The 230,686-nt window shown below is 71.3% G+C and carries 174 protein-coding genes, 1 tRNA gene and 2 pseudogenes (2 of these 177 running past the window's edge); 91 read left to right on the forward strand and 86 right to left on the reverse strand.

Annotated features, from left to right (window positions below; translation table 11 throughout):
- From IE325_RS22525 to IE325_RS22535, 4 genes are all read left to right on the forward strand, one after another.
- A protein-coding gene (locus IE325_RS22525) for an NAD-dependent malic enzyme (RefSeq protein ID WP_190071813.1) crosses the window boundary here: on the forward strand, positions 1–123 show its final stretch. It extends 1,557 nt beyond the left edge of the window; the window shows 123 of its 1,680 coding nt (coding positions 1,558–1,680); its start codon lies off the left edge, out of view; its stop codon occupies positions 121–123.
- A complete protein-coding gene (locus IE325_RS46675; RefSeq protein ID WP_268256364.1) occupies positions 120–734 on the forward strand; it encodes a lyase family protein in 615 nt (204 codons plus the stop codon). Before IE325_RS22525 ends, IE325_RS46675 begins: the two co-directional genes overlap by 4 nt.
- Positions 677–1,585: a class II fumarate hydratase gene (locus IE325_RS46680; RefSeq protein ID WP_268256365.1), complete on the forward strand. Its 909-nt coding sequence runs from the start codon at positions 677–679 to the stop codon at positions 1,583–1,585. The genes IE325_RS46675 and IE325_RS46680 overlap by 58 nt, the downstream gene beginning before the upstream one ends.
- A gap of 85 nt (positions 1,586–1,670) precedes the next feature.
- Complete coding sequence (locus IE325_RS22535) at positions 1,671–2,315, forward strand: dihydrofolate reductase family protein (RefSeq protein ID WP_190071814.1); 645 nt, start codon at positions 1,671–1,673, stop codon at positions 2,313–2,315.
- A 34-nt stretch (positions 2,316–2,349) separates the two neighbouring features.
- Here IE325_RS22535 and IE325_RS22540 read toward each other — a convergent pair whose 3' ends face one another.
- Positions 2,350–3,054 (reverse strand): alpha/beta fold hydrolase, encoded by a 705-nt coding sequence (locus IE325_RS22540; protein WP_229911925.1) that lies wholly within the window; start codon positions 3,052–3,054, stop codon positions 2,350–2,352.
- Between the two features lie 301 nt (positions 3,055–3,355).
- Between IE325_RS22540 and IE325_RS47070 the strand changes: the two genes are divergently transcribed.
- The 6 genes from IE325_RS47070 (at position 3,356) to IE325_RS22570 (ending at position 10,643) form a co-directional block, all read left to right on the forward strand.
- Positions 3,356–3,970, forward strand: a complete 615-nt coding sequence (locus IE325_RS47070; RefSeq protein ID WP_373315198.1) for a galactose-binding domain-containing protein — start codon at positions 3,356–3,358, stop codon at positions 3,968–3,970.
- A 313-nt stretch (positions 3,971–4,283) separates the two neighbouring features.
- Complete coding sequence (locus tag IE325_RS22550) at positions 4,284–4,970, forward strand: hemerythrin domain-containing protein (protein WP_229911926.1); 687 nt, start codon at positions 4,284–4,286, stop codon at positions 4,968–4,970.
- A 220-nt stretch (positions 4,971–5,190) separates the two neighbouring features.
- The gene (locus IE325_RS22555; protein WP_190071816.1) at positions 5,191–8,076 is read left to right on the forward strand and encodes an AfsR/SARP family transcriptional regulator; all 2,886 of its coding nucleotides are present in this window, start codon (positions 5,191–5,193) and stop codon (positions 8,074–8,076) included.
- 151 nt (positions 8,077–8,227) lie between these two features.
- Entirely contained in the window at positions 8,228–8,710 is a 483-nt protein-coding gene (locus tag IE325_RS22560) for a sigma factor-like helix-turn-helix DNA-binding protein (RefSeq protein ID WP_190071817.1), read from the forward strand.
- A gap of 60 nt (positions 8,711–8,770) precedes the next feature.
- On the forward strand, positions 8,771–9,625 hold the full coding sequence (locus IE325_RS22565) for an LLM class flavin-dependent oxidoreductase (protein ID WP_190071818.1): 855 nt from the start codon (positions 8,771–8,773) through the stop codon (positions 9,623–9,625).
- A 58-nt stretch (positions 9,626–9,683) separates the two neighbouring features.
- Entirely contained in the window at positions 9,684–10,643 is a 960-nt protein-coding gene (locus tag IE325_RS22570; RefSeq protein ID WP_229911927.1) for an acetoacetate decarboxylase family protein, read from the forward strand.
- A 15-nt stretch (positions 10,644–10,658) separates the two neighbouring features.
- On the opposite strand, the gene IE325_RS22575 is transcribed toward IE325_RS22570, so the two are convergent.
- Complete coding sequence (locus tag IE325_RS22575) at positions 10,659–10,889, reverse strand: hypothetical protein (protein ID WP_190071819.1); 231 nt, start codon at positions 10,887–10,889, stop codon at positions 10,659–10,661.
- A 32-nt stretch (positions 10,890–10,921) separates the two neighbouring features.
- Positions 10,922–11,818, reverse strand: a complete 897-nt coding sequence (locus tag IE325_RS22580; RefSeq protein ID WP_229911928.1) for an EamA family transporter — start codon at positions 11,816–11,818, stop codon at positions 10,922–10,924.
- Between the two features lie 54 nt (positions 11,819–11,872).
- On the opposite strand from IE325_RS22580, the gene IE325_RS22585 reads away from it, so the two are divergent.
- Positions 11,873–12,418, forward strand: coding sequence for a CGNR zinc finger domain-containing protein (locus IE325_RS22585; protein ID WP_190071821.1), 546 nt, complete (start codon positions 11,873–11,875; stop codon positions 12,416–12,418).
- 25 nt (positions 12,419–12,443) lie between these two features.
- Here the strand turns inward: IE325_RS22585 and IE325_RS22590 are convergent, their stop codons facing one another.
- The 4 genes from IE325_RS22590 to IE325_RS22605 form a co-directional block, all read right to left on the reverse strand.
- On the reverse strand, positions 12,444–13,013 hold the full coding sequence (locus IE325_RS22590; RefSeq protein ID WP_190071822.1) for a TetR/AcrR family transcriptional regulator: 570 nt from the start codon (positions 13,011–13,013) through the stop codon (positions 12,444–12,446).
- Positions 13,014–13,155: 142 nt separating this feature from the next.
- Positions 13,156–14,205, reverse strand: coding sequence for an aldo/keto reductase (locus IE325_RS22595; RefSeq protein ID WP_190071823.1), 1,050 nt, complete (start codon positions 14,203–14,205; stop codon positions 13,156–13,158).
- Between the two features lie 116 nt (positions 14,206–14,321).
- Positions 14,322–15,167, reverse strand: coding sequence for an SDR family oxidoreductase (locus IE325_RS22600; protein WP_190071824.1), 846 nt, complete (start codon positions 15,165–15,167; stop codon positions 14,322–14,324).
- A 335-nt stretch (positions 15,168–15,502) separates the two neighbouring features.
- Positions 15,503–16,288: an AraC family transcriptional regulator gene (locus IE325_RS22605; protein ID WP_373315202.1), complete on the reverse strand. Its 786-nt coding sequence runs from the start codon at positions 16,286–16,288 to the stop codon at positions 15,503–15,505.
- An 82-nt stretch (positions 16,289–16,370) separates the two neighbouring features.
- On the opposite strand from IE325_RS22605, the gene IE325_RS22610 reads away from it, so the two are divergent.
- Positions 16,371–17,189, forward strand: a complete 819-nt coding sequence (locus tag IE325_RS22610) for a phytanoyl-CoA dioxygenase family protein (protein ID WP_190071826.1) — start codon at positions 16,371–16,373, stop codon at positions 17,187–17,189.
- Entirely contained in the window at positions 17,186–17,461 is a 276-nt protein-coding gene (locus IE325_RS22615; RefSeq protein ID WP_190071827.1) for a hypothetical protein, read from the forward strand. The genes IE325_RS22610 and IE325_RS22615 overlap by 4 nt, the downstream gene beginning before the upstream one ends.
- Before the next feature lie 28 nt (positions 17,462–17,489).
- On the opposite strand, the gene IE325_RS22620 is transcribed toward IE325_RS22615, so the two are convergent.
- From IE325_RS22620 to IE325_RS22630, 3 genes are all read right to left on the reverse strand, one after another.
- Entirely contained in the window at positions 17,490–19,943 is a 2,454-nt protein-coding gene (locus IE325_RS22620) for a SpoIIE family protein phosphatase (RefSeq protein WP_229911929.1), read from the reverse strand.
- A 220-nt stretch (positions 19,944–20,163) separates the two neighbouring features.
- A complete protein-coding gene (locus tag IE325_RS22625) occupies positions 20,164–20,520 on the reverse strand; it encodes an SGNH/GDSL hydrolase family protein (protein ID WP_373315199.1) in 357 nt (118 codons plus the stop codon).
- A gap of 401 nt (positions 20,521–20,921) precedes the next feature.
- Positions 20,922–23,153 (reverse strand): alpha-L-fucosidase, encoded by a 2,232-nt coding sequence (locus tag IE325_RS22630; RefSeq protein WP_190071829.1) that lies wholly within the window; start codon positions 23,151–23,153, stop codon positions 20,922–20,924.
- A 655-nt stretch (positions 23,154–23,808) separates the two neighbouring features.
- On the opposite strand from IE325_RS22630, the pseudogene IE325_RS22640 reads away from it, so the two are divergent.
- From IE325_RS22640 to IE325_RS22650, 3 genes and pseudogenes are all read left to right on the forward strand, one after another.
- Positions 23,809–24,281 (forward strand): annotated as a pseudogene (locus IE325_RS22640) (aldo-keto reductase family protein); the annotation flags it as partial.
- Complete coding sequence (locus tag IE325_RS22645; RefSeq protein WP_190071830.1) at positions 24,272–24,988, forward strand: FadR/GntR family transcriptional regulator; 717 nt, start codon at positions 24,272–24,274, stop codon at positions 24,986–24,988. The pseudogene IE325_RS22640 and the gene IE325_RS22645, both read left to right, overlap by 10 nt.
- A gap of 81 nt (positions 24,989–25,069) precedes the next feature.
- Entirely contained in the window at positions 25,070–25,252 is a 183-nt protein-coding gene (locus IE325_RS22650) for a hypothetical protein (protein WP_190072001.1), read from the forward strand.
- Between the two features lie 105 nt (positions 25,253–25,357).
- Here the strand turns inward: IE325_RS22650 and IE325_RS22655 are convergent, their stop codons facing one another.
- The 3 genes and pseudogenes from IE325_RS22655 to IE325_RS22665 form a co-directional block, all read right to left on the reverse strand.
- Entirely contained in the window at positions 25,358–25,846 is a 489-nt protein-coding gene (locus IE325_RS22655; RefSeq protein ID WP_190071831.1) for a hypothetical protein, read from the reverse strand.
- Positions 25,847–25,944: 98 nt separating this feature from the next.
- Positions 25,945–26,229: pseudogene (locus IE325_RS46180) on the reverse strand (NADPH-dependent F420 reductase); the annotation flags it as partial.
- A gap of 61 nt (positions 26,230–26,290) precedes the next feature.
- Complete coding sequence (locus tag IE325_RS22665; RefSeq protein ID WP_190071833.1) at positions 26,291–27,145, reverse strand: LysR family transcriptional regulator; 855 nt, start codon at positions 27,143–27,145, stop codon at positions 26,291–26,293.
- A gap of 167 nt (positions 27,146–27,312) precedes the next feature.
- Between IE325_RS22665 and IE325_RS22670 the strand changes: the two genes are divergently transcribed.
- A complete protein-coding gene (locus IE325_RS22670) occupies positions 27,313–28,116 on the forward strand; it encodes an EamA family transporter (RefSeq protein ID WP_373315203.1) in 804 nt (267 codons plus the stop codon).
- An 88-nt stretch (positions 28,117–28,204) separates the two neighbouring features.
- Here the strand turns inward: IE325_RS22670 and IE325_RS22675 are convergent, their stop codons facing one another.
- A complete protein-coding gene (locus tag IE325_RS22675; protein ID WP_190071835.1) occupies positions 28,205–28,444 on the reverse strand; it encodes a hypothetical protein in 240 nt (79 codons plus the stop codon).
- 95 nt (positions 28,445–28,539) lie between these two features.
- Between IE325_RS22675 and IE325_RS22680 the strand changes: the two genes are divergently transcribed.
- The 4 genes from IE325_RS22680 (at position 28,540) to IE325_RS22695 (ending at position 36,186) form a co-directional block, all read left to right on the forward strand.
- Positions 28,540–32,295, forward strand: coding sequence for an nSTAND1 domain-containing NTPase (locus IE325_RS22680; RefSeq protein WP_190071836.1), 3,756 nt, complete (start codon positions 28,540–28,542; stop codon positions 32,293–32,295).
- A gap of 149 nt (positions 32,296–32,444) precedes the next feature.
- A complete protein-coding gene (locus tag IE325_RS22685) occupies positions 32,445–33,887 on the forward strand; it encodes a polysaccharide deacetylase family protein (protein ID WP_190071837.1) in 1,443 nt (480 codons plus the stop codon).
- Positions 33,888–34,071: 184 nt separating this feature from the next.
- Positions 34,072–35,187, forward strand: coding sequence for a serine hydrolase domain-containing protein (locus IE325_RS22690; protein WP_190071991.1), 1,116 nt, complete (start codon positions 34,072–34,074; stop codon positions 35,185–35,187).
- Between the two features lie 105 nt (positions 35,188–35,292).
- Positions 35,293–36,186 carry a LysR family transcriptional regulator gene (locus tag IE325_RS22695; RefSeq protein ID WP_190071838.1) on the forward strand — a complete coding sequence of 298 codons (894 nt, stop codon included), beginning with the start codon at positions 35,293–35,295 and terminating at the stop codon, positions 36,184–36,186.
- Between the two features lie 78 nt (positions 36,187–36,264).
- Here the strand turns inward: IE325_RS22695 and IE325_RS22700 are convergent, their stop codons facing one another.
- Positions 36,265–37,035, reverse strand: coding sequence for an SDR family oxidoreductase (locus tag IE325_RS22700; RefSeq protein WP_190071839.1), 771 nt, complete (start codon positions 37,033–37,035; stop codon positions 36,265–36,267).
- A gap of 201 nt (positions 37,036–37,236) precedes the next feature.
- Between IE325_RS22700 and IE325_RS22705 the strand changes: the two genes are divergently transcribed.
- Together IE325_RS22705 and IE325_RS22710 are read left to right on the forward strand one after the other, a co-directional pair.
- On the forward strand, positions 37,237–37,803 hold the full coding sequence (locus tag IE325_RS22705; protein ID WP_190071840.1) for a PadR family transcriptional regulator: 567 nt from the start codon (positions 37,237–37,239) through the stop codon (positions 37,801–37,803).
- A 62-nt stretch (positions 37,804–37,865) separates the two neighbouring features.
- Positions 37,866–39,584, forward strand: a complete 1,719-nt coding sequence (locus tag IE325_RS22710) for an acyl-CoA dehydrogenase family protein (RefSeq protein WP_190071841.1) — start codon at positions 37,866–37,868, stop codon at positions 39,582–39,584.
- Positions 39,585–39,592: 8 nt separating this feature from the next.
- Here the strand turns inward: IE325_RS22710 and IE325_RS22715 are convergent, their stop codons facing one another.
- The 3 genes from IE325_RS22715 to IE325_RS22725 all read right to left on the reverse strand — a co-directional run bounded on the left by IE325_RS22715 (position 39,593) and on the right by IE325_RS22725 (position 42,415).
- Entirely contained in the window at positions 39,593–40,231 is a 639-nt protein-coding gene (locus IE325_RS22715) for a pyridoxamine 5'-phosphate oxidase family protein (protein WP_190071842.1), read from the reverse strand.
- A 97-nt stretch (positions 40,232–40,328) separates the two neighbouring features.
- Positions 40,329–41,381, reverse strand: coding sequence for an alcohol dehydrogenase catalytic domain-containing protein (locus tag IE325_RS22720; RefSeq protein WP_190071843.1), 1,053 nt, complete (start codon positions 41,379–41,381; stop codon positions 40,329–40,331).
- Between the two features lie 26 nt (positions 41,382–41,407).
- A complete protein-coding gene (locus IE325_RS22725; protein WP_190071844.1) occupies positions 41,408–42,415 on the reverse strand; it encodes an NADP-dependent oxidoreductase in 1,008 nt (335 codons plus the stop codon).
- Between the two features lie 149 nt (positions 42,416–42,564).
- Here IE325_RS22725 and IE325_RS22730 point away from each other — a divergent pair, with 149 nt between their 5' ends.
- From IE325_RS22730 to IE325_RS22745, 4 genes are all read left to right on the forward strand, one after another.
- Complete coding sequence (locus IE325_RS22730; RefSeq protein ID WP_190071845.1) at positions 42,565–43,521, forward strand: GlxA family transcriptional regulator; 957 nt, start codon at positions 42,565–42,567, stop codon at positions 43,519–43,521.
- Between the two features lie 128 nt (positions 43,522–43,649).
- Complete coding sequence (gene gap / locus IE325_RS22735) at positions 43,650–44,648, forward strand: type I glyceraldehyde-3-phosphate dehydrogenase (RefSeq protein WP_190071846.1); 999 nt, start codon at positions 43,650–43,652, stop codon at positions 44,646–44,648.
- Positions 44,649–44,735: 87 nt separating this feature from the next.
- The gene (locus IE325_RS22740; protein ID WP_190071847.1) at positions 44,736–45,698 is read left to right on the forward strand and encodes a hypothetical protein; all 963 of its coding nucleotides are present in this window, start codon (positions 44,736–44,738) and stop codon (positions 45,696–45,698) included.
- 56 nt (positions 45,699–45,754) lie between these two features.
- Complete coding sequence (locus IE325_RS22745; protein WP_190071848.1) at positions 45,755–47,644, forward strand: AMP-binding protein; 1,890 nt, start codon at positions 45,755–45,757, stop codon at positions 47,642–47,644.
- Here the strand turns inward: IE325_RS22745 and IE325_RS22750 are convergent.
- Positions 47,632–50,316, reverse strand: coding sequence for a SpoIIE family protein phosphatase (locus IE325_RS22750; protein WP_229911931.1), 2,685 nt, complete (start codon positions 50,314–50,316; stop codon positions 47,632–47,634). The two genes, IE325_RS22745 and IE325_RS22750, sit on opposite strands and share 13 nt — an antisense overlap.
- Before the next feature lie 155 nt (positions 50,317–50,471).
- Here IE325_RS22750 and IE325_RS22755 point away from each other — a divergent pair, with 155 nt between their 5' ends.
- Positions 50,472–51,593, forward strand: coding sequence for a PP2C family protein-serine/threonine phosphatase (locus tag IE325_RS22755; protein WP_229911932.1), 1,122 nt, complete (start codon positions 50,472–50,474; stop codon positions 51,591–51,593).
- Between the two features lie 317 nt (positions 51,594–51,910).
- Positions 51,911–53,116 carry a glycoside hydrolase family 64 protein gene (locus IE325_RS22760; protein ID WP_190071850.1) on the forward strand — a complete coding sequence of 402 codons (1,206 nt, stop codon included), beginning with the start codon at positions 51,911–51,913 and terminating at the stop codon, positions 53,114–53,116.
- Between the two features lie 14 nt (positions 53,117–53,130).
- Here IE325_RS22760 and IE325_RS22765 read toward each other — a convergent pair whose 3' ends face one another.
- The 6 genes from IE325_RS22765 to IE325_RS22790 all read right to left on the reverse strand — a co-directional run bounded on the left by IE325_RS22765 (position 53,131) and on the right by IE325_RS22790 (position 60,198).
- The gene (locus IE325_RS22765) at positions 53,131–54,258 is read right to left on the reverse strand and encodes a hypothetical protein (RefSeq protein WP_190071851.1); all 1,128 of its coding nucleotides are present in this window, start codon (positions 54,256–54,258) and stop codon (positions 53,131–53,133) included.
- A 113-nt stretch (positions 54,259–54,371) separates the two neighbouring features.
- A complete protein-coding gene (locus IE325_RS22770) occupies positions 54,372–55,802 on the reverse strand; it encodes an Nramp family divalent metal transporter (RefSeq protein ID WP_190071852.1) in 1,431 nt (476 codons plus the stop codon).
- Positions 55,803–55,888: 86 nt separating this feature from the next.
- Positions 55,889–56,842 carry a phosphoglycerate dehydrogenase gene (locus IE325_RS22775; protein ID WP_190071853.1) on the reverse strand — a complete coding sequence of 318 codons (954 nt, stop codon included), beginning with the start codon at positions 56,840–56,842 and terminating at the stop codon, positions 55,889–55,891.
- Positions 56,842–57,627: an HpcH/HpaI aldolase family protein gene (locus IE325_RS22780; RefSeq protein ID WP_190071854.1), complete on the reverse strand. Its 786-nt coding sequence runs from the start codon at positions 57,625–57,627 to the stop codon at positions 56,842–56,844. The genes IE325_RS22775 and IE325_RS22780 overlap by 1 nt, the downstream gene beginning before the upstream one ends.
- A 34-nt stretch (positions 57,628–57,661) precedes the next feature.
- Positions 57,662–58,642, reverse strand: coding sequence for an aldo/keto reductase (locus IE325_RS22785; RefSeq protein WP_229911933.1), 981 nt, complete (start codon positions 58,640–58,642; stop codon positions 57,662–57,664).
- 530 nt (positions 58,643–59,172) lie between these two features.
- Entirely contained in the window at positions 59,173–60,198 is a 1,026-nt protein-coding gene (locus IE325_RS22790; protein ID WP_190071993.1) for a LacI family DNA-binding transcriptional regulator, read from the reverse strand.
- Between the two features lie 249 nt (positions 60,199–60,447).
- On the opposite strand from IE325_RS22790, the gene IE325_RS22795 reads away from it, so the two are divergent.
- Both IE325_RS22795 and IE325_RS22800 read left to right on the forward strand, forming a co-directional pair.
- Positions 60,448–62,523: a glycoside hydrolase gene (locus tag IE325_RS22795; RefSeq protein WP_190071856.1), complete on the forward strand. Its 2,076-nt coding sequence runs from the start codon at positions 60,448–60,450 to the stop codon at positions 62,521–62,523.
- Between the two features lie 136 nt (positions 62,524–62,659).
- On the forward strand, positions 62,660–63,520 hold the full coding sequence (locus IE325_RS22800) for an SAM-dependent methyltransferase (RefSeq protein WP_190071857.1): 861 nt from the start codon (positions 62,660–62,662) through the stop codon (positions 63,518–63,520).
- A 242-nt stretch (positions 63,521–63,762) separates the two neighbouring features.
- On the opposite strand, the gene IE325_RS22805 is transcribed toward IE325_RS22800, so the two are convergent.
- Positions 63,763–64,944: a sensor histidine kinase gene (locus IE325_RS22805; RefSeq protein WP_190071858.1), complete on the reverse strand. Its 1,182-nt coding sequence runs from the start codon at positions 64,942–64,944 to the stop codon at positions 63,763–63,765.
- A 160-nt stretch (positions 64,945–65,104) separates the two neighbouring features.
- Between IE325_RS22805 and IE325_RS22810 the strand changes: the two genes are divergently transcribed.
- Entirely contained in the window at positions 65,105–65,827 is a 723-nt protein-coding gene (locus IE325_RS22810; protein WP_190071859.1) for an ABC transporter ATP-binding protein, read from the forward strand.
- Positions 65,828–65,855: 28 nt separating this feature from the next.
- Positions 65,856–67,871: an ABC transporter permease gene (locus IE325_RS22815; RefSeq protein WP_190071860.1), complete on the forward strand. Its 2,016-nt coding sequence runs from the start codon at positions 65,856–65,858 to the stop codon at positions 67,869–67,871.
- Between the two features lie 6 nt (positions 67,872–67,877).
- On the opposite strand, the gene IE325_RS22820 is transcribed toward IE325_RS22815, so the two are convergent.
- From IE325_RS22820 to IE325_RS22845, 6 genes are all read right to left on the reverse strand, one after another.
- Entirely contained in the window at positions 67,878–68,768 is an 891-nt protein-coding gene (locus IE325_RS22820) for a GntR family transcriptional regulator (protein ID WP_190071861.1), read from the reverse strand.
- A 115-nt stretch (positions 68,769–68,883) separates the two neighbouring features.
- Complete coding sequence (locus tag IE325_RS22825; RefSeq protein ID WP_190071862.1) at positions 68,884–69,333, reverse strand: cupin domain-containing protein; 450 nt, start codon at positions 69,331–69,333, stop codon at positions 68,884–68,886.
- A 29-nt stretch (positions 69,334–69,362) separates the two neighbouring features.
- The gene (locus IE325_RS22830) at positions 69,363–70,457 is read right to left on the reverse strand and encodes an isocitrate/isopropylmalate dehydrogenase family protein (RefSeq protein WP_190071863.1); all 1,095 of its coding nucleotides are present in this window, start codon (positions 70,455–70,457) and stop codon (positions 69,363–69,365) included.
- 151 nt (positions 70,458–70,608) lie between these two features.
- Positions 70,609–73,086 (reverse strand): ABC transporter permease, encoded by a 2,478-nt coding sequence (locus IE325_RS22835; RefSeq protein WP_190071864.1) that lies wholly within the window; start codon positions 73,084–73,086, stop codon positions 70,609–70,611.
- Positions 73,083–73,898 carry an ABC transporter ATP-binding protein gene (locus tag IE325_RS22840; protein WP_190071865.1) on the reverse strand — a complete coding sequence of 272 codons (816 nt, stop codon included), beginning with the start codon at positions 73,896–73,898 and terminating at the stop codon, positions 73,083–73,085. The genes IE325_RS22835 and IE325_RS22840 overlap by 4 nt, the downstream gene beginning before the upstream one ends.
- A 177-nt stretch (positions 73,899–74,075) precedes the next feature.
- Positions 74,076–75,908: a helix-turn-helix domain-containing protein gene (locus tag IE325_RS22845; protein WP_190071866.1), complete on the reverse strand. Its 1,833-nt coding sequence runs from the start codon at positions 75,906–75,908 to the stop codon at positions 74,076–74,078.
- Positions 75,909–76,089: 181 nt separating this feature from the next.
- Here IE325_RS22845 and IE325_RS22850 point away from each other — a divergent pair, with 181 nt between their 5' ends.
- The 9 genes from IE325_RS22850 to IE325_RS22890 all read left to right on the forward strand — a co-directional run bounded on the left by IE325_RS22850 (position 76,090) and on the right by IE325_RS22890 (position 86,700).
- Positions 76,090–77,460, forward strand: coding sequence for an MFS transporter (locus IE325_RS22850; protein ID WP_190071867.1), 1,371 nt, complete (start codon positions 76,090–76,092; stop codon positions 77,458–77,460).
- 81 nt (positions 77,461–77,541) lie between these two features.
- Positions 77,542–78,594 carry a proline racemase family protein gene (locus IE325_RS22855; RefSeq protein WP_190071868.1) on the forward strand — a complete coding sequence of 351 codons (1,053 nt, stop codon included), beginning with the start codon at positions 77,542–77,544 and terminating at the stop codon, positions 78,592–78,594.
- A 51-nt stretch (positions 78,595–78,645) separates the two neighbouring features.
- Complete coding sequence (locus IE325_RS22860; RefSeq protein ID WP_190071869.1) at positions 78,646–79,047, forward strand: RidA family protein; 402 nt, start codon at positions 78,646–78,648, stop codon at positions 79,045–79,047.
- A gap of 22 nt (positions 79,048–79,069) precedes the next feature.
- A complete protein-coding gene (locus tag IE325_RS22865) occupies positions 79,070–80,344 on the forward strand; it encodes an NAD(P)/FAD-dependent oxidoreductase (protein WP_190071870.1) in 1,275 nt (424 codons plus the stop codon).
- A gap of 24 nt (positions 80,345–80,368) precedes the next feature.
- On the forward strand, positions 80,369–82,015 hold the full coding sequence (gene pruA / locus IE325_RS22870; protein ID WP_190071871.1) for an L-glutamate gamma-semialdehyde dehydrogenase: 1,647 nt from the start codon (positions 80,369–80,371) through the stop codon (positions 82,013–82,015).
- Positions 82,016–82,068: 53 nt separating this feature from the next.
- Complete coding sequence (locus IE325_RS22875; protein WP_190071872.1) at positions 82,069–84,108, forward strand: NADH:flavin oxidoreductase; 2,040 nt, start codon at positions 82,069–82,071, stop codon at positions 84,106–84,108.
- A gap of 38 nt (positions 84,109–84,146) precedes the next feature.
- Positions 84,147–84,908: an SDR family NAD(P)-dependent oxidoreductase gene (locus tag IE325_RS22880; protein WP_190071873.1), complete on the forward strand. Its 762-nt coding sequence runs from the start codon at positions 84,147–84,149 to the stop codon at positions 84,906–84,908.
- A gap of 28 nt (positions 84,909–84,936) precedes the next feature.
- Positions 84,937–85,722, forward strand: a complete 786-nt coding sequence (locus IE325_RS22885; RefSeq protein WP_190071874.1) for an electron transfer flavoprotein subunit beta/FixA family protein — start codon at positions 84,937–84,939, stop codon at positions 85,720–85,722.
- 21 nt (positions 85,723–85,743) lie between these two features.
- On the forward strand, positions 85,744–86,700 hold the full coding sequence (locus IE325_RS22890; protein WP_190071875.1) for an electron transfer flavoprotein subunit alpha/FixB family protein: 957 nt from the start codon (positions 85,744–85,746) through the stop codon (positions 86,698–86,700).
- Positions 86,701–86,735: 35 nt separating this feature from the next.
- Here the strand turns inward: IE325_RS22890 and IE325_RS22895 are convergent, their stop codons facing one another.
- Positions 86,736–87,773, reverse strand: coding sequence for a mannose-binding protein (locus IE325_RS22895; protein WP_190071876.1), 1,038 nt, complete (start codon positions 87,771–87,773; stop codon positions 86,736–86,738).
- A 381-nt stretch (positions 87,774–88,154) separates the two neighbouring features.
- Here IE325_RS22895 and IE325_RS22900 point away from each other — a divergent pair, with 381 nt between their 5' ends.
- The 4 genes from IE325_RS22900 (at position 88,155) to IE325_RS22915 (ending at position 94,647) form a co-directional block, all read left to right on the forward strand.
- Positions 88,155–88,829, forward strand: coding sequence for a type VII secretion system-associated protein (locus tag IE325_RS22900; RefSeq protein WP_190071877.1), 675 nt, complete (start codon positions 88,155–88,157; stop codon positions 88,827–88,829).
- Positions 88,826–89,950 (forward strand): ricin-type beta-trefoil lectin domain protein, encoded by a 1,125-nt coding sequence (locus IE325_RS22905; protein ID WP_229911934.1) that lies wholly within the window; start codon positions 88,826–88,828, stop codon positions 89,948–89,950. Before IE325_RS22900 ends, IE325_RS22905 begins: the two co-directional genes overlap by 4 nt.
- A 156-nt stretch (positions 89,951–90,106) precedes the next feature.
- Positions 90,107–93,421 carry a right-handed parallel beta-helix repeat-containing protein gene (locus tag IE325_RS22910; RefSeq protein WP_190071878.1) on the forward strand — a complete coding sequence of 1,105 codons (3,315 nt, stop codon included), beginning with the start codon at positions 90,107–90,109 and terminating at the stop codon, positions 93,419–93,421.
- Positions 93,418–94,647 (forward strand): S8 family serine peptidase, encoded by a 1,230-nt coding sequence (locus IE325_RS22915; RefSeq protein WP_190071879.1) that lies wholly within the window; start codon positions 93,418–93,420, stop codon positions 94,645–94,647. The genes IE325_RS22910 and IE325_RS22915 overlap by 4 nt, the downstream gene beginning before the upstream one ends.
- Before the next feature lie 51 nt (positions 94,648–94,698).
- On the opposite strand, the gene eccCa is transcribed toward IE325_RS22915, so the two are convergent.
- The gene (gene eccCa, locus IE325_RS22920; RefSeq protein ID WP_190071880.1) at positions 94,699–98,673 is read right to left on the reverse strand and encodes a type VII secretion protein EccCa; all 3,975 of its coding nucleotides are present in this window, start codon (positions 98,671–98,673) and stop codon (positions 94,699–94,701) included.
- Between the two features lie 454 nt (positions 98,674–99,127).
- Between eccCa and eccD the strand changes: the two genes are divergently transcribed.
- The 9 genes from eccD to IE325_RS22965 all read left to right on the forward strand — a co-directional run bounded on the left by eccD (position 99,128) and on the right by IE325_RS22965 (position 126,331).
- Positions 99,128–100,534: a type VII secretion integral membrane protein EccD gene (gene eccD, locus IE325_RS22925; protein WP_190071881.1), complete on the forward strand. Its 1,407-nt coding sequence runs from the start codon at positions 99,128–99,130 to the stop codon at positions 100,532–100,534.
- Between the two features lie 54 nt (positions 100,535–100,588).
- Entirely contained in the window at positions 100,589–102,130 is a 1,542-nt protein-coding gene (gene eccB / locus IE325_RS22930) for a type VII secretion protein EccB (protein WP_190071882.1), read from the forward strand.
- Between the two features lie 472 nt (positions 102,131–102,602).
- Entirely contained in the window at positions 102,603–102,938 is a 336-nt protein-coding gene (locus IE325_RS22935) for a hypothetical protein (RefSeq protein ID WP_030955148.1), read from the forward strand.
- 87 nt (positions 102,939–103,025) lie between these two features.
- Complete coding sequence (locus tag IE325_RS22940; protein ID WP_062672674.1) at positions 103,026–103,334, forward strand: WXG100 family type VII secretion target; 309 nt, start codon at positions 103,026–103,028, stop codon at positions 103,332–103,334.
- 137 nt (positions 103,335–103,471) lie between these two features.
- Entirely contained in the window at positions 103,472–103,939 is a 468-nt protein-coding gene (locus IE325_RS22945; protein ID WP_190071883.1) for a type VII secretion system-associated protein, read from the forward strand.
- A gap of 25 nt (positions 103,940–103,964) precedes the next feature.
- Positions 103,965–107,216, forward strand: a complete 3,252-nt coding sequence (locus tag IE325_RS22950; RefSeq protein WP_190071884.1) for an AAWKG family protein — start codon at positions 103,965–103,967, stop codon at positions 107,214–107,216.
- Between the two features lie 148 nt (positions 107,217–107,364).
- Entirely contained in the window at positions 107,365–107,823 is a 459-nt protein-coding gene (locus IE325_RS22955; RefSeq protein WP_190071885.1) for a YbaB/EbfC family nucleoid-associated protein, read from the forward strand.
- Positions 107,824–107,825: 2 nt separating this feature from the next.
- Complete coding sequence (locus tag IE325_RS22960; RefSeq protein ID WP_190071886.1) at positions 107,826–108,200, forward strand: hypothetical protein; 375 nt, start codon at positions 107,826–107,828, stop codon at positions 108,198–108,200.
- A complete protein-coding gene (locus IE325_RS22965; RefSeq protein WP_190072002.1) occupies positions 108,197–126,331 on the forward strand; it encodes a DUF8616 domain-containing protein in 18,135 nt (6,044 codons plus the stop codon). The genes IE325_RS22960 and IE325_RS22965 overlap by 4 nt, the downstream gene beginning before the upstream one ends.
- A gap of 27 nt (positions 126,332–126,358) precedes the next feature.
- On the opposite strand, the gene IE325_RS22970 is transcribed toward IE325_RS22965, so the two are convergent.
- The 3 genes from IE325_RS22970 to IE325_RS22980 form a co-directional block, all read right to left on the reverse strand.
- Positions 126,359–127,192, reverse strand: a complete 834-nt coding sequence (locus IE325_RS22970; RefSeq protein ID WP_190071887.1) for an alpha/beta fold hydrolase — start codon at positions 127,190–127,192, stop codon at positions 126,359–126,361.
- 605 nt (positions 127,193–127,797) lie between these two features.
- The gene (locus IE325_RS22975) at positions 127,798–128,916 is read right to left on the reverse strand and encodes a PP2C family protein-serine/threonine phosphatase (RefSeq protein WP_190071888.1); all 1,119 of its coding nucleotides are present in this window, start codon (positions 128,914–128,916) and stop codon (positions 127,798–127,800) included.
- A gap of 79 nt (positions 128,917–128,995) precedes the next feature.
- Positions 128,996–129,460, reverse strand: a complete 465-nt coding sequence (locus tag IE325_RS22980; RefSeq protein WP_190071889.1) for a winged helix-turn-helix transcriptional regulator — start codon at positions 129,458–129,460, stop codon at positions 128,996–128,998.
- An 89-nt stretch (positions 129,461–129,549) separates the two neighbouring features.
- On the opposite strand from IE325_RS22980, the gene IE325_RS22985 reads away from it, so the two are divergent.
- The 6 genes from IE325_RS22985 to IE325_RS23010 all read left to right on the forward strand — a co-directional run bounded on the left by IE325_RS22985 (position 129,550) and on the right by IE325_RS23010 (position 142,863).
- Positions 129,550–130,044, forward strand: coding sequence for a PaaI family thioesterase (locus IE325_RS22985; protein WP_190071890.1), 495 nt, complete (start codon positions 129,550–129,552; stop codon positions 130,042–130,044).
- A 68-nt stretch (positions 130,045–130,112) separates the two neighbouring features.
- Positions 130,113–138,011, forward strand: a complete 7,899-nt coding sequence (locus IE325_RS22990) for a type I polyketide synthase (RefSeq protein WP_190071891.1) — start codon at positions 130,113–130,115, stop codon at positions 138,009–138,011.
- 210 nt (positions 138,012–138,221) lie between these two features.
- A complete protein-coding gene (locus tag IE325_RS22995; RefSeq protein ID WP_190071995.1) occupies positions 138,222–138,497 on the forward strand; it encodes a DUF6355 family natural product biosynthesis protein in 276 nt (91 codons plus the stop codon).
- Between the two features lie 123 nt (positions 138,498–138,620).
- A complete protein-coding gene (locus IE325_RS23000) occupies positions 138,621–139,580 on the forward strand; it encodes an MFS transporter (RefSeq protein ID WP_190071892.1) in 960 nt (319 codons plus the stop codon).
- Positions 139,577–141,718 carry an FUSC family protein gene (locus tag IE325_RS23005; RefSeq protein ID WP_190071893.1) on the forward strand — a complete coding sequence of 714 codons (2,142 nt, stop codon included), beginning with the start codon at positions 139,577–139,579 and terminating at the stop codon, positions 141,716–141,718. Before IE325_RS23000 ends, IE325_RS23005 begins: the two co-directional genes overlap by 4 nt.
- Positions 141,715–142,863: a PP2C family protein-serine/threonine phosphatase gene (locus IE325_RS23010; RefSeq protein ID WP_190071894.1), complete on the forward strand. Its 1,149-nt coding sequence runs from the start codon at positions 141,715–141,717 to the stop codon at positions 142,861–142,863. The genes IE325_RS23005 and IE325_RS23010 overlap by 4 nt, the downstream gene beginning before the upstream one ends.
- Here IE325_RS23010 and IE325_RS23015 read toward each other — a convergent pair.
- The 7 genes from IE325_RS23015 to IE325_RS23045 all read right to left on the reverse strand — a co-directional run bounded on the left by IE325_RS23015 (position 142,838) and on the right by IE325_RS23045 (position 149,725).
- Positions 142,838–143,998: a sialidase family protein gene (locus tag IE325_RS23015; protein ID WP_190071895.1), complete on the reverse strand. Its 1,161-nt coding sequence runs from the start codon at positions 143,996–143,998 to the stop codon at positions 142,838–142,840. The genes IE325_RS23010 and IE325_RS23015 overlap by 26 nt on opposite strands.
- Positions 143,995–144,408, reverse strand: a complete 414-nt coding sequence (locus tag IE325_RS23020; protein ID WP_190071896.1) for a hypothetical protein — start codon at positions 144,406–144,408, stop codon at positions 143,995–143,997. Before IE325_RS23020 ends, IE325_RS23015 begins: the two co-directional genes overlap by 4 nt.
- 182 nt (positions 144,409–144,590) lie before the next feature.
- Positions 144,591–145,436 carry an ABC transporter ATP-binding protein gene (locus tag IE325_RS23025; protein ID WP_190071897.1) on the reverse strand — a complete coding sequence of 282 codons (846 nt, stop codon included), beginning with the start codon at positions 145,434–145,436 and terminating at the stop codon, positions 144,591–144,593.
- On the reverse strand, positions 145,433–146,284 hold the full coding sequence (locus IE325_RS23030; RefSeq protein WP_190071898.1) for an ABC transporter ATP-binding protein: 852 nt from the start codon (positions 146,282–146,284) through the stop codon (positions 145,433–145,435). Before IE325_RS23030 ends, IE325_RS23025 begins: the two co-directional genes overlap by 4 nt.
- Positions 146,285–146,287: 3 nt before the next feature.
- Positions 146,288–147,193 carry an ABC transporter permease gene (locus tag IE325_RS23035; protein ID WP_190071899.1) on the reverse strand — a complete coding sequence of 302 codons (906 nt, stop codon included), beginning with the start codon at positions 147,191–147,193 and terminating at the stop codon, positions 146,288–146,290.
- Positions 147,194–147,196: 3 nt separating this feature from the next.
- Positions 147,197–148,126, reverse strand: a complete 930-nt coding sequence (locus IE325_RS23040) for an ABC transporter permease (RefSeq protein WP_190071900.1) — start codon at positions 148,124–148,126, stop codon at positions 147,197–147,199.
- A 3-nt stretch (positions 148,127–148,129) separates the two neighbouring features.
- Positions 148,130–149,725, reverse strand: a complete 1,596-nt coding sequence (locus tag IE325_RS23045) for an ABC transporter substrate-binding protein (RefSeq protein WP_190071901.1) — start codon at positions 149,723–149,725, stop codon at positions 148,130–148,132.
- A 305-nt stretch (positions 149,726–150,030) separates the two neighbouring features.
- Here IE325_RS23045 and pdxA point away from each other — a divergent pair, with 305 nt between their 5' ends.
- The 3 genes from pdxA to IE325_RS23060 all read left to right on the forward strand — a co-directional run bounded on the left by pdxA (position 150,031) and on the right by IE325_RS23060 (position 153,965).
- The gene (gene pdxA / locus IE325_RS23050; protein WP_190071902.1) at positions 150,031–152,388 is read left to right on the forward strand and encodes a 4-hydroxythreonine-4-phosphate dehydrogenase PdxA; all 2,358 of its coding nucleotides are present in this window, start codon (positions 150,031–150,033) and stop codon (positions 152,386–152,388) included.
- Positions 152,389–152,455: 67 nt separating this feature from the next.
- Positions 152,456–153,286, forward strand: a complete 831-nt coding sequence (locus tag IE325_RS23055; protein WP_190071903.1) for a DeoR/GlpR family DNA-binding transcription regulator — start codon at positions 152,456–152,458, stop codon at positions 153,284–153,286.
- The gene (locus tag IE325_RS23060; protein ID WP_190071904.1) at positions 153,279–153,965 is read left to right on the forward strand and encodes an SDR family NAD(P)-dependent oxidoreductase; all 687 of its coding nucleotides are present in this window, start codon (positions 153,279–153,281) and stop codon (positions 153,963–153,965) included. Before IE325_RS23055 ends, IE325_RS23060 begins: the two co-directional genes overlap by 8 nt.
- Positions 153,966–154,008: 43 nt before the next feature.
- Here the strand turns inward: IE325_RS23060 and IE325_RS23065 are convergent, their stop codons facing one another.
- Positions 154,009–155,130, reverse strand: coding sequence for a sensor histidine kinase (locus IE325_RS23065; RefSeq protein WP_190071905.1), 1,122 nt, complete (start codon positions 155,128–155,130; stop codon positions 154,009–154,011).
- Positions 155,127–155,801 (reverse strand): response regulator, encoded by a 675-nt coding sequence (locus IE325_RS23070; protein WP_190071996.1) that lies wholly within the window; start codon positions 155,799–155,801, stop codon positions 155,127–155,129. The genes IE325_RS23065 and IE325_RS23070 overlap by 4 nt, the downstream gene beginning before the upstream one ends.
- A gap of 360 nt (positions 155,802–156,161) precedes the next feature.
- Between IE325_RS23070 and IE325_RS23075 the strand changes: the two genes are divergently transcribed.
- Positions 156,162–157,403: a DUF418 domain-containing protein gene (locus tag IE325_RS23075; protein ID WP_190071906.1), complete on the forward strand. Its 1,242-nt coding sequence runs from the start codon at positions 156,162–156,164 to the stop codon at positions 157,401–157,403.
- Positions 157,404–157,463: 60 nt separating this feature from the next.
- Here IE325_RS23075 and IE325_RS23080 read toward each other — a convergent pair whose 3' ends face one another.
- Positions 157,464–158,471: an esterase/lipase family protein gene (locus IE325_RS23080; RefSeq protein WP_190071907.1), complete on the reverse strand. Its 1,008-nt coding sequence runs from the start codon at positions 158,469–158,471 to the stop codon at positions 157,464–157,466.
- 245 nt (positions 158,472–158,716) lie between these two features.
- Between IE325_RS23080 and IE325_RS23085 the strand changes: the two genes are divergently transcribed.
- Together IE325_RS23085 and IE325_RS23090 are read left to right on the forward strand one after the other, a co-directional pair.
- Positions 158,717–158,786 (forward strand) — tRNA-Arg (locus IE325_RS23085).
- A 172-nt stretch (positions 158,787–158,958) separates the two neighbouring features.
- A complete protein-coding gene (locus tag IE325_RS23090) occupies positions 158,959–159,702 on the forward strand; it encodes a DUF1775 domain-containing protein (RefSeq protein ID WP_190071908.1) in 744 nt (247 codons plus the stop codon).
- A gap of 37 nt (positions 159,703–159,739) precedes the next feature.
- Here the strand turns inward: IE325_RS23090 and IE325_RS23095 are convergent, their stop codons facing one another.
- The 7 genes from IE325_RS23095 to IE325_RS23125 form a co-directional block, all read right to left on the reverse strand.
- Positions 159,740–160,933: an FAD-dependent monooxygenase gene (locus IE325_RS23095; protein WP_190071909.1), complete on the reverse strand. Its 1,194-nt coding sequence runs from the start codon at positions 160,931–160,933 to the stop codon at positions 159,740–159,742.
- An 80-nt stretch (positions 160,934–161,013) separates the two neighbouring features.
- On the reverse strand, positions 161,014–161,361 hold the full coding sequence (locus IE325_RS23100; protein ID WP_190071910.1) for a hypothetical protein: 348 nt from the start codon (positions 161,359–161,361) through the stop codon (positions 161,014–161,016).
- Between the two features lie 147 nt (positions 161,362–161,508).
- Positions 161,509–162,156 (reverse strand): hypothetical protein, encoded by a 648-nt coding sequence (locus IE325_RS23105; RefSeq protein ID WP_190071911.1) that lies wholly within the window; start codon positions 162,154–162,156, stop codon positions 161,509–161,511.
- 154 nt (positions 162,157–162,310) lie between these two features.
- Positions 162,311–163,321 carry a GNAT family N-acetyltransferase gene (locus IE325_RS23110; RefSeq protein ID WP_190071912.1) on the reverse strand — a complete coding sequence of 337 codons (1,011 nt, stop codon included), beginning with the start codon at positions 163,319–163,321 and terminating at the stop codon, positions 162,311–162,313.
- Entirely contained in the window at positions 163,318–164,577 is a 1,260-nt protein-coding gene (locus IE325_RS23115; protein ID WP_190071913.1) for an MFS transporter, read from the reverse strand. Before IE325_RS23115 ends, IE325_RS23110 begins: the two co-directional genes overlap by 4 nt.
- A complete protein-coding gene (locus IE325_RS23120; RefSeq protein WP_190071914.1) occupies positions 164,574–165,833 on the reverse strand; it encodes an ATP-grasp domain-containing protein in 1,260 nt (419 codons plus the stop codon). The genes IE325_RS23115 and IE325_RS23120 overlap by 4 nt, the downstream gene beginning before the upstream one ends.
- Before the next feature lie 3 nt (positions 165,834–165,836).
- The gene (locus IE325_RS23125) at positions 165,837–167,090 is read right to left on the reverse strand and encodes an ATP-grasp domain-containing protein (RefSeq protein WP_190071915.1); all 1,254 of its coding nucleotides are present in this window, start codon (positions 167,088–167,090) and stop codon (positions 165,837–165,839) included.
- Between the two features lie 246 nt (positions 167,091–167,336).
- Between IE325_RS23125 and IE325_RS23130 the strand changes: the two genes are divergently transcribed.
- Both IE325_RS23130 and IE325_RS23135 read left to right on the forward strand, forming a co-directional pair.
- The gene (locus IE325_RS23130) at positions 167,337–168,776 is read left to right on the forward strand and encodes a coproporphyrinogen-III oxidase family protein (RefSeq protein ID WP_190071916.1); all 1,440 of its coding nucleotides are present in this window, start codon (positions 167,337–167,339) and stop codon (positions 168,774–168,776) included.
- Complete coding sequence (locus IE325_RS23135) at positions 168,773–169,834, forward strand: DUF1152 domain-containing protein (protein ID WP_190071917.1); 1,062 nt, start codon at positions 168,773–168,775, stop codon at positions 169,832–169,834. Before IE325_RS23130 ends, IE325_RS23135 begins: the two co-directional genes overlap by 4 nt.
- A 65-nt stretch (positions 169,835–169,899) precedes the next feature.
- Here IE325_RS23135 and IE325_RS23140 read toward each other — a convergent pair whose 3' ends face one another.
- The 6 genes from IE325_RS23140 to IE325_RS23165 form a co-directional block, all read right to left on the reverse strand.
- Entirely contained in the window at positions 169,900–170,751 is an 852-nt protein-coding gene (locus IE325_RS23140) for a PaaX family transcriptional regulator (RefSeq protein ID WP_229911935.1), read from the reverse strand.
- A gap of 52 nt (positions 170,752–170,803) precedes the next feature.
- Positions 170,804–172,177 carry an alpha/beta hydrolase family protein gene (locus IE325_RS23145; RefSeq protein ID WP_190071919.1) on the reverse strand — a complete coding sequence of 458 codons (1,374 nt, stop codon included), beginning with the start codon at positions 172,175–172,177 and terminating at the stop codon, positions 170,804–170,806.
- Entirely contained in the window at positions 172,174–173,523 is a 1,350-nt protein-coding gene (locus tag IE325_RS23150) for an MFS transporter (RefSeq protein ID WP_190071920.1), read from the reverse strand. The genes IE325_RS23145 and IE325_RS23150 overlap by 4 nt, the downstream gene beginning before the upstream one ends.
- 95 nt (positions 173,524–173,618) lie before the next feature.
- Complete coding sequence (locus IE325_RS23155; RefSeq protein ID WP_190071921.1) at positions 173,619–174,461, reverse strand: thioesterase family protein; 843 nt, start codon at positions 174,459–174,461, stop codon at positions 173,619–173,621.
- Positions 174,451–174,777, reverse strand: a complete 327-nt coding sequence (locus IE325_RS23160; protein ID WP_190071922.1) for a branched-chain amino acid transporter permease — start codon at positions 174,775–174,777, stop codon at positions 174,451–174,453. Before IE325_RS23160 ends, IE325_RS23155 begins: the two co-directional genes overlap by 11 nt.
- Positions 174,770–175,498: an AzlC family ABC transporter permease gene (locus tag IE325_RS23165; protein ID WP_229911937.1), complete on the reverse strand. Its 729-nt coding sequence runs from the start codon at positions 175,496–175,498 to the stop codon at positions 174,770–174,772. Before IE325_RS23165 ends, IE325_RS23160 begins: the two co-directional genes overlap by 8 nt.
- An 80-nt stretch (positions 175,499–175,578) precedes the next feature.
- Here IE325_RS23165 and IE325_RS23170 point away from each other — a divergent pair, with 80 nt between their 5' ends.
- Both IE325_RS23170 and IE325_RS23175 read left to right on the forward strand, forming a co-directional pair.
- Entirely contained in the window at positions 175,579–176,031 is a 453-nt protein-coding gene (locus IE325_RS23170) for an Lrp/AsnC family transcriptional regulator (RefSeq protein WP_190071924.1), read from the forward strand.
- A 225-nt stretch (positions 176,032–176,256) separates the two neighbouring features.
- Positions 176,257–177,894, forward strand: a complete 1,638-nt coding sequence (locus IE325_RS23175) for a sigma-70 family RNA polymerase sigma factor (protein WP_190071925.1) — start codon at positions 176,257–176,259, stop codon at positions 177,892–177,894.
- 18 nt (positions 177,895–177,912) lie between these two features.
- Here the strand turns inward: IE325_RS23175 and IE325_RS23180 are convergent, their stop codons facing one another.
- The 3 genes from IE325_RS23180 to IE325_RS23190 all read right to left on the reverse strand — a co-directional run bounded on the left by IE325_RS23180 (position 177,913) and on the right by IE325_RS23190 (position 183,164).
- Positions 177,913–178,545: an aldehyde dehydrogenase family protein gene (locus tag IE325_RS23180; protein ID WP_190071997.1), complete on the reverse strand. Its 633-nt coding sequence runs from the start codon at positions 178,543–178,545 to the stop codon at positions 177,913–177,915.
- Complete coding sequence (locus IE325_RS23185) at positions 178,479–180,908, reverse strand: SpoIIE family protein phosphatase (protein WP_190071926.1); 2,430 nt, start codon at positions 180,906–180,908, stop codon at positions 178,479–178,481. Before IE325_RS23185 ends, IE325_RS23180 begins: the two co-directional genes overlap by 67 nt.
- A 177-nt stretch (positions 180,909–181,085) precedes the next feature.
- Positions 181,086–183,164 carry a SpoIIE family protein phosphatase gene (locus IE325_RS23190; RefSeq protein ID WP_229911938.1) on the reverse strand — a complete coding sequence of 693 codons (2,079 nt, stop codon included), beginning with the start codon at positions 183,162–183,164 and terminating at the stop codon, positions 181,086–181,088.
- Between the two features lie 194 nt (positions 183,165–183,358).
- Between IE325_RS23190 and IE325_RS23195 the strand changes: the two genes are divergently transcribed.
- Positions 183,359–186,733, forward strand: coding sequence for a pyruvate carboxylase (locus IE325_RS23195; RefSeq protein ID WP_190071927.1), 3,375 nt, complete (start codon positions 183,359–183,361; stop codon positions 186,731–186,733).
- 66 nt (positions 186,734–186,799) lie between these two features.
- On the opposite strand, the gene IE325_RS23200 is transcribed toward IE325_RS23195, so the two are convergent.
- The 7 genes from IE325_RS23200 to IE325_RS23230 form a co-directional block, all read right to left on the reverse strand.
- Positions 186,800–187,312, reverse strand: a complete 513-nt coding sequence (locus tag IE325_RS23200; protein WP_229911939.1) for a hypothetical protein — start codon at positions 187,310–187,312, stop codon at positions 186,800–186,802.
- Positions 187,313–187,514: 202 nt separating this feature from the next.
- Positions 187,515–187,769, reverse strand: a complete 255-nt coding sequence (locus tag IE325_RS23205; protein WP_190071929.1) for an EF-hand domain-containing protein — start codon at positions 187,767–187,769, stop codon at positions 187,515–187,517.
- A gap of 72 nt (positions 187,770–187,841) precedes the next feature.
- Positions 187,842–188,894: a FecCD family ABC transporter permease gene (locus IE325_RS23210; RefSeq protein WP_190071930.1), complete on the reverse strand. Its 1,053-nt coding sequence runs from the start codon at positions 188,892–188,894 to the stop codon at positions 187,842–187,844.
- Positions 188,891–189,895, reverse strand: a complete 1,005-nt coding sequence (locus IE325_RS23215) for a FecCD family ABC transporter permease (RefSeq protein ID WP_190071931.1) — start codon at positions 189,893–189,895, stop codon at positions 188,891–188,893. The genes IE325_RS23210 and IE325_RS23215 overlap by 4 nt, the downstream gene beginning before the upstream one ends.
- A gap of 34 nt (positions 189,896–189,929) precedes the next feature.
- Complete coding sequence (locus IE325_RS23220) at positions 189,930–190,967, reverse strand: ABC transporter substrate-binding protein (protein WP_190071932.1); 1,038 nt, start codon at positions 190,965–190,967, stop codon at positions 189,930–189,932.
- A gap of 166 nt (positions 190,968–191,133) precedes the next feature.
- Positions 191,134–192,765 (reverse strand): cellulase family glycosylhydrolase, encoded by a 1,632-nt coding sequence (locus IE325_RS23225; protein WP_190071933.1) that lies wholly within the window; start codon positions 192,763–192,765, stop codon positions 191,134–191,136.
- 35 nt (positions 192,766–192,800) lie between these two features.
- Entirely contained in the window at positions 192,801–193,910 is a 1,110-nt protein-coding gene (locus tag IE325_RS23230) for a GDSL-type esterase/lipase family protein (RefSeq protein WP_190071934.1), read from the reverse strand.
- A gap of 145 nt (positions 193,911–194,055) precedes the next feature.
- Between IE325_RS23230 and IE325_RS23235 the strand changes: the two genes are divergently transcribed.
- Together IE325_RS23235 and IE325_RS23240 are read left to right on the forward strand one after the other, a co-directional pair.
- Positions 194,056–194,841 (forward strand): cyclase family protein, encoded by a 786-nt coding sequence (locus IE325_RS23235; protein ID WP_190071935.1) that lies wholly within the window; start codon positions 194,056–194,058, stop codon positions 194,839–194,841.
- Complete coding sequence (locus IE325_RS23240; RefSeq protein WP_190071936.1) at positions 194,838–196,475, forward strand: thiamine pyrophosphate-binding protein; 1,638 nt, start codon at positions 194,838–194,840, stop codon at positions 196,473–196,475. Before IE325_RS23235 ends, IE325_RS23240 begins: the two co-directional genes overlap by 4 nt.
- Positions 196,476–196,550: 75 nt before the next feature.
- Here IE325_RS23240 and IE325_RS23245 read toward each other — a convergent pair whose 3' ends face one another.
- From IE325_RS23245 to IE325_RS23260, 4 genes are read right to left on the reverse strand one after another with little or no spacing between them, the layout of a single operon-like run.
- Positions 196,551–197,630 carry an ABC transporter ATP-binding protein gene (locus tag IE325_RS23245; protein ID WP_190071937.1) on the reverse strand — a complete coding sequence of 360 codons (1,080 nt, stop codon included), beginning with the start codon at positions 197,628–197,630 and terminating at the stop codon, positions 196,551–196,553.
- The gene (modB, locus tag IE325_RS23250) at positions 197,627–198,487 is read right to left on the reverse strand and encodes a molybdate ABC transporter permease subunit (RefSeq protein ID WP_190071938.1); all 861 of its coding nucleotides are present in this window, start codon (positions 198,485–198,487) and stop codon (positions 197,627–197,629) included. Before modB ends, IE325_RS23245 begins: the two co-directional genes overlap by 4 nt.
- Positions 198,484–199,311 carry a molybdate ABC transporter substrate-binding protein gene (gene modA / locus IE325_RS23255; protein WP_190071939.1) on the reverse strand — a complete coding sequence of 276 codons (828 nt, stop codon included), beginning with the start codon at positions 199,309–199,311 and terminating at the stop codon, positions 198,484–198,486. Before modA ends, modB begins: the two co-directional genes overlap by 4 nt.
- A 7-nt stretch (positions 199,312–199,318) precedes the next feature.
- A complete protein-coding gene (locus tag IE325_RS23260; RefSeq protein ID WP_190071940.1) occupies positions 199,319–199,609 on the reverse strand; it encodes a TOBE domain-containing protein in 291 nt (96 codons plus the stop codon).
- Positions 199,610–199,747: 138 nt separating this feature from the next.
- Between IE325_RS23260 and IE325_RS23265 the strand changes: the two genes are divergently transcribed.
- The 4 genes from IE325_RS23265 (at position 199,748) to IE325_RS23280 (ending at position 202,456) form a co-directional block, all read left to right on the forward strand.
- A complete protein-coding gene (locus tag IE325_RS23265; RefSeq protein ID WP_190071941.1) occupies positions 199,748–199,909 on the forward strand; it encodes a hypothetical protein in 162 nt (53 codons plus the stop codon).
- A 47-nt stretch (positions 199,910–199,956) separates the two neighbouring features.
- Complete coding sequence (locus tag IE325_RS23270; protein WP_190071942.1) at positions 199,957–200,886, forward strand: LysR family transcriptional regulator; 930 nt, start codon at positions 199,957–199,959, stop codon at positions 200,884–200,886.
- 106 nt (positions 200,887–200,992) lie between these two features.
- Positions 200,993–202,153, forward strand: a complete 1,161-nt coding sequence (locus tag IE325_RS23275; RefSeq protein WP_190071943.1) for an NAD-dependent formate dehydrogenase — start codon at positions 200,993–200,995, stop codon at positions 202,151–202,153.
- 111 nt (positions 202,154–202,264) lie between these two features.
- Positions 202,265–202,456 (forward strand): hypothetical protein, encoded by a 192-nt coding sequence (locus IE325_RS23280; protein WP_190071944.1) that lies wholly within the window; start codon positions 202,265–202,267, stop codon positions 202,454–202,456.
- Between the two features lie 72 nt (positions 202,457–202,528).
- Here the strand turns inward: IE325_RS23280 and IE325_RS23285 are convergent, their stop codons facing one another.
- Positions 202,529–203,974, reverse strand: coding sequence for a glyceraldehyde-3-phosphate dehydrogenase (locus IE325_RS23285; RefSeq protein WP_190071945.1), 1,446 nt, complete (start codon positions 203,972–203,974; stop codon positions 202,529–202,531).
- 157 nt (positions 203,975–204,131) lie between these two features.
- On the opposite strand from IE325_RS23285, the gene IE325_RS23290 reads away from it, so the two are divergent.
- The 4 genes from IE325_RS23290 (at position 204,132) to IE325_RS23305 (ending at position 210,365) form a co-directional block, all read left to right on the forward strand.
- Positions 204,132–205,091 (forward strand): LysR family transcriptional regulator, encoded by a 960-nt coding sequence (locus IE325_RS23290; protein WP_190071946.1) that lies wholly within the window; start codon positions 204,132–204,134, stop codon positions 205,089–205,091.
- Between the two features lie 142 nt (positions 205,092–205,233).
- A complete protein-coding gene (locus tag IE325_RS23295) occupies positions 205,234–207,201 on the forward strand; it encodes a collagenase (RefSeq protein WP_190071947.1) in 1,968 nt (655 codons plus the stop codon).
- A gap of 378 nt (positions 207,202–207,579) precedes the next feature.
- Positions 207,580–209,880 carry a molybdopterin cofactor-binding domain-containing protein gene (locus tag IE325_RS23300; protein ID WP_190071948.1) on the forward strand — a complete coding sequence of 767 codons (2,301 nt, stop codon included), beginning with the start codon at positions 207,580–207,582 and terminating at the stop codon, positions 209,878–209,880.
- Between the two features lie 8 nt (positions 209,881–209,888).
- Entirely contained in the window at positions 209,889–210,365 is a 477-nt protein-coding gene (locus IE325_RS23305; protein WP_190071949.1) for a (2Fe-2S)-binding protein, read from the forward strand.
- 30 nt (positions 210,366–210,395) lie between these two features.
- Here the strand turns inward: IE325_RS23305 and IE325_RS23310 are convergent, their stop codons facing one another.
- Positions 210,396–211,358 carry an esterase/lipase family protein gene (locus IE325_RS23310; RefSeq protein ID WP_190071950.1) on the reverse strand — a complete coding sequence of 321 codons (963 nt, stop codon included), beginning with the start codon at positions 211,356–211,358 and terminating at the stop codon, positions 210,396–210,398.
- A 255-nt stretch (positions 211,359–211,613) separates the two neighbouring features.
- Between IE325_RS23310 and IE325_RS23315 the strand changes: the two genes are divergently transcribed.
- Positions 211,614–212,825 carry a PucR-like N-terminal domain-containing protein gene (locus tag IE325_RS23315; RefSeq protein ID WP_190071951.1) on the forward strand — a complete coding sequence of 404 codons (1,212 nt, stop codon included), beginning with the start codon at positions 211,614–211,616 and terminating at the stop codon, positions 212,823–212,825.
- A gap of 11 nt (positions 212,826–212,836) precedes the next feature.
- Here the strand turns inward: IE325_RS23315 and IE325_RS23320 are convergent, their stop codons facing one another.
- Entirely contained in the window at positions 212,837–213,802 is a 966-nt protein-coding gene (locus IE325_RS23320; protein ID WP_190071952.1) for a LysR family transcriptional regulator, read from the reverse strand.
- A 51-nt stretch (positions 213,803–213,853) separates the two neighbouring features.
- Between IE325_RS23320 and IE325_RS23325 the strand changes: the two genes are divergently transcribed.
- A complete protein-coding gene (locus IE325_RS23325) occupies positions 213,854–214,549 on the forward strand; it encodes a type 1 glutamine amidotransferase domain-containing protein (RefSeq protein ID WP_190071953.1) in 696 nt (231 codons plus the stop codon).
- A gap of 13 nt (positions 214,550–214,562) precedes the next feature.
- Here the strand turns inward: IE325_RS23325 and IE325_RS23330 are convergent, their stop codons facing one another.
- Positions 214,563–215,483: a peptidoglycan-binding domain-containing protein gene (locus tag IE325_RS23330; RefSeq protein ID WP_190071954.1), complete on the reverse strand. Its 921-nt coding sequence runs from the start codon at positions 215,481–215,483 to the stop codon at positions 214,563–214,565.
- 142 nt (positions 215,484–215,625) lie between these two features.
- The gene (locus tag IE325_RS23335) at positions 215,626–216,954 is read right to left on the reverse strand and encodes a phosphoribosyltransferase family protein (RefSeq protein ID WP_190071955.1); all 1,329 of its coding nucleotides are present in this window, start codon (positions 216,952–216,954) and stop codon (positions 215,626–215,628) included.
- A 136-nt stretch (positions 216,955–217,090) separates the two neighbouring features.
- Here IE325_RS23335 and IE325_RS23340 point away from each other — a divergent pair, with 136 nt between their 5' ends.
- The 4 genes from IE325_RS23340 to pqqB all read left to right on the forward strand — a co-directional run bounded on the left by IE325_RS23340 (position 217,091) and on the right by pqqB (position 220,857).
- Complete coding sequence (locus IE325_RS23340) at positions 217,091–217,804, forward strand: Type 1 glutamine amidotransferase-like domain-containing protein (protein WP_190071956.1); 714 nt, start codon at positions 217,091–217,093, stop codon at positions 217,802–217,804.
- Between the two features lie 119 nt (positions 217,805–217,923).
- Complete coding sequence (locus IE325_RS23345) at positions 217,924–219,165, forward strand: acyl-CoA dehydrogenase family protein (RefSeq protein WP_190071957.1); 1,242 nt, start codon at positions 217,924–217,926, stop codon at positions 219,163–219,165.
- 135 nt (positions 219,166–219,300) lie between these two features.
- Positions 219,301–219,702 (forward strand): SseB family protein, encoded by a 402-nt coding sequence (locus IE325_RS23350; protein ID WP_190071958.1) that lies wholly within the window; start codon positions 219,301–219,303, stop codon positions 219,700–219,702.
- Between the two features lie 201 nt (positions 219,703–219,903).
- Positions 219,904–220,857 carry a pyrroloquinoline quinone biosynthesis protein PqqB gene (gene pqqB, locus IE325_RS23355; protein ID WP_190071959.1) on the forward strand — a complete coding sequence of 318 codons (954 nt, stop codon included), beginning with the start codon at positions 219,904–219,906 and terminating at the stop codon, positions 220,855–220,857.
- Here the strand turns inward: pqqB and IE325_RS23360 are convergent.
- The 6 genes from IE325_RS23360 to IE325_RS23385 form a co-directional block, all read right to left on the reverse strand.
- Positions 220,772–221,161, reverse strand: coding sequence for a MarR family winged helix-turn-helix transcriptional regulator (locus IE325_RS23360; protein ID WP_190071960.1), 390 nt, complete (start codon positions 221,159–221,161; stop codon positions 220,772–220,774). The genes pqqB and IE325_RS23360 overlap by 86 nt on opposite strands.
- Before the next feature lie 86 nt (positions 221,162–221,247).
- A complete protein-coding gene (locus tag IE325_RS23365) occupies positions 221,248–221,598 on the reverse strand; it encodes a VOC family protein (protein WP_190071961.1) in 351 nt (116 codons plus the stop codon).
- A 220-nt stretch (positions 221,599–221,818) separates the two neighbouring features.
- Positions 221,819–222,850: a LacI family DNA-binding transcriptional regulator gene (locus IE325_RS23370; RefSeq protein WP_190071962.1), complete on the reverse strand. Its 1,032-nt coding sequence runs from the start codon at positions 222,848–222,850 to the stop codon at positions 221,819–221,821.
- Entirely contained in the window at positions 222,847–223,755 is a 909-nt protein-coding gene (locus tag IE325_RS23375; RefSeq protein ID WP_190071963.1) for a carbohydrate ABC transporter permease, read from the reverse strand. The genes IE325_RS23370 and IE325_RS23375 overlap by 4 nt, the downstream gene beginning before the upstream one ends.
- Positions 223,752–224,675: a carbohydrate ABC transporter permease gene (locus IE325_RS23380; RefSeq protein WP_190071964.1), complete on the reverse strand. Its 924-nt coding sequence runs from the start codon at positions 224,673–224,675 to the stop codon at positions 223,752–223,754. Before IE325_RS23380 ends, IE325_RS23375 begins: the two co-directional genes overlap by 4 nt.
- Positions 224,672–226,000: an ABC transporter substrate-binding protein gene (locus IE325_RS23385; protein WP_190071965.1), complete on the reverse strand. Its 1,329-nt coding sequence runs from the start codon at positions 225,998–226,000 to the stop codon at positions 224,672–224,674. The genes IE325_RS23380 and IE325_RS23385 overlap by 4 nt, the downstream gene beginning before the upstream one ends.
- 195 nt (positions 226,001–226,195) lie before the next feature.
- Between IE325_RS23385 and IE325_RS23390 the strand changes: the two genes are divergently transcribed.
- The 3 genes from IE325_RS23390 to IE325_RS23400 all read left to right on the forward strand — a co-directional run bounded on the left by IE325_RS23390 (position 226,196) and on the right by IE325_RS23400 (position 230,326).
- Positions 226,196–228,217: a beta-galactosidase gene (locus IE325_RS23390; protein ID WP_190071999.1), complete on the forward strand. Its 2,022-nt coding sequence runs from the start codon at positions 226,196–226,198 to the stop codon at positions 228,215–228,217.
- 113 nt (positions 228,218–228,330) lie between these two features.
- Positions 228,331–229,899, forward strand: a complete 1,569-nt coding sequence (locus tag IE325_RS23395; RefSeq protein ID WP_190071966.1) for a glycoside hydrolase family 53 protein — start codon at positions 228,331–228,333, stop codon at positions 229,897–229,899.
- A 139-nt stretch (positions 229,900–230,038) separates the two neighbouring features.
- Positions 230,039–230,326, forward strand: coding sequence for an ArsR/SmtB family transcription factor (locus IE325_RS23400; protein WP_190071967.1), 288 nt, complete (start codon positions 230,039–230,041; stop codon positions 230,324–230,326).
- A 16-nt stretch (positions 230,327–230,342) separates the two neighbouring features.
- Here the strand turns inward: IE325_RS23400 and IE325_RS23405 are convergent, their stop codons facing one another.
- Positions 230,343–230,686, reverse strand: partial view of an SRPBCC family protein gene (locus IE325_RS23405; protein ID WP_190071968.1) — the 3' portion only. It continues 100 nt past the right edge of the window; the window shows 344 of its 444 coding nt (coding positions 101–444); the start codon falls outside the window, past its right edge — the gene reads right to left on this strand; it ends in the stop codon at positions 230,343–230,345.

Here is a 230,686-nt window from a genome sequence, read left to right on the forward strand (position 1 = left end):
GCGGTGGTCCAGGCGGCCATGGACGAGGACATCGCCGGCAACCGTCCCTCCGACCCCGCACGGGCCGTCCGCGAGCGGATGTGGGAGCCGGTCTACGAGAAGGAGGAGGCCGGAGCCGTATGAACGCGCGAGACACACGCGGCACCGACGTGCCCGAGATCCGCGACGTACCCATCGGCCTGCACGCGACCGGCACCCGGCGCGAGACCGACTCCATGGGCGCCGTCGACGTGCCCGCCGACCGGTACTGGGGCGCACAGACCCAGCGGTCGCTCACGCACTTCTCCATCGGCGACGACCACATGCCGAAGGAGGTCTACCACGCGTACGGCCACGTCAAGAAGGCCGCCGCGATCGTCAACGGGCGTGCCGGGCGGCTGCCCGCTTGGAAGGCCCGCCTGATCGAGCGGGTGGCGGGCGAGGTCATCGCGGGCGAACTGGACGACCACTTCCCGCTCTACGTCTGGCAGACGGGATCGGGCACTCAATCGAACATGAACACCAACGATGTGATCGGCAACCGTGCGATCCAGCTCGTCGGAGGCGAACTCGGCAGCAAGACGCCGGTCCACCCCAACGACCACGTCAACATGGGGCAGTCCTCCAACGACACCTTCCCGGCCGCCATGCATATCGCCGCGGTCAAGGCGGTGCACGAGGACCTGCCCCCCCCAGCGTGCGGGCACTGCAGCAGGCCATCACCGACAAGGCGGAGCTGTGGCGCGACGTGGTGAAGATCGGCCGTACGCACCTCGAAGACGCCGTCCCGCTCACCGTCGGCCAGGAATGGTCGGGCTATGCCCCCCAGCTGGAGCAGGCGTGCGAACGCGTCGTCGACTCCTCGGCGGGGTTGCTCGAACTCGCCATGGGCGGCACCGCGGTCGGTACCGGTCTGAACGCACCGGAGGGCTTCGCCGAGCAGGTCGCGGACGAGATCGCGCGGGCGACCGGGTTCTCCTTCACCACGGCGCGGAACAAGTTCGCCGCGCAGGGCGGACTCGATGCCATGGTGGGCGCCTCATCCGGGCTGCGCGCGCTGGCGGTGCCGCTGATGAAGATCGCCAACGACATCCGCTGGCTCGCCTCAGGACCGCGCTGCGGGCTCGGCGAACTGGTTCTGCCGTCCAACGAACCGGGCTCCTCGATCATGCCCGGCAAGGTGAACCCGACCCAGTGCGAAGCCATGGTCATGGTGTGTATCCAGGTGCTCTCCGAGGACCAGGCCATCGCCTTCGCCGGTTCGCAGGGCAACTTCGAGCTGAACGCCATGCGGCCGGTCATCATCAACGACTTCCTGCACATGACCGGCATCCTCGCCGACGCCTGCGCCAAGTTCCGCGAGTACTGCGTCGAGGGCGCCGAGCTGGACCGGGAGCGGATCGAGGAGTACGTCGACCGGTCGCTCATGCTGGTCACCGCGCTCTCGCCGGTGATCGGCTACGACAAGGCGTCCGCCATCGCGCACCGGGCGAACGACGGGGGAACCACCCTGCGCGCGGCCGCGCTGGCCTCCGGCTACGTCAGCGGGGAGGAGTTCGACCGGATCGTCGATCCGACGGCCATGGCCGGCCCGACCCCCGCGTGAAGCCGGGTACGGTCACAGCGATGAGTCCGCCCGCGCTCACAGGTCTACCTCCCGAAGGAGACAACCAACTCATCGGGAGCAGGACATGGGCCTCATCGACATCGAGATGTTCGCGACCCTCGACATGGTCGGGCAGTCGCCCGGCGGCCCCGACGAGGACCCGGTGGGGTTCCCGTTCGGCGGCTGGCAGGCGCCCCTGCTGGACGAGGTCGCCGGGGCGCAGATCGGTGCCGCGTACGAGGGCACGGACGCCCTTCTGCTCGGCCGGCGGACGTACGACATCTTCGCCGCCTACTGGCCGCACCAGAAGGGCGGCGAGGACAACGAGATCGCCACGCTCTTCAACAGCGTCCCGAAGTACGTGGCGTCCCGCGGCAAGCCCGACCTCTCGTGGGCCGGGTCCACGCAGCTCGGCCCGGATCTCGCGGGCGCGGTGCGCGAGATCCGTGACCGGCACCAGCATGTGAAGGTCGTCGGGAGCCTGAACCTGGTGCAGACCCTCCTGCGCGAGAAGCTCTTCGACCGACTCGACCTCTGGGTGCACCCGATCGTGCTCGGCGTCGGGAAGAAGGTGTTCGAGGGTGGCGCGGTGCCCACGAACGTCACACTCCTCGAACCGCCGACAGCCAGCCCGAAGGGGACCGTGTACCTGCGCTACGGGCTGTCCGAAGGCACACCCCGGACGGGAGACATGAGCGCACCCGACCGCGGCCTCGGACGCGACGACTGACGCCGCGTCCGCACGCCGTCCCGCCCGTGAACGATCAGGCCCGCACGATTTCGTCCCGGAGCAGTCGAGCCAGTTCCGCCGGGCGGCTGAGGAACGGCGAGTGCGAGGAGCGCAGGCGGCGGACGCGCCGGGCGTGCCTCGCCATCTGCTCCTGGAGGGGTGGTGGGATGGCGACGTCGTCCTCACAGAGAACGTACGTGCTGGGCACCGTGCGCCACGCCGCTTTGGTGAGCGGTTGGTTCACGGCCGGCAATGACTGGTGGCCGAGCCTGGCGACGCACCGCTCGGCCAGGCCCTGGTCCACATCGCCGTACAGCACACGCACGGGGTCGTGGACCTCGAAGTGGCCGAGGTCAGGACTGCCCGGCCGCTCATGCACGTCCCAGTCGGGCGGATGGGCCCCGTTGACCAGGGACAGCAGCGTGTCTCCCACGTCCTGCATCAGTGCGCAGAGATAGACGACCCTGCGCACGTCACCCGCCGATCCCGCGGCCTGGCTCACCGGACACCCTCCGTAGGAGTGTCCGACGACCACGGTCGGACCGCCGATCGCCTCCAGGGCCTCCGCGATCACCCCGGCGTCGTCATAGAGGTCGCCCAGCGCCGCAGGGTCCGGGCCACTGCTGGGCAGCGCGACCGTCCGCACGTCCAGGTCGGGCAGCTGGTCGATCAGCGGCTGCCAGCACCAGGGGCCGTGCCAGGCACCGTGGACGAGCAGAAGCGCGGGGGCGGGGCTCACAGGCGTCTTTCTACTAAACATTTCAAACAACCGCATGCGGTGTGTGCGGGGGAGAGGGCCGAAGCAGGCAGCGGGGTCGATGATGTCGACCGGACAATTCCGGCCGCCAGTCGCATCCGCAATTTCCCAGCCGTTCGGCCCGGAACCGATGCGCGTAGCTGGGGACTGTTCCCTACGTTCGCTACAGCCAAGCCCCGCACGCCAAGATCTGTCGGGTCCGTCGCGTCACCCGTCGCGACGGACCATCGTCACCACGGGCACCACCCTGCTCGCCGGCTTCGGTCTCGGTTCCGTCGTTCCCGTGTCGAATACCGCTGCGGCCCCCACCGGCGCTCCAGCCGAACCTTTCACCCACGGTGAGCCGGCGCTGTACCGGCCGGTCTCGGTCTCGTCGACGGCCTACGCTGCCACGCCTGGCTCCTTCGTGGTCGATCGTCTCTCTTCCGCAGGCGTCAAGGGCAGTGAGTGGCGCGCTGAGGGCGGCGACCCGCAGTGGGTGGCCGTCGACCTCCAGGCGGCCTGCGAGGTCACCCAAGTCCGCCTGACCTTCGAGGCCGATGCCTCCGACCCGGTGTACACGCCGCCCACCACCGGCAACGTGCACAGTGGCACCACCGGCAAGGAGATCCAGTCGAGCTACTCACTGGTCTTCGTGTACCGCACCACGGCCGGCACCGGCGGCGTCGTGGACAGGCAGTTCGGCAGGAGCAGGACGGCAGGGGTGGACGTCGCGGGGGACACCGCCAAGGCGTTCGTCGCGGAATGGACGAACGACCTTCCGGACCTGCATCTGCTGGTGGTCACCCTGGAGGACGCCAGGGGCGGGGAGGTGTCGCGGAACACCTACTGGCGCTATGGCAGCGCCTCGGCCCTGCAGCGCCTCAACAAGCCTCCGCCGCCTCGGCGGCGGAGGTGAGGCAAGTGAAGCTGACCGGCGCCGTCACCAAGGTGTCACGCTCCGGCGACCGTCACGAGCTGACAGCGACGGTCCGCAATCAGGGTTCGGCGGTGGCCGCCATGGTGCCCCGGTTCCGGCCGATCACGTCGGATTCGGGGCACGGCTCCATTCATCGGGCAGGGCTGCCCCGTAGTCGGCGGAGGTGCGCCGTGTGAACCCCGGGCGCGCTCTGTGTCGTGTCAGAACTGACGAGCAGCACGGCGCGGATCCAGGACAGGCGCCGCGCATCGTTCCCGATTCCTGCCCACGATGACGCAGGAAAGAGGTCCACATGAGTCCGGCCGTCGATGAGCCCATGGCGGATGTGCGCGACATGTATATGGCGCACACGATGCTGCGCCGGGAGTTCCGTCTGCTTCCCGAGCTCACCCGGGATGTGACACCGGGTGATGCACAGCGGGCAGCGGTCGTCGCCGCCCATGCTGAATTGCTGTGCTCCGTGCTGCATCTCCATCACGAGGGCGAGGACCTGTTGTTGTGGCCCCGTCTGGTCCAGCGGGCCGGTGAAGAGGCGGCGGACATCGTGCCCACGATGGAGGAGCAGCATCACGCGATCGACCGGATTCATACCGAGGTGGCGAAGCTCCTGCCGCCGTGGCGTGCCGCGGGAGAGGGCGGTGAGGAGCTCGCGGAGGCGTTCGAGCGGTTGCTGTCCGTTCTCCTCGAACATCTCGAACTGGAGGAGAGGGAGATTCTTCCCCTGGCCCAGAAGTACGTCACCGCCGCGGAGTGGAAGCAGCTCGGCGAGCACGGACTGGCCCATAGTCCCAAGAAGACGCTCCCTCTGACCTTCGGCATGGCGATGTACGAGGGCGACCGCGACGTGCTCAGGAGTGTGCTGGCCGAGGCTCCCCTGCCGGCCCGCCTGATCATGCCGGTCCTCGCCCCCCGGCTTTACGCCGCGCACGCCAAGCGCGTCCACGGCACGTCCACCCCACCTCGTGTCGGCACGAGCTGACACACGGGCGAGACCGCTCAAGGGGTGGCGTTGCCGCGAGAACGGGGAAGATCTGGCGGGTGTTGGGCGTAGTGAACGCCACCAGGTGCCGTCTTCCTGCTGCGGCGCGGCCTCGACGGAGGCGCGGCCGAGAACACGCTCGGTGGAGGTGAGCCGTTGCTCGAGGGGAAAAGCGGCGTCCTCCACCGGGTGTGTCGGAAGCGCCTGTCATCGTTGTCTCATGGGGGACTTTGTGCGTACGCGCTTTTCCGTGCTGGGCCCGCTGAGAGCCTGGCGCGGCGACGCCGAGCTGGTGCTGGGACCACCCAAGCAGCGCGGTCTGCTCGCGTTGCTCCTGACCCAGCCGGGCCATCCGGTCACCGTCAACGAGATCGTCGACGTGCTCTGGGGACAGGACCCCCCGGACAGTGCCGTCAACGTCGTACAGCGCCACATCGGCGCGCTGCGTCGGCTGCTCGAACCGGATCTCCCCGCGCGCGGCGAGTCACGGTGGCTGGTGCGCGGCTCGGGCGGCTACCGCCTCGAAGTGGACCCCGACTGCCTGGACTTGCTCCGCTTCCGGAGCCTCAGGCAGAGCGCGGCCGCGTGCGAGGAACCGGTCGCGGCCACCGAGCTGTTGATCAAGGCGCTGGCCCTGTGGCGCGGACCCGCGGCGTCCGGAATCCCCGCCGAGATCAGGGCTCACCCGGCCTTCGCCGCCGTGGACGGCGAGCACCTGGCCGTGGTCAAGGAGGCGGCCGAATGGGCTCTGAAGGCCGGGCCCGACCTCGGCGCGCGCGTGCTCGTCACCCTCCGGCAGGCGGCCGCGCATCACCTGCTCGACGAGGCGCTGCAGGCAAGGCTGATCCTGGTACTCGCGGCCACCGGGCATCAGGCGGAGGCCCTGGACGTCCACCGCACCGTACGCGACCGGCTCGCGGACGAGCTGGGCGTATCGCCCGGCGCCGAGCTGCAGGCCGCCCACCAGCAGGTGGTCAACCGGACCCGGGCCAGGGACCTCCCGGCACCGACCAGCCGCCCGGAACCGACCGACGAGGCCGAGCCGGAGCAGGACACCGCCGTCACGGTACGGCCCGCCCAACTCCCCGCGGACCTGGTGTCCTTCACCGGGCGCCACCGTGAACTGGCCGACGTCCAGGCGTTGTTGCCAGGCGAAGACGCCTCGACGGTGGTCATCAGCGCGATCGGCGGCATGGCCGGCGTCGGCAAGACCGCACTGGCGGTGCACTGGGCCCACCGGATCGCCGACCGCTTCCCGGACGGGCAGCTCTACATCAACCTGCGCGGCTTCCACCCCACCGGCTCGATCATGAGCCCGGCCGAGGCTGTCCGGTCCTTCCTCGACGCCCTGGACGTCCCGGCACAGCGCATCCCGGCAGGGCTGGACGCCCAGGCCGCGCTCTACCGCAGCCTGCTCGCCGACCGGCGGATGCTGATCGTGCTGGACAACGCCCGCGACAGCGAGCACGTCAGGCCGCTGCTGCCCGGTGCGCCCGGCTGCCTGGTCATCGTCACCAGCCGCCATCAGCTGTACGGGCTGGTGGCCGGCGAAGGCGCGCACCCCGTCACCCTGGACGTGCTGAGCGGGGCGGACGCACTGGAGTTGCTGTCGCGTCGGCTCGGTGCCGAACGGGTCGCCCGCGAACCCGACGCCGCCACGCGGATCGTGGAGTCCTGCGGTGGTCTGCCCCTGGCACTGGCCATCGTCAGCGCCCGGGCGGTCGTCAACCCGTCCTTCCCGCTCGCCTCCATCGCCGCGGAGCTGAGGGAGAGCCAGGACACCCTGGAGGCGTTCACCGGGGAGACTCCGGCGGCGAACGCCCGCAGCGCGTTCTCCTGGTCGTACGGCCTCCTGACCCCGGCGGCCGCCCGCCTGTTCCGGCTGCTCGCGCTGCATCCGGGACCCGACTGCTCGCTCGCCGCCGCCGCGAGCCTGGCCGGACAGCGGCCCGGCCAGGTGCGGCCCCTCCTGGCCGAACTGGTCCGGGCCCATCTGCTGTCCGAGCCGGTGCCCGGCCGCTACGGCTGTCACGAACTCCTGCGCGCCTACGGCACCGAACTGGGCCAGGACCAGGACCCGGCACAGGAACTGAGCACGGCCCGGCGCCGGATGCTCGACCACTACCTGCACAGCGCGCTCGCCGCGGACCGCGTCCTGGCACCCAGCCGGGAACGCATCGAACCGAACCCCCACGCGGCCGGGGTGACCGTCGCGCGGTTCACCGACCAGGCGGGCGCGGCGGACTGGCTGGCGGACCACCGCTCCGTCCTGCTCGCCGCGATCGAGCAGAGCGCCCGGCATGGCTGCGGTGAGCACACCTGGCAGCTGGCCGCGGCACTGGAGATGTACCTGGACCGCAACGGCTGCTGGCAGCAACAGCTCACCGCGCAGACGACGGCGGGCAACGCGGCGCAGAGCCTGGGAGACCTGCGCGGCCAGGCGCACGCCCACCGGGCGCTCGGCTTCGTCAGCGGCCGGCTGGAACACTGGGACGAGGCGGACGCACACCTTTTCCGCGCGCTGAAACTGTTCGCCGAGATCGGCGACCCGGCCGGTCAGGGCAGGGTCCACCGCTACTTCGCCTTCCTCGCCAACGGACGGCACCGCCACGAGGACGCCCTGGGCCACTACACACGCGCGACCACGCTCTACAGCGAGGCCGGCCGGCGCAGCGGAGAGGCCAGCGTCGCCAACGAGATCGGGTGGACGTACATCCTCATGGGCAAGTACGACAGTGCCCTGCAGGAGTGCGGTCGTGCCCTCGTGGTCCACCAGGAGATCGGGGACCGCAACGGCGAGGCCGCCGCATGGGACAGCCTCGGCTACGCCCACCACCACCTCGACGAACACGGCCAGGCGCTCGAGTGTTACGAGCACGCGCTGACGCTGTACCGGGCGATCCGCGACCGCTACCTGGAAGCCGACACCCTCGTGCACATCGGCGACACCTGCCATGCCGCCCGCCGGCCCGCCGAGGCAGAACTCGCCTGGCGCCGAGCGCTGGGCATCCTCGACGACATCGGTCATCCCGACGCCCGGCACGTGCGGGACAAGCTGACGCCCGACGCGGCACCCGCCACCGGCGAGGAACCCCGACAGCGCTGATCAGCGCGCGTCAGAAATCCGTCAGCGTTCCGGAAGTGGCCCCTGCCTATGCTCACCGCGCACCGCTTCACCCGTGCTCTGGCATCCAACTCCCGTGTGGACACGAGCCGTTGACGGCGACGCGGACGGCTTGCCCCTCAGGAACCGGAACATGAACACGACCCTTGCGACGGACGCTCCTTCGGCTGCCCGTCGGCAACAACTGCTGGCCACGCTGATGTCCGAACACCGAACGGCACTGCTCGGCTACGCCGAGAAGCTGCTGAAAGACCGCCATACGGCGGAGGACATCGTGCAGGAAACCCTCATCCGCGCGTGGCCGCACGCGGAGCGCCTCTACAGCACCGAGGGTTCCGTCAGGAGCCACGAGACCGTCGGCGCCGAGCAGCGGGACGTCACCCTGCCCGACCACGCCGACGCCGTGCTGACCTCCGTGCAGGCGACCACGCTGCTGCGCCGGCTCTCCCCGGAACACCGCGAAGTCCTCCTGCACACCTGCCTGTACGACCGCACCGCCCAGGACACGGCCCGCATCCTCGGCATACCCGCCGGAACCGTCAAGTCCCGCCGGCACTACGCCCTCGACATTCTGAGGCGCCAGGGGAGTGACGAGCACCCGAACCGGACGCGCTGAGACGAGTCGTCTCAGCGACGCGGGCACAGATTCACCCGACATCAACTAGGAGCAGAGTTCGTGAAGATCGGCATCGGTCTGCCCAACCAGGTCCGCAACGTACGGCCCACCGTCATCTCCGAGTGGGCCAGGCGTTCCGAGGAGGCGGGCTTCTCCACTCTCGGAAGCGTCGGCCGTATCGCCTATCCGGGCGTGATGGACACGGTCGCGCTGGCCGCCGCGGCGGGTGCCACCAGCAGGATCGGGCTCATCAGCAACGTCCTGCTCGGCCCCGTGTGGCCCCCCGTCCTGCTGGCGAAGGAGGCGGCGAGCATCGACGCGGTCTCGGGCGGCCGCTTCATGCTCGGCATCGGCCTCGGCGGACGGGCCGACGACTTCGTCGTGGACGGACTCGGTCCGCGTGGCACCGGCAAGCGGCTCGACCATGACCTGGAGGTCTACAAGAGCCTGTGGCGCGGCGAGATCCCGCCCGGCTGCGACAACCCGGTCGTGCCCGAGGGCACCCGAGAGGTGCCCCTGCTGTTCGGAGGCATGGTCCAGGCGTCGTACGAGCGCGTCGCCCGGTCGGGGCAGGGGTACATCGGCGGCTCGGTGCCTCCCGCCATGGTCGGCCCCGCCTTCGACGCGGTACGCACGGCCTGGAAGGACGCCGGGCGCGACGGCGATCCGTATCTGGTCGCCATCGCCTACTGCGCCTTCGCGGACGTCGAGGCCGGACGCGCCAGTGTCCGGGACTACTACACGACGGCCGGTGCCGAGGTCGCCGACTTCATCGCCTCGGGCGTCAGCGGGGGAGCGGACGCCGTCCGGGCGACCGTCCGGGCGTTTGAGGACATCGGCGCCGACGAGCTCGTGTTCAACCCGACGAGCGACGACACCGACGAGGTGGCCAGGCTGGCCGACGTAGTGCTGTAACCGGGGACCGACCACGGTGGCGCGCATCCGATTGAAACAGACACGGGGAGGAATTCCGATGCAACAGGCTTCGAAGGAACTGGGAAGACGGGGACTGATCGCCGGGGGAGTGGCCGCCGTCATGGGGACGGGCCTGGTGCCCTCCGCCTCGGCAGAGGAGGCCGAAGCCAGCGGTACACAGGCAGCGGCACTCACCGTAGTGCCGGAGGACGAACTTCGGGGCTACAGCCTTCCGCTCTCCGCTCGCGGGACCGCCAACATCGTGGGACCACCTCCGTGGCACTACGTTGGCAACGTTGTCGGGGTGGAGTTCTGGACCTCGCCCGAGGCCGCCGAACGTGCGCTGCCCGCGGGATTGACCCCCGATCCCGTGTCGCCGGGACACGGGTATGCGCTGTTCATCGACTGGCAGTTCTCCGCAGCACACCAGGAGTACCTCGACCCGGTCCGCAGCCAGTACGCCGAGTGCCTGGTGCTGCTCGACGCGCGATGGCACAACACTCCGGTGGCCTGGTGTCCCTTCATCTGGGTGGACAACGACGCCGCTCTGGCCCGCGGCTGGTTCCAGGGCTTCCCCAAGAAGCTCGGCAGCATCCAGCAGACCAGGGCCTGCTCAGTGGCCAGTCAGGCCGCTCCGGTGGTCGGCGCGGGAGGCACGTTCGCCGCCGCGGCATCCGTGGCGGGCCGACGGCTGGCGGAGGCGAAGGTCACCCTGGAACGGACGACGGACACCCTGCCTGCGCTCGGCCGCCCGATCGTCAACCTGCGGCACTTCCCGCGCCTGACCGCCGGCTGCTACGACGATCCCGCCGTGCACGAGCTGACCATGTCCGTCCTGGACGATCCGCGGGTCGCCGAATGCTGGACCGGCGACGGAAGCCTGAGCTTCTTCCCCGTGCCCGGCGAGGAGCTGGCCGACCTGGCCGTCAGCCGCACGGGCGCGGGGTTCCGGGGTGCTCTGTCGTACACGGTGACGGACTTGAAGATCCTCACCGGCCCGGACGCGCCCACGAACTGACGGGTGCGGGGCTGGTCAGGGTGCGGCGGCGCGGGCCGGTCGTGGTCGGCGGACGAGGGTCTTGACGATCTCTCCGTCGACAACGACGACTTGGCAGCCGCACCCGCCGGAGCAGTACTCGACCTCGCCTTGCGAGGTGAGGTGCCGCGACAGCAGGGTCCACCACCGCATCTGCCCGGAGATCGGACTCCGGCAGAAGGGGCAGTGGTCGTCATCCGAGAGCGTGACCATGGACGTGGAAGCCATGTCACCACGGTGAGGTAATACTCTAGAACGCTTCAACCATTACATTGGACGCCGGTTGTGCGGCTCGGATTCGCCCGGCGCAGCGACCAGGCGCCCGCCACGACGATCAGTGCCATGGCGGCCAGCTGGCGCGCCGTCAGCTGTTCGTGGAGCAAGGCGAATCCGATACCCGCCCCCACCGCGGGGCTCAGCGCGAGGAGTACCCCGAAGGTGCGTGCGTCGATGCGCCGCAGGAGGGTCATGTCCAGCGAGTACGGAATCAACGAGGACAGCAGAGCCACCGCGGCCCCGGTGCCCAGAACGGCAGGGTGGGCTGCCACGTCCTGACCGTCGGTGAGGACGGTGACCGGGGCCAGCACACAGGCGCCGCATGCCAGAGCCAGAGTGAGGCCGGTCCAGTCGGCGAACAGACGCCCGACCCGCTGATTCAGCAGCACATACCCGGCCCGGCACACAGCCGCGGTGATACCGAGCGCGACCCCGACTGCGGGAAGGGAGGCGCCCGGTGCGGCCAGCAGCAGTACGCCGGCGAGTGCCAGCAGGGCCGCCATGACATGCTCTGGCCGGCGGGACAGCACGATCGACAGCCCGAGCGGGCCGAGCAGCTCCAACGTGGCGGCCACTCCGAGCGGCAGATGGCCGATGGCGTGAAAGTACGTCAGGTTCATGGCCGCGAGAACCAGGCCGAGGCAGACGGCCGCTCGCCACTGCCGGGCCGTCACCTGCCGCAGTCGCGGCCGGACCAGCAGCCACAGGAACGCCGCGGAGAAGACGATCCGCATCCCGGCCAACGCCGTCGGGCCCACGGTCGCATATGCCTCTTTGGCCAGAGCCGAACCCACCTGCAGGCTGAAGATCTGGCCCAGCATCAGGGCCGGCGCCACTGCGGCATCCCGTCGATCCGGGCGGGCACTCTGCACCGTGGGCACCTCCGGTCTCCTGCGGGCTGCGCGTCGCCACGCCCACGGTGCTGTAATAGGCTTATGCACTTCAACCATTACGGCGGGGAGGCTGCCCGACTGGCCGCGGACCTGGCCAACCTCACGGAACCGCCGGGCCCCTCGGAACTCGAACCGCTGCTCGCCGCACACGGAATAACGCGCCGTGTACTGACCGTCGGACAGGCGAAGGAGGTCTGGGAGTGGAGCCGGCGCCTGGCGGCCTGCTTCGGGTCGCAGGAGCTCGACCGGCGGTGCCAGGCTGTCAACGCGTTGCTCGCCGACTCCTCCAGCAGGCCCTGTATCTCGCTGCACGACGGCAGCCCCCATCTGCACTACAGCACCGCCGACGCCGATGCCGCCGCCCACATGCGAGCCGTCACGGCCGCCGGACTCGCCTACGTGGTGTGCTTCGCGGACGCCGGTCGGCTGGGCCGCTGTGCGCGCCAGGGCTGCGGACTGGCCTTCGTGGACACGTCCCGCAACGGCCGTCGCACCTACTGCTCGGTGCGCTGCGCCAACAACGACGCTGTGGCACGACATCGCGGACGACACCGGGGCGAAGCCCGGCCGACGACGCAGAACACCTGACGACCGACAGCCCGGCCGAGGTGCGTCACTTGGTCGGCATCAGCCGCTCGGTCAGCGCCTGCACCGACGCGATCACGGCCGCGCGGTGCCGGTTGAGCCGGGCCTCCTCGTCGTCGCCCGTGGGGTTGCGGATGGCGGGAGGTGTGAACAGCCAGGCCTGGGCGGCGGCGAGCGCGATCATGAGGGCGTCCATGCCGGTTTCCAGATCGGTACCGTGCGCGTCGGCCACGGCCTGCGCCTTGGTGAGATGAGCCTCCAGCTCCTCTGCCGAGGCTTCCGGCCGCTCCAGTGTCTTCCACTGGGTGAGCCGGATGAGGTCGGGATCCTCGATGAAGGCGTCGAACAGGGCACCGGCATAGGCGGCCAGGTCGTCCGGGGTGAAGGGCACGACGTCGGCCAGGACGCGGATGCGGGCTTCCAGGACGGCGTCGAAGAGGTTGTCCTTGGAGCCGTAATAGGCGTAGATGGCCTGCTTGTTGGCGGGCGCGTTCTTGGCGATGCGCTCCACGCGTGCCCCGGCGAGTCCGTATGCGACGAACTCCTGGTGTGCGGCCTTCAGCAGTCGCGCACGCGTCGCGGAAGAGTCATAGCCCATGAGACCAGCCTAAAATACAAACGTCTGGATGGAAAACTTCTCCCCAGCGCTCCGCCCTCTCCTCCGCACGGCCCGAGGCCCTGGGGCGCGGGCCCGGTGAAGGGGATGCGCCACAGGGCAGGGGTCGTGCGGGACGGAGTGGTCAGACACCGGCCTTGACGCCGTTGATGACCGTCGTGCCCTGCTGGGCGGGGACGCCGAGGGTCTTGAGGAAGGGAAGGGGGAAGCTCAGGGCCGGTGCGGTGAGGGCGTCGAGTTCGGCGAGGTGGTCGGCGGAGAGGGTGACGTCCAGAGAGGCCAGGTTGGCTTCGAGCTGGGCCACCGTGCGGGCGCCGATGACCGTGGCGGTGGTCAGGGGCTGCTGGCGCACCCAGGCCAGTGAGGCCGCCGCGACCGTGGTGTCCAGTTCCTTGGCGATGCGGAACAGCACGTCGAGGAGAGCAAAGGTCTGCTCGTTGAGATGGCGGCCGACGAAGACACCGCGGCCGGAGCCCTCGGGGTTGTGGTCCTCACGGGTGTACTTGCCGGTCAGCACACCGTTGGCGAGCGGGCTCCAGGGCATTACGCCGAGGCCGAGTTCCCGCGCCGCGCCGAACAGTTCGCCCTCCGAGGTGCGCTCCAGCAGCGAGTACTCCAGTTGGAGGGCGGCGATCGGTGTCCAGCCGCGCCATTCGGCGAGGGTCGCCATGCGCGCCACCGCCCATGCCGGGGTGTCGGAGAGGCCGACGTAGCGGATCTTGCCCTCGCGGACGAGGTCGTCCAGCGTGGACATGGTCTCTTCCAGCGGGGTGTGCTGGTCCCAGTTGTGCTGCCAGTACAGGTCGATGTAGTCGGTGCCGAGCCGCTCCAGCGAGGCGTCGATGTGCTTGCGAATGGCCTTGCGGCTGGTGCCGCCGTTGTTGGGGTCGGTGGGATCCATCGAGAGGGCGACCTTGGTCGCGATGACGAGCCGGTCGCGCTGCTCGGGGTTCTTGCGCAGGTAGGAGCCGATGACCTGCTCGGAGCGGCCCTCCATGTACCGGTTGGCGGTGTCGATGAAGTTGCCGCCCGCGTCGATGTAGCGCGCGAGGATGTCGAGCGAGGTCGGTTCGTCGGCGCCCCAGGAGGGGTCGCCGAAGGTCATCGTGCCGAGCGCGAGGGGGCTGACGCGAAGGCCGGTGCGTCCGAGCGTGCGGAAGTCGGTGAGGCTCATGGTGAAAGCTCCTTGAATCTGCTGAGTGAGAGGCTGCAAAAGGCGGCAGAACAACGGCAGTTGTGTATGGGGTGGGCCCGAGGAGGAAGGGGAGGCCCCGTCGAGCTCCGGTGGTGCTACTTGGCGTAATCGGTGGCGAACGCGACGGGCTTCGTGCTCTCCAGATCTGCGAGCCTGCGCTCGAGTGCGCTCTTGATTGCCGTGTAGGAGTCGCTGCCAAGTGCAAGGCGCAAGGGGGCCGGGGTGACGTCCGCGGAGTCGATGATCGCGGTCGCCACCTTCTCGGGGTCACCGGTCGCGTCGGCCGTCAGGTTGCCGCCGGTCGCCTCGATGTACTGGCGTATCTGTCCGACCGGGGTCACGGCGTAGGCGTCGATCGCCGGCGCGATGGAGAGTGCGGCGCCGAAGTCGGTGCGTACGACACCGGGTTCGATCATCGTGATCGCGATGCCGAACGGCGCGACCTCGGGGGCCACCGATTCCATGAAGCCCTCCAGGCCCCACTTGGAGGCGTGGTACATGCTCGCGCCCGGTGTGGTGATCTGGCCGCCCATCGTGGAGGTCTGGATGAACCGGCCGCCGCCTTGGGCCCGCAGGTGGGGAATCACCGCGCGGGCGAGCTGGATCGGGGCCGTCATGTTGAGGGCGATCTGCTGCTCGATCGCGGCGTCCTCCATCTCCTCGGCGGCGCCCACGGCGCCGGAGCCGGCGTTGGAGAAGACGACGTCCACCCGGCCGAGTTCGGCGAAGACACGGTCGACCACGGCGCGCAGGGCCTTGGTGTCGGTCACGTCGAGCTGGGCCGTCCAGAGCTGGTCGCCGTACTGCTTGATCAGCTCCTCCAGTCGCTCGGTGCGCCGGGCCACGGCGGCGACTCTGTCACCGCGCTGTAGAAGCTGTTCCGCCACCTCACGGCCGATGCCGGACGACGCCCCGGTTACCAACCACGTGCTCAAAGCCATTCCTCCAGCTGAATCGACTGACTGCGTGCGTTCTGGTGCGACGGATGGCTGCTGACGGCCGGTTGCGGCCGTTCCATCCATCCGGTTGGTTTTAACGTAACGCGCTTCGTCGGAGAAAACAACCGGATGGTTTACATCGTCGGCGGCGACGTGGACGATGTTTGATCGGCCGTAGGCCGTTCTTCTGCATGGGGCTGGTCGGGCGGCTGGCGCCCGGACGAGCTGTGGCAGTTGTTTCCGGGCCTGGTGTGCGACGCCGGCACGTGGACTGGGGACTCAGCGCCCGCTGCCGAGGACCTCTGCGCCGGCATCGGCCTCCCCCCGGCAGATGCCGCTCATGGTCCTGGGTCGTCGGGCCCCGCAGCGGCGGCCGCGCGTACCTCGCGTGGGCTCGCGCCGAGTTCGCGGCGGCAGGCCTTGTTGAAGGCCTGGAGGTCGGCGATGCCCACGGCCGCGGCGATGGCGGTGATGGACAGGGTGGAGGACAACAGGAGGTGGCGGGCGCGTTGAAGGCGTCGGTGCCGGATGTACGACACGACCGTGAGGCCGGTTTCGGCACGGAACACGCGCGTCAGATGGGTGTGGGAGATGCCGACGGCGCGAGCGACGTCCGGTACGGACAGCGGGCCTGCCAGGTGTTCCTCGACGTAGGCCTGGGCGGCTGCCACGAAGGGGTGGCGGCGCCCGGCTCCCTCGCCCCTCGGCAGCTCGGCGATGCGCCACAGAGCGGTCCAGACCTCGGCCGTGGCTCGTGGGGGAGAGGTCGGCATGGCTGTCACGGCGTGTCGGAGCAGGTCGGCGAGGCGGGTGCTCTCGGCCGCGGCGTCCTGCATCACCGGCACCACCCGCGCGGTTCCGCCGTCGTGTAGCCGCAGGTGGACGTAGAAGTGTTCCGACCTGCCGCGGTAGTGGAAGTGCACTTCCGTGTTCGGCGGCACGAGGCTGACGTGGCCGGGGCGAATGGGGTGGACCGACTGTCCGAGGGACAGAGCACCCTCGTAGTGGTAGAGGTGCAGCTGCCACAGGTCGGGCAGCCGGAAGACGTCATGGGCGGTGTAGACGCCGTGTACCCCGATGCCGGCATCGATCACGATGGGCGCCTCGTCGAGCCGTAGCGTCACGTGCTTCACGAGGATGGAAATTTACCAGCACTGGACGATTTCAGCCCACGACCGAGCGGCATGGGGCACGTAGGTTCGTCGCATGTCAACCAGTAAGCGACTCCTGACGTCGGTTCAGGTGGCACGCTTCGTCGCGCAGGGATTTCTGCGCCTGGACGGGGTGGTGCCGCAGGAGATCAATGAACGGGCCATCGCGGCCCTGACCGAGGGCCTGCCGGAGGTGTCCTACGGCACTCCGCTCGGCGGGGCGTTCGCGCCGGACAGCTTCGTTCGCGAGCTGCTGGCCCTGCCGGTCGTCGCGGGCGCTGTCGAGAGCCTGGTCGGCCCCGAGCCGACCGTCGACCACCATGCCGTGCATGTGCGCGAGCCGTACGAGGGACAGGCGCAGAACCTCCACGGGGACGCGATCATCGACGTACGGCCGGACGCGTTCGACATCCAGCTCATGTACTACCCGCACGAGGTGACCGCCGAGATGGGCGGGACCCTCAGTGTGCCCGGAAGCCATCTGCGCAGGATCAACGAGACGGACATCGGCCGCGTCCAGAACCTCAGGGGCCAGACGCGGCTGACCTGCCCCGCGGGCACGGTCGTTCTCTTGCACCACGGCATCTGGCACAGTGGCCGCCGCAACGACACCGCGGGCCGGCGCTACATGTACAAACTCCGCCTCAACCCGACCGTGCCGCAGGTGCGTCTGTGGGACGTCTCCGACCTGCACGACCCCGCGGTGACCGCGGAGCTCAATACGTACTTCCCCTGGTACGAGTGGGCCACGGGCCGACTGGAGATCTACAACCGGGTCCTGCTGTGGCGTGCTCTGACCGGCGACGACTCGTTCGATGTCGAGTACTGGGTCACGCGCGTCAGCAACCGGCCGGCCCTGAGGAGTCACGCATGAGGCAGCAGGTTCTGGTCCTCTATCTCGCGACGTCGGCGCTGGACTCCGACGTCGTGGGCTGGTCACGATACGACGGGACCGGCAGGGGTCGTCCTACGACCGGTGACAGTGACGAGCCGCCTTACCCGACCGGGCTCGCCGCACTGCACGACGGGTGGCGCCTGTTCCAGGCATCCCAACTGCTGCCGCCTCAGGCGGGTCACGAGTACGACGTCTCCTTCCTCAAGCACGAGTTCTTCTTCGAGAAAGTGGAGGACGGCCCTCGTCCTTGATCCGGCGCCGGCCCCGCGAGCTTGGGTCTCAGTGCGGCTCGGACTGGGGGAGGGTCTGCGCGCACCAGATCGTCTTGCCGTTGGTGGTGTGCCGGGTGCCCCACCCTTGGGTGAGCTGGGCGACGAGCAACAGGCCCCGGCCGCCCTCGTCGAAGGCGCGGGCCCGGCGCAGGTGCGGAGCGGTGTTGCTGGCGTCGGAGACCTCGCAGATCAGGGAGGTATCGCGAATCAGCCGCAGCCTGATCGGTGGCTCGCCGTATCTGATGGCATTGGTGACCAGCTCGCTGACGACCAGTTCGGTGACGAACGACGCCTCCTCCAGGCCCCAGGCATCCACCTGGTCGACGGCGAATTTCCTGGCGTGCGGCACCTGCGCCGGGTCGGGCTCGACGTCCCAGTCGGCGACGTGCCGGGGGTCCAGCGCATGGGTGCGAACGAGCAGCAGGGCGGCGTCGTCGGTGCGGCGAGCGGGGAGCATGGCGCCGATCACCGTGTCGCAAAGGGCCTCCAGTGAAGTGGCCGAGTGGTTCAGGACCCGCTGTAGTTCGGCGATCCGCTCATCGGCGTCGCGCTCGCGGCTTTCCAGCAGTCCGTCGGTGTAGAGGGCGAGCAGGCTGCCCTCGGGCAGTTCGAGCTCGGTGGCCTCGAAAGGCAGACCACCGATACCGAGCGGCGGTCCCGGCTGGGCGGGTACCGGGGTACTGGTGCCGTCCGGGGAGATGATCAGCGGCAGGGGATGGCCGGCACTCGCCAGCGTGAGGCGCCGGGATACGGGGTCGTAGACGGTGTACAGGCAGGTGGCGCCGGACTCGCCGGTCGGCTGGAAGTGGCTGTCGGGCTGGAGGTCGCCGGCGAGATGCAGGACCAGGTCGTCCAGGTGGGTCAGCAGTTCGTCGGGTGGCAGGTCCACGTCGGCGAGGGTGCGGACCGCCGTACGCAGCCGGCCCATGCTGGCCGAGGCATGCAGGCCGTGGCCGACGACATCGCCGACGACCAGGGCGACCCGGGCGCCGGACAGCGGAATGACGTCGAACCAGTCACCGCCCACTTCCGTGCCGGTCCCGCCGGGCAGGTAGCGGGATGCCACCTCGACGGCCTCCTGGTTCGGCAGTCCCTGCGGCAGCAGGCTGCGTTGCAGGGTCAGCGCTGTCGTGCGCTCGCGTGAGTACCGGCGGGCGTTGTCGATGGCGACAGCCGCCTTGGCGGCCAGCTCTTCGGCGAGGATCAGGTCGTCGGCGGTGAAGGCTTCGGGCCGGTCGAGGCGGGAGAAGGCGACGACGCCGAGCAGCGCGCCGCGTGCCCTGAGCGGCACGGTGATCCGGCCCGTCAACCCGTCCGCGGCGATGGATGCGTCGATCACCGGGTTGCCCGGTGGCCAGTGCGCCGGATCGGCGGCAAGACCGGGTCCGAAGGCCCATTCGCCGCCGAGGCCGGGTTCGGCGGCGAGCTCGACCGTGGACCGGCCGGTGGCCATGCAGAGGGCGGCGACGGAACCGGGAAGGTGCGTGACCGGCGTCGTGGGCCCGTGAGCGCGGTCGGCGCCCTCCTTCGCGCTGTGCTGTGCGGCACGGCTGAGCCCGATCGTCTCGCCGAGGGTGAACGCGGACACGGAGGGCGGTTCTTCTCCGCGCAGCACCTCGTCGAAGAGATCCACGCTGACGAGGTCGACGAATCCCGGTACCGGGGTCATGGCCAGTTCCTGGGCGGTGCCGATCACATCGAGTGTCCGGCCGATGCCGCCGCTGGCCTTGTTGAGGAGGAGCAGGCGTTGCCGGGCCCAGTACTCGGCGCTCATGTCGAATCCCCAGTTGGCGACCGCCCGGACCCTGCCCTCGGCATCCCGGACGGGCCAGATGCTGGTGGCCCAGGCATTGGCGTAGTCACTGCCGCGAGGGCGGAAGACGGTGATGAGACGCGCGGGCTCGCCCGTCCTCGCCACTTCCGAGAGCTTGTCGGTGTAGGGCTTGTCGTCCCTCTCGGGAAACAGTGTGCGGTCGAATTCGGGCAGCACCTCGCGGTACTTCCTGCCCAGGACCTGCTCCTCGGAGTGCGCGATCACCCGGCCCGAGGAGGCGTTGATCCAGAGGAACCTCAGCTCAGGGTCGTACACCCCCAGAGCGAAGGGGCACTGCTCGAAGGCCCGGTCGGCGATCACCGGGCGGCGTCCCCAACGCTGGATGGTCACCACATGGCCCAGTGCCCGCCCGTCGGGGCCGGACAACGGGTGAGCCGTCACCACGGCGTCCACCGTGGAACCGTCCCGGTGGCGTACGGGGGTGAAGTCGGTGGTGCCGGGGCCGGAGCCGTAGCCCTCGGGGAAGCCAGGTGGTGGGGGAGTGACCAGCAGGTCGGTCACGGGGCGTCCGACGGTGTCCTCCGCCGTCCATCCCAGCAGCAGCCGGCCCCCCTCGCTCCAGCCGCTCACCCTGCCGTCCGGATCCACCACGACAGCGGCAGTGGGGGCGTCCTGCCTGTCGGCCATCTCCACGAACCACGCCTCCGTCCGGACAGCCGTGCCCGTCAGGGCTGGTTTCCAGCGGCTGCTTCCAGGCTAGATCGGCCCACGCTGCATGGCGCTCCGGCTGGTGCGTTCGGGGTGCCGGGTGCGGGTGCCGGAGCGATCGGGGTCGGGGTCTGAGCGTCGGCCGGGGGGAGAGAACCCCAGGTCAGCGGCTCAAGGCACTCTTGGTTGGTCGGTGTCGTCACCAGCCTGTCGGAAGGCCGGTGATGAACGAGGTGAGCCGTTCGGCGATGAGCCGGTCGTCGTGGGCCGAGTAGTGCCAGTCGCAGCCGAGGTAGTCCAGGCCCGAGTCGTCGAGGAACCAGTAGCGGACCCCGCCGTAGGCGCTGCGGTAGGCGGCCGCGAGGCTGTCGGGCGTCCACGGCTCGCCGGGGTTCGCGGCGGTCGAGAAGTCTTTGGTGCCGAGGTTGATCACCACGGCCTGGAGGCGCCACGTGCCCGGGTTCTGCCAGACGTCGCCGGGCACGTTCTGCAGGGCACGGTCGTAGTAGGTCCGATAGGTGACGTCCGTCCGGCCGCCGTTGTAGTTGCGGACCATGCCGAGGCCCGAGTAGCCGTTGAAGGTTGCCGTAGCCGACGGTGAGGGAGTCCCCTATGAACTCGATCTGGCGGTCGCGGGCGGCTGGTTTGGTCAGTACGGCACCGCCGGGCGCGGCCACGAAGCCCTCGAAGGTGCACGGTGCTTCCGGTGTCCTTGACCCGCCCCGCGGTGTGCGTCTGCGCCAGCACGCCCGTGGTGTGGACCGGTTGCCACTGCTCGTTGGCCCCGCCCCGGTTGGCCAGCACGTACCAGCCGTTGGGATCCACGGTGGCCGCCCGCGCCTTCCCGGCAGCACCGAGCCCGCTCAGGAGCGCCACCATCAGGACGGTCACCGCGACGACCTCGCGTCCATGGCGAGGCCGTCGGATGCCCACAGTGCAATCGGACCACTCCGCCGACTACAGCGCGGTGAAGGTCCACAGCAGGTTGGTGCTGCTGCCGTACGTCCACTGCTTGGTGATGGAGCCCGAGGCGACGTTGCCGCCGCCGTCGAGTACCAGGCCGGTGGTGCGGTTGGCGATCGAATAGTGGTCGCCGCCCCGGTGGGTGATCTTCCACTGCTGGTTGGTGCCGCCGTTCCAGGGAGCCTGCCGGGCGGGGGAACCGTCGGCGGTGGCGCCCCAGCCGTCGGCGACCATGCCGTTCGTGCGGTTGACCAGCCTGTAGTAGCCGCCCTCGACAGCCTCCGCATGCCACTGAAGGTTCGGACTGCCGTCCCAGGTCCACTGCTTGAGGTTGGATCCGGAGGCGACGTCACCGCCGCTGTCCAGCGCGAGAGCGTCGGTGACGTTGGTGATCCGGAAGTACGTCGCCGGGTTGAACCGGACCCTCAGTGAGACGATCTGGTCGTTGTTTCCGGTGACCCTGAGGTCGGGGTTGTCGGCGGTGAAGGTCCAGGAGGTTCCGGTGAAGTCGTCGCCGGAGTAGCCGATCACCTGGTAGCCGGGGGCCGGCCGGAGGGAGGAGAGGGTGCGCGGGCCCGCTCCGGCCGCGGTCAGGTCGGCCGCGGTGTAGTCGCCGAGGGTGAGCACGGCCGAACTGCCGGTGTAGTTGACGTCCGTACAGGCGATGGCGCCGACGAGCGGCCGCAGGCCCGGGATCGTGCCGGAGAAGGCGAGCTTCAGCACGTAGGCGCCCGCGTTGTACGGGGCCGAGGACGGCAGGGTGACCGTGAGGCCGGAGGAGTTCTGGGTCGGGGTCGGCAGGTCGATATAGGTGTCGGCGGTGTTGCCCAGGAGCTTCACCGAGGTCAGCGAGGAAAGGTTGATCCGGTCCGCGCTGAGCGTCTTGATCGTCAGGGAGCTGCCGGGCCAGCCCAGGACGGTGGCGTACAGGACGTTGTTCGCCTTGCTGCGGGTGAAGCGGATGTCCTGGGCGGTGCCGGCGTGCGGGGTGGTGAACGAGCCGCCGCCCATCTTCGTGGGGCCCTCGCCGTACGCCGTCCAGGCGCGGGTCGCGTAGATCGACTCGCCGAAGCGCTTCAGGTGGTCTCCGATCCCGAGCAGGATGTCCTTCTGTGCCTGGGGGATGGTGCCGTCGGCCATCGGCGCGATGTTCAGCAGCACGTTGCCGTTCTTGCTGACCCGGTCGATGAACGAGTGCAGCATCTGCTGGATGGTGTAGTAGCCGATGCCCTGGGTGTAGCACCAACTGCTGCTGGAGATGCTGTCGTCGGTCAGCCAGTACGGGGTGGTGAGGTCGGCCGGGCCGCCGCGCTCGTAGTCGAAGACCTCGCCCTTGCCGTTCATGCCGTCCTTGTACGTGGCGACGACCTCACGGCCCCAGCTGCCCGCCTGGTTGTAGTAGTACGCCAGGAAGTTGAGGCGCTGTTGCTCGTCGACGGCGCGCAGATTGAAGTCCTGCCACAGGATGTCGGGCTGGGCGCGGTCGATGACCTCCTTGAGCTTGTCGAACCAGAGCTGGTTCTCCGCGGCCGAACCCAGCTGTCCGTACAGCTTCTTGAGGCTTGGGTCCGTCTGGGCGGGGGCGAACTCGTAGAAGCCGGTGAAGTTGTACGCATGGTGCATGGCCACCAGCAGCTTCAGATCCTTGGCGCGGATGGCCGTGGAGAAGAGCCTCAGCAGATCCAGTCCCGGGCCCTTGTCCACCGAGTTCCACTCGTTGACCTGGCTGTCCCACATGGAGAAGCCGTCGTGGTGCTCGGCGACGGGGCCGGCGAACCTGGCGCCGGCGTCGACGAACAACTGCGCCCATTCGTCGGGGTCGAACTTTCCGCCGTCCGACTTCAGCTTCGGCGCGAACTTCACGGTGTTGCCCGCGAGGTCCTTCGCCCCGTTGATGAAGTTGTGGTAAGGCCACGCCGACGGCTGGCCGTAGGTTGCGATGTGGTGCTGGTTGGCGCCGTCTCCGGCCCGGTACATGTTGCGCGGGTACCACTCGTTGCCGAAGGCGGGAACGCTGAAGACGCCCCAGTGGAAGTAGATACCGAACTTCGCGTCCTGGAACCACTCCGGGGCGGGCGGGTGCTGGTCGACCGAGTTCCAGTCGGGCGTGTACGTGCTGGGCGCCGCCTGGGCGACACCGGCACCGAAGCCACCTCCGGCAACGGCCGCCGTGGCCACGGAGATTGCGGAGGCCAGGAAGTGGCGTCTGTTGATCGAGCTCGACATGGGCACATCCCTGATGCGGAAGGGGACAGGGGGAAGGCAGGGTCACGCACGAAGGTCGGCCATGTCGCCCGGGGATGTCAACCAGTGTGCAGGGATGAAAGCGAGTAACTCTTCGGATCGTTCGGCCTATTTGTTCATCTCTGGCATGTATCGCGACCGCACAAACATGGCATGTCTCGTAGGTCCTTCATGGCTGACCCGAGTCGCCGAGTGGCAGTGCCGGTCTGCCCGCACGCGGTGGCGTCGGCCTGTGCGAGATGGTGCAGCACCTGTCGATGTTCGATTACGTCGCCGTCTCCTGCATGATCGAGGACCGGGTCATCGAGTACGTCGACCACCTGCACGAGCACGCCGGGTCCCTCAACGAGTAGGCCTACCCGGACGACCCCGTCTGGACCGCCCGTGTCTGACGTCCAAACCCTCGTGGACGCCCACCACTATGTGTGGGCTCTGGACGTCCGGCCGCAGCCCTGGCTGGACGAGTCCGGTCACGAGCCGATTCGCCGCAACGGCTGGGCGGACCTGACGTCCCCTGCGATCGGCGACGTACTCGACGACCGACTGGACCCGGCTGGTGCGGGCACTGGCCAGGCGTTCCCAGGTCCGCCGCAAGGTGTCAGGGCTGATCACCGAGGCTGACCACGAGAAGTGGACCGCCGAGCTGCGCGACCAGGGCGTGATCGGCGCGATCGGCGCCGGCTTGAACCAGTCGGCGATGCTCGCCCGCTTCCTGCGCGAGACGGCCGCCGACGTGGTGATGCCGGCCGGGCGCTACACACTCCTGGACCAGTCGGCGCTGGAGGACGTCCTGCCCGCCGCGGGAGAAGCATGAAGTACGACTACCGCGACGCCCCGTCGGCCCTGGTCGTCCACGCTCGGGCGATCGCCGAGGTCTCCGCGGCGCACGGGACCACCCTGCCCGCCGCCGCGATCGCCTTTTCGTACACGCATCCCAGTATCATCAACGTCACTCTCGGCATGCGGACTCCGGAACAGGTCGTACGAAACGTGGAACTCCATGGTCAGCGCGTCCCCGACGGTCTCTGGGACGATCTTCGCGCTGAGGGGCTGATCAGGTCGGACGTGCCCACGGAGCACGGTCGGGGGAGGGAGTCGCGGTGTCTCTGACGGACAAGGCCATCGAGCAGATCCGTGAGCTGATCCGGACCGGCGCCCTGCCTCCGGGCTCCAAGCTCCCGCCGGAGCCGGACCTGGCCGCACAGTTGGGGTTGTCCCGCAACCTCGCCCGGGAAGCGGTCAAGGCACTGGCCGTGGCGCGGGTCCTGGAGGTCCGGCGCGGCGACGGCACCTATGTGACCAGCCTCCAGCCGAGCCTGCTCCTGGAGGGCCTCGGCGGTGCGGTGGAGCTGCTCCAGGGCGACTCGGTCGCCCTGCGGGACCTCATGGAGGTACGGCGGCTCCTCGAACCCATCGCCACGGCCCTTGCCGCCACCCGGATCTCCGACGCCCAACTGGCCGAAGTGAAGCGGCATCTGGACGCCATGCGCGAGGCCCGCGAAGACGTCGAACAGCTCAACGTCCACGACGCCGCCTTCCACCGCGCCGTCGTCACGGCCACCGGCAACGAGAGCCTCCTCACCCTCCTGGAAGGCATCTCCGGCCGCACCCTGCGCGCCCGCATCTGGCGCGGTCTGGTCGACGACAAGGCCGCGGGCCGCACCCTCGCCGAGCACGAGGCGATCTTCAACGCCCTCTCCACCCGAGACGCCGCCCTCAGCCAGGCCGCCGCACTGCTGCACGTGAGCAACACCGAACAGTGGCTACGGGAACACCTGCGCTCGGGCGGACCCCACCCGACCATCAACGGCGGCTGACCCGACATCAGAGCCAAGGCGCTCCCCACGGCACGGTCGGTCAGCAGGTGGAGTTGGTCTGGGTGAGGAGGCCGAGCCGCCATGGGAGGAGGTTGTAGTCGCCGTCCGTGTTGGGCCGCCACCCTCAACGGCACCTCCCTGGGAACCGTCAGCAGCAGCGACCACATCTTCAGGTGGACCGACGTCACACTGAAGCCGGGCCAGAACACCGTGACAGTCACCGCGACCATCAACGGCTCCACGCACACCGACACCGTGGACTGAACCCTCGACTGAGATCGGGTCCGGGACGGGCGCGTCCGCCACCGGTCGGTGGGTGTACGTGTGCTGCGGCCGGTCGCGTACTCAGTCGCAACGACTGCGGTGGTGTTACCTGAGGGACTCGAATGGGTTCGAGAACGAGGTCAAGTCGCTCACGCGGACCAGGCTGAGCTCGCCGGGTTCGATCTCGTAGCCGGACAGGACCACTTCAGTGGTCTCGACGCGTCCCCGTGCGATCCAGCAACGGTTGCCGCTGTTGCGCCAGAGCTCGAACGTCATGGGTTTCCCGTCCGTGGTGATGGTGACGGGTTCGGACGCCGGAAACTCGGCCGGGGGTTCCTCGCCAGGGTGGTAGTACATCCCGAAAGCGCGTTGCAGCGCTTCGCCGGCTTCTGCATTTCCGGAGGAGGCGCTGAAGACCGTGAGGTGCTCGACCTGGGGGTCGTAGTACGGAGAGCCGAACCACAGGGTCACATGGATGTCGCCGGTGATCTCGTCGTAGCCGTGGCCCATGACCTGCCGTGATTCCGGCCAGTTGGCGTCGACGGCGAAGATGCTGAAGCCTTCCGCCGAGAGGGGGGTGCCTTGACCGGTCATGAGATCTCCCGCGTACTCGTCCGTGATCAGGCATCCTGCCACCGCGAGAGAAACGGCGGGAAGCGGGGGCGGCCATCCACGGCCTGGGCCTGAGTCCAGGCCGGGTCGTCGCCGGCGATGGGGAGGGCGCTGCGGTCGGGGGCGCCGGCGGCGCGGGCGAGGTTGAGGAGCGGGTGGGCATGGGCGTTGTGGAACACCTTGACCACACGGGATTCGGGGAGGTGTCGCTGGAGGAGTTCGCTGCTGGTGATGGTGTTCGCGTCCAGCTCGGCGATCCGGCCGTCGCGCTGGGGGTAGTAGTTGAGGGTGTCGAGGACCGTCTTGCCGGCGAGAGCCTTTTCGCCGAGGTCGGTGACGAGGTCGGCGAGGGTTTCGGGACCCCGACAGGTCAGTCATTGACCGCCCGGGTGCAGGGCGGCGGGTCAGGCGTGCCGGACGGGTGGATCAGTCGCCCCGGTAGAGCTCGGTGAGCAGTTCGATCGCCGCCTGGGTGGCGGGGTGCGGGTCGTCCTTCCACCACGTGAGGCGTACGGCGATGGGCTCCGCGTCGCGGACCGGACGGTAGACGATGCCGGGGCGGGGGTACTGGTGCGCGGTGGACTCCGCGGTCATGCCGACGCAGCGCCCGCTGGAGATCACGGTCAGCCAGTCGTCGACGTCGTGGGTCTCCTCGGTCGCCGGGCGGGAGCCGGGCGGCCACAGCTCGGGTGTGGTGGTGCCGGTCCGCCGGTCGATCAGCAGGACACGGTCGCTGAGGTCGGCGAGACGCAGCGACCGGCGTGCGGCCAGGGGGTCCTCGGCGGAGAGGGCACACATGCGTCGCTCCAGGCCGATGATGGCTCCATCGAAGCGGCGGTCGTCCAGGGGGTTGCGGACGACGGCCAGTTCGCAGGCGCCCTCGGCTAGGCCGGCGGTCGCTGAGTTGACGCGGATGAGGTGCAGGTCAGTCCCGGGGTGCTGCTGCGCCCAGCGGCGCTGGAACGTGGGCGTGTGGCGGCCGATCGCCGACCAGGCATAGCCGATCCGCAGGACGGCGTGGCCCGATGTGGCCTCCCGGACCAGGTCGTCAACCTCGCCGAGCACCCGCCTGGCATGGGCGACGACCCGCAGTCCCGTCGCGGTCGGTGTCACCTCGCGTGAGGTGCGCCGGAGCAGCCGCGCCCCCAGGGCCCGTTCGAGTGATGCCAGGGTCCTGGACACCGCCGCCTGCGAGACGCCCAGTGCGATGGCCGCGTCGGTGAAGGTGCCCTCGTCGACGATCGCGACGAGACAGCGCAACTGACGCAGCTCCACATCCATGACTCAAGTGTATGGATCCGTCGGCAGACGCATTTTGTGCAAGCGGGAATCGGATTCACCATCGCATCATGCGAAGCGCGCCTGCCCCGGTTTCCGTATCCTCCGCTCCGTCCCCGGGCTCTTCGGTCCCGGCGCCCTCCCGGGGACGGCTGGCCGGTGTGGCGACGATGGCCGGCAGCGGCCTGTCGAACCAGGTCGGCGCCGCCATCGGTTCCCTTGCCTTCCCGGTCATCGGGCCCATCGGCGTCGTCGCGGTCCGCCAGTACGTCGCCGCGATCGTCCTGCTCGCCGTGGGCCGCCCTCGGCTGCGGGACTTCACCTGGGCGCAGTGGTGGCCGGTGCTGGGGCTCGCCGTGGTGTTCGGGACCATGAACCTGTCCCTCTACACCGCCATCGACCGCATCGGCCTCGGTCTGGCGGTCACGTTGGAGTTCCTGGGACCGCTCACGATCGCCCTCGCCGCGGCCCGCCGCCGCGTCGACGCCTTCGCCGCCGTGATCGCCGCGGCCGGTGTCGTCACCCTGATGCGTCCCCAGCCCTCGACCGACTACGTCGGGATGGGCCTGGGCCTGCTCGCCGCGTGCTGCTGGGCGTCGTACATCCTCCTCAACCGCACCGTCGGCCGCCGCATCCCGGGCGCACAGGGCTCCGCCACGGCGGCCGGGATCTCCGCGCTCACCTTCCTGCCGATCGGCGTCATCCTCGTCCTGCACGAGACGCCGACCGCCGCGGCAGTCGGCTACGCCGTCGTGGCCGGTGTGCTCTCCTCGGCGGTGCCCTACCTCGCCGACCTGTTCACGCTGCGCCGTGTGCCCGCCCAGGCGTTCGGGCTCTTCATGAGCGTCAACCCGCTGCTCGCCGCCCTCGTCGGCTGGATCGGTCTCGGCCAGAACCTGGGCTGGACGGAATGGGCGAGCATCGGCGCCATCGTGGCCGCCAACGCCCTCAGCATCCTCGTACGACGCGGGTGATGACGGAGTGCTGCCCTTCTCTCCTTGCGGGGCACAGGGAAGTGTCCCGCAAGGAGTGGCCGTCCGACCGGCCGGGTGCGGCCCGTGCTCAGGAGAAGCCGGGGACGAAGCGCTCGATCGAGCCGCCGCCCTTCTCGCCCTGCCGGGCCTTGTTGATCTCGCCGACGAGGCGGTCGGTCAGCGGGAAGTTGGCCTTGCCCCACGTGGAGTTCCACAGGGCGTTGCGGGGCGCGTCGGCCATGTTCTCCATGGAGACCAGGGCGGGCTCGTCCCGCTTGCCGTTGCCCCAGATCCTCGGCACCTCGCCCCACTTGGCGAAGCGGAACAATCTGCGTCACATCTGTCCTGCGGACATTGCCGAGGGACCGGGCGGAAACGTAGCTTTGGCGCCATTCGTAGGTTAAAGCGTTTGAAGGGTGCCTCGTGGGACGACGTGAGAAGCCACTCGACCCCGAGGCCGGCCCCGTCCAGCGGCTCGCGCATGACCTGCGTGTCCTGAGAGAGAAGGCCGGGAAACCGCCGTACCGGGAAATGGCCGAGCGGGCGGGCTACTCCACGACCGCGCTGTCCCAGGCGGCGGCCGGTGATCAACTGCCGTCGGTGGCGGTGGTGCGCGCCTACGTCGAGGCCCTGGACGCCGACCCGGGCGAATGGGAGCGGCGCTGGCGGGAGGCGGACGACGAGCTCCGGGCACCCTCGCCGGACGAGAGGGCGCCGTACCGGGGGCTGGCCCGCTTCGAACCGGACCACAGCGACCTGTTCTTCGGCCGGGAGGCGCTCGTCGCCCAGTTGGTGGAGTTGGTGCACGAGCACCGGTTCGCGGCGGTGTTCGGGCCTTCGGGCAGCGGCAAGTCCTCGCTGCTGCGGGCCGGGCTGATACCCCGGTTGCGGCAGGCGGGGGGTGCCCGGCGGCCCGAGGTCATCCGCGTACTGACACCCGGCGAGCGGCCCGCACGCACACACGAGAAGGCGCTCACCCCGCGCGACGGCGACGGGGAGACCTGGGTGGTCGTCGACCAGTTCGAGGAACTGTTCACCCTGTGCCATGACCGCGCCGAACGCCACCGTTTCCTCGAACTGCTGCTGGCCGCCTCGCGGCCCGAGAGCCGGCTGCGGGTCGTGGTCGCGGTCCGCGGTGACTTCTACGGCCACTGCGCCGACCACCGTGAGCTGGCCGAGGCCGTCTGGCGGGCCAACCTGCTGGTCGGCCCGATGAGCCGGGACGAGCTGCGCGAGGCGATCACCGGGCCGGCCACCGCGGCCGGGCTGAACGTGGAGCGTTCCCTCACCGCCGCGATCATCGACGAGGTGGTCGACCGGCCGGGAGCGCTCCCCTTGCTCTCCCACGCGTTGCTGGAGACGTGGCGCCGGCGCCGCGGCCGGTTGCTGACGCTGGCGGCCTACGAGGAGACGGGCGGGGTCCGGGGTGCCATCGCGGCGACCGCGGAGGAGGTGTACGGCGGGCTGTCGGCCGCAGAGGGCCGTACCGCGCGGCGCGTCCTGCTGAGGTTGATCGCCCCTGGTGACAACACGGCCGACACCCGTCGCCCGGCGTCCCGGGCAGAGCTCGGCAGCGACGCGCGTGACGTGCTGGAACGCCTCGTCGCCGCCCGACTGGTCACCCTCGACGGCGACACGGTCGAACTGGCCCACGAGGTGCTGATCACCGGCTGGCCGCGCCTCGCGGGCTGGATCGAGGAGGGCCGGGACCGCCTGATCGCCCAACGCCGGCTCGGCGGGGCGGCCCGCGCCTGGGAGGAACTGGAGCGGGATCCCGGGGCGCTGTACCGGGGGACGCGGCTGGCGGGGGCGGAGGAGCTCTTCGCCCGGCAGTCGAAGGGCGACCAGCCGGGGGACGACCAGCGGAATGACGACCTCACCCCGTTGGAGCGATCCTTCCTCACCGTTTCCGTCCGGGCCCGGGACGCCGAGCGGGAGGCCGCCTCCCGCGCCGCACGACGCACACGTTCCCTGACCGTCGGTCTGTCCGTGTTCCTCGTGCTGGCCCTGGCCGCGGGTCTGGTCGCCTGGCAGCGGGACCGGGTGAGTCAGGAGGAGGCAGCCAAGGCCGCCGCCCGCAAGCTGGCCTCCGTGGCGGACGGACTGCGTGCCACCGATCCCCGCACCGCGGCCCTGCTCGGGGTCGCCGCATGGAAGATCGCCCCGCTCACCGAGTCCCGCTCGGCGCTGCTGGGCGCCCTGGCGCAGCCGGAGCGGGACGCCTTCACCGATCCCCAGGCGGGCAAGGGCGTGCGGCGTTTCCTCACCGACGGCGGCCGGACCCTGCTCAGGGTCGACGGCACCACGGTGACCGCCCGGAACGTGGGCGACCACAAGGTCACCGCCACGTACCACCTGCCGGCCGGTACGGAGGTGGGCGACGCCGGTCCCGACTCCCGCTTCCTCGACGTCATCGGTCCGGACGGGGGCCAGCGGCTGTGGAACCTCCCTCGGGCCGGATCCGCCGCCGAGTCGAGCGACGTATCGCCGGCGGGCGCCGCGTCCGACGGGAGCGCCTACCTCACCGCGCCACCCAACGCCCCCGGCACCGCCCGGCTGCACCGCACGGAAGACGGCAAGGTCGTCTTCAGCACCGGCCTCACCCGCGCGCTCGCCACGGCGGCCGTCGGCCCCGGTGGCCGCGTGCTCGCGCTCTGCCCCACCGAGGGGCAGCCGCAACTGTGGGACACCGTCGGCGGCAAACCGCTGTCGGGGGAGTGGGAGAAGGCGGACAAGGCCCTGTGCGGTACCGGCTCCGGCGCGGACAGTGGGCCGCACCTGCTGCGGTTCAGCGGGGACGGCAAGCGGCTGGCCGCGCTCTACGGCACCAGGGCCCTGGTCTGGGACGTGGGCAGCGGGCGTACGCTCGCCGACTTCGCGGGCGGCGACGGCACCGGTTTCACACAGGCCGATCTGTCCCCCGACGGGGAGTTCCTGGCCACGACGGGCGAGGACGAACTCGTCGTGTGGCGGCTGTCGACCGGCGGCACCCCGGTCTTCCGGCGACCGCTGCCGGGGTCCGAGGCACGCGGGCTGACCTGGGACCGGGGCGGCGCTCACCTGCTGCGCTACCTCGACGGCGCCACGGTCCACACCCTTGACCTGGCCTCCCGGCTCACCCCGCGCTGGCAGACCACTCCGGCCGACGCGAGCCTGCTCAGCCCGGACGGTGCCACCCTGGCCACCGTCACCCGGTCCGGCGCCGGTTACCGCTTCGAGCTGCGCTCCACGGGCACGGGAGCCCGCCTCGCACACGCGCGGCTCGGTCCGCTGCCGAGCCTCTCCGACAGCGAAACCCCGCTGTTGGCCTTCAGTCCGGACGGCCGCGCGCTGGCCGTCGCCGACACCGCCGCCACGCACGGCTCCCTGCGACTGCGCTTCACGGTGTGGGACGTACCGGGGCACAAGGTGCGCACCGCCTTCGATGTCACCGGCGCCGCGGGCCGTCCGGCCACCGCCCTCGCCCTGGGGCCCGGCGGCCGTACGCTGCTGGCCGTGCGCACAGCCGTCGACGGCGGCGGCACCACGGCCGAGGTCTGGGACACCGAGCGCCACCGACGGGCGAGGGCCGTGCGCGGTCCCGACGGGGAGGCGGTGGCCGTGCGCCCGGACGGCGGGCTGCTCGTCAGCGCCGACGACCAGTACGCCGATCTCCGGTCCGGCGCGGTCACCGGGCGGGCGCTCGCCGATGGCCGGGAGGTCACCGCGCTGGCCTTCAGCCCTGACGGCACCCGGCTCGCGGTCGGGGACTCCGCCGGGCACGTCACCCTGTGGGACGGCGACGTGCGGCACCGCACGGGCGCGCTGACCGGCACCTCGGACACGCTGTCCGAGGGCGAGCCGGAGGCGGTTCGGGCGCTGGCCTACTCCTCCGACGGCGGCACCCTGGCCGTCGGCGGCGCCATCGGGACCCTGCGGCTGTGGGACTCCGAGGGGCAGCAACTCCTCGGGAGCGACCTGCCCACACCCGGCGACGAGATCCGCTCCCTCGCCTTCGCCGAGGACGGCGCGACGGTCTACGCCTCCGGCCCCTCCGTCCCGCTCCAGCCACTCCCCGTCGCCCCGGACGAAGCCGTCCGCACCATCTGCGCCCGCACAGGCGGCGGACTGACCGAGGCCCAGTGGCGTAGCTATGTGCCCGACACGCCGTACCAGCACGTGTGTGAGAAAGGCGATTGAGTCAATCGGCGCAAACCGATGAAAGCGGTTGAAAGCATGGCTCCAGAACCAGGTGCCGGATTGTTCAGGGTGGCCGGGCGGGTCGCTGAAAAACGCCTCTGACCTGGACGCTCGGTGACCGAACACTCCCTCACCCAGGTTCTGGTCACATGCGCACTCACGCCCTGTTCCCGTCACTTCTGCTGCTCGGAGCCCTCTCCTTCACCGCCGCCTGCTCATCGGGATCAGCCGATGCGCCGGGTACGGCGGCCTCCGACGCCCGGCCCGGATCCAGTCCGTCGCCGTCGCCGGTCCGCACCATCGACCCGTCGAAGATCAAGGGCCTGGAGATCGTCAGCGACAGCAGCGAGCACGGTTCCTGCCCCTTCGCGACGAGCTACCCGGACGTGCCCGGTGCGGAGGCGATGACGGCCGCGATGAAGAAGGACGTCGAGCGGCGGCTGGCCGACTTCCGCTCGACGACGTGCGACGGCGACCCGGGCGATTCGCGGGGCGTCGAGTTCAACATCAGCCATCAGTTCCTGGTCGCCTCCGGTGACGTTCTCGGCGTACGGCTCACCACGAAGGACGGTGGCGCCGGATCCGGGCTGTCGGACAGCACGTACTGGTACGACGGGAAGGCCGGCGCCTACCGCACGGCGCTCGGGCTCATCGCCGAGGGCTCCCTGAACGCCTTCATCGACGCGCTGAAGGATCAGCTCAAGGGGCGCGAGGGCGTGGACCCGGCCTACCTCGACGACACATTGGCCGACCCGGCCTCGCGCACCGCCACGCTGGACGACATGGCGTTCACCGGCGACGGCGGACTGCGGGTGTCCTTCGACCGTGGCGTGGTGGGGGCCCCGGCGGCCGGGACATACCGGGTGACCGTCTCCAAGGAGACGGTGACCCCGTGGCTGTCCGCGTTCGGCGGGCGTGCCCAGCGGCAGACCGTCGAGCCCGGCGGCTCACTGGACCTCGGCGCGGCGCACGTGCCCACGCCGGCCGTCCCCACCCACACCGCCTCCGGCGACGACGACACCGACTGCAAGCAGGTCAAGTGCATAGCGCTGACCTTCGACGACGGACCGGCCGCGCCGGAGACCGCCACCCTGCTGACCTACCTGGCGCAGTACAAGGCACGGGCCACCTTCTTCACCACGGGCCAGAACGTCGCCGCCCACCCCGAACTGGTCCGTGCCGAGGCCAAGGCGGGCCACGAGGTCGGCAACCACTCCTGGAACCACCCCGACCTCACCAAGCTCACCCCCGAGCAGATCGCCTCCCAGCTGGGCCGCACCAACGCCGCCATCAAGTCCGCCACCGGCAAGGAGCCCACCCTCTTCCGACCGCCCTACGGCGCGATCAACTCCACCGTCCGGTCGGCCACCGGCCTCTCCCCGGTGCTGTGGGACGTGGACACCGAGGACTGGAAGTACCGCGACGCCGCCAAGGTCGCCCGGACCGTCATCGCCAAGGCGGGGCGCAACGATGTCGTCCTGCTGCACGACATCCACCCCACCTCGGTCGCCGCGGTCCCCGAGATCCTGCGCACCCTCACCGCCGGCGGCTACCGCTTCGTCACCGTCAGCCACCTGCGCGCAACGCTCTGACCTGCGACGGAGGGGTAGCCCCGGTGCGTGGGTGGTGCTGGGTGCACCGCGTTTCCGGTGCGTGGCCCCACTGATCTTCGCGGCCGGTCCTGGAACCGTCTTGGACATCGAACCTGACGGAGGAGCAGCGGTGACACAGAGGACGAGGACCGGCTCGAAGTTGCGCGCGGGGCTGCTGGTCGTGATGGCGGCGGGCCTGGTGGGCACCGGGGTGTCAAACGTGGCGATGGCGGATCCTCCCGCGGCGTCGCCGACGTCGGCGCTCCAGAGGAGCATCGACTCGCTGGTGAGCAAGGAGAAGTTTCCCGGAGTGACGGCCTGGGTCGACAAGGACGGCCGTACCGAGTCCGTGGTGGCCGGGTCCGCCCGGCTGGGCAGGCAGGTCCCGGTCCCGCGTGACGGTTACGTCCGGGCCGGCAGCAACACGAAGACGTTCACCGCGGTCGTGGTCCTGCAACTGGTCGCCGAGGGGAAGGTCGCGCTGGACGAACCGGTCGAGACCTATCTGCCCGGCCTGGTGCGCGGCGAGGGCATCGACGGCCACGACATCACCGTCCGGCAGCTCCTGCAGCACACCAGCGGCCTGCCCAACTACACGGAGCACATCGGGCTGGAGAACTTCACGAAGATCCAGCACACGTTCTTCCAGCCGCACGACCTGATCAAGGCCGCTCTGGCCCATCCGGCGAAGTTCCCGCCCGGCACGAAGTGGGAGTACAGCAACACCAACTACGTACTGGCCGGCCTCGTCGTCGAGCAGGTCACCAAGCGCCCGATACAGGAACAGATCACCGAACGCGTGGTCAAGAGGGCAGGTCTGCGCCACACCTACTGGCCGCAGCCGGGGGACCAGAGCCTGCGGGAGCCCCACGCGCACGGTTACGCCCTGAGCCACACGGAATCGGGCAAGGTCATCGACGCGACCGAGATGGACCCGTCCTGGGGCGGAGCCGCAGGTCAGATGATCTCGACGCCCAGCGACCTCGCGAAGTTCGCCCGCGTCCTGCTCGACGGCAGGCTCCTGCCCGCCGAGCAACTGGCCGAGATGCGCAAGACCGTCGATGCCCCCCTGCTCCCGGGATGGCGGTACGGGCTCGGCCTGTTCAGCGTCCCGCTGAGCTGCGGAGGCGTCTACTGGGGCCACGGCGGCGACATCGACGGGTACGAGACCCGAGGCGGTGCCACGGACGACGGCCGCTCCGTCGGGCTCGCCGTGACCGCGCTGCCGGGAACCTTCGGCGACGCCGAGAAGGGTGCCCTGGCCGTCGTGAAGTCGGTGGACACCGCGTTCTGCGAATAGCCGCGACCACCGCGCCCCCGGGGACCGTGGCCGGGGCCGCGGGAATCTTCGCCGGCGGCACGGAGTTTCGCTGACGACGGTTTCGAACGGAGGGAACGGGAGCCGATGAGCCTTCGTCAGTACGAGTACGCCCTGGCCGTCGCCGAGGAGGGCTCGGTGACGGCGGCGGCGGAGCTGCTGCGCGTCGCTCAACCGTCGGTGTCCCAGCAGATCCGGGGCCTGGAGCGGGAGCTCGGAGTGCAGTTGTTCGCCCGCACGCCGACCGGGCTGGTGCCCACCGTGGTCGGCCGTGCCTTTCTGCGGGAGGCGGAGATCGCGGTGAGGGCGGCGCGGCGGGCGAGGGCGACGGCGCGGGCCGGTGCCGATGAGCTGGTGGGCGAACTGGTGGTCGCGGTGCAGATGGGCTTCGGCACGCGGCAGTTGCCGGGTGCGTTGGGAGCGCTGCGTCGCCGCTTCCCGCGCCTTGAGGTCACCGTCTTCGAGGAGCCGAGCCACGCCGAGTTGGAGCGGCTGTGCCGCCGGGGCGTGCTGAACCTCGCCCTGATGGCGGCGTGCGAGCGGAGCCCCGCCGACGCCCACCACCTGGGCGACGAGGGGTTCGTCGTGGTGCTGGGCGCCGGGCACCGGCTGCTCGCCGCGGACCGGGTCGAGCTGGGCGACCTGGAAGGGGAGCCGTGGGTGAGGTTCGACCGGGACAGCGCGCTCGACGCCGTACTGCTGAAGGTGCTGCGGGAGCACGGTCTGACCCCGAACACCGTCGCCCGGGTTTCCCAGACGGCGACCGCCGTGCGCTGGGCGGCGCAGGGGCTGGGAGTGACTCTGGTCCCCGCCTCCGCGGTGCCCCGCGGGCAGGAGCATCTCGCGCGCCCGGTGTTCCCGGTCGTGTCCCACCCCGTCCTCGCCGTCGTCCGGCACGGCGCGGATCCAGCGGAGTCGGCCCTTCTCGAACTCCTGCGCAAGGAGCCCTGGGCCGAGTCCGCTTTCCCTGTTCCTTTCTAGCGAATCCCTTTCAAGCGACATTCTTTGACGGCGAAGTCGTTTTTCCGGCGAAGTCGATTTTCCAGAATTCCGCCGGCATCAGCCCCTGGGGAATTCTCCGCCGTCCACGACGAGATTGCTCGCGGTCAGCCAGCTCGTCCGGTCGGACGCCAGGAACAGCACCGCGTGGGCGATGTCGTCGGGCCGGCCTTCCCGCCCCAGCGGAGGGGTGTTGGTGGCCTGGCCCGGCTCCGAGTCGAGGCGTGCCCACTGCTCCCGTGTCGCTTCGCCGCCCGGCGTGGCGGTCCTGCCGGGGGACACCGTGTTGACCCGGATCCCGAACGGGGCCAGCTCCGCGGCCAGTCCCCGGCTGTAGTTCTCCAGCGCCGCCTTCGCCGCCGTGTAGTGCAGGAACGGTGGCGGCGTCGGGGGGACCGCCGCCGAGGAGACATGCACGATCACCCCTGAACGTCGTTCCCGCATCCCCGGCGCCAGCAGCGAGTCCAGCCGTACGGAGGCCAGGAAGTTCAGGTCCAGCGCGTCCTGCCACACCTCGTCGGGGATGGCCAACGCGCCCTGGTGCGGCTGACCCCCGCCCGCGTTGTGGACCAGGACGTCCACCCCGCCGAGCACCTTGTGCGCGGCCGCGGCCACCGCCTGCGCCCCGGCCCGTGTCCGTACGTCGGCCGTCACGAAGGAGGCCCCCTCGGGCGCCGTGTCCGTCGCCGACCTGGCAGTCGTGAGCACCTCGGCACCGGCGTCCAGGAGTTGGCGCACCACGGCCGCTCCGATTCCGCGCGTACCACCCGTGACCAGGGCCCGCTTTCCCTCCAATTCCAGCTTTCTTGAGTCCTTCTCGATCGTCGTCATAGTGCCGGTCCTCTCGATCACGAAATTGTCTGTTCACCGTATGGCCGGTAAATGGAGACAGGCAAAGACGGAAATGCAGTACGCGATATAGGGAACTCCTATGGCAGCCCGGCCTCCGCCGGAGCCGCACGGAGTGAGCCGCGTCTCACCGGGGCAGCACCCCCTTGGCTATGCAACGAGTTGCATATGAAGATCGGGGGTATGGCGCTCGAACACGCGATCCTCGTCTCCCTGCTGGAGAAGCCGGGCTCCGGCTATGAGCTGGCCCGGCGGTTCGACCGGTCCATCGGGTACTTCTGGACCGCCACGCACCAGCAGATCTACCGCGTTCTCAAGCGCATGGAGAGCGACGGCCTGCTCGCCGTGCGCGGGCTGCCGCAGCAGAGCCGGCCGGACAAGAAGGAGTACTCCGTCGTGGGCCCCGGCCGCGCCGCCCTGTCGCAGTGGCTGCACGAGCCGATCGAACCGGAGAGCATCCGGCACGAACTCGCCGTGAAGATCCGCGGCGCCGCCTTCGACGACCCGTCCGCGCTGATCCACGAGGTCGAACGGCACCGCCAGGTGCACAGCGACCGCCTCGCGCACTATCTCGCCGGGGAACTGCGTGACTTCACCGGCCCGACCGCCCCCACCCCGCTCGACGCCGGTCAGGAGCTCCAGCATGTCGTGCTGCGCGGCGGCATCGCGTACGAGCGGATGACGATCGCCTGGCTCGACGACGTACTCGCCACCCTCCACCGGCTCGGCACGCGGCACCCGGCAACCTGAGCCGCCCGCCGCGACCTCGCTTCCCTCACCCTCAACCCTCAACCCCCGGAAGGCGGACCTCCATGGCCGACTCCCTCCTCCTCAACCCGCGCACCTACGACCCGGCGCAGTTCGACCCGGAGACCCGCAGGCTGCTGCGTGCCACCGTCGACTGGTTCGAGGACCGCGGCAAGCGCAGGCTGATCGAGGACTACCGTTCCCGCGCCTGGCTGGCCGATTTCCTCGCGTTCGCCGCCGAGGAAGGGCTGTTCGCCACCTTCCTCACCCCGGCCTCCGCCGCCGGTGACAAGGACCAGCGCTGGGACACGGCCCGGATCGCCGCCCTCAACGAGATCTTCGGGTTCTACGGTCTCGACTACTGGTACGCGTGGCAGGTGACCATCCTCGGTCTCGGACCGGTCTGGCAGAGCGACAACGCCGCGGCCCGCGCCCGCGCAGCCGAACTCCTCACCCAGGGCGAGGTGTTCGCCTTCGGCCTCTCCGAGAAGACCCACGGCGCCGACATCTACTCCACCGACATGCTGCTCACGCCCGACGGCGACGGCGGCTTCAGGGCGTCGGGGTCCAAGTACTACATCGGCAACGGCAATGCCGCCGGCCTCGTCTCCGTCTTCGGCCGCCGCACCGACATCGAGGGCCCGGACGGCTACGTCTTCTTCGCCGCCGACAGCCGCCACCCGGCCTATCAGCTGGTGAAGAACGTCGTCGACTCCTCGAAGTACGTCAGCGAGTTCCGCCTCACCGACTACCCGGTGACCCCGGACGACGTCCTGCACACCGGCCGCGCCGCCTTCGACGCCGCCCTCAACACCGTCAACGTCGGCAAGTTCAACCTCTGCACCGCCTCGATCGGCATCTGCGAACACGCGATGTACGAGGCCGTCACCCACGCACACAACCGCATCCTGTACGGCCGTCCCGTCACCGCCTTCCCGCATGTGCGCCGCGAGTTGGCCGACGCGTACGTCCGCCTCGTCGGCATGAAGCTGTTCAGCGACCGCGCAGTCGACTACTTCCGTTCCGCCTCGCCGGACGACCGCCGCTACCTCCTCTTCAACCCGATGACGAAGATGAAGGTGACCACGGAGGGCGAGAAGGTCATCGACCTGATGTGGGACGTGATCGCCGCCAAGGGCTTCGAGAAGGACACCTACTTCGCGCAGGCCGCCGTGGAGATCCGGGGGCTGCCCAAGCTGGAGGGCACGGTCCATGTCAACCTCGCGCTGATCCTCAAGTTCATGCGCAATCACCTCCTGAACCCGGCCGAGTTCCCGGGCGTCCCGACCCGTCTCGACGCGGCCGACGACACGTTCCTCTTCGAGCAGGGCCCGGCCCGTGGCCTCGGCGCCGTACGCTTCCACGACTGGCGCCCCGCCTACGACGCCTACGCGGGAGTGCCGAACGTCGCCCGCTTCCGCGAGCAGGCCGACGCCCTGTGCGAGTTCGTCACCACCGCGGCCCCCGACGAGGAGCAGAGCCGCGACCTCGATCTCCTGCTCGCCGTGGGCCAGTTGTTCGCGCTGGTGGTGCACGGTCAGCTGATCCTGGAGCAGGCCCGTCTGACGGGCCTCGACGAGGACGTGCTGGACGAGCTGTTCGCCGTGCTCGTCCGAGACTTCTCCGCCTACGCCGTCGAACTGCACGGCAAGGACTCCGCCACCGCGGACCAGCAGCGCTGGGCGCTCGGTGCAGTCAGGCGGCCCGTCGTCGACGAGGCGCGTTCGAGCCGTGTCTGGGAGCGTGTCGAGGCGCTGTCCGGGGCGTACGAGATGGCGCCCTGACGGCGAGCTCAGGGGACTCGCGTCGCCTGCTCGCCCTCGTACGGCGAGGACTGGTGCTCGGTGCCGGGGACGAAGTAGTCGGCGTCCTTCGGGCGCTGGGCCCCCGGGCGGGGACGCGGCGCCGGCACCAGGTGGGGGATGTGCTTGGAGCAGTGCACATACGCCTCCTCCACCGTGATGTGCACCCAGAATTCGGGCCTGCGTCCGGGAGCGGTGTCCACAGGGAGGTGGGGGTAGGCCCGCCGCTGGTCCTCGTCCCTGTGGAGCCGAGCCGCGCCATTGACGTGCAGACCGATGTGGTCCTCGGCGAAGTCGACGAAGAGCAGGCCTATGTGCGGGTTCTCGGTGATGTTCCCCGCACTGGCGAGGACGCCGTTCCCCCGGTATTCGGGGTAGGTGAGGGTGGCGTCGTCCAGCACGGTGACGAAGCCCGGGGGACCGGCGCGGAAGGTGACGTCACAGGCGCCGCCGGCGTCCGACGTGGACAGGAACGCCATGGTCTGCCGCCCTATGAAATCCGCCATCCGCGGAGTCAGCCGGGGCTGCACCTGGCGGTCGTAGAACCCGGCGGCCTGGTCGGCCGTGCCCAGGAGGTGTTGGAGGTGGCGCTCGCCGGGGGAACCGGATGACTCGTGGGGGTGGGTCACGGAACGCGCTGCCTTCCTCTGGCCTTCAGCTGGTCATGGGGAGCGACGGCACTCTAACGCTGGAGGGAGCACGGTGTCGTGGGCGGCCGGTCGGGCGTCAGTGGGCGGGGTCGAGAAGGATCTTGCGGACGCCGTCGGAGCGGCCCGCGAACAGTTCGTACGCCGCCGGGCCTTCGGAGAGGGCGAAACGGTGGGAGATCACGGCCTCGGGCTTGATCCGGCCGGCGCGGGTGAGGGCGATCAGGGGCGGGAGTTCGTAGTGCACCGAGCACAGGCCGATGGCGAACTCCAGCTCCTTGATCTGGGCCAGTTGCATGTGGAACGGGAACGCCTTGCTCTGGCTGACCCCGATGACGCTCACCCGGCCGGCCTGTCGGACGGACTTGAGGGCGAGTTCGATGGTGGTGTCCGAGCCCACGGCCTCCACCACCGCGTCCGGCCCGCGTCCGCCGGTCATGTCCCGAACGGCCCCCTTCACATCCTCGCCCTCGACCGGCTCGACACCCAGCGTGGCGGCGAAGGCGCGGCGCTCCGCGACCAGGTCCACGCCCAGCACCCGCGCGGCGCCCATCGCGAAGGCGGACTGGGCCGCCATGAGGCCGACCGGGCCGAGGCCGATGACCAGGACGGTCTCGCCGGGCTGGATACGGGCACGGCGGCAGCCGTACCAGGCCGTGGGGGCGTTGTCCGTCAGGACGACGGCCGCCGCGTCGGAGATGTCCTCGGGTAGCCGCACCAGATTGACGTCGGCGTAGGGCACCGCGAGGGCCTGGGCCTGGCTGCCGGGGAGCTGGGGGCTCACTCCGTAGCAGAGCTCGATGCTCGACTTGGCGCTCTCGCACCGGGCGGTGAACCCGGCCGCGCAGGAACGGCAGTGCGCGCAGCCGACGGAGGCGGGCACCAGAACCCTGTCGCCGGGCCGGAAGCGGGTGACCTGGTTGCCGGTCTCGACGACCACGCCGACGCCTTCATGTCCGGGCGTGTAGCCGAGTTCGGGGCTGAACGGGTTGCCGCCGTAGATGTGCAGGTCGCTGCCGCAGATACCGGCCGCGGTCATCCGCACCACCGCGTCGGTGGGGTGGGTGACGGCCGGGTCGGGGGCATCGCCGTAGCGGATGTCGTGACGGCCGTGGTACGTCAGTGCCTTCATCGGTCTTCTCTCTCCCCTCGGCCCGGTCAGTCCGCGATCTTCAGCACCAACTTGCCGTGGTTGTCACCACGGAACAGGCGCATCAGAGTGTCGGGGAACTCCGCGACCGAGCCGGACACCACGTCCTCCAGGGACTTCAGCCGCCCCTCCGCCCGCCATGCGGCCATCGCCGCGATGCCCTCGGCGTACCGGTCGGCCCAGTCGAACACCACGATGCCCGTCATGGAGGCGCGGTTCACCAGCAGCGACAGGTAGTTGGCGGGACCCTGCGGCTTGGTGCTGTTGTACTGGGAGATCGCGCCGCAGACGACGACGCGGGCACCGCGCGCCAGGCGCAGCAGCACGGCGTCCAGAACATCCCCGCCGACGTTGTCGAAGTACACGTCGACGCCGTCGGGGGCGTGCTCGCGCAGCGCCTTGCGGATGTCCTCGCTCTGGTAGTCGATCGCGGCGTCGAACCCGAACTCGTCCACCACCATGCGGCACTTGGCCTCGCCGCCGGCGATGCCGATGACCCGGCAGCCGAGGATCTTGGCGATCTGACCGACGACGCTGCCCACGGCACCGGCCGCGCCGGAGACGACCACGGTCTGGCCGGGCTCGGGACGACCGACCTCGATCAGGCCGAAGTAGGCCGTCAGGCCCGACATGCCGAGCGTGCCGAGATAGGTCGGCAGGGGAGCGGCCGCCGGGTCGACCTTGGTCACGTCGCGCCCGTCCGACACGCAGTACTCCTGCACGCCGAACGAGCCCAAGACATGGTCGCCGACCGCGAACCCGGAGTGCCGGGAGGCGATCACCCTGCCCACCGCGCCGGCCCGCATCACCTCGCCGAGCTCCACCGGGCGGATGTAGGACCTGCCCGCGTTCATCCAGCCGCGCATCGCCGGGTCGATCGACAGACAGAGCACCTGCACCAGGAACTCCCCGTCGCCGGGCTGCCCGGCCGGCTCCTCGACGTGCGCCCAGTCGGTGGGCCGCGGCTCTCCCACGGGACGTGCGGCCAGGCGCACCTGGCGGTTGACGCTGCTCATGTCCGGCGGCTCCTTCGACGTTCCCAGTTCCCAGATGACATACCGGCTGGTCGGTACGACAGGTGAGCGTACGGGTGGTGTGCCGTTCGGGACAAGAGGGAGCAGGTGCCGATGATCGCGGCGGCCCCGACCGCTCGTACCCTGTTCCCGTGCCGCCCACCCGTCTGAACCGTGTCGCCGTCCTGGTGCTGGAAGGTGCCAAACCGCTCGACGTCGGCATCCCGGCACAGGTGTTCACGCGGCGCGCGAGCATGCCGTACGAGGTACGGGTGTGCGGCGCGGCGCCCGGCCTGGTGGCCGGCGGGGACGGTCTGGCGTACCACGTCGCCGACGGCCTCGACGCGCTCGCCTGGGCCGACATCGTCTTCGTGCCGGGCTACCGGTTCCCCGACCGCGAGGACCCGCCGCAGGCCGTCGTCGACGCCCTGATCGCCGCCCATGAGCGGGGCGCACGCCTCGCCGCCATCTCGACCGGCGCCTTCGCGCTCGCCGCCACGGGCCTGCTCGACGGCAGACGCGCCACCACGCACTGGCACTACACGCGGGCCCTCGCCGAGAAGCACCCCCTCGTCCAGGTCGACGAGAACGTCCTGTTCGTCGACGAGGGCAGCGTGCTGACGTCCGCCGGCGCCGCCTCGGGCATCGACCTCTGCCTGCACATCCTGCGCGCCGACCTCGGCGTGGCCGCCTCCAACCACGCGGCCCGGCGCCTGGTCGCGGCCCCCTACCGCAGTGGCGGCCAGGCGCAGTACGTACCGCGCAGCGTGCCCGAGCCGCTCGGCGAACGGTTCGCCGCGACCCGGGAGTGGGCCCTGCACCGGCTCGACGAACCTCTCAGCCTGGAGGCCCTCGCCGAGCACGCGGCGGTCTCACCGCGCACCTTCTCCCGGCGCTTCGCCGAGGACACCGGATACACGCCCATGCAATGGGTCATGCGGGCCCGCATCGACCTGGCCCGCGAGCTGCTGGAGCGGTCGCAGCGCAGCGTCGAGCAGATCGCGGGCGACGTCGGTCTGGGCACCGGAGCGAATCTGCGCATGCACTTCCAGCGCATCCTCGGGACCACGCCGAGCGAATACCGGCGCACCTTCACCAAGGGCGAGTAGTCCGCCGTACGGCCGTCTGGCGCAATCCTTGCGAACCATGGCGCTCACGCCACGGCCACGGCCGGGTCCGGCACGGGACGCTGGTGGTGACGAACTGTCGGGACACCAAGCGACACCAAGGGACATCCATGACTCGCATCGCCATCAACGGATTCGGCCGCATCGGGCGCAATGTGCTGCGCGCCCTGCTGGAACGCGACAGCGACCTGGAGATCGTCGCCGTCAACGACCTCACCGAGCCCACGGCCCTCGCCCGGCTCCTCGCCTTCGACTCCACGGCCGGCCGGCTCGGCCGCCCGGTGACCGTGGACGGCGACACCCTCGTCGTCGACGGCCGCCGCATCAAGGTGCTCGCCGAGCGCGAGCCGGCGCAGCTGCCCTGGGCCGAGCTCGACGTCGACGTCGTGCTGGAGTCGACCGGCCGCTTCACCTCCGCCAAGGCCGCCCGTGCCCACCTCGACGCGGGCGCCAAGAAGGTCCTCGTCAGCGCCCCGTCCGACGGCGCCGACGTCACCCTCGCCTACGGGGTCAACACCGACGCGTACGACCCGGCCCTGCACACGATCGTCTCGAACGCCTCCTGCACGACCAACGCGCTCGCACCGCTCGCCGCCGTCCTCGACGAACTCGCCGGCATCGAGCACGGATTCATGACCACGGTGCACGCCTACACACAGGAGCAGAACCTCCAGGACGGCCCGCACCGCGACGCCCGCCGGGCCCGTGCCGCCGGGGTCAACATCGTGCCGACCACGACGGGCGCCGCCAAGGCGATCGGCCTTGTGCTGCCGCGCCTCGACGGCAGGCTGTCGGGCGACTCCATCCGCGTACCGGTTCCGGTGGGCTCGATCGTGGAGCTCAACACCACCGTCGCCCGCGACGTGACCCGCGAGGATGTGCTGGCCGCCTACCGCGCCGCGGCCGAGGGCCCCTTGGCGGGCGTCCTCGAATACTCCGAGGACCCGCTCGTGTCGTCCGACATCGTCGGCAACCCCGCCTCGTCGATCTTCGACTCGGCCCTCACCCGCGTCGACGGCCGCCATGTCAAGGTGGTCGCCTGGTACGACAACGAGTGGGGCTTCTCGCACCGAGTGATCGACACGCTGGAACTGCTCGCGAACGGCTGACCGGCGCCGGAGCCGTGATGCGGCTGTGACCCGGAAGTGTGGCCTCCGCCACGGTCCGCCTTTCCCGGGCCCTGATGGGGTGAGCCCATGCGCACAGCCGCCCCCCTCCTGCCGGTCCTCGCCCTGACCCTCGTCCTCGCGGGATGCGGGCAGGGGTCCGGACCGCCCGCGTCGGACGCGAGCCCCACCTCCCCGAACGACCCGCGCTTCCAGCCGCTCGACGCCTACGACATGTCCGACGACGACGTCGTCACGGTCGGCAGGGCGCGGTGGACGCTCGCCAAGGAGTGCATGGTCCGCCTCGGTTTCGAGGACCTGGAGAACCTGGACATCGACCCCGTCCCCGCCTGGCCCCGACGCCCGGCGGGCACAGGCATGCTGGAGCTCACCGCCTACGCCTCCGACGACCTGCGCTACGGCGTCCAGGACCCCGAGCAGGCCGCGCGGTACGGCTATCAGGCGGCGCGGATCGAGCACGAGCACCGCTACCCGGACAGGAGCTGGACCCTGTCCGAATACCTCGCGCTCACCGGCCAGTTCGTCGGGGAGGACCCGAAGAGCGTGCACGGCCACCCCATCCCCAGGCGCGGCTGTCTCGGTGAGGCGGACCGCGCGATTCACGGGACGAATCCGCAGGACCGGACGGACCCCGTCCTGGACCTGGGCACCAAGAGCATCCAGCAGGGGATGGCCGCTCCCGCCTGGAAACAGGCGGACCAGAAGTGGTCGGCCTGTATGCGCGAAGCGGGCTACCGCTACGCCACCCCCAGGGACGCCGAACTCGGCGAGGACCGCCGGAGCCAGGAGCTGGAGCAACGGCTGAACGGGTCGTCCCGCGACCCCGACGAGCCCTCCGCGCTGGAGAAGCGGACCGCGACCGCCGACGCCCGCTGCAAGCGGCGGACCGGCTACGTCCGCACCGTGCATGCCATCGACGTACATGTCCAGAAGGAGCTCATCGCCGAGCACCGGGCGAAACTGGAGGCGCAGCGCCGCTGGAACGACGACGCCGCACGCAGAGCCGAGGAGATCCTCGAGGACCGCTCGTGATCAACGTGTGACATGGTGGCGGACGGGCCACCACGACTCTGGTCAAGGAGAGCGCGATGGGAATGTACGAGGACGTCTTCCGGGCCAGCCTCGAAGACCCGGAGAGCTTCTGGCTGCGGGCGGCGGAAGGCGTCGACTGGGACGTGGCGCCGTCCCGAGCCCTGGACTCCTCGGGCGCGCCCTTCCACCGCTGGTTCCCGGACGGCCGGCTCAACGTCTGCTTCAACGCCGTGGACCGGCATGTCGAGGCGGGCCGGGGCGAACAGCCCGCCCTCGTCTACGACTCCCCGGTGACCGGCACCCGGCGCACCTACACCTACGCCCGGCTGAGGGACGAGGTGGCGGCCTTCGCCGGGGCGCTCGCCGGGCTCGGTGTGGGGCACGGCGACCGCGTGGTCATCTATATGCCGATGGTCCCCGAGGCCGCCATCGCGATGCTGGCCTGCGCCCGCATCGGCGCCGTCCACTCGGTCGTCTTCGGCGGGTTCGCCCCGCCCGAACTCGCGGTCCGCATCGACGATGCCACCCCCAAGGTGGTCGTCTCCGCCTCCTGCGGCATCGAGGGCAAGCGCGTCATCCCGTACAAGCCGCTGCTGGACCGCGCGATCGAACTCGCCGGGCACAAGCCGCAGAAGCGGGTCATCCTGCAACGCCCCCAGGAACCCGCCGAGTTGGGACCGGACGACCTCGACTGGGCCGACCTGGTCGCCGACGCGGCACCGGCCGCCTGTGTTCCCGTGGCCGCGACCGACCCGCTCTACATCCTCTACACGTCCGGAACGACCGGGAAACCCAAGGGAGTTGTCCGCGACTGCGGCGGCTGTGCCGTGGCGCTGCACTGGTCGATGGGCGCCGTCTACGACATCGGCCCCGGCGAGACGATGTTCACCGGGTCCGATGTCGGCTGGGTCGTCGGGCACTCGTACATCGTCTACGGGCCGCTACTGGCGGGCGCCACGACCGTGCTGTACGAGGGCAAGCCGGTCGGCACCCCGGACGCGGGCCAGTTCTGGCGGGTCGCCGCCGAGCACGGCGTCAAGACCATGTTCACGGCGCCCACCGCCTTCCGGGCCATCAGGAAGGAGGACCCGAAGGGCACCCTAGCCGCCGACTACGACCTCTCCCGGCTGCGTTACCTGTTCCTCGCCGGCGAGCGCCTCGACCCCGAGACCTACAGCTGGGCGAGCGCCCTTCTGGACATCCCGGTGATCGACCACTGGTGGCAGACGGAGACCGGCTGGCCGATCGTCGCCAACCCGGTCGGCATCGAGGCCGCCCCCGTCAAACCCGGCTCACCCACCCTTCCCCTGCCGGGCTGGGAGGTCCGCGTCCTCGACCCCGCCGGACAGCCCGTGCCGCCCGGCGTCGACGGCGCCATCGTCGTGAAGCTCCCCCTGCCGCCCGGTTCACTGCCCACCCTCTGGAACGACGACGCCCGCTTCGTCGCCTCCTACCTCTCCGCCTACGACGGCTACTACCTGACCGGCGACAGCGGACACCTCGACGAGGACGGCTACGTGTACGTCATGGGCCGCACCGACGACGTCATCAACGTCGCCGGACACCGGCTGTCCACCGGCAGCATGGAGGAGGCCCTGGCCGCCCATCCCGATGTCGCGGAGTGCGCCGTGATCGGTGTCGCCGACGACCTCAAGGGACAGGTTCCGCGCGGCTTCGTCGTCCTGAAAGCGGGCACCGAGCGCGACCCGGGGGAGGTCGAGGCCGAACTGGTGCAGCTCGTCCGCGAGCGCATCGGTGCCGTCGCCTCCCTCAAGGAGGTCGCCGTCGTGGCCGCCCTGCCCAAGACCCGCTCGGGGAAGATCCTGCGCAAGACGATGCGCGGTATCGCCGACGGCCACGACGAACCCATCCCGTCCACGATCGACGACCCGAGCGTCATCGAGACCCTGCGCCCGCTGCTCCACCACCCCGATCACACGGTCTGAGCCTCCGGCAGGGCCTGTTCCGCCCAGATCACCTTGCCCTGCGGGGTGTACCGGGTGCCCCAGCGCTCTGCCATCTGCGACACCAGGAACAGGCCCCGGCCGCCCTCGTCGGTCGTCGCGGCGTACCGCAGATGCGGTGAGGTGCTGCTGCAGTCGGCGACCTCGCAGATCAGTGTGCGGTCGCGGATCAGCCGTACATGGATCGGCCCGGAGCCGTAGCGGATGGCGTTGGTGATCAGCTCGCTCAGGATGAGTTCCATGGTGAAGCCGAGTTCCGACAGGTCCCATGCTTCGAGCTTCTGGGACACGGCGTCGCGCATCCCCGCGACGGCGGCCGGGTCCGGCGGCACGTCCCAGTCGGCGATCCGGTCGGCCGGCAGTTCCCGGGTGCGGGCGACGAGCAGGGCGACGTCGTCCTTGGGGCGCTCGGGGAGCAGGCTGTCCAGCACGTCCTGGCAGGTGTCCTCGGGCGACCGACCCGGGTGACCCGTCAGGGCGTCGCGCAGCAGTTCCATGCCCACGTCCAGGTCGCGCCTGCGGTCCTCGATGAGGCCGTCGGTGTACAGGACGAGCTGGGTTCCCTCCGGGAGGCACAGCTCCGCCGTCTGGAACGGCATGCCGCCCAGGCCCAGGGGCGGCCCGGCCGGCAGCTCCGGGAAGGTGACGGTTCCGTCGGGATGGACCAGCGCGGGCGCGAGATGCCCCGCCCGCGCCATGACGTAGCGGCGCGTGACGGGGTCGTAGATCCCGTAGAGGCAGGTGGCGCCCACGACGCCCGCCGCGCTCTCCGCCGCCTCGTTCTGGTCGATGCTCCCGACCAGGTCGTCCAGGTGGCTCAGCATGTCGTCGGGTGGCAGATCGAGGGCGGAGAAGTTGTGCACCGCGGTCCGCAGCCGTCCCATCGTGGCGGCGGCGTGGAGGCCGTGGCCGACGACATCGCCGACGGCCAGCGCCACCCGGCTCCCCGGCATGGGAATCACGTCGAACCAGTCACCGCCCACGCCGGACTGGGCGGGGAGGTAGCGGTAGGCGATGTCGAGGGCGTTCTGCTCGGGCATGGCCTGGGGCAGCAGGCTGCGCTGGAGGGTGACCGCCAGGGTGTGCTCGCGCGTGTAGCGGCGGGCGTTGTCGATGCTGATCGCGGCCCGGGCCACCAGCTCCTCCGCCAGCGACAGGTCCTCCTCGTTGAAGGGCTCGTGCTGCTGTGCGCGCCAGAAGCTGGCCATGCCCAGCACGACGCCGCGGGCCTGGATGGGCGCGGTGATGAGGGAGTGGATGCCGTGGTCGATGATCGCCCTGGCGCGTTCCGGGTCCTGCACGCGCCAGCCCGTGGCGTTCGGTAGATCGCTCACCAGCTGGGAGGCGCCGCTGCCGAAGCCGCGCGCCTGGGGCGTGGCGGGCAGATAGTCGAAGAGCCGGCCCGGTTCGGAGAGCGGATGGTCGTCCCGGATGCCGCTCACGGCCGCGCGTCGCATGTCCGTGCCCGTGGGGGCCGGTTCCTCGCCGTGCAGGACGGCGTCGGCGAGGTCCACGGTGACGAAGTCCGCGAAGCGGGGGATGGGGACCCGCGCCAACTCGTCGGCGGTGCGCAGCACGTCCAGGGTGGTACCGATGTGGAGTCCGGCGTCGTACAGCAGTCTGAGCCGTTCCCGCGCCACCTCCGCCCTGCCGGTGACCGCCTGCAGCTCGGTGGAGTCGCGCAGCGTCACCACCGTCTCCTCGGGGCCGCCCGCACGCTCCGTGGGCCGCTGGTTGACGGCGAGCAGCCGCTCTCCCGCCAGGTGCACCTCGTCGGTGGCCTCGCGCCCGGACGCGAGCAGCGCCTTCGTCCCGGGATCGAGACCCGGCAGGTCCGAGACATGCCGTCCCTCGACGTCAGGGGGCAGCTCCAGCAGCCGTCTGGCCTCGTCGTTCGCCAGCATCAGCCGCCCGTCCGCGGCCACGATCAGCACCCCTTCGCGGACGGAGTGGAGCACCGTGTCGTGGTGCTCGTACATCAGGGTCATCTCGTCCGGGCCCAGGCTGTGGGTCTGCCGTCGCAGCCGCCTGCCCACCAGCGCCGTCACACCGGTGGACAGCACGAGCGCTCCGGCCCCGGCGCCCAGGATGATCGGCAGTTGCCTGGCCAGCTGGCTCTCGACGTTCTTGACCTTCATCCCGGCCGAGACGAGGCCCACCACCTTGCTGTCGGCGTCCTCGATCGGGACCGTGGCCTGCACCTCGCGACCCAGCGGGCCGTTGACGTTCTCGACGTAGACCTTCCCCGCGAGCGACGGCCCGATCTCGCCCACGAACCGCTTGCCGATCCGGTCCGGCAAGGGGTGCGTGTAGCGGATGCCCTCGGTGTCCATGACCACGATGAAGTCGACGCCGGCGGCCCGGCGCGCCTCCTCGGTGAGCGGCTGGAGGATCTTGCTCGGATCCGGGGCCTGCAACGCCGCCAGGACGCCCGGTGAGTGCGCGAAGGTCTGTGCCACGGCGGTCGAGCGGCGCCTGGCCTCGGCGTTGGTGTCCCGCTCCGACTGCAGGATGAGAGCGAAGACGCCGCAGGCCACGAGCAGCACGACCAGAGCCACCTGGAAAACCAGCACCTGCCCGGCCACGCTGCGCGTGCTCTTGCTGATCAGACGCTTGAGCGAGAGGGGATGAAAACGGGCGAAACGATTCGCCATGCGACCTTTCTAGCATCGGTGATCCCAAGTGGCCAGAGCCCGCCCCGATCCGCGCTCCCCTCCGGGCCCGGCCGTCCGCCGGGGATTCTCGTGCGCGGTGCATGATCCTTCCGCGCCCGATAGGCATTTAGGTCGATATGATGCATTTTGTGATCATGTCTGCACGGCTGTGGCGCCGTCGCCCCGCCTACAGCGGCCGATGGGAAGCTGCCCGGCTGTCACCCGTGGTCCTGACCGTCCTCATCGCCACCCTGGCGTTCTCCACGCCCAGGGAGATCGCCGTCAGCCGTCTCCTGCCCGCCGCGCCGGCCCTCGCCGCCGCGATGTGGCCCGTGCTCCCCACGATGCTGCTGGGCGCGCTCTGCCTGCTCCTCATGATCGTCCTCAGCCTCTTCTACACCGACCTGGGAACGCAGTACACGTCGGCCGCGATCATCGCGGTCACCCTGGCGGCCGCCTACGGGAGCCATGTCCGCATCCAGCGCGAGGAGATCCTCTTCCAGGTACGGCTCGTCGCCGACGCGGCCCAGAAGGTGCTGCTGCGCCCGCTGCCGCGCCGTATCGACGAGGTCGAGATCGAATCGCTGTATCTCGCGGCCCAGGAACAGGCCCGGATCGGCGGCGACTTCTTCGAGGCCATCGGCACCCCGCACGGCGTCCGGCTGCTCATAGGCGACGTACGGGGCAAAGGTCTGTCCGCGGTGGGGGCGGCCTCGGCGGTGATCAGCTGCTTCCGGGAGGCCGCGTACGACGAACCCGACCTCCAGGGCATCGTCCAACGCCTGGAGACCACCGTCACGCGCCACAGCGCCGCGTTCCCCGCTCAGGACGAGCCCGAGCACTTCGCCACCGCGCTCCTCGCCGAGATCCCGCACGGCGGCGGCCACCTGCGCCTCCTCAACTGCGGGCACCCCCCGCCGCTGATCGCGCACTGCGGAAAGGTCCGGGTCCTGGAGCCCACCGTCCCCTCCCCGCCCCTCAACCTCGCGGCGCTCATCGGCGACCGCTACTGGGTCGACATGGTCGCCTTCGCCCCCGGCGACCAGCTACTGCTCTACACGGACGGCGTATCGGAGACCCGGGACCACTCCGGCCAGTTCTTCCCGCTGCCGGACTGGATGCGGGAGCAGGGCCTGGAGCATCCCCGCGAGCTGCTGGACCAGCTCCACCGGGACCTGCTCCAGCACAGCGGTGGACGGCTCGACGACGACATCGCGGCTCTCGCGCTGAGGCGCTCCGGGGTGCGGGATCGGGGGGAGGCGGGCGTGGAGCTCTGAGCGCTTGTGCCGGTCTGCCGAGGCACTTCATTGGCGGGTCTGTACGGCTTCGCGCCGCCGACGATCAGTTGCTGCTCCACGCGGACGGCGTATCGGAGGCGCGGGACCACTCCAGGGCAGCGCGGCGGGCGGCTCGACGACGACATCGCGGGCCTCGCGCTGAGGCGCTCCGGGGAGCGGGACCGAGGGGGAGCCTTTGTGGCGGCCTGTCGGGGAGGCGCTTCCCTCCCGGTTCATTGACAGGTCCGGACCAAAGCGCAACGCTGAGAGCGCTCTCAGAATTTCTCGAATCGGCCGTCGTCGAACGGAGACAGGGCATGTTACGGACACTCCGACACCGGGCCGCAGCCGTGAGATGGTCCCTCATCACGGTTCTCGCGGGCGCACTGCTCGGGACCGGCGTGGGGGCGCCGGCCCACGCCGCCGTCCCCGCGACGATCCCCTTGAAGATCACCAACAACTCGGCCCGCGGCGAGCAGGTGTTCATCTACAACCTGGGCACCGAACTGTCGACCGGACGACAGGGGTGGGCCGACGCGGGCGGCACGTTCCATCCCTGGCCGGCGGGTGGGAATCCGCCCACTCCCGCGCCGGACGCCTCGATCCCGGGCCCTGCGGCGGGGCAGTCGGCGACCATCCGCATACCGAAGTTCTCCGGCCGCGTGTACTTCTCCTACGGCCAGAAGCTGGTGTTCAAGCTGACCACCGGAGGCCTGGTCCAGCCCGCCGTGCAGAACCCGACCGACCCGAACCGGAACATTCTGTTCAACTGGTCGGAGTACACACTGAACGACTCCGGCCTGTGGCTCAACAGCACCCAGGTCGACATGTTCTCCGCGCCGTACGCGGTCGGCGTACAGCGAGCGGACGGCAGCACCGCGAGCACCGGCCGGCTCAAGCCCGGCGGGTACAACGGCGCCCTCAACGCCCTCAGGGCACAACCCGGAGGCTGGGCCAACCTGATCCAGACCCGCCCCGACGGCAGCGTGCTGCGCGCCCTGTCGCCGCTGTACGGAGTGGAGACCGGGGCACTGCCGGCGTCGGTCATGGACGACTACGTCAACCGCGTCTGGCAGAAGTACGCCACCTCGACACTGACGGTCACGCCCTTCGCCGACCAGCCCGCCACCAAGTACCACGGCCGGGTCTCCGGCGGCGTCATGAACTTCACCAACAGCGCAGGCACGGTCGTCACCAGCTTCGAGAAGCCGGACGCCTCCTCAGTCTTCGGCTGCCACAGGAAGCTCGACGCACCGAACGACCTCGTACGCGGCCCGATCTCCCGCACGCTCTGCGCGGGGTTCAACCGCTCCACGCTCCTGGTCAACCCCGACCAACCCGACTCCGGTGCCGATGCCTTCTACAAGGACGGAGTCACCAACCACTACGCCCGGGCGATCCACGCGCAGATGGCCGACGGGAAGGCGTACGCGTTCGCCTTCGACGACGTCGGCCATCACGAGTCACTCGTTCACGACGGCAGCCCGCGCCAGGCCTACCTCACCCTGGAGCCCTTCAACTGACCTCAGAGGCCAGGTCATTCGAGGCGTTCGGTGTAGGCCTCGGTGGGAGGTGCCGGTGTGGGGCTGGTCATGCCGACCGACCAGAAGCTCGTGATGCCTGGGACGGAGGTCACGTCGTTGAGGTACGGCGCCGGCGCCGTACCCCCGGCCGGGCCTCGGACGACGGTCCAGGCGTCGCCGTCGCGGTGCAGATAGGTACTGCGGCTCTGGTCCCGGTAGTTCCAGCCCGTGATCCATACGGCGCGGCCCTGTGCGTCGCCGGCGATTCCGCTCAACGACCCGACGGTGAAGCCCACTTCCTCCCGCGTCCAGGAGGTGCCGTCCCAGTGGCTCAGGGCAGGGCTGCCGGGGCGGCCGGGCGGGCCGCCGATGCCGGCCTCGGTGCCCACCGCCCAGACGTCGTCCGGACCGGCCGCGTGGAGATCGGCGACGCCCAGCCGCAAGCCCGCGATCGGGGGCAGGACCGTCCACGACCCGTCCCAGCGGGCCACAAGTCCCGACCAGCCGCCGCCGTTCGACTGGTCACCGCTCACCCAGACCTCACCCGAGGAGCGCAGGACGACCCGGTACAGACTCGCGCTCTCGACAGGGAGCGGGTCCAGCCATTGCCACTCCCCGCCATCCCCGTGGAGCAGCCGGACGCCGCCGCCCCGACTGCCGCAGATCCACACCTGCCGGTCCGGGCCGACCGCCACCGCGGTGAGGCGGACGTCCGACTCACCCACGCCCGGGAACGTGGCCTCGCGCCAAGTCGTCCCGTCCCAGCGCAGCAGCGGGCTACCGGTCCCGACCGGCTGGGCCACACTCCATGCCGAGGCGGCGCAGACACCGGCGACGTCGGTCAATCGGGTGTGGCTCAGATGCGACAGGTCGGTCTTCGTCCAGGCACCGCCGTTCCAGAGCATGGCCAGCCCCCGTCCCTGCGACGGTCCGGCCCGCCCCTCCTCGCCCACCGCCCAGGCCAGTTGAGGTCCGGCAGCGGCGATACGGCGCAGCTGAGCGGCCGGAGTGCTGCCGGGCGCCGGCACGGCCTGCCAGCCTTCTGCCCGGGGCGCCGGTACATCGGCCCGGGCCACGGCCGGGCCGAGCGCGAACCCCGAGGCCGTGCCGATCGCCCCTGCTAAGAATCGTCTTCGTCTCACCGCTGGGTCCCTCCAGTCGGATGGGCAGACAGGAGGAACCACCGTGAATCAGTGAACCGCGCAGGTCTAGTCGTCCAAGTGACAAATCCCCCCGAAATCCCAGCGATGCCGGTTCAGGCGCCCGGCGTCAGGCCCAGGGTGTTGAGCACCCCGTACACGCCGAGGAAGAGGATCGCCGCGCTGCTGATGACGAGGGCGGCGGTGAGCCAGAGGTTGGCGCGGAAGCGGGGCGGGACGCCGGTGTAGCGCAGGCGCCAGACCGCGATCACCACGGCGAGGAGGAAGATGCCGCCGCCGATGCCGCCGATCTGCACCATCAGGACCGGGGACTGGACCCACAGGAAGAACGACATCCACACCGGGGGCAGGCACCAGGTGAGGATCCGGATGGTGCGGGTGCGGACGCGCATGTCCTTCCAGTCGATCACGCCGAGCAGACCGAGGGTGTTGGTCCACAGCCGAGGGACGCTGGCCGACGAGGCGACAGTGACCGAGAAGAGCACGGAGATCGCGCCGGCCAGGAAGAGGTACTCGGCCCAGGGGCCGAGCGTGTCGGTGTAGCTGTGCGACAGCGTGGTGATCATGTCGTTGCCCTCGGGCACCAGACCCTGCGGATGCAGCACCGAGGCGCCGATCACGTAGAACGACAGAGTGCACAGGGTGCACACGATCCAGGACACGCCCACGTCGAGCCGCATGACCTTGAGCCAGCCCTCGGCGCGCCGGGCGCGCTGCTCGGTCCCGTCGTCCGGGCCGGTCCAGCGGGCGTAGCCCTTCTCCAGACACCAGTAGGTGTACGTCGTCATCTCGTCGGCGCCGACTCCCGTGATGCCGAACATGGCGAGGGCGATGCCGACCGTGCCGGCCGGGATCTGGAAGCTGAGCCCGTCGACGAGCTGGTCGGTGCCGTAGCCGAAGGCGGTCAGAGGAAGGGCGAGGGCCAGGCCGACGGTGATCACCGTCTTGAGCGTGATGCCGATGACCTCCACCCGCTCCACGACGTGGTACTTGCCCGTCTGGAGGATGAGGATGGCCGCGGCGGTGACGATCACGGCCCAGATCGTGAGGGAGGCGGTGCTCAGCGACCCGCCGTGGATCGGGAAGAGGATGGAACAGGCGGCCGCGGTACCGCCGATGATGCCGCCGCGCTGGAACATCTTGGCGAAGTCCATGCCGATCCACAGCCAGTTGATCCAGCTGAGGCGGCCGATGCGGGGGCCGACGTCACGGAAGCCGTCCAGCGCGGGGCGGCCGTTGAGAATGGTCCAGCGGGCCAGCTCCATCTGCACCCAGACCTTGACCGCGGTGGAGATGATCACGAGCCACAGCAGGGCGAAGCCCGCCTTCGCGCCGAGCGCGGTGGTGGTGATCAGCTCACCGGAGCCGACGACCGCGGCGGACAGGATGAGCCCGGGGCCGAGGTGGCGCAGGCGGCCGCGGAAGGTGTCGGGGGCCGGGCGGGCGTCTTCGGCGCGCAGCGCGTACGGGTCGGGCTGCGGGGGTGGCGGTGCCGCGGCGGCGCCGTCGGTCGACGTTATGGCCATGTCAGGTCCTAGGGATCCTCCGGCGTCGTCGCCGGTATCCGGTATGGGGACGGGCGTGGGGGGGGCGGGTTTGGAGGTGACCGGGCTCAGCGGGCCTGGTGGTGGGGCGCCTCGCCCGCCAGTACGCGCACGACGTCCTCGGCCACCATCGCGCCCATGGCCTGGTTGGCCTCCGGAGTGCAGGCGGCCATGTGCGAGGTGAGGAGGGTGCGGGGCGCCTCGCGCAAGGGGTGGTCGGCGGGCAGGGGCTCGGTGCTGAAGGCGTCGAGGGCGGCGGCCCCGAGGTGCCCGGAATGCAGCAGGGCGGCGAGCGCGCTCTCGTCGACCAGGCCGCCGCGTGCCGCGTTGACCAGGATCGCGCCCGGCCGCATCGCCGCGAGGCGGGCCCGGTTCAGCAGTGGCGTGCCGGACGGGTCGGGCGGGGAGTGCAGGCTGACGGCGTCGGCGCGGACCAACAGCTCGTCGAGGGCGGCCGGTTCGGCTCCGCGCGCGCGGACGTCGTCGTCGGTGACGTACGGGTCGTGGGCGAGTACGCGCATCCCGAAGGCCTGGGCGTAGCCGGCGAGCAGACGGCCGATACGGCCGAAGCCGATGATGCCGAGCGTTCTGCCGTGCAGCTCGGGGCCGAAGAACTTCGGCCAGCCGCCCGACTCCACCGCGCTGTGCGAGGCGGTGAGGGAGCGCGCCGCCGACAGGAGCAGACCGAAGCTGTACTCGGCCACCGCACGGGAGTTGCTGCCCGGCGCGCACACCACCGGTATGCCGCGCGCGTGGGCGGCGGCCACGTCGATGGTGTCCACGCCGACGCCGTGCTTGGCGATCACCTTTAGGCGGGGAGCGGCGTCCAGCACCTCGGCGGTGATGGTGTCCATGCCGACGATCAACGCGTCCGCCCCGGCGGCGTGGGTGAGGAGTTCGGCGGTGGGCAGGGCCGCGTCGGCGCGGGGGCGGAACGGTCCCGCCCCGGCCTCGTCCAGGATCTGCCAGGGGCGCGCCGAATGCCGGGCGAAGGTGGGCGTCGTGATGAGCGTGGACGGCATCAGCGCGCTCCGCCGCGCGCCGCTTCGAGGTGGGACGTGGCGATCTTCTGGAGGTGTACGACGTCGGCGGCGACCGTGGCGAACGTGTAGCCCTCGGCCAGGCGCCGGGCGGCGCTCGCCCCGTCGGCGTTGTGGATGCCGGCCGCGATCCCCGCCGACTCGGCCGCCTTGCTGATGCGGGCCAGGGCCTGCTCGAACTCCTCCTGCACGGACGGGTCGGTGGACGTCGCGCCGCCGATGGCCAGGCGCAGGTCGGACGGGCCGACGTAGATGCCGTCGAGGCCGGGCGTCGCGCAGATCGCCTCCACGTTGGCGAGACCGTCGGCCGTCTCGATCATCGCGAGCACGGCGGTCTGCTCGTGGGTGTCGGCCGGGTTGGGCCCGATCCGGAGCTGGGCGCGCATCGGCCCGTACGAGCGGCGGCCGAGCGGAGGGTAGCGGACGGCGGCGACGGCGTCCGCGGCGTCCTGGGCGTTGTCGATCAACGGGACGATGACGGCGGTCGCGCCCGCGTCCAGCGCCTTGCCGATGTAGGTGAGGTCGTTGGCCTCGACGCGCACCATGCCGACGGCGGTGCTGCCCTTGGTGTCGGTGGCCAGGAGGTTGTTCAGCATGCCCTGGTAGCCGAAGAGTCCGTGCTGGGCGTCGAAGGCGAGGTAGTCGTAGCCGATGCGGGCGAGGCGCTCGGCGGCGATCGGGGAGTCGAGCAGGGACCAGTAACCGATGAGCCGCTCCCGGGCGCGCAGGGCGGCGGTGAACTCGGCTGAGGTGCGGCCGGTTGCCATGATGTCTCCGTAACTGCAGGGGGCGGGGAGGTCGTCAGCGGTTGTAGGCGGGCATCGGGCCGCGGAGGCGGGCGCCCACCTCGTCGCAGGCCGCCAGCACGTCGGCGGGCAGCTCTCCCGCGCCGGCGGCGGCGATATTGGCCCTGAGGTGGTCGACCTTCGAACCGCCGAGCAGCAGCGCGTCGGTGGAGGGGCGGGACAGCAGCCAGCGCAGGGCGAGCGCGGTCAGCGGCAGGCCCGCGTCGTCGGCGATACGGGTGAGGTCGGTGACGGCGCGGAAGAGGTCCTCGTTCCAGTACCGCTCGCGGTACATCGCGGCCAGCCTGGAATCACCGAATCGGCCGCTGCCCGGGGCCTGCCCGAAGGCGTGGCGGCCGGTGAGCAGGCCGCCGCCGAGCGGGTTGTAGACCATGGTGCGCAGGCCGGTGACGGCGGCGTACTCGACGTACTCCTCCTCGATGCGCCGCGCCAGCAGGTTGTGCAGCTGCTGGGCGACGACCGGGCGGGGCGCGCCGACCTCGTGAGCCACTCGGCCGAGCTCGGCGATCTGCCAGGCGGCGAAGTTGGAGACGCCGAGCGCGAGGACCTTGCCCTCCCGCACGAACTCGGCGACGGTCGCCAGGGTCTGGGCCGTCGGTGTCGCGCGGTCCGGCTGGTGCAGGTAGAAGAGGTCGACATGGTCGGTGCCCAGACGCTTCAGGCTGCCGTCGAGGGCGGCGCGCAGGCCCTCGGGGGAGAGCGGCGCGTGGTCGCCCTGGTCGGGGTGCGGGATGCCGGCCTTGGTGGCGAGGACGATCCGGTCGCGGCGCCCGGGCAGCAGCTCGGCGAGGAAGCGCTCGCTCTCGCCGCCCGCGTAACCGTTGGCGGTGTCCACGCCGGTGATGCCCGCGTCGAGCGCCGCGTCCAGCATCGAGGCGGCCGTCGTGCGGTCCACGGTGTCGCCGAAGGTCATCGTGCCGAGGACGAGACGGGACAGCGGGACGGGGACGTGCGGGAGTTCGATGCCGACGGTCACGGCGTTTCCTTCCGGGGCGGGTGATGCGATGTCGTGGCGGATGTGCGCATCTCCGGTGGTGCCGGGCGGCGGGCCGGGCGCCTGATGTGCGTCCCCGGTGCGCCTGGTGCGTCGCATGGGCGGGTGGCGTCGCCGTCCATGGGTGACAGGCGTCGACGCCATGAGGAACGCTCGCATGGCTGCGCGGAACGCGCAAGGGATCTCGCGTGAATCGCGCAAGGAGTGTCATCATCCGGGCGGGTCGATCGTGCTCTGGTTCACCGCCCGACACAGTGCGCATGGTCTCCGGGACGTCGTGCGTCCGGACGGCGTCCCCCTGCACGGGCACGGACGGCCGACGCGTCGCGCTCCATCGCCGAGGCGTTGCGGCCGTACTGGCACAAGCGCTGCGCAGATTGCGCAGACTCACCGCGCACGGCGCGCACGGCACGTCTGCCTGCTGCCGGCAGGGCCGGGCTCGCCCGCCGCCCCGACCTCGTCCTGACCGGCGGTGAGACGGCGCGTGCCAGATGCCGTACGGGTGCCCCCGTTCACGACCGAGGGCGCGCCCCCTGGCCGTCCCCGCCGCGCGGCCGAGCGGTGCTGTCGCGCAGCACGAGGCGGGTCGGGACGAGCGTGGTGCCGTGTCCCGTCGGGTCCTGTCCGGGGCGGCGGATCTTGCTCAGGACCCCTTCGACGCAGAGTCGGCCCACTTCGGGGAAGTCCTGGTGGACGGTGGTGAGGGGCGGGAGGAAGGACGCCGCCTCGGGGATGTCGTCGAAGCCGACGACGCTGATGTCCTCGGGGACCCTGCGGCCGCGTTCGTGCAGGGCCCGCAGCAGGCCCAGGGCCATCTGGTCGTTGGCGGCGAACACGGCCGTGCAGTCCTGCTGCTCCGCGATCCGCAGACCGGCCCGGTAGCCGGACTCGGCCGACCAGTCGCCGCGCACGAGGGGCGGGGGGCGGCGGCCCGCTTCGGTGAGGGTGGTGTGCCACGCGTTGGCGCGGCGCTGGGCGGCGAACGAGTCCTCGGGCCCGGCCAGGTGCCACACCGTGTCATGGCCGAGGTTCAGCAGATGCCGTACGGCGTCGCGGGCGCCGCCCACCTGGTCGGTGTCGACCACGGTGTAGCGGTCCCCGGCGTCCGAGTCGGCCACCACGACCTGGACGCCGGGCGGCAGTGAGACGGTCGCCGCGTCCAGCAGATGGATCTCCATGATGACGATGACGGCGTCCACGGCGAGTTCGCCCAGCCGGGAGAAGGCCCCGTTCACCTCGTCCTGCGTCGGCACGGCGACGGGCAGGAGCGTGACGGCGTAGCCCTGCTGGGCGGCGGACGTGGCGATGGCCTCCAGGGTGCGGATGTTGCCCATGGTGGAGAGGGAGAAGGTGATCACGCCGAGGGTGCGGAACTCGCCGCGTTTGAGCGCCCGCGCGGCGCTGTTGGGCCGGTAGCCCAGCTCCCGCATGGCGGCCATGACCTGTTGCCGGGTCTCGTCGGTGACGCCGGGGAAGCCGTTGGAGACACGGGAGACCGTCTGGGAGGAGACGCCGGCCAGGTGCGCGACGTCGGCCATGGAGGCGCCCCGGCGGGGACGGGCGGCCCGCCTTCTCGTGCCCGCCGGTGTGCCGTCACCGTCCGCTGTGCCCACTTTGCCTCCTGGCTCTCCGGACCGCGCAACTTTCGGTTCGGAACGACTCCTTGACCACTGAGATTCGGACAGTGTAGACATCCCGCCAGTGCATGTTTACGTAAACATTACGAGCCGAAACTAGACGAGAACGCACTGAACCGCACCTAACCGAACCCTGCTGGAGTACTCGACATGGCACACAGCACCCGTAAGAGAAGGCTCCTGGGGGTCGGCGTCACGGCCCTCGCGGCCGGGACCGTTCTGGCCGCCACTACGCTGCCGGCCGCGCACGCGGAGACCACCGCCGCCGCTTCCGTCACCGTCGCGCCCGACCCCTCCTACCAGCAGGAGAAGTTCGAGGGCTGGGGCACAAGCCTGGTCTGGTTCGCCAACGCCACCGGCGACTACCCGCCCGCGATACGGGAGAAGCTGGCGAAGCTCCTCTTCGGCGACGACGGCCTCGCCCTGAACATCGCCCGCTACAACATCGGCGGCGGCAACGCCCCCGACGTCAAGGACTACCTGCGGGCCGGCGGAGCGGTCGAGGGCTGGTGGAAGGCCCCGGCGGGCACCACCCGCGAGGACGTCGACTGGTGGGACGCCGACGACCCCGCCGACTGGAACAACAAGGCCGACAAGACCCAGCGCTGGTGGATCGACCGCATCAAGAAGGACATCACCCACTGGGAGACCTTCAGCAACTCGCCGCCGTGGTTCATGACCGAGAGCGGCTACGTCTCCGGCAACTTCGACGCGGGCAAGGACCAGCTCAAGACGGAGTCCGTCGACGACTTCGCCAAGTATCTGGTGGGTGCCACCGAGCGGCTGGAGAAGGCGCACGGCATCAAGGTCGACACCCTCGACCCCTTCAACGAGCCGAACACCAACTACTGGGGCACCAAGCTCGGCGCGGACGGCGAACCCGTCGGCGGCCGGCAGGAGGGCGCCCACATCGGCCCCGAGCTCCAGCAGAAGGTGATCCGCGCGCTGGGTCCGACGCTGGAGAAGTCACGGACCGGCGCCGAGATCTCCGCGATGGACGAGACCAACCCCGGCACCTTCTCCACCAACTGGAACTCTTACCCGCAGGAGGTCCGCGACCTCGTCGGCCAGATGAACGTCCACACCTACGGCACCAGCCAGCGCACCACCGTGCGCGACCTGGCCAAGGCCGCCGACAAGCCGCTGTGGATGAGCGAGGTCGAGGGCGACTGGGGCGACGGCCAGAGCTTCACCGACATGCGGCCGGGCCTGGGCCTCGCCCAGCGCATCGTCGACGACCTGCGGGAACTGGAGCCCAAGGCCTGGGTGTTCTGGCAGCCCGTCGAGGACTACGACAACATGAAGCCCGGCGGTGAGTCCGCGAAGGGCGGCAACTGGGGCGAGATCCAGCTCTCCTTCAGCTGCACCTCGAAGGACACCCTCGAGAGCTGCCCGATCTACACCAACACCAAGTTCGACACCGCCCGTAACTTCACCCACTACATCAAGCCCGGCGACCGGCTGATCAAGACGGACGACACCTCCAGCGCGGCCGCCGTCTCCCGCAAGGGCGACGCGGCGACCGTCGTCCACGTCAACAGCACCACCGAGGCCCGCGACATCACCCTCGACCTGTCGAAGTTCGGCCGGGTCTCCTCCCGCGCCACCGTCACCCCCGTGGTGACCAGCGCCGACGGCAAGCTGGAACGGCAGAAGCCGGTCCGGGTCACCGGCAAGCAGGCCACCGTCACCGTGCCCGCCCAGTCCGTGACGTCCTTCCTCGTCAAGGGTGTGTCCGGTGTCGCCAAGGACGCGGCCGAGCTCCAGAAGGGCCACACCTACCGGCTGACCGGCGTCCAGAGCGGCAAGGACCTCACCATCGCCGACAACGGCACCGGCCTCGTCATCAAGAGCGCCGCGGCCGACCCGACCGGTCAGCAGTGGAAGGTGGAGCAGATCCGCGGCGACGACAACCGCAAGCGGTACGTCTTCGCCGAGGCGACGCAGGACAAGCGGCTCGCCATCCGTGACGGCAAGCTGGTGGCCGAGCCCGACGAGGGCCGACGCGACGACGCCGCCCAGTGGATCATGTCCAGCACCGGCGACGGCACCTGGACCCTCGTCAACGCCGCCACCGGCCAACTCCCTGACGTCGGCGGCCAGTCCACGAACGAAGGCGCCGCGGTCGGCGTCTGGCAGCCCAACTCCGGCGCCAACCAGCGCTGGAAGGTGACGGAGGTGACGACGGGCACGGCGTCCGACAGCGACGGCTCGCGCGCCGGGTAACACCTACGGCGCCGCCCCGGCTGCGACCTTCACGCGGCCCGGGGCGGTGCCGTCGTATGCATGGCCATGGGTCGAGCCCGGGAGGGGCGACAAAGCAGGGTGAATCCCACGTGCCGGTGCAGGGAATGCATCGGCCATGAGCGATGACGCCAAGGGCGGAAGCAGCGCACCCGAGACTGAGGAATCGACCCGTCGCTACTACGAGACCAGCGATGTCGACGCCTTCTACGACGCTGTCTGGGGCGGGGAGGACATCCATATCGGGATCTACGCTCACGAACAGGAGGGGATCGCGGAGGCCTCCCACCGCACCGTGCAGCGGGCCGGGGACCGGATCGCGGACCTCCTCGGCCCTGGCGCGACCGTGCTCGACCTTGGTTCGGGGTACGGCGGCTCGGCCCGAGTGCTCGCCGAGCGGTTCGGGTGCCGGGTGGTGGCCCTCGATCTCAGCGAGGAGCACAACCGGCGCCACCGCGAGGCCAACGCCGGCCGCGGACTCGACGGGCTGATCGAAGTCGTCACCGGCTCCCTGAATCACCTGCCCTACGAGGCGGAGCGCTTCGACGTGGTGTGGTCCTTGGAGGTGCTGTGCCATGTGACCGACCGGGACGGCGCGTTGGACGAGGCGGTGCGGGTGCTCAAGCCGGGCGGGGCGCTGATCTTCTCGGACATCATGGCGGCCGAGGACACTCCGCCCCAGGCCCTGCGGCCCGCACTGGCCCGGCTCGGCGTGCAGAGCCTGGCGACGCGGTCCTTCTATCTCAAGAGCCTGTCCAGGCTCGGCCTGCAGGCCGACTTCGACGACCACAGCGCGCACCTCGCCACCCATTACGCGCGTCTCGACGAGGAAGTGCGCCGCCGCTCCGCCGAACTGCGCCGCGTCATCAGCCCGGCCTACGTCGACGATCTGCTGGCCAACCTTCCCCTGTGGACGGACCTCACCCGCCGGCAGCAGCTGCGCTGGGGCCTCTTCCACGCTCGCCGCACCGGCTACTGATTCGGTTCGGCCCAGATCGTCCGGACGTGGCCGACGTCCCTTTGCCGGCGGACGGCTGCGGGGGAGTCGGAGTTAGGGTGCCGGGTCGGCCGACTTCGAGAACTACTCGGTCCTCAAGCCCGGCGGGCACCAACCGCCCCAGCTGAACACGCTGTTCGACGAGGTCGTCGCCTGGAGCACCGCCCTGGCCGGCGCGAAGGCCGCCTGATGCGGGGCGTCACGAGGGGGAGGGAACGTCGCCCTCAGGGCTTCCGCGAGGGAAGCACCGCCCGTACCTCCCACCCCACCCCACCGCGCGGCCCGGTCGCCAGTTCGCCGCCCAGTGCCGTCACCCGCTCCTTGAGGCCGACGAGGCCGAAGCCGCCGCCGTGGGCGGCTGCCGGGAGTTGGGTGCTGCCGCGGCCGTCGTCCGTCACGGTCACCTCCAGCCGGCCGGTGGCATCGCGCAGCCCGACCTCGATGCGGGTGGCGTCGGCCGCGTGCCGGCGGATGTTGGTCAGCGCTTCCTGGACGACTCGGAAAGCGGCGGCCTGCACCTCGTGCGGGAGGTCGTCGGGCAGGGCGGGGTCGAGGTGCAGGACGACCTGTTGGCCCGGGGTGGCGAAGCCCTCGGTCAGTTCCGCGATGCCCGCGAGGTCGCCGACCGGTCGATGGCCCGCCTCGGAAGGCGTGTCCCGCAGGACGCCGACCGTGCGGCGCATCGAGGCGAGGGCCTCGGTCGCGGCGCGTTCGATGCCGGCCAGGACGGGGTCCAGGTCCTGCGGCTGGGTGGTCGCCATCATGCGGGCCACCTGGGTCTGCACCAGGATGCCGGTCACGTGGTGGGCGACGAAGTCGTGCAGGTCGGCGGCGATGGCGAGGCGTTCGCCGCGGCGGGTCTCGCTGACGGCGACGGTGCGCCGGTAGTCCATCGAGCGCAGATAGCCCGCGAGCCCGCCGACGAGGCCGACCAGCAGCAGGCCGATCATCTCCAGGCCCATCAGGTCACTGCTCAGCGTCACATCGCCGCGTACGGGCAGCGTGAGCAGTGCGACGGCGTCGAGGACGCCGCACACCAGAGCCCAGGGCGACGGACAGTGCCGTACGGCGATGAAGAGCAGGGACAGCAGGATCATGATCTCGCCCGGACCGAACACGACCGGCCCTTCGACCAGCAGCGATGCCGCTGTGAGGAGGATCGAGGCGAGCGCGGGCACACCGGTGCGCACCTGAGGGGTGAGCCACTCGGGCCGCCGCCCGGCCGGCCACAGCACGGCGGCGAGTCCGATGAGCACCACGGCCAGGGTCTGCCAGACGGGGTCCGCGGTCGGCAGGACACTCGACCCGTCGGCGCCGGCGTAGAGAACCACGTCGATGACGGACGCGGCGAGCAGGACGCCGACGGCGAGGCCACGGGCGCAGCCCCGGGCGGAAGCAGGCTTCATCCCGATCACAGTAGGCCGGCCGCCCGGCTGCGGAATCGGCCGAACGGCCGAGGAGCCGCCCGCGACCATGGCCGTTCGGCCGAGGCGCGCGCCCGGGCCCGCGGGCGAGATTGGAGCCGCACCCTGGAAGTTCGAGCGCCGAGAAGGGCCACGCCCCACCATGAGCACCGTTCTGGCCGGATACGGCCTCGTCAAGAAGTACGGCTCCACCACCGCCCTCGCCGGCGTCGACGTGGAGGTCCGCGAACGCGACTCGCTGGCCATCATGGGCCCGTCCGGGTCCGGAAAGTCGACCTTGCTGCACACCCTCGCCGGGATCATCCGGCCCGACGGCGGCCAGGTGCTGCTGCGCGGCGAGCGAAGCGAGATGGGGGTCCCCCCGGCCGAAGGCTGGGGGCGCATCGACAGGCTCGGCGAGAACCGGCTCAGCGCGCTCCGCCGCAAGCGGTTCGGGTTCGTGTTCCAGTTCGGCCAGCTGCTGCCGGAGCTGCCCGCCGAGGAGAACGTCGCGCTGCCGCTGATGCTGGAGGGCGTGCCGCGCGGGAAGGCCGTCGAACGGGCCCGCCGCTGGTTCGCACCGCTCGGCCTCGAAGGGCTGGAGGGACGCCGCCCCGGCCAGCTCTCCGGCGGCCAGGCACAGCGCGTCGCCATCGCCCGCGCCCTGGCCGTCGAACCCGACGTCGTCTTCGCGGACGAACCGACCGGCGCCCTGGACCAGAACACCAGCGCCGAAGTCATCCGGCTTCTCACATCCGTCACCCGCGCCTCCGGCGCCGCCCTGGTGATGGTCACCCACGACGCCGACGTCGCCGCGCACTGCGACCGCGTCCTGCATGTCCGCGACGGCCGCATCAGCAACTACAGCCAGTACACGGTCGCCTGACCCCGACCGCACACCACCGGAGAGCCCCATGCGTTCCCCCGTCCTGCCCCTGACCTGGCACCTGACCAGGTCCGCCGGCCGCCGTGGCCTCCAGAGCCACCTCCTCGCGGCCGGTGCCGCCGCCGTCGGCTCGTTCCTGCTGCTGGTGATGGTCGCCGTCTCCCTCGGTGCGGGCACCCGCGCCGACCACACGACATGGCGCACCCCCGATGCCGTACCGGCCAAGGACGCGACGGCGGTCCAGGTCACGACCACGACGTACGTACGCCAGGAACCCGTCACCGTCGTCAACCTGGCCCAACGGCCCGACCGCGAGCAGACCCCCGCGCCCCCCGGCCTGAGCGGCTTCCCGAAGCCGGGCCAGGTGTACGTCTCTCCCGCCCTGGCCGAGCTGCTGCACAAGCTCCCCGCCGGCCAACTCGCCGACCGCTTCCCGAAGACGAAGACCTACGGCACGCTCGGTGCCGCCGCTCTCGCCTCCCCCGACGAACTGGTCGCGGTGGTCGGGCGGGCGCCCGGTGACGCGGCCGTGGCCAAGACCGCCGGGGAGCAGAACTACTACGACGACGGGCTGACGAAGCGCGCGCCGGTCTCCGGGTTCGCCGACACCAAGGCGAGCGTGTTCACCGGCGCCGACCAGGGGACCGTGCTGCTGGGTGTGGTGCTGCTCGTCATGCCGGTCGTCGTGCTGGCCTCGGCCGCCGGACGGCTCGGCGCGGCCCGGCGTGAACAGCGGCTCGCCGCCCTGCGCCTTGCCGGGGCGACACCGCGCCAGATCCTCGCCATGACCGCCGCCGAATCGGCGGGAGTCGGCGCGGCGGGCGCGCTGGCGGGAGCGCTCGCCTACACGGCGCTGCTGCCCGCGCTCGCCGCACTCCCGTACGGCGTCGGCGGCTGGTACACCGGCCAGTTGTGGGTCGGACTGCCGTGGCTGGCCGCGGTCGTGGCCGCGGTGACCGCCCTCATCACGGTCAGCGCGGTGACGATGCTGCGCAAGGTGGCCACCTCGCCCCTCGGCGTGGCCCAGCAGGCCGATCCTCGTCGCACCCGGGCGATCCGACTGCTGCTGTTCGTCGCCGTCCTGCTCTACATCTGGGCGACCACGGGCCAGGGCGGCCAGCTGAAGACCCAGCAACTCCTCGCCCTGCTGGGGCTCTTCTACGGCGCGTTCTGGCTGTTCGGCCCCTGGGTCGTGGACCGGCTGGGCCGCATCGTGGGCCGCCGCGCCAAGCGCCCGGCCACGCTGCTGGCCGCGCGCCGGCTCAGCGACGACCCGCGCGGGGCCTGGCGCACCGTCAGCGGCCTGGTGCTCGCCGGGTTCGTGGCCGGGTTCTTCTCGGTCAGCTCGCTGGGTTCCGAGGGCCCGAGCCATGAGGGCCAGGTGGCGGTGATCACCGCGAACGCCGCCGACGCCCGGCACACCGCCGCCGAGGCCCGTACCGCGTTGCACCGGGCGGGCGTCACGGCGACCGTCAGCGTCACGAGCGAGGACGACTTCGACAGTCTGCTGAGCGGAGTCGACGGCGTGATCGCCGATGTCCCCGGTGGGCAGGAGCGCATCGACACGGCCGTCACCGCGCTTACGCCGCTGGGTTCGGGCAGGTACCCTTTCACGCAGGCGTACGTGTCCGCTCCGGACGACACCATCACCGCCCGGGTCGCCACCGTGAGCACCGCCACCCTGGTGCTGAGCTTCCTCGTCGCCGCCGCCTCCGCCGGGCTCACCGCCGCCGCGAACGTCCTCGACCGGCGCCGCGTGTACGGCCTGCTGCGACTGGCCGGCACCCCGCTGGAGGTCCTCGACCGGGCCCGCGTCCGCGAGACGGTCATCCCGCTGGCCGTCCTGGCGGGCGGCACCACCGCGATGGGCGCCTTCGGTGCCATGCAGCTCAACAAGGCGGCCGGCACCACGATCAACACCTCCGGTGCCGTGGAGCTGGTGATCTGCCTGGCCGTCGGCGCACTGGCCATGCTCGCCGCCATCACCGCGAGCAGGCCGCTGCTGCGGAAGGTGACGGCGGGCCCGGCACAGACGGCGGACTGACCGGCGTCAGATATCCCGACGTCCCACTTTCTCCTCGCTGACCGCGGAGAGGTGATCGCGCAGGAAGTCGGCGGCTTCGGTGCGCTTCCCGGCGAGGAGCAGGTCGGCGAGCCGTACGTGTTCGGCGCAGCGGACGAGGGCGCGATCGCGTTGAAGTGAGCGCCGGTACTCGATGAGGCGGCGCAGGCGGTCGACGCGGCGCAGGGCGTCGATGAAGAAGGAGTTGTGGCTGCAGGCCATGACGACTTCGTGGAAGCGGCTGTTGAGGTCGTACAGCCGGGCGTTGCCGATGTCCCGGATCTCGCCGTCCACCAGGCGCTGTTGCTGGGCGCGGACCGTTTCGAGGGCGTCGCGGTCCAGGACGAAGCCGGGTTCGAGGAGGGCGGCGGGCTCGATGGTGAGGCGGAAGCGGTAGCTGTCGGCGTAGGCGTCCATCGAGGTGAGCATGGGCTGGAACTCCCAGCCGTAGCCGGGGAGTCGTTCGATCCAGCCCTCGACGGCGATACGGCGCAGGATGTGGGTGAGCTGCCCCGGCATGAGGTCGTAGCGGCGGGCGAGGGTCTTCTCGGTGACCCGGTCGGGCAGTTCGCCGGCGAGGCGGTCGGCGGCGATGTGGAGGTAGGCGTCCTCGATGCCGTCCTCGGTGGCCGGGGCGGGGGCTGCCTGGGCGAGGTCCTGGCCGGTGAGGGCCACGGTGTAGCCGCCGCGTTCGGCCGGGGCCACGACGCCGTCCTCCGCCAGCAGGCGCAGGGCCTGGCGGACGGGAGAGCGGGAGACTTTCAGCTGGTTGGCGAGGGCGCGTTCGACCAGGCGTGTGCCTACGGGCAGTCCGCCCTCGGCGATGTGCTGGACGATGTGCGCCGCGGTCCGGCGCGCCAGGGGAGTGGGCGGCGTCATCGTCTGGTGCCTCCGCGAGCGTGCCGGGTGCGGCCGGGACCGGATGTGATGCCGGGCGCCGGCGTCATGGGCGAGCCCGGAGTATACGTGTTCGACCTGCGGCGAAGCGGGGTGATCAGGCGTCGGGTTTGGTGTGTTCGGCGTCGACCCGCGCGGTGACACCGGTCTCGACGAGGGTGCGGGTGGCGTCCACCGAGGCGTAGATCCACAGGATCCGCATGGGCTCGGTGGCGGAGGCGTTGCGGAAGCGGTGTGGGGTGCCGGCGGCGACGTAGGTGGTGTCGAAGCGGCTCACGCGGTGTTCGGTGCCGTCGATCTCGACGATGGCGTCGCCTTCGAGGATGGTCACGCTCTCGGGGCAGTTGTGGGTGTGGAGCGGGATACCGGCGCCGCCCTCGAAGAGCGTCTGGCCGGTGAGGAAGACCTCCGCTCCGGCCGCCCGGGTGACCAGGGGGATGGTGCGGGCGCCACCGCCGCGGCTGAAGGCGGTCAGCTCGGCCGGGCGCAGGACGGCGGGCGGGAATGCGGCGAAGCAGGGTTCAGTGGTGGTGGGTTCGGGGGACATGGGGCTGTCTCTCCGGGGCGTGAGGGGGCTCAGGCGGTCGGCGCGGCAGGGGTGTGCTGGACGTTGTGCCGGACGGTGTGGCAGATCTCCGCCGCGAACTCCGTCGTGCCGAGGGTGCCGCCGATGTCGCGCGTGCGCGTGGTGGGGTTGTCCAGGACGGCGTCCACCGCGTTGCTGATCAGGGCGGCGGCCCGCACGAGCCGGTCGTCGCCGTCGCGTTGGCCGCGCCAGTCGAGGAGCATCGCGGCGGAGAGGATCAGCGAGGTGGGGTTGGCGATGCCCTGTCCCGCGATGTCTGGGGCGGAGCCGTGCTGGGCCTGGGCCACGCACAGGGTGTCGGAGGCGTTGATGGAGCCGCCCAGGCCGAGGCTGCCGGAGAGTTCGGAGGCTTCGTCGGAGAGGATGTCGCCGAACATGTTGGTGGTGACGATGACGTCGAAGCGCTGCGGGCTGCGGATCAGCAGGGCGGCGGTGGCGTCCACGATGAGCTCTTCGAGTTCGACGTCCGGGAATTCCTCGGCCACCTTGCGCACTTCGCGCAGGAACAGGCCGTCCGACAGCTTGACCACGTTGGCCTTGTGGACGGCCGTGACCTTCTTCCGGCGGCCCCGGGCCAGCTCGAAGGCCGCCCTGGCCACACGTCGGCTGGCCAGGGCGGTGACCTTGCGCAGGGACAGGGCGGTGTCCTCGTCGGGCATGAACTCGCCGCTGCCCGCGTACATGTTGCGGTCCGAGTAGAAGCCCTCGGTGTTCTCGCGGACGATCACCAGGTCCATCGGGTGGCGCAGGATGCTCAGCTCGGGGTGGGAACGGCAGGGCCGGATGTTGGCGTAGAGCTGGAAGACGGTGCGCAGCTCGGCCGAGGGGTTGATGCCGCCCTCGGCGCGTGGCGGATAGCCGTAGTGCGAGACGGGGCCGAGCAGCACACCGTCCGCCTGCGGGACGCGCTTCAGCACGGCGTCCGGCAGCGTGGTCCCGGATGCGGCCAGGGAGGCGAGGCCGATGTCGTGGGTCTCATAGGTCAGGCCGAGCCCGAGCCGGCGGTCGACGCTGTTCAGCACATCGAGGGTGGCCGCCGTGATCTCGGGGCCGATGCCGTCGCCGGGCAGTACCAGGATCTTCACCGAAGGCCTTTCTGGAGAGGCGATGGCGCGTTCCGGACCACACGCTAGACGGCGGCTTGGTTTTTTGAAAGACCGTTGTACCGAACCTTCCATCAGGCACACGTACCGCTCGTGATCCACCGGGCGTTCAGGCACCTATTGCCTCCACCCCTCACCGTCGCAGCGCCGCCCTCCCCGGCAGCGTCACCGCCGCCAGGCCCAGCCCCACCGCGCCCCCGGCGAAGGCCGCGTACAGCAGCGGAGGTACGTAAGGGGACTCGCCGGTGAGGCCGCGCATCATCGGGATCAGTGTCGCGGCGGCGATGGCCGTGCCGAGGGCGATGCCCGCGAGGGCCACGAGGAGGCCCTCCCAGTGCAGCATCCGCATCACCTGACGGCGGGTCGAGCCGATGAGGCGCAGCGTGCCGAGTTCGCGGCGGCGGTCGAGGACGGTCATCACGAGGGTGTTGGCAGCGGCGACGGCCGCGAAGCCGCCGAGGACGGCGACCATCGTGTAGTTGGCCCAGGCGTTGAGCTCGCGGTCGGTGTTCTGCTCGACGACGTAGCCGGAGGCGTCGGTGACCTCGCCGAGCCCCGTGAGAGACCCCGCGTCCCCGCCCCGTACCAGCAGCGTGCTGTCGAAACCCGAGGTGACATGGGGTGCGAGGGAGGCGCGGTCCATGGTCACGGTCGCGAGGCCGAGCCCGCGGCCATACACGGCGACGACCTCGGGGCTGGTCCTGGTGCCGTCCGGAAGGTACATCGGCAGCCTGTCGCCCACCTCGACCTTCGCCGATGTCGCGAGCGTCCTGTCGATGGCGACCCGCCCCTTGCCGACGCGGTCCAGGCTGCCGCCGCGCACATCGAGGTCCTGCACCTTCGCGAGCTGTGCGCCGGAGCCGGAGATCCCCTGCGTCGTCGAGCCCTGCAGCCACCGGTCGCCGCCGGAGCCGACGGCAACCAGCACCTGAGTGTCCAGAAGGCCTACGGCTGCTTCGACGCCGGGCGCGCGGGCGGCCCGTTCGGCGGCGTCGGCGGGCAGTCCGGCCGGGTCCGTGACGACGTGGTCGGCGGTGACTCCGGCGCGCAACTGCTTCGCGGCGACATGGCTCTCGCTCGTGTGCATGAAGACGAGCGTCGAGGCGAAGGCCATGGCCAGCACGATCGGGGTGATCGCGGAGGCCAACCTGCGTGCGTTCGTACGGGAGTTGGCGGCCGCGAGTGCCGCCGAGGCGTCTCCGCCGCGCAGCGCCAGCCCGAACAGCGCCGCGCACAACCGCGCCACCAGCGGGCCGAGCAGCGCGACGGCGAGCATGAAGAGCATGACGACGCCGAGGGCCGCGTTCGCCGCGTCGTCCCCGGCCGCACGGGCGGCGACCACGGTGAGGAACCCGCCGCCGACGAGGGCGCCCAGACCGAGCAGTATCCGGATCACCCCCGGCCGCAGCCGCTCCACCGACGCCTCGGTGAGCGCCTGCCCCGGCTTGATCCTCGCGGGCCGGCGCCCGGCCGCCCAGCCCGCGGCGAGCGCGGTCAGCAGCCCCGCGCCGACGGCGACGACGAGCGGGATCCAGGAGACATGCAGCTCCACGGCCTCCGGGATGGCCCCACGGTCCTTGAGCTGCCCGAACCACCAGTGCGCGAGCCCGATCCCGGGCAGACAGCCGACCAGCCCGGCGAGCGGCGCGACGAGCAGCCCCTCGGCGGCGACCGCGCGACGGATCTGCCGTGGCGTGGCGCCGACCGCACGCAGCAGCGCGAACTCCCGGGCACGCTGGGCGACCGACAGGGCGACCGTGCCGGACGCGGTGAATACGGCGACGGCGGCGGCGATCCCGCCGAAGGAGCCGCCGAGCCCGGTCAGCATCTCCTTGGCGTAACCGAGCCCGCGGTCCTCGACGCCGCCGCGGTCGTCGCCGGTGTGCACCTCGGCACCGGAGCCGGCGAGCGCCTTCTTCACCCCGGCGGCGAGCGCGTCGGCGTCCACCCCGCCCCCGGCCGTCACGGCGATCGCGTCGGCCTTACCGGGATGCCCGGCGAGCGCGGCGGACCCGGCGTCGGCGAACCAGGCGGTGGCCCCCTCGGTCACCTCACCGGATCCGGCCCTCGCCAGCCCGGACACCCGGAAGTCGGCCCGGCCACCGGCGGTTTCGAGGGGGATGATGTCGCCGACGTCCGCCCGAGCAGCCCCGGCGTCGAGCACGACCTCGCCGGAGCCGGGCGCGGTCCCGGAGGTGAGCGCGGCACCGGTGAAGGCGTGCGAGCCCCAGCCATGGCCGGTCAGCACGCCGTCGCCCTGGCGCACCGGGAACGTGAAGTCCGGTACCGCCGCCTCGACGCCGGGCACGCGGGCCACCTTGCCCGCCAGCGCGGCGTCCAGGCGCGCCATGTCCGGCAGCGGGTCCGCCGACTCGGTGCGGCTGTCGCCGCTGCCCGTGACGAGACGGGCGTACTGGTCCGCCGCCGCGACGACCGGCGCCTTCGCGTACCGCTCCGGCGGCACCGATGCGCGTACGCCCGTCTCCAGGAGGATGCCGCACGCCGAGACGATCAGCGCCGCCATCATCAGCGCGACGAACGTGCCCGCGAACGACGCGGGTTTGAAGCGTACGGCCGCACGGGCCAGGCCGTTGGGGGCGAAGCTCCTCACGCCGCCGCCCCCATCATCGCGCCCGCACGGGAGGTGAGGCCGGCCATCCGCGCCGCGATCTGCTCGGCCGAGCCGCGGTCGAGACCGTCGGCGAAGACGCCGTCCGCGAGGAACAGCACACGGTCCGCCCAGGCTGCCGCGACCGGGTCGTGGGTGACCATGACGACCGTGGCCCCGAGGGCGTCCACGGCGTGCCGGAGCAGACCGAGGATCTCGGCGGCGGTACCGGTGTCGAGAGCCCCGGTGGGCTCGTCGGCGAAGATCACGTCCGGGCTTGTGACCAGGGCACGGGCGATGGCGACGCGCTGCTGCTGGCCGCCGGACAGCTCACCGGGCCGGGACCGCGCCTTGTCGGCCAGTCCGACCCGCGCCAGCACCTCGGCCGCCCTGCGGCGGTCCCGGCGCTGCCCGGCGAGGCGCATCGGGAGCAGCACGTTCTGCTCGACGGTGAGGGACGGCAGGAGATTGAACGCCTGGAAGACGAAGCCGAGGCGGCTGCGGCGCAGCTCGGTGAGCCGGTTCTCGCGCATGCCCGTGATCTCCGTACCGCCGAGGCACACGGAACCGGCCGACGGCCGGTCGAGCCCTGCGGCGCACTGGAGGAAGGTGGACTTGCCGGAGCCGGACGGGCCCATGACGGCGGTGAACGAGCCGCGCGGCAGGGCGAGGTCGACGCCCGCGAGCGCGTGCACGGCTCCGGCGCCACGGCCGTACTGCCGCCGGACGCCGCGCAGTTCGACGGCGAGACCGGGCATGCCCTGGGCCTCCGGCCGGTCGTCCGTCTCCTGCCGCTTGCCCTTGCGCAGCCCCATGGTCCGCCCTCTCGCGATCTCTTCGAACCGATACCTCGAAGCTACGGATCACGGTGATCGCGGACCATGGTGGTCGCTGGCGGATCGTGGGTGGGGAAAACCCGAGACCCGGCCGCACGGGCCTGTCGTGATTCACCCCGTTCGTACGTGCCTCCAGCAGGACCCCGCGCCTGGGCCCTAGGCCGGTGCGCCGCCCCGCTCCGTCGGCCTGGGCTTGCTGGGGTCGCCCGCGCGGCGGTCCGGGCGGCCGGCGAGGGTGGTCCAGAGGTTGGCGTCGAAGGCCGCGTCGGGGAGCTGGGTGGCCATGTAGCGCACGCTGCGTTCGATCTTGACGCGCCACAGCCGGGCCGCCTCGTCGCCGTCGCCCTCGCGGAGCGCGTCGAAGATACGGGCGTCCTCCCGGGCGATGAGATCGACGGCGCCGTCCAGGAAGTCCAGCCCCAGGACGGTGATGAACATCCGCAGCCGCAGAGTGAGCCGCTGGAAGAAGAGGCTGGCCTGGGGCAGGTCGGCGGTTCGGGCGACCATGTCCTGGAAGTACAGGTCGGCCGCGCCGATGCGGTCGTGGGTGTGGGACTTCGCGATGGCGCGCACCTCGCCCAGGGCGGCGCGGATCCGGTGGAGTTCGGAGGAGTGCAGCATCGCGGCGCGGCGGAACAGCAGGGTGCCGAGCGCCGAGCGGACCGCGTAGAGGTCGAGGACCGTGTCGATGCCGACGCGGGGGACGGCGGTTCCTCCATCGGGCAGCGCCTCAAGGAGCCCCTCTCCGGCGAGCACGCGAAGTGCCTTGCCCAGGGCGCGGCGTGAGATCCCGAGCCGGTCCGCCAGCGGGGCCTCCTTCACCCGCTCGCCCGAGCGCAGCGTGGCGGTGAGCAGCGTTTCCAGCAACTCCTGGACCACAGGATCCGACAGGTCAGATGCCGCGCGCTCGGCGTCGGCGACACCTCCGGCGATGACGTTCCCGTCCTTGCGGATCCGCGTCTGCCCGCCGCCCGCATCACTTGAGTCATAAGTAGCGCCGATCCAGGCGAAGGCACCCGCCGGGGGTGTCCCGCCGTCGCACCAGCTGCGCAGGGCCGCGCGCAGCTTCGGCAGTGTGGTGCCGTAGCCCGTCGAGTCGTCGTGGCCGAGCGGTGCGGGGTGCGCGAGGAGGGCCTCGGCGGCGTCGAGCCATGACGATCCCTCGGGGTCGAACGAGAAGTGGCGCCGCTGCCCGCGCGGGTGCCGCTCCACCCATGCGTCGAGCGTGTCCCGGACACCCATCCCGCCGGGCGCGTCGGCGACGAGCAGATACACGTCCACATGGGCGGGCACCCTGGCCCCCAAGTCTTCGAGGAAGGAGTCCAGGGCGGCCGTACTCGCCGGTGCGGCCCAGCCCGCAGGGGTGAGCGCGTCGGCGACGGCGACGAGGTTCCGCGCACGGACGGCGAGCCTGCGCGCCTGCGGTGTCGGGGCGAGGGCGGCGCGCCCCGGCGTACCGTTCGACCGCCCCGCGGCGGCGAGCACCCGTGTCGTGCCGTCCAGGAACAGCCCGGCCACATCGCGGACCTCGACGCGCGGGAACGGGCTGCGAAGATCCCCGCGGGAGCTGCGCGCCTGCAGTCGGTGCTCGCGCCAGACACGGCTCACGGTCGCCTGGCTCAGCCCCGTCTCGGCGGCCATGACACGGGTCGACCACTCCCGTGCGCCGTCGGGCGGCGTATCGAGCAGGCGCGTCAGGATGCGCGCCACGACCGCCTCGTCGACCTTGCGGGGCCGCCCGGCACGCGGACGGTCGTCCAGGCCGTCCAGCCCGTGCTCGGCGAAGCGCGTGCGCCACTTGCGCACCATGTCCCGCGACATCCCGAGCCGCCCGGCGACCGCCGTGTCACCGGCCCCCTCGGCACAGGCCAGGACGATCTCGGCACGCTGCGCCAGCGCGTGCGAACCGTTGCGGCTACGGCTCAGGGCGAGCAGGGCCGCCCGCTCCGACTCCCGCAGGACGACGGCACCCCGGAGGTCTTCGGTCATGACCGGCAGCGTAGGCGAACTTATGAATCAACTGAACCTCCTCGCCGGGCCTGATCACCGAACCATTGTTGCCGCCTCAGGTGTGACCGCAGACTCCATGGCGCCCGGTGGACATCCCGTCGAAACCGACAAGCCACCCAGAGCTCACTTCATGCCCATGGAGCGCAAAGGAGCCATATCCATGGACCAATCGATCATCGACAAGCAGCCCTATGGCCGGTTCCACCGCAAACTGTTCGTGCTCTCCTCCGGTGGCCCGTTCCTGGACGGCTACATCCTCAGCATCATCGCCGTGGCGATGGTGGGCGCGAGCGATGAGCTGCGGCTGACCTCCTTCGACGAAGGACTGGTCGGGGCCGCCGCGCTGGTCGGTGTGCTGGTCGGCGGGCTCGTCTTCGGCCCGGTCACCGACCGGGTCGGCCGGCAGCTCATGTACACCATCGACCTGATCGCGCTGATCGTGGCCTCCGCCCTGGCACTGGTCGTCACCGACGCCTGGCAGCTGATCGCCGTACGCTTCCTCGCCGGGATAGCCATCGGCGCCGACCATCCCATCGCCACCGCGCTGCTCGCCGAATGGCTCCCTTCCCACCGACGAGGCCGCACCATGGGCGCCCTCGTCGGCACCTGGTTCATCGGCGCCTCGGTGTCCTACGGCGTCGGATACGTCTTCTCCGTGTTCGCCGGGCCCGACGCCTGGCGATGGGTGCTGGCCAGCGCCGCCGTCCCCGGCATCGTGTTCCTGCTCGCCCGCATCGGCACCCCCGAATCCCCGCGCTGGCTGCTGCGGCACAACCGCAGGGACGACGCCCGCGAGGCGCTCAAGACAGCGTTCGGCCGCTATCCGAGCGAGGAGGAGCTCAACCAACTCGCCGAGACCGAGCCGCCGCAGAGCGCGCGCATGCGGGACCTGTTCACCGGCGGATACCTGGGCCGCACCCTCTTCGCGGGCGGATTCTGGGCCTGCCAGGTCGCCCCCGCCTTCGCGATCTGGACCTTCTACCCGGTGGTGCTCGGCGCCTACGGCTTCGAGCAGGGCGACACCGCGCTGCTGTGGTCGCTGATCGTCTCCCTGGTGACCCTCGCGGGCTGCTACCCCTGTCTGCGCTGGGTCGACACCCTCGGCCGCAGGCCGGTGCTCATCTGGACCTTCGTCGCCGTCGCGGCCTCGATGACCGTCCTCGGCCTGTTCCCCGGCATGGCGATGGGCCTGGCGATCGTGATGTTCGTCGTCAACGCCCTCGCCCTGGGCGGCGGCAACACCCTCCAGTACATCTATCCGACCGAGCTGTTCCCCACCCATATCCGCGGCACCGCGATGGGGGTCGCCTCGTCCATCAGCCGGATCGGCGCTGCCGCGGGCACCTATCTGCTGCCCATCGGCCTGGACCACCTGGGCCTCGGCCCCACGATGCTCGCCGGCGGCGCGATCGCCCTCGCCGGATGCCTGATCAGCGTCGCCTGGGCGCCCGAGACCAAGGGCCTGGCCCTGCACGAGACCGCGGCCGTCGGACCGAGGCCCGTCGCGAAGGCCACATCCGGCGTCCGCTAGGGCCCGCCCGGCCGCCCTTGGCCAGGCCGCCACGCTCCACGTCTCCCCGTCTTCAGGAAGCACTTCAGGAAGCACCCACCCATGACCTTCCAGCGCATGATCCATGCCGTCGAGACGCACTCGGGCGAACCGATGCGCGTCATCACCGGCGGTGTCCCGCACATCCCCGGCAACTCCGTCTACGAACAGATGAAGTGGCTGGAGGCGGGCGACGACCAGCTGCGCAAGCTGATGCTGCGCGAACCCCGCGGCTATCCGCCGCTGTGCTGCAACCTGATCGTGCCGCCCAAGCACCCGGACGCGGCGGCCGGCTTCATCGTCATGGAGCAGGTCGAGTACCCGGTGATGAGCGGCGGCAACACCATCTCCGTGGCGACCGTGCTGCTGGAGACCGGCATGATCCCCATGCGGGAACCCGTCACCGAGTTCAAGCTCGAATCGCCCGCCGGGGTCATCGGCATCCGCGCCGAATGCCGGGACGGCAAGGTCAGGAACGTCACCTTCGAGAACGTGCCGGCCTTCGCCGCGCACCTCGACGCGAAGATCGACGTCCCCGAACTCGGCAGGGTCACCGTCGACGTCGGCTGGGGCGGCATGTTCTACGTCATCGCCGACGTCCGTCAGTTCGACCACCTGGAGCTCGTCCCGGAACAGGGCCGCGAGATCGCCCGGGTCTCCTCGCTCATCCTCAGGGCCGCACAGGAGCAACTGCCCGTCGAGCACCCCGACTACCCGGGCATCGGCATCACCATCTCCCAGCTCTCCGGCCCGACGGACAACCCCAACGCCGACCGGAAGAACGCCGTGACCATGGCCAGCGGCCCGGTCGACCTCGACAACCCCGCCACCTGGACCGGCTCCGTCGACCGCTGCCCCTGCGGCACCGGCACCTGCGCCCGTATGGCCACCCTGCACGCCAAGGGCGAACTCGCCCTGCACGAGCCGTTCCGCCACGAGGGGATCCTCGGCACGGTCTACACCGGCGAGCTCATCCGCAGCACCAAGGTCGGCCCGTACGACGCGGTCGTGCCCACCGTCGGCGGCCAGGCCTGGATCACCGGCTACAGCACCTGGGTCCTCGACCCCGAGGACCCGTTCACCGAGGGCTTCACCCTGGGCGACCTCTGGGCCTAGCACCCGGCCGTCCGCGACCGACCCCCGTACACACCGCGAAGGAAACACTCCATGACCCTGCACGACGCCGCAGAGCGAGAACTCGTCCGCCTGGAAACGACGCCCGCCTCCGCCCCGTACTCAGCCGCCGTGGCCCTGGGCGACCTGGTGTGGACGAGCGGCGCGCTGCCCACGCAGCCGGACGGCAGCTGCCCCGCCGACTTCACCGACCAGGTGCGCGCCGCGCTCGCCAATCTGGAGCGGCAACTGAAGGCGGCGGGCGCCGACTTCTCGACCGTCCTGAAGATCAACGGCTATGTCTCCGACATCGAGCGCCTGCCGGAGCTCAACAAGGTCTACGACGACGTCGTCAACGTCCACGGCAAGCCGGCCCGCACGACCGTCGAGGTCTCCCGCTTCCGCGGCCAGGTCCAGGTCGAGTTCGAGGCCGTCGCCCACCGCAAGCGGTCCTGACCACCGGGACGGGAGCCGAACAGTGAAAACCACCGTGATCGGCGCGGGAGTCATCGGACTCGCCTGTGCCTACGAACTCTCCGAACTGGGCCACGAGGTCACCGTCGTCGACGCGGGCACCGCCGGCGCCGCGGCATCGGCGGGCAACGCCGGATGGATCACCCCCTTCCTCTCCATGCCACGTGCCGCCCCCGGCGCCGTGCGCGACGCCCTCAGCAGCTTCACCTCCGCCGAGGGCCCGGCCCGGATGCGCCCCCACCTCGAAGCCGGCTTCGCCTCCTGGGTGCTGCGGTTCCTGCTGGCCGGCTCCAGGAAGCGCAGCGCACGGGCGACGGCGGCGCTCCAGCGGTTCTCCCGCCACGCACTCGAACACGTCGACTCGCTGCTCGACCGCGGCGTCGAGTTCGAGCACCACACCGACGGTCTCGCGGTGGTGTTCAAGCAGGCGGCCAACCTGGAGAACTACCGGCGGACCGCGGCCCGGATGCGCACCCTCGGCTACGACGGCACCATCACCGTCCACCGGGGCTCGGACGTCACGGACTTCGACCCGGCGATCAGCAGCGAGGTCGCGGGCGTGCTGCACCTGGAGAGCGAACGCCACGTACGGCCCGAGTCACTCAGCCAGGGCCTCGCCAAATCCCTGCTGAACAACGGCGGTTCACTCATCGAGGGCGAGCCGGTCCGGCGGATCCTCCCGCAGCGGACGCCCGGCACCTGGACGGTCGTCACCGCCGGCGGCAAGGAGATCCCCTCAGACCATGTGGTCGTCGCCGCCGGGTACGCCACCCGCGCACTGCTGAAGCCACTCGGGGTGACCGTGCCGCTGGAGGCCGCCAAGGGCACCAGCATGACGGCACGCGGCGAGGGCATCGCCCCGTCGCACCCGCTCAAGCTGTACGAGAACATGGTCGCCTGTTCGCCGTTCGACGACGGCGTACGCCTGTCGGGCACCTTCGACATCGGCCGCCGCGACTTCGCCCTCAACCGGCGGCGCCTCGACATGGTCGTCCGCCACGGCCTGAGCTATCTCGCCGACTGGCGGCCCACCGAGACCCGGAGCACCTGGGTGGGGCATCGCCCGACATCCGTCGACGACACCCCGATCATCGGCCCCGTCGCCGGCCGCCCCGGCCTCTACCTGGCCACCGGACACGGCACCCTCGGCGTCTCCCTCGCCCCCGTGACCGGAGCCCTCGCCGCACGCGAGATCGCGGGCCGCGGCGAGCAGAGCGAGCTGACCCCCTTCCGGCTGTCGCGCTTCGGCGCCCGCGCCGTCCGCCCCGCCACCCTCTGACCCCCGAACCAGGAGTACGCCCCCATGACCGGCGCCAACCACCCCCTCACCGGCAACTTCCACGTACCCGCCCCCGAGAACGAGCCCGTCCGCGACTACCGCCCCGGCTCGCCGGAATCCCTCGCCACCGAGGCCGAGATCAAGCGCATCGGCGGCATCACCCAGCCGATCCCGCTCTCCATCGGCGGCAAGGTCTTCGAGACGGCCCACACGCAGCCCGTCGTGTCTCCCCACGACCACCAGCGCGTCCTCGGCCAGTTGAGCCTCGCCGACGAGTCCCACGTACGCGCCGCCATCGACGCCTCGCTGGAGGCCCGCCACGACTGGTCCCGGACGCCCTGGTTCGAGCGGATCTCGGTCTTCCTGCGCGCCGCCGAGCTGGTCACCGACAAGTACCGCGACGAGGTCAACGCGGCCACGATGCTCAACCAGTCCAAGACCTTCCACCAGGCCGAGATCGACGGCGCCTGCGAACTCGCCGACCTGCTGCGCTTCAACGCGCACTACGCCGAGGAGATCTACTCCCGCCAGCCCAAGTCCACCCAGGGCGAGCAGAACTACCTGGACCAGCGCGGCCTGGAGGGCTTCGTCCTGGCCGTCACCCCGTTCAACTTCACCAACATCGCGGGCAATCTGCCGGCCACCGCCGCCATGATGGGCAACACCGTGGTGTGGAAGCCCTCGGAGAAGTCGGCGCTGAGCACGGACGTCGTACGCCGTGTCTTCGAGGAGGCGGGACTGCCGCCCGGCGTCATCAACTGCGTGCACGGCGACGGGAAGATGGTCACCGACATCGCGCTCGCCGACCCCGATCTGGCGGGCCTGTCCTTCACCGGCTCGACCCAGGTCTTCCGCGAGCTGTGGAAGAAGGTCGCCCACCACATCGACACGTACAAGGGCTATCCGCGGATCGTCGGCGAGACCGGCGGCAAGAACGCCGTCATCGCGCACCCGTCCGCCGACGTCCAGGCCCTGCTCACCGGGCTGACCCGCGGCGCCTTCGAGTTCCAGGGCCAGAAGTGCTCCGCCGCCTCGCGCGCCTACATCCCGCGCAGCGTCTGGACCAGGCTCAAGGACCGGCTGGCCGAGCAGATCGAGTCCCTGGTCGTCGGTGATGTCGCCGACCACGCCACCTTCCTCGGCGCCGTCATCGACGAGGTCGCCCACGACCGGCTCGCCGACGCCATCGCCCGCGCCAAGTCCCTCGACACCCACACCCTGATCGCGGGCGGCACCACCTCCAAGGAGATCGGCTACTTCGTACGCCCCACGGTCTTCGAGACCACCGACCCGACGGCGTTCACCCTCACCACCGAGTTCTTCGGCCCGTTCCTGACCGTCTACGTCTACGAGGACAAGGACTGGACCGAGACGCTCAAGCTCGCCGACCGCACCAGCCAGTACGGCCTGACCGCGTCCGTCTACGCCGATGACCGCAAGGCGGTCGCCGAGGCCCTGGACATCCTGCGCGACACCTCCGGTTACCTCGCCATCAACGACAAGCCCGCCGGAATGTCCATCGGCAAGCAGCAGTTCGCGGGTGCCCGCGCCTCGGGCACCAACGACAAGATCGGCTCCCCGCTCGCCCTGCAGCGATGGCTCAGCGGCCGGTTCGTCAAGGAGAACCTCGCCCCCGACACCGATTACCGCTACCCGTACATGGGCGTCTGACAGACCCCTGACCGCGGTACCGCGCCCCCTTCGACCGTCCCTCGGAGTACGCCATGCCCTCTATCGACCCCCTGCTCCAGCCGTACCACCTCAAGCACCTCCGTCTGAAGAACCGCGTGGTCAGCACGTCGCACGAACCGGCCTACGCGCAGGACGGGATGCCCAAGGAGCGCTATCTGCGCTACCACTTGGAGAAGGCCAGGGGCGGACTGGCGCTCACGATGATGGGGGGCGCGGCCTGCGTCGCACCCGACTCGCCGGCCTTCGTCAACAACCTCGAACTCTTCCGCGACGAGATCGTGCCCTACTTCCGGGCGATCGCGGACGCCGTGCACGAACACGACACGCTGGTCATGTGCCAGGTGACCCACGCGGGTCGCCGTACCAGCAACTACGAGGTGGACTGGCTGCCGATCGTGTCGGCGTCCGGGGACCGCGAGCCCCAGCACAAGGCGTTCCCGAAGACCGCCGAGGACTGGGACATCGAGCGGATCGTCGCCGCGTACGCGGATGCGGCCGAGCGGTGCAAAGCCGGTGGCCTGGACGGGATCGAGCTCATGGGATACGGCCATCTGCTCGACCAGTTCTGGTCCCCGGCCACCAACCACCGCGGCGACGCGTGGGGCGGCGACTTCGAGCGCCGGCTCCGCTTCCCGACCGAGGTCATCCGGGCGGTGCGCGAGCGTGTGGGTGAGGACTTCGTCGTCGGCCTGCGGATCGCCGTCGACGAGGCACGCCCCGGCGGAATGGGGGGCGAGGAGGGCATGGCGGTGGCGCGGCGCCTGACCGCCGAGGGCATCGACTTCCTCAGCGTCGTCCGCGGCAGCCTCGACAGCGACCACAGCACCTCCCGGGTCATCGCCCCCATGGGCACCCCGTCCGCCGCGCATCTGGACTTCGCAGGCGAGGTCAAACGCGCCCTGGGCGTCCCGGTGATGCACTCCGGACGCATCGCCGATCTGCCCACCGCACGCCATGCCATCCGCGAGGGCCTGCTCGACATGGTCGGCATGACCCGGGCCCATATGGCCGACCCGCATCTGATGCGACGCCTGGCCGAAGGGCAGGAGGACCGCATCCGCCCCTGCGTGGGCGCCGGTTACTGCATCGACCGCCTCTACCAGGGCGGCGACGCCCTCTGCGTCCACAACGCGGCGACCGGCCGGGAGACCCTGCTCCCGCACGACATCCCCGTGACGGGGAAGCCCAGGACCGCCGTGGTCGTCGGCGCGGGCCCCGCCGGTCTGGAGGCGGCACGCGTCCTCGCGGAACGCGGCCACCAGGTGACGGTGCTGGAGGCCGGTGCCAGGCCCGGCGGTCAGATCGCCATCGCCTCGGCCCCCGGGCGCCGCCGCGACCTCATCGGCATCGTCGACTGGCGCGTCGAGGAATGCCGGCGCCTAGGCGTCAAGATCCGCTGCAACACCTACGCGGACGCCGACGACGTACGGGCCGAGAACCCGGACGTGGTGATCATCGCCACCGGCGGCATCCCGAACACCGAGGTCGTGGACGGCCCGGCGAACCTCGTCACCGACACCTGGCAGATCCTCACCCGCGAGGTGAAACCAGCCCGGACGGTCCTCGTGTACGAGGACAACGGCGACCACCCGGGCCTGGCCGCCGCCGAGTTCCTGGCCGAGGCGGGCTCCGAGGTCGAGTTCGTCACCCCCGAGCGCATGGTCGGCCCCCTGGTCGGCTGCACCAACGCCCCCGCCTATCTGAAGGCCTTCGCCGAGCACTCGGTCCTCACCACCCTCAACTCCCGCGTCACCCACGTGGAACGGGACGCCGACCGCCGGCTGAAGGTCACCCTCACCGACGGGTACGCGGGCACGACACGGACCCGCGTCGTCGACCAACTGGTCGTCGAACACGGCACGACCCCCGTCGACGACCTCTACTTCGAGCTGAAGCCGCTCTCCTCGAACCACGGCGAGACCGACCAGGCCGCACTCCTGCGCCTCGACGCACAGCAGGTCGTACGCAACGGCGACGGCACCTTCCAGCTGTTCCGGATCGGTGACGCCGTCTCCAGCCGCAACATTCACGCGGCGATCCTCGACGCCTACCGCCTGTGTCTGGCGCTCTGACCAACTCCCTCACGCACAGCCCCCATTGGAGTACCCCCATGTCCGATCTCACCGGCAAGGTCGCCCTCATCTCCGGCGCCGCACGCGGCCAGGGCGCGGCCGAGGCCCGTCTGTTCGTCGAGCGCGGCGCGAAGGTCGTCATCGCCGACGTGCTCGACGAGGACGCCTGGAAGCTCGCCGCCGACCTGGGCGCCGACAACGCCACCGCCGTACACCTCGACGTCAGCGACCCCGAGCAGTGGGCCGCGGCGCTGGACGCGGGCCGGGAGGCCTTCGGCAAGGTCGACGTCCTGGTGAACAACGCCGGCATCTACTTCCAGGGCGCGATCACCGAGACACCGGTGGAGCGCTACCGCAAGCTGATCGACGTCAACCAGATCGGCGTCTTCCTCGGCATGCGGACCCTCGCCCCGCACATGGCGTCGCTGGGCGGCGGCTCGATCGTCAACATCGTGTCGATGTCGTCGTTCGCCCCGCTGGACCTGACCTCCGCGTACGCCTCGACGAAGTCCGCCCTGCTGGGCATGTCCAAGGCGGCCGTCGGTGAGCTCGGACCGCTCGGCATCCGCGTCAACATGATCCATCCCGGCGGCGTCGCCACCGACATGGGCGCCCCGGCGGGCGTCGTACCCGAGGCGTACAAGCAGGCCCCTCTGGGTCGGATCGGGGAGCCGCGCGAGATCGCCACGGTCGCCGCCTTCCTCGCCTCCGACGACAGCTCGTACTGCAGCGGTGCCGAGATCCTCGTCGACGGCGGATGGACCGTCGGCACCCGCAACCCGTGGGCCACCGCGCAGTAGCGCCCGCCCATCCGAAAGGAAACCGCTCATGACCCTGAAGATCGTGGTCAGTGTGAAGTACGTGCCCGACGCGGCCGGCGACCGCACCTTCGCGGACGACTTCACCGTGGACCGGGACGAAGCCGACGGACTGCTGTCCGAGCTGGACGAATACGCCGTGGAACAGGCGCTGCGGATCGCCGAGGCCGTGGAGGACGCCGAGGTCACCGTGGTGACGGTGGGTCCGGAGGACGCCCGGGCCGCGTTGGGCAAGGCCCTGTCCATGGGAGCCGACAACGCCATCCACGTCGAGGACGACGACCTGCACGGAACGGATGCCATCGGCACCTCGCTGGTGCTGGCCAAGGCCATCGAGAAGACGGGCTTCGACCTCGTCGTCTGCGGCATGGCCTCCACCGACGGCGCCATGGGCGTGCTCCCGGCCATGCTCGCCGAGCGGCTCGACGTCCCCCAGGTCACCCTGCTGTCCGAGGTCTCCGTCCACGACGGGGCCGTCATCGGACGCCGCGACGGCGACGCCGCGTCCGAGCGGCTTCAGGCAGCGCTGCCCGCGATCGTCTCCGTCACCGACCAGTCCGGCGAGGCCCGTTACCCCTCCTTCAAGGGGATCATGGCGGCCAAGAAGAAGCCGGTGGAGACCCTGGATCTGGACGATCTCGGCCTGGAAGGCGACGAGTTGGGCCTGGCGGGCTCCTACACCGTCGTGGAGGCCGCAGCCGAGCGTCCGGCCCGCACGGCGGGTGTGATCGTCAAGGACGAGGGCGAGGGCGGCAAGCAGCTCGCCGAGTTCCTCGCGGGCCAGAAGTTCATCTGATTCCACAGGAGTTGCTGTCACATGGCTGAAGTTCTCGTCCACGTCGACCACGCGGACGGTGCCGTCCGCAAGCCCACCCTCGAGCTGCTCACCCTGGCCCGCCGCCTCGGCGAGCCCGTCGCCCTCGCGCTGGGCGCCGGTGCCCGGGAGACGACCGCGGTGCTCGCCGAGCACGGCGCGACGCGTGTCCTGACCCACGAGGCGTCGGAGTACGCCGACTACCTGGTCGTACCCAAGGTGGACGCACTGCGGGCGGCGGTCGCCGCGGTCTCCCCGGCCGCCGTTCTCGTCCCGTCCTCCGCCGAGGGCAAGGAGATCGCCGCCCGCCTGGCGATCCGTATCGGCTCCGGCATCGTCACCGACGCGATCGACGTGGAGGCCGGTGCCGAGGGGCCGATCGTCACCCAGTCCGTGTTCGCGGGCTCGTACACCACCAAGTCCCGTGTCTCGCTGGGCACTCCGGTCATCACGGTGAAACCGAACTCCGCGCCGGTGGAGCCCGCACCGGCGGCCGGCACCGTGGCCGAACTGGCAGTCGGCTTCTCCGACTCGACGCGAGGCACCAGAATCACCGAACGGATCCCACGCCGGTCCAGCGGTCGGCCGGAACTGACGGAGGCGGCGATCGTCGTCGCCGGCGGCCGGGGCGTGAACGGCGACTTCACCGTCCTGGAAGCCCTTGCCGACGCCCTCGGCGCGGCCGTCGGCGCCTCACGCGCCGCAGTCGACGCCGACTGGTACCCGCACGCCCAGCAGGTCGGGCAGACCGGCAAGTCCGTCTCCCCGCAGCTCTACATCGCCGCCGGCATCTCAGGAGCCATCCAGCACCGGGCCGGCATGCAGACGGCCAAGACGATCGTCGCCATCAACAAGGACCCGGAGGCACCGATCTTCGACCTCGCCGACCACGGCGTCATCGGCGACCTCTTCGAGATCGTCCCCGCCCTGACCGCGGAAGCCCGGGCCCGCAAGGGCTGAGTGCCCCTTCCGTTCCGTACGGGTTCTCCCTGCCGTCAGGTCGACCAGACCACCGCGCCGTTGTGCACGATGACCACCTTGGCGTCGGCCCGGAGGACGAGTTGGGCGCCCTGGCGGCCCCAGGTCTGGGACGCCCAGATGGGGCGGTCCTCGCCGTTGTGGATGACGAGGTTGCCGTCCGGCTGGAAGATCGCCCGGTGGTTCGCCCCGAATGTCATCGACGCCCAGATGGGGTTGCCCTGCTCGTTGTAGACGACGAGGTTGCCGTCCGTCTGCATGACCATCCGGATGCGGTTCGTCGTCCAGGCCTGGTTGACCTCCAGGACACTGGTCGCGTAGACGGTCTCGGTGCTCCAGTTCGGCTTCGGGGTGGCCTTCGGCTTCGGCTTCGCCTTGGGGTTCGCCTTCGGTGTGCTGCTGGGGCTGGACTTCGGCGAGGACGCGGTGGGTTCGGGGACGGCGACCTTCGGGGCCTCGGCCTTGGTCGGCTTCGCCTTCTTCGGGGACGGGCTGGGCTTCTCGGCCACGAAGTCGTCGAGGTCGGCCGGGCCGGAGGTCGGGTTCAGGACGGTGTCGGAGCCCTCAGCGGCCAGACCCTTGGCGGAATCGGGGGGCCCGTCGTCCTTCGCACCGGCCAGGAACAGGGGTATGGCGATCAGCGCGGCACCGGCTATCGCGGCCCCGGCCAGGACCGGCTTGCGGGGGCGTCCGCTGCGGACGCCGGTGTCTGTCTTGGTACCCGAGGGAGTGGTGGAGGCGGCCACCGCGATGGCGACGCGCTCTTCGCGTGTCTCGCCTGCCGACTGAGCGGTCGGGGTGGCGGCGGTGGCTGTCGCGGGCGGGGCCGAAGTCTCGGAGGATTCCCCGGATTCCGTGCTGCCCGACTCGGCCTCGGCGGCGCCGGGCTTCGCTCCGTTCCCGCCGGACTCCGTCTCGGCGGGAGGAGCTTCGGCCTGGCTCGATGACGCCGGCGGCTCGTCCGGTGCGGAGGGCGCGGGCCGTAATCCGGCCTCCCCTGCGCGGGCGGCGGCCGCCTCCGCGTTCGCGTCGGGGGTGGGGTGCTGGGGGGACATGCGGTACTCCTCCTCGGTGGCGGAGCTGCCGGTTGTGGCCGGGGCCCGTGCAGTGGTCGGCTGGACGAACACCGGAAGGCCCGCAGCGCCGAGTGCGAGGCTTCCCGTACGGCCCAACTTAGCCCGTTCCAGGGGCGATCGATCGACCGCCCGTCCCAACTCTCCCGTCGCTTTGTCCACTCAAGCCTCCCTGCTCCCGGAAAGTCCCCGAACCGGGCAGCGAACGGGCATGCCGACGCCCTATTCGGACCCTGTCCGCCCCGCAACGGGCGGGGCTCGTGTGGCATCCTGGGGACTCCCCGATCTGATCACCGTCGGCTCTGCGCGTGCGCATGGCGACGGCACCCAAGTGTTCGTACTGACCGAAGAGTTCAGGTGAAGATGCGGCCCGGAACCGACGACGCCAGGGCCGGCGACACCCCCGAGATACCCGAGGCCGTAAGGGACGCCGCCCGCCGGGCACCCGGCCACTGGATCGGGGTGGTGGACCCGGAGTGCACGCAGGAGCGGACGCCGCCGGAATGGGCGGTGCTGGGGGAGTGGCGGTCGGACGACAGCGGGGACGTGGGGGAGTTCCGCCCCAACCCGGCGTACCGGCCCTCGGCTCGCGTGCTCGGCTGGCCGGAGCCCAGCGACCCGGTGGACGCGGCGGCGCAGCGGGCCGCCACCGGCTACGGCTCGGTGGACGAGGCGCTCACGGAGCTCGCGGAAGCGGAGATCACGGTGCTGCGGGGACCGGACGGCGAACCCCTCAAGGCCGCCGGTCTGGACGGGGCGCCGGTGGTGCTGTCGTTCACCGCGCCGACACATGAGTTCATGTCCGAGGCACTTCGCCATGACACGGTTCCGGCGCGGGAGCTGGCCCGTTCCCTGCGGGGTTCGGGCACCGTGCTGATGGTCAACGCCGGTGCCGCGGCCCCCATGCTCGTCCCGGCGGACGCGCTCCTCGACGACTCGCGCGAGCCGGGAGCCGAGCGGGCAGGCGCGGCCTCTGCCGAGGACCGGCCCCACAGCTCTTCCGAAGCCCGGCCCCACACCACAGGGAGGACCCCGTGACGCGTCCGGTCCAGCACAATGCCACCTCTGCGACGGCGGAGGCCGGTGCCGAGTCCGGCTCCGAGTCCGGTTCCGCCGCCGAGGAGACGACCGCGACCGCCACCGCCGCCCAGCCACAGCCTGAGCCCGAGGTCGAGGTCGAGGTCGAGGTCGAGGTCGAGGAAGCGTCCGCCAAGGCCGAAGCATCCTCGGCGGGCCGGACCTCCGACGCCGACGCGGACTCCGAGTCCGACCCAGATGCCGCCGCGGAGGCGAAGAGCCGGCTGCCCGCCCTCGTGCGGACCATGACCGCGACCGCCATCGACCGGCCCCAGCAGCAGTCCGCTCACGTCGGGCGGCCGGGCAAGGCGGTGCTGGCCGGGGCCGCGGTCGCCGGGGCGTTGCTCGTGTCGGTGCCGTTCCTGGTGCTCACCGGGGGCGACGACAAGGACCCCAAGGCGGCGCCGGCGGGAGGCACCGTACTCGGCGGTGACGGGCAGGAGGCGCCGGGCGACTTCGTCGTGACCAAGCCCGACACCAGCGCCTCGAAGGACGGCGAGAAGAACTCCGCCAAGCCCGACAAGCCGGTGCGGCAGGCCCCGGGCGGGGGCACGGCGCAGAGCCCGGGCAAGGAGACGCCGAAGCAGGACGCCGGCGAGGAGGAACAGCCCAAGGGCGACGCGGGTGCGAAGGACCAGCCGGCGAAGTCCGGCGGCGGCGACGACCAGCCCGCGAACCCCGATTCGGGCGTGACGTTCAGCGCGCCGGTCTCCATCCGCAGCCATCTCTCCGGCCGCTGCCTCGACGTACCGAACGCCGACTTCGGCGACGGCAAGAAGCTGTTCGTGTGGGACTGCAACAACGGCGTGGCGCAGAAGTGGCAGTTCGCCTCCGACGGCACCATGCGCATCCAGGGCCTGTGCCTGGACGTGGCCAACGCGAACTACAACGACGGCACGCCCATCCAGATCGCCCGGTGCAGCGGCAACGCAGCCCAGAAGTTCGTGGTGAACGAGCGGCACGACCTGGTCAACACCGTCGTCGGCAAGTGCGTCGACATCAAGGACAACAACACGGGCAACGGCGCCTGGTTGCAGCTGTGGACCTGCGCCGGCACCGACAACCAGAAGTGGAGCGTCTGACCGCCCGTCAGACGCGTGCAGGCCAGGCCGAGAGTGTCACTCCCGGCACCGGCCCGCCCCGGCAGCGGGGCATGATGGCACCGTCGGCTCGCCGACACGCGCCCCCGGTGATCGGGGGCGCCCGCGGAAAAGGCCCCCCAGCAAGGAGGTTGGTGCGTGTCGCGCCAGGTACTGACGGTCGGTCCCGGCGACCGGGATCGCTACCGGACGATCGGTGAGGCACTCTCGGCTGCCCGTACCGGCGCGCTGATCAGCGTCCGGCCCGGGACGTACGCGGAGAACCTGGTGATCCACACCCGGGTCACCCTCACCGCCGCCGAGGGGCGGGGCACGGTCGAGATCCGGCCGCGTTCGGGCAGTGTGCTCGCGCTGCGCGCCGACGCCGTGATGCTCTCCGAGCTGTCCCTGCGCGGCGGCGACGCCGAGCTGCCCGCCGTGGACGTACGGCGCGGACAGGCCGCGCTCGACGGCTGCGAGATCGTCGGCGCCGCCTGGACGGCCGTACTGGCCGGGGGCACCGGTTCGCTCGCGCTGCGGGACTGCCGGGTGAGCAACCCGCAGGGCGCCGGCATCGTGGTCACCTCGACCACACCGACCACCGTGGAGTCCTGCACCTTCGAGCACCTGGGCACCAGCGGCCTGGTCCTCGCCGAACAGGGCGAGGCCCGGCTCCGTGGCTGCACGGTGCGCGCCGCGCGCGGCAACGGCCTGCTCGCCAACGGCGATTCGACCGGCAGCGTCGAGGACTGCGACATCTCCTCCACCGACAAGCCCTCCATCGCCCTGGAGCAGAACTGCTCCCTCACGGTGGTGCGCACGGTGGTGCACGACACCAGTACCGGTGTGCACCTGAGCAGCGCGGGCCGTACGACACTTGAGGACGTCCGCGTCACCGGGGCCTCCGGGAACGGCATCGCACTGGCCCAGGGCACCGACCCGGTGCTGCGCCGCTGCCGTGTCTCGCGCACCCGGGGTCATGGCGTGCTGGTCACCGACCGGGCGCGCGGCACCTTCGAGGACTGCTGGGTGGACGGCGCCCAGGGCGCGGCGCTGAGGGTCGCGGGAGCCGCTTCCCCGGCGCTGACCGGCCTGACGGTCCGTGACTGCGAGCAGACCGGGCTGCTCCTGGAGGAGGACTCGGCGCCGGAGCTGGACCGCCTCGAGGTGATCGGGGGCGCCCCGGCCGTCTCGGTGCGCGGTGGCGCCAACCCGCTGCTGCGCCGGGCCCGTCTGGTGGAGCCCTCCGGTGACGGCATCGTGGCCGGGAAGGATGCCCGTGGCCGCGCCGAGGACTGCGAGATCGTACGGCCGAAGGGCGCCGGCGTGCGCGCGGGCTCCGGCAGCACCCTCTACCTGGCAGGCGGCGGGGTCTCCGACACCACCACCAGCGGACTGATCGTGGAGGACGGCGGCAACGTCACCGTCCGCGACTTCCGCGTCGAGATATCCGGCGAGGAAGGCGTCGTGGTCGCGGCGGGCGGCGAGCTGACCGCCAACCGCACCACCGTGCACGCCCCGCAGGGCCACGGCTTCCTGCTCCGCGAGGGCGCGCTCGCCTCGCTCAGCGGCTGCGAGGTGTCGGGCGGTGCCCAGGACGGCTTCCGGGTGGAGTCCACCGCCCCGGTCTCGCTGGTGAACTGTCTGGCCCGGGAAAACGAGGGCGGCGGCCTCGTGCAGACCACGCCCGGCGAACGGCTCGCCGTGGACGGCCTCAAGAGCACCGGCAACGGCAAGCGGGACGCCTGGGGCACCGGCAGTGCCGAGAACACCGACCCGGCCGGCTCCGGCGCCGCCGACGCGCCCCCGCCGGACCGCGAGGACGGCCCGCTCGGCGCCCTCAACGCACTGATCGGCCTGGACAACGTCAAGCAGCAGGTCCGCACCCTGGTCAACCTGACCCAGCTGGCCCAGCGCCGCGAGCAACTCGGCATGTCCGCACCGCCGATGAGCAGACATCTGATCTTCGCCGGCCCACCGGGTACAGGTAAGACCACCGTCGCCCGCCTCTACGGCGCGATCCTCGCCGAACTGGGCTCCCTGCCCAGCGGACACCTCGTGGAGGTCTCCCGCGCCGACCTCGTCGCACAGGTCGTCGGCGGTACGGCCATCAAGACCACCGAGACCTTCCAACGGGCCCTCGGCGGCGTGCTGTTCATCGACGAGGCGTACACACTCACCGCGGACAGCGGCAACGGCGGCGCCGACTTCGGCCGTGAGGCCGTGGACACGCTGCTGAAGCTGATGGAGGACCACCGCGACGACGTGGTCGTGGTCGCCGCGGGCTACTCCCGCGAGATGGAGTCCTTTCTCGGCTCCAACCCCGGCCTCGCCTCCCGCTTCTCGCGGACCGTCGAGTTCGAGAACTACTCCGTGCCCGAACTGGTCGCCATCATGGAGAACATGTGCGCCCAGCACCAGTACGAACTGGGCGAGGGCACCGCGGAGGCGCTGGCCGCGCACTTCGAGGCGATGCCGAGGGACGCCGGTTTCGGCAACGGCCGTGCCGCGCGCGGGGTGTTCGAGGAGATGGTGGACCGGCAAGCGGTCCGCCTCGCCTCCCAGGACCAGGTCGGCGAGCACGATCTACGGCTGCTGCTGCCGGAGGACGTCTCCGCCACCGCCGCAGCCAAGGGCGCCGACTCCGCCGTACCGGAGGACGACCCGCTGACCCGCCTCGGGGACATGATCGGCCTGGCCGAGGTCAAGCGCGATGTCGCCGACCTGGTCAACCTCATCACCACCGCCCGCCATCGCGCCGCCGCCGGACTCCCGGTGCCCTCCCTCAGCCACCACCTGGTCTTCACCGGTCCGCCGGGCACGGGCAAGACCACCGTCGCGCGCCTCTACGGCGAGATCCTGACCCAGCTCGGCATCCTGGAACGGGGCCAGTTGGTCGAGGCGGCCCGCGCCGACCTCGTGGGCCGCTACATCGGGCACACCGCCCAGCTCACCCGCGAGGTCTTCGAACGCGCTCGTGGCGGCGTGCTGTTCATCGACGAGGCCTACACCCTCACCCCGCAGGGCGGTGGCGCCGACTTCGGACAGGAGGCCGTGGACACGCTGCTGAAGCTGATGGAGGACCACCGGGACGAGGTGGTCGTCATCGTCGCCGGCTACACCGACGAGATGGAGCGCTTCCTCGCCTCCAACCCGGGCCTGTCCTCCCGCTTCCCGCGCCGGATCGGCTTCGCCGACTACTCCTCCGAGGAACTGGTCACCATCGTGCGTGCACAGGCCGCGAGCATGGGCTACGAGTGCGGACCGGGCACGGGTCCGGTGCTCAAGTCGTACTTCGACGCGCTGCCCCGGGACCGGTCGTTCGGCAACGCCCGTCTAGCCCGGCAGGTCGTCGAGTCGATGGTCACCCGTCAGGCGGGGCGGCTCAGTTCGCTGGCCGCGCCCACCCTGGACGATCTGCGCATCCTCATTCCCGAGGACGTGGCCGCGGCTCCGAAGGCGGCCGGCCTGTGAGGCCGCCCGCCCGAGGGGCCGCCCGTCTGCTGTCCGGCGCGGGCCTGGCTGCCGCTCTGCTGCTGCCGACGGCCGTACCGGCTCATACGGCGGCTCAATCGGGGTTGTCGACAGCCGACGGGAAGAAGGGCCAGGAGCTTCCGCCGATGCCCTCCGTGCTCGACGCGGACGCGGAGTGCACCGCCGCCTCACGGGAGAAGGCACAGAAGCAGGACTGGTCACGCCAGCGCCTCGACCTGGACCGGCTGCACGGGCACGGCACCGGCGCGGGGGTGACCGTGGCCCTCGTCGACACCGGAGTCGCCCCCGACGCCGAGGGACTCGACGGCCGTGTCACCGCCGACGGCTCGGCCGCCGAGGACTGCGTCGGACACGGCACCTTCCTGGCCGGCCTGATCGCCGGGTCCGCCACCCGTCTCCCCGGAGTCGCCCCGGGCGCCCGGATCCTGGCCCTGCGCGGCACGGACACGCGCGGCGAGGCGAACCCGGCGCTGGTCGCGGCGTCCGTTCGCGAGGCCACCGACGCCGGTGCCGACGTCATCGCGGTCACGGTGGCCCTGCCGCGCCGGGACTCGGCACTGACCCGAGCGGTCGCCGATGCCCGCCGCGCGGGCGCGATCGTGATCGCCGCGGCCACCCCCGACCCGCCGACACGGGGCGGCACCGACGAGATCCCGGCCCGCGTGTACTGGCCGGCCGGGGAGCCTGGTGTCCTCTCGGTCGCCGACATGCTCCCTGGCGGCGTGCGCCCGGACAACGCCCTGCCGACCACGGGCATCGACCTGGCCGCCCCCGGGGCCGGTGTGGTCAGCGGCGGCCCGCGCGGCGACGGCCACTACCTCGGCGCGGGCGCCTCGGTGGCCGCCGCGTACGCCGCCGGTGCCGCGGCGGTGGTCCGTGCCGCACACCCGGACGACTCACCGGCCGCCGTCACGGACCGCATGACGGCCACGGCCTACCCCGCCGACATCCCCCAGCTGGATGCGTACGCCGCCGTGACCACGGTCCTGGGCGACGCGGGTACGCCGGCCGGCGCGGAGCGCACCACGGACAGCGTGACCGTCCGAGACACCTCCGCCGCGGACAACGCCACCGACCGGGCCACCCTCTTCGTCATCCTCGGCTCGGCCGCCGTACTCGCCGTGCTGTGGGCCGCGTTCACCTTGCCCAGGGCCCGCGCGAGGGGCTGGCGCCCGGCGCGGGCGGGGGGATCAGCGGAAGACTGAGGCAATCCCGGAACAACGGGGTGGGGGTCACATCAGGTGACCCCCGCCGTCTCAGCCCTGCTGGCCCTCCTGCCCTGTTGCCGTCTCCACCAGCGCCGTCTGCATCAGCCGCGCCTTGCGGCGGGCGATGTGGAGGGCGCGGCCCGGGGGGAGGTTGACGGGCTTGGCGTTGCCGAAGAGGCGGCCTTCGGTGGGCGGGCAGGAGAGCAGGATCGCCGGGTTGTTCGCCTCGTCGATACGACGGATGAGGGCGTCGCTCAGACCCCGGCCCGCGCCCATGGCGCTGCGCGCGACGATCACGTGAAGGCCCATCTCGAAGCCGAGGGTGAGGTGCTCGAAGAGCGGCTCGAAGGGGCTCTGGAAGGAGTTGCTGGAGACCATGTCGTAGTCGTCGACGAGGATGAACAGCCGCGGTCCTGTCCACCAGTCGCACTTGCGCATCCGGGCGGGCGCGATGTCCGCGCCGGGGATCCGGGTCTTCATCGCGCGGGCGGCGCCGTCGATGGTCTCCTTGAGGTTGTCCAGGGAGATGACGTGCCCGATGCGGTACTCCTCCGGGATGCCGTCCACGAGCGTGCGCCGGTAGTCCACCGCGATGATCTTCGCCTCGTGCGGGGCGTAGCGGGCGGTGATGCCCGCGGTGACGCGGCGCAGCAGGTTGGTCTTGCCGCTCTCGGTGTCGCCGACGACGATCAGGTGCGGGGTGCGGCTGAAGTCGTGCCACACCGGCTCCAGGGCGTCCTGGTCGATGCCGAGCGGGAGGCGCATGCCGCCGCCCTCGGTGGGCTCGGGCGCGGGGAGTTCGGCGAGCGGCAGCCGGTGCGGCAGCATCCGGACCTGCGGGGCGGCCGGTCCCGACCAGCGCTTGGCCACCTCGCCGACCAGGTGGGCGACTCCCTCGCCGAGGTCTTCGAGGGAGCCGCTGCCGTCGAGGCGGGGCAGGCCGGCCAGGAAGTGCATCTTGCTGTCGGCGGTGATGCCCCGGCCGCCGCTGCGCGGCACCGAGCGGGCCTTGCGGGTGTCGATCTCCGAGTCCATCGGATCACCCATCCGCAGCTCCAGGCGGGTCGCCGCCTGATCGCGGACCTGTGCGGACAACTCCACCCAGCGGGTTGTGGTGATCAGGAGATGGATGCCGTAGTTCAGGCCACGGGCGGCGAGTTCGTTGAACTTCGGGACCAGGTCGTCGTAGTCCTGACGGACCGTGGACCAGCCGTCGACCACCATGAATACGTCGCCGAAGGGCTCGTCGGGGAATTCTCCGGCGGCGCGGCGGCGGCGGTAGGACTGCATGGAGTCGATGGTGTGGTCGACGAAGAACTGCTCGCGGCGTGCGAGCAGCGTCATCACCTCGGCGACGGCCCGGTGCACCCGCTCGGGGTTCAGCCGCGCGGCGACTCCGCCGACGTGGGGGAGTGCCGCGAACTGGGAGAGGCCGCCACCGCCGAAGTCCAGGCAGTAGAACTGGATCTCGGCCGGTGTGTGGGTGAGGGCGAGACCAGCGATCAGGGTGCGGGCCAGGGTGGACTTGCCGCTCTGTGAGCCGCCCGCGATGGCGACATGGCCGCCGGCTCCGGACAGGTCCACGATCAGCGGGTCGCGGCGCTGCTCGAAGGGCTTGTCGACCAGGCCGACCGGGACGCGCAGCCTGCCGGTCCCGGACCAGCCGGTGGCGCTCAGGCCGCGCTCGGCGTCGGGGGCGATGCCGGGCAGCAGGGCGTCCAGCGGGGACGGCTCGTCCAGGGGCGGCAGCCATACCTGGTGGGCGGCCGGACCCGAGTCGCGCAGCCGGTCCAGGGCCACGTCGAGCAGGGTCTCCTCGTCCCCCGTCTCCTCCAGCTCCGGCTCGGGCTCGGACGTCGGCTCCAACGTACGCGGCACCACCCAGCCGCTGGTCCACGGCACCACCTGGCTCGCCACCCGGGCCTGCACGACCGCTCCGGTGCGGCGCCGGTACGTACCCGACGAGTAGGCGGCACGGAAGCGGGTCAGGGCCTCCACACCGGACTTCAGATAGCCGCTGCCGGGCTGGGCCGGGAGCTCATAGGCGTCCGGCACACCGAGCACACCCCGGCTCTCCATGGCGGAGAAGGTGCGCAGACCGACCCGGTACGACAGATGGCTCTCCAGCTGGTGCATACGGCCCTCGTCGAGGCGCTGCGAGGCCAGCAGCAGATGCACGCCCAGGGAGCGGCCGAGGCGGCCGATCATGACGAACAGGTCCATGAACTCGCGGTGTGCGGAGAGGAGTTCGCTGAACTCGTCGACGACCACGAACAGGCTGGGCAGCGGGGTGAGGTCGGCGCCGCCGGCGCGGGCGCGCTCGTACTCCAGGGCCGAGGTGTAGTTGCCCGCGGCTCGCAACAGCTCCTGGCGGCGGATGAGTTCGCCGTGCAAGGCGTCCTGCATGCGTTCCACCAGGGCGACTTCGTCGGCGAGGTTGGTGATGACGGCCGAGGTGTGCGGCAGTTCCTCCAGGCCGAGGAAGGTGGCACCGCCCTTGAAGTCGACCAGGACGAAGTTCAGGGTCTCCGAGGAGTTGGTCAGAGCCAGGCCCAGGACGAGGGTGCGCAGGAGTTCGCTCTTGCCGGAGCCGGTGGCGCCGATCAGCATGCCGTGCGGGCCCATGCCACCCTGCGCGGACTCCTTGATGTCGAGCTCCACCGGACGCCCGTCCACACCGACCGCGATCGGTACCCGCAGCCGCGCGGAGCCGGTGTGCCGTGCGAACAGCGCCTTGGTGTCGTGCCGATGCAGGTCGGGAATGCCGAGCAGGGTGGTCAACTCCACGTCGGAGTCCAGTGGTTGGGCGATATCGGAGCCCAGGCTGATCCGGCGCGAGGCCAGCAGCCGGGCCAGCGACTCCGCGCCCAGCGGGCCGAGCCGGTCCGGCAGGCCCAGCGGCACCGAACGCTCCTTGCGGCTGCGGTCGGTGCGCACCAGGTTCACCTGGTCCGGCCCCACGGTCAGCCGCAGCGTGTTGCGGCCGGGCCGCCAGCGCAGCGCGCCCGACACGTCCAGCACGACCGCGTTGCGATAGCCGTGGCCCTCCCAGCGATGGCCCTCGGGCACGGTGATGCCATCGAGTACGACGACGGTGTACGGCTCGTCACGGCCCGGTCGGGCATCCGGGTCGAAGCCGGGACGCTCGGCGAACTCGGCGCCCAGCAGGTCGTCCAGCTCCGTGAGGTCGGCCGTGATCCGGCGGACCTGCCCCGCGCCGTCCTCCTCGTGCGGATGCAGCGCGTGCGGCAGCCACTTGACCCACTCCCAGTCGGCCCGCCGCTCGTCACTGACGCACAGGGCGATCCACAGCTCCTCGGGCGCGTGGAACACGGCGAGCTGGCCGAGCGCGGCGCGCACCAGGGCACGTACGGCGTCGGTGGCTTCGGTCTGCTCGTCGTCGGCGTCGTCGGGGCGCAACATGACCCGCGCCGAGGAGCGCAGGTAGAGGCCCAGGGGCTGTTCGGGGATGGTGGAGTAGGCGCGGATGAAGCGGCGCAGGGCGTGGGCGCAGAGCGGTTCGAGGTCCTCGACCGGGCGGGTTGAGACCGGGTTGAGGGTGAGGGCGAGCTGCTGTTCGCCGACCGCGAGCCGGACCTCGCCGAAGTCCTCGTCGGCCGGGCGGCGTTCCCACAGCCGTGAGGTGCGTGCCAGCGAACGCAGCGACGAGGGCTCGGGGTGGCGCCAGGCGAGCGCGCGCTGCTGCTCCACGATGGTGGACCGGACCCGCTTGCGGGTCTGCGCCAGATAGCGGAGATAGTCCCGGCGTTCGCCCTTCAGACGCTGCTTGCGCTCGCTGGAGCGGCGCATCAGCTGGCCCAGCAGCATCGCGCCGGCCGACAGCGCCATGACGCCCATCGCCAGATAGATGAAGACGCCGTTCCCGCCGCCCGGGCGCAGGAACATCAGCATCATCGACACCGACATCAGCGCCATCGGCAGATACGTCCAGATCGCCGAGGTGTCGGGCACCGTCTCGGCGAGGACCGGGGGCTCCTGGAGGGTCAATTGCCCTTCGGGCATCTCGGGCCCGCGCCTGCGGGCCGGCCGGCGAAACAGCACCACACTCAAGGAACAGAACCTCCGGTTTCACTGGCATTCCGGCCCGCGCCGAATACCGGGACACCCGGCAGCCGGAAAGACCGCACCGCGCTCATTTTCCGGGGACCCGGGTACGCGGTGAACGCCGGATGAATGGTGTGAGCGGAAAGCAGGGAACGGTCAACTCTCCCACCATTCAACTGCATACCGGACAAGGAGCCCGGTCCCCAGCACGTTCCGGCGAGCGTAGGCAGTAGTCTGCATTCACGTAACGCGACCTGTCCACGCGGGAGAGGTGGTTGCCCGGCGTGCGGACGCAATTCCCCTGTCCGACCCCCCGGTTCTGGCCCGTGCGGACCTTCCGTACTCTTCGCACTGCCCCCGCACCGGGGAAGTCCTCCTGCCAAACTCCCCACGGAAGACGAGAGTTCAGCTGATGACCGACAGCGCGGTGGCCGAACTGTGCCGCCTGACCGTACGTGCGCCGAGCGTCTCCGTCGATCTGGCCGTGCCCGCCGACGTGCCGGTCGCCGATCTGCTGCCCACGCTGCTGCGTTATGTCGGCGAGGAGGCCGAGGAGGCCGGACTCGACCATGCCGGGTGGGTGCTCCAGCGGCTCGGTGACGCCCCGCTGGACGAGGAGACGACCCTCGCGCGGGCCGGGCTCGCCGACGGGGACGTGCTCTATCTGCGCCCGCACACCGAGGCGTTGCCCGAGGCGCGGCTGGACGACCTGGTGGACGGCATAGCCGACACCGCCGGCCGGCGGCTGCACACCTGGCATCCGGAGGCGGCCCGCGGGCTGCTGGTGGGCGCCACCGTGGCGACCGTGGTGGCCGCCCTGGTGCTGGTGTTCTGGCCGGGCGTGACCGGCTCCGGCTCCACCAAGGCCGCCTGCGCCGCCGTGTCGGGCGTGCTGCTGCTCGCGGGCGCGGGCACCGCCAGCCGCGCAGTCGGCGACCGGCTCTCCGCGACCGCGCTCGGCCTGCTGGTCGCCCCCTGTCTGGCGCTGGCCGGCTGGGTGCTGCCCGGCGGTGATCTGACCGGCCCGGACGCGGCCCAGGTCGCGGGCGCGCGGCTGCTCGCGGCGGGCGCCGCCGGTGCCGGTGGCGCGGTCCTCGCGCTGGCCGCCACCGCGGTCGGCGCCCCCGCCCTCCTGGGCACCGCGGTCGTGTCGGTGGCCATCGCGGCCGGCGGCGCCCTGATCGGCTACACCAGCCTGGACGTGCCCGCCGCGGCGGCGCTGGTGGCCACGGTGGTCGCGCTCGCCGCCGGGACGGTCGCGCCCTTCGCCTTCAAGCTGGCCGGGATGCGGATGCCCGCCCTGCCGTCCTCCGCCAGCCAGCTCCAGGAAGGCATCGAGCCCTACGCGGGCAGCGAGGTCGCCGAACGCACCGAACTGGCCGGACGCTGGGTCACCGCGCTCTTCGCCGTCACCGGGATCATCGCCGCGGGAGCCCTGGTCGTCCTCGCCGAACACCCGAACCTTCCCGAGGTGCTGACCGCCCTCGCCCTGAGTCTGCTGCTGCTTCTGCACTCCCGGGGCCTGGTGCACATCGGCCAGCGACTGACCCTCGCGGTGCCCGGGATCTGGGGGCTGCTGCTGCTCGCCCGCAGCTGGGCGGCGGACAGCGACGGCGACGGCCGCCTCGTGGTGTTCGCGGTACTGCTAGGCGCCGCGGCCGCCCTGGTCATCGCCGCCTGGACGGTGCCCGGCCGCCGCATGCTGCCGTACTGGGGCCGGGCGGCGGAAGTGGCGCACACCGGCATCGCCGTGGCGCTGCTGCCGCTCAGCCTGTGGGTGGCGGGACTCTTCGGCTGGCTGCGCGGCCTGTTCGGCTGAGCCCGCACAGCCGGATACGCCCGCACAGCGGCAAGTGAACGACTAGGAGAGGCCGTGCAGTCCAAACGCGATCAGGTACACGCCCACAGCTTCATGATGGGCAGGCTCAGTTCGGGCCTGCTCATGGCCGACCCGGACGCCCCGGAGAGCCCGCTCGGGCGTACCACCCGCGGTGTGGTCTTCGGCGTACTGGCCACCGTCCTGATCGGCGCGGGCGCCACCGTCTACGGCCTGCTGCGCCCGGGCGGGAACGACGCCTGGCGCGACGGCGCCCACCTGGTGGTCAACCGCGACACCGGCGCCCGCTACCTGTGGACCGACACCGACGGCGTACTGCACCCGGTGCGCAACTACGCCTCCGCGCGGCTGATCGGCGGCTCCGACCTCAAGACCGTGGATGTCGCCACCGCCTCGCTGCGGGACATCCCGGTGGGCGCCCCGGCCGGCATCCCCGGTGTCCCCGACACCGTGCCCGAGCCCGGCCAACTCGACGGCGGCGCCTGGCACATGTGCGTCACCGGCCCGGACGGGGCGTTGCCGGACACCTCCGGCGCCGTACCGGACACCGGGGTTCAGAAGCCGGGGGCGACCACCGTGGTCGCCGGGGCGCCGCTGGACTCCCGCGGCATCGGCGGCGACCGTGCGGTGCTGGTGCGCGGCCCTGACGACACCGAGTACCTGGTGTGGCGGGGCAGCAGGCTTCCGCTGGACCGCGCCTCGGACGCCCGTAACGCCCTCGGCTACGGCTCGGAGCAGCCGATGCCGGTCTCGGCGGCCTTCCTCGACGCGCTGGCCCCCGGGCCTGTCCTGAAGCCGCCCGCGGTGCCGGGGCGCGGTGCGGCCGGTCCCACGCTCGGCGGGGAAGCCACCCGCGTCGGCCAGCTGTTCAAGGTCAGCGTCCCCGGCGGCGACAGCACGTACCACCTGCTGCGCGAGGACGGCCTGGTGCCGCTGACCCGGCTCGGCGCCGCCCTGGTGCTCGGCGACCCGGCCACCCAGAAGGACGCCTACCAGGGCCGTTCACCCGAGGCGCGGACCGTCGGCGCCGACGCCCTGCGCGAGCACCGGTCCACGAACCCGGGCACCACCGACGCCGCGGAACTTCCGGACGCACCCCCCGTCCCGGAGTCCGCGCCGAGCGGCACCGCGCTGTGCGCGCAGGTCGACGGCGACAACGGCGGCGTACGGATCAGGTCGGTCCTGGTACCCCTGACCCGGCTCGCCCCGGTCGCGGTGTCGGAAGGCACCGCCCAGCCGCTGGAACCGGCCTGCGTCCCGACCGACGCCACGGTCGTCCGGCCCGGCCGGGGCGCCCTGGTGCGGGCCCTGAACGCCAGCGGCGCCGCGCACGCGGGGACGACCTATCTGGTCGCGGAGAACGGCGTGAAGTACCGCGTCTCCACGAAGAATTCGCTGGCCGCGCTCGGATACGAGACCGCGGACATCGCCTCCGTCCCGGCACCGCTGCTCGCCTCGCTGCCGACGGGCGCGGACCTCGACCCGGCCGCCGCCTCGGGCACTTCGGAGCCCAACGTGACGGCTCCGCGGTGCGCCCCCGAGAGCGCCGAGAAGGACAAGGCGGACACCTCGCGCTGATCACGGCAAGGGGCGCATTCGGAGCCGAAGAAAAGGAAAGGGGCGGGCGCAGGGCAAGTATTGAGCCAAAGTCGTTGTCGACGGTGTGAAGTCCACGGACCAATCCGCTTGTCGAACGCGGCGGTAACCTCAGGCAAAGCTCAGAAAATTCGGCCCGGCCTGCCCGCGGAATCCGGGGGAAGCGCTTTCAATGCCGGATTCGGCTCCGCGTGATGCCCGTTCGCCTTCTCCGCGTGCCCGCTTTTTGCCCGCATCGCGGCATGGATGATGCATGCCCGGGTGTCCGGCACCGGTCCGAGAGGCTTGTTCATTTCGCTGAAACCTCCGCACAACTCCCTTGCCACGCAAGAATTCCGGGGCGAGCTGACCGAAGCTCAAATCTTCCCTGTTCTCGTTGCGCGCGGCATCGGCTTCTCTTTAGCCTCAGCGGGCAACTGTGCGACGAGACGGGGCTGAACGAAGGGAGCGCGACATGGCGGACAGCGCCGCGAGGAAAGCGGACTATGCCAAGGGCTTGGGGGGTGTCTCCTCCCTGGAGTCGGCCCGGAGCCAGGTCGAGAAGATCCAGAACAACGTCGCCGAGATCGCCGCGCGTTCGGGCGTCGGCGGCGACGAGGGCCAGGCCCTGCTGAAGCTCTTCCGCAGCTGGAACGCCGAGGCGCAGAAGGTCGTCATCCAGATCAGCAAGATGGTCGACGCGCTCCAGGAGAACGTGACCTCCGCCAACCGGCTGGCCCAGGAGAACCAGGACCTGACCGAGGTCCTCAACAGCAAGACCAGCCAGGGCGTCTTCGAAGCGCTGAGCTGACCCGACCGGCAGCACCGGCCCCGTCACGGCGAGGCCGGACACCTTGAGCTTCCCGGGCGGGCGCCCGGCCGTACGAGAGGAGACGTCATGGCCGACGGCATCATCGACGTGCAGTACCCCGTGGTCCGCAACGCCATCGAGGAACTGATGGCGCAGACCCAGCAGATCATCACCACCCTCAACAACCTGGAGGACGAGCTCAAGCCGCTCGTCACCTCCTGGGAGGGCTCCGACCAGGAGACCTACCGTCAGGTCCAGGCGGAGTGGGACCAGGCCACCAAGAACATGGCCCAGCTCCTCGGCGACAACGGCGAGCTGATCCAGACCATCCACGACAACCACTCCCGCGACGAGCGCAGGAGCGCCGACAACTGGGGCAATGTGCGGGCCCGTTAGGGCAGCGCCGAAGCTTCCCCTTCGTCGAGGGTTCGGCGACGCGGCCCGGCTGTCGTCCGTACACGGGGCGTCCGCCGGGCCCCCGTATCCCCGTCCGGCGTGTCCCCGTCCGGAACCAAGCGTCAGGAGTGCGTCCCATGGCCGGTGAGAAGGCCGACGTCAAGCATTTCGACCTCAAGCAGATGGAGAACTTCCGGGACAACGAGGTGCAGCCGGTCCACACCGCCGCGAAGAAGCACAAGGAGGAGGGCGACGGGAACCACATCCGTCCGCTCGGCCACCTCATCGACGGCCACACCACCCCGGAGAACCTCGCCCAGGACAAGCAACTCCTGCGCATCGGCCGGATGGTGACCGAACCGCTGGTCTCGGGACCGAAGCTGATCGAGGACATCCGCACCGCGGCGACGGCCATCGACAAGCTGCTCGGTGACCAGATGGACCTCTTCAAGGAGCTGAAGGAGGCCCTCTCCGACACCATCGAGGAGGCCAACAAGACCAAGGACAAGAACCTCGACGCGATCGACGCCCAGACGCTCCTCCAGACCTTCGACGAGGTCGACACCCTCACCGCCGGCAGCACCGGCGACCCGGACGAGTCCTGACCAACTCCGATAGAAAGGGCGCCCGGTGGCCGACCGGTACGATCCCAACTCCGTCGCCAACCTCGACAAGTTCGACAACCCCGGCGACCCGTCGAGTGACACCTGGGCCACCCTGGTCACCCACATCACCGGCTACCCGGTGCCCGACCGCAACACCGTCTTCGACTCCCTGCGCTCCGAACACGGCGGCAAGTTGTTCCGGATGGACATCAAGGAGCGCAGCCTCAGCCTGCTCGTCAAGGACTCCGGCTTCCTGACGAACAAGGGCGAGGACTACGACATCTGGTTCTTCGACAGCGGCAAGAAGCGATCCATCATGCAGGCCCGGATCGTCTTCGAGGGCCGTGTGAAGGACGGCGAGAACATCATCTTCGCCGGTCCGGGCTCGGACAACGTCAATGACGCGCAGGTCCGTGAGGGCAACGAGTTCACGGACTACAACAAGGACAAGATGAGCACCATCCCGCTCGCCCGGTACATGAACGGGCCGCGGGCGGCGCTTCTCGCCCTGCTGGGCGGCAACACCCAGGACGCCCGGTTCAGCAACCTGGGCGTGCCCGGCGCCGACGTCGTGGACCTGAACTCCTTCAACACCACAGGCGAGTCCTTCGATTTCGCCGCCAAGTTCTTCAAGGACCACGCGGTGGTGCTGAAGGACTGGGAGGACCGCTTCGGCCGCGACGACGCCAGCTGGAAGGGCGAGGCCGCGGAGGTCTTCCGCAGCCTGCTGAAGAAGATCCGCGAGAACTACGACAACTACGTCGAGACGTTCAACTCCAACCCCGGCGGCGACGACGCCGGCACCGGCGGCACGGTGTACTCCCGCGCCCTCTCGCTCGGCCGCAAATACCTCGAGGACGCCGCCAACAAGCTCCTGGAGGCGTGGCTCTCCTGGGCCAAGTCCCCGTACTACGACCCCCACCAGGTGCTGCGCTACGTCCTGGACGACCTCGCCCAATGGGTCGACGCCAACAACGTCGCCAAGACGGACATCAAGTCGTACACCTCCCGCTACACCACGACCGTCAGCCACAGCCCGCAGGCCGGCTTCACCCAGGTGCACCCGGAGTACGGCGATCTCACCGACATCGCCAACTGGGCGAAGGTCGGCGACAAGGCGGTCAAGATCTGGAGCCAGGGCGTCGACGAGTACCTGGGCAAGCCCGCGGCCACGGTGCAGTCGAATCTGAACAACCACTTCCTCGACCTGGGCGACGACTTCTCCGACAACGTGCCCAAACCGAAGTCGACCAGCACCGCCTCCGAGGACTACGAGGAGAAGAAGGCCAAGGAGGCGCAGGAGGAGATCAACCGGCAGAACGAGGAGAACCGCAAGTACCAGGACGAGCTGCGCGCCGAGCAGGAGCGGCAGCGCGAGGAGGACCGCAAGTACCAGGAGGAACTCCGCAACGAGCAGAACCGTCAGCGGGAGGAGGACAAGAAGTACCAGGACGAACTGCGGGAGGAGCAGAACAAGCAGCGCGAGGAGGACAAGAAGTACCAGGAGGAGCTGCGCGAGGAGCAGAAGCGTGAGCAGGAAGAGGCCAAGCGCGAGGCCGAGGAGCAGGCCAAGGCCATGGAGGAGAGCCTCGGCGGGCTCAACAACCCCAACGCCGTCACCGAGCAGAACCTCGGCAACCTCGACGACATCCTGAACCCGGGCAACCAGAACAACCCGAACAACGTGGTCACCGAGAGCCTGGGCGACCTCGGCAATGTGAACAACCCGGGCGACGGCAACCAGCAGGCCTTCACGTCCAGCCCGCCGCCGGTCACCACGAACCTGGGCAACCTCGGGGGGCTCAACAGCGGACCGGGCGGCACCAACAACGCCGCGAACAACGCCGCCAACGACGCGATCACCCAGAACCTCGGCAACCTCGGCGGCCTGAACGCGGGCGGCGGCTCCGTCAAGACGCCGACCGGCGGCAACACCCAGCTCGACGGCGGCAAGCTCACCACCGACTTCCCGGACGGCAGCAGCACCAGCTTCGACCCGGACAGCGGGGCGCTCACCACCACCCACCCGGACGGCAGCGTCACCACGCAGAACCTGGGCGACGGGACCCGGGTGACCAACCCGGACGGCTCGGTCACCTCCCTCGGCGACGACGGCAAGCTGACCACCACCTTCCCCGACGGCAGCGTCCAGACCGTCGACCCCGCCACAGGCCAGGTCAGCACCACCGACCCCAACGGCGCCACGACCACGCAGGATCTCGGCAGCCTGGACGGCCTCAACAGCCAGAACAACCCTACGGACCTGGGCGACCTGGGCGACATCAACACCCAGTCCGAAGGCGACCTCAACGACCTGGGGAACCTGGGGGACCTCAACACCGACCGGTCCGGCCTTGAAACCCCGACGGGCGGCAGCACCCAGCTCACCGGCGACGACATCGCCACCGACTTCCGCGACGGCAGCAGCATCAGCTTCGACCCCGACAGCGGTCTGCTCACCAGCACCAACCCGGACGGCTCCACCACGACCACCGACCTCACCCACGGTGCGACGGTGACCAATCCGGACGGATCGAAGACCAGCCTCGACAACGGCATGCTGACCACCGAGTTCCCCGACGGCAGCAAGCAGGTCATCGACCCGGACACCGGCATCGCCACGGTCACCGACCCGCAGGGCAACACCGAGACGGTGAACCTGCACGACCTCAACTCGGGTGGCGGCAAAGACAGTTCGGACATCCTCGACGGCCTCGGCGACCTGGAGAGCGGCGGCGGCCTCAACGACACCGGCGGCACCACCCGGGACGTATCGCTGGACGACCTGGGTCTCGGCGGCGGCACAGGCACCGGCGGGGAGAGCCTCCTCACCGCGGACAGCACCGGCGGAACCGGCACCGGAGCCGAACCCCTCTCCGACGGCGCCGCCGACAGCGCGGGCAGCCCCCTCGCCCCCGCCGCCACGGCCGGAACCCCCGGCGCACCCGGCATGCCCGGCAGCCCCGGCATGCCGATGGGCGGCATGGGCGCCGGCGGCGACAAGGGCAACGGTGAGCGGGTGCGTGCCGTCCTGGTCGACGCGGCCGAGGAGAGCGAACGCCGCAACCGCCGACGTCGCAGCCCGTGGAACCGCCAGGAGGACGACGACACCTTCCTCTCCCCGGCATCCCGGGTGGCGACCACCGGCGGCGAATCCCCCGAGGAGGAGACGGAGCCCGGCCGCGACAGGGCCACCAGCTCCGGCGACTACCTGGAGGAGGACGCGGACGTATGGGGCACCGAAGAGGGCGGCACCCCGGCCGTCATCGGACGGTGAGCACCGTACGGCCGCGGCGGCGCGAGGGATCCACCCGGCCCCGGCCTCCGCGTCGGGCGGACCACCAGGCAGGATCTGTACGGCAGTTGAGGAGCCCGCGGCCGGAACCGGACGCGGGGCGAGAGCGACGCGGAAGGCAGGAGCGGGCGTGACGGAACCGCTGGAGAAGCGCCTCGAAAAGGCGATGGCCGAGCTCCAGGCCGCCCAGGAGGCGGTCGCCCGCACCGAACGCGAGCTGCGGCAGGCGTCGTTCGCGGTGCTCTCCTCCGACCGCGCGGTCCGCGCCACCGTGGGCCCGCAGGGCGAGCTGTCCGGGATCGAGTTCCTGGAGAACAAGTACCGCGACATGTCACCCCAGGAGCTCGCCGCCAGCGTCCTGGAGGCGGCGAACGCGGCCCGTCTGAAGATGAACCGGCATGTGATGAAGGCGATGGCGCCCTTCACCGAACCCAGCAGCAACGTGCCCGAGCTGAAGGGCTTCGAGCTGGACTGGGAGCGCATCTTCGGCCCCGAGGTGCTGCGCGAGGACGACGAGGACACTGCACGCGAAGCCCAGGCCGCCACCCCCGCCTGGCGGGACGCGCTCGGCGAGGACGGAGAGGACTGACGATGGGACAGCGCTACTACGTCGACCCGAATCGCATCGAGGCCCTGGCCAGGCAGCTCGAGGAGATCGGCACCCTGGCCACGAACATCACCGAGGAGTTCCTCGACGAGCTGGCCCCCACGGTCACCTGGCCGGGCACAGAGGGCGAGTTCGCGGAGAAGGCCAAGCCGCAGGAGCAGAAGGAGCGGCAGACCACCAAGGAGACGATGATCTCCTTCCGTGACGCGGTCGTGGAGATCACCGACGCCACGGTCAACCAGGTCCGCATGATGAAGGACACCCGCGACCGCAACATCGAGAACGTCGAGCGGGTCAACAACCGTATCGAGACCGACGGGTTCGACGGCCACGGCACGGGCGGGCACGGCCGCCGTTGAGCATCAAGGCATCGCCCGAGGTCAACGCGATGATCTTCATCCTCACCGGGGAGAAGCTCATCGACGCCGACGAGGACCTCGCGTACGAGAGCCGCCGACCGTACTCCGGCCTCGGCCGGAAGGTCGACAGGCTCTCGTCGCTGATCGACAAGTCGATCCACGACATCGCCGAAGTCATGCCGGACGACCTGTCGAAGTCGTACGCCAAGGCCATGGGCATGCTCATCGACGACGGCGGCAAGAACTACCTGCGCGAGTTCGCCGAACAGCTCGACAAGATCGCCGAGGGCCGGCGGAAGACCTCCATGGACATCATGGAGTCCAAGTGGCAGGTCATCGCCGAGGTCATCCGGCTGCTCATCGAGATCGCCATCTATCTGGCGATGTCCTTCTTCACCGGCGGCGCCTCGGCCAGCCAGATCATGATGGCCAAGCTGCGCAGCCGTTTCATGATTCTCACCACGCTCACCCACCTCCTCCAGCGGCTGCACATCGCGCCCTCGCTGACCGAGGCGTTCGCCGAGGCGTTCACCACCTTCGCGGTGCGGCTCGCGATGATGAACTTCGCCCCGGACGGGCGCCGTCCCGACGGCTTCGACTGGAACGACATCCTGAAGTCCGCCGCGTTCGGCGCCGCCGCCGGCTTCCTGACCAGCATCTTCGACGACATCGCGAAGAAGATCGTCAGGAGCTACGACAACAACTTCCTCAAGAACGGGCCGGACCTCGACTTCAAGCCCAACCCCAATCTGAAGAACACCCCGACCCCCGAGTTCAAGAACAACGGCCCCGGCCCCAACCCCAAGCCGGACCCCGACCCCACCCCCGGTCCGAAGGACCAGCCCGGCCCCAACGCCAGCAACACACCGCTCACCTTCCGGAACGACCCGCTCTCCTTCCGGAACAACCCCAATCTCTGGCGCAACAACCAGATCCTGCGCAACAACGCCGACCGTCCGGGTGCCCTCGCCGGACACTACGGGCTCAAGGGGACGGCCGACTTCATCGCCGCCGGCGCCGGCGAGGCCCTCGCGGAGATCCTGATCAAGGGCGCCTTCGACGGCGACTGGTCCACCAACTGGTCCACTTTCGTCGGCGCGGGCATCAGCAGCCAGGTCGAGGCCACGCTCACCGACACCGCCGTGAACAGCGGCGCCGAACTGCGCCACCTCATAGACAAGTTGCGCAACCAGCCGCCGCCGACCGTCTCGGCCGACTCCAATGACGCCCGGGACTCCTCCGACTCCCCGCGCACTCAGGGCGGGGATGGCCCCGACCGCACCGGCGGTCCCTCGACGACGGACATGACGGGCGGCGCCGACTCCACGCTTACGTCCCCGCCACCGCCCCGCACCGCGGACAGCCCGCCGCCGTACACCACCCAGGACCCTCCGCTCTACACCACCCAGGACCCCCCGCCGTACTCCCCGGGCCCGTTGCCCACGACGGCCGCCGAGAACGCCCTGTGGCAGCAGGTCCACAACGGCCCCGCCGACGTCCGCGAGCAGGCCCTGCACGACATCGCCGCCCTGCGTGGCGCCCAGCCGCCCGGCAACGCCGAGATCGACGTCCGCGACAGCCTGCACGGCAACCTCTCGCAGGTGCCCGAGGTACGGGTGCTGCCCGCCGGGAACGGTCCGGCGGTTCAGGTCGATGCCGACGAGGTCCGGCGCGCGTTGGACGGCTTCGGCACGCCGACGACGGTGGAGGATCCGCTCACGGTTCCGGGGTCCCCGGAGAGCGACGTCCAGAACATGCCGGACGGGGCAGCCGAGCAGGATCGGGATGTCGATACGGCTCCGACGGCGGGCCAGGCCGGCGGGGGGCCGGTCGCGTCCAACGGCTCCCAACCCGGTACCGGTACCGGGGGTGCCGGCGCACGTCAGGGGGGTGCACCCGCATCGCAGCCTCAAGGCACCGGCACCACGGGCGACACGGTTCTGTCGGATGTCCCGGAGGCGACGCAGGATGGATCTGCTCAGCCTTCGCAGTCCCCGGAGACCACGCCTTCCCCCGAGGCGCCCTCCTCTCCCGAGACGACTCCCTCGCCGGACACCGCCGACTCGTCCGACCTCACCACCGCTCCGCCGAAGGTGAGCACCACCGGGTCCTACACCGACACCGGCGACATGTCCCAGGCGCCGCCGCTGACGATCGTCGTCTCGGAGGTGCCGCCGCCCGGGGAGGGGTCGCCGGACGCGATCGACCTGCTGGACCGGGCCGGGACCGACCGTGCCGTGGTGCTGGGGCCGGCGGTCACGCCGGACGGGGCGGGGCGCCCGGTGCGCGCCGCCGTCGAGCTGACGCGGGAGGGACCGGGCACCCCGGTCCGGGTGCGCCCCCTCACCGGCCCGGCACCCACCCCGACGCCGAACGACACCCAGGCCACCACCGTCACCACGGTCACCACCGAGACGGCCTTCCCCGGCGCGGACATCCTGCTGCCGCTCGCCGACGCCCTCGGCCCGGCGCCCCACCCGGCCACTCAGAGCACCGCGACAACAGACAGCGACCCGGCGAGCGACACCACCACCGCCCCGCCGCCCAAGAAGATCCTCACCGAGTCCGCAACGCCCGTACCCAGCAACGGAATCGCCCCGGATTCCACGGTCACCACCAACAAGCTCGCCACCCTGTCCCGCCCCTGGACCGAGACGGCCACCGACCTGCACCTGGAGTCGGACCACGGCAACGCGCCCGGCCCCGGTGCCAGACCCTCCGTGGCACCCCCGCCGCCGGGACGAGTCATCGTGCGACCGACGGGCAACGCGGACAACCAACCGGCCGTCACCACCCTCGACGGCCGCACGGTCCCCCTCACACAACTGCGCCGCTGGGTACCGGACTCCGCCGTAAGGCCCCGGCCGGGGCGGGCCGTCCAGACGCTGACGATCTCGCAGAGCCCCGCCGAGGACGGTACGTCACGTGACGCGGGCCGAAGGGCGCTGCTCGGTCAGGACACCTTCCGCGGCGTACGCACCACCTCGGGGCCGTCCTCGTCGGACCCGCCCCGCACGGTGTTCACCGGCCCGCCGACCGCGCTCCCCGGCTCGGGTACCGAGCAGGGAGCCGACTACTTCGTGGGGCACGGCACCCCTCGCACCGTCACGCTCGGCACCGACGACGCGGCGCAGCCCACCGTGAAGGTCAGCGGTGTGCAGCTCGGCGAGGTGCTCAACTCCTGGGCGCAGGACGACGATCAGGGGCGTCCGCTGGTGCTGTTCTCCTGCGAGACGGGACGGCAGCCGGAGATCGCGGGACTGCCCGTCGCCCAGCACGTGGCGAACCGCACCGGGCGGCCGGTGTACGCGCCGACCAGCGAGGTGGGCACCGCCCGGGACCGGGACGGTGACGTCCGCGCGGTGCTCACCGAGGGCCCGGACGGGCCGGGACGCTGGCGGCTGTTCCTGCCCGAGCCCGGCGGCGCCGAACTGGACGACATGGCACGTGACGCCGGGCTGCACACCGGCCCGGAACCGGCCGACGCCTTCGCGCGTGCCCGCACCCTCCAGCAGATCCGCACCCTCCGCGACGCCCTGGGCCCGGACGCCGAACAGCGGCCGGAGAACCGGGAGTTGCTCGCCGGGCTGGCCTATGTCGACGGTCTGCGCTGGCTCAGCCCGGACAACGCGGCCCGCTACGGCGACGGCCGGATGACGCCGGACCTGTTGCGCCGGATGGTCACCGACCAGCCCGGCGCCGGGGTCGATCCGGCCACCGGGCCCACGACCGAGCAGTACACCGAATTCCTGCGCGCCGCAGCCGAGTTGCGCGCCACCGCCGGCCCCGACACCACCCTCGATGCCCTGCTGCCCCCGCCGCCCCCGGCCCTCCCGCCGGGCACCCTCGTCTCGCCGGAGGACGTGCGCGGGCTCACCTACGCGCCCTCCGCGCAGATCACCTGGTCGCTCTCCGACACCCCGCTGCCGCTGTCCGAGCTCGGCCTGAACGCCGAGGACACCGCCGAACTCGCCCGCCGCAGACCCGATCTGTCGCCCGCGCCGAGCCGCCCGGAGAGCCTCGCCGAGGACCTGAACCTCTTCAGCAAGGACGCCGCCTCCGCCGACACCGTGCGCGCGGACGGACGGAACTTCAGGCGCCTGGACACCCCGGGCGGCGGCAACTGCCTGTTCCGGGCGCTGCTCGACTCCGCGCGCGGCCAGGACGTACCCCCGGCTTGGGCCGCGCGGAACGTCGCCGGGCTGCGTGGCCTGCTGCGTGACCGGATCACCGGGTCCGAACTGGCCGCCGCGGCGGCCGAGGCCACCCCGGACCCGGTACTCGCCGTGGTGGACGACCTGCGGATGACCGCGCTCGCCGGGGTACTGAACCCCGACGCCCGGAGCAGGATCACCCAGCGCTGGAACCGCATCGCGCAGACCGTCGTCACCGACGGCGACGGGCGCCAGTGGCGGCGCATCCTCCGTGACAGCGGCTACCCGCAGCTCGCCACCGTCGCGCCCACCCCGGCTGACGCACGGCGACTCGGCGCCGAGGGACTCATCGCCGCCGCGGCCGAACACTCCGCCCTGTGGTCGTCCCCGTTCGCAGACCTGCTCCCTCAGGCGCTGGCGCACACCCTCGACCTCGATCTGCGCCTCGTCCGTCCCGACCTGCTCGCAGCCGGGAAGCCCGTGGTCGTCACTCTCCACCCGGGCGGGCAGGGCGGCACCCTGCACCTGGCCTACAACGGCACCGACCACTTCGACGCGCTGATCCCGGCCACCGCCCCGCTCACCGCCGTACCGGACCCCGTCACCACCTCCGGGGACCCGGCCGGCGTCGAGCCCGACGGCTCCGACCCCTTCGGCGAGTGGCTGCGCGGCATGGGCGGGATCACCGACCTCGACGGCCCCGACGCGGAGACCCCAGACCGGGGCGACCCGGTGCCGCTGGAGACCCAGCTCGAACGGCACCGCCCGGCCCGTCTGCTGACCGGTCCGGACGCCCAGCCGCCCGGACCGGCACCACGCGACATCACCTTCGAGGACGGCAGCCGACTGCCCACGGTGCTGATCGACCCGGGCGCCGATCCGGATCCGGCCGACGGCAGCACGCATGCACCCACGGACGGCACCCCGCCGAGCCGCCCGACCGGTCTCTTCACCGGCCCCGGCGTCCTCACCCTGCGCTCGCCCGAGCAGGTCGCCGAGCAGATCCTCGGGCAACTGCCGAAGAAGCTGCGGGACCAGTTCGACGAGGCGGAGCTGCTGCGCCTGCTCACCGACCAGCCCGGCGCCTTCACCGCCCCGCGCGGAGCGCGCTTCGTGGGCCGGGAGAAGTCCGGGGTCGGCCATGAGATGACGGTCGAGGCCATCCCGTACCACCGCTGGGAACGCTTCTCCGACGTCGACGGCGGCACCACCCGCCTGGACACCATGCGGCGCGGCCAGGCCGGTACGGGCGGTGGGCGCAGCGTCGGCGTCGGACGCCGGGTCGCGGCCGCGCTGAGCATGGGCCCGCCGCTCAACTGGCTGCTGAAGATCGGCGTCTCGCTGGGCTGGACCCGCCGTACCGACTACTCCCTGGGCACCCAGGCGTACCACCAGACCGAGTGGCGCGCCCACGAGGGCTCACATCTGCACCTGGACGACGTCCACTACCGGGTACGGGTGGAGCGCGTCACCGAGGCACCGAAGGGCACGACGCCCGCGACGGGCCCGAGTTGGCGGCGGAGCCAGGTGCACACCGCGCAGTTCGCCATGCGGGACGGCCTGAGCTGGCGACTGCCGGACGACCTCACCGTGCCGTACAACGGACCCCGCAGGGCGCCGCAGAGGCTCACCTTCCCGGACGGGGTCGAGCCGCGGATGACCGACACCACCGGACTGCACCTGCTGGACCCGCCCGAGGACATCGCGCTCGCCATCTCCGGCGCCCGGCCCGGCAGTTCGGCGCACCGCACACTCATCTCGTACGTCCGTCCGGGGCGGTTGCTCGCCCTGTTCGGCCGCTTCTCCGGGCCGGTGAGCGGGCCCGAGCTGACGCGGGGGAGCGGGCAGCATCCGCTGGGGCACCTCGTCGTCGAGCGGTCGATCCCGCAGCGGGCCACCCTGGTCGCCGAGTCGGTCAAGGCGGAGCTGCGCGACCTCACCCAGACCACGTACCAGAACGAACGCGGCCATGTCCGCGACACCCGCTTCGGCGTCCAGGTCACCGCCGGACCCAACTACACCCTCGTCGGCCCGGAGACGGACGTACGCCTCCAGGGCGGGCCGCTCGTCCGCGCGGACTTCAGCACCGGGCACGGCCACTACCTGGGCACCGACGCGGCCCGCAAGACCACCGGCCGTGTCCGCAACCACCCCGTCGCGCTGTACCGGGTGGAGCGCACCCTGATGGTGCGCAAGGCCGGCGAGCCGGCTTCCGCGGCCCGCCCGGTGCGGGTGGTCAGCCTGGACTGGATCTCCACTCAGGACGCGCGCCGCCTCGCGGGCTGGGACAGCCGTACGCCCGGACAGACGGGCCCCAACCCGGACGCCGAACCGCCGGTGCCCTGGTACCTCACCCGGGAGGACCCGGTCCACCTCAGCGGCCAGGTCCGCGCCGAGGGCTTCCGGCCCGACCGGCCGCAGAACGCCGTACCCGACCAGCAGCAGAACCAGGATGGGCAGGCCGCCCCTCAAGACCCCCTGCGTGCCTTCGCGGACACCGTCCTCGACACCCTCCACCGCTCCTACCCGTCCCTCTTCGTCCCGCCGCTGATGCTGCGCCACCCACGCCTGGCCCGGTTCTGGTACGGCGACGGGCGGATGCGGACCGCGTTGCACAACGACCGGCAGGTGCGCGAGGCGCTCAACCGGCCCAGCCTGGCGCAGAGTCTGGACGACCTGACCACCACCGGCGTGCCGGTCACCCTCACCGAGGACGGCAAGGTGAGCCGCGGCCATCACACGCTGATCCTGCGGGCGAGGCTCACCGACCGGCGGTTCGAGACCACCATGAGCGAACGGTCGCTGCGCAACGCGGTGATCGGCACCGAGGTCTCCGGCCAGGGACAGCAGGCGTCCACGACCCTGTCGGGTGGCGTCGAGCTGGGCATCTCCCCCCGGGACCACGACAAGGTGCCGGAGGCGGGGCTGCCGCGCCAGACCGGCAATGTGTCCCTGGGCGCCCGTTACGCCAAGACGGACCAGAAGGCCACCCGCAGCACGGCCGCGGTCACCCACGACCACCTGATGTTCCAGAACGGCGCCGGCCTCTACAGCTACCAGGTGGAACTGGGCGCCTCCTTCGAGGGCCACCGCCGCCCTCGCGGCTGGGCCCGGCTCGCCACGGTCGGCCTCCTCGGCGCCGGCGTCTTCGTCAGCAAGGTCGAGGAGCGCCCGCTGTTCAGCCGGGGCAACGAGACCGTGGGCCGCGTGGAACTGGCCGTGCCCGCGGCGCACGGCTCCGACCGGCACGCCCCCGCCGACCCGCCGCCCACCGGACCGGCCCCGGCGCCGCCCGCACCCATAAGGCTCTCAGCCGTCGAGGCGGACCAACTCCTCGACGGAACACGCCCGTTGCCACGGACCGACTCGGCCGGACAACGGCTCGTCCGCAAGCTGCTGCGCGCCCCGCACGTGGTGCTCAGCACCGAGGGCGGCGGGCAGCGGCAGCAACTGATGCAGGACACCGCCGACCTGGCGTCGGGCACCTCCTGGCATGTCAGCGCGCCCGGCGCCCCGGTGCGCAGCGCGCTGCGCCGGGCGATGGCCAACCTCCATGTGGCCGGTCAACTCGGTCAGTACCTGGGCCCGTTCGGCTCCCGCATCACCGGACTCAACGGCGCAGGACCGCTCCAGACCCACTACCTCAAGGCCGCGGTCCGCGGCGAACTGGACAACCTGCGGGTCAAGAGCGAGCCGAAGCCGGCCAGCCTCGAAGCGACCATCGGCAACGAACACCGTGTCGCCGGCACCGCGAGCACCGTCTCGCGCACCACCCTCGGCGTCCAGGGCGCCGACATGCCGCTCCAGCAGGCCCCCGGCGGACCGGCGGTGGTCGGCTCCTACTCGACCGCCCTCCAGTACGCCTGGGGCAAGGGCCGCGGCGTCGCCCAGACCCTCACCCGGGGACGCAACACCACCCTCACCTACGCCGGTCGGATGTACCTGGTGGTCGCCGACGCCGCCGAGACCGTCGCCGTACGGGACCGGTGGACGGCCGCGATGGGCGCGGTGGGCACGCGCGCCGGGGCCGGTATCAGCTCCGCCGCCGGACGGATCTCCGAGCGCCTCGGCCGCGCACTCGCCCCGCGCTCGGCCGCCGCCACGCTCCAACGGGTGCGCGACGCGGTGATGTTCCACCTGCCCATGCAGGACGTCATCGAGGCCGGACTCGCCCCCGACGGCCTGGGCACCACCACCCCGCGCAACCTCGGCCGCGGCTACCGGGTGCCCCCCTTCCTGCGCGGGCGCCGCTTCCCCAGCCACCCCAGCGGCCAGCTCGACGCGAGCCACGCCGCACAGCAGCTCATGGGCCGGCTGACGAAGATCGGCGTGTCCTCGCACGACCGGGAGCAGGTGCTGCAGCGGCTCTCGCCGGACTTCCTGCGCGCCCATCTGCACGAGCTGACGACCGACGGGATGACCCTGCCGGTCCGCTACCGCAACTGGACCAGCCCGACCCGGCTGCCGGTCGGCGGCAGCCCCGGACAGGTCCGGTTCAAGCTGACCCCGGTCACCACCACCGTGGAACGGCTGCGCACCGGCTTCGAGTTGGAGGACTACCGCACCACCGCCCGCGACGACTCCGCCGCTTCCTCCCAGGACCGCGGCGCCGATGTCACGCTTGCCACCGGCCAGCGCGCGGCGGAGAGCGGCGTGCTGCTCGCCAACCCCTCGCTCCAGGGCACCGCAGCCAAGCAGCGTTCGAGCACCCGGACCGAGACCACCGGCAACACCTCGATGCCGAACATCGCCACCACCCAGGCGCACGCCGAGATCGTCACCAGCTACGTCCTGACCGTCACGATGACGGACGCGACCGGCGAGCTGCTGTCCCCGCGCGCCGTGGCGTCGGTCGGCTCCCTCAACGAGATCGTCCCGGCCGGTCTGCTCACCCCGGACGACGACGGCGCGCTCACCGAGGAGGACGTGCCCGAACCGGAGCGCGCGGTCAAGATGCTGACGGCCGATCAGGCCCGCCCGGAGGGCATCGCCCAATGGCGCGACGGCACCGCCGACCCGGACGTGCTCCCCTTCGACGACCGCATCGGCTCCGGCATCCTCGCCGTGGACATCCGCGGCGCGGCCAACGTCCAGGACGCCCTCACCCTCGCCACCGCCCGCGCCGACGGCCTCGGCGACAGCGACCTCGGCCGTCGCCACACCGGAAACGTCCTCGCCGAACGCGTCCGCATGGCCCACCTCACCCCGCTCACCGGCCTCGGCACCGCCCCCGCGCAGGCCCAGCAGGAGGCCACCACCCAGGTCGGCCTGACTTCCGGCTTCCGCGAGGCGCTCGGCGCGAACGGCTCACAGCTGCCCGCCCAGGCCTCCGCCCGCCTCTTCGGTCAGTCCCACACCGCCGACTCCCGCCTCTACGCGAAGATGCACCGCACCGGCGCCCGCCTCCTCGCCGTCGAGAGCAAGCCCCGAATGGAGGCCATGCAGCGCTCGAAGACCTCCGACGCGCTGGAGGCCGGCATCACCGACAACGTCGAGGGCGTGGTCGGCACCTCACCGCTCGCGGGCAACAGCAACGCGGGCGTCACCAACCCGGGCGCCTCGGTCCCCATCGGCGGCGCGAACGACGGCACCGCCCTCAAGGGCACCGCTGACACCACCCTCGGCACCCACCTCAAGGTCGTCACCGACCGCAGCATGCTCTTCGCGATCCCCGTGAGCTGGCTGTCCGTGGCCGAAGTCGACCACCGCCTCACCGACAGCCGTCCAATGCACGCCCTCGGCAAGGCCAAGCGCGGCCCGCGCGCCGCCGAGGCCGAGACCACCGCCCTGGTCTGGCTGCGCGAGGACATCGCCCGCGACTACGGCCTCCTGGACGACACCACGTTCCCCGACGAGGTCGGCGCGGCCTGGGACGCCATGGCCAAGGCGGCGGGTGACCTGGCCGCGGCCGAGAAGAACTACTACGACGCCCGGGCGCGGGCCCGCGAGACCTGGCTCGACCTCACCGCGGAGGAGCAGGCCGCGCTCGGCGACGACGACCCCGACAGGCCGACCGTGCTGCCGCAGGCCGTGGCCCAGTCCCCGGCCGTCGCCGCCTGGCAGGCCGCACGCGAGGAGGTCCGCCGCTGGGAGGGCCACACCGACACCGCCGCCGCGGACCACCACCGGCTGCACCTCGCCGCCTCCCGCCTCACCGCCCACCACCAGGGCCGGGCGACGGTCCCGGTGCCGGACCTGGCACAGGAGTACACCGAACCGGCCTGGAAGTCCGAGGCGCCCGAGCCGTACGAGATCACCGACGGGGCACCGCGTACTCTCACCTCCCCGGACGGCACCACCGTGCGCGAAGTGCACGACATGCCGCACGACGGCGCCTCGTTCTTCCACGCGCTCATCGCCGTGGCCCAGGACCGAGGCCGCTTGCCCCACCTCCTCGGCACCGACCTCGCGGCCAGGTTCACGGCGAACCCCGGCGACCCGGCGATCACCGAACGCGCGGTCCGGGCCGCCCGCAACCGCCTCGCCTGGGAACTGGGCGAGAACCGCAACGAGGACCTCCTCGACACCCTCGCCCTCGACGCCGCGGACACCTTCACGCAGGACGAACTCGACTTCGCGGAGGTGCGGTTGACGGCCGCCCAGCAGGCCGAGTTCGACGCGTTCGGCCGTCTGCCGCAGACGTTCTGGGCGTCCCCCGAGCAGCGGGTCGCGCTGGCTACGGCGGCCATGCTCCGTCCGTTCACCAGCGAGCCGCCGACCGGGCGCCCGGACGGCGAACCGACCCCGCCGGAACGCCGAGCCGGCGACCACGGCGGCGCCGACCTGCTGCCCGCCCTCGCCGCCCGCCTCCTCGGCACGCCGGTCACGGTCGTGACGGGAGAGGGCCGCGAGCAGCGCTTCCTGCCGCACGGCACCGACCCGGCCGCCGTCGACCCGGCCCGCGATCCGGTCCTGTTCGCGGCCGACGGGTACTTCCACGCCGCGCTCCCGCCCGGTACGCCGCCGCCGGTCGCCACGCCGCTGCCGACGCGGGCCGGTACCAGTACGGCCACCGAAGCCGGCCCTACGGATGCCCACCGCAGCCATGCCAATCCGCCCTGGCACCCGCCCGCGGACAGCACCGGCCCGCGCTACCGCCTTGCCCGCGACGGCGTCCTCACCGCACCGGACGGCGCCACCTACACCCAGGGCGCTCCCGCCGGCCGCGGCAACGGCTTCTTCGCCGCGCTCTCCACCGCCCTGCACCACGCCGCCGGGCAGCCCGGCCGGGACCGCAACGAAGCGGCACGACTGCGCCTGCGCGCCGACGCGCCGCCCGCCCGGCTCATGCGCCTCAACGGCCTGCCCGGCGCCCGGGCCGACCGCGACTCGCTCTTCACACCGCCACCCTTCACGGGCCGCCCGGGCGCGCCGCCGCCGAGCCAGGACGCCCTCGACGGCCATCTGCGCCGCTACCTCGCCGACGCGCCCTGGGGTTCCGGGGCGGACCGGGCGGTGGCGGAGTGGGCCGCTGGGGCGACCGGCACGACCGTGACCCTGATCGAGGAGAACGGCACCGCGCACACGTACCCCGGCCCGTCCGGCGAGTCCGGCCCGCACGTCCGGCTCCGCCGCCGGGGTGGGGACTTCGTGCCGGTGATCCTGCGCACGCCGGCACCGGAGCCGACGCCGCAGCACGAGGACCCCGCGTCCGTCCCGTTGCCCGACTCCCCCACCGGCAGCGCCCTCCCCGGCCTCCCTGGCGACGAGGAGGCGTACGAACTCAGCACGCTGTCTGGAGCGAACTCGACCTCGGACATGGAGATGGACCTCGACTCCGACAGCGAGCAGGCGGCCGTACTCACCGGCCCGGAGCACGAGTTCGCGGCCGAGTTCGCCGCCCTGCTGGAGGAGCCCGAACTGCGGGCCGACGCCCTGCTGGACGTGGTGCGACGGCGCAACGCCCAGCTCGGCGGCTTCCCGGACGTGGCGTTCGACAGCGCGTTCACCGAGCACACGGGGATGGGCGTACCCGAGGCACTGGACCAGGTGGAGCAGGCCGGACGGCTGTCGAGCGAGGAGTACGAGGCGCTGCGCGAGGCACTCGGCCTCGGCACCGGCCTCCCCTTCACCCAGACGACCCCGACCGGCACCTCCCAGCGCGACCGCGAGGTGACGCTGCGGATGCTGGACCGGGTCGCCCGCCTGGTGAAGGAAGCGCTCCGCAAACCGAACCGCCAGGCCGACGCCCAGGTCACCCCGCATATCGCCGTCACCCTGCTCCCGGACGGCTCGCTCGGCATCGCCGGCAACACCGGCCTGAAGGCGCTCACCGCCGACGAGGCGGCCCTGGTCGAGGACGAACTGCGCTGGTTCGTCTCCGGACAGGAGCCGGGCGGCACCCGGCGGGTGCGGGAACTGGAGCAGTGGTCCAGGGACGAGGAGTCGCACCGGGAGTGGTCGGCGCGGCTGGACCAGGAGCAGCGGGACCTCGCTCAACGCAACGCGGAACAGGCGCAGTTGAGGGCCCGGCTGGAGGAGCGGTACGAGTCGGACGCGTGGGACGAAGGACTTCAGCAGCAGTGGGACACCTTGCTGGAGGACGAAGCGGCCACCGGCCAGGAGCAACAGCGCCTGACCGGCGAGCGGCAGCAGTGGCGACGCGACGAGCGCTGGCTGGCGCGCAGACGGCCCGGCATCGCACGCGAGACACGCGACCGTACGAAGCTACGCGCCCTCGCCACCGGCTGGTACCGCCTCTACCACCCGGACTCACCCGAACTCGACCTAGTCAAGCGGGCGTTGGCGAACCCTCGCATCCTCAACGTGGCGGGCTTGGACGGTTCCTCGGCGCCCGGCTCGCACGGCTCCGAACACGGCGAGCTGACCTTGCTCGGACACTGGGTCGAGCACTGGGAGAACAACCCCGGCGACCCGAACACGCCCCAGACGCTGCCCCTGGGCGGCTTCAAAATGGCCTGCGCCTCCTGCGACCTCGCCTACCGGGCGGTCAACCAGCACATCGGAAGCCCGCTCGGCCACCGCGTGCAGGCCTCCGGCACTCACGGAATGTTCTTCCCCGGCTGGCGCATGCCGCAGTGGATGCGGCAACGGCCCCAACTCGTGCAGTACATCAGGGACAACGCGGAGAGCATCGGCGCATACCTGGACCAGGGCGGCGTACTCCAGGGCGACAGGACCGAGGGCACGCACGAGCAGTACCCCGCCGGGTCCTCGTCCGAGTACGAGTCCGGCGACGAGGCCATGGACACGGACGCCGTGCTCGGCTCCCCATCGCCGGGCACGTCCCCGCGGCTGCCGCGGACCGCCCCGGCCGAGCCCGTCGCGACCCCACCGACACCACAAGGCCCCCGCGACAACCGCCCCCGCTTCGTGGTGCGTTCCGGCTTCGACGCCCGCCGGTTCACGTACGGCGGCGAACCGGTCACCGACCTCACGATCCGCCTCGCGATACGGGGTCCCGAGGGCCAGGCCGCACACGTTCGCGATCAACTCGCCGTAGGCGTGCGTGAGTTGCTCAACAACCCGGCCTACCGCCTACCCAACGGCGATCACCTCCACATCACCGTCGAACACGTCGACCCCGCCGACTCACCCCACCTGACCGTGGACCTGGCGGGCAGGGACCGCCCGATGGACCAGAACACCTGGTGGGCGGACGCCGACCCGGCCCACCTCGTCCACGAACTCACCCACCAGCTGGGCCTGCGAGACGAATACCGTGACACCGACTCCCCGCACCGCCCTCACATCCCTGGCAGCCTGCTGGGCGCTCTGGACGAGCAGCCGGAGGACACGTCGCTGACGGCCGCAGGCCTGCGTGACCGGCACCTGTCCCTGCTGAGCGCCCTGATCGGTGACGTGCCCCCACCAACCGCTCAGCCCGACGACCAGACCTGGGAGGCCGCCCGCACGGCCACCACGCCCACCCCTCGCAAGTCGGTCTGGGTGGACCCGGTCTCCCTACCCCGGTCCGAATCCGAAGAGCCCGACGTCGCGGCCCGCATGCCGCAGGCAGAAGCGACGCTCACTCCCTTCACGTCGGGCAACTTCGAGTTCACCAACCTCAAGCACACGAACGAGAAGTACCGCGACAAGGCCGTCCGTATCATCGATCTGCTGCGCAAGCACGACACGATCCGCGCCTTCATAGGCACCCGCCCTTGCCGCATCACCCTGCATCTGCGCACCACGGAGACCCCGGCCGATGTGACGGATCACGGCGATCACGTCGAGATCAATCTCGCGAGCTACTACTTCGAGAAGTACGACATCGGCTACGTCATGGGCATGCTGGCGCACGAGATCGGCCTGCATCCCCTCGCTTCCCAGAACACGAACATCCCGGACGAGGAGGCCATGTTCGACGGTGTGCCGCTCGCCGTTCCCGGGCTGACGGACCTGAAGACTCCGCGCACCATGAGCACCGAGGGCGCGGGCCAGGCCGACCACATCATGGCCGCCTTCCCCAGCAGCACCCGGCACGGGATCTACCGCGACATCGTCGTGGGGATGGCGGGCGTACTGGCCGGGGACGCCCAGGCGGGGGAGGAGGGCGCCAAGGCCAGGGACGTCACGGATCTGATCGACACCTACCTCATGGACCTGGCGACGATCGCCGTCACCAACGACCGCCGCAAGGACGCGGCCTGGGAACCCCGCTACACGGCGAAGGTCTACAACGCGTACAAGGAGATGTTCGTCGCGCAGCTGCCCCAGGACAGTCCCGTCCGCGCGCTGCTGCCGGCGGACAAGAGCTGGTACAACGTCACCGGCAACTTCCTCGGCCTCGGCAGCAGCTTCGCCTTCAACAACCAGGGCGACAGCATCCAGACCGGCACCGACCCCGGCGAGGCCCGCCCCCGGCTTCCTCAGCCAGGCACCGGCACAGCGCCGCGACCGACGAACCGGCCACAGCGTCCGCGAGACAACCGCCCCCGCTTCGTGGTGCGTTCCGCCTTCGACGCCCGCCGCTTCTCGTACGACGGTGAGCCGGTCACCGACCTCACCGTCCGCATCGCCATGCGAGGCACCGACGCACAGGCCACGCACACGTACGACCAACTCACGGCAGGCGTCCACGAGTTCCTCAACAACCCCGGCCACCGGCTCCCCAACGGCGATCGCCTCCACGTCACGGTCGAACTGGTCCGGCCCACGGACTCCCCGCACCTGACCGTGGACCTCGTCGGACGCGACCGGATCATGGACCAGAACACCTGGTGGGCGGATGCCGACGCGGCCCACCTCGTCCACGAACTCACCCACCAGCTGGGCCTGCGAGACGAATACCGTGACGCCGACTCCCCGCACCGCCCCCACATCCCCGGCAGCCTTCTCGGCGCCCTCGACGAGCAGCCCGAGGACGCCTCACTCACGCCCGCAGGTCTACGCGACCGGCACCTGGCCCTGCTGAGCGCCCTGATCGGCGACGTGCTCCCACCGACCGCTCAGCCCGACGACCAGACCTGGGATGCGGCCCGTACGCACACGACACCGGTCCCGCGTCGGTCCGTGTGGGTCGACCCGGTCTCCCTACCCGGGTCCGAATCCGAAGAGCCCGACGTCCCGGCCCGTATGCCGCAGGACGCGACGCTCACCCCCTTCAAGTCCGGCAAGTTCGAGTTCACGAACCTGAAGCACACCGACGAGAGGTACCGCGACAAGGCCGTCCGCATCATCGAACTGCTCGGCGACCACCCGACGATCCGCGACTTCATCGGCACCCGCCCCTGCCGCATCACCCTGCATGTGCGCACGACGGAGACTCCGGCCGATGTGATCGACCGTGGCGATGTCGTCGAGATCAACCTCGCGAGCTACTACTTCGAGAAGTACGACATCGGCTATGTGATGGGCATGCTGGCGCACGAGATCGGGCTGCATCCCCTCGCCTCCCAGAACACCAACATCCCCGACGAGGAAGAGATGTTCCGGGGCATTCCACTCCCGGTGCCGGGGCTGGCCGACCTGAAGACTCCGCGCACCATGAGCACCGAGGGCGCGGGCCAGGCCGATCACATCATGGCGGCCTTCCCCAGCAGCACCCGGCACGGGATCTACCGCGACATCGTCCTGACGATGGCCGACATGCTGGCCCGGGCCGCGCAGGCCGGCGTGGAGGGCGCCAAGGCCAAGGACGTCACGGATCTGATCGACTGCTACCTCATGGACCTCGCCTCCATCGCGATCACCAGCGACTACCGGATGAACGCGGCCAAGGAGCCCGGCAACACCGCCAAGGTCTACAACGCCTACAAGGCCCTGTTCGCCCAGCACATGGCAGCGGACAGCCCCGCCCGTTCCCTGCTGCCCGCCGACAAGGGGCTGCTCGGCGTCGTACGGGACTTCGCCCGCCTCGCCACCAGCCTCGCGACCAACAACCGCGGCGACAGCATCCAACAGCCCATCCCGTCGGACGAGGCCCACCCTCGGCTCCCGCAGCGGGCCGAGGCGAAGGCAGAGCAAATCCCGGCCGTCACACGGCAGTTGAGCGGGGTACGCGACCATCGGCCGCGTTTCGTGGTGCGTTCCGCCTTCGACGCGCGCCGGTTCTCGTACGACGGCGAGCCGGTCACCGACCTCACGGTACGGCTCGCGATACGGGGCGAGGGGGCCACCGTCGCCCAGGTGCGCGACCGTCTCGAAGCAGGGGTACGTGAATTCCTGAACGACCCTGCCTACCGCCTGCCGAACGGCGACCGACTGCACATCACCGTCGAGCATGTCGACCCGGCCGACGACCCGCACCTGACGGTGGACCTGGCGGGCAGGGACCGCCCGATGGACCAGATGACCTGGTGGGCGGACGCCGACCCGGTCCACCTCGTCCACGAGCTCACCCACCAACTCGGTCTGCGAGACGAGTACCGTGACGCCGACTCCCCGCACCGCCCCCACATCCCCGGCAGCCTGCTGGGGGCTCTGAATGATCCCCCCGAGGACTCCTCGCTCGCCGCCGCCGGTCTCCGTGGCCGCCATCTGTCCTTGCTCGGCGCGCTCATCGGCGACGTGACCCCTGCCCCACAGCAGGAGACCGAGCAGACCTGGGACACGGCCCGTACCGCCGCCGTATCCGTCCCACGCAAGTCGGTGTGGGTGGACCCGGTCTCCCTACCCGAGTCCGAGTCCGAATCCGAAGGGCTCGACGTCCCCGCCCGCATGCCGCAGGCAGACGCGACGCTCACCTCCTTCACGTCGGGCAACTTCGAGTTCACCAACCTCAAGCACACCGAGGACGGGTACCGCGACAAGGCCGTCCGCATCATCGAGCTGCTGCGCAGGCACGACACGATCCGCACATTCATAGCCGACCGGCCCTGCCGGATCACCCTGCATGTGCGCACGACGGAGACTCCGGCCGATGTGATCGACCGTGGCGATGTCGTCGAGATCAATCTCGCGAGCTACTACTTCGAGAAGTACGACATCGGCTATGTGATGGGCATGCTGGCGCACGAGATCGGGCTGCATCCCCTCGCCTCCCAGAACACCAACATCCCGGACGAGGAAGCGATGTTCGAGGGAGTCCCGCTCACCGTGCCGGGCATGGCGGACCTCAGGACTCCACGCACCATGAGCACCGAGGGCGCGGGCCAGGCCGACCACATCATGGCCGCCTTCCCCAGCAGCACCCGGCACGGGATCTACCGGGACATCGTCGTGAAGATGGCCCAGATCCTGGCGGAGGACGCGGTGAACGGGGAGGAGAACGCGAAGTCCAAGGACGTCACCGACCTGATCGACTGCTATCTCATGGACCTCGCCTCGATCGCGGTCACCAACGACCACCGTATGAACGCGGCGAAGGAGCCCGGCTACACGGCGAGGGTCTACAACGCCTACAAGCAGGCGTTCCTGGCCCGGTTGGCGGAGGGTTCCACTCTTGAGGCGCTGCGGGCCCTCCTGCCGTCGGACAAGAGCATGTTCGGCGTGATCAACGACTTCCGGCGCATCGGCACCTACATCGCGATCAACAACCGCGGCGACAGCATCCAGCAGGCGGACGCCACCTGAGCCGTGGAGCCTTCGCCGGCATTCCCGTCAGTCGAGGTCGTGGAGGAAAGCGACGAGCGCCGCCAAGAGTTCGGCCGGATTGTCCTCCTGGACCAGATGTCCGGCCCCGGGGATGAGCCGAAGCTGTGCGCCGGGGATGAGGGAGGCGAGTTCATGGGCCTTGGCCACGGGGATCCAGGCGTCGTCGGTGCCCCAGCAGACCAGGACAGGGATGTCGATCGTGCCGTACCGCTCCTGGATCTCGTCGGTGTAGCGCTGGTCGGCCTGTGCGATCTGCCGGTAGAACGCCGGCTGGCCGTCGTCGCCCAGCCATGGCTCGACGAGCCGGTCGAGGGTCACCGGGTGCAGTCCGGGGCTGCTCGCCGAAGTCACGTACTCGCGCACCAGGGCGCGATGCAGCGCCGGCGGAAGCTGATCGAACACGGCGGAGTGCCGGCCGACCAGGCGGAAGAACGGGGACCCCCAGGGCGCGAGGGCCACCGGGTCGACGACGGTCAGCTTGCGGTATCGGGCGTCGTGCAGCAGGTGCGCCCGCAGGGCTACGGCGCCGCCGAAGTCGTGGGCGATCACGGCCGGTTCGGTCAGCCCCCAGTGGGTCAGGAGCTCGGTGAAGACCCGGCCCTGGGCGGCGAGGGAGACGTCCTGGCCCTCGGCCTTCGCCGAAGCGCCGTAGCCGGGCATGTCCCATACGAACACCTGGTGATGGTGCGCGAGTGAGCGGGCGATGCCGCGCCAGACGTAGGAGGAGAAGGGTGTGCCGTGCAGCAGGACGACGGGATCCCTGCCGGTCTCCCCGAAACGGTCCCAGCGGACTTCGCCTGCCGTGCTGTCGTAGGTCTTGCTCAGCTTCCAGTCAGTCAACGGTGTCCGTCCTCTGATCGTGGGTGATCGAATTGTGGCAGAGACGGACGGTGGGCGGCTGGGGAGCGGTGGAACACCGGGGTGTCGAGGAGGCGCAATCGCCGTGGCTCGGGCGGGAGTTCGGTGATTCGCCCGGCGAGGCGATTTCGTTCGGCGGGTGCGCGCCGTGCTGCTTGGCCATGCCCGCGTCAGCCACGGATACGGCGGGTGCCGTGGCACGTCACGAGGGGGCGTGGTCCGGTCTCAGGGGGAGAACGACCGTGAGCGTGGGCGTGCGGACGATCGAGCAGGTCGTGTCCAGGTGCCATCCCGTCTTCGACGTACCGGCTCTGCGCATGGGGTTCGGCCGGGACGGTCTCGTCTATCTCGTCGTCGGGGGCCGGCCCGACGGACGTGCGTTACGGCTCAGGACGGACGGCTCGGAGCAGACCCTCGCCCGTGTCGGCTACGCGGCGCAGGCGATCACCGCGGACGCGGACGGTGTGATCGCGACCGCCGACACCCACTTCCCGCACCGGATCACCTTCTGGGACCCGAAGACTCGTCCTCGGCCGCACGGAGGCAGACCTGCCGTTCCGGTCGCCCTGATGGGGGGGGAGGCGGGCTCACTGCCGGGGCATGCGCTCGATCGCCACCATCGCGGCATCGTCCCCCAGATGTCCGCCGGCATGCCGCATCAGGTCCTTGCACAGGTGAGCCAGGAGGGCGTCGGGACCCTTCCCGGCCCTCCCGGCCACACGTTCCGCGAGCGGGTAGAAGGTGCCCTCGTGGTCGCGGGCCTCGATGACACCGTCCGTGTAGAGAAGGACGATGTCGCCGTCCTCGAAGGCGAACTCCTCCTCGGACAGCTCGCTCTCCACGAACTCGGTGAGACCCAGGGGCGGTGCCGGGTGGCGCACTTCGAGGGGGCCGACCTCGCCGTGCCGCAGCAGCAGGGGCGGCGGATGCCCGCAGTTGACCAGGTGAAGGACCAGTTCGTCGTCCGGGATGTCCAGCGCGGCGGCGGTGATGAAAGCCTCGCCGCGATCCTCGGCCGCGGCGTCCAGAGCCGACGGGTCGTCCAGGTCCGAGGACACGGTTCCCTCCAGGAAGGCCATGAGCGCCGGAAGGTCGGCCTGCCGGTGGGCCGCGCCCCGGAAGGCGCCCAGCAGCAGGGCGGCGTCACCGACCGCCTCCAGGCCCTTGCCCCGGACATCGCCGATGACGATCCGGGTCGCCCGCTCCGTACGGGCGGCGGCATAGAGATCGCCGCCGATCTGAGCCTCGGACTCGGCGGCCAGATAGACCGACGCGATCCGCAGCGGACCGACCCGCTGGGGGAGCGGCTTGAGCACCACCTCCTGCGCGGTCGTCGCCACCGACCGCAGCTGCTTCAGCTCCCTCTCATGGCGCTCCCGCCAGGCGGCGAAGACGGTCGCGAACGCCGACATCAGGATCAGCGTGATCAGCTGGAACGAGTGGTTCAGATCGATGAGGGTGGTGCGCACCGTCGCCACCACGGCCTGGGCCAGCACTGCCAGCGCACCCACGCAGGCGGTGGTCCGCGGTCCTGCGAACGACGCGGTGACGGCGGGCGCGGCCACCAGGAACGGGCCGAGGTGGACGTTGGACGGAGCCAGGATGTCGACCACTGTGACGACCACGATCATCGTGATCGACACGGCCAGCAGCGCGTGACGTGGCTCCTGAGACCAACGACGATCTTCGAGGCGTCCAGAAACCATATGTTCTGGATACACCAGCGGCGGTCCGTGTCCGTGGTGGCGGCGCCACAGCCTCACACAGGTACACCCCGTCGTACGGTCACATGGCGTGCGCCGCGGTGCCGGGCCGTGTGTAGGCCTCCCGGGGAGTGAGAGGTCCGTGGCCGCCCGTGCAGACGACGACCGTCTCCAGCGGTTCACCGCAGTCCCGGTGCCGCACCTCCAGAGGGGGCCCCTCCGGGTCCGCCGTATACCGGTCGCCCCACTGCTTGAGGGCGAGCATCACCGGCCACAGGTCCCAGCCCTTGCGGGAGAGCCGGTACTCGTGGCGGGTGCGGTGGCCCGGCTCGCGGTACGGGACGGTGTCCAGGACCCCGGCGGCGACCAGTTTGCGCAGCCGGTCCGACAGCACCGCCTCCGACAGACCCACATGCCGGCGGAAGTCGTCGAAGCGGCGCACGCCGTTCATGGCGTCGCGCAACACCAGCAGCGACCACTTCTCACCGATCAGATCGAGGGTGCGCTGCACCGTGCAGTTCTCGGTGCTCGTCTCCAGCCAGGTCATACCGCCATCGTAGGCTGGCTTCGCCATTGACAGCCAGGTCTGGGCCCGGCTAACTTCGATTACTGAAGCCAGACGGGGAGGAAAGACGTATGACGAGGTCACGGACGTACGAGTGGCAGGATCCGAGCATCTCCGCGGCCGATGTTGGCCAGGGGAGCGGCCTCGACTTCCTGCGCGCCGTGCTGAGCGGACGCCTGCCCGCGCCGCCCATCGCCGCGACCCTGCGATTCACCCTGGAGCAGGTCGACTTCGGCCATGCCGTCTTCGCCCTGGAGCCGGGGGAGGAGCACTACAACCCCATCGGCAGCGTCCACGGCGGCGTCTACGCCACCCTCCTCGACTCGGCCGCCGGCTGCGCCGTGCAGTCCGTGCTGTCGGCCGGCATGGGATACACCTCGCTCGATCTGACCGTGAAGTTCCTGCGTCCGATCACCGTCGACACCGGCAAGGTCCGTGCCGTCGGCACCGTCCTCAATCACGGCCGCCGCACCGCCCTGGCCCAGGCCGACCTGCTCGACTCCGAGGACCGTCTGCTCGCCCACGCCACCAGCAGCTGCATGCTCTTCCCCGTCCCGGCGCGCTGACCCGCCGGTCCGATCCGCCCCGCGTAGGCTCAACAGCGTTGCACTGCCGGGGACTTGGAAGGCGGACCATGGGGCGCGAGGGGCTGATCCGGCCGCTGCCGGAGCTGTTGAAGGAGCACGCCGAGCGGGCCCCGTCGCGGGTCGCCTACTCCGACGCCTCGCGCAGTGTCACCTACGCCGAACTGGAGCGCCGCACCCGCGCGCTGGCCGGGCATCTCACACGGACGGGACTTCGCCGCGGCGACCGCGTCGCGATCTGCCTCGGCAACCGCGTGGAGACGGTGGAGAGTTGCCTCGCCGTGCTGCGGGCGGGACTGGTCGGCGTCCCCCTCGATCCCCGGTCCGCCGACGCCGAGCTCGCGCACTTCCTTCAGGACAGCGGCGCCGCGTACGTCATCACCGACGCCGCGCACCTCGCACAACTACGGCGCCTGGGACCGCCGTACGACGACATGGGCGCCCTGGTCACCGATGAGCGGTTCCAGCGCGCGGCCGAGGGGGACGGCACCGCCGAGATCGACGTACTCGGACTCGACGACCCGGCCTGGATGCTGTACACCTCCGGCACCACCCACCGGCCCAAAGGCGTCCTGTCCACCCAGCGGGCCGCGCTGTGGTCGACGGCCGCCTGCTACGCCCCGATACTCGGCCTCTCGCCCGACGACCGGCTGCTCTGGCCGCTTCCGCTGTTCCACAGCTTCAGCCACTCCCTGGCCATCCTCGGCGTGACCGCGGTGGGCGCGACCGCCCGGATCGCCGGTGAGCTGCTGCCGCCGGGCGGACTGCGGCAGGAACTGGACGCCGACCACGCGGAGCTCGGCGGGCCCATCACCCTGCTGGCCGGTGTGCCCGCGACGTATCACCGGCTGGTCGAATCGTCCGGCAGCACCCCGCCGCAAGGGCCGCGGATGTGCCTGGTCGCCGGTGCGCCGAGCGGTCCCGCGCTGCGCACAGCCGTCGAGGAGTCCCTCGGGGCGCCGCTGCTCGACGCGTACGGCAGCACCGAGACCTGCGGCATGATCGCGACCAACCGTCCCGAGGGACCCAGGGTCGACGGCTCCTGCGGACCGCCCGTGCCCGGCGTGGACGTACGGATCGTCGAACCGCGCGGCGGCGAGGATGTGCGGGACGGCGCCGAGGGCGAGGTCTGGGTGCGTTCGCCGGGGCTGATGACCGGGTACCACGGGCAGCCCGAGGCGACGGCCGCCGCGCTGCGGGACGGCTGGTACCGCACCGGCGACCTCGGCCGCCGCGTCGAGTACGGCCATCTGCGGCTCACCGGCCGGGTCAGCGAGCTGATCATCCGCGGTGGCGAGAACATCCACCCCACCGAGATCGAACAGGTCCTGTCCCAGTGCCCCGGTGTGTCCGACGCCGTGGTCGTGGGCGTGCCGCACGACGTGCTCGGCGAGGTACCGGTCGCCTGCGTCGTACCGGGCCCGGACGGGATCGACGCACGGCGGGTGCTCGCCGAGTGCCGTACCCGGCTGGCCGGTTACAAGGTGCCGGCCGAGATCCGCGAGATCGCCGCCGTCCCGCGCACGGCGAGCGGGAAGATCGCCCGGCATCGGCTCGTCGTCCCCGCCCCGGTGGCGGACGCCCCTGCCCCGGCCGCTCTGCGCGAGCGCCTCCGCTCCCTCTCCCGCGACGACCAGGAGCGCGCGATACGCGAGACGGTGCTCGTCGAGACGGCCGAGGTCTGCGGGCAGGCCTCGCCCGAACTCCCTGACCCGGCCAGTCCGTTCGCCGAACTCGGCATGACGTCCGTAGGCGTGGTCGAGCTGGTGGATCGACTAGGCGCGCTGACCGGACTGAGCCTGCCGACGACGCTGGTCTTCGACCACCCGACCCCCGCCGAGGTGGCCCGCCACCTACGCGCTGCACTCTTCGAGGACGAGCCCGGCAGGCGCCCGAACCCGTCCGGCGGACAGGGCCGGGCCGCCCACGAGGACGATCCCGTCGTGATCGTCGCCATGGGCTGCCGGTACCCGGGCGACGTCAACTCACCCGAAGACCTATGGGAGTTGGTGGCACAGGGCCGGGACGCCGTCTCGGAGTTCCCGACCGACCGAGGCTGGGACCTGGACGCCCTCTACGACCCCGATCCCGACCGCATCGGCACCTCGTACACCCGGCATGGCGGATTCCTGCACCGGGCGGCGGAGTTCGACGCCGGACTGTTCGGGATCTCGCCGCGCGAGGCGCTCGCGATGGACCCGCAGCAGCGGCTGCTACTGGAGACCTCCTGGGAGGTGTGGGAGCGGGCCGGAATCGACCAGGCCTCGCTGCGCGAGAGCGACACCGGAGTGTTCGTCGGCGTGATGTACGCCGACTACGCCCACCGCTTCACCCACGTCCACGAACTGGAGGCGCACCTGGGCCTCGGCTCGGCGGGCAGCGTGGCCTCCGGACGGATCTCGTACGCCTACGGGCTGCGCGGCCCCGCGATCACCGTCGACACCGCGTGCTCGTCCTCGCTCGTCGCGCTGCACTGGGCGGCGCGGGCGCTGCGCTCGGGCGAGTGCTCGCTGGCGCTGGCCGGCGGGGTCACGGTGATGGCGACGCCCAAGCCGTTCCTCGCGTTCAGCAGGCAACGCGGTCTGGCGCCGGACGGGCGCTGCAAGTCGTTCTCGGCGGCGGCCGACGGCACGGCCTGGGGCGAGGGCGTGGGCCTGGTCCTGCTGGAGCGGCTGTCCGACGCGCGACGCAACGGCCACCCGGTCCTCGCCGTGCTCCGCGGCTCCGCCGTCAACTCCGACGGTGCGTCCAACGGCCTCACCGCGCCCCACGGACCCGCCCAGCAGCGGCTCATCACCCAGGCACTGGCGGACGCGGGACTCGGCGCCGCCGACGTGGACGCGGTCGAGGCGCACGGCACGGGCACCCGGCTCGGCGACCCCATCGAGGCACAGGCCCTCCTCGCCACCTACGGACAGGACCGCGAGCGGCCACTGTGGCTCGGGTCGGTCAAGTCCAACCTCGGGCACACCCAGGCGGCGGCCGGGGTCGCCGGTGTCATCAAGATGGTGCAGGCCATGCGGCACGGTGAGCTACCCCGGACCCTGCACGCCGACTCTCCGACACCGCACGTCGACTGGTCGGCGGGCCGCGTGGAACTGCTGACCTCGCCCCGGCCCTGGCCCGCCGCCTCGGACCGGCCACGACGTGCCGGCGTCTCCGCCTTCGGGATCGGCGGGACCAACGCCCATGTGATCCTGGAGGAGCCGCCGGGCACGGAGAGGGCCGTCTCCCAGGAGCAGGCCACACCCCTCCCCTTGCTGCTCTCCGCCGCCGACGAGACCGCCCTGCGCGCGCAGGCGTCACGGCTCGCGGCCCACGCGGCGCGACGGCCCGATCTGACACCCGCCGACCTCGCCCACTCCCTCGCGGTGTCGCGGTCCGCCCTCACCCACCGGGCGCTGGTGCCGGCGGACGACCGCACACGGATGCTGGACGCGCTCGGCGCACTCGCGCGGGGCCGGGACGCGACCGGAGTCGTACGAGGACTGGCGGACCCCGGGATCCGTACGGCCTTCCTCTTCACCGGGCAGGGCGCCCAACGCCCCCGGATGGGCGCCGAACTGTGCGCGACCTTCCCGGTCTTCGCCAAAGCCTTCGACGAGGTGTGCCGGTATCTCGACGACCGTCTCCCACAGCCGCTGAGTACGGTGCTGTCCGCCGAGCCGGGCTCACCGGAAGCGGCCCTGGTGGACCGTACGGACTTCGCGCAGGCCGGACTGTTCGCCTTCGAGGTGGCGCTGTTCCGGCTGCTGGAGTCGTGGGGCGTGCGAGCCGACCGCCTGGTGGGCCATTCCGTGGGTGAGTTGGCGGCCGCGCATGTCGCCGGTGTGCTCGATCTATCCGATGCGGCCACGCTCGTCGCCGCCCGTGGCCGACTGATGCGGGGGCTTCCCGAGGGCGGCGCCATGGTGGCGGTGGACGCGGCCGAGGATGAAGTCGTCGCCGCCATCGAGGGGTTGGACGGTGTGGCCGTCGCAGCCGTCAACGGGCCCCGCTCGGTGGTGATCTCGGGCGCCCGGGATGCGGTGCTCGCGGTGGCGGCCGGGTTCGAGGCGCGCGGCCGCAGGGCCGTACGGCTGCGGGTGAGTCACGCCTTTCACTCGCCCCTGATGGAACCGATGCTCGGCGAATTCTTGGATGTGGCAAGGGAGTTGACCTTCCGGGAGCCGCGCATCCCGATCATTTCGACGGTGACGGGCCGACCTTCCGAACTCTCCTTGCCGGAGTACTGGGTGCGGCACGCCCGGCTCCCCGTGCGCTTCGCCGACGCGGTACGCCGCCTCGTGGACGACGGGATCTCGGCCTGCCTGGAGCTCGGCCCCGGACCCGCGCTCACCGCCGCGGCCACCGACTGTCTGAACGGATCTGTGCTCGCCGTCGCCGCGGGCGGAGGCGCGTACGAACCGGAGACGCTCCTGTCGGCCCTGGCACGGCTGCGGGTGGCCGGCGTCGGTGTCGACTGGGCGGCGGTGTACGCGGCGCCCGGCGCCCGGCGCGTGGAGCTGCCGACGTACGCCTTCCAACGGCAGCGGTACTGGCTGGACGCGTCGCCCGTGGCGGCCGCCGATGCCGGGCCGCTGCTGAGCCCGGCGTTCCCGGTGCCGGACACCGGGCGGACGGTGCTGACGGGGCTGTTGTCCGTCGCGAACCGGCCCTGGATCGCGGACCATGTCGTCGCCGGGAGGGTCGTCGTGCCGGCGACGGTGTTCGTGGAGATGGCCGTGCGGGCGGGCGACGAGGTGGGCTGCGGCACCGTCGACGAACTCGTGATGCCGACGCCGCTCGCCCTGCCCGGTTCCGCGGGTGTGCGGGTGCAGGTCGTGGTGGGCGCGCCGGACGACTCGGGGACGCGGTCGGTCGACATCTACTCCCGGCCGGAGGGGGCCGAGGACACCGTCCCCTGGACCCGGAACGCCTCCGGTCGGCTGCTGCGCGAACATGCCGCGCACGGTGAGCCGATGCCGTGGCCGCCCCAGGGCGCCGAGGAGGTGGATCTCACCGACGCGTACGCCGCCCTCGCGGACGCCGGGCTCGGCTATGGGCCCGCGTTCCAGGGGGTCGGTGCCGTCCGGCGGCGCGGTGACGACGTCTTCGCCGAGGTCAGGCTGCCCGCGGCGCTCATCTCGGAGGCGGATCGCTACGGACTCCACCCGGCCCTGTTCGACGCCGCGTTGCACGCACCACTGCTGGCCCGGCCCGCCGACACGGGCGTGGTGCGGGTGCCCTTCGAGTGGAGCGGGGTGAGCCTGTACGCCTCGGGCGCCACGGAGTTGCGGGTCGCGGTGACGTCGACGGGGACGGACACACTCTCGCTGACCCTGGCCGACCTGTCCGGCCGACTCGTGGCGCGCGTCGAGTCGCTGACGACGAGGGAACTCCGCGCTGACTGGGCCGAGTTGACGGTGGGTGTGGGGGGCGACCTCATTCGAAAGGCACTCCTGCGCCCGGAATGGACGGCCCTCGAACTCCCCGCCGGCGACGCCCACGCGCCCGCCTGGGCGGTGCGCGGGCCGGACGAGCTGAACCTCGCCGGGTTCCTGCCGGGCGGAGTGGACCCGGAGTTCGTCGCCGTCACGGCGATCGCCGGTGCGGACGACTCCGGTCCGCTGCCCGCCGTGCACGAGTCGACCGGCAGGGTGCTCAAGACGCTCCAGGACTGGCAGGACGATCCGGGCACGGCCGGCGCACGGCTGGTCGTGGTGACGCGGGACGCCACCGGGCCGGTGCCGGACCTGGCGGGCGCGGCGGTCTGGGGACTGGTCCGTGCGGCGCAGTCCGAGCTGCCGGGCCGTGTCGTCCTGGTGGACGTGGACGGGCGGCCCGAGTCGCTGCGGCTGCTGCCGGCGGCCGTAGCCTCCGGTGAACCGCAACTCCGATTGCGGGACGGGCAGGTGACGGTGCCGCGCCTGACGACGGCCGCCGACGCCACTGGCACGCAGTCCTCCTTTGCCGCGGACGGCACAGTACTGATCACCGGAGGCACCGGCGCGCTCGGCGCTGAGCTGGCCCGTCACCTGGTCACCGAACACGGCGTACGGGATCTGCTGCTGACCGGACGCCGCGGGGACCGGGCACCCGGAGCCAGGGAACTGCGCCGCGATCTGGAGGAGTTGGGTGCCCGGGTCGGCATCGTCGCTTGTGACGTGGGTGACCGTGCCGCGCTGGCCGCGTTGGTCGAGGGCTGCGAGCCGCCGCTGACCGCCGTGGTGCACGCCGCCGGGGTCCTCGACGACGGTGTGCTGGACGCGATGACCCCCGAGCGGATCGCGGCCGTGCTGCGGCCTAAGGCCGACGCTGCCTGGCATCTGCATGAACTGACCCGGGGCATGGGCCTCTCGGCGTTCGTCGTGTTCTCGTCGGTCTCCGGTCTGCTGGGCCGGGCGGGACAGGGCAACTACGCCGCCGCGAACTCCTTCCTCGACGCCCTCGCCCATCGCCGCGCCGCCGAAGGACTGCCGGCGCTCTCGCTGGCCTGGGGGCCGTGGGAGCACGGCGACGGCATGGCCGCGGAACTGCCCCGACAGCGGCCACAGGCACGTGACTTGCTCGTGCCGCTGACCACCGGGCAGGGCCTGGCGCTGTTCGACGCCGCGCTGCGTGCGACGGCACCGGTCCTGGCGCCGATCCTGCTGGACCGGGAGGCGCTGCGGTCCGACGCGGGGCAGCTGCCGCCGCCGTTGCGAGGACTCGTACGCCGGCACCGGCCGGCCGCCGCGACGACGGCATCGGGCCCGCCGGGGCAGCCTCCGGAGCCGGGGGCCTGGCGCAGGAGGCTGGCCCCCATATCCCCGCCCGAGCGTGAGGCGGTCCTCGTGGAGCTGCTGCGCGCCGATGTGGCGGCGGTGCTCGGTTACCCGGACGCCGGCGCGCTCCCGGCCGGCAAGGCCCTCGCCGACCTGGGATTCGACTCCCTCACCGCCGTGCAGATCCGCAACGCGCTCAGTACGGCGCTGGGTCTCCGGCTCCCCGCGGCCGTGGTGTTCGAGCACCGTACGGCCGAGGATCTCGCCCGCCATCTGCTCGCGCTCCTGGAGGACGAACCGGACGACGAACCGGGCGACGAACCGGACGCCGAGCCCGCCCCCGACGAGCGGCCCGCACACACCCTCTCCGCGCTGTTCCGGACGGTCAGCGCCGGCGGACACCCGGTCGCGGCCATGCACCTGCTCGTCACCGCGTCCCTGGCACTGCCCACCTTCACAGCCGCCCAAGGCCGTGCGCACGCCCTGCCGCCACTGCGCCGCTCCCACGGCGACAGCCCCGGCTCCGGCAGGCCGACGGTCGTCTACTTCCCCGCCTACCACCCTTCGCTGGCCTCGGCCGACTTCCCGTCCTTCCACCGCGCCTTCCAGGACGACCTGGACGTCCTGGAGTTCCCGCACCCCGGCATCGGCGCCGGCCCCGCCGTGCCCGAGGACCGCGCCGCGCTGGCGCGCACGCATGCCGAGAGCGTGCTGCGGCAGGTCGGGGACGGGCCTTTCGTGGTCGTAGGACGCTCCGCGGGCGGCAATGTCGCGCACCTCGTGACCCATGAACTGGAGTGCATGGGCAGGGCACCGTCTGGCCTGGTGCTGCTGGACACGTACCACATCACGCCGGACAACAGTGCCGAGGACTGGCTGCTGTCCCTGGCCGCCCCGCCTCGCCCGGACGCCGGACAACCCGTCCTCACCGGGGACGACGACACCGCCCTGGCCGCGATGGGCGCCTACAACCGGATCTTCCTCGACTGGAACCCCGAGCCGGTCACCACCCCCACGCTCCTGGTGCGCGCACTGCGCCCCACACCCGCGATGGCGGCCTCCGCGGACGCGGACGACTGGCGCACGTCCTGGCCATCGGCGCACGACGTCGTGGACGTCCCCGGCGACCATCTGACGATGATGCGCGAACACGCGGGGACGACCGTGTCGGCGATCCGCGCCTGGATCGACGCACGGGCATAACCGGTCCCGTCCGGCCGGACCCGCGAACCGGTTCAAGACCATCCCATCGACGGATCGGCAGAACGATTCGGCAGGTGAACGCGGCGGCATCCGATCATTCGTGACGGGGCGCGCCGCGATCCTGGTGCGCGTATCCAACTGATGGGCAGGCGCGGGTCCTCGGCCCCGTCGCCTCCACTGGTCAAGGAGTTCCCCTTGAGTCCTCGTCGTATGGTGACCGGCGTTCTCGCTTCCGTCGCTCTCGTGCTCACGTCCCTCGGCGCGGTGACCGCCCAGGCGATCCCCGCGGCAGCCGACCCGTGCGGTTTCTACGAGACCGGCTCCGACGCCTTCTACAACCACTGCACCTCGGACGGCTCGCGCGTGGTCATCAAGGTGCGCGTCGCCTACGCCGCCGACTACGAACGGTGCGTCGGGCCCGGCACCACCTGGCTGGGCTCCGCCGGCAAGATCCAGGGCGCCCACTACGTCGGCCGTACCTGCTGACAACCGGTAACCCCCGGGGGGTCGGGCTGCGGTCCCCCTGGGGTCGGCCGACAATGGGCAGTGGATCGCATGTCCGGCCCGGCCTGGACGCCGCGGAGGTGTCGGCCCGAGAGGAACGTGCTCATGGGCGCTGAGTCTTCGAAGGCCGTGCGGACGGGTGCCTTCGTCGCGGTGGCGGTCGCCCTGTTCTGCATCCAGCTCGACTTCTTCGCGCTGAACCTGGCCGTCCCCGGCATCGCCGACGAATTCGACGTCACCGCTTCGGCCGCACAGTGGACGCTGTCCGCGTACATGCTGGCGATCGGTTGCTGCTTCATCGTCGGCGGCCGGGTCGGTGATGTCTTCGGTCGCCGCGGCGTGCTGCTGGGCGGGACGGCGCTGTTCGTGGCCGGGTCCGTGGGCTGTGCGCTCGCGCCTGACCTGTGGGCGCTCGTGGGGGCACGGATCGTGCAGGGCGTCGGGGCCGGGTTCGTCTTCCCGGTGTCCGTCGCCGTGATCAGCAACGCCTTCCCCGACCCGACCCGGGCGCGTGCCCTGGGAGCGGTGTTCGGGATCGCCAATGTGGGCACCGCGCTGGGCCCCTTCGCCGGCGGTGGTTTCACCGAGGGGCCCGGCTGGCGCTGGATCTTCTGGCTTCTCGCCCCACTGAGCCTGCTGTCATTGTGCGTGGCTTACGGGTGCGTGCCCGACTCGCGGGATCCGGACGCGCCCCGCCAGCTCGATCTGATCGGCTGCCTCACCGTCGTCTGTGCCCTGGCGGCGCTCACCCTCGCCGTGGAGCGCGGCAGCGCCTGGGGCTGGGACCACGCCCGCACCCTCACTCTGCTGGCGGTCGCCGCTCTGGCGGGGTGGCTGTTCGTACGGCGGGAGCGGCGCGCCCGGCATCCGCTCATCGACCTCCGGCTCTTCCGCAACACGCCCTACGTCCTGGTCACCGGCACCGACGCCGCGTACGACGCGATCCTGCGGTTCGGGGGTGCGGTGATCCTCGCGGCCTCCGCCGTCGTCATCGCCGTACGCCATCGGCTCGTGGCCCTTGGCACGGTCCCGCCGCTCGGACCGGGTGGCGGGCGCCTGCCGTGAAGCCCACGGCGGAGCGGAGCCTGATCCTGCACCGGTCGGTGCGGGTGACGCTCGCCGCGTCCGTGGGCTTCTACACCTTCGTGTACGGGCTCGACGAACCCGTCCTCGCGCTGTACGCCCTGTTCGCGCCGATCTCCCTCGGCCTGCTCTCCCCGATCCCCGGGTCCGGCCGGCAGCGGGCCGAGGTGATGCTCAAGGCACTCCCCGTGGGCCTGCTGCTGGTCGCGCTCGGGACCGTCCTGGCCGTGCGGACCTGGGCGGCGGTCCTCGGCATGCTCGTCGTGGGCTTCTGCCTCGCCTTCGCGGCGATCGCCGGCCCGCGCCCCGCCGCCGCGGCACCTGGACTCCAGCTCTTCTACATCCTCGCCTGCTTCCCGCCGTACGAACCCGAGACCCTGTGGCTACGGCTGGCCGGGCTCACCTTCGGCGTGGTGCTGCTGGCGCTGTGCGAGCTGTTCCTGCTGCCGCAGCCGGCCGGCCCCACCTACCGGACGGCCCTCGCGGACGCCCTGGTGACGGCGGGGGACGTCATCGCCGGGCGCACCGTCCTGTCGCCCGAGGCGCTGCGGGAGGCCGGCGCGCGGCTGCGGCTGTCCGACATCCCGCCCGCCGAACGCCCCGCGGGCCCGGGGCGCGCGGTGCGTGGCCTCGCCCAGGCGGGCGCCGCCGCCCGCCGGCTGCTCGAACAGCTGGCCCGTCTGACCGAGACCGGCGAACTCCCCGCGCTCGTCCGCGAGGGAGCCGGGGGCGCCGGGGGACACCCCGCCACGGCCACCGGACCGCTGCTGCCGCAGGTGATGTCCCTGTGCGACGAGACCGCCGCCGCCCTGCGCACCGGCCGGGCCGCTCCCGGACCGCAGCGGATGGACCGGGCCATCGACGACTTCCAGCGGATGCGGGTCCGGCAGGTGACTGGCGCCGCCGACCGGGTGCCGCCGGTGCCGGTGCTGCGGCGACAGGCGGCACTGCTGGCCGTCGCCGAGTCGACGCGCATCCTGGAGATCTCCGTCCGGGTCGCCCTCGACGGGCGGCGCACCCCGCCGATCGAGCCCCGGGAACTCTTCTGGTACACCCGGGCCGCCACGCCCCGGCTGTGGGAGCGCCGTATCACCGGCAACATGACGCTGCGCTCGGTGCAGTTCCAGAACGCCGTACGCATCGCCGTGGCGCTCGCCGTCGCACGGCTCGTCGCCGGATCGCTCGACCTGACGCACGGCTTCTGGGTGCTGCTGACGGTGCTGACCCTGAGCCGGACCACCGTCGGGGAGACCTGGGGCGCCATCCGGCAGGCCGTCACCGGCAACCTCCTGGGAGCCGTCGCCGCGGGCGCCCTGCTCATCGGCCTCGGCCGGCACACCGACGGCTACGCCGCGATCCTCGCACTGGCCATGCTGATCGCTTTCGCCCTCGGGCCGCTGTTGGGCATCGCCTGGGCGCAGGGCCTGTTCACCCTCGTGGTGGCCACCGCGTTCGCCCAGATCGCCCCCGCCTCCTGGCAACTGGCCGAGGCACGGATCGTGGACGTGATGACCGGCAGCGCCATCGGCCTGCTGTGCGGCCTGCTGGCCTGGCCCGCCGGGGCGCGCCGAGAGGTCCACAGAACCATGGCAGGCCTGCTGGGGGAGTGCGGCCCGCTGATCAAGGGCACCGTCGACCTGCTGACCGCCACGCCCCCGGGCTCGGTCCCCGCCCCGCCCACGCTCCCCGCCCTGCACCGGCTGCGCCTCGCCGAGTCCGCCTACGCCCAGTTCCGCAGCGAACCGGGCAGCGGCGCATCCGCCGGCGCCGACTGGCACGCCGTACTCATCACGGCCTCCCACATCCTGCTCGGCGCGCAATGGCTGCCCCGATTCGACCTGCCCACGGCCGCCGTGCCCCCGGACGCCGGGGACCGGGCACGGGCCGGCGCCCGCGCACTCGCCGGGACCACCGACCGGCTCGCCGCCCTGTGCCGGGGACGGCGATCGCGTCCGCCCGCGGCGCCGCCGCCGCTCTGGGAGCCGGCCGGGCCGCCCCTGCCCACGCTGGTCGACCTCGACATGTGGCTGCGCGGCCTGAGCCACCAGCTCACCCGGATCGAGGCCGGACTGCCCGAGGCGCCGCGCGGCACACCGACCGCCGGCCGGGACGCGCCGTGACCGGCCGGGACCTCCGCTCCGAACTGCGGCCTCCCTCGCCACTGCGCGGGTGGGTGTGGTGGCTGCCCCTGGTCGCCGTGGTCGTCGACCTGGCCGCCGAGTTCATCGTCAGGGGCCGCGAACCGGTGAGCTTCATGCTCATCGCGGTACCGCCCCTGGCCGCCGCGACACGCGGCCCCCGCGGCACCGCCATGTCCGCCGTGGTGTGCCTGGGGCTGCAGATGTGGATGGCCGCCAGACGCCCCGGCCACTTCGACGAGCAGCACCATGTCGCCGTCTACGTCGCCACGACCCTCATCGGCATAGCCAGCGTCGCGCTCGCCCGGCAACGGGAACGCACCCGGCAGCATCTGATCCGGGCCAACTCGGTCGCGGAGGCCATGCAGCGAACCCTGCTGCGGCCCGTACCGCGCAGGCTCGGCCCGGTGCGCGCCGCCGCGTTCTACGAGGCGGGGGAGGGCGGCACGCTCGTCGGCGGGGATCTCTACGACGTGTGCGAGACGCCCTTCGGCGTACGGGCGATCATCGGCGACGTCCGCGGCAAGGGGCTGGACGCGGTGCAGACGGTCGCGGCGGTGCTGGGCAGCTTCCGTGTCTCGGCGCACGAGTGGGAGAGCCTGAGCAGCCTCGCCGAGCGGCTGGAACTGAGCATCGCCCGCAACAGCCCCGCCGGGGACGCCGGTGACCCCGAACTGTTCGTGACCGCCCTGGTGCTGGAGTTCCCGGCGGACGGCGGCGAGGTACGCGTCGTCGACCGGGGCCACCCCCCACCGCTTGCGGTCGGCCCGGACGGCGCCCGGCGGCTGGCCACCGCGCCCGGACTGCCGTTGGGCCTGGGCGCACTGACGCCGGACGGTGTCGAGGCGACCGTGCATGTGCTGCGGCCCTCGGAGGTGCTCGTCCTGCACACCGACGGGGTGAGCGAGGCCCGGGACACGGACGGAGTCTTCTACCCGGTCCAGGAACGGCTCGGCGAACGGTTCACCGGCGAGCGCGCACCCGACCCGGAGACGGTCGTGTCGTTCGTGCGGACCGACTCCGAACGCTGGGCGGCGACGGAGTCCGACAGCGACGACCGGGCCGTCCTCGCGCTCACCCTGGCCGCCCCCGGACGAGGGATCACCGCCCGCGCGGACCGAGCCTGATGTGGCGGATGACCTTGCGGTGGTGGGTGTAGGCGATGTGGAGGGCTCCGTCCGGGCTCTGGACGATCGAGGGGTACGACAGCTCGCGGTTGACGCCGTCGCGGGAGTTGTTGGTGAGGCAGTGGCCGTCGCCGGTGACGAGGTCGGCGCGCAGCGGCCAGGTGCGGCCCGCGTCCGAGGACAGCGCGAGACTGAGCGGGGCCCGGGGGGCGCCCCAGAACGCGGCCGACGGGGCCTGCTTCACCGCGGTCGCCCCCGCCTCCTCCCCGGTGGCCAGAGCGCCGGAGTCGTCGATCTCGTCGTACAGGGAGACGCGGCGGGCCGTGGCGTCGGCGGCGCTGCTGTGGTTGTAGACGAGGGCCAGGCGGCCGTCGGCCAGCGGGACGTACTGGATCGACGAGTTGTTGTTGGGCAGGGCCAGCGGCTCCGGATCGCTCCAGGTGTCACCGTCGTCCAGCGACACGGAACGGTGTACGTGGTCGGCGCGCCGGCTGCGGAAGAGGGCGACCAGTGAGCCGTCGGGCAGCCGGTGGACGTTCATATGGACCAGCCCCGTGGAGCCGGGCACGGGCTCCTCGCGCCACGTCCCGCCCTCGTCGTCGCTGATCATCACGGCGCTGGTGTCGAGGTCGCCGGACCACTTCACCCCCGGGGTGACCACACAGCGGAAGACGGGCAGCAGGAGACGGCCCGTGGGCAGCACCACCGGGGGCTGGCGGACGAAGACGCCGCCGTCGCCGGGTGTCGCCGGGAACAGGGTGCGGGTCGCGTCCCAGCTGCCCGCGCCGTCATGACTGACGCGCAGCCGCACCTCGGCGGTGTCCTGATCGCCGCCCCGCTGCGCGGTGTGCAGCAGCCACAGGGCGCCGGAGGGCGTCGGGAAGAGCAGGGGGTTCTGCTCGGAGCGGGTCGGGTCCTCCGACAGCCGGACCGGGTCCGTCCAGACCATGCCGCCGGGCGCCAGCCGCGAGAACCACACGGAGATGTCGGCCATGCCCTCCTGCGTACCACCGAACCAGACACAGCCGACGTCCCCGCCGGGCAGAACCGTGAGATTGGCGGCATGGCTCTGCACGGTCGGCGCGGGCAGGGTGGTGTCCGTGCGGGCGTAGGCGTCGAGGAGTGGGTGCGTCACGGCGTCGCTCCAGGGGTCCGGGCCGAGGTCGGATGGTGGCGGGCGGTCTGTTCCGGGTGGACCAGGTCGCAGGAGACGGTGGCGTAGGTGATGCTCTTGGCGAGGCGCTTGGTGGCGCTCGGGCCGTCCGGGTTGTGGATGCCCGAGGCGGCCGCCGCCTCGCGGACCCTGACGAGCGTGGCCTCGAAGGCGTCGGCCAGGGCCGGGTCGGGCCCGATCCGCAGCGAGGAGCGCATCGGGCCGTAGGAGCGCCGACAGTGCGGCGGGTAGCGGACGGCGGCGACGGCCTCGGCGGCCTGCGCCGACGTGTCGACCAGCGGCAAGATTGCCACGGGCGCGTCCAACAGGCGCCAGTGGGCGAGGAGTTGCTCGCGGGCGCGCCGGGCGGCGGTGAACTCTGCCGGAGTCATGGACAGTCGTTTTCTCGCGGCGGTTGTGGGCGGGCAGCGGCCCGGCGTGGATGCGTTCGTCGTCCCCGCCCGCGTGACCGTTGGCCGTGTCCGTGTCGGTGCCCCCGGCCTCCATCGCCGCGGCGCCCGCCCGGTCGAGCCGTCACACGGGCACGGGTACGTTCGGCGGTTCGATACCTGGGTCACTTGCCGGTTCCTTCTGGTGAGACGGCGGTCGCGGCCCGGGGCTTGAGCCCTCGGATCGCCGCCGGGTCCAGTGCGGCGCGGCGCAGTGCGCGGGTGTACGGGTCGGTGGGGGAGGCGAGCACGGCGGCGGTGCGGCCGCGCTCGATGACCCGTCCTGCCTTGAGTACGACCATGTCGGTGCTGATCTCCCGGACCACGCCGAGATGATGGGCGATGACGATGTAGGTGATGCCGGTCTCCGCCTGCAACTCCCGTAGCAGATCGAGGACTTGAGCCTGCACGGACACGTCGAGCGCGGACGTCGCCTCGTCGCACACCAGCAGATCGGGCTCCGAGGCCAGGGCCCGCGCGATACCGATGCGCTGCCGCTGCCCGCCGGAGAACTCCGCCGGCCGCCGCTCCCGTGCCGAGGCCGGCAGCCCCACACGGTCCAGCAACTCGGCGGCACAGCGGCGCCGTTCGGCCTTGTCCCGCACCCCGGCGAGGCGCAGCGGCTCCGCCACGATCCGCTCGGCCGACAGATGGGGGTCGAGGGAGCCGTAGGGGTCCTGGAAGACCATCTGCGCCCGGCGCCGCAGCGGCCGAAGCCGCCGCTCGGACAGCGCGGCGAGATCCGTGCCGTCCAGCACGACCCGCCCGGACACCGGCTTCAGCAGCCGTACGATCGCGCGGGCCAGGGTCGACTTGCCGCAGCCCGACTCGCCGACGACCGCCAGCGATCCGCCGCGCGGCACATCGAAACTGACGTGGTCGACGGCGCGCACGGGGCCGGCCGGGGTGTCGTAGTCCACGACGAGGTCCTCGACCGCGAGGAACGGGGGCGGCGCTGAAGGCTGGTTCATCGTGCGGCTCCCAACGGCGTGTGGTCGGCGAGTCCGTCCTCGTCCCAGGGCCCGAGGGCCGGGACCGCCGCGAGCAGCGTCCGGGTGTAGGGGTGCGTGGGCCGTTCCACGATCCGCTCGGCGGGCCCCGACTCCACGAACCGGCCCTCCTTCATGACATGGATGCGGTCGGACACCAGACGTGCGACACCCAGATCGTGCGTGATCATCAGCATGCCCACGCCGGTGCGTTCCTGGAGGTCGAGGAGGAGATCGAGGACGCCGGCCTGGACGGTGGCGTCCAGGGCGGAGGTCGGTTCGTCCGCGACGAGCAGCCGTGGTTCCGCGGCCAGGGCGATGGCGATCAGGATGCGCTGGAGCATGCCGCCGGAGAACTGGTGCGGATACGTCTTCCAGCGCGTCCCCGGCTCGCTGATCCGCACCTGGTCCAGCAACCGCGTGCCGCGCTCGCGGGCCTCGGCGCGGGACAGGCCCGGGTGGCGCAGTCGCAGCGCGTCGCCGAGCTGCCGGCCGATGGTGTGCACGGGGCTGAGCGCGGTCATCGGGTCCTGCGGGATCAGCGACACGGTACGGCCGCGGACCCGCCGGGCCGCCTCGGGGTCGGCGACGACGTCCTCACCGCCGACCCGGGCGGTGCCGGACAGTACGGCCAGGCCCTCGGGCAGCAGCCGCAGGACGCCCATCGCGGTGGTCGACTTGCCGGACCCGGACTCGCCGATGAGCGTGACGGTCTCGCCCTGGCCGACGGTGAAGCTCACGCCGTCCACGGCGCGGACCACCCCGCGGTGGGTGACCAGCTCGATCTGGAGATCCTCGACCTCCAGCAGGGGGGAGGCGTCCTCGGCCATGGCTCAGACTCCCTTCGCCGGCTTGTGGGTGCGGACCCGGTCGCGCAGGCCGTCGCCGAGCAGATTGACGCCGACCACGAGCAGGGCGATGACCAGACCGGGCAGCGTGACCAGCCACCACGAGGTGGTGATGTAGTCCTGGCCGTCGGAGATGATGCGGCCCCACGTGGCGAACGGCCGCTGGGGCCCGGCCCCCAGGAAGCTGAGGGCGCTCTCCAGGAGCACCGCCTGGGCGAGCAGCAGCAGGACCACCAGGCTCGCGGGACGCAGCACGTTGGGGACGATGTGCCGCGCCAGGACGGACCAGCCGCGCAGCCCGAGCAGCCGGGCCGCCGCGACGTACGGTTTCTCGCGTTCGACGAGGACGAGCGAGCGGGTCAGCCGGGCCACCTCCGGCCACTGGGCGACGGCGATCACACAGGTGATGACGGTGACCGACGGGCCGAACAGAGCGACGACGAGCAGCAGCATCATCAGCAGGGGCAGCGCCAGTTGGGCCTCAAGGAGCCGGCTGACGACCGTGTCGATCCAGCCCCCGAAGTAGCCGGCCGCCGAGCCCGCCGCGATCCCGATCAGACCGGAGACGACGACGGCCAGGACACCCACCGTCAGCGACACCTGGCCGCCGTGCAGCAGCCGCGACAGCAGATCGCGGCCCAGCTGGTCGGTGCCGAAGAGATGTCCGTCGGTGAGCGGCGGCAGACGGCGCCGGGAGAGGTCCTGTGTGTTCGGGTCCGCCAGCGGCAACAGGCCGGCGAGCGCCACCGGCAGCGCGACGAGCGCGGTGCAGAAGGCCCCGGCCCACAGCTTGACGCGGGCGCCACGACGCTGCCGGGCGGCGGAGGAACGGGCGAGGTGCCGCTCGGAGACGGCGCTCGGCCGCTCGGGAGGGGCCAGGGTGGTGGTCATGGCTCAGGCCGCCTTTCCGAGTCGTACCCGCGGGTCGAGCAGCGGGTAGGCGAGATCGACGAGGAGTTGGACGAGGATGGCGAGGGTGGCTGTGACCAGGACGGTGGCCTGGATCAGCGGATAGTCGCGGGTCTCCAGGGCACGGACCACGAGCGAGCCGACGCCGGGCCAGCCGAAGACGACCTCGACCACGACCACTCCGTTGAGCAGCGCCGCGAAGCGTGTGCCGACCGCGGTGACCAGCGGGACCGCCGAGTTGGCCAGCGCGTAACGCCAGGTGAGGGCACGCTCGGAGACACCGCGCGAGCGGGCCACGGTGATGTACGGCGAGGCGAGTGCCGTGGTCATCTCACGCCGTACCAGCCGTGAGACCAGGGCGAGTTGGAGGATCGCCACGGTGACCGTCGGCAGGATCAGACCGCTCCAGGACGTGAAGCCGGACGCGGGCAGTACCGGCAGCAGCACGGCGAACACCGTCAGCAGCATCACCCCGGTCCAGAAGTCCGGCATCGACTGTCCCGCGATGGTCAGGACGTTGGCACCGAGCTCGCGCTTGGTGTCCGCGCGCCGTGCCATCCACACCCCCAGCGGGACGGCGACGGCCACCGTGACGGCGATCGCCGCGACCGACAGCGTGATCGTGTACGGCATGCGCTCCAGGACCACGTCCAGCGCCGAGGAATGGAAGGAGTAGCTGGTGCCGAGATCACCGGTGAGCAGGTCGCGCAGGAAGATCCCGTACTGGGTGATCAGCGGTTCGCCCAGCCCGAACTCCTCGCGGATCCGCGCCAGATCGGCACTGGTCGCGGTCGGGCCCGCGTACGCGGCGGCGGGGTCGCCGGGCGCGAGCCGGACCAGCACGAACACGGTGGAGACGGTCAGGAAGACCGTGAGCAGGCTCTGGCCCAGACGGCGGGCGAGGTATCTCGACACGGCTCAGCCCTCCAGCCGTACGGCGGTCAGGTCGTAGGAGTTGACCGGCAGCAGCCCGATGCCCTCGACGCGGGTGCGGCGGGCCAGCAGGGTCTTCGGCACGAACGCCCACAGACAGGGCCATGTGTCCCATACGGCGTGCTGGGCGGCGGCGAGTTCGCGGTCCCGGGCGGCGGGGTCGGCCTCGGTGGCGGCGTCGGAGATCCGCCGGGCGATCGCGGGGTCGACGTAGCCCATGAAGGCGTCGCCGGTGCGCTCGTCCTCGGCGGTCCCCGCGTACATGGCCTGGAGCATGGTGACGGCCTGGCCGGTGGGGCCGGGGAAGCCGTTGCCGATGACGTCCCAGTCGCCGCCCTTGCCCTGACGCCACTTGAGGATGTCGCCGCCGGGCTCGAACTGGAGCAGGGAGGTGCGCACCCCGACGTCCTTCAGCATCTCGGCGACCGCCTCCATGACGGAGGTGTCCGCGGCGAACTCCCCCGACTCCCACATGATCCTGATCCGCAGCCCGTCCGCGCCCAGCGACTTCAGCGACTGCCGTGCGCGGGCCGGATCATGGACGAAGCTTCCGGTGCGTTCGGCGCCCTGGAGGGAGAGCGGTACGACGCCCGCGGCCTGCTCCGCCGAGCCGGTGAGGACGTCCCGCACGAGGGACTCGCCGTCGATGGCGTACGTCAGCGCCCGCCGCACCCGGGCATCGGCGAGCGGGTGGTCCCTCGGCTTGCGGAAGTTGTAGAAGAGCTGGCACAGCCGTACCCCGGAGGTCTGCTCCAGATGTACGCCCGGCAGCCCGGTGAGCTGTTCGGCCGAGTCCGGTGTGATGGTGTCGATGACGTCGAGTTCGCCGCTGCGCAGGGCGACGACCCGGCTCGACTCCTCCGGCACGAAGCGGACCCGGACCCGCTCGACGGCCGGCCGCCCGCCCCAGTAGCGGGGCACCCGGGCCAGGGTGTACTCACCGGCCCCGCTGTTGGCGCCGACCACGCGGTACGGGCCGGTGCCGACACCGGAGCGCAGTTCCTCGGGCCGGTTGTCCTTCGCCGGGGTGATGAGGATGTTGGCCATCAGCCGGTCCAGTACGGGCACCGGCTGCCGGGTGTGGAGCAGGAAGGTACGGGCACCGGTCGCCTCGACGCTCGGCAGCTCGGGGAAGAGTCCGAGCACGAACGACCCGGCGACCTCGCCGTACATCCGCACCGCGGTGGCCACGTCCTCGACGGTCACGGGGCGGCCGTCGGAATAGCGGATCCCCTCGCGCAGCCGCACGCTCCAGGTGGTCGGCGCGGTCATCTCGAACCGGTCGGCGAGGACCGGCGTCGGCTTCATGCCCGGCCCGATCGCCGTGAGCGCCTGGCGCACGGCCCGCTGCACGGTCACCGCCGCGTCGAACTGGTTCAGCTTGTTGTCCAGGCTGACCAGCGAACGGTTCAACCCGAGCGTGAGCGTGCCGGGGCCCGGGGCGCCGGTGGGCCCGGCGCAGGCGGCCAGCGGGGCGAGGCCGAGACCGGCGCCGCCGGCGGCGCCCCAGCGCAGCAGGGTGCGGCGGGTCAACGTCTCGTGCGGGGGAGTCGGGGTCGTCCTCGGGGGAGTTCGGGTCATCGTCGACCTCTCGGGATTCTGGTGCGGCGACCGGCTCGGGGCGGTGTCCGGTCCCGTGGGACACCACCGGTTTCTGTCGCGGCGAAAACCGTTCCACGGTTGCGCACATCGCGCAAGAGGTCTCGCGCACATCGCGCAGGATGTGTCATCATCGACGCGCCGAGGCCGTCTCTGGACTCCCTTGCGGAGAGGGGTGAGGGACACAGCCCCGACGAGGGCCGGACCACGGCGGATCAGACGACGGACGGCAGCGGATCAGACCTCGGACCAGACAGGATCGGACCACCGACCACCAGGAGGCGGGCATGTCCTTCACTTCCCGCGACGCGCCGACGCGGCCTGCCGACGCCGGCGCGCGGGTGACGCCGCCCCACCCCGACGCACGGATCCGGCCATCCGCCGCCGACACCCGGACGCCTCGCCCCGTGCTCGCGCTCGCCGACGACCTGTCCGGCGCCGCGGAGACCGCCATGGCCCTCGGCCTGCCGGGCAGAATCGTGCTCGGCCCCGCGCCCAGCGCCCCGCCAGGCGAAGGCGACGCCGTCGTGGTCGACCTCGACTGCCGGGGCGTCCCCCCGGATGAGGCCGCCCGGCGGGTCCGCGAGGCCCTGCGCACCGTCCCCGACGGCGCCCTGGTGCTGAAGAAGGCCGACTCGCTGCTGCGGGGCAACCTCGCCGCCGAGACGGCCGCCTTCACGGACGGGGCCGAGGGTGTCGTCGTCACCGTCGCCCTGCCCGCACTCGGCCGGACGGTCCGCGAGGGCGTGGTCCATCTGAGCGGCGTCCCCCTGCACCGCACGGACGCCTGGCGCGCGGAGGTCACCGGGCCCCCGACGTCGGTGGCAGCCGCGCTCGGCGACAGCCGTACGGCCGTCGTCCCGCTGGCGGCGGTCCGGGACGGCGCGTTGCCCCGCGTACTCCGGGACACGATCGCCGCCGGACGCCTTCCGCTCTGCGACGCCGAGACGGACGCCGACCTGGACCGCATCGCCGACGCGGCCATCGCCGCGGGCCCCGGTGTCCGCCTGCTCGGCACCGGGGGCCTCGCGGCTGCGGTGGGGCGCCTGCTCGGCCGTACCGGAGGGGCCTCGGCGCCGGCCGGGACGCCGGTGCGGCGGGAGCGACGGCCGCTGCTGATCGTCGTAGGCACCGCCGAACCGGCCGCGGCTGCGCAGATCGCGCAACTCGCACAGCGCGGCGCGCGCCACATCGCCCTGCCCGCCGACCGGCTGTCGACGACGGACGGGCACGCCGCCGGCACCTCCGACGTCACCGTCCTCAGCATCGACAACGGCCAACGCGTCCAACCCGGTTCGGCCTACCGCCCGGTCCACGGACTCGCGCGTCTCGCCGCCCACCACGCGGCCGGCGCCGACCTCGTCCTCACCGGCGGGGAGACCGCGCGACGCGTCCTCGACGCCCTCGAAGTCCCGCAGTTGACGCCGCTCGGCGAGATCCACCACGGCGCCGTCCACGCCCTCGCATCCGACGGACGTCATGTCGTCACCCGGCCCGGCAGCTTCGGCGAGACCGACTCGCTGCTGCGGATCGCCGCCGCCCTGCGCCCGGACCGGTTCCGCACCCCACCGCTCCACATCCCGACGCCCGACCTCCCACCGCAAGGAGACCCCCTGGTGAACGCCACTCCGACCACCGGCGACCGCCGCCCGCTGCCGCTCATCGCGGTGACCATGGGAGACGGCGCGGGCATCGGCCCCGAGGTGATCGTCCCGGCGCTGCTGCACCCGGACACCCTCGCCCGCTGCCGCCCCGTCGTCGTCGGCGACGCCGAACGGCTGCGGCGGGCCGCCGCGATCCTCGGCGTCGACTGCGACATCGTCGCCGTGGCCGCCCCGGAGGAAGCCGAGTTCCGGCCCGGCCGCGTCAACGTCGTCGACCTCGGTCTGATCCCCGCCGACCTGCCCTGGGGCGAGTTGTCCCCGGTCGCGGGCGACGCCGCCTACCAGTACGTGCGGGTGGCCGCCGACCTCGCGATGAAGAACGCCGTGCACGGCATCTGCACCGCCCCGCTCAACAAGGAGGCCCTGCACGCGGCCGGGCACCTCTACCCGGGCCACACCGAACTCCTGGCCCACCTCACGGGAGTGGACGAGGTGTCGATGATGCTGTCGACGCCCAAGGTCAAGGTCATCCACGTCACCACCCACATCGGCCTGATCGACGCCGTGCGCCGTATCGAGCCGGGCCTCGTCGAACGCACCGTGCGACGCGGCCACGAGGCGATGGTGCGCGCGGGCGTGGCGCAGCCGGTGATCGGCGTGTGCGGCATCAACCCGCACGCCGGTGAGAACGGCCTGTTCGGCTACGGCGAGGAGGAGGAGAAGATCGTCCCCGCCCTGGAGATACTCCGCGCGGACGGCATCGACGCCCGCGGCCCGCTCCCCGCCGACACCGCCTTCTTCCTCGCCGGGCGCGGTGACTACGACCTGATCGTCGCGATGTACCACGACCAAGGGCACGGCCCGGTGAAGGTGCTGGGCATCGAGGCCGGTGTGAACCTGACCGTGGGACTGCCCGTCATCCGTACCTCCGTCGACCACGGCACGGCCTTCGACATCGCGGGCAAGGGAATCGCCGACGCCGGTAGCATGGTCGAGGCCCTGCGCCAGGCAGCCGAGATGTCCTCCGTACCGGCCCCCTGACCCCTCCGCTGACCGGCCCCCTGAAACCGCCGCCCAGCAGCCCACGCAGCGAAGGACTCCACGACAGATGTCTCCCACCGGATCCCAGGCCCGGCGCGACCGGATCCTGCACCTGGCCACCACGACCGGCCTGACCAGCGTCGAGGAGCTGTCCCAGCGCTTCGGCGTCACCGCCTCCACCATCCGCCGCGACCTCGCCAAGCTGACCGCCGACGGGCGCCTCGCCCGCACCTACGGCGGCGCCATGGCGCTGACCGCCCACCCCGAGGCGTCGCTTCGGCAGCGCACCGGCGAGGCGTTCGAGGCGAAGCGGGCCATCGCGCGCCGGGCCGCCGCCGAGGTGGGCGCGGGCGAGACGGTGCTGCTGGACGCCGGCTCGACGGTGGGCGCCCTCGCCCACGAACTGCGCTCGGCGAAGGAACTGACCGTCGCCACCACCGGACTGACGGCCCTTCAGGAACTCGCCGACGTCGAGACGGTGCACGTCGAATGCCTCGGCGGCACCCTGCGCCCGCTCAGCCAGGGCTTCGTCGGACCGCTCACCGAGGCCGCGCTGGAACACATGACCTTCGACCGAGTCTTCCTCGGCACCGACGGCATCTCGCCCGAGCACGGCATCTGCGAGGCCGACCTGCGCCAGACCCGGCTGAAGGAACTGATGGCCCGCCGCGCCGACCACGTCTACGTCCTCGCACACGCGGCCAAGCTCGGCCGGCGCCCCTTCCACGCCTGGGCGACCCTCCCCGAGGGCTGGACCCTGATCACCGACCCGGACGCCGACCCGGCGACCCTGGACGCACTGAGCGAGCGCGGCGTCGAGGTGGTCCTGGCGGAGGTGCCCCCGCCGGCCGCCGACTACCCCGCCCCGCCGACCGGTTCGGGCGCACCGGATGCCTGAACCACGCCACGCCCTGGTCACCGGCGTCAGCTCCGGAATCGGCGAGGCCATCTGCCGGCGCCTGCTCCAGGACGGCTGGCGGGTCACCGGCATCAGCCGCCGCCGACCGGTGCCCGCGCCCGGCCTGACCTGGCTCCGGGCGGACCTGGCCGAACCCGCCACCCTGAACCGGACCCTCGACGGCATCGCCGCCCCCGACGCGATCGTGCACGCCGCGGGACTCCAACGCTCCGCTCCACTGGGCGAGTTGTCCGCCGACGACGGCGAACTGATGTGGCGCGTCCATGTCCAGTCCGCCGTGATCCTCCTCGACAGGCTCGCCGCCCGACTGCCCGACGGCGCCCGCGTGGTCCTCGTCGGCAGCCGTACGGCGACCGGTGTGCCCGGCAAGAGCCAGTACGCCGCGACCAAGGCCGCGCTGCCCGCGCTCGCGCGTTCCTGGGCCGCCGAACTCGCGGGCCGCGGCATCACCGTCAATGTGGTCGCCCCCGGTCCCACCGACACCCCGATGCTGTCCGACCCCGGCCGCGCCCGCACTCCCGTGGCGCAGCCCCCGCTCGGCAGGCTCGTCACACCCGACGAGGTCGCCGGCCTCACCGCGTTCCTCCTCGGGCCGGAGGGCGGCGCGATCACGGGCCAGCAACTGGTGCAGTGCGCAGGGGCCTCGCTGAGTCGTTGAGCGGGGACGCCGTCGAGCGTGGTGCCTTCACGCGTGCGTGCCGTCAGCCGGCCCGGTTCGGGATGCGGAGCCGCACCTCGTAGCCGCCGTCACCGGTGGGCCCTGAGGCGAAGGTGCCGTCCAGGAGCTCGGCGCGTTCCTTGAGGCCGATCAGGCCCTGCCGGGAACCGGGGAGGGGGAGCGACGGCCGGGCGGGCGGTGTGTTCGTGACGGTCACACCGAAGGCGTCGCCGTCGTGCCAGAGGTGTGCGGTGGCGGTGGCGCCGGGCGCGTGCTTGCGGACGTTGGTGAGGGCTTCCTGGACGGTGCGGTAGATGGTTCGCTGCGCGGTGGAGCTGACGTCAGGGGGGAGTTCGCCGGTGAGTTCGGCGTCGATGCCGCTGGTCGTGACGAGCTTGTGCAGATCGGCCAGCGTGGGCTGCGGCGTGAGCTCGGTGGACCGGCCACCGGAGGCGCGCAGCAGGGTGACCATGTGCCGCAGTTCGTCGAGCGTGTCGACGCTGAGCGAGCGGATGGTGCGGGCGCCCTCCCTGAAGTCCGGGTCCTTCGCGGCGACTTGGAGTGCGCCTGCCTGAACGGCGATCAGGCTGACCTGGTGGGAGACGACGTCGTGCATCTCGCGGGCGAGCTGGGCGCGTTCGCGGGCGAGGACAGCCTGGGAGTGCAGCAGACGCTCGTGCTCACGTGCCTCCTCGATCTCGACGAGCCGGCGGGCCAGGTCCCGGCGGGCCTGGACGAGTTGGCCCAGCAGCACGGGGGCCGCGGCGGTGGCGAGCGTGTAGAAGAAGTAGACCAGCGTCCAGGCGCGCTCGTGCGAGGACAGGTCGTCCAGCGGCCAGGGAGTGGCCGAGGCGACGGCGAACAGCAACGCGCAGGTGACCAGCAGCCGGCGGTCACGGGAGCGTTCGGACAGCGTGAACAGGGCCGCGAACGGGGCGAACACGATGTCCAGCATCAGGCTGGCGGGGAGCGTGAGCAGGAACACCGGGAGCGGGAACCGCCGCCGCACGATCAGCGCCGCGCACGCCAGCGTCGCCATGGCCCAAGCGGGGCCGCTCGTGTCGTCCAGGTTGATGAGGACGTCCACCACGGCGACCACGACGACCACCGCATCGAGGACCGGCTCCGGGATCCTCGCCCACCACGCTCCGCGCGCGCCGCTCATCGCCCGGACCCCGGGCCCGCCTCGCCGTCCCGCTGCCCTTCGTCCAGCAGCCCGGCCCGCTGCGCCAGCAGCGCCGCCTGCACCCTGCCGCCGACCCGCAGCTTGGTCAGGATCGCGCTGACATGGTCCTTGACCGTGCCCGCGCTGAGATGGATACGGGCGCCGATGTCGGCGTTGGACAGCCCTTCGGCGATCAGCACGAGCACCTCACGCTCGCGCTCGGTGAGCCTGCCGACGCGGGTGCTGTCCTCGTCGTCCACGACCGCCGCGCCGGGGTGGTTCTGCCACACGGCGCGCGACGCCTTCGGCGACATCACGACGCCGCCCGCGACCAGGGTGCGCACGAGCTGCGCGAGCTGGTCGGGCTCGGTGTCCTTGAGCAGGAACCCGGCCGCGCCGGAGCGCAGCGCGGTGAGGATGTACTCGTCGGCGTCGAACGTCGTCAGCATCGCCACCACCGGCGGTTCCGGTAGCGCCCGCAGCCGCCCCAGCACCGTCAGCCCGTCCACGTCCGGCATCCGGATGTCCAGCAGCACGACGTCGGGGCGTTCCCGCCGTACGGTGTCGACCGCCTCGGCGCCCACCGAGGTCGCGACGACCTCGATGTCATCGGCCGCGCTCAGGATCAGATCGAATCCGGAGCGCACCAGCGCCTCGTCGTCCACCACCATGACCCGGATCACGTGCGCTCCGCCTCGTCGTCGTTGTGCGTACGTCTCAGGGCGCACGTCTATGTTGATTGTCACCGCTTCGACGGTATGTCGAGAACCGCCTGGTGAGACCGCACGACGGGACACTCCCGCCACCCGGGGGGTGGGTTCCCACCGTACGGGGGAGGCACGGCGCCCGGGCCACGGGGTGCTTGCGGCAGGACGAGGGATGGTGCCGCCGAGGCCGCACGAGCTGTCCTGGACAGACGACGCCCCCGCCCCCCACGGCCCCCGCCCGGCACCCCCCACCCGCCACCCGGCGGGGTATGACCGGACACTCGCCGGATACCCCGCGCCCCGGCCCCTCGCCAGCTTGGAGGTATGACCCAGAACGCAGAGGACACGGTGCTCGCGGTGCGGGCCCCCACCCGCCCCGAGATGGCCACGAGGACGCCCGCCGGGGTTCCGGAGAGTGGGCGGGCCTCGGTCGGGCGGTTGGTCGGTGTGGATCTGGCCCGGGGGCTCGCGGTGTTCGGTATGTTCGCGGCCCACGTCGGTCCCGACCCGTCGCAGGGCGGTATCACCGGGAACTTGATGGAGCTGGCGCACGGCCGTGCCTCCGCGCTGTTCGCGTTCCTCGCCGGCTTCTCGATCATGCTGATCACCGGCCGTCGTACGCCGAGGACCGGCAGGGCGGGCCGTGAGGCGGTCGCCAAGGTGGTGATCCGTGCCCTCGTCCTGCTGGCGCTGGGCACCGCGCTGACGATGACCGGCACCCCGGTCGAGGTGATCCTCGCCTTCTACGGCCTGTACTTCCTGCTGGTCCTGCCGCTGTACCGGCTCACCGCCGGCCCGCTGGCGGTCATCGCCGCCGGCACCTCCCTCGTACTGCCGCAGGTCCTGTACGTCGTCAAGCAGGCGCTCCCCGCCGAGGGCGTCGACGGCGTCTGGGCCTGGCCCGCGGACGCCGACGGCATCGTCTCGCTGCTGTTCACCGGCAGTTACCCGGCCCTGACCTGGATCCCCTTCGTCATCGCCGGCATGGCCGTGGCCCGCCTCGACCTGGCCGCCACCGCCGTACGCATACGCCTCGCCGTCACCGGCGTCCTGCTCGCCGCCCTCGGCTACGGCGGCTCGTGGCTGGCCCTGCATCTGGTCCCGGGAGCGATGACCGAGCTGGGCGCCGTCAGTTGGGGCGGCGCGGGTTCGGTGTCGTCCGCCTGGTGGTCCGACACCTGGGGCTTCCCCTACGACAGCACCACGGCCGGGCTCCTGGTCGCCTCGCCGCACAGCGAGACGACCCTGTCGATACTGGCCAACACCGGTGTGGCGCTAGCGGTCCTGACGGCCTGTCTCGCCGCCGTCGACGCCTGGCCCCGCTTCCACCGCCTCGCCCGCCCCGTGATCGCGGTCGGCTCGATGTCCCTGACCGCGTACGTCCTGCACATCGTCGGCATCCGTCTCCTCGGCATCGAGGAACTGCCCGGCGCCGCCCTCCATGTGCTGCTCGGCTTCATCGTCGCGATCACCGTGTTCGCCGCCCTGTGGTCATGCCGTTTCCGCCGTGGCCCCCTGGAGTGGCTGCTCGGCAAGGCCACCAAGCCCGCCGAACTGGTCCGGTGACCCGAGTGCCCGGCGGCCGCCGGGGCGTAAGGCCCGCGGCGACCACCGGGCACCCGTGTCTCAGCCGCCCAGCACGGGCAGGACCAGCCCGCATCGGACGGGCCGCGCGTGCGCGGGATCGAGGGCGTTGCCCACCAGTTGCGCGGCGTTGGTGTCGTACGCGAGCGACAGATGCTCGGAGATGTCCTGCGGGCAGATCCGCTGGATCAGGATGTTGCGGACGGTCGCGCCCGGTCCGGCGGTCAGGAAGTTGTTCCGGTAGGGGGTGGCGAACTCGTCGTACTTGGTGGCGATGACGGTGTAGCGGACGCCCGGCTGTGTGTCCCCGTCCCGGTCGAGCTTCTTGTTCATCTCGGAGCCGACCATCTGGTCCGACCATGCCTGGCCCACGACGGCGGACACGGCCGGGTTGAGGCCCAGCTGGGTGGTCAGCGTGCCGATGCCGGCGACGTTCCCCCCGTGGTTGGACGGGGCCAGGGCGACAAGGCTGCGTACCTTGTTCCGCTTCGGGTGCGCCGGGTTCGTGCCGCCCTCGAACCGCAGATACCAGCGGGGTGTCGGACCGCCGCCCTGGGAGTGCCCGACGATGTCGACCTGGCGGGCACCGGTGGCCTTCAGTACACGGTCGACGTAGCGGGCGACCTGCCGGGCGGATGCCGGGATGGGACCCGTGGCCTGGAACGGACTTCCGGGCGGCCCGCCGTAGTTGGGGGCGAAGACGCAGTAGCCCTCGCGCTTCAGCCACGGGGACAGCAGGCCCCAGTTGTTGAAGGCGTTCGCCGCGGACCCGTGCAGCAGGACGACCGGACGCGGATGGCGCCGGGTGGGCCGGCAGTTCCAGTCGTTGGCCCCGGAAGGCGGTGCGTCCGGGTGCAGAAGCCCGCCCGCCAACGCCGCCGGGACATCGAGGAACCTGCCCAGCGGCCGCGGAGGCGCGGGACCGTCGGACACGGCCGCCGCCTCGCCCGACAGACCGGCCGTCAGTGACAGTGCGAGGCCCGCACAGGCCGCGGCCCACCTGGTGCGCCGCGGGTTCGACTGTCTCCGGGAAACCGTCCGATCCGACATCAGGGCACTCCTCGTCTCCGTGCCGGCCGTGCGCCGACGCGAAGATGATCGAGGAGGGGATCCGCGCGATGATCAACAGCCGCTCGCGGCACCCCTTATGGAGCAGACGGCTTTCATCCGTCCAGCTCACGGAAGAGCAGAAAGGCGTATCGACGCCGGGACGGGTCGAACGCGTGAGCGCCGGGGGATCGTATGCGCTAAGCTCTCTCACGAGCTGGTCGCCGCAAGTCGGGGCGGCTGGTCGCGCGTTGGTGGTCCAAGGAAAGACGTCCCGCTTCCTGCGGGGAGATGCAGGTGCAAGGCCTGCCCGGCGCTCGCTCACGGGGCCCGTCCGCATATCGCGGACGGGCCCCGTTCATGTTTCCAGATTCTTTCCGGATTCCCGGGCGCTCCCGGGAACTCACCCGGCTCTCCATCCGACTTGTGGGACGGGGCCGTCGTCCGGCGGCCGCTCAGCGACCACATCATCGGTACTAGGGAGTCGTCCGTGTCCCGCTCCACTCTGATCCGCAGTCTGCGCCGTACCGGCGTTCTCACCTCGGTCGCCCTCGCCATGGCCGTCGCCACGGCGGGACCGGCGGCGGCGCACACCGAGGTGGAGGCCGAGGGCGCCCGGGCCCTCGACCAGAACGTCGCCCTGACCTTCGCCGCGGAGTCGGAGTCGGGCACGGCCGGGATCAGCAAGCTGGAGGTGATCCTGCCCGAGGGGATCAGCCCGGAGGACATCACCTACGACGAGGGGCCCGAGGGCTGGAAGTTCGCCACCACCAGCCGGGGCTACACGGTGTCCGGGCCGAAGCTCGCGGTGGGCGAGGACGTCGAGTACGTCGTGACCGTACGGCAGTTGCCGGACGCGAAGGAGGTCGTCTTCAAGACCCTCCAGAGCTACAGCGACGGCAAGGTCGACCGCTGGATCGAGCTGGAGGAGGAGGCCGATGGCGACGGCCACGGACACGGTCACCCCGCGCCCCGGCTGGAGCTGAAGGCGGCGGCGCCCGGTGCCGAGCCGGTGAGCCCCACTCCGACCCAGGCGCCGTCCGCCTCTGCCTCTCCGTCCGGCACCGCTTCGGACGAGCCCGCCGCGAAGGACTCCTCGGCGGAGCCGGCGGCGGACGACTCGAAGGACGACGACGGCATGCCCATGGCCGTACCCCTCGGCATCGGCGCGGCCGTCGTGGTGCTCGGCGGCGGCGCCTGGTGGCTGAGGAAGCGCCGGAGCGGGGCTGCCTGAGGCCCCCCACGGTCCCGCACATGAGACGCATCCGGGGCTATGAGACAAGCGCGTCCTCGGCGTCGTAGCCATAGATCCAGCCATTGCCCACCAGAGGATCGGAGGCCGCCAGTGCCGTGTCCCGGGCCCGCTGTTCGGGGCCGTCGGGCAGGTGGTTGATGTCGCGGCGGGCGTGGCTGACCTGCTGGAGGCGGGTGGTGCGGGCGATGCGGGCGGCCTCGTAGCGCTTCAGTGCCGCCTCCGGGTTCGCCCCGGGCGTGGCCAGGCAGCGGGCCAGTACGGCGGCGTCCTCGATGGACTGGGCCGCGCCCTGGGCGAAGAAGGGGAACATCGGGTGCGCGGCGTCGCCGAGCAGCGTCACCGTGCCTACGCTCCACTGTCGTAGGGGCGCCCGTTCCAGCAGCGCCCAGCGTCCGGGTACGTCGCCGGCGGTGATGAGCTCGGTCACCCGTGGGTCCCAGCCGGCGAACTCGGCCTGGAACTCCCCGACGTCGGCCTTAGTGCTCCACGACTCGTCGGTGAAGTCCCCGGCGGGGGCGACGGCGACGACATTGACGGCGCTGCCACCGGCGATCGGGTAGTGCACGAAGTGTCGGCCCGGCCCGAGCCACAGCGTCTGGGCGGGCCGCAGTGCGAAGTCGGGCGCGGTGTGGGCCGGCACGACGGTGCGGAAGGCGCAGATGCCGGAGTACTCGGGCGGCTCGGGTTCGGCCAACGCGCCGCGGACCACGGAGTGCACTCCGTCGGCGCCGATGACGATGTCGGCCTCGACACGGCTGCCGTCGGCGAAGCCCACCAGCGCGCCGTCCGGCCCCGCGTCGACCGAGGTGCACCGCGCACCCAGGCGGACCCAGTCGTCCGGCACGGCCGACCTGACCGTGTCGAGCAGGTCTGCCCGGTGCGCGGTGTACGTCCGCTCGCCGTAGAGCCGCTCGCACACCCCGTCCAGCCGTTCCACCGACAGCACACGCCCGTCCGCCCAACGGCGGAACTCCCACGCCCACTCCAGCGGCACGGCCCGGCGCAGAAACCGCTCCATGACACCGAGGCGACGCAACAGCCGTATGGCATTGGGGGCCACGAGCAGACCGGCGCCGACCTCGGTGAGGGCGGACGCCTGCTCGTACACCGTCGCCGTCAGGCCGGCGCGGCACAGGAAGGCCGCGGCGGCGAGTCCGCCGATGCCGCCCCCGACGATGGCGATCCGTGGGCCGTGGGCGGGGTGGGGCATGGGCCGCTCCTTCGACGCGAGGGCGAACGTCCTGCTCATAGCATGCGCCTGACCCGCGCCCTCGCGCGCCGGGACCGCGGTCAGAGGGTGAAACTGATGACCTGTCCGTCGGACTCGATGGTGGCGCCGCTGATGTTGAGGGAGTCGTAGCAGCCGTGGCTGCTGAAGACCTGGACCCACTGGCCGGCGGGCACCGTGACGGAGATGTCCTTCGCCCGGCCGACGGTGAAGTCGCTGTGGCAGGTGTAGACGCCGGCCGTCTGGGTCATGACCGAGTCGCCGTCGGTGATCGTCACGCGCAGGGTGGCGGTGACATCCGCCCGGGGCGCGGCCGAGGCGGGGGAGGTGAGGACCAGCGCGCCGGCGGCGGCGAGCCCGGCGGCCAGGGCGGAGACGCGGGTACGGCGGGAAGCGGGACGAGGAAGCATCGAGGACTCCGGATTCTCGGCTCCGGACACGCGGTCGCGCCGGAGTGGGGGTGCCTGGAAACGGTGGCGGGCGCACTGCCGGGTGATCGTGCCGTGGAACGGGCTGGTGCCGCGGTGACGGCGGCACCAGCCCCGTGGATCAGCGGCTCACAGGCCGTCGCGCACCATCGCGGCGACGATCTGGACGTGACGGTCGGCCGCGGTGTTGGAGAACTCGTTGTCGTAGTTCAGGCCGTACGGCCAGAAGTGCCCGCCGCCCGTGGAGAGTTTGGCGCTCGCACCGTCGAACTGCCGGACCAGCGCGGTGGCCTGGGCGCCGGTCCAGGTGCCGCTGCCGCCCAGACGCGACCATCCGGAACTCGTCCCCACGCCGATGGTGTGGGCGATCTCGTGCAGCGCGGTCCGCTCGGTCATGTAACCGCGGTTGCCGAAGCGGATGGTGCCGTTGATGTTGCCGTCGGCGGTGGGCACGCCCGGGTCGTAGCGGACCGTGATGGTCTTGCCGAGGTCGCTGAGGTTGTTGTAGCGGGCGACCGCGGCGTTCATGGCCCTGGTGATGAGGTCGTACGCCGTGCGCTGGTCCTCGGTGGGGTTGGCGGCCCTTTCCAGGGTCCAGGTGATGGAGGCGGCGGCCGTCACCTGTCCCTGCCGCGCCGGTGCCGCCGTGGTCTGCGGTGTGGCCTGCGCGATGCCCGGGCCCGCCAGCAGGGCGGCGGCCAGCACGGCCACGACCGCCTTGCCGCGCCGAGGTATGGGGGCGTGGTGATCGGATGTCACGGCTCGTCGTGGACTCATTGCGGGGTCCTCCTGTGGGGGGTGGCGTGGGGAGGGTGGGACCCGGGTCGAGTGGGGGTGCGCGGCAGTCATCACCGCGCGTGGAAAGCGCTTTCCGAAGCGTTCCGGATGCTAATCCCGTGTTCTGGGCATGTCAATGAAGGGTCCGGGCGGCTTACGCCCCCGTCCCCGTGTCGTGCAGCGCGTACAGCCCGCTCACCCGCGCCCCGCGCAACCGCTTGGCCTCGATGGCCTTCATCCCCGCGTGCAGGGCCGTGCTGCCGTTTCGGTACGCCTCCTCGATCGGCTCGTAATAGGTGAGGGCGAAGTAGGCGAAGGGGGCGGGGTGTTCGGGGTCGATGCCGACCGCGCGCAGCCAAGTGGTGCCGCCCTGGTGGTAGTGGAGGCAGAACCCGGTCATGCGCGGACCCGCGTAGGCCGCGACCACTCGGGCCTGGTCCCCCATGGCGTCGGCCTGTCGCTTCAGCAGGCTCGTCATCGCCGCGGTGTCGTCGCCGTGGCCATGGGACTGCTGCAGCGCCGCGAGGAGCCGTCCGGCGTCCTCGTGGCAGTCGGCGAGGAGTTGGTGGCGTACGTCGAGTCCGGCCGCCGCGAAGGCCGAGCGTTCGCGGCGTATCGCCACACGGCGCTTGGACGGCAGCGAGGCCAGATAGTCGTCGAACCCGGCGCCGGGCAGCGGAATCGTCGCGTCGTCCTCCATGCGATGCGGGGGAGTGCCGTACAGCGGCGCGAGCAGACGCGTGGCGGGCTCGGTCAGATAGGGCCACCAGTGCGTCGTGCCGTGCCGCCCGGCGAGATCGCGGGCCGCGTCGCGGAGCAGGGCCAGGCAGGAGGTGAGGCGATGCCCGGGAAGGCGCGGGTCGGTCAGCGGTGAGTTGTGGTAGCCGCGCCGGGCGCCCGCGAGGACGCACGGCTTCCTTGCGCCGGGCGGGAGGTGCGTCGGCTCGTAGTAGGTGTTGGGCTCCTCGTGCACGACGTACAGGGGCGCTGCCGCGACCAGGGTGCCGTCGTCGTCCCGGACCAACGCGTACGACGCCGTGGCGGTGGGGTCGCTCTCCTCGCCGGCGAGCCAGCGGTGGGACAGATAGACACCGGCGTGTTGGGCGAGCCGGTCCCAGTCGGCCACCGGCACGGCGTGCACGCTGCTGACGATCTCCGCCTTCACACGGAACTCCTTCCGCCCTGCGCGGCAGGGGACTTGAGGGCCGGGATCGCGGCGAGCGCCATGAGACACGCCACGCCCTGCACGGCCCAGGGCAGCAGGGCATGTACGTCGAGGAGGCCCGTGAACAGGGCGGGGGCGGCGATATTGCCCGAGGCCCAGGAGAGTTGGTACAGGCTCTGTCGGCTGCCGCGCGCCGCGGTCGGGGTGAGCGTGACGGACAGCTCGCCGACCGCCGGCGAGTAGAGGATCTCGGCCAGGCTGAACAGGACGATCGCGAGGGCCAGGGCCGGCCATGCGGGGAAGTCGACCCCGGGCCACGCGGGGGCCGCGAACGCCGGCATGGCGCACACCAGCAGGCCATGGCCCAGCGCCAGGGTGTGCCGGGGCTGCTTCGGGGCGACATGCGCCGTCAACGGACTGGTGAGCGTGGAGACCATCACGGTGTTCACCACCAGCAGGACGCTCGCGGACCAGGCGGGCAGCCCGAGCGTCTCGGTGGCGTACACGGCGATGAGCACCGACAGCATGGCCTGCGCCAGCACGAAGGGGACGTTGCACGCGACGAGGAGCAGATAGCGGCGCATGTCGCCGGCGTCGGACCCTCCGCGTGCCGCGCGGTCCTCGTGCCGAGGTCTCCCGGGCGGAGCCGTCGTGCGCACGCGTGCGAAGCAGAGCGCCGCCAGCAGATACAGCGGAACGGCAGCGGTGACGAGCCACGTCAGGGCGTGCGTGCCGAACAGGGCGAGCACACCGGCCGCCAGCAACGCCCCCGCGCCGATACCGATGTTGCGCAGGCTGCTCGTGAAGGCGAACCACCCGCGGGTCTCCGCGGCGGGCGTGGCGTGCAGGATCAGGGTGCGCTGAGCCGTGTAGTACGCGTTGATGCCGGACTGCACCAGGAGGTAGGAACCGGCGATCTGCCAGGGCCGGTCGGCGAGCAGGAAGGACAGGAACCCGGCGGCGCTGACGACGTTGGCGGCGACGGTCAGGCGCTTGGGCCCCTGCCGGTCCATGACGCGGCCGGCGACGAACACGACGGGCAGGGCCGCCAGCTGGCCCACGGTGACCGCCGCCCCGACCGCCGCGAGGGGGAGATCGCGCAGGGTGGTGAAGTACAGCAGGCCGAGCGGCAGGAGCATGCCGTTGCCGAGGGAGTCGACGAGGTTGCCGGTGATGAACCGGCCGTGGCCGCGGGTGGCCGGGAGGCCGAGCACACCGCGCAGCCCGGGGCGTCGGATCGGCGTGGTCGGGGTCATGGGGTAAGCAGGGCCCGGGTCTTGTCCAGGATCTCCTGGCGCGGCCAGCCCGTGGCCCGGTGCAGCTCCTCCAACTGCTTGACGGTCTGCCGCTCGTCGCCCTCGGCGAGGGTGAACACGACGATGTCGCCGTGGCTGGTGTCGTCGATGACCAACTCATGGGCAGTGACCAGGTTGAGCCGGGCCGTCAGTTCGGCCCGCACCGACTCCGGCAGTCGCTCCGGGGACAGGAACTCGATGGCCCATCCTTTACGGCGCACAGGGGCCGGGTCGTACACACCGCGCGCCATGTCGGCGAGGGCCGTGAAGGTGTTGGTGCCGGAGGCCGCGCAGGACAGGGTCGTGGCGCCGCCGATACGGGGGTTGATCTCCAGGATCACATACCGCGAACCGGTGTAGATCATGTCGACGTTGACGGAGCCCCGCACCTGCAGTTCCTCGCACAGGGCCGTCAGCTTGGCCGCGACGGGCGCGAAATCGGCGACGGCCCCGGGCCGGGGGCCGCACCAGCGCAGATCGGCGAAGGTGAACACGGGCTCGGTGCCCGCGGTCCCGGTCCAGCACACCGGCAGCACCTGGTACGCCCCCGGCTCGCCCACGATGTCCACCGAGCACAGCGCACCCGCAACGCACTCCTCGATCACCGCCGACACCTCGGGCGGATCGGCGAGATAGGCGTCCAGGGCCGCGGCGTCCGGCAGCGCCCTGATCCCCATGCTGGTGGAGTCCCACAGCGGCTTGGACAGGAGCGGACCGCCGATGGCGGCGGCCGAGGCGCGCAGGGCGTCCGCGTACGCGGGGACCGCCACGCCGCGCCCGGCCAGCAGATCGGAGTCGGCCTTGAAGCCACGCGGCGTGTCGAGGCCCGCACGGACCAGGAGTCGTTTGGTCTCCCACTTGTCGTACAGGGCCAGCGTCGTCGGCAGCGGGCTCATGACCGTGGGGATGCCCCGCGCGTCGAGGAGTTCTTTGACGGTGGCGTCCCGCAGCGCGTTCTCGCACGGCAGCGAGAGGGATACGGCGGCGTCCGCACCCCACTCCTCCACCTCCCGGGCCAGTTCGGCCGGGGTGACGGCGGCGTCGAGGCGGCGGCGCGCGCCGGGGAAGTCCGCGTCGTCGGCCGTGCCATGGGTGTGGAACAGACAGCTCTCGACGCCGATCCGGGACAGATCGCGGACGCATCGCTGGATGTAGGGGTCGGCGCGGCGGATCTCCACGGACCGCAGGAACGCGATCCTGCGTACGGGACGGGGCACGGGTCAGCTCACTTTCACTCGGGTGTCGGCGACGGCCCGGTCGGCGAGGCGGCGGGCCTCGTCCACGGACGCGGCACACGCCAGGACGTGTCCGACCCGGCCGGAACTGTCGGCGGGTTCGGGCACCTGCTCACCGGGACGGATATGGAGCCGGCTCTGGGTGCCGGGCACCTCGGGGATGACGACGTACTCCAGCACCCCGCCCCGCTCCGGCAGCACGAACCGCAGCGCCGCCCCGGCGGCCCGAGTCGGTCCGGTGTCCGGCGCCCGCCCGGTCACGGCCCGCAGATAGGCCGCCGCCTCGCTGACGCCGGTCGCCGCCTCGACGATCTCGCAGATGTTGTCCCCGGGCAGCCGGGCGCCGGTCTCGATGACGACGGGCTCACCGCGCGGGGTGAGCTTCACCTCGGTGTGGGCGATGCCGTTGCGCACCCCCACGGCGAGCGCGGCGCGCGCCGCGGTGTCCTGGATCGCCCGTACCGTGCGGGCGTCGAGCCCGGCGGGGCAGGAGTGCCCGGTCTCCACCCGGTACCGGCCCGCCGTGGTGTCCTTGCGGACCACGGGCAGCGGGTACGGCACACCGTCGTGCACGACCGTGTCGGCGGAGAACTCCTCGCCGGGCACGTAGTGCTGGAGCAGCACCCGCGGGTCCAGCGGCAGCCCGTGCGGCTCGGCGCGGGTGAACCGCCCGGCCGCGGCCACCGCGGTATCGAGCCCGTCGGGACCGGCGACGACACTCACCCCCCATGAGCCGCCCTGCTCGGCGGGTTTGACGACGAGCGGCCACCCCAACCGGCCGGAGGCGGCGACCTGATGGGCCTCCTCCGAGGTGCCGACCACCGCATGCGCGGGGGCCGGCACTCCCGCCGCGCGGAACGCCTCCGCCATGGCGATCTTGTTGCGGGCGGCCCCGGCGAGCGCCGGGTCGTTGCCCGGCAGCCCAAGGCGCGCGGCGAGCAGGGCCGCCAGCGGGGTCAGCAGCTCCCAGCAGACCGCGACACCCGTGATGCGATGCGCGCGGCAGTACTCCGCCATGTCGTCCAACGCGCGCTCGGTGTCGGCGAGTTCGGTCAGACAGACACCGGCGAGACCTGCGGTCAGCCAGGGCTCGTAGCCCGCGTGCACCCGCTTGTCGGTGGCCGCGTACAGGCGTATGCCCAGCCGGGCGGCGGCCTCCAAGAGGAAGGGTCCCGCGTTGCCCATGGGCTCGATCACCATCACACCGGTCACGCCCGGCTCGTCGTCGCTGCTGTCCACGCGCCCAGTGCACCGGTCGCCGCGGCGCACCGTCCATCGGGCTGATCTCCGAAAACAACTCTCCTCAGACACCCCCGAGTTGGCCGAAGCGACCAACGGCGCCGCCCGGTTGGCGGAAGCCACAACGACGACACCCCAGCGGGTGCGGGAGTTGGTGCACATCACCGATAGCTTCAACAAAATGTTGCGTGTTCGGATCGGTGCGCACGGTCAATCGAACGGCATGGTGCGAAGGAGTCATCCATCGTGAACAGCCCGCACGACCAGCTCGCCGACCACATCCGACAGGGCGTCATCCCCCCGTACCAGTACTCGTATCCGCCCCGCTCCACCTACCGGCCGCTCGACGAGGGCGCCTGGGACGTCCACGACATCTGGGCGAAGGACCTGGCCGCCTACCAGGTGCCCGAGCTCAACCTGTATCTGCACGTACCGTTCTGCCGCTACAAATGCGGGTTCTGCAACCTCTACACCGTCATCTCCACCGACGAGGACCTCTACGACGCCTACACCGACGCGCTCTGTACCCAGCTCCGCGACCACGCGGAGATCATCCAGGCCCGCCGGCTGCGCACCGTCTACATCGGCGGCGGCACGCCCGCGCTGCTCTCGACCCGGCACTTCGAGCAGATCTTCGCCACCCTGGGCGAGATCTACCCCAACTGGCGTTCCACCGTGGAGGAAGTGGCCCTGGAGGCCACGCCGGACTCCATCGTCGCCGACCCCGACGGCTTCGGGCGTCTGCTCGACCTCGGGCTGACGCGCGCCAACATCGGCATCCAGTCGCTGGTCCCGCAGGAGATCCGGGAGGCCGGGCGGGGCCAGGCGGGCGAGGACGTCATCCGCAAGGCCGTCGAGATCGTCCACGACCGCGGACTGCCCGACCTGTCCACGGACCTGATCATGGGCTTCGCCGGGCAGACCCCCGAGACCTGGCGGCATTCGGTGGACGAGCTGGCCCGGCTCGCCCCGACGACGATCTCCACCTACTTCCTCACCGTGCGACCGGACGCCTGGTTCTCCAGGACCGGCGCCTACCAGTACATGTGGAAGCCCGAACTGTACGAGCGCTACGACTACGCCCGTGAGGTGTTCACCGCCCACGGCTATGTGCAGGAGGGCTCCGTCCGGTACAAGAAGCCAGGTCGCGGCGGCTATGTGCAGAAGGTCCTCACCTTCCACGGAGTGCCCCTGCTCGGCCTCGGTGTCGGCGCCCGCTCCTACACCTCGGTCCTCGACTACATGACCGGCAGCGTGAAACCGTCCCTCAGCGAGGTGGCCGACTACATCAGCGCTGCCAAGGCCCACCGTCTGCGGCCGACCACGGGGTTCGCCCTCACCCCTGAGGAGATCGTCCGCAAGCGGCTCGTGCTGGACAGCTTCGACCTCGACCTGTCCGAGCTCGACCGCTTCGGCCTGGACACGATCGCCGCCGAGGTGACCGAGATCCTCGACGCCGCCGAGGCCAACGGCCTGATCCACCGCGTCGGCCCGCGCCGCGTCCAACTCACGCCCAAGGGCTTCAAGTACCGCGACATCCTGTCCTGGATGTTCTACTCCGAGCAGGTCAAGACCCTCGATCGCGAGTACTACGAGGGTCTCCACGACGCCAACGCCCGCGCCCGCAGGAACATGGGCACGCCGGTGCGGATCACCGGGATCGGCACCGACCGGGAGACCGCGTGAGCGACCTGTTCATCGCCGCGGGCGGTGGCGGGGACCCCGTGGGCACCGCGATCACCGCGGCCACCGTGGGCCGCGTCCGCACCGGCACACCCCTCGGCGGGACGACGCTCGCCACCTACGCCTGGGAGCGCCTGGAGGTCGACCCCACCCCAGGACCGCTCGGGACAGCCGACTTCACGGGCCTCACGCACCGGGCGGGCATCCCCGTGCTCACCCCCACCGCACGGCCCGTCACCCCGGCCGGCTCCACCCTGCCCCATCTGGCCGCGGACCTTGCCGCACGGCTCGTCCTCCTCGACCCGTGGCAGGGGCTGACCGCACTGGCCGAACAGATCCGACGCCTCGCGGACACCGGGTACGACCAGGTCCGCATCGTCGACGTCGGCGGCGACATCCTCGCGCACGGCGACGAGGACACCCTGTGCAGTCCCCTGGTCGACGCGCTGGCGCTCGCCGCCTGCCGGCTCGCCGGGGTGCCCGCCACCGTCCATGTCGCCGGTCCCGGCGCCGACGGGGAGATCCCCCAGGGCGACGTACTGGACCGCCTGAACGGCGAGGTCCTCACCCCCCTCACCTCCGACCTGGCCGCGGCCCGGACCGCCCTGGCCTGGCACCCCTCGGAGGCGTCCGCCCTGTTCGCCGCGGCCGTGGAGGGCGTCCGCGGCCCGGTCCGTACGGTGAGTCGTCTCATCCCGCTCACGGACGAGTCCGCTCGCATCCACTCCACCGGCCTGGACGACGCCCTCGCCCACAACAAGGTCGCGGCCCGGCTGCTCGACGCACTGCCGCCGACCCTGGAGGCCGCCGCCGATCTCTCGGCCGAACTCACGGGCATCCACGAGCTCCAGCGGGAGCGCGTCGAGCCGGTGCGGACACCCGCCGGTGGAAGCCTGCCCGAGAGCGCGCGGGCCGCACGGGAGGTCATCCGCGCGGCAGCACAGGGCGCGCCCCAGGTCACCCTCCGGTTCGCCGCCCACGCGCTCGGCCTGACGTGGCGTCGGATCCCGTCCCTGCGGGCGCTGTTGGGCGCCGAGGGGCCGGTGCTCGCGATGGCGTGAACCCCCGGGGCGGGGGGCTACTCATGTCTCAAGTTCCGCCCCGGGGCAGGGGCTTCGCCGGCTGCTCACCGCAGCGCGGTGGTCTCCAGGAGTTCGCGGGCCATCCGCCGCGCGGGCCCGGCGGTGTGGTCGGCGACGCGTCGGAAGGTCTCCTGGGCGGGGCGGGCCGGCCACTCCTGGGGGAGGTGCCGGGCCGGCAGCCGGGGGTCGGTGCGGATGGTCCCCAGCCATTCGCTGACCAGCCGCAGCCGGGTGCCGATCGGGTCGTCCCCTGACCCGGCGTCCAGATGGGCGGTCCAGCGCTTGTCGAAGACGACATAGCGGGCGGCGATGCTCTCCAGGTCCCAGGTGTCCCGGATCATCAGCTCGATATCGGTGACCTCGTCCGCCCGTGCGTGGAAGATCTTCACATGGGCGGCGAGGCCCAGCTCCGAGACGATCCCGGCGGCATCGACGTGCCCCGGCGCGATCCACAGCCCGCTGTACAGCGCCCCGAACCCCGACCAGGTCAGCCGTGAACGCAGATCGTGGCGCTGCCGCTTCCAGGAGTCCGGCAGCGAGAAGCCGAGCAGGGTCCAGGAGCCGTCCCAGTCGTCGTTGACCGCGCCCTGCTGCCAGATGCGGACGCGGCCGTCCTCCAGGACCCGCGTCGCCTGCGGGGTCAGGCCGAAGAACATCTTGCGGCCCTCGCGCTGGCGCCGCAGCAACCCCCGGTTGACCATGCGGGTGAGGGTGGAGCGCACGGCCTGCTCCCCGACACCGACGCGGCCGAGCACGTCGATGATGCTGCCCGAATACACCCCCACGTCGCCCTCCTCCAGGACGTGGTTGCCGAAGAAGGCGAGCATGAGCGACTGCGGGCGCGACTGCGCCCCCTCCGAGATGTCCTGACCGTCCAGGATGTCGACGTCCTCCACGGTGGAAAGGGTACGACCGCCCGCCGAGGGCGCGGCGAGCGGTCGTACGGCTTCAGCGGCCGTCGCCCGGGTGGGCGAGGTCGTAGGGGCGCGGGTAGGGGGAGGGGTGGTACGACACATAGCGGGTCGGGGTCGTCGGGTCGGCCTTCGCCGCACGGGAGTTGAGGGCACCCGGGTCGGTGCCCACCCACCTGCCCGTCGTGAGGCGGTCCTCCAGCGTGTCCAGGGCGGCGAGCTGCTCGGCGGGGCTGAACGTGCAGTGGCCGGCGTTGTCGGTGTACGCCTGCCGCAGCCGGGAGGCCGACCCGGCGGCGTCGACGGCCCGCTTCAGGGCGCTCTCCGCCTGGACGGGGATGAGGGCGTCGCCGGTGGTGTGCACATTGAGCTGCGGCTTGGTCAGCCTGCCGGTGAAGGAGCTGGTGCTCGCCATCCAGGTGACGGCGGCCGGGTCGGCGCTGACGCGCGGGGCGCGGTTGAGGGCGGCGAGGTCGGCCTTCAGGGAGAGGCCCGCCTTCTTGTAGAGCGCGGTCACCTCCGTACGGACCGAGGACCGCCCGAGCATCCTCGCGTAGTCGACTCCGGTGTTCCAGGACATGTTGCCGCCGGCCCGGGTCTCGGCCTCCTGCCGCCAGCTGAAGGCGGGCAGCTTCACCAGGCCCTTGACGGCCTCGTACTGGTTGGCCTCGTGGGCGTCCCAGTCGGTCGCGGCGGGCCTGGGCTGCGTCGGCTGGTTCCAGGCGGGGATGTTGTGCAGGGCGGCGGCCAGGGCGATACGGGCCCGTCCGGCCGGCGTCGACTGGGCCGTGTCGACGGCGGCCGTCAGGGTGTTCGCCGCGTCGGCCGCGGTCTGCTGGTCGGGGAGGTCCACCAGCGGGATGTCGGCGCCGGGCGCGAGAAGGGTCTTGAGGGCGAAGACCGGATCGAGGGTGCTGTTCCAGTTGGCGACGCCGCCGTGCACGAGACCGCACAGGGACAGCGAGCCGTCGATCCGCTCCGGGTGGCGCTCGGCGATGGCGGTGGTGACGAGGCCGCCGTACGACTGTCCCCAGGCGATGGTCCGGGAGGCGGCGCCGAAGCGTTCGGTGAAGGCGGTGAGGGTGGCGAGCTGGTCGGGGACCGCGTCCGTCACCGCCCAGCCGGTGCTCGCGTAGGAGGAGCCGATGAGGGCGTAGCCCCGCTGGAGCAGGAGCGCCTTCGTGGCCTCGTCCGTGACGTCCCGGGCCGGATTGGCGGGGCCGGGGGTGTAGCCGTGGCTGAAGAGTAGGACGGTGCCGTTCCAGTCGGCGGGGACGTCCATCATGTACGCGGCGCCGGAAGGGAGTTGGCCGTCGACGTGAGTCGTGTCGGCGGTGGCGGCGACGGCCGAGGTGGGGAGTGCCCCGACGGCGAGCAGGAGCGCCGCGGCGAGCGCGGTACGGGTCCTCATGCGGTGATCCCCTCCGTACGGGGCGTGGCGGACGGCTCGGGGGCGGGGCCGGACAGGGACGTACGGCTGGTCTCGCGGACGAACCACACGGTGAGCGCGGTGATGAGTGAGCCGCCGCAGATCAGCAGCGCGACCGGCGTGCCGTTGCCGCTCCCGGCGACCAGGCTTCCGGCGATCATCGGGGAGAAGCCGGCGCCGATGAGGGTGGCGCCCTGGTAGCCGAGGGAGGCGCCGGTGTAGCGGACCCGGGTGCCGAACATCTCGGTGAGCAGAGCACCCAGCGGGCCGTACATCGCGGACTGGGCGATGCCGTGGCCGATGACGACGGCGAGGATCAGCGCGCCCGGCGACTTGGAGTCGATCAGCGCGAGGACCGGGAAGGCGGTGGCGGCGGAGAGGACTGCCCCGGTGAGGACGACCGGGCGGCGGCCGACACGGTCGGAGAGCGCCGAGGCGCAGGGCAGGACGACCAGGGCGACGGCGGCGGAGACCGTGAGCGCGGTCAGCACCTGCGGGCGGGCGTAGCCGATGCCGGTGGCGTACGCGATCAGATAACTGGTCAGCAGGGACTGGGCGGTGAAGGCGCCGATGCCCACGCAGCAGGCCAGCAGCAGCGGCCGGGGCCGCCGTAGGACGTCGGCGATCGGCAGCCGTGCCTCGGCGCGGTCCTTCTTCACCTCCGCGAACAGCGGGCTCTCGACCACCTTCAGCCGGACGAAGAGTCCCACCCCGAGCAGCACCACGCTCAGCAGGAACGGCACCCGCCAGCCCCAGGCCGTGAACTCGTCCCTCGGCATGGCGACCACGAGGGTGACGACGAGCGACGACAGCAGGGAGCCGAGCGGGGCCCCCATCTGCGTGAAGCTGGACCACAGTCCGCGGCGCCGCTCACCGGCGTGCTCCACGACCATCAGCGTGGCGCCGCCCCACTCACCGCCGATGGCGATGCCTTGCAGGACCCGCAGGGTGATCAGCAGGACCGGCGCCCAGATGCCGACCGTGTCGTACGTCGGCAGCAGACCGATGAGGAAGCTGGCGCCGCCCATCAGGCCCATGGTGAGCAGCAGCATCGACTTGCGGCCGAGCCGGTCGCCGAAGTGCCCGAAGACGATGCCGCCGAGCGGCCGGGCGACATAACCGGCGGCGAAGGTGCCGAACGCGGCGATCGTGCCCACGGCGGGGTCGGCGCCCGGGAAGAACAGTTCGCCGAAGACGAGCGCGGCGACCGTGCCGTAGACGAGGAAGTCGTAGAACTCCACGGCCGTACCGAGGAGTCCGGACAGGGCGACTCTGCGCAGCTGTCGGATTCGCTCGGGGTCCGTGGCGGGTGACGGGGACGGGGACATCGCGGTCTCCCTAGACCGGGGGGAAGGACACCGCGAAAGTAGGCTCTGTGGTTACCGCCGTCAATAAAGTGCACAACATTGAATCCTGTGCGCCCTCACATCCCGGGTACCGGCCGGACGGTGAGGATCTGCTGTGCCTGTCCGACCGGACCGTCGACGTCGTGCAGAACCGTGCTGGTCAGGCCCTGGCCGGACGGTCCGAAGGCGACCGTGGTGTCCAGTCCGGTCCAGGCGCCGTGCGGTTGGCGGTGGAGATGGACGGTGAGGTCGACGTTGGGGAACATCCAGGCGGTGGGCGGCTGCCGGACGGCGATGCCGTTGGCGGTGTCGACCAGGGCGAGATACGACGCGAGCGGGGTGACCATGACGCCGGCCACCAGCGCGAGGGGTGTGGCGACCCAGGCTGTCGTACGGCCCGGCTCGGGCGGTGCCACCGGCCGGACGTCGAGGGAGGCGATGTATCCGCCGGGCCAGACCTCGGACATCGGCCACGGAGCGAGCGACTCCGGGCGGGGCAGGCGCTCGTCGGCCCCGCCCGCGACCTCGGCGGTGTCGAGCCGGGCCAGGAACCAGGCGCGCGCCCGCACCACCGGACGGCCCGCGATCCGTACGACCGCTTCGACCAGCTCGATGGTCCGCCCCGGACGGACGGTCGCCACCTCGATCTCGCACTCGTCGAGGGCGAGCCGCCCCAGGATGTCGTAACTGATCCGGGACAGGACCAGCCCGTCGTCCGGCCCGGCCGCCCGGTGCCGGTCGATGGCGTGCACGACCAGCCCGCCCAGCGGACTGAAGTGCTGCTCGTCCCGATGCCAGGCGCCGCCCGCGTGGGGCGTCGGCTTGTAGCGGTTGACGTCGATGGCCTCGAAGTAGCCGGCGGGGGTCAACGGACTTTCCTCCCAAGGGAGTTGTGCGGACGGCGGATGATCAGAGGGCATTGAGCAGGAGGACATAGACGGCCGTGCCGGCGCCGACGCTCACGATCGTGCGGCGGCCGAAGGCCAGATGGGTGCCGACGGTCACGGCGACGGCGAGCAGCGCGCACCACCTGCCGCGCGGTTCGGTCGTGAGGGTGCCGTGCAGGGCGGTCACGGCGAGGACGGCGAGGATCCCGACCGGCATCCACACCGCGAGGCGCGTTACGACGGCCGAGTCGCGCAGCCGCCCGAGCACGGCGAAGGGGACGGCGCGCAGGGCGAGGGTCAGGGTGAAGACGATCGCCAGCACCGCGACGAGATACGAGATGCTAGGCATGCGCGGCCTCCCGGCCGGTGACGGCATGGCGGACCAGGAGCAGCCCGACGAACAGCAGCAGCGCGGTGAACAGGGCCGTGCCCGGCGTGAGGACCAGGGCGACGGTGACACTCGCGCCGGCCAGCAGCAGGGACGGAAGCTCCCTGCGGGAGCGGAATGCGTCCAGGGTGAGGACGGTGAACAGGGCGCACAACGCGAACTCCAGGCCATGGACCGGGGCGGGCAGGGCGGCGCCGAGCACGACACCGGCCAGACCGCCGCCCACCCAGTACGTCTCGCACGCGATCTGCATGGCCAGCAGCCGGGCCGCCGAACGCTCCCGCTCGGGGAGGGCGGCGTTGACCGCGTACACCTCGTCGATCATCGCGTAGACGGCGTAAGCCCTGGCCACCGGGTGCCTGACCAGGTGGAGCGGAAAGGAGAAGGCGTAGAAGACGTGCCGGAAGTTGACCACGAACACGGTCAGCGCGACCGCGGCGAGCGGGGTGACGGAGGCGAGCATGCCCACGAGCAGCAGCTCCAGCGAGCCCGCGAACGCCGCCAGGGACAGGGCGGGGGCGAGCCACCAGGGCAGTCCGGCCTGAGTGATCAGCAGACCGAGGGCGATGCCGAGCGGGAAGATGCCCAGTCCTGCCGAGAAGGAGTCCCGGACGCCCTGGGAGATCCGGGTTCGACGGGTGCTCGCTGCTATCGCTGGATGGGTCGGTGTGTGTTGTTCCACCGCTCCATCGTCCCGCAGAAGCGCTGGCATGTGGTTGCGAATATTGCACGGCACGGGACATGCGCGGCAATATTATTGCTGTGGACGATATCGACAAGGCAATCATTGCCGAGCTGGAGCAGGACGGTCGGCTGACCAACGTGGAGCTGGCCCAGCGGGTGGGGCTGACCACGGGGCCGTGTCTGCGCAGGGTGCAGCGGCTGGAGGCCGACGGTGTCATCCGCGGCTACCGGGCGGTGATCGACCCGGCCTCGGTGGGTCGCTCATTCGAGGTCCTCATCGACCTCAGCCTGGAGGCGCAGGACGCCGAGACCGTCGCCCGCTTCGAGGACACCCTGACCCGTGCCGAGGAAGTGCTGGAGCTACGGCGGCTGTTCGGCAGCCCCGACTATTTCGTGCGCGTGGCCGTCGCCGATCTGGCCGCGTACGAGGCGTTCCTGAGCGGGCGGGTCATGACGATCCCACGCGTAAAGAACGTCACGTCGCATTTCACGATGAAGATCGTCAAGCAGGGTCCGACCGCGGTCGTCTGACCGGCCAGACGAGGGCATTCGCCTCATATCACTACGTATCGAAGCTCCCAACTCCCTGATGTTTACCGCGATGTGACATTCCCCATTGCGCACACGGTCGGGGCTCGTGAGGCTCTCGGGGAACAAGCGTCCGAAGTTTCTCCGAAGAACTGTTATCCGCGGTCCACCGAGCGATCTCCCAGGTATCGGACAGCATCGTTCGGCGTCGAGGACAGGGAAGTTTTGATGAGTACAGAGCGCACGACGGAGCTCGCCGCACTGGTGAACGCCGCCCGCAGCGGCGACCCGGAGGCTCAGGACGCCCTGGTCAGTGCGTACCTCCCGTTGGTCTACAACGTGGTGGGGAGGGCTCTGAACGGCTCTGTCGACGTCGACGACGTGGTGCAGGAGACCATGCTGCGCGCCCTCGACGCGCTCGGTGGTCTGCGCAGTCCCGAGAGTTTCCGCTCCTGGCTCGTGGCCATCGCGATGAACCAGGTCCGGGCGCACTGGCACGCCCGGCAGTCCGCCCCGGGCGCTGTGGAGGAGGCCGAGGACCTCGCCGATCCGGGCGCCGACTTCGTGGACCTGACCATGGTGCGGCTCCAACTGTCCGGCCAGCGCCAGGAGACGGCACGCGCCACCCGCTGGCTGGAGCCCGACGACCGGGGACTGCTGTCCCTGTGGTGGCTGGAGTGCGCCGGTGAGCTGACCCGGAGCGAGGTCGCCGCGGCCCTGGAGCTGTCGCCGGAGCACACCGCGGTGCGGGTGCAGCGGATGAAGGCCCAGCTGGAGGCGGCCCGCGTGGTGGTACGGGCGCTCGACGCGCGGCCGCGCTGCGCGGAACTGCACGGTCTCCTCGGGTCCTGGGACGGCCGTCCCTCGGCGCTGTGGCGCAAGCGAATAGCCAGACATGCCCGCGATTGTGTGCGTTGCTCCGGTCTGTGGAGCGGACTGATGCCCGCCGAAGGGCTCCTGGCCGGACTCGCGTTGGTCGCCGCGGCACCCGCGCTGCTGGAAAGGGTCCTGTCCGCCGCGGACGGGACGTCCCCGGTCGGCTCGGCCACCGCGGTGAGCGAGTCGAGCGGACACGCGGGACCGGGGGCGGGAGCCGGGCATCGTGCCGAGCGTGGCCGCGTGATATCCCGTGGCGAGGCCCGTCGGCGGCGGCGTATCAAGCGCCGGGCCGTGGGAGGTGCCGTCGTGGCGGCCTGCGTCGCGGGTGGCGCGCTCTGGTATCTCGACTCAGACCCGGGTACCGGGACCGAGGAGCCGACCGCCGCCCGGACCGCCGGAGCCCCGGTGGCCGACCTCTCGCAGCGGCCCCTGGAGACCTCCGCGTCGCCGACCAGGTCCGCGTCGCCGTCCGCCTCGCCGTCGAAGAAGCCGAGCCCGAAGAAGTCCGCCAAACCGACCAAGAAGGCGTCACCGACCCCCCGCCCCTCCACGCCCCGGCCGACCCGGACCCCGTCCAGCCCGCCCCAGACACAGGCGGCCCCGACCGACACCGTCGGGCAGGTCGTCGCGCTGGTGAACAAGGAGCGGTCGGCCGCCGGTTGCGGTCCGCTCGCGGAGGACCCCCTGCTGAACAAGGCCGCGCAGGGCCACTCCGACGACATGGCCGCCCGCGGCTTCTTCGACCACACCAACCCGGACGGGGAGGACCCCGGCCAGCGCATCACCGCGGCGGGCTACCGCTGGTCCACGTACGGGGAGAACATCGCCCAGGGCCAGCAGACCCCGGAAGCCGTCATGGAATCCTGGATGAACAGCCCCGGGCACCGCGCCAACATCCTCAACTGCTCCTTCAAGGACATCGGCGTCGGCATCCACGACGGTTCGGGCGGCCCCTGGTGGACCCAGGCCTTCGGCGCCAAGCTCTGAGGCCGGGCGCCGAAGCCGTCACAGCATGACGTGCTTGACCTGCGTGTAGTCGAGCAGCCCGGTGAGCGAGAGGTCGCCGCCGTAGCCGGAGTGGCGTACGCCGCCGTGCGGCATCTCGGACACCGTAGTGCCATGGGTGTTGACCCAGACGATCCCTGTCCGCAGCGCCCGGCTCGCGCGCATCGCACGGTCGTGGTCACGGGTCCACACGCTCTCGGCGAGCCCCTGCGGGACACCGTTGGCCAGCTGGAAGGCCTCGGTCTCGTCGGTGAACGGCTGGACGGTGACGACCGGCCCGAACACCTCGCCGCGCACGATCTCGTCCCGCTGCCGCACTCCGGCGACCACCGTGGCCTGGTGGAAGTAGCCGGGACGGTCAAGGGCCGCACCCCCGGCGGCGACCTCGGCATGACTCGGGGGCCGCTCCAACACGCCCCGTACGGCGGCGAGTTGGGCGGCGTTGACGAGCGGACCGATTTCGGCGCCCTCGTCGTCCGGCATGCCGGGCAGCTTTCCGGCCGCCCGCTCGGCGAAGCGGGCGAGGAAGTCGTCGTGGACCCGTTGGTCGGACTGATCCCCCGGGGTCAGCTCGTCGGCAGTGGCTGCTCGGCCCAGATGGTCTTGCTGTTGCGGCCGTAGCGGGTGCCCCAGCGCTCCGACAGCTGGGCCACCAGGAACAGGCCGCGGCCGCCCTCGTCGGTGCTGCGGGCCTGGCGCAGATGCGGGGAGGTGCTGCTGGAGTCGGAGACCTCGCAGATGAGGTGGCCGTTCCTGATGAGGCGCAGCAGGACCGGGCCGCCCGCGTACCGGTAGGCGTTGGTGATCAGTTCGCTCACGATCAGTTCCGTGGTGAACGCCAGGTCCTCCAGGCCCCATGCCGCGAGCTGGTCCTGTACGAGGCTCCGGGCCCGGCCGGCCGCGGTGGGCTCGGCCGGCAGCTCCCAGGCGGCCACGTCCTCGGCCGCCAGCACCCGGGTCCGGCCCAGCAGCAGCGTGACGTCGTCACCGGGCCGGCCGCGGAGCATTTCGTCCTCCACCGCCTTGCACATGTGTTCCAGCGACCGGGCCGGACCGGCGAGCGAGGTCCGCAGCAGGTCCAGGCCCTGGTCGATGTCACGGCCGTCCGCGAGGAGCAGACCGTCGCTGTACAGGGCGATCAGACTGCCCTCGGCCAGTTCGAGCTCGGCCGTCTCGAACGGCAGCCCGCCCAGGCCCAGCGGGGGTCCGGCGGGGACGTCGACCTGGTACATCCCGCCGTCCGGGTCCAGCACGGTCGGCGGCGGGTGGCCCGCGCGGGCGATGGCGCAGTGCCGGGAGACCGGATCGTAGATCGCGTACAGGCAGGTCGCGCCCACGATCTGCGGGATGTGGCCCTCGGTCTGCCGCTGTTCGGTGGCCAGCTGGTCCACCAGGTCGTCGAGCCGGGCGAGGACCTCGTCCGGGGCCAGATCGAGGTGGGCGAGAGTGCGTACGGCGGCACGCAGCCGGCCCATGGTCGCCGAGGCGTGCATACCGTGCCCCACCACATCGCCGACGACCAGCGCGACACGCAGCCCCGACAGCGGGATGACGTCGAACCAGTCGCCGCCGACGCCGGTGGACGCCTGCGCGGGCAGATAGCGGTGGGCCGTCTCGACCGCCGGGTGCTCGGGCACCTCACCCGGCAGCAGACTGCGCTGCAGCGCCTCGGCGGCCTGGTGCTGCTGGGTGTAGCGGCGGGCGTTGTCGATGGAGACCGCGGCCCTGGCGGCGAACTCCTCCGCCAGGGTGAGGTCGTCCTCCTCGAACGGCTCCGGCTGATGCGAGCGCCACAGACAGACCACGCCGAGCACCACACCGCGCGCGACCAACGGCACCGCCATCAGCGAGTGCACGCCCATCGCGAGCGCCTGCCTGGCCCGCTCCGGTTCGGCGGCGAGCCACGCCGGGCTGTCCTCCACCACGGGCAGCAGGATCGCTCGCCGCTCGATGAGACAGCGCTCCGGTGCCGTCCGCGCGGGGAACGAGAACAGTTCGCCCTCGGCCCGCATCACCTTCATCGCTCCCGGCCGAATGCTGCGGGCCGCCATCCTGCGCAGCGGACCCCGGGAGTCGGGGGCCGGCTCCTCGCCGCGCGGCACGGGCTCCAGCAGATCCACCGAGACGGCGTCGGCGAGCACCGGAACCGCCGTCTCCGCCAGCTCACGCGCGGTCGTGCCGACGTCCAGGGTCGTCCCGATCCTGGCACCGGCCTCGTTGATCAGCGCCAGTCGCCGCCGGGCCCGATAGCGGTCGGTGACATCCTCGACGATCTCGGTGACCCCCAGCACCCTGCCCGACGGGTCCTGCATCCGGAACGCGGAGATCGAGATGATCAGCTCCTTGTGGGGATCGCGCCGCAGCCGGGCCCGCTGCTCGGCGAAGATCACCGGCCGTCCCGTCTCCAGCACCGACCTGAGCTTGTCCTCCGCGAGGTCCGCGTCCGGGCCGAGCAGGAACTCGGCGGCGCGGCGCCCCCGGTACGCGTCCGTCGGCAGCCCGCCGAACCGTGCGATGGCCCGGTTCACCCGCAGCACCCGCAGGTCCGGGCCGAGCACCACGACCCCCACCGGGGACCGGCTGAACAGTCCGTCCAGCACGGCACGGTCGATCTCCCACTGGGCGATGGCCTCGGCGAGCGAACCGATCAGAACCCACTCGACGGTGGCATCGAGCCGTCGCACCTTGCGGGCCCGGAACCCCACGAACACCCGGCGGCCCGAGCGGTGCAGGACCGGCAGCATCCCGAACCAGCCGCCCTCGCGCAGGCACGTGGCGGTCGTCTCGGCCATCAGGGCCTCGTCACCGTCGGCCACCAGCACCTCGCGCACCGGACGGCCGAGCACCTCTTCGGCCCGATACCCGAGCAGCGCGGAAGCCTGCTCGCTCCAGGCGACGACCCGTCCACGGGAGTCCAGCACGGCCGATGCCGACTGGTGGACGGAGAACGGATCCTCCGGGCTCTCGCTGAGTGACGTCGGGGATGTGTCGTGCATCGCCCACCCATCTCGCGCCGTTCCCGGGTGCCCGCTGCACGGAGCCCCGGCCGGTCTGGCCCTTCCGCACATCTGGCTTCGCAGCGGCTCACTCCCAGTATTGACTCTGCGGGCACCGCATGCCCGATCGTCACGGCCCGGGGCGGTTCCGTCGGGTGACGCGCCCGGCGTCCCGGCTCAGCGGGGCAGCGCACGGGCCAGGAGCACCGCCACGTCGTCGTCGGCCGTCTCCGGCATGACATGCGCGAGCAGCTCGTCGCAGATCTGCTCCAGGGGATGCCCGGGATGCCGTAGCGCCCGGGCCAGCCGCCGCATGCCCTGGTCGAGGTCCGTACCGCGGGTCTCGATCAGACCGTCGGTGTAGGTCACCAGCAGACTGCCGGGCGGCAGGAGCAGCCGCTGGACCTCGCAGTCCTGTCCGCCCACGCCCAGGGGCGGGCCCGGGGGTCCGTCGAGGAAGGCGACGGTTCCCCGCTCGTCGGCGACCATCGGCGGCGGATGGCCCGCCCGAGCGATCAGACAGTGGCCGGTGCCGGGGTCGTGGACGGCGTACAGACAGGTCGCCATCTCGTTGTCTCCCAGGTCCGCCACGGCGGCGTCCAGGGCGCGCAGCACCTGGTCGGGCGCGGTGTCCCGGCGGGCCAGGGTCCGTACCGTGGTGCGCAGCTGTCCCATGACCGCCGCCGCATGGATGCCGTGCCCCATCACGTCCCCGATCACCAGCGCGGTCCGGCCGCCCGACAGGGCGATCGCGTCGAACCAGTCGCCGCCCACCTCGTGGTCCCCGGCCGGCAGATAGCGCCCGGTCAGCTCCAGTCCGCTGACGGCGGGCAGGGAGGGGTTCATCAGGCTGCGCTGGAGAGTGAGCGCCGCGTCGCGTTCCCGGCTGTACATGCGCGCGTTGTCGATGTTCAGGGCCGCCCGGGCGACCAGTTCGTCGATCAGCAGCGTGTCCTGGTCGCCGAACGGCTCCCGGTCACGGGTCCGGGTCACCACCACCGCGCCGAGCACCGTGCCCCGGGCCACCAGCGGCACCAGCCGCGCCGAGCCCACCCGGGCCCGCAGATACTCGCGCAGCCTGTCGGCGCCGGGACCGGGGATCAGCGGGCCGATGTCGCTCAGGTACAGGTTCATCGGCCGTCCCGCGCCGATGACCTGCTCGTACACCGAGCCGGGCGGGACCTGCATGGTCATGCCGACCGCGAGATGGTCGGCCGGCGCGGCCGGATCCGTGAAGGCCGCCGCGGCCCGGCGCACCACGCCGTGCGCCGACGCGGCCGTCTCGTCCGGGGCCACCGCCTCCTCCAGGAGCTGGACGTCCGCGGAGTCCGCCAGCCTCGGCACCAGGACGCGGACCACCTCCTGCGCCGTCTGCGTCAGATCCAGCGTGGAGCCCATCTGGGTGCCCGCCTCCGCCAGCAGCGCCAGACGCCGCCGCGCCCGTTCGACCTCCAGATGGGCCCGCTGCTCCTCCGTGACGTCGATCAGCGAGGCGATCACCCCCACTCGCTGCCCGGCGGTGCCGAGGAGCGGGGCGTAGGAGCAGGACCAGGTGCGCCGCTGCTCCGGCTCGGCGCGCTCGGGGCCGGTGTGGCGGAAGTCCACCACGGCCTCACCCCGGTCGAGGACCTGCCGCATCACCGACTCCAGCGCGTCGGTGCCGGGCGCGAGCTCGGTGACACGCCGGCCGATGTGCTCCGCGACCGGTACGCCGTCCATCCGGGCCAGCGCCTCGTTGACCCGGAGGAACCGCAGGTCGGCGCCGAGCATGGCCAGGCCGATCGGGGACTGGGAGAACAGGCCCTCCAGCGCGGCCAGCGCGTCGCGCATCCCCTCCACTGCGGAGGTCTCCGCCGCGATGGCCAGCACTCCGGTGCGTCCCAGCCCGTCCGTGATCGGACAGATCCACATCTCCATCTCGATCACGCCACCGTCGCGGTGCCGCACCGGCAGCCGCGCGACCACCGCCGCACCCGCCCGCACCCTCCGGCTCAGCCGGTCGGCGAGCTCCCGGTTCCGCTCGGGCACCAGCACATGGTCGGCCAGCCGGCCCAGCATCTCCTCCGGCGTGTGTCCGAGCAGGTCCTGCGCGGCCAGCGACCACTGCACGAGCCGCCCGTCGGCATCGGTCACCCAGAGGGCGACGGGGAGCAGATCCTCGAACACCCCCGCGTGTCCCACCGCGGACACCAGCCGCTCCGGCATCTCGCCGATCGCGTCGTGCGTGCCCGCACCGCGGTGAATCGCGCCGGCCATGAGGGCACCTCGCTTACACCACCCTTGACCACGAAGGCTCAAGGACAGGGTAGGCCGTCCGGTCGCCGAGGCACCCCGGGGCGAACCCTCACAGGCCGCGTGGTAACCCGGTGAGTGGCCCGGCTCACATGGCGTGAAAGGGGAGGCGCCGACACCATGGGTGTCCGTCACCCGGCAGGCTGAAGGGATCAAGAATGTTCCGCAAGGTGCTGGTCGCCAACCGCGGTGAGATCGCGATTCGCGCTTTCCGCGCAGGCTACGAGCTGGGCGCGCGCACCGTCGCCGTCTTCCCGCACGAGGACCGCAACTCCCTGCACCGGCTGAAGGCCGACGAGGCCTACGAGATCGGCCAGCCCGGGCATCCGGTGCGGGCGTATCTCTCCGTGGAGGAGATCGTCCGCGCGGCGCGCCGGGCGGGAGCGGACGCCGTCTATCCGGGATACGGATTCCTGTCCGAGAACCCCGATCTGGCCCGGGCCTGCGAAGAGGCGGGCATCACCTTCGTCGGACCGAGCGCGGACATCCTGGAGCTGACCGGCAACAAGGCCCGCGCGGTGGCCGCCGCACGCGAGGCGGGTGTACCGGTGCTGGGATCTTCGGCACCTTCCAACGACGTGGACGAGCTGGTCCGTGCCGCCGACGACATCGGCTTCCCCGTGTTCGTCAAGGCCGTCGCGGGCGGCGGCGGACGAGGCATGCGTCGCGTCGAGGATCCGGCGCAGTTGCGCGAGTCCATCGAGGCGGCGTCCCGCGAGGCCGCGTCCGCGTTCGGCGACCCGACCGTCTTCCTGGAGAAGGCCGTCGTCGAGCCCCGCCACATCGAGGTGCAGATCCTCGCCGACGGGCAGGGCAACGTCATCCACCTCTTCGAGCGGGACTGCTCGGTGCAGCGCCGCCACCAGAAGGTCATCGAGCTGGCGCCCGCGCCCAACCTCGACCCGGAGCTGCGGGACCGCATCTGCGCCGACGCCGTCCGCTTCGCCCGGCAGATCGGCTACCGCAACGCCGGCACCGTGGAGTTCCTGCTCGACCGCGAGGGCAACCACGTCTTCATCGAGATGAACCCGCGCATCCAGGTCGAGCACACGGTGACCGAGGAGGTCACCGACGTCGACCTGGTGCAGTCGCAGCTGCGCATCGCCGCCGGCGAGACCCTGGCCGACCTCGGCCTCGCCCAGGACACCGTCACCCTGCGCGGCGCCGCGCTCCAGTGCCGTATCACGACCGAGGACCCCGCCAACGGCTTCCGCCCGGACACCGGCCGGATCAGCGCCTACCGCTCGCCGGGCGGCTCCGGCATCCGGCTCGACGGCGGAACGACCCACGCCGGCACGGAGATCAGCGCCCACTTCGACTCCATGCTGGTCAAACTGACCTGCCGGGGCCGGGACTTCGGTGCCGCGGTGGGCCGTGCCCGGCGTGCCGTGGCCGAGTTCCGCATCCGCGGTGTGGCCACCAACATCCCCTTCCTGCAAGCGGTGTTGGACGACCCCGACTTCCAGGCCGGGCGGGTCACCACCTCCTTCATCGAGCAGCGCCCGCACCTGCTCACCGCCCGCCACTCCGCCGACCGCGGCACCAAGCTGCTCACCTACCTGGCCGACGTCACCGTCAACAGGCCGCACGGCGAACGGCCCGACCTGCTCGACCCGTTGACGAAGGTGCCGCCGCTGCCGACCGGTGAGCCGCCCGCCGGTTCGCGGCAGAAGCTCGCCGAACTCGGCCCGGAGGGCTTCGCGAGCTGGCTGCGCGCCTCGCCGACCATCGGAGTCACCGACACCACGTTCCGCGACGCCCACCAGTCGCTCCTCGCCACCCGGGTGCGCACCAAGGACATGCTCGCCGTCGCCCCGGTGGTGGCCCGCACCCTGCCCCAACTCCTCTCCCTGGAGTGCTGGGGCGGCGCGACCTACGACGTCGCCCTCCGCTTCCTCGCCGAGGACCCGTGGGAACGCCTAGCGGCCCTGCGCGAAGCCGCCCCGAACATCTGCCTCCAGATGCTGCTGCGCGGCCGCAACACCGTCGGCTACACCCCGTATCCGACCGAGGTGACCGACGCCTTCGTGCAGGAGGCGGCGGCCACCGGCATCGACATCTTCCGCATCTTCGACGCCCTCAACGACGTCTCCCAGATGCGGCCCGCGATCGAGGCGGCACGGGAGACCGGTACGGCCGTCGCGGAGGTGGCCCTGTGCTACACCTCCGACCTGTCCGACCCGGCGGAGCGCCTGTACACCCTGGACTACTACCTGCGGCTCGCCGAGCAGATCGTGGACGCCGGCGCCCACATCATCGCCGTCAAGGACATGGCGGGCCTGCTGCGGGCACCGGCCGCGGCGAAGCTGGTGTCGGCGCTGCGCCGGGAGTTCGACCTGCCGGTCCATGTGCACACGCACGACACGGCGGGCGGCCAGCTCGCCACCTACCTGGCCGCGATCCAGGCCGGCGCGGACGCGGTGGACGGAGCGGTGGCGTCCATGGCGGGCACCACCTCGCAGCCGTCGCTGTCGGCGATCGTCGCCGCGACCGACCACTCCGAGCGGCCGACCGGCCTCGATCTCCAGGCCGTCGGTGACCTGGAGCCGTACTGGGAGAGCGTCCGCAAGGTCTACGCCCCCTTCGAGGCGGGTCTGGCCTCGCCGACCGGCCGGGTCTACCACCACGAGATCCCCGGCGGGCAGCTGTCCAACCTGCGCACCCAAGCGGTCGCGCTGGGGCTCGGCGACCGGTTCGAGGAGATCGAGGCGATGTACGCCGCCGCCGACCGGATGCTCGGCCGGCTGGTCAAGGTCACCCCGTCCTCGAAGGTCGTCGGCGACCTGGCGCTGCACCTGGTGGGCGCCGGAGTGTCCCCGGCGGACTTCGAGTCGGACCCCGACCGGTTCGACATCCCCGACTCCGTCATCGGCTTCCTGCGCGGCGAACTCGGCACCCCGCCCGGCGGCTGGCCCGAGCCGTTCCGCACCCGGGCGCTGAAGGGCCGGGCCGAGGCCAAGCCGGTGCGGGAACTGGGCGCCGACGACCGCGAGGGCCTCGCCAAGGACCGGCGGGCGACCCTCAACCGCCTGCTGTTCCCGGCGCCCACGCGGGAGTTCGAGACGCACCGGGACACCTTCGGCGACACCAGCGTGCTGGACAGCAAGGACTTCTTCTACGGGCTGCGCCCGGGCAAGGAGTACGCCGTCGACCTGGAGCGCGGCGTGCGGCTGCTGATCGAGCTGCAGGCCGTCGGCGACGCGGACGAGCGCGGTCTGCGGACCGTGATGTCCACCCTGAACGGGCAGTTGAGGCCGATCCAGGTCCGCGATCGGGCCGCGGCCTCCGACGTCCCCGTGACGGAGAAGGCGGACCGGGCCAACCCCGGGCATGTGGCGGCGCCGTTCGCCGGAGTGGTGACCCTCACGGTCGCCGAGGGCGACGAGGTGGCGGCCGGTGCCACGGTGGCCACCATCGAGGCGATGAAGATGGAGGCCTCGATCACCGCCGCGAAGGCCGGCACGGTGGCCAGGCTCGCCATCAACCGCATCCAGCAGGTCGAGGGCGGCGACCTCCTCGTCGAACTGGCCTGAGCCGCCCACGGTGTTGCCCCGCGCATGGGAGGCTCTGCGCGGGGCATCGGTGGGCTGGTCCTGATGTCAGGCGCAGACCACCCGGGTGTCCGGCGTGAACACCGGACCGCCGCTGGTGTTGGTCGCGTCGCTGAACTCGGCGTAGAAGTACGAGTAGAAGCCGATGTTGCCGTTGCAGCCCGAGTCGGCCGCGACCTGGAGGGTCAGCGTCACGGTGCGGCTCTGCCCGGGCGGGATGGTGGCGCCGTAGTTCGGACCGAGGTTGCCGGGTCCGGTGCCGGCGCAGGGGGTGCTGCCGGTGGCCGTGGCGAGGGTGCAGCCCGTGAAGCTGTACTTCAGGTCGGGGCGCTGCGTGGTGAGCCAGGTGGGCTCGATCGTCTGGTGGACGAACAGGACGTCGTACGTCTTGTGGTTGGTGAGCGTCATCGAGAGTTTCACCGTGCCGCCGGGAGTGGTGCTCGCGGCGTCGGTGGCGAAGGTCAGCTCGGCCGGCGCGGGGTCCGCCGCGCTCGCGCCGGGGGCGAGCCCGAAGACGGCGAGCAGGAGGCCGAGGACGGCGGTGAGACCCATGCGTCTCATACGTGTTGATCGCATGGCCCGGGAGGCTAGGCGCGCGGTGCGCACGCCGTCTGCCCCGCGCCGGGTGCGGCGGCGGGGGAACGGCTGAATGTGTTCATCCTGTGTGGGCGGTATGGCGAGGCCGTGAAGTGCCCGTTCGGGCCGCATCCGCGTCCGGCCTGCGGGAGGCCGATATTGGCGTGATACCGGAGGGGGGCTGCCGTCAGCTCCAGCCGAACCGGCGGTCCACCACCGCCGAGAACTCCTCCAGGGTGAGCTCCTCGTCGCCGTTCTGGTCGGCGGCGTCGAAGAGGGCGGACGAGGCGTCGTCGTCCCCGAGGGCCCATATCGGCAGATCCCCCGAGGCGGCCAGCGACGGGCCCTTCGTCCGCAGGGCGGTGATCACCTCCACGCGCGTCAGGGTCCCGTTCTCATCGAGGTCGAGCGCCTCGAACAACTTGCGGGCCTTGTCACTCATCGTGTCACCTTCGTTCCTGTCGGCAGGCTCACCTGCCACCCCGTTACCAGACAAGAACGCGTCCGCGCCCCTTCAGGTTCCCTGCCGGCCCCGGCGAGTGCGAGCGATGAGCCACATCAGATACGGCGCCCCGATCGCCGCCGTGAGCACGCCCACCGGCAGCTCGACCGGCGAGAACAGACGGCGGGCCAGCAGATCCGCGACGACCACGATCGTGGCGCCGGTCAGGGCGGAGGAGAGCAGCGGGAGCTGGGCCGTGCGGGTCAGCCGGTGGGCGATCTGCGGGGCGAGCAGCGCCACGAAGTCGACCGGCCCCGCCGCCCCGGTCGCCACGGACGCCAGCACGACGCCGAGCGCGGTCAGCCCCAGCTGCACCGGCCCGAGCCGTACCCCCAGCGCGGTCGCCGTGCTGTCGTCCAGGGACACCATCCGCTGGGCGTGCGCCGCCCACAGCAGCGCCGGGACCAGCACCGCGACGGTCAGCGCGAGCGGCGCGGCCTGGTCGTAGCCCCGGCCGTTGAGCGAACCGGTCAGCCACACCTTGGCCTGCTGGGCGACCAGATAGTCGCCCTTGGTGAGGAACAGCCGGGTCAGCGAACCGAGCGCGATCGACACACCGATCCCGACGAGCACGAACCGCGCGGCGTGCAGACCGCCCCGCCACGCGAGGACGTAGACGAGCGCGGCGGCCCCGAGCCCGCCCACCACCGAGACGTACGGCAGCACGCTGTACGACGTCAGCCCGAACGTCATCGCGGTCACCGTCGCCGCACCCGCGCCGTGCGTGACACCGATGACGTCCGGACTGGCCAGGGAGTTGCGGGCGACCGACTGGATCAGCGCCCCGGAGACACCGAACGCGGCACCGACCAGCAGCCCCGTCACCAGCCGGGGCAGCCGCAGCGTGCCGACGACCAGCTCGTCCGGGCTCGGCTGCCCGAGCAGCACATGGACGACCTCGGTGGGGGAGACGTACGACTCTCCGACGGACAGGGACACCACGGCCGCCACCGCCAGGACGACGGCAAGCCCGGCGGCGACGGCGATCGCCCGGCGGTGCAGGAGGAGGCTGCCGTATCCGACGCGGACGACGGTGTATCCGGCAGGCACGGATGGCTGGGTCATGCCGGCACCGTCGCCTTCCGCCGCACCAGCGCCACCAGGAACGGCACGCCGAGCAGCGCGGTCATCACGGCCACGGGTACCTCCGAGGGCGCGAAGACGACCCGGCCGAGCACGTCCGACATCAGGATCACCGCGGGGCCGAGCAGCGCCGACAGGGCCAGCACCCAGCGGTGGTCGGCGCCCACCAGTGCCCGCGCTATATGCGGAACGGCGAGGCCGATGAACGCGATCGGACCGGCCATCGCGACCGCGACCCCGGTCAGTACGGTCGCGGCGAGCGCGCCCACCGCCCGCACCAGCGCGACCCGGTGACCCAGCCCCCGGGCCACGTCGTCGCCGAGCGCCAGGGCGTCCAGGCCCCGGGCCACGACGGCCACCAGCACCATCCCCACGACCAGGAACGGCCAGGTCCGCGCGACGATCTCACCGTCCCGGCCGCCGATCGAACCGACGTCCCAGAAGCGGAACTCGTCCAGTGCGCGGGCGTCGGTCGTGACGATGGCGGAGACCACGGAGGCGATGAACGCGTTCATCGCGGCCCCGGCCAGCGCCAGCTTCACCGGCGAGGCGCCGCCGCGTCCGCTGCCCGCCACCGCGTACGCGGCCACCGCGGCGAGCCCCGCACCGGCGAACGCGAACCAGACGTAGCCGCTCGGCGAGTGCACCCCGAGGAACGCGATGGCGCAGACGGCGCCCAGCGCGGCGCCCTGACTGACCCCGAGGACGCCGGGCTCGGCGATCGGATTGCGGGTGATGCCCTGCATGACCACCCCGGCGACCGCGAGGGCGAGTCCGACCATCACGCCGATGACCGTGCGGGGGACCCGCAGCGCACGCACGACCTGCGCGTCGTCGCCGGTGCCGCCGCGCCACAGGGCGTCGAACACGTCGGCCGGGGCGATCTGGCGGCTGCCGAGGGCGAGCGAGAGCAGGACGGCGAGCAGCAGCAGGAGCAGGCCCGCGACCGTCCAGGCGATACGGCGCCGGGTGGCACGGGACATGCGGTTCCTCTTGCTGTCTGGCCGGCTGGTTCGCTTACTTGGTGAGGTACTTCTCCAGGTCCGCGACGACCTCGTCGGCCGCCGTGACACCCAGGCCCAGGTACCAGGTCTCGTCCGGGACGTCGTAGGCGTGCCCGGCCTTGACCGCCTTGAGGTTCTTCCACAGCGGGTTGCCCTGCGCCCGGGACTTGTCGGTGGCCTTCGCGTCGCCGTACACGCCGGTGAAGATGTAGTCGGCGTCGGCCTGGTCGATGTTCTCGGCGCTGACCTCGGCGGCCAGATCCTCGATGTCCTGGTTCTTCGGGCGCGGGATGCCGGCGTCCTTGAGGATGGTGCCGATGAACGAGGCGTTGGCGTAGAGCCGGATCACCCCGTCGGGCATGAACCGCAGCATCGACACGGTCGGCTTGCCGGCGCCCAGCTCGGCGTCGAGCGCATCGACCTTCTTGTCGTAGTCGGCGAGCTTCGCCTTCGCCTCGGCGGTCCTGTCCAGGGCCGCGGCGTTCAGAAGGTAGTTCTCCTTCCAGGTGAAGCCGGGGCGGATGGAGAACACGGTGGGCGCGATCTTCGACAGCTCGTCGTACTTGTCCGCGGCGCGCAGCTGGCTGCCGAGGATCAGGTCCGGCTTGAGACCGGCGATCGCCTCCAGGTTGAGGTTGTTGATCGTGCCGACGTTCGCCGGGCTGCCGGCGTCCTTCTTCAGGTAGGAGGGCAGCTCGGGGGAGCCCTCCGTGGGGGCAAGTCCGACCGGCTCGATGCCGAGCGAGACGACGTTGTCGAGCTCGCCGACGTCGAGGACCACGACGCGCTTGGGCTGGGACTTGATGACCGTCTCGCCCATGGCGTGCTCGACGGTGCGCGGCCACTGGCCGGGCTTGGCGTCGGTGCCCATCTCGGCGGTCTTCTTCGCGGCCGACGCGAAGTCCTTGCCGCCCTTGGCCACGTCCTTCTTGTTCCCGGCCGTGGAACCCGCGTCGCCCGCACCGTCGTTGGAGCCGCCGCAGGCCGCGAGGGACAGCGCCGCGGCGACGGCGAGGGCGACGGCGGCTGTGCCGCGACGGCGGTGAGGCATGACAGGGCTCCCTGTTCGGCGCACATGGGGTCGGCTCTTAGGCCAGCCTCACCTTATCCGGATCCTTCATGTGCCCTGCACGGGAGCCTGTGTGGTTCCTGTCACGACCGTGTGTGGTCGACGCACATGTGCGTCGACCACACACGAGACCGCGGACCTGGGGGTGTCAGACCACCGAACAGGTCGAGTCGTTGAGCGTGAAGACCGTGGGACTCGGGTTCGTCCCGCCCGTCGCGGCCGTGAAGCCCAGGGTCACCGGGCCCGCCGGGGCGATCGTCGCCGTGTACGACACGGCCGCCACGCTCACCTCGGCGCCGCTCTGGGTCGAGGTGCCGCCCCACAGGTTGCTGACCCGCTGACTGCCGGGGAAGGTCCAGCGCAGCGTCCAGCCGTTGATGGCGGTGCTGCCGGTGTTGCGGATGACGACCTCGCCCTGGAAGCCGCCGGGCCACTCGTTGGCCACCCGGTAGGCGACACCGCACGTCGCCGGGGAACCGCCGGAGGACGTCGTGACGGCCACCGTGCCGGAGCGCTGCGAGCGGTTGCCGGCGGCGTCACGGGCGTAGACGGCGAAGGTGTACGAGGTGTCCGGGGCGAGGCCGGTGACGGTGGCGGAGGTGCCGGCCGTCGTGGTGGCGGCGGTCTCGGCGGCGCCGCTCAAACGCACGACGTCGTAGCCGGTGACGCCGTTCGAGTCGGTCGCCGCGGCCCAGTTCAGGGTCACGGACGAGGACGTCACGGCGGCGGCGGTCGGTGTGCCGGGCGCGGTCGGGGGAGTGGTGTCACCGCCGGAGGAGGAGTAGATGTCGGCCTCCTCGGAGGTGGCGGCGATGCCGTTCGCCCCGTTGAAGATCCGCTGGCCCCAGGAGCTGAGCCGCGTGGGATCGAAGTCGATCGCCAGGTCGAGGATCGGGTCGGTGTTGCCGCTCCAGGACCAGGCCAGGTAACCGAGCCGTAGCTGCTGGGCGGCGGCCATCATGGTGTCCTCGTCCGGGTCGCCGTACTGGTCGGGCGGGCCTCCGAACTCACCGATGAGGATGGGGAGTCGAGCGCTGACGAAGGCGTTCAGATAGTCCGTGATCTCCTGCGCCGTGTCATAGACGCTGTACATGTGGATCGAGAAGATCAGGTTGCCGGTGGGGTCGGCATCGTAGACCGACCGGGCGTTGGCACGCATGACGCCCTGCCAGTCCTGGCCCCAGTTGGGCGCGTCCACCATGATCGTGTGGGCGAATCCGGCGGCACGCAGCTTCTTCACGGCCGCGGTGGTGGGCTCGGTCCAGCCGGCGGGGTTGGTGTTGCCCCAGGGCTCGTTGCCGATGTTGATGATGACGTAGTCCTCTTCACCGGCGAGCACGTCCTTCAGGCCGATCCAGTAGTCGGCCGCGTGGTCGAGCGTCCCGGCCGCCGCCTCCTCCCCGTAGCCGGTGGTGTCGTGCACCTCCAGCACACAGATCAGCCGATTGGCCTTGCACTGCGCGACAACGGCGGCCACGTCCTCGACGCTGTTCTTCGTCCAGCGGTGACCGTCGGAGAGGACGACACGGACGGAGTTGGCGCCCAGCGCCTTGACGTCGGCCAGCGACCGGGTCTCGCCCGGGTACCAGGTGTGGGCGTGGTTGACGCCACGCATCACGAAGTCGTTCCCGGACGCCTCCAGCAGTCGGCCGTTCTCGATGTGGAGGCCGGTGGCCGCAGCCTGGGCAGGTGTGGCGAAGGAGAGCAGGGGGACTAGCAGGCCCAGGACGGCGGCCAGCACCGCGGCCACTCGTGGGGCGAGGCTGGTGCGGGATCTCATGGCGGCTCCGAAGGATGAGATGGGATGACGGTGCGTCAGGAAGACGCGGCGCGCGCCGTGCAAGAGACAGTCGCCGACGGAGCGCCGGCCGTTGCCGGGGTACCGGCGATGAAACCGAAGCTCGCGCTCGCGCCGGGTGCCAACGTGCCGTTCCATGACGCGTTGGCGACGGTCGCGGTGCCATCGGCGGCCGTGCCGAGGGTGCCGTTCCAGACCTGGGTGAGGCGGGCCCCGTCCACCGGTACGACCGTCGCGGCCCAGCCCGGGACGGAGGAGTCGGACGTGTTGGTCACCGTCACCTCGCCCTGATATCCGCCCAGCCAGACGGAGACGGCACGGAAGGACGCGGTGCAGCCGGAAGGCTCCCCCGGGTCACCCGGATCGCCAGGATCACCCGGATCCCCGGGTCCCGCCTCGAGGAGCGCGGTCAGCGCCGGATACCAGCGGCCGGCGATCTTCTCGTCACCGGAGGCATTCGGATGCACGCCGTCATAGGTGTCCACGGCCGTGTCGAAGCCGCTCCACTGGTCGACCACGGTGACGGGAGACCGACTCGTACCGGTCGCCCCGGCCCACTCCGGTACCCGCGCGTTGAACTCGACGACGCGCTGCGCACAACCCGTGCAACTGCTCGGGTTCATCGGGATGAGCTGGGCGACGAGGATCCTCATGTCCGGGTTGCTCGCCCGCATCTGCTCCACCAGCCGGGTGTAGGCGGCGAGGATGCGGTCAGGGGCGAGGGAACTCCATACGTCGTTCGTGCCGAAGTGCATGACAACGATGTCCGGCAGGGTGGCGGCCAGTCGGCCCGGCAGCAGATTCTGATCGGCCACGTTCGTGACCAACTCGCCGCCGTGGCCCTCGTTGTCCCCGTCGTACGGCTGACCGCAGCCCTGCGGGCCGAGCGTGCCGACGAAGTCGATGTTCGTGTATCCGGTGGACCGCAGACGGTTCCAGAGCGACGCGCGCCAGCAGCCGGGCGAGCCGGTGATCGAATCGCCCAGCGGCATGATGCGCACGGGGTCCGCGGCCCCCTTCGCTGCGGCGGCCGGTGGCGCGAGCGGGACACCGACGGGCAGGAGCAGGGCGGCCAGGAGGGCGAGCAGCGGAATGAACCGCAGGGGTAACGGGTGGGTGCCGCGCATGGTGTTCCCTTCTCCGGCTCTTCTCCAAGGGAAGTGGGAGCGCTCCCATGAATCCCATCAAGCCACTGTTGTCATTGACGCGTCAAGAGGTGTGGAGCGGACTGAGATGCTGTCCGTGCGAGCCCCGTCCGCTTGAGGAGGCGCCATGTCCGAGTCATCCGTCCTTGCCGCGCTGGTGTCCGGACTGCGGGGTGGATCGATCGAAGTCGTCGATCTGACGTCACCCCTGTCGTCGACGACTCCGGTGATCCAACTGCCGCCGCAGTTCGGGCAGACGGCCGTCTTCGAGCTGGAGGAGATCAGCCGGTACGACGACCGCGGCCCCGCCTGGTACTGGAACAACTTCCGCAGCGGCGAGCACACCGGCACCCACTTCGACGCCCCGAACCACTGGGTCACCGGCAAGGACCTCGCCGACGTCGCCTCCGTACCGGCGCGCAAACTGCTCGCACCCGCCGCCGTACTGGACTTCACCGCCGAGGCCGCCGAGAACCCCGACTTCCTGGTCGAGATCGACCACATCAAGGCCTGGGAAGCGGTGAACGGCCCCTTGCCCGAAGGCGGTTGGCTGCTGCTGCGTACCGGCTGGGACGCCCGCTCGCACTCCCAGGAGACCTTCCTCAACGCCGACGAGAACGGCCCGCACACCCCCGGTCTGTCCCCGGCGTGCGCCCGCTGGGTCGCCGAGGAGTCCCCGGTCCTCGGCCTGGGCGTCGAGACGGTCGGCACGGACGCCGGCGCCGCGCACTCCTTCGACCCCGCGTTCCCCTGCCACTCCTACCTGATGGGCAGCGACAAGTACGGCCTGACGCAGTTGCAGAACCTCGCCGCGCTGCCGCCGACCGGCTCCGTCGTCATCGCGGGCCCGCTGCCCATCGTCACCGGCTCCGGGGCACCCGCGCGCGTGCTCGCCCTGGTGGAGCGCTCATGAAGGTCGCGGAAGCGGTCGGCCGGGCGCTGTACGCGGCCGGGGTCGGACAGGTCTTCGGGGTCGTCGGATCGGGCAACTTCCATGTCACCAACGCGATGATCGCGGCCGGTGCCCGGTTCGTCGCCGCACGCCATGAGGGCGGCGCGGCGACGATGGCGGACGCGTACGCCCGCACCAGCGGTGAGGTGGCCGTGGTGAGCGTCCATCAGGGCCCCGGCCTGACCAACGCGATGACCGGTATCGCGGAGGCGGCGAAGAGCCGTACGCCGCTCATCGTGCTGGCCGCAGAGGTGACCGAGCCCCGCTCCAACTTCTACGTAGACCAAGAGGCGTTGGCCCATGCGGTGGGGGCGGTCGCGGTCCGGGTGACGTCGGCGGAGGAGGCCGTCGAGCAGACGTGCGGGGCGGTCCGGCTGGCGGTGCGGGAGCGGCGTACCGTCCTGCTCAACCTCCCGCTTCCGGTACAGGCGTCGGAGGTCCCCGAGGGTGCCCTGGCCCAGGCGGCACCTCCGGCGCCACGGGTCGCCGTGGAGCCGGACGCGGCCGAGGTGAGGTCTCTCGCCGAACTGCTCGCACAGTCCCGGCGCCCGGTCTTCGTGGCCGGAAGGGGAGCGCGCGGCGCTCGGGAGACTCTGGAAGCCCTCGCCGAACACCACGGCGCGCTGCTGGCGACCTCGGCCGTGGCCCGCGGACTCTTCCACGGCAACCCGTGGTCCCTGGACGTCTCCGGAGGCTTCGCCTCGCCGCTCGCCGTCGAGCTGATCCAGGGCGCGGACCTGATCGTCGGCTGGGGCTGCGCCCTGAACATGTGGACCATGCGGCACGGCCATCTCATCGGCGCCGACGCCACGGTCGTACAGGTCGACGACGATCCGTCCGCACTCGGCGCACACCGGCCGGTCCACCTCGGCGTGACCGGCGACGTCCAGCTCACCGCGCGCCGGGCGCTCGAAGCGGGCGGCGGCGTACGACGGGAGGGCTATCGGAGTCCGGAGACAGGCGCGGGCCTTGCCTCACGACTGCGCTGGCACGACGTGCCGTACGAGGACACAGGCACACGGGAGCGAATCGACCCGCGGACGCTCGGCATCGCGCTCGACGAGATCCTGCCCGCCGAGCGGGTCGTCGGCGTGGACTCCGGCAACTTCATGGGCTACCCGACCATGTATCTGTCGGTGCCCGACGAGAAGGGCTTCTGCTTCACACAGGCCTTCCAGTCGATCGGGCTGGGCCTGGCCACCACCATCGGCGCGGCCCTGGCCCAGCCGGACCGGCTGCCGGTGGCCGCGCTCGGGGACGGCGGCGCGCTGATGAGCGCCGTGGAGCTGGACACCGTGCGCCGGCTGGGACTGCCCATGGTGGTCGTCGTGTACGACGACGAGGCCTACGGCGCCGAGGTCCACCACTTCGGCCCCGACGGGCACCCGCTCGACACCGTGCGCTTCCCGCCGACGGACATCGCCGCCGTGGCCCGGGGCTACGGCTTCGAGGCGGTGACCGTGCGGACGCGGGCCGACCTGAAGGCGGTGGCGGACTGGGTCGCCGGGCCGCGTGGCGCTCCGCTGCTGATCGACGCGAAGGTGGTCGCCGACCAGGGGGCGTGGTGGCTGGAGGAGGCGTTCCGGGGGCACTGAGCGGATGAGGACGCGACGACCCCGCGCAATGGCCGGGTGACGATGCCGTGGGCGGCGCTAGTCACGGATGGGCTCTCAGACGGCGTAGGCGTGGGTCTGTGTCGCCTTGACCGTCGCCCAGACCCTGGCGCCCGGGTGCAGATCGAGTTCGGCGGCGGCGACGGTGGTGAGGTCGGCGGCGAGGGGGAGTTCGCCGGTGAGGTCGGCGCGGATCTGGTCGCCGTGGGTCTCCAGGCCCGCCACCTCGCACTGCCAGAGGTTGCGGGCGCTCGCGCCGGTGGGGCGGTCGCGGAACAGGGTGACCGCGCTCGGCGGGAACGCCACGAAGACCGGGCCGGTGAGGTCTTCCGAGGTCGTGATGGCCGGGCCCGTGTCGAGGCGGACGGTGTGGCCTTCGGCCCGGCCCCGGTAGAGGTTCAGGCCCACCAGCTGCGCGATGTAGTCCGTGCGCGGGTGGCGGGCGATGTCGGCCGGCGTGCCTTCCTGCACCACCTGGCCGTGTTCGACGACCACCAGGCGGTCGGCCAGGACCATCGCGTCCAGCGGGTCATGCGTGACCAGTACGGCCACTGCCTCGAAGTCGGCCAGATGGCGGCGGAGTTGGGCCCGGACCTCCAGGCGGGTGCGGGCGTCCAGGGCTGCGAGGGGCTCGTCCAGCAGGAGCAGCCGGGGGTTGGTGGCCAGCGCGCGGGCGAGGGCGACGCGCTGGGCCTGGCCGCCGGACAGCTTGCGCGGCTTGGCTCCGGAGTGCTCGGCCAGACCCATGCGGTCCAGCCAGGCGGCGGCCTGGGCGCGGGCCTCCGCCTTGGTGGCGCCGTGGCAGCGCGGGCCGAAGGCCACGTTGTCGAGTGCGGTGAGGTGCGGGAAGAGGAGATAGTCCTGGAAGACGACCCCGACCGGGCGGGACTCGGGCGGCGTACGGTCCAACTCCGCGCCGTCGAGCCGCAGATGCCCGTCGGACAGAGGGACGAGTCCGGCGAGTGCGCGCAGGGCGGAGGTCTTGCCCGCGCCGTTCGGGCCGAGCAGGGCGACCACTTCGCCGGGCGCGACCGCGAGGGTCACATCGAGGCGGAAGGTGCCCCGGTCCACGACGAGGTGGGCGTCGAGGCCTTCGACGGCGGTGTCGGCGCGGGTGGTTTCGTCGATCTTGGTCATCCTGCTGTCATCCAACGGTCACGCAGGCCGGCGAGGACTGCGATGGACACGGCCAGCAGAACGAGACTGAGGGCGATCGCCGCCTCCGGGTCGCTCTGCAGGGCCAGGTACACGGCCAGCGGCATGGTCTGGGTACGGCCGGGGAAGTTGCCCGCGAAGGTGATCGTCGCGCCGAACTCGCCGAGCGCCCGGGCCCAGGCCAGCACCGCGCCCGCCGCGATGCCCGGCGCGATCAACGGCAGCGTGACCCGGCGGAACGCGGTGAAGCGGGAGGCGCCCAGGGTGGTGGCCGCCTCCTCGTAGCGCGGGTCGGCGGCGCGCAAGGTGCCCTCGACGCTGATGACGAGGAACGGCATGGCGACGAACGCCTCGGCCACGACCACCCCGGCGGTGGTGAAGGGCAAGGTGATCCCGAACCACGAGTCCAGCCACTGTCCGACGATGCCGTTACGGCCGAGAGCCATCAGCAGCGCCACACCCCCGACGACCGGCGGCAGCACGAGCGGCAGCGTGACCAAGGCCCGTACGAGACCACGGCCGGGAAACTCCACCCGGGCCAGCAGCCAGGCCAGCGGCACTCCGAGGACCAGGCTCACCGCGGTCGCGGCTGTGGCGCAGATCAGGGACAGCTGGAGGGCCTGCCACACATCGGGGCTGGTCAGCTGCTCGGGCAGACTGTGCCAGGGGGTCCGTACGAGCAGGGCGATCAGCGGCACGACGAGGAACGCCAGGCCGAGCAGCGCGGGAATCAGGAGGGGCAGCGGCACCCCTCGACCGACGCCCGTCCGGCCGCGCCGACGCCGCGGCCCGCCCTGGAGGGTATCGGTCGCGGCGTCGGCCTTGTCGCTCGGGATCACGGCTTGAGGAACCCTGCCTCGGACAGAACCTTCTGCCCCTCGGCGGACCGCACGAGCGCGATGAACGCCTTGGCGGCCTCGGCGTTCTTCGTGTCCTTGAGCACGGTGATCGGGTAGTCGTTGATGGCGTCGGCGGACTCGGGGAACTCCACGCCCTCCACCTTGTCACCCGCCGCGTGCACATCGGTCTTGTAGACGACCGCGGCGTCGGCCTCCTTCAGCTCCACCTTCGTCAGCGCCGCCTTGACGTCCTGCTCGTACGACACCGGCGCGAGCTTCAGCTTGCTTGCGTCGAGGGCCTTCTGCGCGGCGCCGCCGCACGGCACCTCCTTGTCGCACAGCACGACCTTCAGGCCGGACTTGGTGAGGTCCTTCAGGGAGGCGATCTTGTCGGGGTTGCCCGGCAGGGTGGCGATCTCCAGCTCATTGCGGACGAAGGTCGCCGGTGTGCCGGTGGCGTCCCCGGCGTCCGTGACGATCTTCATCGTCTTGGGGCTGGCCGAGGCGAACACATCGGCCGGCGCCCCGCCCGTGATGCTCGCGGCCAGCGAATCGCTGCCGCCGAAGCTGAAGGTCACCTTCGTACCCGGGTGCTCCTTCTCGAACTGCTTGCCGAGCGCCTCGAAGCTCTCCTTCAGGGAGGCCGCCGCGAAGACGGTCACATCGCCGGAGACCTTGTCCGATCCGGACGCCGACGCTGAGGAGTCCGACTTCGCCGACGAGGAGTCATCGGAGGACGAGCAGGCGCTCAGGGCCAGCAGAGCGGCGGCCCCTGCACCGGCCACCTGCAGGGGCCGGCGGTTCCGGCGCGCGGTACGGGTCATCACGGGTCTACTCCCTCTGGTCCTGACGGACGGTCCTGACGGACTCGATCACCATCGCCACCACCCCGAACGGCCCGGCCTGGATCTCCACCTGCGCCGACACATCCCCGAGGATCACCTCGGTGACGATGCCGGAGAAGCGGTTGCGGGCCGAGGAGCCGGTGGATTCCCGCTCCATACGGTGCAACTGCCGGGCGTAGGCCGCGAGAGCCGGCCCGGGGATGATCCGGCGGCCCAGCTCGTCGCGTCCGGCGGTGAGTTTCCCGCCGTCGACCAAGCGCCTCCGGTAGGTGTGCATGCGCCGATGATACTGCCGCAGATGCGAGGGGAAAGTCTCCTGTCACATCGCATGAGCCGGAAATGCGATCCGCCATGTTGGCATGTGCGTTTGTACAGAGCACGGGTCCGGGTAAGGTCATCCGGGAGGTGGTAACCCGTGAGTCAGCCCCTCGCACCGGCCGATACGGCCGCCGCACAGATGGCGGAAGTCGTCCTGACCGGAGATCTGTGCCCGGCATCGAGCACTTCACCGGCCGCGACCTGCTCCCGCCTCGCCGACCGCCGCGACCTGTGGGCGGCCCTGCTGTGCCGGTCGTGACGACCGTCGCCGTGGGGTAGGCCCACCGGAAGCCCTGGAGGTCACGTATGCAGCTGCGGCAGCTGGAGTATCTGGTCGCCCTCGCCCGTGAGCGGCACTTCGTGCGCGCGGCGGCGGCCTGCTATGTCTCCCAGCCCTCGCTGTCCGCCGCGATACGGCGGTTGGAACACGAACTCGGCGTGCCGATCGTGCGCCGGGGGAGACGCTACGAGGGCCTCACGCCCGAGGGGGAGGTGGTTCTGGCGTGGGCGCACCGCATCCTCGCCGAACGCGACTCCCTCCGCCAGGAGTTGTCCGCCCTGCGCGACGGCCTCACGGGCACGCTCCGCCTCGGAGTCGTCCCCACGGCCCTGCCCGCCGCGTCCTTGCTGACGACCCCGTTCTGCGAGCGCCACCCGCAGGCCAGGGTGAGCATCGAGTCACTGTCGTCGGCGGAGATCACGCACGGACTGGCCGAGTTCGAGCTGGACGCGGCGATGACGTACCTCGATGACGACAGCGCCCTGCGCCGACTGCCCCTGTACGAGGAGCGGTACATGCTGCTGACCCCGGTCGACGGGCCGCTCGCGGGCGTCGGGAAGGCGAGCTGGGCGCAGGCCGCCGCGCTCCCGCTGTGCCTGCTCAACTCCCGTATGCGCAACCGCCGCATCATCGACGAGTGCTTCGCGGCCGACGGCGCGACCGCCACCCCCGCCGTCGAGTCGGACACCGTCGCCGGCCTGTACGCGCACCTGCCCGGCGGCCGCTGGTCGAGCGTGATCTCCCATGCGTGGCTGCACATGTTCGGCGTACCGGAGGGGATGCGGGTGGTACCTCTGGAGGGCCCCGCGCACGGCCCGAGGGTGGGACTGGTGACGGGCCCCGACGACCCGCCCTCCGTACTGGCCGGAGCACTGCTGGCGGTGGCGCGGGAGGCGGGCGTACGGGAGGCGCTGGACGAGTTGCTGCGGACGTATCTCGACGGCCACGAGCACTGATAGCCGACGGCTATACAGGCATAGCGAAGTTCGCTTTGACCAGCGTCTTCGGCGGCCGGGATCGTGAAACGCACTTACCCGCGAAGCCAGTTGAGGAGCCGCTCCCATGGCCAAGGTGCTCTGCGTCCTGTACGACGACCCCACCGACGGATACCCGACGACGTACGCCCGCGACGACTTGCCGGCCATCGACCACTACCCCGGCGGCCAGACCACCCCGACGCCCGAGGCCGTCGACTTCACGCCGGGCCACCTCCTCGGCAGCGTCTCCGGCGAACTAGGCCTGCGCGACTTCCTGGAGAAGGCCGGCCACACCCTCGTCGTCACCTCCGACAAGGACGGCACCGGGTCCGCCTTCGACCGTGAGCTGGCCGACGCGGATGTCGTCATCTCGCAGCCGTTCTGGCCGGCGTACCTCACCGCGGAGCGCATCGCGGCCGCCAAGAACCTGAAACTGGCGGTGACCGCGGGCATCGGCTCCGACCACGTCGACCTCGACGCGGCGGTGGCGCACGGCGTGACCGTGGCCGAGGTGACGTACTCGAACAGCATCAGCGTCGCCGAACACGTGGTGATGATGACGCTGTCCCTGGTCCGGAACTACCTGCCCTCCCACCAGGTCGTGCTGGACGGCGGCTGGAACATCGCCGACTGCGTGGCCCGCTCGTACGACCTGGAGGGCATGCACGTCGGAACGGTCGCCGCCGGACGCATCGGCCTGGCGGTCCTGCGCCGCCTCGCGCCCTTCGACGTACGGCTGCACTACACGGACCGGCACCGGCTGCCGCGAGAGGTGGAGCAGGAGCTGGGGCTGACCTTCCACGCCTCGACCGCCGAGATGGTCCCGCACTGCGACGTCGTCACCATCAACGCGCCGCTGCACCCCGAGACCGAAGGGCTCTTCGGCGACAAGCTGCTGGCCACGATGAAGCGCGGCGCCTACCTGATCAACACCGCCCGGGCGAGGATCGTCGACCGGGACGCGGTGGACCGTGCCCTGCGCGGCGGCCAGTTGGCGGGCTACGCGGGCGACGTCTGGTACCCGCAGCCGGCCCCCGCCGACCACCCCTGGCGCACGATGCCCCACCACGGCATGACCCCGCACATCTCCGGCTCGTCCCTGTCGGCGCAGGCCCGCTACGCGGCGGGCACACGCGAGATCCTGGAGTCCTGGCTGGCGGGCCGCCCGATCCGCGACGAGTACCTGATCGTCGACGGAGGCGCACTGGCGGGCACCGGCGCCCACTCCTACTCGGTCACCAAGTGACCCATGGAGGCCACCGCCCGGCTCCCTCACACGCGGTCGATGTGCACGTTTCGTCGACTTCACCCGGGCGGTGGCCTCCACTCCGACCTCCAGCCTCCGCGGTGTGGTGCGGTGCGTCAGGTCCGGGGGGTTTCGGCGCTGGACATGGCCCGCTGCGGCAGGTCCTGGAGCGTGTTCTGCTCCTGCTGGGCCTCACCCCTCGGCGGCGAAGGCGCCCACGCGGCCACGGAATACGTCGAGCTCGGCTCGCTGGACCGCCTCACCGACGTCCTCGCCGCCACCATCACCGACTTCTGTTCCTGAAGCCCGCGGCCGGACCCGGAAAGACCCGGGCCCGGCACGGAACGAGAGGACCGCGGATCCCGCGGCGCGGGATCAGACCGCCGGTGCCGGATAGGTCGGGTACTCCACACCGGAGACGTGCTGGACGACCCGGATGACCTGGCAGGAGTAGCCGAACTCGTTGTCGTACCAGAGGTAGAGGATCGCGTTGTCGCCCTCCACCTTCAGCGCGCCCGCGTCCACGATCGAGGCGTGGCGGGAGCCGATGAAGTCGCTGGAGACCGCGTCGGGCGCCGTGATGAAGTCGATCTGGCGGCGCAGCGGCGAGGTGAGGGACACCTCGCGCAGGTAGTCGAGGACCTCCTCGCGGCTCGTCTCGCGCTTCAGCTGGAGGTTGAGGATCGCGATCGAGACGTCCGGGACCGGGACACGGATCGAGCTGCCGGTGATCCGGGCCTTGAGGTCGGGCAGCGCCTTGGCGACGGCCGAGGCGGCACCGGTCTCGGTGATGACCATGTTCAGCGGCGCGCTACGGCCACGACGCTCGGACTTGTGGTAGTTGTCCAGCAGGTTCTGGTCGTTCGTGAACGAGTGGACGGTCTCCACATGGCCGCGCTCCACGCCGTACTCGTCCTCCATCGCCTTCAGCGGCGGGACTATGGCGTTGGTGGTGCAGGACGCGCAGGACAGGATCTGCTCGTCCGGCTTGAGCGTGTCGTGGTTCACGCCGTGCACGATGTTCGGGACGTCGCCCTTGCCCGGCGCGGTCAGCACGACCTTGTCGATGCCGGGGCGCAGATGGCCGGAGAGGCCCTCGCGGTCGCGCCACTTGCCGGTGTTGTCGATCAGGATGGCGTTCTTGATGCCGTACGCGGTGTAGTCGACCTCGGACGGGTCGTTCGCGTAGATCACCTTGATCGCGTTGCCGTTGGCGATGATCGTGCTGTTCGCCTCGTCGACCGTGATCGTGCCCTGGAACTGGCCGTGGATGGAGTCACGGCGGAGCAGCGAGGCGCGCTTGACGATGTCCTGGTCGCCGCCGCCGCGCACGACGATGGCGCGCAGTCGCAGACCGTTGCCCGAGCCGGACTTCTCGATCAGCAGCCGGGCCACGAGGCGGCCGATGCGGCCGAAGCCGTACAGGACGACGTCGCGTCCCTCGCCGCGCTCGATCTTGTTGGCGCCGGTGGCACCGGCGACGGCCTCGGCGGTGAACGCCTCCACGGTCAGACCGCGGTCGTCGGCCTTGTACGTCGCGGCCAGCATGCCGATGTCGATCTGCGACGGGCCGAGGTCCAGCTCGGTGAGCGCCCGCACGAACGGCAGGGTCTCGGTGACCGAGAGCTCCTCACCGCCGATCTGCCGGGCGAACCGGTGGGTCTTCAGGATGCTGACCACCGACTTGTTCACCAGGGAGCGGCTGTGGAGGAGGACGGTGACGTCCCGCTCCCGGTGCAGCTTCCCGATGAGCGGGATCATCGACTCCGCGATCTCCTCGCGGTTCTTCCAGTTGGTGAACGAGTCGTCGTTGACAGTCACGGGCCTATCTTTCGAGCTAGGAGGCGCTCATATGCTAACCGCAGGGTGCGATGAGCGTTCAAAGGGGGGTCTCCGGGTGGTGTAAATATCCGGAGTATGACCATTTGTGCTTTTTGCGCCAACGGCGTCCCGTCCGTGCGAAGTGAGGAGTGAACCGGTGGAGCTGGAGCTACGGCACCTACGCGTGCTGTGTGCCATCGCGGACGCGGGCAGCGTAGGCAGGGCCGCGGCCGAGCTGGGCTACTCGCAGCCCGCGATGAGCACCCAACTCCGGCGCATCGAGCGGTATTTCGGCGAGTCCCTCTTCGAGCGCGGCCCGACCGGCGTGCACTTGACCCCGTACGGCTTCGACGTCGTTGCCCAGGCCCGTGACGTCCTCGCCCGCGCCGACGCGATCGGGCGCCGCCCGGCCTCCGGCGCCCCGGCCGGACGGCGGACCCTGCGGGTCGCGGCGACGAACTCGCCGATGCTGGCCGGCATGGTGTCGGGCCTCCGCTCGCGGCTGCCGGACGTGCCGCTCGCGGTGAGCAGTGTGTACGCCTCCTCGCGCATCGTCGAGCTGCTGGAGGAGGGGGTGGTGGATGCCGCCATCGCCGCGGACTACCCCGGCCGGGAGCTGGAGCACTCGGACGCGGTGATCCATCGCGGCATCGTGACCGAGCCGACGTTCGTGGCGCTGCCCGCCCGGCATCCGCTCGCCCGGCGCACCCAGGTCGCCCTCGCCGACCTCGCGGAGGAGGCCTGGTTCCTGACGCCGGACGACGGGGCGGGCTGGCCGGGCGTCTTCTACACGGCCTGTACGGCGGCGGGCTTCGACCCGGCCGTCGTCCATGAATTCCTCGGTGACCAGCAGCAGTTGCAGGGAATGATCGCCGACGGGCTCGGCGTGGCAGTCGTGCAGCCGACGATGCGGGCGTTGCCGGACGTGGCCGTCAAGCCGCTCGTCGGTACGCCCTTGTGGTGCCGGTATGTGCTGGCGTGGCGGCGGGCGGCGGTCACCGAGGACATGATCGACGCGCTCTTCCAGTCCGCGACCGCCGCCCATCGCCAACTCGTCGCCCAGTCCCCGCACTTGAAGACATGGGCCGCCCGCACGTGGAGCGTGACCGGGGGATAACGCGCGCCCATGACGTGTGTTATGGCAGCTCGGTGCCATGTGCTATGTCACACGGCATTGTTGGCGAGAGGTGCCGTTGAGACAGTGCCTCACACGCCTCAGCACCCCACATCGAGGCGCATCCGTTCGTGGAGGAATCCAGATGCGCTACAGCTTCGTGCTGCCCAGACGCATGACATCCGCCTTCGCCGCCGCAGTCACCCTCTCCGCCCTGCTGGCGGCCCCGGCGTTCGCGGCACCCCCGACCAGGGCCGAGCCCGCCGCGGTCACGCCCCGCGCGACGGCAGCCCCGCCCCCGGCCGGCCCGACCCGCAACACCGCCACCCGTCCCGCCGTACAGGACCGGCCACTCTCCCCGGCTCACGTGCCGCCGCTGACACCGACGCGCGTCCCGCCCCAACCCCGCACCGAGCCCGGCCTGCGGGCGGCGCCCTGCATACCCGGTGACTTCGGCGGCAGGACCGGCGCCGCGCTCGTCGCGTTCGTCAAGGCCTCGACCACGGGCTGTGTCAACACCCTGTTCGGGGTGACCGGCACGGACGCTCGCGCCGTCTTCCGTGAGTCCCAAATGGTCACGATCGCCCAGGCGTTCACCCGCACGGCGGCCACCTACAACGGCGACAACTCCAAGGGCGTGTGGCAGCTCGTCCTGTTCCTGAGGGCCGGGTACTACGTGCAGTTCAACCACCCGGACGACGTCGGCCCGTACGGCAAGGTCCTGGCCGGACACACTGTCCGCGGCCTGGACACCTTCTTCGCCCGTCCGCACTCGGGCGATGTCACCGCCGCCAACGGCGATGTGCTCGGCGAGGTCGTCATCCTCACCGACAGCGCCGACCGGCAGGCCCGCTATCTCCGGGTCTACCAGCGGATATTGAAGGCCTACGACCGCTCCTACGACTCCGTCCCGAGCATGCTGGCGGCCGTCAACTCCGTCTACACCCCGCTGTGGCGCGGCAACTGGAACCCGGACTACGTCAGGGCGGTCACCGCCGACCCGTCCGTCGTCCGCACCCTGCACTCCTTCGCGCTGGACCACCTCGACCTGCTCGGCACCGACCGCTCCTACCTCACCTCCAACGCCGGGATGAACGTGGGCCGTTACGTCGAGCACCCGGCCCTGCGGGCCACGGCGCGCCCTCTGGCCAAGCACCTGCTGGACAGCAGCCGGATCACTGGCCCCACCGCTGGACTGTGGGTGGCCGTGGCGCTGCAGGCCGACGCCTACGACGCCGCCAACTGCTCCTACTACGGCGTCTGCGACCTGGCCGGCCAACTCACCCGGGCCGTCCTGCCGATCACCCACCACTGTGACGCCACTCGCACGATCCGGGCCCAGTCCCTCACCGCGGCCGACCTCGACGCGGCCTGTGCGAGCGTGCTGGGCCAGGACGCGTACGTCCACGACCTGGTCAGGGACGACGGGCCCATCCCGGGCCAGTATCTGTCGACCGTCGACCTCGTCGTCTTCGCCGGCCGCGAGGACTACCGGACGTACGCCGGGGCGATCTTCGGCATCGACACGGACAACGGCGGCATGACCATGATCGGGGATCCTGCCGACCCCGCCAACCGGCCCTACTCGGTGATGTACCAGAAGAGCGGGGACGACGGTCACGCCGCCCGCATCTGGAACCTCAACCACGAGTACATGCACTACCTGGACGCCCGCTTCGACATGAAGGGCGACTTCGCCCAGCAGACCTCGGTGCCGGACGTGTGGTGGATCGAGGGCGTGGCCGAGTACGTCTCCTACGGCTACCGCCGTATCACCTACGACCAGGCCGTCACGGAGGCGGGCAGGCACACGTACCGGCTGAGCACCCTGTTCCAGAACACGTACACCAACAGCGATGTGACCCGCACCTACGCGTGGGGCTATCTCGCCGCGCGCTACATGTTCGAGAAGCACCCGGCCGACGTGCACCGCATGCTGGCCCGCTTCCGCGTCGGTGACTACGCAGGCGGCTACGACGTCTACACCCGTGACATCGGCACCCGTTACGACGCCGATTTCGACGAGTGGCTGACGGCGTGCGCCGCCGGCGCGTGTGCGGCGACGGCGACGCCGGGCGTCAGTCGAGAGTCGTCTCGGGTATCTGCACGTTGATCAGCTTTCCCAGCGCGGATCGACCGTGAGTGCCCGTCCTGGCCCGCGCCCCCGCAGATGTGCGTGGGCCAGGACGGGCGCCGATGAAGTCGCCCTCCAGCACACTCCGCGGACCGAGGAGGACGCCCGTGCGGTGCCGCTCGAGGGCGCTGAACCAGCCCATCGCGCCCGTCATCGTCTCCGCGGTGGTCCCTCGGGGCCAGGATCACCAGCCGGGTCCCGGAGCCGAGCAGCGTGATCGCCAGACAGTCGGCGCGCTTCACAGGTGACGCGGGTTGTGGGCGTTGCGTGTCGAAGCGCCGCAAGGATCTTCCGGAACGCGTGCGGGCCGTGCACAGTCAGCACGGCCGCACGCACGTTTCACCGGGAGGTCAGCCGATGGGAGCCAAGGACCCGCTATCCACCGAGGGCGTCAGCCGACGCCGGTTCCTGGGCTATGTGGTCGCCGCCTCGACACTGACGGTCGCCGCACCGCTCGGCGAGGGTGAGGCCGCCGCGGCAGTCCCTTCCCTGCCCGGCCCTGCCGAGATCTACGACCTCAACGACATGCTCACCCACGCCGCGCTCCCCACGGCGAACCTGATCACCATCCGGCTCGACAGCGACGGAACCGCCTCCTTCGCCCTGCCGCGCGCCGAGGTCGGCCAGGGCATCACCACCTCCAGCGCCATGCTGATCGCCGAGGAACTCGACCTCCCGCTGGAGAAGATCCACGTCACCCTCGCCGACGCCCGCCCCGAGCTGCTGTTCAACCAGATCACGGGTGGCTCGAACACCACCATCTCCACCTACACCCCGATCCGCGTCGCCGCCGCCGTGGCCCGGGGCCGCCTGCTGAAGGCAGCCGCACTCGAACTGGGAGAGGCCCTCGGCACCCTCACCGCGAAGGCGGGGGTCATCGTCTCGACCGTGACCGGCAAGAGCCTCACCTACGGCGAACTCGCCGCGAAGGCCGCCTCGATGACCACCGGCCAGGTCGCCGTCACCCTCAAGGAACCGGCTGACTTCAAGGTGATCGGCACCGCCCGGCGACGCATCGACGCGCTGGAGGCCGTCACCGGCCGCAAGAAGTTCGCCATGGACGTACGGGTGCCGGACGCGCTGCCGACGATGGTGTGCCGGCCGCCCACGATCAACGGCACCGTCCGCGAGGTGGCGAACCTGGACGCGGTGCGGGCCATGCCCGGCATCACCGACATCGTCCGCGTGTCGAGCGGGGTCGCCGTGCGCGGTCGTACCTTCGGGCAGTGCATCGATGCCGTACGGGCACTCGAAGTCACCTGGGGACCAGGAACCGCCGAGGACGCCTCCGACGAAAGCATCCGCGCCGAACTGCGCCGGGCCGAACTCCCGCTCCCCGGCCTCGACTTGCTCACCAAGTCGGTCGACGCCCGCTTCACCTTCCACTTCGCCAGCAACAGCGCCCTGGAGACCAACTGCGCAGTCGCCGACGTACGCGAGGACTCGGCCGAGATCTGGGCGAGCCTGAAGTCTCCGATCGTCGCCCAGGAGGAGATCGCCCTCAGGCTCGGCCTCCCCGTGAGCGCTGTCAAGGTCCATGTGACGGAGGGCGGCGGCTCCTTCGGTCGCAAGCTGTTCCACGACGCCGCCGGCGAGGCCGCCGAGATCTCACGCGCGATGGGCAAGCCGGTCAGGCTGATGTGGCACCGCACCGACGACTTCCGGCAGGGCCGCACCCACCCCATGTCCACCTCCCGCGTACGCGCCACCTACGCGCTCGGCCAGGTGCTCACCTACGACCAGCGCCACACCTCCGTGGCCACCGACTTCGGCCACGGCGTCGGCGAGATCATCACCGCCGAGGCCGCCCGACTGCCCGTCGGTGACCTCACCTTCTCCGAGACGATCTTCACCCTGACCCAGCAGACTCCCTACCGCTTCGGCGTCGCCACCCAGCTCCTCAGCGAGACCGACAAGCGCTTCAACACCGGCTCCATGCGCAACATCTACTCGCCCAACGTGCGCTGCGCGCAGGAGCTGGTGGTGGACGAGCTGGCCAAGCGCATGGGCAAGGACCCGTACCAGTTCCGCCGCTCCTTCCTCAAGGACGAGCGGGCACGGGCCGTCCTCGACAAGGTCGCCGAGGCGGGGGAGTGGGGCCGGAGCATGCCGGCCGGGACGGCGCAGGGCATCGCGCTGCATCCCGAGTACCACGCGTACGTCGCCGTCCTCGCCGAGATCGACTGCCGCCCGGAGACGACCGGACGCGAGATTCCCGACGCGTATACGGGACCCCGGGTGATGAAAGTCGTGTGTGCCGTGGACGTCGGTCTTGCGGTGAACCCGCGCGGCCTTCAGGCCCAGATGATGGGCGGCATCATGGACGGCATCGCGATCACCCTCAGCTCCGGACTGCATCTGACCGACGGGCATTTCCAGGAGGGCAGCTGGGACAACTACTTCTACACCCGGCAGTGGAACACCCCGCCCGAGCTGGAGATCATCGTGATGCCGCCGACCACTGAAACGCCCGGTGGTGCGGGCGAGTTGGCGGTCGCGGGCGCGATGGCGGCCGTCGCCTGCGCCTACGGACGCGCGACCGGGAAGATGCCGACGACCTTCCCCCTCAACCACGCCGACCCGCTCCACTTCGAACCGTTGCCCACCTCCCCGCCGATCCCCGCGTCCCCCGTCGACGGCCTGAACCGCGCCTTCTAGGAGCCCCCGTGCCCGAACACACCTTCATCCTCAACGGCGAGTCCGTGACCGTGGACATCGAGGACGACGTACGGCTGCTGTGGGTGCTGCGGGACGTCCTGGGCGTCACCGGACCGAAGTACGGCTGCGGGCTCGGCGTCTGCCAGGCCTGTACGAGCCACATCAACGGCAAGGCGTTCAACCCCTGTTCGGTCCCCGTGAAGGACCTGCGCCCCACCGACGAGGTCACCACCATCGAGGGCCTGCCCGCCACGGTCGGCAGCGAACTGCACCCGATGCAGGAGGCCTGGCTGGAGTACGACGTCGCCCAGTGCGGCTACTGCCAGCCCGGCCAGATCATGACCGCCGTCGCCAAGGTCCGCCAGGCCCGTGAGGAGGGCCGCGAGATCAGCGAGGCCGACCTCGACGAGATCCGCAACGTCTGCCGATGCGGGACGTACCACCGCATCCGCGAGGCGATCGTGGCGGGCGCGAAGAAGTACTGAATGTGCCCCGTGGCCACGGGGCACATGGCATCAGCAGGTGGGGCGCTGTGCGTGAGCCGGATCCAGGGCGTTGAACACGAGCCGTGTGGCCACGTCGTTGTAGCTGATGGCGACGTGGTCGGTGAACTCGGCGGGGCACACGTCCTGGAGCTTGATGTTGGTGACGTTCGGGGCGGCGTCGAGATAGGCCGAGGTGTACGGGGTGACGACCTCGTCGTACCGGGTGGTGATCACCGTGTACGTGACGCCCGGGTCGGTCTCGGCGCCGGTGTTGAGGTCCTTGAGGAAGTCCGAGCCGATGAGCTGCTGGCTGCATGCCTTGCAGCCCGCTCCGAGCACCGCGTTGCCGCCGGGGATCACCAGGGCGAGGAGGCCCAGGCCCGAGAACGTGGTGCCGTGGTTGGACGGGGTGAGGGCGATGAGCTTGTCGACCTTCGCGGCGCCGCCGAGATGCTTGAGGTAGTGACGCGGCATCATGCCGCCCTGCGAGTGCCCGACGAGGTCGACCTTCGCGGCGCCGGTCGCGGCCCGCACCCGGTCGATGAAGTCCGCCAACTGGCGGGCCGACGCGGCCATGTCCTCGGTGCCGAGGAGCGGGCCTGAACTGCCGCCGTGGTTGAGGGCGAAGACGCAGTACCCGGCCTCCTTGAGCTTCGGTGCCAGGGACGCCCAGTTGTCGTAGCGGTTCTCCAGGGTGCCGTGCACGAGGACGACGGGGCGCGGATGGGCGGCGCCGGGGCGGCAGGTGAAGTCGTTGGCGCCCGTGGGCGAGGCCGTCGGGTGGGCCAGGGAGTATGCGAACGCCGACGCGAAGTCGTCCTGGGGCGGGCCGGTCTGATCGGCCACCGAGACTGACTCGGCATCGGTCGGGTCCGGGGTCGCCCGGGAGCGGTCGACGCCGATCACGCCGATACAGACGGCCACGGCGAACGCGGCCAGCGACGAGGTCACCAGGCGACGGCGTGGGGTGCGCCGGTGGGTGCGGGTGCGCATGGGGAGGGTTCCTCCGACTGCTCGTGGGGAGCGGCAGCGGGATCCGTGCGGCCTGGTCACAACGGCGAGACACGGAAGCTACTGACGCGTAACGTCGGATCCACACTCGCGTCGCCCGCGGGGGGCGACCAGGAGAGCCGCGGAGGGAGACGGGAAAGATGTCATGGGCGTGACACCTTTGCCGCGCTGTGCCTCACCAGCGGCAGTCTCCCCAGCCATCACCCCTCACCCATCGCCCGGGACGGAGCGACCGCGATGACGGCACAGGCCAAGACGTTCACGCGTCAGCCCTGGCACGAGCTGCCCCCGGTGCTGGCCGCGCTGATCCGCTCCCGGACGGAGCACATCGTCGCCGATATGACCCGGGCGATCCGCGAGGAGGTGCCCGCCTACCGCCGTCCGCTCGAATCCGCCGTCGGCCGCGACCTGGTCGAGTCGATCCGTCGCGCCGTGCTGCAGTTCGCGGAGCTGATCGAGCACCCCGACAGCGCCCAGGACCATCACCTCCACCACATCCGGCACCTCGGCCGCATCGAGTTCCTCAACGGCCGTACGACGGACGCCCTCCAGGCCGCCTTCCGGGTCGGCGCACGCGTCGGGAGCCGGCGCTACGCCGAGTTCGTGCAGGAGGCGTCGCTGCCGCCGCAGACGGTGCTGACCCTGCACGAAGCCGTGCTGGTCCATATCAACGCCCTGTCCAATGAGGCGGTGAAAGGATTCCTCGCGGCGCAGCTGCGCTCGGAGGGCGATGTGAAGCGTGCCCGCCGCGCGCTGGTCGAGCGGCTGCTGGAACCACCGCGAGGGCAGGAGCGCGCGCCGCTGGGACCGTTGGCCGAGCGGGCCCACTGGGCGCTGCCGGACGCCGTCGCGAGTGTGGTGGTGCGTTCGGCGGGGCGCTTCTCGGTGCCCGGTGCGGACGGCGAACTGCTCTCCCTCGGCCGGGGCAGCGACCTCGTCCTGGTCGTGCCCGAACCGGACACGAGCGACCTCATCGACCGGGTGCGGGACGCCGCCCGGGGCCGTGTCGCCGTCGTCGGCCCGGCCGTACCCCCGCACGAGGCGTGGCTGTCCCTCCAGTGCGCCCGCCTCGCCATCGACCGGCGCGCTGAGCTGCCGCCGGAACACGACGACGGTGTCTTCCTGCGCGTCGACGACGAGTTGGCGGAGCTGCACCTCCTCCGGGGCGCCCCCATCGGCCAGTTGCTCGGCCGCCGGGTGCTGGGCGTCTTCGCCGACCTGCCCCAGGGACGGGCCGCCCGGCTCGCCGAGCCCCTGGACGCGCTGCTGATGTCATGGGGACGTACGGCTCCCGAGGTCGCCCAGGCGCTGGGCATCCATCCGCAGACGGCTCGTAAGCGGCTACGTCAGCTGGAGGCGTTGTTCGGTGATCGGCTCGGCGATCCGAGGTTCCGCTTCGAGGCGTTGCTGGCCCTGCGGACGCATGCGTTGCGTGCCGATGCAGGGTGAATCGCTGTGAATCACCAGTCGCGGGCGATCTCCAGGAGGTGGTCGCGGACGAGGGCGACATGGGGGTTGCCGGACGAGCCCGGGCGTTGGACGAGGAACCCGGTGTTGATCGGCGGATCGTCCGGGTCGTGCAGCAGGACCAGCGCGCCCGAGGCCAGCTCTGCGGTGCAGAGATAGCGGGGGAGCACGCTGAACCCCGTGCCACCCGCCACCGCCGCCTTCACCGCGTTCAGGTCGGGCATGGTCACCGCCGGGTGACGTACGAGCCGTCGGCCGAAGACATGACGCCAGTAACGGCGCACGATCGGCAGGTCCTCGGCGTAGGCGACCAGTGGCACACCGTGCAGCGCGGCGGGCCCGTCGGCAGCGATCCGCGCCGGACCGCCGATGCGCTCCGCCCAGTCCGGCCCCGTGACCAGCACGAACTCCTCGTCCGCCATCGGCACCGAGGTCAGCGCGCGACCGCGCGGCCGGTACGTCGACAGCACCAGGTCGTGGCGGCCCGCCCGCAGCTCCTCAAGGAGCGGTTCGGTCAGACCCGGCGTGATACGCAGCCGTACGCCCCGGTCGACCAGCGGGGCGAGGGCGGGCATGACACGCACGGTCAGCAGCTCGGCCGGACCGGCGAGGTGCACCGGCTCCGCCTGGACGTCCGGGGAGCCGCCCGGCCCCGTGACGGTGGCGAGGGCGTCCAGCGGCTCCACGACCCGGGCGGCCAGCTCGTCCGCGTAGGGGGCGGGGGCGACGCCGCGCGCCAGACGCTGGAACAGCTCCCGGTCCAGCTGCCGCTCCAGGGTGCGGATCTGTGTGGTGACCGTCGGCTGGGACAGGCTCAGCAGGCGGGCGGCGGCGGTGAAGGAACCGGTGCGGTAGACGGCGAGGAAGGTGCGGAGGAGGTTCAGGTCGACCGGGGGTGCGGCGGCGAGTGGGGTGCGGGGTCCCTCCACCTCCTCATTATTGGAATTCCTATGTCTCATATCCAAGAGGCTATTGGATTTCAATGGCATGGCGGGCGTACGGTCGTCCCCATGTCCAAGATTCTTTTCGTGATGACCGGTGCCGACCAGTGGACCCTGGCCGACGGCACCAAGCACCCCACCGGCTTCTGGGCCGAGGAGGCCGCCGCACCCTACGAGGCGTTCAAGGCCGCCGGTCACGAGGTCGTCGTGGCCACGCCCGGTGGTGTCGTACCGCCCGTCGACCAGGGCAGCCTCGCGGCCGGGGCCAACGGCGGTCAGGAGAACGCCGACCGCGTCGCCGCCGTGCTCGAAGCGATGACGGAGCTGCGGGAACCGGTCCGGTTGGAGGACGTGCGTCTCGATGACTACGCCGCCGTGTTCTACCCCGGCGGTCACGGCCCGATGGAGGACCTGGCGGTCGACGCCGACTCCGGCAGCCTGCTGACCGGGGCCCTGAACTCCGGCAAGCCGCTGGGCGTCGTCTGCCATGGCCCCGCCGCGCTGCTCGCCGCCACCGGGGCCGATGGCGTCAACTCCTTCGCCGGTTACCGGGTGGCCGCGTTCACCAACACCGAGGAGACCCTCGGCGGCCTCGCCGGCAAGGCCAAGTGGCTGCTTCAGGACCGGCTCACCGAGGCGGGCGTACTGGTCCAGGAGGGCGAGCCGTGGGTTCCGAACGTCGTGGTCGACCGCAATCTGGTCACCGGTCAGAACCCGGCGTCCTCCGCGCCTCTGGCCGTCGAACTGCTGAAGAAGCTGGGCTGAGGCACGGGTTCCGTTACGGCTCTGAGGTCTCGGACTCGAGTGCGGTGCGGGTCGCCCTGCCGTAGACGCCGGACTCGTCGCTGAGGATGACGCGGGTGAACTGGTATGTGCTCACGGCGCTCTCGACCTGGCGGTCGTAGGTGCCGTCCGCGTCCCCGGCGTAGAGGCCGATCTGGTTCAGGCGCAGCTGGAGTTCGGTGACTTCCGGTCCCTGGTCGCCGAGGCGTAGCACCGGGGGCTCGCCCTCCGGGGCGCTCGGCTCGGGGGCGGTGCTGGTGGTGGGCGCCGCGCTGGACGGGGTCGCGGTGGGGGTGGCAGGGGCGCTCGGGGTGGCGGCGGGGCTGTCGCCGGCCGTCGTGCTGGGTGAGGGCGATTCGCTCCGGGACGGGGAGGCGGAGGCCGTGCCCGAGGACTGGCCCTCGGGAGCGGTGCCGTCCTCGGCCGAACCTTCCGGGATGGGTTCCCGTATGTCGTCGGAGACGGCGCCGCCCCGTGACGGGCTGTCATAAGTGAACAGCCCGCCCAGGAACGCTCCCGTGAGCAGGACGGCCAGGGTGGCGCCGGCGCCGGTGATCAGCAGGGTGCGGCGTCGCTTGCTGCGAGGGTCGACCGTGTCGACGGGTGGTGGCTCGTCGGGCGTCGTCCGTGCGGAGGGCGGGAGTGCGGGCGGGGCGTCGGCGTCCGGGTCCGCCAAGTCCCTTGTCTCCTGGGCGTCCCCGTCCCCGTCCCCGTTCCGGTCCGCCCCGGCGTCGTCGCCGAGTTCCACGAACCGCCGTATCCGCACCGGATCGAAGTCCTCCGCGGCTGCCCGCTCCGCCGCGCGCGCGTCGCGACGGGCGTCGGAGGCGCGGCGCGCGCAGGCGCAGGCGGGGGTTCCGTCGGATGCCCGGGGTGTGCCGCACTCCGGGCAGACGGGGCCGTTCGGTTCGCTCACGTAGGGGTCCCTCTCCATGCAGGATCCAGAGTTTAGGCATAAGTTCAACACTCAATCTCCATCACCCCGGAGGTTGTCGGGAGGTTGTCGGAACCAGCCCTTCCGGCTGTCCGAAACCAGACGTACGGGTACGGCAGCGGGCTCAGGCCGAACGCCGGGGCGGGGAACCGGCCGTGGGCCGGTCGAGGTGGGCGGTGAACCAGTCGCGGGCCAGTTCGGCGACCGTGGTGAGCGTGCCCGGTTCCTCGAAGAGGTGCGTGGCGCCCGGGACTACGGCGATCCGGTGCTCGCAGTGCATCCGGTCGGCGGCAAGGCGGTTGAGGCTGAGCACCTGGGCGTCAAGGCTGCCGACGATGAGCAGCGTCGGCGCCCTCACGTGGGTCAGCGCCGCCGGAGTGGCGAGGTCGGGGCGGCCGCCCCTGGAGACGAGCGAGATGATGCCGGAGCCGGACAGCGCGGCGGCCTCCAGCGCGGCCGCGGCACCGGTACTCGCCCCGAAGTAGGCGACGGGCAGCCCGATTTCACCGCGCAGCCACACGGACGCGGCGTGCAGGCGCCGGGCCAGCAGAAGGATGTCGAAGACGTTGTGCCGGTCGTGCGCCTCGTCGTCGGTGAGCAGGTCGAGCAGCAGGGTGGCCAGTCCGGCGCGGTTGAGGGCGGTGGCGACATAGCGGTTGCGCGGACTGTGCCGGCCGCTGCCGCTGCCGTGCGCGAAGGCCACGGCGGCCGGCGCGCCGTCCGGTACGACGAGCCGGGCGCCGAGTCGGGCTCCGGCGGCCGGCAGCATCACCTCACGGTTCGGCAGGCGCGGCGGCCCGGCGGGGGAGTGCGGTGCGGAGCGGGCGGCGCCGGTGAGCAGGGCCGTGACCTCGCTGTCCTCGGTCTGGGTGAAGTCCCGGTACCAGGCGCCCACCGAGCCGAGGACCTCCTGAGGCGAGGGACAGACCACTTCATCGGCGACCCGCCGCAGCCGGGCGATGCTGTGGACCGGTGCCACAGGCACGGCCAGCACGACACGCGCCGCTCCCTGTCCCCGTACGACCCGACAGGCCGCCTCGGCCGTGGCGCCGGTGGCGAGCCCGTCGTCGACCACGAGAGCCGTGCGTCCTGCGATCGGCAGCGCGGGCCGGCCCTGCCGGTAACCGCGCACCCGCCGCTCCAGTTCGGCCCGCTCGGTCTCCTCCACGGCCGTCTGCTCGGCGGCGTCCAGCCCGGCGTCGCCGATCACATCGCGGTTGAGGACCCGGACCCCGTGCTCGCCGATCGCCCCGAACGCCCACTCCGGCTGCCAGGGCACCCCCAGCTTCCGCACCACCAGCACATCGAGCGGTGCACCCAGATACCGGGCCACCTCCGCGGCCACGGGCATCCCACCGCGCGGCAACCCCAGCACCAGCACGTCCCGACCACGCAGCCCGTCCAGCCCTTCGGCCAGCAGCCGCCCGGCCGCCCTGCGATCGTCGTAGCGCATACACCGCCTCCCGCGCCCATCAGGGCGGGAGCCTGTTTCCTTCCTTCTCAGGCTACGACTGTTCCAGCACGGCCGAGAGACGACGAACGGCAAGCCCAGCAGGGCCCCCGACGCCCGACCCCTAGGAGACGCACCAGTGCCTGCTCTGCCCCCACCCCGCCTGGCTCTCCTCGGCGGAGGCTTCTCCACCGACGGCGACGGGCTGCTCGATGACTGGGCTCTGTCGCACGCTCGCCCTGCCGGCGGCCCCACCAAGATCTGCTTCCTGCCCACCGCGAGCGGCGACGCCCCGGCATACGCAGAGAAGTTCCTGGCCGCCTTCCGCGCCCGCCCCACCTGCGACCCCTCGGTGCTGCCGCTGTTCCAGCGGACGCTCGGCGACGAGGCGTTCCGCGCGCATCTCCTCGCCCAGGACGTCGTCTATGTGGGCGGCGGCAACACCGCGAACCTGCTCGCCGTGTGGCGGGTGCACGGCGTGGACCGGATTCTGCGCGAGGCCTACGACCGCGGCACGCTGCTCTGCGGCATCAGCGCGGGCGCCAACTGCTGGGCCGAGGCCTCGCACACCGACTCCTTCGGACCGCTGACGGCCCTGCCGGACGGTCTGGGGCTGCTGGCCGGGTCGGTCTGCCCGCACTACGACAGCGAACCGGGACGCCGCCCTTCGTACCGGTCGGCGGTGGCGAGCGGAGCGCTCCCCGCAGGGTGGGCCCTGGACGACGGGACCGGGGTCCTCTTCACCGAGGGGCGGATGACGGAAGCGGTGACGCGGAGGCGTGGGGCGCGGGTCTACCGGGTGGAGGCGGAGGCGGGCGAGCGGGCGCTGCCCTGTCGTCCCCTCAGCCGCTGAGCCCTTCCGCACTTGGCGATTTCCGGTCGGTACCCTCACCCCTGTTGCCGTGTTCAATCACTCGTATCGCGTCACGCATCACGCCATGAAACGGACGTCCCCACACGTCAGGAGGCACCGTGATCGACGCTCCCGAGCCCGGACTGACCGAAGACGACATCATCGAACGGGCCGTGAACCTGCGGCCCGTGCTGCTCGAACGCCAGCCGGAGGCGGAACGGCTGACGCACTACCCGAAGGACACCCACGACGACTTCCTGCGCGCCGGCTTCTACCGCATGCTGCAGCCGCGCAGGTACGGCGGATATGAGTTCGGCCTGCCCGTCTTCTACCGCGTGGTCACCGAGATCGCCCGCGGCTGCCCCTCCACCGGCTGGGCCCTGTCCCTCACCGCCGCCCATGTCCTCCAGGTCGCGTCGGTCTTCGAGGAGAGGGCACAGGAGGAGATCTTCGGCACCGACGGCGACTTCCGGGCCGCCTCCACCGTCGCCCCCATCGGCGTCGCCCGACCCGACGGCGACGGCCATGTCGTCCTCGACGGCACCTGGCCGTACTCCTCGGGCGCCCCCTACTCCACCCACTACGTCGGCCAGACCCTGCGCGCCCCCGACCGACCAGGCGCCCCGCCGGGACCACCGGTGCTGTTCGTCGCCCCGCGTTCGGTGTGGACGGTGCTCGACGACTGGCACGGCGTGCTCGGCCTGCGCGGCACCGGCTCCAACAGCATCCACATGGAGCAGGCCCGCATCCCCACGTACCTGACCCGCGAGGCGAGCCTTCTCGACCTGCCCGTCGAGGGCGGCAGCGTCGGCTCCGCACTGCACGGCAACCCCATGTACGCCGGCCGGGCGCCGAGCTTCTTCCACGGCGAACTGGCCGCCATCATGATCGGTACCGCCCACGCCGCCGCCGACGAATACGCACGCGTCATCGCCGAGCGCCCCCTCATCCTCGAACCAGGCCGTACCCGCGCCTCGCTCCACGACTACCAGCGGCATCTGGGCGAGGCCCTCGGCGTGATCCACATGGCCGAGGCCGCGCTGCGCCGCACCGCCGAGGAATGGATGGAGACCTGCCGGCGCAACGCCACCGGCGGCGCCCCCTTCACCACCGCCGAGGACAACCGCCTGGCCCTGATGTTCCTGAACGCCGGCCGTATGACCTGGGACGTCCTCCAGAGCACCCTCTTCCGCACGGCCGGTTCCCGACACGCCCGCGACGGAGAGCGGATGCAGCGCTACTTCCGGGACGCGGCGACGTACTGGACCCACGTGGGGCCCAGCATGACCGAGCCCCTCACTCGCCGGGTCGGCTGCGACCGCCTCGGGCTCCCGTCGGACCACATTCCATTGATCCCATGACCTGCACATCCATGCCCGGCCAGAGGAATGTTCCCGTCCGGATCGGGGTACGCGAGCAGGGCCGCGCCGGGGCCCAGCACCCCGCGATCATGCTCCGGGCGGACCGCACTACCGCCGCTATACAGGGGATCTGCCATGGACACACCCGCGAAGGACTACACCGCCACACCGGCCCGGCGGGCGCTGGACGCGCTGGCCGACAACACCGAGGACAGGGCGGCGCTGGACATGCTCGCGAGCAGCGATGTCCTCGTCCCCGTGCCCGACGACGCCGATGAGGCGGACGCCACCGATCCCGGCGCAGTGGCGCTGCCGGTCATCGAGCGGCCGGGCGGTGAGCCGGTCGTCCCGGTGTTCACCTCCGAGCCCGCGATGGCCGAGCTGCTGCCCTACATCTCCCGTTACCGCCTGGTCCCGCTGGGGGCGCTCGCCTCCCAGTGGCCGGCCGAGGACCTGGCGCTGGCCATAGACGCCGGCTCCACGCACCCGCTGACCCTGACCTCGGATGGCGTTCGGACTCTGCTGGCGCGACCGTAGCGCCCGGAAAGGGCCTCGAAAAGGAAGGGGATGAGCGGCCGAATCGAGGCCGCTCATCCCCTTTCCCGTGCCGTGGGCGGGTGGCGTCGCGGACACCGGGGAAAGGTCGGCCGGAACTGCTCCCCGCCGCGGGGTGGTTCGGCCGTATGGAGGGGGAAGATCCCACCGGGAGGGCCGACGCGAAAGGGTGGGGGGGTCGTCTTGAGGGTCGTCCTGCTCGGCACCGGCGCCGGAGGCGGTTTCCCGCGCTGGAACTGCGCCTGTGTGCGGTGCGACGCCGCCCGTGACGGCAAGCTGCCGGCCCGCGGCCCGGAATGCGCCGCCGTCACCGGCAACTCCCGCGACTGGTGGCTGCTCAACACCTCGCCGGACATCCGCACCCAGCTCGGCGCCGCCTCCGCCCTGTGGCCCGGGCCCCGGCACACCCCGGTGCGGGGCGTGCTGCTGACCGACGCCGAGGCCAACCATGTGGCGGGCCTCGCTGTGCTGCGCGACGCCCCGGGGCTGAAGACGTACGCCGCCCCACCGGTGCTCGCCGCGCTGGCCCGGGCACGGACGGCGCTCGGCCGGCATGCCCCGTGGGAGTGGGCCGACAGCCTGGCGGAGGGCGGGTTCGTGCTGGCCGGCGGCCTGGTCGTCACGGCGCATCCCGTCCCGGGGACCGCCCCGGCGTATGTGCCGGCCCGGCTCAAGGACCGCCACTGGGTGATCGTGTACCGCGTCGAGGACCTGGTCACCGGGCGGGTCCTCGTGTACGCGCCCCGCGTGAGCACCTGGTCCCCGTTGCTGGACGACCTGGTCGCGACGGCGGACGGCGTCATCCTGGACGGCACGCACTTCGCCCCTGAGGAGTCACCGGAGCCCGCCCGGCATCTACCGGTGTCGGGCCCGACCGGCAGCCTCGCCACCCTGGCCCGCCACCGGCACGTCCGCCGGATCTACACCCACCTCGCGGACACCAACCCCCTGCTCGACCCGGCCTCACAGGCCCGCGCGCTGGTGACGGAGGCCGGCGTGGAAGTCCTTCCGGACGGGGCGGAATTCGCGCTCTGGAGGGGAGCGGTTCGCCTCATGCGCCCAGCGCCCGCGCCAACGCGTCCCGCTGCAACGGCAGAACCTCGGCGTGCAGCTCACGCCCCTTGCGGGTCAGAGTGACGTACACCCCGCGCCGGTCCTCCGCGCAGACGGAACGCTCCAGCAGACCGTCCTTCTCCAGCCGGCCGATCAGCCGGGACAGCGCGCTCTGGCTGAGATGCACCCGCCCGACGAGGTTCTGCACCCGGCACTGCCCGCCTTCCTCGGGCGTCGCCGACACGAGGATGTCGAGCACCTCGAAGTCGCTCGCGCCCAGTCCGTGCGGATGCAGGGCGCGATCGATCTCGCACATCGCGCGCGCGTGCACGGAGAGGATGTCCCGCCAGCGTTCCTCGAGCCCCGCCGCGGCCGTTTTCGCTCCCATATCGGCACCGTAGCACCGATTCGGCCATTTGTTGCCCGTGCAATTAGTGCGTACGCAAGTGACGGGGCGCGGTCGGCGGACCGGGCTCAGCCGGCCGTGTCCTGGAGCAGCCCGACCAGGTTGCCGTCGGCGTCCTTCACGGAGGCGATCAGCCTGCCGCCGCCGACGTCGTGGATGTCCTGGAGCGCTTCGGCGCCCGCGCCCAGCAGGGCCGCGTGGGTCGCCCTGATGTCGGTCACATGCCAGTAGGGGACCGGGCCGGTCATGCCCTTGGAGTGCCCGTTGGGGTCCAGGCCGACGTCCTGCCCGGCGTCCTTGAAGCCGACGTAGTACGGCTCGTCCGCATACGGCTCGGTGTCCAGCAGTGCCCTGAACAGGGCCTTCGCCCGGTCGATGTCCTTGACGGGGTAGATGATCGTGGTGACTCCGGCGGTCATGGCGTCCTCCTGGCGTGATCCGTGCCGACGGTTTTCGTCGGTGGTTTCACGCTAGGCCGGGGGAGCGCGGGCGGCTTCTCGATTCCTGACCGGTTGCGGAGCGGGCGGTGGGGACCTGCTGACGGACGCGGCCGAGCCGCTGCCCCGGCGGGGAAAAGAGGGGCGCGCGCCGAAGGCAGCCTGATCCCCGTGCGGCGCGCCCCCGGGCCCGCTCACGACGTCACGTCGACTCCCGCTTCACCAGCTCCGTCGGCAGGATCACCGCCGCCGGGTCCTCCCCGCCGATCTGCGCGAGCAGCAGCCGCACCATCTCGGTGCTGATGCGGTCGTAGGGCTGGCGGATCGTGGTGAGGGCGGGGTCGGCCTCGGTCGCCGCGCTGGAGTCGTCGAAGCCGCCGACGGCGACGTCCTCGGGCACCCGGCGCCCGGCCCGGCGCAGTGCCGCCAGGGCACCCTGTGCCATCAGGTCGGAGGCCACGAACAGGGCGTCCATGTCCGGGGCCCGCTCCAGCAGCAGCTCGGTGCCCGCCTCGCCGCTGGCCCGGCTGTAGTCGCCGGAGGCGATGAGCCGCTCGTCGATCTCGACGCCCGCCTCTGAGAGGACCTCCTTGTAACCGGCCAGACGATCGACACCGCCCGGGGTGTCCAGCGGACCGCTCACCACGCCGATCCTCCGCCGGCCCAGCGACAGCAGATGGCGCACCATGTCACGGGCACCGTCCCGGTCGTCCGCCGCCACATAACTCACCTTGGAACCGGGCCCCATGGGCTTGCCGCACTGCACCAGCGGCACGCCCGCCTCGCGCAGCTCCTCCGCGACCCGGTCACCGGAGTGGCTGGACACCAGCAGCACACCGTCGACATGACCGGCGGTGATGTACCGCGTGATGCGGCGCCGTTCGTCCTTGGTGCCCGCCAGCATCAGCAGCAGCGGGATGTCGTGCGCGGCCAGCGCCTGGGTGCAACCACTGAGCAGGACATTGAAGTTGGGGTCCTCGAAGAACCTCTCCTGCGGCTCGGTCAGCAGGAAGCCGACCGAGTCCGAACGCCCCGTGATCAGCGAGCGGGCATGCCGGTTGACGACGTAACCGGTCTTGCGGATCGCCGCGTTGACCGCCTCCTGGGCGGTCGGGCTGACGTAGTGCCCGCCGTTGAGCACCCGCGAGACGGTGCCCCGTGAGACTCCGGCCTCGCGCGCCACGTCGTGGATCGTCGGCGGTCTGCGTCGGCCCCCCGTGTTGCTCATGGTCATGACTTTACGGCCCCGGAGAGCAGATCCAGGCTCCAGAACCGCTGGATGACCAGGAACAGCGCCACCAGCGGAAGCACCGCCAGGAACGCGCCGGTGATCACCAGCGTGTACAGCGCCGGAGTGTTGGCGCCCTGTTCGAGGAGGGTGAACAGGCCCAGCGTGATCGGGAACTTCTCGTCGTCGCTGAGCATGATGTACGGCAGCAGGAAGTTGTTCCAGATCGCCACGAACTGGAACAGGAACACCGTCACCATGCCGGGCACCATCATCGGCAGCGCGACCCGCGTGAAGATCCGCCACTCGCCCGCCCCGTCCATCCGCCCGGCCTCCACCACATCGGCCGGCACGGCGGCGGCCGCGTAGATCCGCGAGAGATAGACGCCGTACGGCGAGAGGAGCTGGGGCAGCAGCACGCCCAGGTAGGAGTCCGTGAGGTCGACCTTCGCCAGCAGCAGATACTGCGGGATGGCGAGGATGACCGGCGGCATCAGCACACCCGCGAGCAGCACGTTGAACAGCGCCTCGCGGCCCGGGAAGCGGTAGATCGCCAGTGCGTAGCCGCTAAACGCCGAGACGACCGTCGACAGCAGGGCACCGAGACCGGCGTACAGGGCGGAGTTGCCCATCCACTCCCAGTACACGCCGTCGCGGTAGGCGCTCAGGTCGGAGAGGTTGTCGGCGAAGCCCGAGCCCGGCAGGAAGGTGAACGTGGAGAACAGTTCACTGCCGGACTTCGTCGCCGCGATCACCACCCAGGCGACGGGGAGCAGGCAGTACAGCGCGCCGAGGAGCAGCGTGATCGTCGGGACCAGTGCGATCCGGCGGCGCAGCGGAGGGCGGCTCTGCGCGGTGCCGGGTGTGGTGCCGGCGGCCGTTTCGGCCTTGCCGACGGCAAGGGAGCTCATCGTGCTGCCTCCTGCTTGTTACGACGGTTCGCGGCTCGCAGGAAGCCGAAGGACAGCAGCAGTGTCGCCAGGGCGATGATCGTGGCCTGGGCGGCGGCCGCGTAGATGTCGCCCTTGCCGAAGGCGTCCTGGTACACCTTCATCAGCGGACTCCAGGTCGTGGACACGGAGTTGGTGAGCGGCTTCAGGGTGGTCGGCTCGTTGAACACCTGGAGCGTGGCGATGATCGAGAAGAAGAAGGTCAGCACCAGCGACGGCGCCACCATCGGGATCTTGATCCTGAGCGCGATCTGCAGCGGCGTGGCACCGTCCAGTCTGGCCGCCGCGTACACCTCGACCGGAATCGCCTGCAACGAGGTGTAGATGACGATCATGTTGAAGCCGGTGCCGCCCCACACCGCGATGTTGGAGAGGGCGAGATACAGCGGGCCGCCGTCCAGCAGGTCCGGCTGCGGCAGGCCCAGCTTCTCCAGCACGTAGTAGAAGGGGCTGACGTCGGGGAGGTAGAGGAACCCCCAGAGCAGCGCGGCCACGACGCCCGGGATGGCGTACGGCAGGAAGATCGCGAGCCGGGTGAAGGGCGCGAGCCGCACCTTCTCGGAGTCGAGCATCAGCGCGAACAGCAGCGCGAGGCCCAGCATCACCGGCACCACGATGCAGCCGTAACCGAGCACGCGCAGCGCGCCGGAGATCAGTTCGCTGTCGCCGAGGGCGTCCGTGTAGTTCTCAAGACCGGCCCACACCTCCTTCCGGGCACCGGAACCGAGGCCGAGCCCCGAGACCTTCACCTTGTGGAAGCTGAGCCAGACCGCGTAGCCGATGGGCAACGCGAAGAAGAGCAGGAAGAGGGTCGTCGCGGGGAGGAGGAAGGCGTACGGGGCCCCCTTCACCCCGTACGCCTTCCGGCTTGCGCTGGTCACTCGGCGACCTCGAAGCCCTGCTTCTTCAGGTCGGCGACCGTGTCGTCCTGCATGGACTTCAGGGCGGCGGCGAAGTCCGACTTGTCCTTGGCGGCCTTGCCGAAGGCGTCCTTGAAGGTCGTGTAGGCGACGTTCACGTTCGGGCCCCAGGCCGACGGGGCCGTGGTCTCGGCGATCTCGGCGGCCTGCTTGTAGAAGTCGGGCTGGTTGGAGAAGTAGTCCGGCGGCGTGGTGAACGCTCCGCTGAGCTGCGCAGACGTGGAGGCCGGGTAGATGCCGCCCTCCTTGGCCAGCGCGTTCAGGGCGTCGCCGTCGGTGTTCAGCCAGGCGGCGAACTTCGCGGCGGCCGCCTTGTGCGTGGAGTCCGTGGTGACCGCGGTGGAGGAACCGCCCCAGCTGCCGGTGACGTCGTCCGAGTCGGACCACTGGGGGAGCGGGGCCATGGCCCACTTGCCCTTGGTGTCGGGCGCGGCCGTGGTCAGCGTGCCAGGCGCCCACACCGCGGAGACCCAGGCGATCTGCTTGCCGGTGTTGAGCGCCTTGTTCCAGGCCGGCGTGTACATCGGCTGGTTGTCGATGGCGCCCTCCTTGACGAGGCCGCCCCAGAACTTCGCGACCTTCTCGGAGGCGGCGTCATCGATGCCGACCTGCCACTTCTCGCCGGATGTCGTCCACCACTTGGCGCCGGCCTGCTGGGCGAGGCCCGCGAAGAGGCCGGAGTCATTGGCGGAGAACGTGGTCAGGTCGGTGTCCGGGGCCTTCTTCTTGAGCGCGCGGGCCGTCTCGGCGAACTCGTCCCAGGTGGCCGGGACCTTCAGGCCGTACTTCTTGAACAGGTCCTCGCGGTAGTAGAACATCATCGGCCCGATGTCCTGCGGGACCGCGTACACCGCGTCCGTGCCCAGGGTGGTCTGTTGCCAGACGCCGTCGGCGAACTTGCCCTTCGCGTCGCCGACTTCACCGGCTATGTCGGCGACCGCGTCATTGCTGACCAGCGTCGGCAGCGCCTGGTACTCGGCCTGCACCAGGTCGGGCGCCTTGCCGGCCTTGTGTGCGGTGAGGATCTTGGTGACCAGCGTGTCGCCGGACGCCTGCTTCTTCACCGTGACCGTGATCTGGTCCTGCTTGCCGGGGCCCTTGTTCCACAGGTCGACGACCTTGTCCATGCCGGGCGTCCAGGTCCAGTACGTCAGCGAGACGGGACCGGACTCGGCCTCGCTGTCGTCCTCGGAGCCGCACGCGGTGAGGGCGGTCGCGCCGAGAGCGACGGAGACGCAGACGGCCGCGCTTCTGAAAATGAGCCGCCGACGCTGAGTGATGGGCATGGATCTCTCCCCTGACCTGGGGTCTCCGCCCGCTGCGAAGACCTGCCATGCTTCTGTGAGCGTTCACAGTAGAGAAACATCCCGGACACTTGTCAATGGTTGTTGCTGTGCGGTTATGTTGGGCTCGCACCGCCGATCGGGTGTGTGCACGTTCCCAAATGATCGATTCAACGGGAGAGATCCATGCCGGAGTCCATGCCGGAGACCAGCCCCAGGGGCCTCACCAGGCTCGCCTTCGGTGGGGACTACAACCCCGAGCAGTGGCCGGAAAGCGTCTGGCAGGAGGACGTACGGCTGATGCGGGAGGCCGGCGTCACGATGGTGAGCGTCGGGATCTTCTCCTGGGCCCTGCTGGAGCCGTCACCGGGCGTGTACGACTTCGGCTGGATGGACCGGCTCCTCGACCTGCTGCACGAGCACGGCATCCGCGTCGACCTGGGCACACCGACCGTCTGCCCACCGGTGTGGTTCTACCGCGCCCACCCCGACGCCCTGCCCGTCACGGCGGACGGCGTACGCCACGAGTTCGGCTCCCGCGCCGCCATCTGCCACAGCAACGCCGACTACCGCACGGCCGCCGCGTCGATCACCACCAAGCTCGCCGAACGCTACGGCGATCACCCGGCGCTGGCCATGTGGCACGTGCACAACGAGTACGGCGTCCCCGTCTCGGCCTGCTATTGCGACTCCTGCGCCGCACACTTCCGCCGCTGGCTGGCGGCTGCCTACGGGACGGTCGACGCGCTCAACGAGGCCTGGGGCACCGCCTTCTGGGGCCAGCGCTACGCAGCCTTCGAGGACATCAACCCGCCCCGCACCACACCCACGGCCGTCAACCCGGCCCAGGCCCTGGACTACAAGCGGTTCGCCGACGCCACGATGCGCGAGAACTTCGTGATGGAGCGGGACATCCTGCACCGCGTCTCACCCGGCGTCCCGGTCACCACCAACTTCATGACGGCCCTCAGCCAGTGCGACTCCGTCGACTACTGGGCCTGGGGCCGCGAGGTCGACCTCGTCACCAACGACCACTATCTGATCACCGACGGCCGCCGCACCCACGTCAACCTCGCCATGGCCGCCGACCTCACCCGCTCGGTGGCCGGAGGAGCGCCCTGGATCCTCCTAGAACACTCCACCTCGGGTGTCAACTGGCAGCCCCGCAACCCCGCCAAGGCCCCCGGCCAGATGGCCCGCAACTCCCTCGGCCATGTGGCGCGCGGCTCCGAGGGCGCCATGTTCTTCCAGTGGCGGCAGTCCCGGCGCGGCGCCGAGAAGTTCCACTCGGCGATGCTCCCGCACGGCGGCACCGACACGCGCGTGTGGCGTGAGGTGGTCCAACTCGGCGCGTCCCTCGACTCGTTGAGTACCGTGCGCGGCACCCGCACCCGGGCCGACGTGGCCATGCTGTGGGACTGGCACTCGTGGTGGGCGCAGAACCTCGACTGGCGTCCCAACGCGGACCACGACCCTCGCGAGCGCGCCGACTCCTTCTACGAGGCGCTCTATGACCGTCACCTCACGGTCGACTTCGCCCACCCGGAAGCCGACTTGTCGGCCTATCCCCTTGTCGTCGTACCGGCCCTGTATCTGATGACGGAGGCGGCCGGCCGCAATCTGCGCCGGTACGTCGAGAACGGCGGCACCCTCGTCGTCTCGTACTTCTCCGGCATCGTCGACGAGCACGACGCCGTGCACGAGGGCGCATACCCCGGACCGCTGCGGGACGTCCTCGGTCTGACGGTCGAGGAGTTCTCGCCCCTGCTCCAGGACCAGTTGGTGCGCATCACCGGCCCCGACGGCTCCGAGCTCAGCGGCGACGTGTGGACGGAGTTCGTCGTCCCGCGCGGCGCCGAGACCGTCTGGACCTACGCCGACGGCCTGACCGCTGGACACCCCGCCGTCACCCGGCACCGCCTCGGCGAGGGCACCGCCTGGTACGTCTCCACCCGCCTCGGCGCCGACGGCCTCGACGCGCTGCTGGGCTGGGCGGTCGAGGACGCGCAGGTCACACCGCGTGCCGACCTGCCCAGGGACGTCGAGGTGGTGCTCCGCGCCGGCGAGTCGGGCAGCTTCCTCTTCGCGATCAACCACACCGCGTCCGACGCCAAGGTGCCGTTGGAGACGCCCGGCACCGAGCTGCTGACCGGTGAGCGTGCCGCGGGCCGCCTGGAGGTCCCCGCGGGAGCCGTCCGGGTCGTACGACTCGACGGCTGAGCCGACTCCCCTCCGCCCGCGCGTGCCGCGAGCCGCGGGCGGAGGGGCCCCTCACCGCCCCCAGGTGAGGGACACCCCCAACCCCATTCACGTCGAAGGGACGACGGACGACGATGTTCCATCCCAGACGCACACTTCGAGTCCTGCTCATACCGCTCACCGCCGGACTCGCCCTCAGCGCCCTGCCCGCGCAGACCGCCTCGGCGGCGAGCACGCTCACCAACGGCGGCTTCGAGTCGAACGGCACCGGCACCGCGACCCCGGCCGGCTGGTCCACGTACTCGGCCGCCGGGCAGAACTCCGCCTCCTTCACCGAGGCCGGTGGCCACGGCGGGAGTTACCGCCTCACCCACTGGTCGTCCTCCGCCTACAAGGTGGAGACCTACCAGTACCTCTCCGGGCTGACCAACGGGAACTACAAACTCACCGCCTGGGTCCGCTCCGGCGGTGGCCAGAACTCGGCGTACCTCGCGCTGAAGAACTGCGGCGGCGCGGAACAGCGCACCGATCTGCCCGTCTCGGCGAGCGGCTGGATCCGTATCGTCGTGCCGGTCAACGTGACCACCAACCAGTGCACGATCAGCATCAACAGTGACGCGAACGCGGGCAACTGGCTCAACGTCGATGACCTGACCTTCGCCTCCGGCACGTCCGGAACGTCGATCCACGGCGCCGACATCTCCTCCCTCGCCAAGAGCGAGGCCAAGGGCGGCGTCTACAGGACGAGTTCGGGCGCGAGCGGCGACGCGATCACCATCCTCAAGAACGCCGGCATGAACTACGCGCGCCTGAAGGTCTGGGTCAACCCGGCCGACGGCTACAACAACAAGACGCGCGTCCTCGCCCTGGCCAAGCGCATCAAGGCGTCCGGCATGAAACTGCTGGTCGACTTCCACTACTCGGACACCTGGGCCGACCCGGGCGTGCAGTCCAAGCCCGCCGCATGGTCCGGGCACTCGTACAGCCAGCTCAAGAGCGACGTCTACAACCACACGTACGACGTGCTGAACGCGCTGAAGGCCCAGGGCACCACGGCCGACATGGTCCAGGTGGGCAATGAGATCAACGGCGGCATGCTGTGGAACGAGGGCTCCACGAGCAACTGGTCACAGCTCGCCGGACTGCTCAACTCCGGCTACGACGCGGTCAAGGCCGTCAACTCCTCCACCACGGTCGCGCTGCACCTCGCCAAGGGCGGCGATCTGTCCGGCACCCGCTGGTGGTTCGACAGCGCCGTCGCGAACGGCGTGAAGTTCGACGCGATCGGCCTGTCGTACTACGGCTACTGGCACGGCTCGCTCAGCGACTTCCAGACGACCCTGGACGACGCGGCGTCCCGCTACGGCAAGCCGGTCTTCCTCGCCGAGACGGCCTACCCGTTCCGGCTGGACAGCGACGACTCGCTCACCAACCAGATCGACACCACCGGTGAGCTGGTCTCCGGCTACCCGGCCACCGTGGCCGGGCAGACGAAGTGGATGAACGACGTGGCGAGCATCGTGGAAGCCGTCCCCAACGGCCGTGGCCTAGGCGTCTTCTACTGGGAGGCCACCTGGACCGCCGTATCGGGCAACGGCTGGGACCCGGCCGACGCCTCCTCCGGCAACGGCTGGGAGAACCAGGCCCTGTTCGGCTACGACGACAGGGCGCTCTCCTCGATGGCGTGGTTCAGCCACCGGTGAGTCGCTGAGAGGGGGCCCGGCCGCACGCCGGCGGCCGGGCCTTCGAGGCTGCGTACCGGCCAACGCTCCAAGAGTCGCGGACACGGCGGCCACCCCTGCGGGACAGTGGGAGCACGCGGCCCGACGGAGGGAGGACGAGATGCTGAGGACTCCCGCCGGCCGGCGGCGCATGGACATCCTGGAGTGGCTGAAGGACCCGGTCGCGCACTTCCCGGACCAGGGACCGGGCGACCCGGTCGAGGACGGCGTCACCGCGGACGCCATCGCGGTGAAGCTCAACGTCTCGCGCGAGGCCGCCGAGACCCACCTCGGCCTCTTGGTGAACATCGGCCTGCTGCGCACCAAGCGGATCGGGCCGTATGTGCACTACCGGCGGGACGAGATGCGCATCGCCGAGGTGGCGAGGATGTTCGAGAAGGGCTGGTAGCCGCGGCGCCCCGAAGTTACGCCACCTGATGCTCGCGCACCGCGATCTTCGCCAGCTTCGTCAGCATCATGCCGTTGCGGATCCGCACCACATAGTCGACGGGCAGCCCGTGCATCCGGGTGCCCGGACCTTTCAGCGGATGCCAGTCGATGACGAAGAGGGTGTGCTCGCCCCACGGGATCAGCCGCATCGCGATACGCGCCGCCCCGAAGGGCTCCGCCCTCGCCTCCAGCTCCAGCCGCCGTCGCGGTTCGCAGATCCGGACGACCACGGCGTCGTCCAGGGTCAGCGGCCCCAAACCGACCCGGACCCGCAGCCGGGCGCCCACCTCCGGCCAGCCCCGGTCCACGGCGAGGACCT

The organism is Streptomyces lanatus (genome assembly GCF_014655715.1).
GTDB lineage: Bacteria > Actinomycetota > Actinomycetes > Streptomycetales > Streptomycetaceae > Streptomyces > Streptomyces lanatus.

Bases quoted from the DNA above. Each gene is read 5' to 3' on its own strand.
- IE325_RS22590 (WP_190071822.1), bottom strand. From the start codon at position 13,013: ATGGGCTATGACTCTTCCGCGACGCGTGCGCGACTGCTGAAGGCCGCA.
- IE325_RS22575 (WP_190071819.1), bottom strand. From the start codon at position 10,889: ATGGCTTCCACGTCCATGGTCACGCTCTCGGATGACGACCACTGCCCC.
- IE325_RS23395 (WP_190071966.1), top strand. From the start codon at position 228,331: ATGTTCCATCCCAGACGCACACTTCGAGTCCTGCTCATACCGCTCACC.
- IE325_RS23375 (WP_190071963.1), bottom strand. From the start codon at position 223,755: ATGAGCTCCCTTGCCGTCGGCAAGGCCGAAACGGCCGCCGGCACCACA.
- IE325_RS22985 (WP_190071890.1), top strand. From the start codon at position 129,550: ATGACGAGGTCACGGACGTACGAGTGGCAGGATCCGAGCATCTCCGCG.
- IE325_RS23175 (WP_190071925.1), top strand. From the start codon at position 176,257: ATGAGTACAGAGCGCACGACGGAGCTCGCCGCACTGGTGAACGCCGCC.
- IE325_RS22990 (WP_190071891.1), top strand. From the start codon at position 130,113: ATGGGGCGCGAGGGGCTGATCCGGCCGCTGCCGGAGCTGTTGAAGGAG.
- eccCa (WP_190071880.1), bottom strand. From the start codon at position 98,673: ATGCCCGAAGGGCAATTGACCCTCCAGGAGCCCCCGGTCCTCGCCGAG.
- IE325_RS23065 (WP_190071905.1), bottom strand. From the start codon at position 155,130: ATGAGCGGCGCGCGCGGAGCGTGGTGGGCGAGGATCCCGGAGCCGGTC.
- IE325_RS22695 (WP_190071838.1), top strand. From the start codon at position 35,293: ATGAGCCTTCGTCAGTACGAGTACGCCCTGGCCGTCGCCGAGGAGGGC.
- IE325_RS22890 (WP_190071875.1), top strand. From the start codon at position 85,744: ATGGCTGAAGTTCTCGTCCACGTCGACCACGCGGACGGTGCCGTCCGC.
- modA (WP_190071939.1), bottom strand. From the start codon at position 199,311: ATGACCCGTACCGCGCGCCGGAACCGCCGGCCCCTGCAGGTGGCCGGT.
- IE325_RS22840 (WP_190071865.1), bottom strand. From the start codon at position 73,898: ATGGGGCTGCGCAAGGGCAAGCGGCAGGAGACGGACGACCGGCCGGAG.
- IE325_RS22800 (WP_190071857.1), top strand. From the start codon at position 62,660: ATGAGCGATGACGCCAAGGGCGGAAGCAGCGCACCCGAGACTGAGGAA.
- IE325_RS23215 (WP_190071931.1), bottom strand. From the start codon at position 189,895: ATGTCCCGTGCCACCCGGCGCCGTATCGCCTGGACGGTCGCGGGCCTG.
- IE325_RS23105 (WP_190071911.1), bottom strand. From the start codon at position 162,156: ATGAGTCCACGACGAGCCGTGACATCCGATCACCACGCCCCCATACCT.
- pruA (WP_190071871.1), top strand. From the start codon at position 80,369: ATGACCGGCGCCAACCACCCCCTCACCGGCAACTTCCACGTACCCGCC.
- IE325_RS22780 (WP_190071854.1), bottom strand. From the start codon at position 57,627: ATGGCAACCGGCCGCACCTCAGCCGAGTTCACCGCCGCCCTGCGCGCC.
- IE325_RS23145 (WP_190071919.1), bottom strand. From the start codon at position 172,177: ATGAGGACCCGTACCGCGCTCGCCGCGGCGCTCCTGCTCGCCGTCGGG.
- IE325_RS22625 (WP_373315199.1), bottom strand. From the start codon at position 20,520: ATGGTCCGCAACTACAACGGCGGCCGGACGGACGTCACCTATCGGACC.
- IE325_RS23225 (WP_190071933.1), bottom strand. From the start codon at position 192,765: ATGAGATCCCGCACCAGCCTCGCCCCACGAGTGGCCGCGGTGCTGGCC.
- IE325_RS23360 (WP_190071960.1), bottom strand. From the start codon at position 221,161: ATGGGAGCGAAAACGGCCGCGGCGGGGCTCGAGGAACGCTGGCGGGAC.
- IE325_RS22815 (WP_190071860.1), top strand. From the start codon at position 65,856: ATGCGTTCCCCCGTCCTGCCCCTGACCTGGCACCTGACCAGGTCCGCC.
- IE325_RS22725 (WP_190071844.1), bottom strand. From the start codon at position 42,415: ATGAGCAGCGTCAACCGCCAGGTGCGCCTGGCCGCACGTCCCGTGGGA.
- IE325_RS22940 (WP_062672674.1), top strand. From the start codon at position 103,026: ATGGCCGACGGCATCATCGACGTGCAGTACCCCGTGGTCCGCAACGCC.
- IE325_RS23260 (WP_190071940.1), bottom strand. From the start codon at position 199,609: ATGCACACCTACCGGAGGCGCTTGGTCGACGGCGGGAAACTCACCGCC.
- IE325_RS23150 (WP_190071920.1), bottom strand. From the start codon at position 173,523: ATGTCCCCGTCCCCGTCACCCGCCACGGACCCCGAGCGAATCCGACAG.
- IE325_RS23350 (WP_190071958.1), top strand. From the start codon at position 219,301: ATGGACACACCCGCGAAGGACTACACCGCCACACCGGCCCGGCGGGCG.
- IE325_RS22610 (WP_190071826.1), top strand. From the start codon at position 16,371: ATGTCAACCAGTAAGCGACTCCTGACGTCGGTTCAGGTGGCACGCTTC.
- IE325_RS22595 (WP_190071823.1), bottom strand. From the start codon at position 14,205: ATGAGCCTCACCGACTTCCGCACGCTCGGACGCACCGGCCTTCGCGTC.
- IE325_RS23075 (WP_190071906.1), top strand. From the start codon at position 156,162: ATGACCCAGAACGCAGAGGACACGGTGCTCGCGGTGCGGGCCCCCACC.
- eccD (WP_190071881.1), top strand. From the start codon at position 99,128: ATGACCGACAGCGCGGTGGCCGAACTGTGCCGCCTGACCGTACGTGCG.
- IE325_RS22685 (WP_190071837.1), top strand. From the start codon at position 32,445: ATGCGCACTCACGCCCTGTTCCCGTCACTTCTGCTGCTCGGAGCCCTC.
- IE325_RS23160 (WP_190071922.1), bottom strand. From the start codon at position 174,777: ATGCCTAGCATCTCGTATCTCGTCGCGGTGCTGGCGATCGTCTTCACC.
- IE325_RS22770 (WP_190071852.1), bottom strand. From the start codon at position 55,802: ATGGCCATAACGTCGACCGACGGCGCCGCCGCGGCACCGCCACCCCCG.
- IE325_RS23060 (WP_190071904.1), top strand. From the start codon at position 153,279: ATGCCTGAACCACGCCACGCCCTGGTCACCGGCGTCAGCTCCGGAATC.
- IE325_RS22960 (WP_190071886.1), top strand. From the start codon at position 107,826: ATGGGACAGCGCTACTACGTCGACCCGAATCGCATCGAGGCCCTGGCC.
- IE325_RS22745 (WP_190071848.1), top strand. From the start codon at position 45,755: ATGGGAATGTACGAGGACGTCTTCCGGGCCAGCCTCGAAGACCCGGAG.
- IE325_RS23245 (WP_190071937.1), bottom strand. From the start codon at position 197,630: ATGACCAAGATCGACGAAACCACCCGCGCCGACACCGCCGTCGAAGGC.
- IE325_RS23000 (WP_190071892.1), top strand. From the start codon at position 138,621: ATGGGCGCTGAGTCTTCGAAGGCCGTGCGGACGGGTGCCTTCGTCGCG.
- IE325_RS22895 (WP_190071876.1), bottom strand. From the start codon at position 87,773: ATGTCCCCCCAGCACCCCACCCCCGACGCGAACGCGGAGGCGGCCGCC.
- IE325_RS23025 (WP_190071897.1), bottom strand. From the start codon at position 145,436: ATGAACCAGCCTTCAGCGCCGCCCCCGTTCCTCGCGGTCGAGGACCTC.
- IE325_RS22570 (WP_229911927.1), top strand. From the start codon at position 9,684: ATGCAACAGGCTTCGAAGGAACTGGGAAGACGGGGACTGATCGCCGGG.
- IE325_RS22750 (WP_229911931.1), bottom strand. From the start codon at position 50,316: ATGGCGAATCGTTTCGCCCGTTTTCATCCCCTCTCGCTCAAGCGTCTG.
- IE325_RS46675 (WP_268256364.1), top strand. From the start codon at position 120: ATGAACGCGCGAGACACACGCGGCACCGACGTGCCCGAGATCCGCGAC.
- IE325_RS23070 (WP_190071996.1), bottom strand. From the start codon at position 155,801: ATGGTGGTGGACGACGAGGCGCTGGTGCGCTCCGGATTCGATCTGATC.
- IE325_RS23035 (WP_190071899.1), bottom strand. From the start codon at position 147,193: ATGACCACCACCCTGGCCCCTCCCGAGCGGCCGAGCGCCGTCTCCGAG.
- IE325_RS23270 (WP_190071942.1), top strand. From the start codon at position 199,957: ATGCAGCTGCGGCAGCTGGAGTATCTGGTCGCCCTCGCCCGTGAGCGG.
- IE325_RS22700 (WP_190071839.1), bottom strand. From the start codon at position 37,035: ATGACGACGATCGAGAAGGACTCAAGAAAGCTGGAATTGGAGGGAAAG.
- IE325_RS23100 (WP_190071910.1), bottom strand. From the start codon at position 161,361: ATGCTTCCTCGTCCCGCTTCCCGCCGTACCCGCGTCTCCGCCCTGGCC.
- IE325_RS23115 (WP_190071913.1), bottom strand. From the start codon at position 164,577: ATGACCCCGACCACGCCGATCCGACGCCCCGGGCTGCGCGGTGTGCTC.
- IE325_RS22775 (WP_190071853.1), bottom strand. From the start codon at position 56,842: ATGCCGTCCACGCTCATCACGACGCCCACCTTCGCCCGGCATTCGGCG.
- IE325_RS22820 (WP_190071861.1), bottom strand. From the start codon at position 68,768: ATGACGCCGCCCACTCCCCTGGCGCGCCGGACCGCGGCGCACATCGTC.
- IE325_RS23235 (WP_190071935.1), top strand. From the start codon at position 194,056: ATGTCCGAGTCATCCGTCCTTGCCGCGCTGGTGTCCGGACTGCGGGGT.
- IE325_RS22670 (WP_373315203.1), top strand. From the start codon at position 27,313: ATGGCCGGCAGCGGCCTGTCGAACCAGGTCGGCGCCGCCATCGGTTCC.
- IE325_RS22805 (WP_190071858.1), bottom strand. From the start codon at position 64,944: ATGAAGCCTGCTTCCGCCCGGGGCTGCGCCCGTGGCCTCGCCGTCGGC.
- IE325_RS23155 (WP_190071921.1), bottom strand. From the start codon at position 174,461: ATGCCCTCTGATCATCCGCCGTCCGCACAACTCCCTTGGGAGGAAAGT.
- IE325_RS22600 (WP_190071824.1), bottom strand. From the start codon at position 15,167: ATGGCTTTGAGCACGTGGTTGGTAACCGGGGCGTCGTCCGGCATCGGC.
- gap (WP_190071846.1), top strand. From the start codon at position 43,650: ATGACTCGCATCGCCATCAACGGATTCGGCCGCATCGGGCGCAATGTG.
- IE325_RS23045 (WP_190071901.1), bottom strand. From the start codon at position 149,725: ATGACCCGAACTCCCCCGAGGACGACCCCGACTCCCCCGCACGAGACG.
- IE325_RS22615 (WP_190071827.1), top strand. From the start codon at position 17,186: ATGAGGCAGCAGGTTCTGGTCCTCTATCTCGCGACGTCGGCGCTGGAC.
- IE325_RS23080 (WP_190071907.1), bottom strand. From the start codon at position 158,471: ATGTCGGATCGGACGGTTTCCCGGAGACAGTCGAACCCGCGGCGCACC.
- IE325_RS22755 (WP_229911932.1), top strand. From the start codon at position 50,472: ATGTCTGCACGGCTGTGGCGCCGTCGCCCCGCCTACAGCGGCCGATGG.
- IE325_RS22885 (WP_190071874.1), top strand. From the start codon at position 84,937: ATGACCCTGAAGATCGTGGTCAGTGTGAAGTACGTGCCCGACGCGGCC.
- IE325_RS22875 (WP_190071872.1), top strand. From the start codon at position 82,069: ATGCCCTCTATCGACCCCCTGCTCCAGCCGTACCACCTCAAGCACCTC.
- IE325_RS23315 (WP_190071951.1), top strand. From the start codon at position 211,614: ATGACGGCACAGGCCAAGACGTTCACGCGTCAGCCCTGGCACGAGCTG.
- IE325_RS22630 (WP_190071829.1), bottom strand. From the start codon at position 23,153: ATGTCGAGCTCGATCAACAGACGCCACTTCCTGGCCTCCGCAATCTCC.
- IE325_RS23365 (WP_190071961.1), bottom strand. From the start codon at position 221,598: ATGACCGCCGGAGTCACCACGATCATCTACCCCGTCAAGGACATCGAC.
- IE325_RS22650 (WP_190072001.1), top strand. From the start codon at position 25,070: ATGGGAGGAGGTTGTAGTCGCCGTCCGTGTTGGGCCGCCACCCTCAAC.
- IE325_RS23400 (WP_190071967.1), top strand. From the start codon at position 230,039: ATGCTGAGGACTCCCGCCGGCCGGCGGCGCATGGACATCCTGGAGTGG.
- IE325_RS22585 (WP_190071821.1), top strand. From the start codon at position 11,873: ATGCACTTCAACCATTACGGCGGGGAGGCTGCCCGACTGGCCGCGGAC.
- IE325_RS22810 (WP_190071859.1), top strand. From the start codon at position 65,105: ATGAGCACCGTTCTGGCCGGATACGGCCTCGTCAAGAAGTACGGCTCC.
- IE325_RS23020 (WP_190071896.1), bottom strand. From the start codon at position 144,408: ATGACTCCGGCAGAGTTCACCGCCGCCCGGCGCGCCCGCGAGCAACTC.
- IE325_RS22980 (WP_190071889.1), bottom strand. From the start codon at position 129,460: ATGACCTGGCTGGAGACGAGCACCGAGAACTGCACGGTGCAGCGCACC.
- pdxA (WP_190071902.1), top strand. From the start codon at position 150,031: ATGTCCTTCACTTCCCGCGACGCGCCGACGCGGCCTGCCGACGCCGGC.
- IE325_RS23240 (WP_190071936.1), top strand. From the start codon at position 194,838: ATGAAGGTCGCGGAAGCGGTCGGCCGGGCGCTGTACGCGGCCGGGGTC.
- IE325_RS22740 (WP_190071847.1), top strand. From the start codon at position 44,736: ATGCGCACAGCCGCCCCCCTCCTGCCGGTCCTCGCCCTGACCCTCGTC.
- IE325_RS22795 (WP_190071856.1), top strand. From the start codon at position 60,448: ATGGCACACAGCACCCGTAAGAGAAGGCTCCTGGGGGTCGGCGTCACG.
- IE325_RS23095 (WP_190071909.1), bottom strand. From the start codon at position 160,933: ATGCCCCACCCCGCCCACGGCCCACGGATCGCCATCGTCGGGGGCGGC.
- IE325_RS22945 (WP_190071883.1), top strand. From the start codon at position 103,472: ATGGCCGGTGAGAAGGCCGACGTCAAGCATTTCGACCTCAAGCAGATG.
- IE325_RS23310 (WP_190071950.1), bottom strand. From the start codon at position 211,358: ATGCGCACCCGCACCCACCGGCGCACCCCACGCCGTCGCCTGGTGACC.
- IE325_RS23275 (WP_190071943.1), top strand. From the start codon at position 200,993: ATGGCCAAGGTGCTCTGCGTCCTGTACGACGACCCCACCGACGGATAC.
- IE325_RS22790 (WP_190071993.1), bottom strand. From the start codon at position 60,198: ATGGCCGACGTCGCGCACCTGGCCGGCGTCTCCTCCCAGACGGTCTCC.
- IE325_RS23205 (WP_190071929.1), bottom strand. From the start codon at position 187,769: ATGAGTGACAAGGCCCGCAAGTTGTTCGAGGCGCTCGACCTCGATGAG.
- IE325_RS23210 (WP_190071930.1), bottom strand. From the start codon at position 188,894: ATGACCCAGCCATCCGTGCCTGCCGGATACACCGTCGTCCGCGTCGGA.
- IE325_RS22975 (WP_190071888.1), bottom strand. From the start codon at position 128,916: ATGGTTTCTGGACGCCTCGAAGATCGTCGTTGGTCTCAGGAGCCACGT.
- IE325_RS23385 (WP_190071965.1), bottom strand. From the start codon at position 226,000: ATGCCCATCACTCAGCGTCGGCGGCTCATTTTCAGAAGCGCGGCCGTC.
- IE325_RS22705 (WP_190071840.1), top strand. From the start codon at position 37,237: ATGGCGCTCGAACACGCGATCCTCGTCTCCCTGCTGGAGAAGCCGGGC.
- IE325_RS22855 (WP_190071868.1), top strand. From the start codon at position 77,542: ATGACCTTCCAGCGCATGATCCATGCCGTCGAGACGCACTCGGGCGAA.
- IE325_RS23195 (WP_190071927.1), top strand. From the start codon at position 183,359: ATGTTCCGCAAGGTGCTGGTCGCCAACCGCGGTGAGATCGCGATTCGC.
- IE325_RS22850 (WP_190071867.1), top strand. From the start codon at position 76,090: ATGGACCAATCGATCATCGACAAGCAGCCCTATGGCCGGTTCCACCGC.
- IE325_RS23325 (WP_190071953.1), top strand. From the start codon at position 213,854: ATGTCCAAGATTCTTTTCGTGATGACCGGTGCCGACCAGTGGACCCTG.
- IE325_RS23200 (WP_229911939.1), bottom strand. From the start codon at position 187,312: ATGAGACGCATGGGTCTCACCGCCGTCCTCGGCCTCCTGCTCGCCGTC.
- IE325_RS23300 (WP_190071948.1), top strand. From the start codon at position 207,580: ATGGGAGCCAAGGACCCGCTATCCACCGAGGGCGTCAGCCGACGCCGG.
- IE325_RS22535 (WP_190071814.1), top strand. From the start codon at position 1,671: ATGGGCCTCATCGACATCGAGATGTTCGCGACCCTCGACATGGTCGGG.
- IE325_RS22620 (WP_229911929.1), bottom strand. From the start codon at position 19,943: ATGGCCGACAGGCAGGACGCCCCCACTGCCGCTGTCGTGGTGGATCCG.
- IE325_RS22995 (WP_190071995.1), top strand. From the start codon at position 138,222: ATGGTGACCGGCGTTCTCGCTTCCGTCGCTCTCGTGCTCACGTCCCTC.
- IE325_RS23185 (WP_190071926.1), bottom strand. From the start codon at position 180,908: ATGCACGACACATCCCCGACGTCACTCAGCGAGAGCCCGGAGGATCCG.
- IE325_RS22860 (WP_190071869.1), top strand. From the start codon at position 78,646: ATGACCCTGCACGACGCCGCAGAGCGAGAACTCGTCCGCCTGGAAACG.
- IE325_RS23390 (WP_190071999.1), top strand. From the start codon at position 226,196: ATGCCGGAGACCAGCCCCAGGGGCCTCACCAGGCTCGCCTTCGGTGGG.
- IE325_RS22900 (WP_190071877.1), top strand. From the start codon at position 88,155: ATGCGGCCCGGAACCGACGACGCCAGGGCCGGCGACACCCCCGAGATA.
- IE325_RS22555 (WP_190071816.1), top strand. From the start codon at position 5,191: ATGGGGGACTTTGTGCGTACGCGCTTTTCCGTGCTGGGCCCGCTGAGA.
- IE325_RS22845 (WP_190071866.1), bottom strand. From the start codon at position 75,908: ATGACCGAAGACCTCCGGGGTGCCGTCGTCCTGCGGGAGTCGGAGCGG.
- IE325_RS22655 (WP_190071831.1), bottom strand. From the start codon at position 25,846: ATGACCGGTCAAGGCACCCCCCTCTCGGCGGAAGGCTTCAGCATCTTC.
- IE325_RS23190 (WP_229911938.1), bottom strand. From the start codon at position 183,164: ATGGCCGGCGCGATTCACCGCGGTGCGGGCACGCACGACGCGATCGGC.
- IE325_RS23320 (WP_190071952.1), bottom strand. From the start codon at position 213,802: ATGAGACATAGGAATTCCAATAATGAGGAGGTGGAGGGACCCCGCACC.
- IE325_RS22825 (WP_190071862.1), bottom strand. From the start codon at position 69,333: ATGTCCCCCGAACCCACCACCACTGAACCCTGCTTCGCCGCATTCCCG.
- IE325_RS22880 (WP_190071873.1), top strand. From the start codon at position 84,147: ATGTCCGATCTCACCGGCAAGGTCGCCCTCATCTCCGGCGCCGCACGC.
- IE325_RS22935 (WP_030955148.1), top strand. From the start codon at position 102,603: ATGGCGGACAGCGCCGCGAGGAAAGCGGACTATGCCAAGGGCTTGGGG.
- IE325_RS23220 (WP_190071932.1), bottom strand. From the start codon at position 190,967: ATGCCTCACCGCCGTCGCGGCACAGCCGCCGTCGCCCTCGCCGTCGCC.
- IE325_RS22665 (WP_190071833.1), bottom strand. From the start codon at position 27,145: ATGGATGTGGAGCTGCGTCAGTTGCGCTGTCTCGTCGCGATCGTCGAC.
- IE325_RS22760 (WP_190071850.1), top strand. From the start codon at position 51,911: ATGTTACGGACACTCCGACACCGGGCCGCAGCCGTGAGATGGTCCCTC.
- IE325_RS23030 (WP_190071898.1), bottom strand. From the start codon at position 146,284: ATGGCCGAGGACGCCTCCCCCCTGCTGGAGGTCGAGGATCTCCAGATC.
- IE325_RS23370 (WP_190071962.1), bottom strand. From the start codon at position 222,850: ATGACCATGAGCAACACGGGGGGCCGACGCAGACCGCCGACGATCCAC.
- IE325_RS23230 (WP_190071934.1), bottom strand. From the start codon at position 193,910: ATGCGCGGCACCCACCCGTTACCCCTGCGGTTCATTCCGCTGCTCGCC.
- IE325_RS22690 (WP_190071991.1), top strand. From the start codon at position 34,072: ATGGCGGCGGGCCTGGTGGGCACCGGGGTGTCAAACGTGGCGATGGCG.
- IE325_RS22560 (WP_190071817.1), top strand. From the start codon at position 8,228: ATGAACACGACCCTTGCGACGGACGCTCCTTCGGCTGCCCGTCGGCAA.
- IE325_RS22550 (WP_229911926.1), top strand. From the start codon at position 4,284: ATGAGTCCGGCCGTCGATGAGCCCATGGCGGATGTGCGCGACATGTAT.
- IE325_RS23055 (WP_190071903.1), top strand. From the start codon at position 152,456: ATGTCTCCCACCGGATCCCAGGCCCGGCGCGACCGGATCCTGCACCTG.
- IE325_RS22720 (WP_190071843.1), bottom strand. From the start codon at position 41,381: ATGAAGGCACTGACGTACCACGGCCGTCACGACATCCGCTACGGCGAT.
- IE325_RS22710 (WP_190071841.1), top strand. From the start codon at position 37,866: ATGGCCGACTCCCTCCTCCTCAACCCGCGCACCTACGACCCGGCGCAG.
- IE325_RS23335 (WP_190071955.1), bottom strand. From the start codon at position 216,954: ATGCGCTACGACGATCGCAGGGCGGCCGGGCGGCTGCTGGCCGAAGGG.
- IE325_RS23295 (WP_190071947.1), top strand. From the start codon at position 205,234: ATGCGCTACAGCTTCGTGCTGCCCAGACGCATGACATCCGCCTTCGCC.